We start from the raw sequence: 199,828 nt of genomic DNA, 5'->3' as shown, positions 1-199,828 counted from the left end.
AGCAAGAGCCGCCTTATAGGACCTCGGAACAAACCAGTCAACACCATAATTTTAACCTTGCGCATTTTTTTGTCGAGATCATGCAAAAACCCCAGAAAACCGGGGCGGCCTCCAAAAAATGCTTATATAACAAACATATCTGCCGGCAGCTCTCAATAGCTGCGCGGCAGGTCCAGTTCATGTTCGGCGATAAAGGAGAGGATCAGGTTGGTCGAGATCGGCGCGATCTGGTAAAGCCTTGTTTCGCGGAATTTCCGCTCGACATCATACTCTTCGGCAAAGCCGAAACCGCCGTGGGTCTGCAGGCACGCCTCTCCCGCCGCCCAGGAAGCTTCGGAGGCCCGCATCTTCGACATATTGGCCTCCGCGCCGCAGGCCTCGCCCGCATCATAGAGGCGGCAGGCTTCTTCCACCATCAATTTGGCGGCCCGCATCTGGGCATAAGCCCTTGCGATCGGGAACTGCACGCCCTGATTCTGTCCGATCGGCCGGCCGAAGACGGTGCGCTCGCGCGCATAGTTGGAGGCGGTCCTGATAAACCACTCGGCATCGCCGAGGCATTCGGAGGCGATCAGGATCCGCTCCGCATTCATGCCGGTCAGGATATAGCGAAAGCCCTTGCCCTCCTCGCCGATCAGGCTGGAGGCGGGAATGCGCATATTGTCGAAGAAGACTTCCGTTGTCGAATGATTGATCATGGTGCGGATCGGCCGGATCGTCATGCCCTTGCCGAGCACCTCGCGCATATCGACGATGAAGACGGAAATCCCGTCGGAGCGCTTCGCCACCTTGTCCTTCGCCGTGGTGCGGGCGAGCAGCAACATCAGGTCGGAATGTTCGGCGCGGCTTGTCCAGACTTTCTGGCCGTTCACGACATAGTCATCGCCGTCGCGCACCGCGATGGTCGAGATGCTGGTGGTATCGGTGCCGGCGGTGGGTTCGGTCACACCGAAGGCCTGCAGGCGCAGCTCCCCGCTTGCGATTCCCGGAAGATACTTGCGCCGCTGCTCCTCCGAGCCGTGACGCAGCAGCGTGCCCATCGTATACATCTGCGCGTGGCAGGCGGCGCCGTTGCAGCCGTTCGCGTGAATTTCCTCGAGTATTGCCGAGGCGACGATAAGCGGCAGGCCCGCCCCGCCATATTCCTCGGGGATCAGCGAGGAGAGCAGCCCCGCCTCGGTCAGCGCATTGACGAATTCGGTCGGATAGGCGCGCTCGCGGTCCTTATCGCGCCAGTAGCTGCCGGGAAATCCTTCACAAAGCTGCCGCACCGTCTCGCGGATTTGCGGAATGATATCGCTTGCCATGCCTCTCTCGCCTTAAAACCCGTGCAGGGTAACAAAATTCTCGAAATCCTCGCGCTCGGTGACGAGCCGGTTGATGATCGCATCCGGATCGCGATAGCCGAGCGCCATACCGCAGAACATAATCTCATCATCGCTGAGGGAAAGATGTTTCTTCAGCGTCTCAGGCCAGCGGGCCCAGGCCTCCTGCGGACAGGTATCCAGGCCATATTCCTGCGCCAGCAGCATGATATTCTGCATGAACATGCCGACATCGGCATATTGCCCGATCTCCATCTGGCGGTGGAGCACGAAGAAGAGCCCGACCGGCGCATCGAAGAAGCGGAAATTGCGCGCGAGCTGCCTGAGCTTGCCCGGCCGGTCCGAGCGCGGCACGCCGATCAGTTCATAGAGCGCTTCCCCCACCACGCGGCGACGGGTCCGGTAGGGCTCGACAAGATCGGGGGGATAAACGTTATATTCGGGCGTTTCCGCCTCGCCCTTCATGAGCTTTGCCTCGACCTCGCGGACAAGCGCCTGCAACGGCTCGCCCGTCAGGACGTGCACTTTCCACGGCTGCAGATTGCCGCCCGACGGCGCGCGTTTCGCAATTTCCAGTATCTCGCGGATTGTCTCGAGCGGGACGGGCCGGTCCAGGAACTGGCGCACCGTCATCCGTGATTTAATGGCATGTGAAACTTTCACAACTCTCTCCTCTGCTGCCTCGGGCGCGCGGCGGAAAGCCCGCCGCCCGCCGGATACTCAATCGAAGCCGTAGAAATGGGTGACGTTCTTGACGTCCTCCCGATCGCTCACGAGCGTGTTCTCGATCGCCGTCGTATCCTCGTAGCCAAGCGCAAGGCCGGAGACGAGAACCTGATCGTCGGGAATGCCGAGATGGCGGAAAATCGGCCCCTGGAAAGTGATCCAGGCCGCCTGCGGACAGGTGTGCAACCCCTCACCGCGCGCCGCCAGCATCAGCGTCTGCATATAAAGCCCGGCGTCAAACCAGCTGCCGCGCTTCAGATAGGCATCAACGGTGACGAAAATCCCGACCGGCGCATCGAAAAAGTTGAAATTGCGCCGTGATTGCCTGGCGGTTCGCTCCCGGTCGCCCTTCTCGATGCCGAGCAGGCCGTAAAGGCTCCAGCCAACCCCGCGGCGGCGATCGCGATGCGTATCGTTCCAGGTGGCGGGATAATAGTCATATTCTTCATATTTGCGCGCCGCATTCTCATCGACGAGCTTGAGAACGTCGCGGCAGATCGCGTCGCGGACTTCACCGGTACAGACATAGGTATGCCAGGGCTGGGTATTCGTGCCGCTCGGCGCCCGCTGGGAAATTTCCAAGATCCGTTCAATCTTCTCGCGGGGGACCTTCTGATCCGTGAACGCACGGATTGACCGGCGCGAACGGATGGCTTCTTCGATGTCCATAAATTGCCTTTCTTTTCTTATTCGTAAATTTTACCGGCTGACACAGGAAACGGCAGAATTCAAACCAAATTCTGCCGTTTTCCGTTTTTCAAGCTGCGGTGATCGCGTCAGGCAATCTTCGCATAACCGTTGTTGAGCACGACGATATCCCGCTCCTTCACCCGGCAGCGGAACGAGGTGACGTCCCCGTCATGCCACATCTCGGTGACCAGCGTCTCGCCCGGGTAGACTGGCGACGAGAAGCGGAGGTTGAACGCCTTCAGCTTCGCCGGGTCATAGTTGCAGGCCTGGCGGAGCACCGCATGGCCGGCAACGCCGAGCGAGGCAAGACCGTGCAGTATCGGCGCCTTGAAGCCCGCCGCCGTGGCAACGCGCGGATCCGCATGCAGCGGATTGAAATCGCCGGAGAGGCGATAGATCAGCGCCTGCTGCAGCAGCGTCGGCAGCTCAACCGAGCTGTCCGGCGCGCGATCCGGCAGTTCATGCGGCTTCGGCGCGCCGTCCGTCGGGCCGCCGAACCCGCCATCGCCGCGGGCGAAGGTGGTGGATGTCAGGGTCGCCAGCTTGTCGCCGGTTTTCTTGTCATGCACCGTGCGCGAGGAGTAGATCAGCGCGCCCTTGCCGGCGCCCTTGTCGATGATCTCGGTGATCTTCGTCGTCGCGACGACGGTTCCTTCTGCCGGCAGCGGCTTGTGGAGTTCAATCCCCTGCTCGCCGTGGAGGACCTTCACCCAGTCGACGCCGAATTCCGGGTTCTTCAGGAAGAAGCCGGGATAGGCAAGGACAACCGCCATGGTCGGCAGCGCCAGCAGATCCTCTTCATAGGTGAAGCGAAGCTGCTGCAGGTCGAGCGGGTCCATCGAGAGACCAACGCCGAGCGCATAAAGGATCGTGTCCTTCGCGGTATAGGTCTGCTCGACCTCGTCGAACTTCCAGTTGGTCAGCTTGTCATAATCAATCGCCATGACATCCGCTCCTTAGACCGGATCCCAGCAGAAAACGTCGCCGGAGCGCTCAAGCGGCACCAGCGAGGACTTGACGGCCGGGCCGAAGCGGCTTGCGACGGTTTCCGGGGTCCAGCCATCGGAGGTCTGGAGGTTGCGGATCGGACGCGGCTGGCTCATCAGGGCGATTTCGTTGTTGCGGACAACAAAGATATTGCCGGTGATGTCCTTTGCCTGATCGCTGAGCAGGTAGACGGCGAGCGGAGCGATCTTCTCCGGGGTCATCTGCTGGATCTTGGCAACGCGCGCACGCTCTTCATCGGTGCCCTGGGGAATGGTGCCGATCAGGCGCGACCATGCGAAGGGCGAAATGCAGTTGGAGCGGACATTGAAGCGGGACATGTCCAGCGCGATGGAGCGCGACAGGCCGGCGATGCCGAGCTTGGCGGCGGCATAGTTCGCCTGGCCGAAGTTGCCAATGAGGCCAGAGGTCGAGGTCATGTGAACCATCGAGCCGCTCTGCTGCTCGCGGAAATAGGGAGCCGCGGCGCGGGCGACGTTGAAGCTGCCCTTCAGGTGAACGGCGATAACGGCGTCGAATTCTTCCTCGGTCATCTTGTGGAAGATCACGTCACGCAGGATACCGGCGTTGTTGACGATGCAGTCGATGCCGCCAAATTCCTTGCGCGCTGCTTCGATCATGGCCTCGGCGTCGTCCTTCTTGGCGACGTTGCCGAAGTTGGCAATCGCCTCTCCGCCGGCGTCGGTGATGGTCTTGACAACTTCAAGCGCCGGAACCTGATCGGCGCCTTCGCCCTGCTCGGTGCCGCCAAGGTCGTTGACGACGACTTTTGCGCCATACTGCGCGCACATGATGGCGATCCCGCGGCCAACACCGCGGCCGGCGCCCGTCACGACGACAACTTTACCCGCAAGCATATCTTTGTCCGACATCTTTTATCCTTCTTCTTATGTGATTTGTGATGGTCTGTTGTTCTTGTTCTTCTTAATTGTTTTCAGGCCGGCCCCGAAAGGCCCGCACACGGTTCACGAGGAACCTCCGGGGCCAATTATAAGCATCGCCATCACGACGTCGACAAAAAAATTCGGCCCTGCATGTAAAGGCGATGGGGGCGCGGCGCTGGCGCTACTTCCGGGCGCTTTTCGCAAGCGCCTGCAACGCGGAAGAGGCGACGACCCGCTGCTCATTCGCATAAGCCTCGTGGTTCTTTTCGATATCCTTCTGGCTGTAATAGTAATTGACCAGGAGGCCGGCCGACTGCTGCATGCCATTTGGCGAGGTATCGCCAAGCCAGTTGAGCTGCTCAAGCCGTGCGCCGTTGCCAAGATGGAAGCGCGTCACCGGATCGAGCGGGCGGCGCCCCGACTTCTCGTTGATCAGATAATGGGCGCAGAGCTGCTCAAGCGGTTCGCGAATCTTTTCAGCAAGCTCGGGCTTTGTATGCCACTCCGGATCGGCCAGTACCTCGCGGACCTTTGCGATATCGCGAAAATGCAGCCCTGCGGTTGCCTCGTTCACGCTGTTCAGCCAGCGCATGAACCCTGGGATCGGCGAGAGCGTGGCGAAATGCTTGAGGTTCGGCAGCTCCGCCGAGAGTTCCGCCACCACCTGCTTGATCAGGAAATTACCGAAACTGATGCCCTTCAACCCGTCCTGGCAGTTGCTGATGGAGTAGAAGATGGCCGTGTCCGCCTTCGCCGGATCGCCGCGCTTGCCCTCGCGTGAGAGGAGCGGCGGAATGGCGGGTGCCAGCCCCTTGACGAGCGCCACCTCAACAAAGATCAGCGGCTCATCGGGCAGCGCCGGATGGAAGAAGGCGAAGCAGCGGCGGTCGCGATCGAGGCGGCGGCGCAGATCCTCCCAGCCGTCGATCTCATGCACCGCTTCATATTCGATCAGCTTTTCCAGCACCGCCGCGGGCGTGCGCCACGAGATCCGCTCCAGCGACAGGAAGCCACGGTTGAACCAGGAACTCAAAAGATGCTTGAGATCATGGTCGACGGCTTTCAGCTCCGGATGGGCTTTCAGATTTTCCAGCAGGAATTTCCGCATGGCGACGATGGCCGCAGTACCGCCCGGCGCAAAGTTGATGCGGCGCATCAGCTCCTGGCGCGGCGCTTCGATGACGGTCGAGAGCGTGCGGTAGTTGTCGAGCGTCGGCTCCTTGTGATAGGCGGCGACGGCAGTCTCGATCTTCGCCTGATCGGGCGACATCTCGGCTTCGAGAAAGGCAAGGAAATCAAGCTTCTCGGCGTCATTGAGCTCATTCCAGGCAACGACCACATCGCGGGCGAGCGCCATGCCCGACGCCTCCCCCTTCTGGGTCAGGAGATCGCGGCAGTAACTTTTTATATCCTCACTGGATTTCCTGCCGCCCCGCAGATCGAGGAGCTCGCGCCCGGCATCGGCAATGGAGTTGAAAAGCTGGGAGACAAAAGTCGGTGGCATCTGGTCCTCATATGTTGTGCGTCCTTTCCGGGGCGCCGGAAGGGCGTTCATTTTTCGATTTCATTTAGCTATGTAATCGTTTCGACTGCGGGTAAAAGTGTGTGCGTCCGGAATTCCTGAAAATTCGCCCCTCGCCTTCCGGCCGCAGGCGGGCAGCGGGGAAGCGGCTTGCGTTAATCACCAGACTATCATAAATCCGATGACAGAATTATGAAAAATCGGCGCGGAACGGAGACGACAAGAGCATGACCGATAGCAATCTTTACCGACTTTTTGAAACCCGCTTCGCCCGGCAGCCCGACGCTATTGCCTTCGAGGGGCCGGAGATCCGCCCCTATACCTTCCGCGACGTGATGGAAGGCTCGGCGCGCATCGCCCATCTGCTGGCGAGCGAAGGCGCAAAGCCCGGCGACCGCGTTGCCGTTCAGGTTGGCAAATCGGTGGAGGCGGTGCTGCTCTATCTCGCCTGCCTGCGCGCCGGGCTCGTCTATCTCCCGCTCAATACCGCCTATAAATCGGCGGAGCTCGACTATTTCATCAGCGATTCCGAGCCGGCGGTCGTCGTCTGCGACCCGGCCCATGAAAGCGAGGTCGGCGAAATCGTGGCCAAGGCGGGCGTCAAGACCCTCCTCACCCTCGATGAGAGCGGCAATGGCACGCTGATCGAACGCTCAGCCGGCCTTCCTGCGACCTTCGAGACCGTCGCGCGCGAAAAAGACGATCTTGCCGCCATCCTCTATACGTCGGGCACGACCGGGCGCTCGAAAGGCGCGATGCTGAGCCATGACAATCTCGCCTCCAACGCCATCACGCTGCACCGCCACTGGCAGTTCCATCCGGGCGACGTGCTGCTGCACGCGCTGCCGATCTTTCATGTGCATGGCCTCTTCGTCGCGCTGCACTGCGTTTTCCTTGCGGGCGGCAAGGTGATCTTCCTGAAAAAATTTGATAGCGCCGACGTGATCCGTCACTTTCCGGCCTCGACCGTCTTTATGGCGGTGCCGACATTTTACGTCCGGCTGCTCGCAGATCCCGCCTTCACCCGGGATGCCTGCCGCAACATGCGGCTTTTCACCTCCGGCTCGGCGCCGCTGCTGGAGGAGACCTTTAACGCTTTCACCGCCCGCACCGGCCATGTCATTCTCGAGCGCTACGGCATGACGGAAGCCGGCATGATCACCTCCAACCCCTATGACGGACTTCGCAAAGCCGGCACGGTCGGCTTCGCCCTCGATAACGAAGCGCGCATCGTCGATGACGCAGGCCGCGTGGTGGCGGACGGCGAGATCGGCATACTTGAGATCAGGGGGCCCAACGTCTTCAAGGGCTACTGGCGGATGCCGGAGAAAACGGCGGAAGAATTCCGCCCCGATGGCTTTTTTATCACCGGCGATATGACCTGCCGCGATGAGGATGGCTATTACCGCATCGTCGGCCGCGCCAAGGACCTCATCATCTCCGGCGGCTATAACGTCTACCCGAAAGAGATTGAGAGCTTTATCGACGAAATCCCGGGGGTCGGCGAAAGCGCCGTCGTCGGTGTTCCCCATCCCGACTTCGGCGAGGCCGTGGTCGCCTTCGTGGTGCCGGGGACGGACGGCGAGACGCTGACCGCGGCGGAGGTAATTGCGACCATCAAAGACAAGATCGCCAATTTCAAGGTGCCCAAAGCGGTCTATTTCGTGCCGGAACTGCCGCGCAACACCATGGGCAAGGTGCAGAAGAACCAGCTTCGCGATCAGGCGATCAGCGCGGCGAAAGCATAATGTAACTGACGGTGACGGGCGGCGCGGTTCAGGCGTCGCCTTCCTGCCGTTTCAGATAGGCATTGACCTTGGCGCGGTTGCCGCAGGTCGACATGGAGCACCAGCGGCGGCGGCCGTTGCGCGAGGTGTTGACGAAGAAGAGATCGCAATCCTCGCTCGCGCAGGCGCGGGTTTTCTCCACATGGTCGGATGTCAGAAACGCCGCGATATCATGCAGGATGGGGAACATCAGCTTTTCCGGCCCATCCTCGTCGATGACGGTGCGAAGCGCCATCCCCTCCTCCGTCGGCTCGATCCGGTGGAAGCTTTTGAAGTCCTGAAGGCGGCTGTTCACCTCTTCGAGAAATGCCGGGTTGAGCGGCCAGCCGGCCGCAACATCGACAAGAATGCTGCGGAATGAATTTCGCAGCCCCAGCAATGTTTCCACCACGCCCTGACAGCGCGTCGGGTTGTGGAAATGAAACATATGCAGGTCCGACGCTTCATCCTCATGCAGCAGATGGTGGGATTTCATGAAGGTCAGAAGATCGTCAAAGCTCGCGATCCCTTCGCGGTCGCGGCCGATCCGTTTATAGCTGTTGGCGAAATCAATCGCGAGCCGCCCTCCGAGAGTATAAAACCCCTCCGGGTTTACAACCCCTGATTTCACAAGCGCATCTATTCTCGCCACTGAACTGCCCCGTGTTGCTTTTATCGGCATTATTGTCGGATCACCGATATTATATATTATACTAGTTTGACCGGGGTCAACAGTTAGTTGGGGGTTTCCCAAATCCGCCTGAGTCCCTGCATGCGTCTGTCAACCGATTAATATCATTCAATAAAATGTGATTTTTGGCCCCTGTTTCGGGGCCGTTTACGAGACTTGCGCGGCGTCGATTTTTCGATTTTCCGCGCAAGACGCAGGCACCCTACGCCCGCATTCCGGCAAAAATGTGATGCGGGCGCCGAGAGGGTTCACGCCGCTGACACCAGAGGTTGCAAACACGCATTCTCCGCGAGTATGGCATCGAGCTCGGCATGGTCACGGATCGCCGCCCGCTTGTCGCGCAGCACCTTGAGAGATTTCGCGGCATATTTCGAGATCTGCTGGGTGAAATCCTGCCCGGCAAGACGGGCCGTAAACTCCTCTTCGCCGCGCGCAACGGCGGCTTCATTGGCGAGGCTCCACGGCAGGTAAAGCTCGCCGATTTCCGACTTCAGAAGCGGCGAAAGCGTCGGCGCGAGCGTCGCCCACGTCTCGAAATCGCCGCGCGCCTTCGGATCCTGCATCCTCTCCAGCCACGCAAGGGTGCGCGGGTTTCCGGCCCGGATCATCCGCTCGGTCGTCGGTTGCTGCAGGCAGCCGCCCACCTGCCCGAAGAGTCCGAAATCGGCAAGGCACGGCCGCCCGCCGAAGAGATAGTCGCGCGTCTCAAGATGCGCTTCCAGGATCCCGAGTAGATTGTCGAGCGATGCCTCGATCACCGGCTTCGTCTGCTCACTTGAGCCGACGAAGCGGAGCCGCGGCACCATGCGGGCACGAAGGCCGGCGGCAAGCTCCGCGACTTTCGCCTCATCTGCGCCGGGCGCCATATTTGCGGCAAGGCGGCCCGCGACCGCGATCTGATCCTCCTCGCCCCACCAGCGGTAATGGAACATGGGCTTGTTGACCCATTCATCGGCATAATCCTCGATCAGCGCGGAGAGAAAGGCGAGCGCCGCCGAGGGCGGCTCGAGCGCCGGATCGGGAAACCGCGTCTCCAGCGTCTCAATGATCGGCGTTGAATCCTGCAGCACCTCCTCGCCCGGCCCGACAACCAGCGGGATCAGCGGCAGTTTGGCGTATTTCTGGAACTCGGCCATGTTGCCAAGCGTACGCTGGCGCCATTCATGCGGAATGTTCTTATAGCGGGCATAGGACCTCACCTTGACGGAGAAAGGTGAATATTCAGATCCGATGATAAGGTAGGATTTATCCGGCATTGTTATTTTTCCTTATTGCTCCTTCCCGCGCGCGAAATGTTTCGCCGCGGCACTTTCGTCTGCTATAACAGCAGAGAAAACAAAAAAGGGAAAGACACGATATGGATGTACCCGGATTTTTCTCCGCCACTTACGCCGAAGCGCGGACCCGCTTCCTCGAATGCTGCATGAAGCGCGAGATAAAAGTCGTCAACCATTTGAATGAATTCGCAAAAGGGGCGGACGGGGAGGATCTCTACATGGATGTCGCACGCATCGGCCCTGTGGGCGCGAAGCGCCTTCTCGTCATTTCCTCAGGCACCCATGGCGGCGAAGGTTTCTGCGGCTCCGGCATCCAGGTCGGACTGCTCGAGACGGACGCGTTCGCCGCGCTCCCCGAGGATACCGCGGTCCTCCTGATCCACGCCATCAACCCGTATGGCTTTTCCCATATCCGCCGCGTCAATGAGGACAATATCGACCTCAACCGCAACTTCCGCGACTTCGAGACCGCGCTGCCCGATAATCCCGCCTACCGGGAAGTGCATGACTGGCTGGTGCCCGAGGACTGGGAAGGACCGGCCCGCGCCGCGGCGGACGCCGCCATCCAGAATTATATCGCCGAGAAGGGGCTGATGACGTTTCAGGCCGCGGTCACCGGCGGGCAGTATATCCATCCGGACGGGCTTTTTTTTGGCGGCTTCGCCCCCTCCTGGTCGAACAAGACGCTGCGCAGCATTATCGCCCGCGAGGCGACAGGCGCCGCACATATCGGCTTTATCGATCTGCATACCGGCCTTGGCCCCTATGGCCATGGCGAGATTATCCATGTCGGCGATCCGTCCACCCTGCCGCGTGCGATTGAGTGGTACGGCGATGACGTCACCTCGCCCGAGGCCCGGACCTCCGCCTCCGCCATTGTCCGCGGCACCATCGATGCGGCGATCAGCGAAAGCGCGCCGGACGCGAGCCACACCTGCATCGCCATCGAATATGGCACTATCCCGGTGATGGAGGTGTTGAACGCCCTTCGCGCCGACAACTGGCTCTACATCAAGGGCGATGTGGAAACCCCGCTTGGCAAAAGCATCAAGCAGCATATGCGCGATGCCTTCTATTGCGACGCGGGTGACTGGAAGGAAGCGGTCTGGACGCGCGGGGCCGATCTCATCGGGAAAGCCGTTGCGGGTCTGGCGGCGCTGAAATAGCGCGCCGCCTTTACTGCTGCCCGGCTTCGACCTCCAGCCCCCGGTTCGAGAGGGATTGAAGGCTCGGCATCAGGTCGAGCAGTTCGTGCGTGTAAGACGATTGCGGATTTTCAAACAGATCCTCCGTCGCCGCGACTTCCAGCAGCTTGCCCTGCTTCATCACCCCGACGCGATCGCACATCTGGCGGATGACCGGCAGATCATGGCTGATGAACAGCATGGTGAGCCCGAGCTGCTCCTGCAAATCCTTCAGAAGATTGAGAATTTGCGCCTGAATCGAAACGTCGAGCGCGGATGTCGGCTCATCGCAGATCAGAAAGCGCGGCCGTGTCGCGAGCGCCCGGGCGATGGAGATACGCTGGCGCTGCCCGCCCGAGAATTCATGCGGAAAGCGCACCGCCGCCCGCCCGCCAAGCCCGACATGATCGAGCAGGTCGGTGACGATCTGTTCAATCTCCCGATTGCTGCGGGCGAGTTTATGGAAGCGGATCGGCTCGGCGATGATGTCCATCACCTTCATCCGCCCGTTGAGCGATGAAAACGGATCCTGGAAAATCATCTGCATCTGGCGGCGATAGAAATCGCGCTCGCTTTCCGACGTGATCCGGGTGAGATCGGTGCCGGCGAAATTCACCTCTCCGGCGGCGGGTTTATAGAGGCTGCAGATCATCCGCGCGACCGTTGACTTGCCGCTCCCGCTCTCACCAACGAGGCCGAACACCTCGCCCTCATGGATATCGAAGGAAACGTCATCGACGGCGTTGAAGGTCTTGCGCCGGCTCTTCAGAAAGGATTGCCGGGTGACGAAGGTCATCACCAGGTTTTTAAGGCTGAGGAGCGGGCCGGAGATGCTTTCGAAGTCGCGGGTCTGGCCGAGCCAGTGGGTCGAGAGGTCAATGTTGCGCGGCCGGCTGCCTTCCGCCTCGATGTAATTCACCATCGGAAAGCGTTTCAGGCGGATATCGGGACGCGGGACTGCGCTGATCAGGCTGCGGGTGTAGGGGTGATCGGGATTGCCGAGGATTTTTTCCGTCGTCCCTTCTTCAACCACCTTGCCGCGATACATCACCGCGACGCGGTCCGTGATCTCGGCGATCACGCCCATATCATGGGTGATGATAATCATCCCGACCTGCGTCTCGCGGCAGAGCCGCCGCATGAGATCAAGGATCTGCGCCTGGATGGAAACGTCAAGCGCGGTCGTCGGCTCATCGGCGATGATGACTTCCGGCTCGGCGCAGAGGGCAAGCGCAATCACCACCCGCTGGCGCATGCCGCCGGAGAACTGATGCGGATAATTCTGGATGCGGACTTCCGGATCGGGAATGCCGACCTGGCGCAGGAGATCGATGGCCCGCGCCTTCGCCTTCTTCTCGCCGAGCTTCAGATGCTGTTCGATGGTCTCGACGAGCTGCTGCTCGATCGTCTGCAGCGGATCGAGGGAGGTCAGCGGATCCTGAAAGATCATGCCGATGCGCCGGCCGCGGATCTTGCGCTTGGCCTCCGGCCCGAGGGTATCGATCTGCTCGGACTTCAGATAGACATGCCCGCCCGTCATTTCTCCCGGCGGCTCCAGCAGCCCGATGACCGCATTGCCGATGGTCGATTTGCCGGCGCCCGATTCCCCGACCACGCCGAGCACCTCGCCGGGTCCGACGCGCAGCGTCACCTGATCGACGGCAACGACCGTGCCATGCCGGCTCGGGAATTCGATGCGGAGGTTATTGATATTGAGAAGATCCACCGTCGCCTCCCTATCGCAGCTTCGGGTTCAGCGCATCGCGCAGCCAGTCGCCGAGCAGGTTGACCGCGAGCACGAGAATGACCAGCGTCGCGCCCGGGAAAATCGTGATCCACCAGTCGCCGGAGAAGAGATATTCATTGCCGATGCGGATCATCGTCCCGAGCGAGGGCGTCGTCGGCGGCACGCCGACCCCAAGGAAGGAAAGCGTCGCCTCGGTGATGATGGCAAGCGCGAGGTGAATGGTCGCAATCACCATCACCGGCCCCATCACATTGGGCAGGATATGGCGGCGCAGGATGGTCATGGGGCGCACCCCGATGACGCGCGCGGCCTGAACATATTCCTTATTCTTTTCCACCAGCGTCGAGCCGCGCACGGTGCGGGCATACTGCACCCAGCCCGAGATGCCGATCGCGAAAATCAGCACATAGATGGAGATGTCGACATGCATTTCTTTCGGGATGATGCCGCGCGCCACGCCGTCGATCAGCAGCGCGATCAGGATGGCGGGAAAGGACAGCTGCACATCCGCGACGCGCATGATGAAGGCGTCGAGCCGGCCGCCGACATAACCGCTGACAAGGCCGAGGAAGATGCCGATCACCATTGCGAAGATGACCGAGAAGAAGCCGACAGCGAGTGAAATTCGCGCGCCGTAGAGGATGGTTGAGAGGATATCCCGCCCCTGATCGTCCGTGCCGAGCAGAAAGCGCGGATCGCCGCCGGTTTCCCAGGCCGGTGGCAGGCTCGCGTCCATGATAGTGAGCGAGGCGAGGTCATAGGGGTTGTGGGGCGCAATCAGCGGCGCAAAAATCGCGGCGAGGATCATGCCGACCGTCAGGATCGCGGCGATGATGGCGACGGGGCTGTGCGTGAAGCTGTACCAGAGATCGCCTTCGAAGAACCGCTGAAGCGGAGATTTTTCGCTATATTCCAGGCTCGACATCACATCCCTCACGCGGTGCTGTCAGCCCGCAGGCGCGGATCGACGATGTAATAGAGAATATCAACAATCATGTTGATGATGACGAAGAAAAACGCGATCAGGACGAGATAGGCCGCCATGATCGGAATATCGACATCACGAATCGCCTGGATGAACAGGAGGCCCATGCCCGGCCACTGAAAGACGCTTTCGGTGATAATGGCGAAGGCGATCAGCGCGCCGAGTTGCAGCCCGGTGATGGTGATCACGGGCACCAGCGTATTCTTCAGCGCATGGACGAAATGCACGGAGCGATCCGGCAGGCCGCGGGCGCGCGCGAATTTCACGAAATCGGTGCGCAGCACCTCCATCATCTCGGCGCGCACAAGTCGCATGATCAGCGTCATCTGGAAGAGCGCCAGCGTGATCGCCGGCAGGATCATGGACTTAAGGCCCGAGAAGGTGAGAAAGCCGGTTGTCCACCAGCCGAGCGCCACTACCTCGCCGCGCCCGAAGGTCGGCAGCCAGCGCAGCATGACGCCGAAAAAGAGGATCAGCAGGATGCCGATCAGAAATGTCGGCAGCGAGACGCCGATGAGCGACAGTCCCATGACCGATCGCGACAGCCACCCCTTCGGGTGAAGCGCGGTATAGACGCCCGCCGGAATGCCGATGGCGAGGGCGAGCACGGCCGAGACGAAAGAAAGTTCCAGCGTCGCCGACAGCCGCTCCATGATCAGGCTGCTGACCGGCTGGCGATATTTGTAGGAATAGCCGAAATCACCCTGCACGCCATTCACAACGAACCGGCCGAACTGGACGAGGAATGGATCATTCAGCCCGAGCCGCTCGGCAAGCGCCGCACGGTCCGCCTGACTGGTGTCCTGCCCGACCATGTTGTTGATGGGATCGCCGACGAAGCGGAACATGGAAAAGGCGATCAGGGCGACCGTCAGCATCACGATCACTGACTGCGCCAGACGCTTGAAAATAAATGAAATCATATTGGTCCACGATCAGACGCACAGGAACAGAGGGGCCGCCTTTTTGCAAAAGCGGCCCCGCCCCGTTCGTCAGTTATTTCCCGATCGTCACATAACGGTAGTCAAGGCCGTTGTCGGCACGCAGGTTCACCGTGATGTTGTCGCTCACGCCCCAGGCAATCGGCTGCTGGTGGATCGGCATATAGGCGACATCCTCCTTCACGATGGTCAGCGCTTCCTTGATCATCGCATTGCGCTTGTCGGCATCGGTCTCGCTGCCGATGGCGGCGGTCAGCTCGTCAACCTTCGGGTTGCAGTAATTGCCAAGGTTGAACATACCGCGGTTGTTGGCCTCATCGCGGCAAACGACCAGCGAGGAGAGGACGTTCTCGATGTCCATGGAGCCCGGCGTCCAGCCCAGCAGATAGAAGCTGGTGTCATAGCCACTGGTCGCGAGGATCTTGCCGAAATATTTCGACTTCGGCTGGGCGAGCAGCGTGACCTTGATCCCGGCCCGGGCCAGCATCGACGTGATCGCCTGGCAGATCTTCTCATCGTTGAAGTAGCGGTCATTCGGGCAGTCGAGGGTCACCTCGAAACCGTCCGGATAGCCGGCTTCGGCAAGAAGCGCCTTCGATTTTTCCGGGTCAAACTCATAGGGCTTGTTCAGATCGGCATCGAAACCGTTGACCTGCGGCGCGGCCAGAAGTCCCGTCGGCGTTGCCGCGCTTCGCATGATTTTCTCGTTGATAGCCTCAAGATTGACGGCATGAACGAAAGCGGCGCGGACCCGCTGATCCTTGAACGGGTTCTTGCCTTTGACGCTGGAATAAAGCAACTCGTCCCGGCTCTGATCGAAGCCGATGAAAATCGTCCGCGCTTCCGGGCCGGTCAGCGCCGAGACGCCGTCGGCTTTATCCAGCCGCTCCCAATCCTGCACGGGAACCGGATACACCATGTCAAGCTCGCCCGAGATCAGCGCCGCAACGCGGGTCGGGGCTTCCTTGATGGGTGTGAAGATGACGTCCGTGACGTTGCCCTGGATTTCCTGCCAGTATTTGTCATTGCGCTTCATTACCGTTTTGACGTCCGCCTGATGGCTGACAATCTGGAATGGGCCGGTGCCGTTAGCATTCAGGTTGGCGTAGTTGCCGGCATTATCCCCGGCCGCACTGGTGGCGTTCTGCGTGCCATGCTCTTCGGACCATTCCTTGTCCATGATGAAGAGATACGGCAGATCCTGCACGAGGATGGGGTTCGGCGCAGGCGTTTCAATGACGATGGTATGATCATCGACCTTTTTGATGTTCTTGATCATGCCGCCGCGCACCTTCTGGTCGGAGCCTTCCGAGAGGGTCCGCTGCCAGGAGAAGATCACGTCATCGGCGGTAAAATCCTGCCCGCCATGGAACTTCACGCCTTCGCGGAGCTTGAACTCCCACTCCGTCGGCGAGACGAGCTTCCAGGATTCAGCAAGGCCGGGCTGAATTTCGAGGTTCGGCCCGTAAAGAACCAGCCCTTCATAGACGTTGCCGAGCGTGCTCAGGAGGAATGATTCATTCAGCGAATGCGGATCGAGAGAGCTGAGGTCTCCCTGGAACGCATATTTGAAATTGGCGGCCTGAGCCGGTGCGGTGGCCATCAGGGCGGCAACGGCGGCGGCGGCAAATAATCCTGTCCTTAATTTCATGATAACTCCCTTGGTTTGTCTGAGATGCCTGTCATCTGACGCCCGCAAGCGGGCTCTCGCCGTCTTGTTATTATTGTTACGGCTTTTGTGATTGAGATTAGCGAATAGTTTCACCCCTGTCTATTGCATTCCCCTTCGCTCATATGCAAAGCCTGTCGATCAGTTTCGAGAGAAATACCTCGGCCGCGGCGACCTGCGATATCTCTATATATTCATTGGGTTGATGGGCGACCGAGATGGACCCCGGGCCGCACAGGACGGTCGAAAAGCCGGCTCCCTGAAACTGCCCCGCCTCCGCCGCGTAAGCGACCGCATGGGTTGTGTTGAGCCCGGTCAGCGAGCGGCAGAGCATCTCCGCCTCGCCGTTGTCTTCGGGCTGCAGCGCCGGCACATTGGCGATGATTTCCGTCGCGATCGACGCTTCCGGGGCGATTTCCCGCATTGCACCGAGCTCTGTCGCCGAATACTCCTCGAACCGCTTGACGAAGGACATCGGATCATCTCCGGGAACATGGCGGATATCCCACATGAAGCGGCATTCCCGTGCGAGGATATTTCCGGCCGTGCCGCCGTTCACGACGCCGCAGGTCAGGGTGCTGTAGGCCGGACGGAACGGGCTTTCGGCCGGCGCGCGCGCCTTGTTCTCGGCCATCATCTTCCCGATGAAGGCGATCAGCCGGGCCGCCACCATGATCGCGCTCACGCCATCCTCGACAAGGCTGGAGTGGGCTTCCCGGCCCGTCACCCGGGTCTCGATCGACATGATCCCCTTATGGGCGGAGACGATTTCCATCATCGTCGGCTCCCCGACAATAACGGCGCGCGGGCGCGGCACACGGGCCGCTATCTCACCGATCATCGACGGCGCGCCAAGGCAGCCGACCTCCTCATCATAGGAAAGCGCGAAATGGATCGGATAGTTGAGGCCCTTCTCGATCATCTCCGGGACCTTGGCGAGCGCGATCGCGGAAAAGCTTTTCATATCCGCCGTCCCGCGCCCGTAAAGCTTTCCGTCCTTCTCGGTGACGGTGAAAGGATCGGTCACCCACGGCTGGCCATCGACCGGCACCACGTCGGTATGGCCCGAGAGGACGACGCCGCCCTCGCGCTCCGGCCCGACGGTGGCGTAGAGATTTGCCTTTGATTTATCTGCGTTGTAGACGCGCGTTGCCGTCACGCCAAAGCCGGCGAGATAATCCGCAACGAAGCCAATGAGGGCGAGGTTGGAGCCGCGTGACACCGTATCGAAGCCGACAAGCTTCTCGATCATCTCACGGCTGGAGTATTGCTTTCCCAACAGGCAACCTCGTTATTGTTTGATATCCAATTATTGGGATAACATAACCCATGATATTTTAAAACAAAAGCCACAAACTATAGAATTGTATAAAATTCTCTCATGGACCGCGGTCGAGGAGCAGCAGGACGATACCGAAAACGATCAGCAGGATGCCGGCGAGCTCGATACGGCTCGTCTTTTCCTTGAAGAAGAAGTAGGAGGCAATGAAGCTGAACACCAGCTCGACCTGCCCGACGGCCTTGACCAGCGCGGCGTTCTGCAGCGCCATAGCGGTAAACCAGCCCGCCGATCCCAGCATGCTGGTCAGCCCGACCCAGCCCGCGACCCGCCAGCTTGCCAGCGCCCGCCGGATCTGGCCGGGCTCGCGGAGCGGCAGGTAAAGGCTCATCAGCGCGGTCTGGAACAGAATCACGACGACCAGCGTATAGGCGGCCTGGATCATCACCCCCTCCCCGCCGAGGGCGAGCGCCGCGCCGCGATAACAGACGGCGGAGATACCGAACATGGCGCCCGACAGCAGGCCGATCCCGGCCGCGCGGCTCATCCAGCCGGAGAGAAACTCCCTCAGGCTGAAGGCGTTCGATGACATCGAGATCAGCAGGATCCCGACAAAGCTGATGGCGATAGCGAACGCCGCGCCCGTGCCGACATGCTCACCGAGGAGAATGATGCCAAAGAGCGCCGCCTGCACCGTCTCGGTCTTGGCATATGTCGTTCCGACCGCAAAATTGCGATAGCTGAACAGGCTGACGAGCAAGCCCGTCGCGGCAATCTGCGCAATCCCGCCGGCGGCGACATAGAGCAGAAACTCCCCGTTCGGACGGGGCAGCGTGAGATCGGTGAAATGGAGAATGGCGGCAAGATAAAGAAGCGCGAAGGGCGTTCCGTAGAGAAAGCGCACATAGGTCGCCCCACCCGTCGACAGCCGCTCCTTCAGCGCCTTTTGCAGCGCCGTTCGCACATTCTGCATGAGCGCGGCGAAGAGAGTGATAAGGATCCAGGCTTCCATGCGGGCTAATCGGGCTAGTTCTGGTGGCTGACGGGGGGCGGGTGAAATGTCGCTTTACTCTCGCCGCTGCCCATCCGCCTGTCAATTGCCGAGTGGCGGGCCGCCCCGTTTACCTCAAAAGCCGCGCAAGGGTCGATGCCGCCTTTTCAAGCTCCGCATCGGTATGGGAATAGGAAATCTGGAAGCGAATTCGCGCCTCTCCCTCGGGCACCACGGGATAACCGAAACCGGTGACGAAAATGCCCTCCTCCAGCAAGGCCTCGGCGAGGCGGATGGCGGTCGAGGTCGCGCCGACGATAACCGGGACGACGGCGCTCTCCCCATCGAGCGGCTTCAATCCTTTTGACTGCAGCAGGCCACGGAAAGCGGCAGCCTTCTCCTGCACCGCGCGGACTCGCTCGGGCGCGGCGTTCAGCAGTTCAAGCGCCCGGCTCCCCGCCGCCGCGACCGAGGGTGGCAGCGCGTTTGAGAAAAGATGCGGCCGCGACTTCTGTATAAGCGTTTCGGTAACCGCCTTCGGGCCTGCGACGAACCCGCCCGTGCCCGCGCCAAGCGCCTTGCCGAGCGTGCCGGTAAAAATATCGATGCTCTCCATCACGCCGAAATGCTCCGCCGTGCCGCGCCCCGTCCGGCCCATGACGCCAAGCCCGTGCGAATCATCGAGAACGATCAGCGCGTCATATTTATGGGCGAGCGCGACAATCGTATCGAGCGGCGCGATATCCCCTTCCATGGAGAAAACGCCATCGGTGACGATCAGGCGGGCGGGCGCCTGCGCATGCTGCTTCAGCTTGGCCTCCAGCTCCTCCATATCAGCGTGACGATAGACATCGCGCACCACGCCCTTTGCGGTCGCGCGAATGCCGTCGATCAGGCTGGCGTGGTTGAGCGCATCGGAGAGGATCACATCGCCCGGGCGCGTGATCGCAGCGAAAAGCCCGGTATTCGCCGCCCAGCAGGAGGAGTAGCTGAGCGCCGCTTCAGTGCCGTGAAAACGGGCGAGATCCGTCTCCAGGGTCTCATGGACACTCTGCGTACCCGAGATAAAACGGACCGAGGCCGTGCTCGCGCCGAAATGCAAAAGCGCATCCCGCGCCGCGGCGACTATCTCCCGGTGACTGGCGAAGCCGAGATAGTCGTTGGATGACAGGAGCGTGACCTCCCCTCTCCCGGCCAGCCGGACGCGATCGCTGATCGCGCTTTCGATGACTTTGAGATGCTTGTATGTGCCGGCCTTTTCGGCCGCGTCCAGCTCTGCCGCAAGCCGGTCGATAAACGCATTCCTCATTGCAGCCGCCCCCCGCTGATATTGGCGAAATCGAGAACGATCTTGCCGCACGCCCCCTCATCCATCAAGGCAAAGCCGCGGGCAAATTCGGTCGCCGGCAGGATATGGGTGATGACCTTGTCCATCAGACCCGGGTTCTTCAGCATGAAGGCTTCGACCTGATACCAGGTCTCATACATCCGCCGCCCCGTGATGCCAAGCAGACGGACGCCGCGCATCACCACCTTGGCGCCGAGATCGAGGGTGACGGCCCCCGCCGGGATGCCGAGCAGCGCGAAAGTCGCCCCGGGCGCGGCGATATCGAGCGCGGCATTCAACGCGGCGGCATTGCCGCTCACCTCCAGCACCACTTCGGGGCCATGCCCGCGGGTGAGGGCGAGAATTTCCGCCACGGACCCCGGCTCGCGCGGATTGACGACGAGATCGAGATCGAGCGAGCGGGCGATGGCGGCGCGGGCCGGGTTCGGCTCCTGCAGCGCGATTGTCCGCGCGCCATGCGCCTTGGCGATGGCGGCGGCGAAAAGGCCGATCGGGCCGCCGCCGACAATCAGCACATCCTTCGCCGTCACCCCGGCGCTCGTCACCATATGCATTGCATTGCCGACCGGATCAAAAATTGCCGCATGGGCATCGGGGATGGCAGCGGGCACGCGCCAGAGATTGCTCGCCGGCACCTCCACCTGCTCGGCGAAGGCGCCCGGGCGATCCACCCCGATGATGCGGGTATTCTCGCAGATATGCGCATTGCCGGTGCGGCAGAAGCGGCAGGCGCCGCAGGCGATATGACATTCCGCCGAGACCCGCTCACCGATGGAGAAACCGCTCACTCCCTCGCCGATCGCCGTGATCCGGCCGACGAATTCATGACCGATCGTCATCGGCGTTTTGACGCGGGCCGACGACCAGGCATCCCAGCTATAGATATGATAGTCGGTGCCACAAATCCCGGCGGCGAGGACATCAATGCGGACCATGCCCTGCCCCGGCTCCGCCAGCGGGGCTTTCGAGACGGGCCAGAGGCCGCGCGTCGCTTCAGTTTTGGCAATGGTAAACATGGCGCACCTGTTTTGTCTGGAAATTGGAAAAAAATCCGTTATACTGTACTTTGTAAAATATATCGGAATTATTTCCAGTCAACAGGAAAATATGTCGGACGAAAGAAATACCCCGCCCGCCGTGGGCGCCACCATAAATCGGCTGCGCAAAGAGAAGCATCTGACGCTCGATCAGCTTGCCGCGGTCTGCGGCGTTTCCAAGTCCATGCTCTCACAGATCGAGCGTAACGAGACCAACCCGACGCTCGCGACCGTGTGGCGGCTTTCCGAAGCGCTCGGCGTCACCATCGACGATATCGTGCGCGGCGATGATCCGACGCACAGCCTGACGGTGGTGGGGGCGGCCGCGACGCCTGTCCTCAACGACCCGGCCAGGCAATATGTCCTCCGCGTCCTCGGCCCGGCGAGCCTTGTCAATGAGATGGAATGGTACGAGCTGATCCTGAAGCCCGGCGGGCGGATGGCGTCCAGCTCCCACACGCCCCGCACAACCGAGCATCTGACCGTCTTCAGCGGCGAAATGACGGTTGAGGCGGGCGCGGAGAGCGAGCGTGTCCTGCCGGGCGAAACGGCCCGCTACGCCGCCGACCAGCCGCATGCCATCAGCAATAGCGGACTTGAGGAAGCGCGGGCCCTCCTCGTTGTTCTCGCAAACGGCGGGATGTGACGGCCCGGAATCAGACCGCTTCCACCTCGATCCGGCAGTCGTTGAAGCAGGCGCCCTCGGACAGATCCGCCTTGAACGTGGGTGCGAGGGCGGAGACGGTCTGGTTATTGACGCTCGTCTTGAACCAGCAGCCTTTGGGCGAGAAGACGACCCCCTCGCGCACATTCTCCGTGATTTTGAGCGGCATGAACACCTCGCCGAGATCATTATAGAGCCGCACCTCCGCGCCATCCTCAAGACGGCGCGCCGCAGCGTCGCGCGGATGCATCTCGAGAACCGGCCGGTCGTCATTGGCTTTCACCCCGCCGAAGGTCGACGAGATACGCTTGTTTGACGAGGGGGTGACGAGCATCAGCGGATAGGTGCTCGAAACGGGGTGATAGGTCGGGATTTCGGCCCCGAACTGATCGCGCAGATAGGCCGATTTCAGCTCGATTTTGCCGCTCGGTGTTTTTGGGGCGGCGTTCTCGAACAGAATAGTCTCCATTTCGCCCCGCTCCATCGATAGCGCCAGCCCAAGCGGAATTTCGCTTGGCCGGCAGCCTTTAAGGCGCGGATCGCTGCCGTCGATCGCATCGTCCATCAGCTCTTTATCGGTGGCCGTGAAGGCCGGCTCGTTAAAGCCGAACCGCGCCGCGAGGCGGCGGAATATTTCGGTATTGGGGAGCGCTTCGCCGACCGGCTCGATAACCGGCGCGGCGCGCTGCAGATACGGCTGCCCATAGGCGCAGAAAATATCATCATGCTCGAAATGCGTCGCCGCGGGCAGAATGATATCGCAATATTTCATGCTGTCGGTCATGGCGATATCGCAGCCGACGGTGAATATATCCTCGCGGGCAAGGCCGCGCCGGGTCGTGTTCTGGTCGGGCGTCACCACCACCGGGTTATGGTTATAGATAAAGACGCCTTTCAGCGGGATATCGAGATCCTGCTCCGCCAGATGCCGGCCGATATCGATGATATTGAGCGTGCGGGTGCCGGGCGGTACGAGATCGGGCCGTTGCAGCCGGTCCGGCGTCTTCGGAAAGAGATTGCCCGAGCCGCCGACGATGCCGCCGCCGCGCACACCGAACTTCCCGGCGAGCGCCGGCAGGGCGAAAATCGCGCGGATGCCGTTGCCGCCGTTCCGGTTACGCTCGATCCCGTTGCCAACAGAAATGGCGGCGGGACTGCTCTCCTTATAGAGCTTCGCGAAGGCGCGGATTTCCGGGACGGAAACGCCGCAAAGCGCAGACGCCTCCTCGATCGTGAATTTGCGCGCTTCCGCCATAAATTCATCGGCGCCCAAGACATGTTCCGCAATGAAGGCATGGTTGATGCCGCCGATCCGCTCAAGCTCAGCGGCGATGGCAAAGGCGAGGATGATGTCCATGCCGGGGCGGACAGCGAGATAGGTATCGGCCTGCTCGGCGATTCTGATGCGTTTGGGGTCGATAACGACAAGCTTCGCGCCCCGCGCCCGCGCCCGCTTGATGATCGGCGCGAGATGCAGGTTGGAATAGGTGACATTGTTGCCCCAGACGACAATCAGCTTCGCCGCCTCCAGCTGCAAGGGCTGCATCGCGCCGGCGCCGCCGAAAGTGCCTTTATAGGCCTCCGACTTCACGCCGCCGCACAGCGGCCGCCGTGCAAGGAGAGATGCGCCGAGGCGATGGAAGAAGCGCAAGTCCATCGAGCCGCCGGCCAGCATCCCGTGCGGCCCTGCGTAGTTATAGGGGATGATCGCCTGCGGCCCATATTCGGCAATGATGGCGGTGAAGCGCTCATAGATGGTCTCAATCGCCTCCTCCCACGAAATGCGGATGAAGTCATCGCCGCCTTTCGGCCCGACCCGCTTCAAGGGATAGCGCAGCCGGTTTTCCCCATGCACAAATTCCGGGTAATAACGCGCGACCTTGTTGCAGACCGCACCGCCCGTGATCGGATTGGCGGTGGAGCCCCGCACTTTCTGCACCTCGCCCGCCGCAACCGTCACCGTGAACGAACAGGTATCGGGGCAGTCAAGCGGGCAGACACTCGGCAATTGAACGGACATGGGGCATCCTCCGGCAGTACATATAACATCCGGGCCTCAGGATGGCGGCAAAGCGGCCTCGATAAAAGAGCCAGTATCCGGAAAATGACGGAGCCACTTTAGAGCCCGCAGCCCGTCAGTCGCGTTTAACGACATGCACAGTCCGCTGCGGATAGGGAATGGTAATGCCTTCCGCATCGAAGGCCTGCTTGATGGCCTTGGTAAGGGCAAATTTGAGGGCCCAGAAATTCCCGTTGTCGCACCAGACGCGCACCGTCAAATTTACCGAATTATCGGCGAGATCCGCCACCTCGATAACCGGCGCCGGATCCTTGTGGGAACGGTCATCCGCAACAACAAGCTGCTGAATGATGCCGCGCGCCTTGTCGATGTCATCCATATAGGAAATGCCGATCAGAAGATCCATTCGCCGGCTGGGATGGAAGCTGTAGTTGCGGATCGAATTGCCCCACACGGAGGCATTTGGGATGATCACCTGGACATTGTCCGGAGTCGCCAGCTCCGTCGTGAAGAGGCTGACATCCTTCACGGTGCCCCCGTGACCCGCGACCTCGACATACTGGCCGACCTTGAGCGGCCGGAAGATCAGCAGCATGACGCCGCCCGCGACGTTACTGAGCGTCCCCTGAAGGGCAAGGCCAACCGCAATGCCGGCGGCGCCGAGAACGGCAATCAGGCTCGCCGTCTGGACGCCGAACTGGGCAAGGACCAGCAGGACCGTAAAAATTAGAATGGCGAATTTGGCAATGCGGCTTAAAAAGCCGCTGACTGTCGGATCAATCCCGTGCCGGTCCATAAGTCTGCGCAGCAGCAGGGGAACCTTCTTGGAAAGATAATAGCCGACAACCAGAATGATCAGCGCGCCAAGAACGCTGAGACCATACTGCGTTGTGATCAAGATAATCTGATCGGATGCCTCTCGCAGATCCATTATATACCCTTTCTGCCCGCCTTCTCTTCCGAGAGCCGGGATGTTGCTCAACTGACCCTCGGTATCTTAAGAAACCCGATTGCCGTTGAAAAGACGAAACCGGAGTTTTTATACGCCTGGAATGGCAGGAAGATCGCGGATATTCCTTGACATCCCCGCCAAAGCTGCGCATATGGGCGGCGCATCATGCTGCGGCATGTGCAGCGCCCCGCGATGATGCAATGATGCGCGGGCGAAACAAGGTATATGAACAGTATTTCCACGGCAGATATGCCGCTGACGGTCCGATCCCGCAAACAAGGTCGACACAGGGTCAAGGAGACACGGTTCCCGCCTTTCATATGACCCCTGATCCCGCCCGCTACCCGCGCGGCGGAAAATTGTTGTTGAGGATATTTATCAGATGACCGAATTCACCGAGCTCAATCTTGTTGGGCCGCTCCTGCGTGCAATTGAGAAGCAGGGCTTTACCGAACCGACTGCCATTCAGAAACGCGCGATCCCCGGCTTACTGGACGGGCGCGACCTGATGGGCATCGCCGAGACCGGCGGCGGCAAGACGGCGGCGTTTGTGCTGCCACTGCTGCAGCGCCTGCAGCATGAACGGCGCAAACCGAAGCCGAACAGGCCGACCGCCGTCATCCTTGCCCCGACGCGGGAGCTTGCGCACCAGATCGGGCTTTGCATCCGCGTCTTTACGCGCGGCGTCAAGCTGTTCCACACGGTTGTTTACGGCGGCGCGCCTTACGGCCCGCAGATCCAGCAGCTCACGCGCGGCGTCGACATTCTGGTTGCAACGCCGGGACGGCTGCTCGATCACATGAAGCGCGGCACCGTGCAGCTCGACAATGTCGAGACCTTCATCCTTGATGAAGCGGACCGGATGCTCGATATGGGCTTTATCGAAGATGTGACCTTTATTTCCGAGAAGCTGCCGGAAGATCATCAGACGGTGCTCTTTTCCGCGACCATGAGCCCGGCGATCCGGAAACTCTCGGAAAAACTTCTCCGCGAGCCCGAATATGTCGAGGTGAAGCAGAAAACCGCCGTTGCCGAAGGCGTCGATCACTCCGTGCTGATGGTCGCAGGCCAGCACAAAAAGGACCTGCTGATGCACCTTCTTGCCGAGGGCGAGAAGGAACGCGTCATTGTCTTTGTGCGCACCAAGGCAACCGCCGACAGCCTGAAGGATGAGATCGAAGCGGAAGTTGAAACGGTGAAAGCCGCCGCCATTCACGGTGATATGCCGCAGCGGGTGCGCGAGCGCACGCTCCGCTCTTTCCGCAACGGCCGCTTCTCCGTTCTTGTCGCGACCGACGTCGCGGCGCGCGGGATCGACGTCTCGGGCGTCACCCATGTCATCAACTATGACCTGCCGATGGAAGCCGAGAATTACATTCACCGCGTTGGCCGGACGGGCCGCGCCGGCGCAACCGGCATTGCGATGTCCATCTGCGAGCCAAGGGAGCGCAATCTCTTGCGCAATATTGAACAGATCCTCAAACAGAAGGTCCGAATCGATGAAAATCATCCCTTCCCCGCCCCGCAGCCCAAACCGGGCGCGAAAAAGCATCGTCCCGGAGGACGGCGACATCCGGCGGCCGACGGCCGCAAGCGCGTATCAGAAGGCGATGCTAAAGTATCTCGCGTCGGCGCGAAGAAGTCCTTCGGCAAGAATAACGGCAAACCGGGACTTAAGCCTCGTAAACCCGCGGGGGCGGCAGTATATGCGAAGAATAAATCTGCGCCTGCTCGCGCCCAGAAATTCAAACGAGCCGGTTGATAACGGCTGGCTGCAATAGCCAGAACTGCTATGCAAAGGGCCGGTTTCATCCGGCCCTTTTTTTCAGGCGCGCGGTGCGCCGTAATAAAGGCCGACCGTATGACGCGCCTCGGCAAAGAACAGCCAGCGCTCGGTGACAAGGCCGATGCCACCGCTCACCACCGCGGCGATGAGCAGACCGACGCTCCAGCCCCCGCCGAGGAAAAGCGCGGCAGCTATCAGGACGAATGGCAGGATAAAGGCGCTGACAAGTGAAATCCGGCGCAGCCGGCGGCTGTGCTTTCGGGCAATCTTGAACCCCATCTCCTGCATCAGGTAATTTGCCTCCGTATGCGGCGCCTCAAAAAGTCGCACGGCGCCAAACTCGCCAAGCCCCGTCGCACTTTCGGGCGTCGAGGCGCTTTTCGTGCCGTCAATAAACCGCCAGTAGGCAATCTTGAAAGCGAGCCCCGCAGCGAGCAGAACAAGGGTGAGGATAAGGACGCTGCTCTCCGTCGCCCCGAAAACGGCGAGGAGTGCGTTGAGGAGCAGGAGCCCGCTCACCAGCGCCAGCAGCAGGTAGCCTGCCGGAACATAGCCGTTGCACCAGGCGTGAATGGGCCGAAGGCTCGCGTAGATCATGGCCGTGCAGTATATGGTTATGGCGATTGCCGCCATTCCGATGAGGCCGATTGCCACCGCGCCCGGCACGGCAATCGGGGGCGCGAACAGCTGATGGAGCGCAAATAGGCCCGTTGGCAGAAAGGTGAAGATCGCCATCACCCCTTCACGGCTCAGCCAGGAGGATCGCCACTGCGTCAGCGCCCGCCACGCCCGCTCTGGATGGCCGAGATGAAAGGTGGACGAAAGCAGCCCGCCGATCACGAGGAGAAAGCCAAGAAGATAGCCCGAGAACGACAGCCAGAAAATGCCCGGCAGAAGATGCAGCAGCTCGGCGCCGATCAGCAGGAACAGCAGGCCGTAGCCCGCACCTGATGCGGTGGTGAAAAAAAATGACGGATTTGGCCGGATGCATAACGCCTCTACATTTACGCGGATAAAATACGATCGACCCAGCGGGCGAGCAGGCCGGCGGTGCTGTCGGCCACGGGAGTGAGCGCCTCCGGCGCGGCCACATCGCCCGTTTTCTTTGGCCGCGGCGGCAGATACTTATTAACCGGTTTACAGCCCTGCTCCGGCATCAGGTCATAACCGCCCCGGCTCGCGACAAGCCGGCTGACGTCGCTCTCGGGATCACCAAGATCGCCGAACGAGCGCGCCCCGACCGGACAGGTCGAGACGCAGGCCGGCACCCGCGCTTCCTCCGGCAGGTTCGGGTTGTAGATGCGATCGACGCAGAGGGTGCATTTCTTCATCACCCCCGCATCCTCGTCATATTCCCGCGCGCCGTAGGGGCAGGCCCAGGAGCAGAGCTTGCAGCCAATGCAGCTGTCGGCATTGACAAGAACGATGCCGTCTTCCTCCCGCTTGTAGGAAGCCCCCGTCGGGCAGACGGTGACGCAGGGCGCTTCCTCGCAATGCAGGCAGCTTTTCGGGAAGTTGACGGTCCGCCCGCCGCCCGACATGTCGGTGACTTCAAAGCTGTGAATACGGTTAAACCAGACGCCGGAAGGTTCTGATCCGTAAGGATTTGTATCCGTGAGCGGCGCACTATGTCCGCCCGTGTTCCATTCCTTGCAATTGACGGCGCAGGCGTGGCAGCCGACACAGATATCAAGATCAATCACAAGGCCGAGCTGCTTCTGAGGCGGCGTTTTGGGGAGCGACGTCATACCTCTTCCTCCTCCTGCCCGGTGATCCGGTTGCCATGCCCGGGGCGAATACCGCTTGCGCTTCCAGCCTGCTCGGTGCGGTTGCCGATCCAGTCTTTATGCGCTGCGGGCGGCTCGCCGCTTGGCTCTCCTTTCACCTCCGCGCCGTAGCGAAGGATATCGGGCGCCGCCGCCAGATGATCCCGCGCCTGCGGGCTGAACATCGGCGCGGCCTCGCCCGCCTCCCCGTCGCGGCATTTCTGGATCCGCACTTTCAGGTCATACCATGCCGCCTGCCCCGTCACCGGGTCGGCGTTGGCGTAGCGATAGCCGTCTTCGCGGGGCGGCAGCAGCTCGGAGATAATATGGTTGAGCAGAAAGCCTTTCGTTGCCTCGGGCGCATCGTGATCGAGGTTCCACGCACCCTTGCGCTTACCGATGGCATTCCATGTCCAGACGGTATCGCGGTTGACGCCCCGCATCAGCTTCGCCTGCCCCTTGACCCGACTGTGCGGCGAGATGATCCAGATCCAGTCGCCATCCTCAATCCCCGCTTCCGCTGCCGTATCGGCATGTATAAACAACGGGTTCCGCGCGGTAATCTGACGCAGCCAGGCGTTCTGGCTGCCCCAGCTGTGATACATATGCATGGGCCGCTGCGTCAGCGCATGGAGCGGATAGTCCGCCTCCCCCTCCGCAGTCTCCTCGCCGTCCAGCAGCGCCGGATACCAGAAGGGGAGCGGGTCGAAAAACGCCCGTACCCGCGCGCGGAGATGCTCGGGCGGCTGGATGCTCCCGTGCCCCTCGGCGGCCAGGCGGAATTTCTGCAAGGTTTCAGAATAAATATCCATCACGACCGGGCTCGGCATCGCGAGCCAGCCCATGCGGACCGCTTCCTCAAGATAAGATTTATTGGCAAATTTATAGTAGGACTGCGCAGGGGTAAAATGCTTCTCCCAGAAGCAACCGTTCGCAACATAGGCCTCCAGCTGGTGGGGATTGGGCTCGCCCCGCCCCTGGCCCGTGCCGTCCGCGCCGCGCCAGCCGCCGAGCGGGCCGATCCCGCTGTTCCGTTCATGGCGCGTGATGTAATCGGCGTAACTCTCATAAACGGCGGCGCCCGTCTCCGTCACCATCTCCGGAAGTTTCAGCCGTGCCCCCAGATCGAGCAGCACATCCTGAAACGGGCGAACATCGCGGTCGGGCGTCAGGATCGGCTGGCGAATGGCATCGGCCGCGCTATCGGCAGAGGAGATCGGCCGATCCAGCAGCGAAATACAGTCCCAGCGCTCCAGATAGGTCGTGTCGGGGAGCACGAGATCGGCATAGGCGACCGTCTCGGAGGCGAAGGCGTCGGAATAGATGAATTTCGGGATGCGATAGCTGCCGTCTTCGTTCTTGTCCATGAGGTAGCGCGCCGCATCGGGCACATTCATGCTGCTGTTCCAGCCCATATTGGCCATATACATAAAGAGGACGTCGATCTCGGCCGGATCCTGCGCCCAGGCGTTATGGATGACGCTATGCATCATGCCATGCACGGCGAGCGGATATTCCCAACTGAACGCCTTGTCGAGACGGAGCGGATTGCCGGCCTCATCGACCAGCAGATCCTCCGGGCCCTTCACAAAGCCAAGCGGCATCCCGCCAAGCGGCGTGTTCGGGGCCGTGACCTTGCCCGAGGGCGTCGGTCCCGGCGGGCAGGGTTTCGGGAAAGGCGCCTTGTGCCGGAAGCCGCCCGGCACGTCGATGCTACCGATCAGCATCTGCAAAAGATGCAGCGCGCGGCAGGTGTGAAAGCCGTTGGAATGGGCAGAGATACCCCGCATCGCATGCATGGAGACGGGCCGGCCGATCATTTTCTCCTGCCGCCGCCCGGCCCAGTCGATCCAGGGGATATCGAGGGTGATCTCCTCCTCGAACGCGACGGTCGCAATCTCGGCGGCGATGCGGCGGATGGTGGCGGCCTCGATCCCGACCCGCTCGGCGACGCGCTCCGGCGAATATTCCTCGTCCAGATAGCGCTCCGCCATCAGCTGGAAGGCCGGAACGGCCTGCTCGCCGGAGGGAAGCTCGTAATTTCCAACAAGGACGGGTTCGGCGTTTCGATTGCTGATCGGCCGGATCTTGCCGCCCTTCGTCGCGATCAGCGGAACGCCTGTAGAGTCGCGCGCAAACAAGCCGTCATTCGCCGCGCCCGCGTTGCGGATTACCAGCCACGCCGCGTTGGTATAGCGGGCGAGGTAGTTCCAGTCGATTTTCTCGGCGCGGAGCAGCTCGTGAATAAGCGCCATGATAAAGAGACCGTCGGTGCCGGGCGTGATCCCGAGCCATTCGTCGGCGATGGACGAATATCCGCTCCTTACCGGGTTGACGGAGACGAATTTGGCATCGCCCCGCGTCTTCAATTTGCCAAGGCCGATTTTGATCGGGTTGGAATCATGGTCTTCGGCGACGCCGAACATCAGGAAATATTTTGTATGCTCCCAATCCGGCTCGCCAAACTCCCAGAAGGAACCGCCGATCGTATAAATACCGGCCGCCGCCATGTTGACCGAACAGAAACCGCCGTGGGCGGCGTAGTTGCGCGTGCCATACTGCATCGCCCACCAGCCGGTGAAGCTCTGCGACTGGTCGCGGCCGGTGAAAAAGGCAAGCCGGGAGGGATCCTTGGCGCGCGCCGCCGCCAGCCATTCGCCGGCAAGGCGAAGCGCCTCGTCCCATTCGATCTCGACGAATTTTCCCTCGCCCCGCTCGCCCTCGCGCAGCAGCGGCTTTCTCAGCCGGGCCGGGGAATGATGCTGCATGATCCCGGCTGATCCCTTGGCGCAAAGGACGCCCTTGTTCACCGGATGATCGGGATTTCCTTCGATGTAGCGGAGTTTGCCGTCCTTCAGATGCACACGGATGCCGCAGCGGCAGGCACACATATAGCAGGTCGTGTATTTAACCTCGTCCGAGACCACGGGCGAAGTGTCCGCGCGGCTGTCGCGCAGAACGATACCTTCTGGCATTTATATAGCTCCCCAGCTACTTTAGCCGGCCCGAGGGCCGCAAGCACTCGTCTGCATCGTTACCGATTTCACCGGGGCTGTCGATAGAGAACTCCAAAATTATAATGCGCGCAAGGGTGGATTGCGCCCTTTCAGCCGCGGAAGGCGGCGAGCTTGTCGCGCAGGATAGCGCGGCCCTGCTGCACCCTTTTGCGCACGTTGTCGTTGGAGATGCCGAGTTGCCGGGCGATATCATCATACTCCTCCCCCTGCACCAGGCGGAGAATGACGGGGGCGCGAAGTCGCTGCGGCAGGTCATCGATCGCGGCCCGCAGACGCGCACCGAGTTCGCGGTTAAGCAGGCGCCCTTCCGGCGTCAGCTGGCGGGTCTCCAGCATCGCCATCTCGATGTCGCTGACTTCCTTCACCTTGTCATAGAGATTTCCAAGCCGCCGGTTGGCGCGGTGGCGGTCGATACAGATGTTATGCAGCAGCCGCGCGAACCACGCCCGCTCGTTGCTGATCTGGGCGGCATGGGCGGCATATTTCTCATAGGCGCGGAGCGTCGCATCGGCAAAGGCATCCTCGGCATCGGCGGCGCTGATATTCATCCAGATCATGCTGAGCCGAAAAAGATACTCGCGGTGCGAGTTCCATGCGGCCCAGAACTCCTCCGGATCCACCGCCGCCGGCGCCCGTTCCGCCCGGCTCTCCCGCAGCGCTTCCCCTGATGACTCAGTGACCGGGCGGATCTCCGCGCTGAGCGGCGCGAGCGACAGGCGAGCCGGAAAAAAAGCAGGCGGTGCGGCATCTGCCGCCTTGATCATGGACGTGGATTTGGACGAAATATTCTGCCGCAGCGGATTCATGAAGACCCCCCTTGAAGAGTTAAATTTTTTGGAAAAACAAAACGCGACAGGGGCGGCATCAGGCACTCACCACCCGGTTGACGCTTCTTCATTTGGGCAAAAAAATGAACTTTTAAAGTGTCTTTTTTATTTTTTATTTACTTAATACGAGTGTATGCAGGCATAGAAAATACCAAGTAAAATAAATACTAAGCGAAAAACATAAATAATTAATTAATTTATGGTTGATATTATAATATACGATATCTATTTTAATAATTATTCTATGTAAAACAAATATTATTAAGATGGATATCAATAATGCCAGACGATCAAATCAAGAATTCTATTATTTCAACTAATGAAATACTTCTCGGGACTGCAAATGCAAAATCGATGGCGGCAATGTATTTGAACCTTGCCCACGCCACCGGCCTCGCCTCGCAGAATGCGGTCAGCAACCAGCAGCATCTCAATATCCTCGGCGCCGCCGCCGTTGCAACCGGGGCCAGCGGCCTCTTGCGGACAGGTTTCGCCTCGCAGGTCGAAAACCTCTCCCCGGGAGAGCGGCTCGATCTCCTGCAGAAGCTGATGGTGCTGACCGGCGGCGCACCTGCAACAAGCAACGACACCGCCGAGACAGGCACACCGGCAGCCGGCGGAGTCGATGCCGCCGCGGCAACAGGAGGAGATGCGCCCCCTGCCGCAGAATAACCAGACCACAACTTTAAGTACTCATTCCAACCTATTTCATATTGGATTACTGACATGCCCAGCTCATCAAATTCGACGGACGCGCCGTCCGGTAAAATCGAGGACTCCGCGAAATTCGCCATGGGTCTCCTCTACCAGTTCGCCGCCCACTCCTCCGGCCTCGCGCTTGAGAACGCAACCGCCAATTCCAACCTCATGAACAGCGTCACCAATTCCGGCGCCGCGGCGCTGACGGCGCTGAAAAATGCCGAAGCCATCTCCATCAGCGCGCAGAAAGCAACGATCGGGGAATCCTACAACGCCCAGACCGCCGCCATCACCCAGGCGCTGAATGCGCAGACGCAGGCCGCGGTCACCAGCCTGAACGCGGTAACAAGCGCCGGCGGCACCGCGCTCGCCGCACAGACGAGCCAGGATATCGCCGGGATCACCGCCGATGCGGTCGCGGCAACCGCCGTCGCCATGGAAAAAATCGTCAAGCAGATGGGCGGCGCCTGACCCACCGGCCGGGCGGCAAGTCAGCTTGCCGCCTGTCCGCCTCGCGCGGCCCCATTGCCCCGGCGGGGGCCCTTTTGCGCCGCCCTTGTCAAGACAGATCTCGACAGATCCCCCACCCCCTGCCGCGCTAAGTTCGGGCGTCAATCCTCCGGCGGCGGGCGCTCCGGAGCTGCGGATTTCACGGCTTTTCCCGCGAGACAGATCGCATCGGCATTGCGAATTTTCGCGTCGCGTCACAAAGAAATTCTCATTTCGCCGTCACAGCGCGACAGCGCCTTCCGTCATCTCGCCGTGAACGGGTTTCGCCGCGTTCATCCACTGACAGGAAAGAATGAGGTAGGAAATGGCAAATGATACGCCGGTCAACAGCCAGATCACGGATTCGATCACCCAGACCAATTTGGCTGTCGTCGGCGGTGCGCCGGCCCAGTCGATGGGAACCGTCTATCAGATGATGGCGCAGGCAGTCGGCGTCTCGATGCAGAACGCCGTCGCCAATCAGCAGAACATGAACACCATCGACAACGCCATCGTCAGCCAGGGGATCGCGATGCTGTACAGCCTCGACAGCATGGCCGACGCAAAGGCAATGCAGGAGGTCATGTCCGGCAACCTGAATGCGGAAATAGTCCTGGCGCTTAGGGCTATTGTCACAGAGTTGAAGAAAGCGCAATCCGATCAACAGTCCAAGTCCCAATCAACCAGCTAACAGACAGTCTGTTATGACATCAAAGGAGAAAGCCCATGCCAGGGGATACACCAGTCAACGCCCAGATCACCGATGCCGTTACGCAGTCCAACGTCGGAGTTCTGGCCGATGCGCCCGCGGTGGCCATGGCGAATGCCTATCAGGTGTTCGCCCAGGTCGTCGGCGCAAGTATGCAGAATGCGGTTTCCAATCAGCAGGGCGCCAACACCATCGACCTTGCGGTTACGACGCAGGGAACGAATGTTCTCTACGCCATGGCAACCGCCGCCGATGCGAAGGCGACCTCCGAGATTCTCGGCGGCAATCCCGTCGCGGAAGCCCTCACCTCTCTTCAGGCTGCGTCCCGCGCATTCTGATATCCCTTTAACCCCCTCCTTTAAAAGCTGATTACATAAGGAAATAAGCTATGGCGGATAACACCTGGATGAACAGTCAAATCACAGACGCCGTGACCCAGACCAACGTGAAGGTCCTGGGCGATGCCCCGGCCGAATCCATGGGCATGCTCTATCAGATGATGGCGCAGTCCACCGGTATGTCGATGCAGAATATGGTCGCGAACCAGCAGCACAAGAACACCATCGATTCGGCCGTCGTCACCGGCGCCGTCAGCCTGCTCTACACGCTCGATGTGGCGGCGGAAGGCAAGGCGACGCAGGAGATCCTGAGCGGCAACCCGGTTGCGGAGACCATGTCCTCGCTGAAGGCAGTGCTCGCAAGCTTCCGCGAGCCGGCCTCGCCGAACACCCCGCGCTTCAATACCTGAACACAAAAGCCGGGGAAGCGGCGTCTTCCCGAACGGGACCGAAAGGCGCGCGCCGGCGGCACTTTGCCGATCCGGCGCGCGAATTCCACCCCCCGCCCGTAACCCTCAGATCAGGATCATACCATGTCAGGACAGAATAATTCGCAGACGGTCAAATCGGTCAACAGCCAGATCACCGACGCCATCACCCAGACCAACATGATGACGCTCGGCCTTGCCCCTGCGCAGTCGATCGGCACGCTCTACCAGACGACGGCCCAGGCCGCCGGCACTGCGATGCAGAACGCCGTCGCCAACCAGCAGAATATGTACAGCCTCGCGCTCGCTTCAACGACGCAGAACCTTCAGTCGCTGCTCGCGCTCTCCTCGGCAACGGCGGGGCGGAGCACCTCGAGCCTGCTGAACGCGCGCCCCGTTTCGATGGCGCCGCTCGCCTATGTCCGCCCGCATGCCGCCGCGCCGGTCCATGCGCCCGCCGCGCCGCCCGCCGCCAGCCCCGCCCCGGGGCCCGCGAAACCGTAAGGCCACGGCATGACAGGCGATCTATAGGTTCACAGCAGGAGAGCGGCCATGACAACCGACTCATACGTCAACAGCCAGATAACAGGCTCCATTGCGCAAACGAACATGAGCGTGCTCGGCGATGCGCCGGCGGAGGCCATGGCCATTCTGTATCAGCAGATGGCCCACACCATCGGTCTTGCGCTACAGAATGTGATCGCCCAGCAGCAGCACAGCTATTCCATTCACAACGCGATCACCATCGCAGCCTCGCGTCAGCTTCTCAGCACCGACCCCGCCGCCGCCGCAAAGGCCTCGCAAGAGCTTCTCGCGGGCAGCGCCATTCCCGAAAATCTCGCCGCGCTTCAGGCCGTGGTCAGCGAGCTTGGGCGGAAACAGTGACGCCGGGAGCAAAACAATAATGGCCGGGCGTCACGCCGGCAGGAAGGATCGAGAAAGGTCAGTCGGATGGAACGCAGGATCCATACAGAACAGGAAATCGGCCTGATCCTTCGGGAGCTGGCGGACGGGCGACGGATCGACGATATCGCGCGCCAGCACGGCATCTCCCGTGCGACGATCTATCGCTGGAAAAAGCGCGCCGAACGGAGCGGTGAGCAGGAAATCAGCCGGCTGCGCCAGGTGGATGAGGAAAACCGCCGCCTGAAACATCTCCTTGCCGAAGCGGCGCTCGAAATCCAGGCGCTGAAAGAGCAGTTGAAAGCGCGCAGCTAGGAAGGAAGCTGGCGCAGGAGCAGGACGCGCGGCAATAGGTCATTGATCCCGCCGGCAATGGCTGTATAAAGAAGGCATGTCGCCTTCCCCTGTTGATATCCTAAAAGAAACATTCGGCTATCCCGCCTTTCGCGGCCAGCAGGCCGAGATCATCGATCATGTGATGGCAAAGCGCGATGCGCTTGTTCTGATGCCGACGGGCGGCGGCAAATCTCTCTGCTACCAGGTTCCGGCCCTTGCCCTTCCGGGCACGGCGATTGTCATCTCGCCGCTCATCGCGCTCATGCAAAATCAGGTGGAAGCCCTGCAGCAGCTTGGCGTCGCGGCCGCCGCGCTCAATTCCGCGCACAGCCTTGAAGAACAGGGCATTGTCCGCCAGAAGCTGCTCGGCGGTGAGCTGAAACTGCTTTACATCGCGCCCGAGCGGCTGTTCTCGAACGGCTTTATCGATCTCTTGAGGCGCTGCGACATTTCGCTTTTCGCGATCGACGAGGCGCATTGCGTTTCGCAGTGGGGGCATGATTTCCGCCCCGAATATCTCCGCCTTGCCGTGCTTGCCGAAAGCTTTCCGAATGTACCCCGCCTCGCCCTCACCGCAACGGCGGACGCGCCGACGGAGAAGGATATCGTTGAGCGTCTCGGCCTCAAATTCGGCGAAGTGTTTCGCGCCGGGTTTGATCGGCCCAACATCTGCTATCGGCTGGTCCCGAAAGCGAACGGAACGGCACAGCTTCTCGATTTCATCAAAAGCGAACATCCCGAAGATGCCGGCATCGTCTATTGCATGTCACGGCGCAAAACCGAGCAGGTCGCCGAAAAAATTGCCGCGAGCGGGCGCATCGCGCTGCCCTATCACGCGGGGCTTGATCCAGCGGTCCGGCAGGAGACGCAGGCGCGGTTTCTGAAAGAGGATGCCGTCATCATCGTCGCCACCATTGCTTTTGGAATGGGCATCGACAAGCCGGACGTGCGTTTCGTCGCGCATCTGGAACTCCCCAAGAATATGGAAAGCTATTATCAGGAGACGGGGCGTGCGGGGCGCGACGGCCTCCCCGCCACGGCGTGGCTTTCCTACGGCATTCAGGATGTCGCGAAGCTGAAATCGCTGATGCGCAACCCGGACAAGACGCTGGCGCAGCAGCAGCTCGATCGCGGCAAGCTTGAAAGCCTGCTGCAATATTGCGAGAGCGCGCTCTGCCGCCGCCATTTGATCTTGAAGTATTTTGGCGAGAACCCGCCCGAAACCTGCGGCAATTGCGATAACTGCCTCTCCCCGCCTGCGCTCTTTGACGGGACGGAAGCCGCGCAGATGGCGCTTTCCACCATTTATCGGAGCGGCGAGAAATTCGGCGCGCTACATATCATCGACATCCTGCTTGGCGGGGAGACCGACCGGATCCGCAAATTCGGGCATGACCGGCTCAGCACCTACGGGCTTGGCAAGGGCTACAGCCGCGCCGAATGGCAGTCGATCCTCCGCCAGCTTCTCGCCCTCGGGTTTATCAATGTCGATGCGGAAGGCTATGGCAGCTTCTCGCTCGATGAAAGCTGCCGCCCTCTCCTCAAAGGCGAGTGCCGTCTCGAACTTCGCCGCCCGCCTGAGACAAAACGGCAAAGACGCGATGCCGCCGCCCCCGCCCGCGCCTTCGCGAACAAGGAGGAGGAGGCGCTTTTTACGGCGCTCAAATCCGTTCGCCTAGCCCTCGCGAAAGCGCAGAATGTCCCGCCTTATGTGATTTTCCATGACCGGACGCTGATCGAGATGGCGCAAACGCGTCCGCAGACGCTGACCGCCTTTGGCGAATTACCGGGCGTCGGCCAGAGCAAGCAGCAGAAATACGGCCCCGCCTTTTTAAAAGCGATCGAAGAACTCGCGCCCTGACGCATAGAGCATGCGCATTATTGCATGTTTATCCGATGCGCGGGCAATGATATAGATTCTCTCAGGAATATCCAAAGGCTCGATCCCGAGACGGCTGAGGAGGCGGAACAAACGATGATCTCATTTGCTGAAATTGAAGCGCAAGCGGCCGAGAGCGCCGGCGGTATTGACGCGCTCCGCGCCCGTATGCCGGCCCTTAAAAGCGCGGACGAACTTCGCAGCACGCCCGCCGATCGCTATTTCTCAGAGATGAGCTTTCGCATCTTCGCGGCCGGCCTCAACACCGCTATGGTGAAAGGCAAATGGCCTGCGTTTGAGACCGCCTTTCTGGGGTTCGTTCCGCAAAAGGTCGCCTTCATGAATGAGGATGATGTCGCCGGCCTGATGGCGAATGACGCGATCATCCGTCACCTTGGCAAGATCCGCGCGACGGTGCACAATGCCGCGGCGCTGATCGAGGTTGAAAAGCAGGAGGGCAGCTTTGGCAATTATATCGCAAGCTGGCCCGACAGCGACCTCATCGGTCTTTACGCGGATATCACCGCGAGATTCAAACAGCTTGGCGGCAACAGCGGTCCCTATTTTCTCCGAATGATGGGGCGCGATGGCTTTATCCTGACGCCCGACGTGGTCCGCGCCCTCACCAAAATCGGCGTCGGCGAGGGCAAGTTTACCTCCAAAAAGGACCGGGCAGCCGTGCAGGCGGCCTTCGATCGCTGGCACCAGGAAAGCGGCCGCCCCTACGCCCATATCAGCCGAACCCTCTCCATCTGGCCAGGGTGACGACTCCCTTAACAGCAAGAACGGGCATCAAGGCCCGCGATGCAGATAGCAGGATGAAAGAGAATAACAAGATCATGTCCAAACCTCTCGATGGCGTTCTCGTCATTTCCCTCGAACAGGCCGTCGCCGCCCCCTATCTTTCCAGCCGTCTTGCCGATGCGGGCGCGCGCGTCATCAAGATTGAACGCCCGGACGGTGACTTCGCGCGCGCCTATGACAGCGTTGTCAACGGCCAGAGCAGCTATTTCGTCTGGCTGAACCGGGGCAAGGAATCGATCCAGCTCGATATCAAGCAGGCGGACGATCTCGCCCTTCTCAAAAACATGATCGCGAAGGCGGATGTTTTCATCCAGAACCTTGCCCCCGGCGCGGTCGGGCGCTACGGGCTGGATAGCGAGACGTTGCGCGCCGCCAATCCGCGGCTCATTACCGTCGATATTTCGGGCTACGGCGAGGATGGGCCTTACGCCAAAATGAAAGCCTACGACATGCTGGTGCAGAGCGAGACGGGCCTTGCCAGCATCACCGGCACGCCGGAAGGTCCGGGCCGGGTCGGCGTTTCCGTCTGCGATATCGCGGCCGGAATGCATGGCCTTGTCGGCGTTCTGCAGGCGCTTTATGAGCGCGAGCGGACGGGCCTCGGGCGCGCCGTGAAGTCAACGCTCTTCGCCGGCATGGCCGACTGGATGGCGGTGCCGCTTTTGCACTACGAACATACCGGAAAGGCGCCCGGGCGCGGCGGGCTGTCGCATCCGACGCTCGCGCCCTATGAGGCCTATGAGACACTGGATGGCCCCGTCGTCATCTCCATCCAGAACCAGCGGGAGTGGCGTAATCTCTGCGAGCATGGGCTGCTCGACGCCGCGCTTGCCGATGATCCGCGCTTTGCGACAAACGATCGGCGGGTCGAGAACCGGGCCGAGCTTAACGAGACTATCAACGCGATTTTCAGCGTCCTGCCGCGCGAGGAAGTCGTTGCGCGGCTGATGAAGGGCCGCATCGCCTTCGGCGCGCTCAACTCGGTTGCCGATCTCGCGGTGCACCCGCAGCTCGAACGGGTCACCGTCGAGAGCCCGGCCGGCCCGGTGACGACGCCCGCCTCGCCCGTGATGTTTGCGGGCGAGACGCCTGCTTATGGCCCGATCCCGGCGCTTGGCGAGCATAACGAGGCCCTCAGGAAGGAATTTTCCATCTGAAATGGCGAGCGAACGCATCGACCGTCTGCAACAGAAATACGGCGCAGCCTATAAGTGGCTCGCCGTTTTTGCTGTAATTTTCGGTCTCCTCGCGGCCATTTTCTCCTCCACCATGATCAACGTCGCGCTGACGGATATCATGGAGGATTACAATGTGACGCAAGCCTCCGCGCAGTGGATGTCGACGGGCTTTCTCTCTGCCAATGCCGTCTGCATGCTGGCATCCGCATGGCTTTTACAAAATATCGGCGCGCGGCGGACGCTGATGTTCGCCTCCATTCTCTTCGTTACCGGCTGCATGATCGGGCAGTTCGCGCCAGCCTACAATCTGCTGATTTTCGCGCGCGTCCTGCAGGGCGCCGGGGCCGGCATCATCCAGCCGCTCTCGATGGCGCTCGTTTTCATGCTGTTTCCGGAGAACCGGCGCGGTTCCGCGCTCGGGGTCTTCAGCATGGTCATCGTTCTCGGCCCCGCCGTCGGTCCGACGCTTGGCGGCATCATCACTGATCATCTGGACTGGCATTTCACCTTTACCGCGGCGCTGCCGCTCTCGCTTTGCGCGGCGCTCATGGGCTGGGCCTTCCTGCCCGGGCGGGACGACGCGCCGGGCACCGGTCCCTTCAATGTCAGAAGTTTCCTGATCATTGCCCTGACCGCCGGAAGCCTGCTGATCGGCCTTTCCAACAGCCAGTTTCACGCATCGACGGACTGGCGTGTCCTTGTTTTTCTTCTCATTGCGCTCACCGCCTTTGTGCTCTTCCTGCTGCGGGAGCGGCGCAGCAAGTCGCCGCTTCTGCATCTTGCGATGTTTCAAAATCCGAAATTTGCCTCGACCGTGATCATCGGCGCGATCACCAGCGCCGGGATGTTCTCCAGCATCTATATGGTGCCGCTCTTTGCCCGCACCGTGCAGCTCAGTGATGCGACGCATGCCGGGCTGTTGCTGCTGCCGGGCGGGCTTGCCCTTGCCGTTGTCTCACCGCTCGCCGGGCGCCTCGTCGACCTTTTGCCCGCGCACCGGCTGCTGCTCGGCGGCACCATCGTGTTTGTGATCGCGGGCTATGGCCTCACCCATGCCGATCAGGCCAGCCCCTTCTGGATGATCGCGGGATGGATTTTGCTGAGCCGCGTCGCGCTTGGCTTCATTCTTCCCTCCAACAGCACGCTTTCGCTCTCGAGCGTGGAGACGTCGCGCGTGCCGCAGGCCTCGGGCGCGCTCAATTTCTGCCGGATGCTGGGCGGCACCATCGGCGTCAATGTCATTGCGCTCCTCATCACCGCCTATTCGGATCATTATCGCGATGAGATGCTGCGGACGAATAAAGGCGCCGCCATCACGCCCGCGCAGGATATCCTCATCATGACGCAGACCTTTCACAACTGCTTTATGATCTCCTGCCTCTTCTTCGCGCTCGCGATTATCCCCGTGCTCTATCTCACCGTCACCGCGCGGCAGCAGAAAACGAAAAACCCCGCAGGATAACCTGCGGGGCCTTTCGTGATTTGAAGGTCTCCCGGATCAGAGATCCTTGAAGCTCTTGCCCTCTTTGGCGAGCTTTTCAAGCAGCGGCGTCGGCGTCCATTCCTCGCCGCCGAGCGTCTCCTTGAAGCGGAGCAGGTCGTTGTAGATCTTCTCGACGCCGATATAGTCGGCATAGCGCGTCGGGCCGCCGCGATAGACCGGCCAGCCATAGCCATAGACCCAGATCACATCGATGTCGCTCGCCCGCGTCGCGATGCCTTCTTCAAGGATCTTCGCGGCCTCGTTGATCATCGGATAGATGCAGCGCTTGAGGATTTCCTCATCCGTAATGGGACGGCGGGTGACGCCCTGCTCCTTCGCGACCTTCTCGATAATCTCCTCGACCACCGGATCGGGGATCGGCGTCCGGCTGCGCGCCTCGTAGCGGTAATAGCCGGCATTCGTCTTCTGGCCGAAGCGGCCAAGCTCGCAGATGGCGTCGGCGACCGGGCTTTTCACGCCCTTGCCCTGGCGGATGCGCCAGCTCACGTCATTGCCCGCAAGGTCGCCCATGGCGAACGGGCCCATCGGGAAGCCGAAGTCATAGAGCACCCGATCGACATCCTCGATCTTCGCGCCTTCCAAAATCAGTTTCTGCGCCTGCTCGGTCCGCTTTGCCAGCATCCGGTTGCCGACGAAGCCGTCACAGACCCGCACCATGACCGGGATCTTGCCGATCTTCTTGGCCAGCGCCATGCAGGTCGCCATGACGGTCGCGCTCGTCTTTTTCGTGCGCACTTCCTCAAGCAGCTTCATAACATTGGCGGGGCTGAAGAAATGAAGGCCGATGACATAGTCGGGCCGCGAGGTGACCGAGCCGATCTCGTCGATATCGAGGGTCGAGGTGTTGGTCGCGAGGATCGCGCCCTGCTTGCAGATCCTGTCGAGTTTGGTGAAAACCTCTTTCTTCACATCCATATTCTCGAAGATCGCCTCGATGACGATATCGGCATCGCGAACACCCTCAAGATTGGTCGTGCCTGTAAGGAGCGACATATAGCCGTCCATCTTTTCCTGCGTGAGGCGGCCCTTGGCGACAGTCGCGGTGTAGTTTTTGCGGATAATATCAATACCGCGGTCAAGCGCCTCCTGCGACGTCTCGACGATGGTCACGGGAATGCCGGCCTGCAGGAAATTCATAGCGATGCCGCCGCCCATGGTGCCGGCGCCGATGACGCCCGCGGATTTGATGTCGATAAGCGGGGTATCCGCCGGGACATCGGGGATTTTCGCGGCCTGCCGCTCGGCGAAGAAGATATACTGCTGCGCCTTCGCCTGCTCGCCTGCGAGGAGTTCAAGGAACAGCTCCCGCTCGCGCGCGAGGGCTTGCGGGAACGGCAGGTTGACCGCCGCCTCGATCGCCTTGATGCAGTTCTCCGGCGCCTCGAACCCGCGGAAGCGGCGGGCGTTGGCTTTGCGGAAATCAGCGAAGAGGGACGGGTTCTTGCGTGCCTCCTCAAGCTTTTCATTCTGGTCGCTGATTTTGACGAGCGGGCGGCCCTCCGCGACGATTTTCTTCGCAAAGGCAATGGCGCCCGCGACAAGATCGCCGTCGATCAGCTCGTCAATCAGGCCGAGCTTGTGCGCTTTAGGGGCCGGTACATGTTCGCCCGAAGTGATGAGATCCAGCGCGATCGGCACGCCGACAACGCGCGGCAGGCGCTGCGTGCCGCCCGCGCCCGGAAGCAGCCCGAGCTTCACTTCCGGCAGGCCCACCTTCGCGCTCGCCACCGCGACGCGGTAATGACAGCCAAGCGCCGTTTCCAGACCGCCGCCAAGCGCGGTGCCGTGGATGGCGGCAACCACGGGCTTAGTCGAAGCCTCCATGGTGTCGATCACTTCCTTCAGCGACGGCTCACGCGGCGGCTTGCCGAATTCGGTGATGTCCGCGCCGGCGATGAAGGTGCGGCCCGCGCAGGTGAGGACAAGGGCGCTCACGCTGTCATCGGCAATACCCGCCTGAATGCCGCCGAGAATTCCGGCGCGTACACCCTGGCTGAGGGCATTGACGGGCGGGCTGTTTACGGTGACGACGCCGACCGTGCCTTTCGCTTCATACGACACCAGATCGTTAATTGCTGTCATTTCTAACTATCCTTTTAAACATTTGACGTTACTTGTTTTTATTAAAGTCGTACCTTAGACCGTTCAGCGCGTCGGATCGTCGGAGACCTGGACCAGCAGTTTACCGAAATTCCTGCCCTGCAGAAGCCCGATAAACGCCTCCGGTGCATTTTCGATGCCTTTGACAATGTCCTCGCGATATTTCAGCTTGCCCTCGCGAATCCAGCCGCCCGCGTCTTTGAGAAAAGCGGGCTGGTGCTTGAAATGGTAGCTGATGATAAAGCCCTGTATCAAAAGCCGGTGCGTCAGGATAGCGCGCAGCAGCGCCGGCAGCTTGTTCACCCCTTGCGGCAGCTCCGTCATATTATATTGCGAGATCAGTCCGCAGAGCGGCATGCGCGCATCATCGTTGAAAAGCGGGATGACCGCCTCCAGCACCTTGCCGCCGACATTCTCGAAATAAACGTCGATGCCGTTCGGGCAGGCGGCGGCGAGCTTCTCGCGGAAATCCGGATCCTTGTAGTTGACGCAGGCATCGAAGCCGAGTTCGCCGGTCACGAAATCGCACTTCTCTTTAGAGCCCGCGATCCCGACGGCGCGGCAGCCCTTGATGCGGGCAATCTGGCCGACAACGCTGCCGACGGCGCCGGAGGCGGCCGCGACCACGACCGTTTCGCCGGGTTGCGGCTTGCCAATCTCGAGCAGCCCGTAATAGGCGGTAAGGCCCGGCATGCCGAGGACGCCAAGGCCGGTAGAGATCGGCGCGTTCGCCGGATCGAGCTTCATCACCCCTGTCCCGTCCGAGAGGCAGTAGCTTTGCCAGCCGGAATAGCAGACCACATAGTCACCCGGCTTGAACTGCTCATTATTGGAGACTTCGACGACGCCAACGCCGCCGCCGACCATAGGCTGGCCAAGCTCGGCGCTCGCGGCATAGCTTTTCTCCGCGCCCATGCGCCCGCGCATATAGGGATCGAGCGACATATAGATCACGCGCACGCGGAACTGGCCAGGTCCGGGCTCGGGCAGCGGTGTCTCCACCAGCTTGAAATTATCCTCTGTCGGCTCTCCGACCGGGCGGGATTTCAGCAGAATCTGCCTGTTTGTGACGGTCATGACGGTCTCCCTTTCTGATACATTTCCTGTTACAGCGTCAGTATGCCCTCAAGCGGCCTCGCGTCATACAGCGCATCCACGAGATCCGCACGGTTGTCAAGGACAGCGCCCTGATTGATATACTGCTTGTCCGTAATTTCGTTGCGGTCAACCGACAGCGGTTCGGCAAGGACAAGCGCCCGGCCGACGCGTCGGCTGAGCGTCCCATTGTCGCGATTATAGCTCGCAAGCTTTTCCTGAACAGTCTCCATCAGCGCAGGCTCGATAATTCGCTTGCCATCGGCCGAAATTCCCCCCTCGCCTGCCATGACGCGCTTCTGCACGGCATCGGTCGGCACGATCAGGATGCCGATCTCATCGCGGTCATGGCCCGCGATCACGATATCACGGGCGACGGGGTCGAGCGCCCCGATGAGCACAACGCGGAGCGCGCCGGTATTCACCCAGGTACCATTCAGCAGTTTGAAATCCTCGGCGACACGGCCATCGAAAATCATGCCCGCGGCGGGGTTTTCCGGATCGATCCAGCGCACCGCATCACCGATGCAGTAATATCCCTCCGCATCGAAATACTGCGCCGTGAGGTCCGGCCGCTTGTAATATTCCTTGAGCACATTCGGTCCCTTGACGCGAATCTCGAGTTTCTCCCCGACTGGCAGGACTTTCACCTCGATCCCCGGCGTCGGCAGGCCGATCAACCCGACGCGATCGGTATTCCAGTGAACGGCGGTGCCGGTGGCGGATGTCTCCGTCGATCCCCAGCCGGTGCCAAACGCCGTCCGCATGCCGGTATAGCGGATGGAGAGATGCTGAAAGCGCTGGAACACCTCCTGCGGCAGCGCCGCGCCGCCATACTGGCAGAGGCGGACGCTGGCAAAAAATTTGCGCGCCAGCTCCTCATCCTGCTCCATCCGCTCGGCAAGGACGGCGAAGGCGGCAGGAACGCTGCTGAAGCGGGTCGGCTGCACGCGTTTCAGATTTTCAATGGTGCGGTCAAAAAGACCCGGCACCGGCTTGCCATCATCCATATAGATCGTGCCGCACTGCCGCGCGATCGTGAAGAAGTTGACGGTGCCGCCAAAGGTGTGATGCCACGGCAGCCAGCAGAGGATCCGCGCCGGATCATTTACCGCGTCGACCGGTTCGTTGATCAGCGCCAGGGTCTTTTGCGCCGCACAGAGCATGCTATGAGTGTTTGGCACCGCTTTCGGCATGCCGGTCGAGCCGGAGGTGAAGAGCACCATGGCGAGCGTGTCGCCGTCCACCGCATCGAAGGCGGCATCGACACGCGCGCGGTCCGTCTCGCCAAGCAGGTCATGATAGCGGATGCCGCCATGCGCCTCCCCGGTGATCGTGACCACCTCGATCCCGCCCAGATCAAGCGCCGCGAGGGCGGCCGAAAAGGCGTCGCCATCCTCGGCGAAGATGAGACCGGGCGTTGTCAGTTCAATGGCATAACGGAGCTTCGAGAAGTCGCTGCCGAGCAGCGAAAAGGAGGGCGAGACCGCCGTTACGGGAATACCGACCTGAACCGCGGCAAGTTTCAGCGTGGCATGGGCGAAGCTGTTTCCCGAGAGGATCATGACGCCTTTATCGGGGCCGTAGCCTCTTTCCAGCAGGTAGCTGCTGATCCGATCCGCCTCGGCAAGCAGCGTGCTATAGGGAAGTGTCGCCCAGTTATCGCTCGGCGCGCAGCGGACAAGATAGGGGCGATCCGGAAAATCGCGCGCGGCACGGCGGAAATAGATGGCGATATTTTTCTCCCAACTGCCAAGCGGCGTCCGGCTTTTAAGCCGCCAACTCCCGTCATTGTAGTTTTTAACTTCGATGTCCGGAAGCGGCCGGTTTAGCGGACGAAAGGGTATTTCAGATGTCATGAGCGAAACAAACCCCGTTTTTTTTGTTCTATTATGTGTGGCGGACTGTTATTGTGTCAGATAGTGACAAATTGTTGTAACAATTGCCAGTAGTAGAGAAGAAAAAAATAAAAATAATAAGGTGGAATTTCGCATGACCCAGTCCCCGGTTCCTGCGGTTGCAACAGACAGAGCCAGCAAAAGGAAAGAAGAAAAACGCCAGCGGCTATTGTCGGCAGCCCGAAAACTTTTCGTGACGAAGGGATATCACGAGACGAGACCGCAGGATATTGCGCGAGAAGCAGATGTCGCCCATGGCACCTTTTACAGCCATTTTACGGACAAGCGGGAGATTTTCCTCGCCTTCGCGGATTCCGCGCTTGAGGATATGCTCGGCTATGTCTATCCGCGCATTCCGCCGGTGGATACGTTTGAAGATTATATCCGCTTCAGCCTGACCGCTATCCAGGAATTCTCGGAGCAGAACCCCGGCCTGCTGCGCTCGGCGCTGGTCGATACGCGCCTCCTGGATCCGAAAGATACAAGCTCGAAGGAGATCCGCAACCGCTTCGCCGCCGGCTTTATCAACCGCCTGCGCGATGCCCGCCTGAAGGGCGAGCTATACGAGGATGTCGATCCGGAGCTGATCGGTCACGCCATGATCGGCCTGATCCAGTTCTCGGCGCCCGCCGCCTATCGCATGGGCAAGAGCCGGCAGGAATATGTCGATCATATGATCCGCTTCCTGACCCGCGCGCTCGTCAAGGAGCCGAAAAACCTCACCTGACCGGAAAGCGGCCCCCCGGGTTCGGGGAAGGCTCAGCCCCACGGCCCCCGCTTCGGACCGCGGGGCGGTAGCGGCTCCTCCTCGCCCGAAGTTTCGGTATAGGGGGTCGAGCCGTGGCCCGCGCGCCGCGGGCTCGCCGGTCGGCTACTGCCGCCAGAGCGGGCCGCCGTGGGGGAAAACGCCGCGCCCCGTCCCGGCATCATCCGCGCCGCCATCTCCATCAGCTTCGCGACCCGGTTGCCGGTCGCGGGATGGGTTGAGAAGAGATTGTCCGCACCCCGTCCGTTCAGCGGGTTGACGATAAAGAGGCTGGCCGAGGCCGGATTGCGCTCCGCCTCGACATTCTCGATGCCGCGCGCGCTCCGCTCAAGCTTCTGGAGCGCGCTTGCGAGCCATTCAGGATTGCCGCAGATCTCCGCGCCTGTGTGATCGGCGGAATATTCGCGCGTCCTGCTGATCGCCATCTGCACCAGCATGGCGGCAAGCGGCGCGAGGATCATTAGCGCGAGCGTGCCGATCATCCCCATCCGGTTGTCGCGATTGCCGCCGAAAAAGAGCGCGAAATTGGCGAGCATGCTGATGGCGCCGGCGAGCGTCGCGGTCACCGTCATGGTGAGGGTGTCCCGGTTTTTGATATGGGCAAGCTCATGGGCGATAACGCCCGCGAGTTCCTCTTTATTGAGGATGTTCAGGATGCCGCGCGTCACCGCGACCGCCGCATTCTCCGGGTTTCGCCCGGTCGCGAAGGCATTCGGCTGCGGATTGTCCATGAGATAGACTTTCGGCATCGGCAAGTTCGCGCGCTCGGCAAGCGTCGCGACAAGGCCGACGATCTCGGGCGCATCCTGCATCGTGATCTGCCGCGCCCCATACATGCGCAGCACCATCTTGTCCGAATTCCAATAGGCAAAGCCGTTCATGGCAACGGCGATGACAAGCGCAATCACCATGCCGCTGGTGCCACCAATCAGAAATCCGACACCCAGAAACAGCGCCGTAATCGCGGCGATCAGCATGCCAGTCTTCATGTAATTCATACGCGAAACCTCACAGTCAGAGACAAAGGATATGTATGGAAATTACGCCGGATATCAAGCAGATGGCGGAGATATTGCATTCTCAATATTGCCCTATCGTTGCCATTTTTCCGCCCAATTCAACCACCACTTTAGAATGAGCGGTCCTCACCGCTACCGCCCTGCCGCCAGAGACAGGGCCGCCGTTCCCCCGGTCCTCCCCCCGGGTGGAACGCAAGTCGCGTAGCGGGGCGCTCGCGTCACGCCGTAAACAAAAAGCCGACGAGGGTCTGCCCGTCGGCTTTTTGCTTGACCAGATATTTGGAGCCTTACGCTGCGGCGCTCGGTATCTTTTCGAGGAGTGCGCGGATCGCGGCGACCGCCGCCTCACCCTTGTCACCGTCCGGCCCACCGGCCTGCGCCATATCGGGACGCCCGCCGCCGCCCTTGCCGCCAAGCGCTTCAGAGCCCGCCCGCACCAGATCGACGGCGCTGATGTCGTTCGTGAGATCGTTGGTTACGCTGACCACGATCGAGGCTTTCCCCTCATTGCTGCTGATCAGCACGATCACGCCGCTTTTAAGCTGCTTCTTGATCTCGTCGGCCATGGGCTTCAGGTCTTTCGGCGGCACATCCGAAAGCAGTCGCGCGACAAGCGAAATATCGCCGACTTTCTCCGGCGCCTCCGATACTGCGCCGCCGCCGCCGCTCACCAGCTTTTTCCGTGTCTCGGCCAGTTCGCGCTCAAGCCGCTTGCGCTCTTCGATCAGGCCACTGATGCGCTGCCCCAGGTCCTGCGGCGCGGCCTTGAGGACAGCGGCTGCGTCCGCAAGCAGTTTTTCGCGCTCGTTGACATAGTCAAGCGCCGCCTCGCCGGCGACCGCCTCGATCCGGCGCACGCCGGCGGCAAGGCCGCTTTCGCTGATGATTTTAACGAAGCCGATATCGCCGGTGCGGCTCACATGCGTGCCGCCGCAAAGCTCGACCGAGAAATTGCCGTTCTTCATCGCGTCAGGCCCGCCCATGGTGACGACGCGCACCTCATCGCCATATTTCTCGCCAAAAAGCGCCATTGCGCCGGCCTTGATGGCCTCTTCCGGGGTCGTCAGATGCACGGCGACATCGGAATTCATGCGAATGCGGTCATTGACCAGCTTTTCGACCGTCGCGATCTCCGCATCCGTCATCGGTTTCTGATGGGAGAAGTCGAAGCGGAGCCGGTCTTCGGCAACGAGCGAGCCTTTCTGTGTCACATGCGTGCCGAGCGTCTGGCGGAGCGCCTCATGGAGAAGATGCGTCGCCGAATGATGGGCGCGAAGCCGGGTGCGGCGGCCGCTCTCGACATGGGTTTCAACGATATCGCCGACGGTGAGCTCGCCCGCCTCGATCCGCCCGATATGGATGAACAGATCCTGCTTCTTCTGCGTGTCGGTAACCGTCATGCGGAACCCGCCCGGGGACTGCAGCGTGCCCTGATCGCCTTCCTGACCGCCGCTCTCACCGTAAAAAGAGGTCTGGTTGAGGATTACCATCACCTGATCGCCGGCGGCGGCGCGATCCACCTCCTTGCCATCTTTGACAAGCGCAACCGTCTTGCCTTCCGCAACCTCGGTCTGGTAGCCGAGAAATTCGGTCGCGCCGAGTTTTTCGCGAAGATCGAACCAGAGCGTATCGGTCGCAGCTTCGCCCGAGCCTGCCCAGGCGGCGCGCGCAGCTTCGCGCTGCTTCTGCATGGCGGCGTCAAAGCCCGCTTCATCCAGATCCCGCTTCTGACCGCGGAGGATATCTTTCGTCAGATCGAGCGGGAAGCCGAAGGTGTCGTAAAGCCGGAAGGCGATATCGCCCGGCAGCGGCTCGTCCGCGCCAAGTTTCTCCGTCGCCTCGCCAAGCAGCTTAAGGCCGCGGTCCAGCGTCTCCTTGAAGCGGGTCTCCTCGAGCTTCAGCGTTTCGGTGATCAGCGTCTCGGCGCGGGCAAGCTCCGGGAACGCCTCGCCCATCTCGCGGACCAGCGCCGGCACCAGCTTATAGACCATTGGATCCTTGGCGCCCAGAATATGCGCGTGGCGCATGGCACGGCGCATGATGCGGCGAAGCACGTAGCCGCGCCCCTCGTTCGATGGCAGCACGCCATCGGCAACAAGGAAGGAAGAGGAGCGCAAGTGATCGGCGATAACGCGATGCGAGACCTTGAATTCACCGTCCGGATCGACGCCCGAGACGGCCGCCGAGGCCTCGATAATATGCCGCATCAGGTCGATGTCGTAGTTGTCATGCTTGCCCTGCAGCACGGCGGTGATGCGCTCGAGCCCCATGCCGGTGTCGATCGAGGGGCGCGGCAGCGGCTCGCGCCGGCCATCGGCGAACTGCTCGAACTGCATGAAGACGAGATTCCAGATCTCGATGAAGCGATCGCCGTCTTCATCGGGGCTGCCGGGAGGACCGCCGGCAATCCCCTCGCCGTGATCGTAGAAGATCTCGGAGCACGGGCCGCACGGGCCGGTATCGCCCATCGACCAGAAATTGTCGGAGGTCGCGATGCGGATGATTTTCTCATCCCGCAGCCCGGCGATTTTCTTCCAAAGATCAAACGCCTCATCATCGTCATGATAAACGGTGACCAGCAGCTTTTCTTTGGGAAGCCCGAATTCCTTGGTCAGCAGCTTCCACGCAAGCTCGATCGCCTGCTCCTTGAAATAGTCGCCGAAGGAGAAGTTGCCGAGCATCTCGAAGAAAGTGTGATGGCGCGCGGTATAACCGACGTTTTCAAGATCGTTATGCTTGCCACCGGCGCGGACACATTTCTGCGTTGTCACGGCGCGGCTGTAGGGGCGCTTCTCCTGACCGGTGAAAACGTTTTTGAACTGCACCATACCGGCGTTGGTGAAGAGCAGCGTCGGATCGTTCCGCGGGACGAGCGGCGATGAGTCGACCTTTTCGTGACCGTTTGCCGCGAAATAGTCGAGAAAGGCGCTGCGAATTTCTTTTGTCGTGTTCATTTTTCCACCATTGCCGGCCCATGCCGTACCCGGACCCGTGTTGAAGGTCATTTTGCGGCCAGTATTACCGCGCGCCAGCCTCGCTGTCCAGTTGGTTAGCGCTGGCAAAAGCGTGCCGAGCCTGCTATTGAACAGATAATCTTTGATCTGGAATGAACAACAATAAAAACTGGAATTGCCACGTGATATTAATCGACAAAGACCCTGCAAGCGCCATCGAGGATATCCGGACCGGCTTTGAGGCCGCGGGTTACATTTGCGACCGGCATATTGCCACCTCCATCTATCTCTCGATGAAGCTCGACAAGCCGATCCTCGTCGAAGGCCCTCCGGGCGTCGGCAAGACGGAGCTTGCAAAGGCCTCGTCGGAGATTTTCAGCTCCCCGCTCATCCGACTGCAATGCTATGAGGGGCTTGACGAATCCAAGGCGCTCTATGAGTGGAAGTACGGCAAGCAGCTGCTTTACACCCAGATTCTGAAGGAAAAGCTCGGCGATCTGCTGGAAGGCGCGGTCGGGCTGGAAGAATCGATGGAAAAGCTGCACCAGTTCGGCGACAGCTTCTATTCGGAAAAATTTCTTGAGGCGCGGCCGCTTCTGCAGGCGCTGAAGGCGGAGGAGCGAACCGTTCTGCTGATCGACGAGATCGACAAGGCGGACCATGAATTCGAAGCGTATCTGCTTGAAATTTTGTCGGATTATCAGATTTCTGTCCCCGAAATCGGAACGATCCGCGCCAGGAACAAGCCGCTCGTATTTTTGACGAGTAACAATTCGCGCGAGATGAGTGATGCGTTGAAGCGGCGCTGCCTGCATCTTTACATTCCGTTCCCCGATACGGCGCTCGAGCGGCGAATCATTCAAAAGCGTGTGCCCGAGATTGGCGACGCCTTGCGCGCGCAGCTCGTCTCCTTCGTGCAGCAGCTCCGGGTTCAGGATCTGAAAAAGCTGCCAGCGGTGAGCGAGACGATCGACTGGGCGCGGACACTCCTTCTGCTTCACGCCGAAGAGCTTGATGTTGATCTTGTGCGCAACACGCTCAATATCCTGCTGAAGTTTGAGGACGATATCGATAATATGAACAGCGAAGTGCCGAAGCTTATCGCCGAGGCGCGTAAAGAAAGAGTCTGATGGACAAGGCGCTTGCCGAATTTGTCGAGATGCTGCGCTATTCCGATGTTCCCGTCACCATCAAGGAGACGGTGGATGCGGCGAATACCGTGCGGCTGCTCGGCTATCAGGATCGCGAGCTTCTGAAGATCGCGCTCTCGCAGGTCATGGCCAAAAGCATCGACGAGCATGAGGCGTTCGATCGCTGCTTCGATGAGTTTTTCAGCTTCGGCATCAATCCAGATTTCGCCCCCGAGGACGAGGCCGCGGAGGGTGACGAGACGGACGCGAACGGCGACAGCCTGCAACTCGACGGCCTCGATATGCTCGGGCAGGGCATGACCCCCTCGCCCGGCCGCGGGCAGGGCGGCGGCGGGCTTTCAGGTGCACCAACGGGGAGCGGCTCCGGCTCTCCTCTTGTCGATCTCCTCGAGCGCAATGACCGGACCGAGATCGCCATGGCCATGCAGGCCGCCGCAAATGCGATCGAGCTTCAGAATATCGTGCTGATGACCCAGCGCGGCCTCTATTCCCGCCGGATGATGGAGGAGATGGGGCTGAATGACGCGCACCGCGAGCTGTTCCGCCGCGAGCGGGAGGGCGACGAGGCGGGCGCAACGCGCCTTTCCGGGCGTCTCGACATCCTCTTTGAAGCCGTCCGCGACATGGTGGATCGCCAGCTTGCCTTCACCGCAACGGGCAAATCAAAGCGTTTCCGTCAGGATATCCTCAAAAATGTCCGCCTCTCCAACGTCGAACAGCGGGATTTCAAGCATATGCGCGAACTGGTCCGGCGCATGGCGAAACGGTTGACCGATCTCAACTCGCGCGTTCGCAAGGTGAAAAACCGCGGCCAGCTCGATATTCGCAAAACCATGCGGCGGAACGTCGCCTATGATGGCGTGATGTTCGAAACCCACTGGAAACAGAAGCAGAAGGACCGCCCCAAGGTTATGGCCGTCTGCGACGTGTCGGGGTCGGTTGCGCAGGTTGCCCGTTTCCTGCTCCTTTTCCTCTACAGTCTCAATGAAGTGCTTCCGAAAGTGCGCTCCTTCGCCTTTTCCGGCACGCTTGGCGAGGTGACCGACTATTTCAACCGGATGGGACCGGAGGAAGCCATTCCGCTCGCCATCGAGAAATTCGGCGGCCGCTCGACCGACTATGGCCGGGCGATGGAGGATTTCAGGGAGCTCTGCTTCGATGAGATCGACAATCGCACGACGGTGATCTTCCTCGGTGACGGTCGCTCGAATGGCGCCGATCCGCGCGTCGATATCCTGAAGGAAATCAAGACCCGCGCGAAAAGGGTGATCTGGCTCAATCCGGAGCGGAAATCGGCCTGGGGATCGGGCGATTCGGAGATGCTCCGCATTGCGCCCTACTGCACGACGGCGGAGACCTGCAACACGCTCGGCAAGCTCGAGCTGATCATTCGCGATCTGCTGAAAAGCTCGTGACGATGCGCGGCGATACAAACGGGCCCCGGTTAGTTGCTCGCTGTATCGCCTGCACCGCCGATCCCGCAAAATCCTGATGACTGCGACTCTGGAGCGCCCGCGTCTTCCCTTCGCGCTTCGGGATCTCACGTGGGCGATCACCTCGCCGATGCTGCTCCGAAGCGACTGCCTGCCGTGGCTTGCCGATAGCGGGGAGACGGCAGGACTTCTCAAGCGATTGGAGGCGGATCCCGCACCGCTTCTTGCGGCGATCGGAAATCCCGCCGCCCTCAATCTCGGCCGGTATTTCGAAGCGCTGATCCGCTACTGGCTGTCGGAGCTGGAGTCCGTTGAGATGGTTGCGAGCAATTTTCCTATCCGCCGGGAGCGCCAGACAATCGGCGAGATTGACTTGCTCTTCCGTCACGGAGACGCCATTTTTCACTGGGAACTGGCGGCAAAATTCTACCTCAATATCGGCGCGGGCGGGCGAGAAGAGGAGTTTGTCGGCCCCGGCCTTCGCGACCGGCTGGATATCAAGCTTGGCCGGCTCTTTGGCCATCAGCTTCGCCTCGGCGATCGCGCGGAAACGCGCGCGGCGCTCCCCTCACTCGATACCGCGCCCCGCGCCTTTCCCTTTGTCAAAGGATGCCTGTTCGACCCATTTGGCAGCCACCCTATCCCCCGCCCGGAGAGGATCGCAGGCGATGCCCTTCGCGGCCTCTGGTGTCCGCGCGGTGCCCTTCTTGAGAATGAACGGTTGCCCGCCTTCAGCCATTTTCGCCTGCTCGAAAAGCATCGCTGGATCACGCCCGCTTTCTATCCCGATGAGGTGACGGAAGGCGGCATCCCGGCCCTTCGCGCCGCAATTGCCCCCCACTTTGAAAAGCGCCGCATGCCGGTGATGGTGGCGCTGATGCGCGATGAGGGCGCGCCGATGCTTGACGTGCAGGCGCGGCTTTTCGTCACTCCGGATGACTGGCTCTCACATGCCCGGAAAGCGCACCTTGATGAGAAATCCGGCGAGCGAGACTAGCGCATCTTGCAGCGCCGCCTCATCTTCGGCGCGAAAATAATGCATGGGCGGGCCCGCGCAAAGTTGCAGGGCGGAGGAGACGCTCTCCGGCGCAAGATAGTCGACAATATAGAGCACAACGTTATTCCCGCGAAGCCGGGCGCAAACATCAATAAGGCGCGCAATCTCCGCCGTATCCACGACGTCGCTGCCGGCAATTAGCAGGACCGCCTTGGATCGTGTCGCATCGTCATAATCTGCCGGGGAAGATGATCCCGCCTTCCAGAACCCGCGCCAGTCGGGCGAGAGCAGCCGCTCCGCCCAGAGCATCGCGCGGCCGGGGGCGGCATCGCCAGTGCCGGTAAGCGACGCGAGTGCGCTCGCCACCGGGCCCGCGGAGCCAAGTGGCAGAAGCGGCTCCGCCCGGCACTCCGGCGTTGTGATATTCTCAAAATGCGGCAGGCCTGTTTCGGGATTAATGTCAGACGTGAGCGTGAGAACAAGCGGGAAAGGGGCAAGATCGGGGGACGTCGCCGCCTCCCCCGCCGCGCCCGGGCGGATACCGACGCACCAACGGTCTGCCGCGAGATCGCCGCTCCACCCGGTCGTGCCGGGGATTTCGGGCGGCAGGTTCTCGGGCCAAAGTCCGGCGGCCACCCAATCGCTCCGCGGCGCAACATTGACAAGCGCGTTGCCGAACGGAACGAGCGCATATTGCACGCCCCCGCCCGCCGTGAACGCCGCATCAAGCGCGCCGATGAGACCCGCGGCGGCCTCGGTGATCTTCTCCAACCGGCCGTTTGCGGCAAGCGCGGCGCTCGCCTCAATTACAAGGGCAAGCTCCAGTGCCGGCTGCTCGGCCCGCGCGCTCACCGACGCGCCGATCGTTACCTCCGGGAACTGCAACGCACCGAGCAGCAGTGTCGGAATAGCGGCTTGTCCCGTCACCGTCACCGTGCCTTCTCCGCGATTGGTCGCGAGGGTGACGACGGGCGCGGCGTCACTCTCGAAACCGAGCCGGTCGGTACTTGCGAAATTGACGCGCGTCATCTCCCGCGCAAACGTCGCAAGCGCCGCATCGTCTGCAAAGGGAAGGCTTTTTGCCGCCGCAACTGCCGCCATCTCGATGGCAAAGGAAAGCCGTGTCTTGGCGAGAAAGAAGCGCGAGAGATCGAAGGCCAGCGCGATCGCCCCAAGGGTGAGGAAAATGCCGAGAGCAAAAATCAGGAAAGCCGCGCCAGCGTCATCGCGAGCGAAGCGGCGGATCAGCCATCGAGATTTCTCCCGCCCCCTCATTCCAGCGACCGAACCGCCGCATGCCGTGCGATGGAAAATTTCTGCGCACTCACCTCTGATCTTCCCACGATGCGGAGCGGCGAGAGAGAACTCCCCGCATGCGGCGCCAGGCAAAGATCGAGCTGCAGCAGATAACGGGGGGCCGCGCCTAATGCCCCATCCGGAAGGCGAGGCGGCAGATCGCAGCCGAGGCTCGCCTCCCCGCGCTCCCGCTCCCAGAGGAGGGTTGTCTCCGCCGCCTGCTGATGAAATGCGCGGACGTGAAAGGCGAGCGCGGACGCGCCCCCTCGTCCGCCCACAAGCCGCTCCGCAACCAGTGCCGCAGCGTCGAAGTCCGTGTCCTGCAACTCGCGGCTGTCGGCAAGCATCTCTACGAGCAGCACCGCTGTTCGCTCCGCCGTTCGGGTTAGCTGCACCCACTGGATCAACGCGACGCCGCCAAATAGGAGAAGCAGCAGAAACGGCGCGCAGAGCGCCACCTCCACCGCAAGGTTGCCGCGCTCATCTTTATATAATGCATTATTCTTCAATCTCTTACGCGTCATTTCTGATAACCAGATAGACCGATTCCAGCGCCGCGCCGGAGGGATAGAGATAGTTGACGAAGGGCGTGAGAAAGGGCACCTCATACTCAAGGCGATAGGCGGTAAGGCCTGCCGCCCCGTCATCGCTGCCATCGCTCGGGACGCCCGCGGCAAGGGATGCGAGATCCGGAAAATGCTCAACCGAGAGGGTCAGCGCGTCAGCTTGCAGCATCCCGCCGGTAACCGAGGCGGCAAGCCCGCTAAGATGTGCCTTCAAAGCTGCGGGCGGAAGGTGGGCGCGCACCGGCATCGGCAGTTCCCTTCGCACATGATCGGCAAGGCTCTGGGCGAGCTGATCGAGCAGGCTTCGCGTCAGCAGCAGCCGGCTCACGTCAATAATCGCAAAGAGCAAGGCAAAGACGAGCGGCAGCAGGATCGCCATCTCCACCGCGAGCGAGGCCCGCTCATCAAGGAGAGAGCGCCGCCATGTTGCTCCCCGTCGCACATTCATGATCCCGCCGTCCCCTCAACCGGCAGGGCCAGCAGGTACCTCCGCAACAGCTCGGGCGTCCCCATCCGGCGGAGCGCCGCGTAAAGGCGAAGATTGTCCGCAACGCTCTGCGCATCAAGATCGATGTGCGCGATCCGGGCGGCGGCCTCTTCATCGCCCTGTAGACCATAGGCGAGCGCAAGGTTCTGCCGCATCTGAACCGTTGCGCCGTCAGCGAAGGCGAGCGAGCGGAGCGCTTCCGCCGCCGCTGCATATTCGCCGCGGAGCAGACGCGAGACCGCGAAATTATTCTTGAGCGCGGCATCGTCCGGTTTGAGCGTGAGCGCCTCCTCATAAAGCGCGCGGGCGCGATCAGAATTGCCCGCAAGATCCTCAGCGAGCGCAAGCAGACCCATTGTCGTGGCATCCTGCGGAGTCAGCGCGAGCGCGCGTTCAAAATATTCCGCGGCAATGGCGGGGCGGAAAAGCTGGAGATTGGCGCGGCCAAGACCGAGAGCGGCCGCGGGATCCGCCTCCTCCAGCCCGGCAAGCCGTTCGAAAACAAGGATCGCTTCATCGCCGTGGCGGGCTTCAAGATAAACATTCCCGAGGCGTTTGAGGATCGCGGCATCGCTGCCGCGCTTTGCGAGCAGTGTCTGGTAAATCTCTATGGCGGCCGGGTAATTGCCTGTCCGCGCCGCGATATCGGCAATCCTCAGCGTCTGCTCCTGTTCCCTCGCCGCGCCGGTCAGATCATCGAGCGCGCCGCCGCCCGACAGTGCGCAGCCCGAGAGCAAAAACAGCAGCGAGACAATGACCAGGTGCGGGCGGTGCATGATCAACCTCCTATCGTGCGCATCATCAGAACAAACCCGGGCCCGGCGGCAAGCGCGACCACCGGCGGCAGTATCAGGAGAATAAGCGGAACGCTAAGCAGCGCCGGCATGCGCGCGGCGGCATTTTCAAGCTCCAGCAGGGTTATCTTGCGCATCTCCACCGCCACGGCTTTAAGCGCGCCCGAGACAGACGTGCCGTAGCGCTCCGACTGGCGCAGGCTAAGGACGAGATATTTCAGGCTGCGCGATGCGGTACGCTTTTCCAGGTTATCAAGGGCCCTGGATTTATCGGGCAGGATGCGGAGCTCATTGAGCGTAATGCGCATCTCCGCCGCTGCGTCCGGCGCAAAGGGCGCAAGACCATCGACCGCCCGCGCCATGGCGGCTTCGAGCGTCAGCCCCGCCTCGATACAAAGGATCATCAGATCGATCATGTCCGGCACCGCCGCCTCGATCCGCCGTTGCCGGCGCCGGATACGGGCGCGAAGAAGCGCGCCTGGAGCAAGCCCCGCCGCGGCGGCGGCGGCGAGGATCACGAGCGCCCCCTTGAGGCTGACGGCGGCGCCCGGCATCTGCTGCTCGAGCAACAGGGCGGCGGTGATGCCTGTCGTACCGCAAAGCACGAGGCGCAGTATTTTAAAGGGCCGCAGCACTCGCTTCGGATCGAGCCCGGCCCGCGCCAGCTCTCGATGGAGCTGCGGTCTTTGAAAAAGCGCAGAGATGCTACCGCGGCGGCCTGCGCCCTCCCGCATCTCCGGAGGGTCGTTTTCAAGCTTCTCAAGATCGATGCGGAGCACCGCCAGCGCAGCGCCGGACGCGTCGCGTGCGCCTTCCGTTGACAGCAGAGCGAGCCGCCGATCGAGCCGCTCCCGCCGCCGTGCGCATAAAGCCTTGATCGCAAAAATCAAAGCCCCTGCGAGGAGTATCGCAATCGCGCCGAGATACGGAAGATCGCGATGGGAGAGCAGCCTTGCGAGCTCGGCGGGGTCGCTCATTTCAGCCTCCCGAGCAGGCGGCTCATCGCATAAAAGCCCGCAACGAGACTGATCCCGGAATAGACAAGCAGCTGGTTGCCGACGGGATCATTTAGCAGAAAGTCAAACTGCGTTCGGCTCGTCAGCGCGAGAATGAGCAGGATCACGGCTGTCACGCCCGCAACAATATAGGCCGAGGTCCGCGCCTCCGCCGTCAATGCCCGCGCTTTCAGATGCCGTGCCCGCCGCTCGCGAAGGACGCTCGAGAGATTCTCCAGCACTTCCGCATATTGTCCGCCCGTCCGCCGTTGCAGGATCAGCGTTGTCGCCATGAACTGCATCTCCCGCGCGCCGGATTTTTCAACCGCCGCCGAAAAGGCCGTCTCAAGGTCGATGCCGATCGCCAGCTTCTCGGCGAGACTGCGAAACTCCCGCCCGAGCGGGCCCTGCATCTCGCTCGCGATGACGCGGAAATTTTCCTGCAATGACATGCCGACACGGGCGCCGCGGATAATAATATCAATCGCTTCGGGAAGCTGGTCGGCGAACTGCCGCTGCCAGCGCCGGCGCCTGAGATAAAGGAAGAGCATTGCCCCGCTCCCGAGCAGCGCAATCGCGACCATCGCAAGGCCGAGAAACGGCGGCGCACCGGCAAGCAAGGCAGCAACCCCGACGGCGAGCATCAATGCCGCGATCAGCAGCCGCAAGCGCCCGTCGCTCGCGATCCGCTCGTGAAAGCGGGTGCGTTTTTTGTCCCCCTGATAGAGATCGGGCAGGTTGACCGGCGCTTCGGGCAGCGCGACGACCGGCTCCTTGCCCTCCCGCAGCAGCGCTTTCACCCGCGCGCTCAGGCGGCGTTCGCGTTCCCCGAGGCGCTGCTGCAGCATGAAAAGGAGCGTCAGGCCGCTGAGGACGCAAAGAAGAAATGCGATCATCAAAGAATATTCTGCCGCTCGGGCCATCCACATCTCCGGGGTCATGAATGCAATACCTCCTGCAGGTCTTTCAGCAGCCCGGCGCGGCGGATTTTCTCCTCCGAATGCGGCCGCGCGCCGCTATAGCGAAACGCCGCCTCGGCAGGTCCGCGCCCGTCGTCATCGCCGGCATAGTCAAAAAGCGCCTGGCTGCCGATCACGCCCGCCTCCACGGCAACGATTTCATTGATGCTGCGGATATAGCGCATGCCGTTCGCGCCCCGCTCGACATGGATCACGAGATCGAGCGCGCTCGCAATCTGCTGACGGGCGCCGCCGCTCTGGTAATTTGCGAGGGTTGAGAGCATCAGGTTCTCGAGCCGGAGCAACGCATCGCGGGCGCTGTTCGCGTGAATGGTCGACATCGATCCGTCATGACCGGTATTCATCGCCTGCAACATGTCATGCACCTCGGCGCCGCGCACCTCACCGACAATGATGCGATCTGGCCGCATGCGAAGGGAATTGCGCAGCAGATCCCGCTGCGTCACCTCGCCGACGCCTTCGCTATTGCGCTGACGGGTTTCGAGGCTGACGACATGCGGCCGTTGCAGGGCAATTTCGGCGGCATCCTCGATGGTGACAATGCGCTCCGTTTCCCGGATAAGGCCCGAGAGGGCGTTGAGAAGCGTCGTTTTGCCCGAGCCCGTCCCGCCGGAGATGAGGATATTGAGTCGGCTTTGCGCCGCGATTTTGAGAAACCCGCACATTTGCGCGGACAGCGAGCCGCGCTGCGCGAGATCATCGAGGCTGAGCGGTTGCTTGGCGAATTTGCGGATCGAGATCACGGTCCCGTATACCGACAGCGGCGCGGTGATCACATTGACACGGCTGCCGTCTTTGAGGCGGGCATCCACCATCGGGTTGGCCTCGTCGATGCGCCGCCCGACGGAGGCCGCGATGCGCCGCGCTACCTCAAGCACATGCTCCTCGCTGCGAAAACGGTAGCGGGTGAGTTCAAGACGCCCGCCCCGCTCGACATAGACCGTATCAAAACCGTTCACCAGAATGTCGCTCACCAAGGGATCGGCGAGCAGCGCCTCGATGGGGCCAGTGCCGACAATATCATCAAAAAGCTCGCGCGCGATCGCCGCCTGCTCTGAGCCGTTGACCTGCAGCTTCTCCTCATCGACGATTTTAGTAACCGCCTCGGTAATGCGAAGACGCAGCTGCTCGGGTGGCAGCGCGGAGGCGGCGGAGGGGTCGATGCGGCTGAAAAAGCGGCTCCGGACGCGCTCAATCAGCTCCGGCGGCAGCAGGGTCAGCTCTCTCGGCACATTCTCAAGGCCAGCCTTGAACGGGCCCGTCTCCTCCTGAAGGGTGCCGTATTCATCACGTTCCGAGCGTCGTCCGAACATTACCGCCTCTTATAGTCGCAGCGGCCAGCGGGTGCGGCGCGGCCGCGCCGGGCCTTGCCCGAGGAGGATCCCGGCGAAGCGAAGATAGGCGCGCTGGACGGCCGATTTCCGCTGCATCGCGGCTTCCCCGTTCAGGCTGGCGACGGCGAGACGCCTGCGCTCGAAGGGAATGACCAGATCCACGGGACGGCCCACCACCTCGGCGATCTTCTCCGTCGGGACATCGCCGCTTCGAATATCGCGGCCGCGGTTGACGATGATAAAAAGCTCCTGTCGCGCCTCCCCTTCGCCGAGCCTTGTCACCAGCCGCGCGGCATCGCGAACGGCGGCGAGCGTCGGCTCCAGTATCAGGACCCGGATATCGGCCCGCTCCAGCAGCAGAGAAGAGGCCGCCGGACGGGCGCGGTCGAGATCCTGGAAAATAAAGTGATAGCGCGGGCGCAGATGGCTCATCAGCGCCTCGACAGCCTGGGCGTCATATTCGCCGCCGCCCGGCCGGTCATTGCCGCCCGCAAGCAGCCGCAGCTTATCGCCGACGGAAAGGGTGGCCCGCTCGATCACCATCTCGTCAATGCGCTCGGGGCTTGAAAGGAGCTCCGCGAGGCCGCCGCCCGCCGCCTCCCCGAGATCGAGCGCGAGCGAGCCGGCGCCAAGGTTGAGATCCGTCATCATCACATGGCGGCTGTAGTGATGGGCGAGCAGCCAGCCGAGACTGGCGACCGCTGTGGTCGCACCGACGCCGCCCCGCACGCCAAAAACCGCAACCGTCTTGCCGGTGCGCGCGTCCATCTGGCGGCCGGCCTTCTGCCCGCTCGCCCGGGCGATGGCGCGAAAGAGAAGATCCGCCGGGACCGGTTTCACCAGATAATCGGTGACGCCGATCTCCATCAGATCGCGGTACAGTCCGACGGTATCGCGGGTCCCGAGCGCGACGACATTGACCTCAGGCGGGCAGATATCGGCGAGTGTCTTCAACTCAGACAGCGGCAAGGCTGCATCCGAGATATCGACGATGAGCACAGGTGGCATATTGCGGCTTGCGTAGTCGCGGCGCGCGTCCGGGATCCGGCCTTTCTGGATATATGTCGTCTCATAGCCCCATCTGCCGAAAAGCTCGTGAAGCTGCTGTTCCGTCTCCCGGTCCCCGACGTAGGCGGCGATCCGGACGGCTTCTTTCTCCGCCTTCGGGAAGGTAACAATTTCGGGGGAGGATTTCCGCATCATGAGGCTTCTCTCCCTATCGTCCGGCATCAGGCATCGGGCGCGGCGCGGCTGTGAAATAGCGGGAAACCGCCGCCGCGTCGCGCGCACTTGAAGCCGGCCCGAGACGACGCCCCTCATACCATTCCGCAGGGTAAGCAAGGCTCAGTAGGCGGTTCTGTTCGACCACACAGCCAAAACCCGGCGACGTGCGGGCGATATGATCGAGCTTGCGGTAGGCGAGATCGGCGCCGCAGTCCGCAAGGCTATAGCGATAATAGGTCACCTCAAGCTCAAGCCGTTCCGCCGCGGCCGGAACGGACGGCAGCCATTCGATCAGGGCGAGTTCGGCAAGCGCCGCTTTCTCAAGCGCGGCCTGAATTTTTGGGGGGCGAGGACCCGCGCCGCCAAAAGATTGCAAGGTAACGAGCGCCGGCGGGTCACGGCGCAGCTGCAAAAGCACAGTCTCAAGCGGGATGCCGGATGCGGTTTGAAGCGCGCCCTCCGCACCGCCCGGCTCGAAAGTGAGGCGCGTGCTCATCGCCGTGACAGCGTTGACGCCGGCGGCAGGTGGCAGCGTTCCGGGGAGCGGCGACGCCGTGCAGGCCGCCAGCAAGACGGCGGCAATTAAAGCCGCGGCGATCCCTGATCCTCTCATGCCTTTCCCCCTCCTACTAATAGATAAAGCCGACCGGACCCGTCAGTTTCAGCGGCGGCTCCGCCCTCTCGTCCGGGATTTCCGCAGCAGCGGCCGGCCGCGCAAGCCGGCCCGTGGTCATTTTCTCCAGCGTGTCTGTCGGCTGGTAGCGATCAACGGCGGTTCTGAACTCATCGCGGCTCCGCGGCCGGACGATATTTGCCGTCGCGATAATGACAAGCTCCGTCTCCATGTTGCGATAGCGCGTCGAGCGAAAGAGCGGCCCGAGGATGGCGAGATCGGCAAGCCAGGGCACTTCGCTCACGAGATTGCGGGTCTGGTTCTGTAAGAGGCCGGCGACGGCGAAACTCTGTCCGCTCGCAAGCTCGATCGTCGCCTCGGTCCGGCGGACGGCGATGCCGGGAATGCGGAAGTTGTTGATGACCACCGCGCCGAGATCGGAAATCTCGCTCACCTCGGGGCGGATATGAATGCTGATGCGATCGTTCGAGAGAACAGTCGGCGTGATGTCGAGGATGACGCCGAATTTCTTGAACTCGATCGTCACCTGCTCGTCGGTTGCCGAGACGGGGATGGGAAACTCGCCGCCTGCGAAGAAGCTCGCCGTCTCGCCGGAGCGCGACGTGAGATTGGGCTCGGCAAGGACAGTGAGCAGATTTTCCTCGGCCAGCGCATCAATGATCAGCGACGCCGATCCGTTGCTGCCCTGATAACCGAGGAGCGCGCTTCCTCCAAGGCCGGTTGACGCCGACGATGGCAGGAGCCCGCCGCCCGACAGCAGCGCCGGCCAGCGGTTGGTGATCAGCCCGATCGCGAGCGAGCCCGGATTGAGCAGCATATTCCAGTTGATGCCGAGATTTTTTGATGCCTCCCGGTTCATCTCGACGATGCGGACGCGGATATTCACCTGCGCGGGCGCGGCGAGCTCCAGGCGATTGACGATTTCCTCATCCTTACCCAGAAACCCGCGCGTGACGGCAAGGATATGCTCGGCCTGAAGGGGCGACTGCGCCGTTCCGCCAAGGATGATCCGGCCGGGCGTCGCGCTGACATGAAGACGGCTCTCCGGGAACTGCCTTCCAAGCAGGCTCTCAATGAGCGCGACATCGCGAAGCACGGTGACAACGCGCTCAAACAGCGGGGCGCCCCGCGCCCCCACCACCATGACATGGGTGCGGCCCGGGCGCTTGCCGTAGATAAAGAGGCCGCCCGTCGCCGTGAGGCGGATATCCGCAATATCGGGATCGGTGAGCAGCACTTCGGACGCGGCGGCCGACAGCGGGAAGAGCCGCCCCTCATTGATGGCGAGTGAGATCTCCGGGACCGCCCCCCTCTCCTCGGGATGCGCAAGCGAAGATGACAGCAGCAGAAGCGCCGCCAAGATGAGAGTGATTGCGCCGATATGCCCGAAATGCCGTCTCATCTCAGGACCCGCCCGCTTCTGTTTCACGGACCGGAGGGGCGCGGTGAACGGTGGGAAATTTCTCCACGCTCGTTTCACCGCCCCGCATGATGATCACTTCGCGCGGCGCCGGTGGGCGGACCGGCCGCGGCGCTTTGGCAAGCTCGGGAAAGAGGTCGGTTACCGAGAGGGTGGCCTCCGCCGCTTCCGCGTCGCGCCGCGCGCCGCTCGCATAACCATAGGGCGCGATTACCAGCCGACCGATGCTTTCCCCCAGCAGAACGCGGGCGACACTCTCTTCAGGCAAGGCAAGCGTTATCTTCGCCGGCGGCTTTCCCGCAAGGCTTTCGGGGAGGGCCGTGATGCGGACATTCTCGGCGAGCCGCCGGACGAGCGTCTCCCCCGCCTTCGCGGATGTCGCGGGCGCGGCAAATTTGAGGATTAGATCGACATGATCGCCGACGCGAAGCGCCGCGTAGTCGCTACGATTGCCGATCTCGAGCGCCTGCGCCCGCTCGCCGGCGCGGAGCAGGGCCTTTTCATACCCGCTGTCCCCGGGGCGAAGGATATCAGCCTCCTCCAGAAACTCGCCGCCGCCCCGCGCCGTCAAAAGGACCGCCCCGTCAAGGTCGGCAAGCTCGACACTCCCCCGCAGCAGCAGCGGCCCGCGGGCGATCTCACTTTCGCGCGGAGACCATTCGAGAAGATTGGGCCTTAAGATATCGCCCGGCAGCTGAGCGCGCCTGAGACGCAATGCATATTGCGCCGGCGCTGCCACGTCAGCCTCGGCCACCCTGGATTGGGCCTCCGTCGGCCGAAAGAAAAGCATATTGCCGAGATAAGCGGCGGAGCCGAGAAACAGCGCCGCGATCAGGATGAAAATAAAGCTCCGCATCCGCGCTTACCCTCCCGCCAGATAGCGGCCATAGAGCGCGACGCCGCCGCCCGCCGCGATGGCAACACCATATGGCACCGTGCTGGCCAGAGCGGGCGCGGGCGCCCGCACGAACCGGTGAAGCGGCGCGGCAAGCAGAGCTGTCAGGCATTGCGCCTGCGGGCTGATCACGAGCAGCGCAAGCGCGCCGCCAGCAAGCGCCGTCACAAAGAGAAAATCCGCTGCCGCGCCCGGCCCCGCCCAGAGCATTGTCACGCTCGCGAGCTTGACATCCCCGCCGCCGATCTTGCCAAACACAAAGCCAATGAAAAGAAGCAGGAAAAGCATGGCTGCCGCAAAAAGATGGGGAAGCACGTCAACATCGCGCGCGGGACTCGCGGCATACAGCACGAAGAGCAGCAGGATTGCGAGCGACACCCAATTGCGGATGATGCGCGCCGTGAGATCGGTCATGGCCGCAATGAACAGCAGCAGTAGCGTCAGCACGGGATAGATATCGCTCATGGAAATGGCTTTCGGGGAAAATGCAACTTCCCGGCGGCGCCGCCGGCCGGGAGCTGCCGCAAAACTCAGTTACCGCTGCCGCCGCCGCTGCCGCTGCCCGACCCGGTCAGGTCGATCGCGTTAAAGGCGGTTTCGAGCTTCGTATAAAAGGCCGCCCCGGCCACGCCGACAACCGCGGCGGCCGCCGCCGCCATAAGGGCATATTCAACGGCTGTCACGCCGCTCTCATCGCGCAGGATGTCTTTTAGCATTCTCATTATCTCTCACCTCTCTGTTCTATCTTGTTGGAAAATTTCTATTTATACACACGTGGAGCGCTACTTTAAATTGTTGTTGTCCGGCGATGGCTGCGATATCCCCCTTCATCCTGGGCGAAGGGCGCACCCGAATATCGCCTGTCAATTTTTTTGATTTCCGACAGCCCGGCTCGCGCTTAATTAAGAAACAAGTCGACCTGTATGTATTGTGACGGATTAATCTACGATCCGATGCCGTGCGCAACTGTTCAATATACAATCGTTTTTCCCAACATCAGGAGAATTTTATATAAATAAAAATGATTCGCCGTCACCCAAAACTTTTCGTAATTATAGTTAATTACACAAATATTTATGGTTAATTTAGAATTAAAATTATTTATAGTAGCCATACTTCGGAGCAATACAAACTTTGGTAGATTATTTCCCTCCCCGCGCACTCTCGCTTTAATAGATTTGAAGAATCGATTCTTGGCCTCCCGCCCCCACTTTCGCGCGATGACGGACTGAATGTATCGGAGAAATGGATTTGCAACAGTTCCGCGCAAAATGACAATTGCGAAGAAATAAAATTGTTGAAACGCGCCTTCTATGTCCGTATATCCGGGAAAACCGGGGGGCGGGGTTCATACCATGAGCGAAAGCGAACGCGCACGACGTATCCTGATATACAGTCACGATTCATTTGGCCTCGGTCATTTGAGACGCTGTATGGTAATGGCCAATTCGCTGGTTGAGCAGAACCAGAATCTCTCCGTCCTTATTCTCTCCGGCTCCCCCATTATCGGCAGTTTCGACTTCAAGGTCCGCGTCGATTTCGTTCGCATCCCGGGGATCATCAAGCTTCGCAATGGCGAATATACCTCGCTCAGCCTGCATATCGACACGGAGCAGACGCTGGCGATGCGCGCCTCGATCATCCAGCATACCGCCGAGACGTTCGATCCGGATATCTTCATTGTCGACAAGGAGCCCTACGGCCTCAAGGGCGAGGTAACCGAAACGCTGGAGATGCTGAAAGAACGTGGCACGCATCTTGTCCTCGGCCTTCGCGACGTCCTTGACGACCCGTCCCTGCTCGGCCCGGAGTGGCAGCGCAAGAATGTCCTGCCGGCGCTCAACGATCTCTATGACGATATCTGGGTGTTTGGCGTCAAGCAGATCTATAATCCGCTGACGGGGCTCGATATCCCCGCGAGCGTCAAGCGCAAGATCACCTACACCGGCTACCTGCCGCGAAGCGCGCCGGCCGTTGCCGATCCCGCGATTTTGAGCGAGATGAAGGAGCCTTACGTGCTCGTCACCGTTGGCGGCGGCGGCGACGGCGATGTGCTGACGGACTGGGTGCTGCGCGCCTATGAATCAACCCGCCAGCCGCCCCTTAGCGCCCTTTTCGTTCTCGGCCCCTTTATGCCTCCGGAAACCCGGGCGAGTTTCCGCGAGCGGATCCAGAAACTGCCGCGCGTCCGCGCCGTCACCTTTGACAGCCACATGGAAAGCCTGATGCAGGACGCCTCGGCGGTGGTTGCGATGGGCGGCTATAATACCTTCTGTGAAGTCCTCTCCATGAACAAGCGGGCGCTGATCATTCCGCGCACGGTGCCGCGGCTCGAGCAGTATATCCGCGCGACCCGCGCCGCCGAGGCCGGGCTGATCGGCGTTCTCGTCGATGACGGCATTCGCCACAGCGACACGATGCTGACGGCGCTCCGCCAGCTTTCGCAGCAGAAAAAGCCATCTGAAGTGGTTATTCCGGGGCTGCTTGACGGGCTGATCAATTTGAACCGTCTCGTCCGGCTGCGCTTCAAGGCGGCGGACAAGCGCCGCGCGCTGCTCGAGGCCGAGGCGGCCTTCGCCTCCGACTAAGCGGCGAGGGCCGCCTTTCTATCGCAAAACCAGATACTTAATCCGCTCATCGGCAAGCTCGGCGTGATCGAACGGAGCAAGATCGTTCCGTGCAATGATATCGCGAAGAAGATGCACATATGTTTCCTTGCGTTCGGAATAGTTGATGAGCGTATCCACAAGATCATAACCCGTCGGCACCTTTTCCGCAGCCCGGAGATGGGCGCGTTTGGCGCGAAACTCAGCATAGGCCTGATTTGAGTTGAGATTGAGCAGATAGGCGCCAACCGAGTCGAGCGGCGCCTTGAAGGCGGCAATGCGATAATCCCCTTTCTCCGCCGCGCGCTGCTCGCCCGGTTTGATGCCGGATTTGTAGCTCCATTGCCCGAAGAAGGCATTCCCCTCGCTTGTGAAGCGTGACGTGCCCCAGCCGCTCTCCTCGATCATCTGCGCGAGCATCAGCGAGGGCGGCACGAGATCCATTTTATGCGTCAACTCGCGCCAGAACTCTTCGGTATCGAGGCTCGCCGAAACGCCGTAGCGCGTGCCCTCACCGGCGAGCCAGTTTTTATCCTCGGGCGACATCCGTCGCCCCTCCTTCGTTTCATTTTCCAGTTCGAGCAGCTTCCGCCGGTCCTGCAGCAGCGCGTGATTGGCGACCAGCGCAAGCGGCACGGTCAGAAGCAGGAAGGTGCGCTTCTTCTCGTCCACCGGCAGGTTCGGCGCGACCCGCAGGCGCCATTCATCGGGAATATCGAGAATGACGTAAGGCGGCACCGGCTGCTGCTGCGTCCGCCATTTCTGAAGCGAATAGCCACTCTTTTCGATAAAGGCGCTGAGCTCGTTAAAATCGCGAATTGTGACGGTATCCGCCATTCCTGCGCGAAGCGGCAACAGAATCAGACAGAAAGCAAGCAGGATGCGCGCCGCGCGCGCGGCAGATGATGACAATATGGACATGGCTTCCCCCGAGGCCAATGAAGCGCAAAGTATTGCATAAAATTTCCAGAACGGGAGCAGGAAATTGCGCGCCGCCCCCTTGCCTATCGCCATTTCTCCCCTAGCTGAAAGGGATATGGCCTTCGGGGGAAAAAATGATGCCTTTCATGCGCTTCCTTTCGCTCAGTCTTCTTGCCGCACTCCTGCTCGCGCCCGCATCTGTTCAAGGCCTTGGCTTTGCCCGCTGCGGGCCGGAAATCGACAAGATAATCACCTCCCTTGATGTGCCCGAAAGCCGCATTCGTGATGTGACGGTCATGAATATCTACAGTGCAAACGGCGTCGGCGGCGGGTATGTCGATCGTGTCGAGGGCTGGGTCTCCTTCAATGACTGCCGCGGCAATCTCGTTATCGCGGTCAACAATGTCTGCAATCTCAAGAATGTCTATACGACATATGAATGCCACGTTCCAAATGTGAAGCATTTTTAGGATAGAGGCAGTTGGCCTGCCATCGGCGGCGGCAACGGAAGTATGGCGAAATAATTTTGCGCCTATATACTCGCGGCAGATAACGATACGGCCGGAGAGGATATCATGTCAGTCGCTTCAGACAAAAAGAACGGCTATGAAGCCGTCGCAACGCTTTACCATGCCTATTTTACCGGCGTCCTGCTGACGCTCGCGAGCCGCAAGGACCGCTTCGCCGCCGGCGATTTCACCTTCAACATCTTCCGCCGCCAGCATCACGAGAAGTTTCTTTCAAGCTTTGAGAAGCTGGGGCTCTCCGGCCTGCCCGACGCGGTCGCCTGCGCACAGTATCATTATCTCTCGAACGGCGTCGGCGGCGTTCCGGTCGAATATATGTATGAGAACGATAGGAAAGCCTGGGTGCATTTCTGCCATCCACGCTGGATCTATGACGGCGCGGCCATCTGCGGCATCCCGATGGAAGTAAACCACGGCTATCTCAAGGGCTGGTACGCACACAACGGCGTCAGCCTCAAGAATCCGCGCCTCGGCTTCGTCTGCGTCTCGCAGGACATGGACGGGCAATATGGCATGGCCGGCTATTTCAGGGAGTTCGACCATGATCTCGCGCCGGAGGAGCGGTTGCAATTCCGGCCGGGCGAGATTGCCCCGCCCTTTGACCCCGCCGCGGCGCCAACGCTTGACATCTCCACCTGGCCCGAGGAGCGGCTGCAAAAGGCCAATCGCAACTATTCAATGGACTATGCGAAAAATGCGCTGATCGAGCTTGCCGCACAGTTTGGACCGATGGACGCGACCGTCTATGGCGGCATCACGGCGCAGCTTATCGGCAAGCAGTTTTACCGCAAGACCGCCGACCTCCTTGGCATTACCGGCGACAGCCCGGAGGATTTTGCCCGGTACCTTACCCGGATGGCGATCGGCCATGATGATGAGGCGGAATGGGAGGCAAAGGGTAATGCCGTCCATGTCCGGCAAAAGGGCTGGCGCCTGATGCGCGGTGCGGAGGCGCAACCCGCCTCGGTCTTTGACAGCTGGAACCAGCTCTGGCAGGGCGCGCTCGCGGTGCATAACCGCGCCCTCGTGCTCGAAGTGCAGCAGCGGCAGGATTATGGCGACGACTGCTTTGAGTGGCGCATCCGAAAACGGTCGTAAGCTACTGAAATACCAGAAATCTATGATCTATCATAAAGTCCGGCGAGACCTTCGCGGCTTGCCGACGCGACGCCCCGCTCGGTAATCAGCGCGGTAATCAGCCGGGCGGGCGTCACATCAAAGGCGGGATTGGCGGCGCTCGAAAACTCCGGCACTATACGAACTGTTGCCGTCTCCCCTCTGCCCATCGCCCCGCTGATATATTCGACTTCATGCCCACCGCGGTTTTCAATGGGTATCTCGCGCAGCCCGTCCTCGATCTGCCAGTCGATGGTCGGGCCCGGCAGCGCGACATAGAAAGGCACGCCATTGTCCTTCGCCGCGAGGGCTTTGAGATAGGTGCCGATCTTGTTGCAGACATCGCCCGTCGCCGTCGTCCGGTCAGTACCCGTGATGCAAAGATCGACCTCGCCCTGCTGCATCAGATGGCCACCCGCGTTATCGACGATCAACGTATGCGGCACGCCATGCTTGCCAAGCTCCCAGCAGGTGAGATGTGCCCCCTGATTGCGCGGCCGCGTCTCATCGACCCAGACATGCACCGGGATGCCAGCCTCAAAAGCCTTGTAAATGGGCGCGAGGGCCGTTCCCCAATCGACAGTGGCGAGCCAGCCCGCGTTGCAATGGGTGAGGATATTGAGACGCTCCGCCCCACCTCTCTCCTGCTTCTCCCGCCAGTGCTTCTCCAGGATCGCAAGACCATGATCGCCGATGGCGCTGTTGATCGCCACATCCTCGTCGCAGATTTCGGCGGCGAGCGCGTAAGCCGCGGCAAGGCGCTGTCCTTCACCAAGCGGCAGCAGCGCGTCCAGCATCCGTTGCACTGCCCATTGCAGGTTGACAGCGGTCGGCCGCGTCGCGACCAATTTTTCGGCAAACTGGCGGAGCGCTGCATCGCTCGTCTCCCGGCGAAGGCCGAGCGCGAGGCCATAGGCCGCTGTCGCCCCGATCAGCGGCGCGCCCCGCACCAGCATATGCCGGATCGCATCAGCCGCCTCGTCAACCGTTCGCAGGCTTTTCACCACGAAATCATGCGGCAGCCGCGTCTGATCGATGATATCGACCGACCAGCCATCGGCCGCGAGCGCAATGCTCCGATATGCCACGCCATCAATCCGCATGCATCCCTCCCCGCCCGCCTCGGGCAAATTGTCGTGATTGAAAAGACCTTGCCACCGATGTTCTAAAGCGGCAGACTCGCCCGAGCAAGAAAAACCCTGAAAAGTGAGGATCAGATGGAAGTCAAAGCCGCTGTCGCCCATAAAGCTGGAGCCCCTCTCACCATCGAGACCGTAACGCTGGATGGCCCGCGCGCTGGCGAAGTTCTGGTGGAAATCAAGGCGAGTGGCCTCTGCCACACCGATGCCTTCACCCTTTCGGGCGATGATCCGGAAGGCATTTTCCCTGCCATTCTCGGCCATGAGGGCGCAGGCGTCGTCGTCGATGTCGGCCCCGGCGTGACGTCCCTCAAAAAAGGCGATCACGTCATTCCGCTCTATACGCCGGAATGCCGCGAATGTGACTACTGCACCAGCGGCAAGACCAATCTCTGCCAGGCCATCCGGGTAACGCAGGGGCAAGGGCTGATGCCGGACGGCACCAGCCGCTTCAGGATCAATGGCGAGAAAGTCTTTCATTACATGGGCTGCTCGACCTTTGCGAACTACACCGTCGTGCCGGAGATTGCGCTTGCGAAAATCCGCGAGGACGCGCCCTTTGACAAGGTCTGCTATATCGGCTGCGGCGTCACCACCGGGATCGGCGCGGTGATCAATACCGCGAAGGTGCAACCCGGTGACAATGTGGTGGTGTTCGGCCTTGGCGGCATCGGCCTCAATGTCATTCAGGGCGCGCGGATAGCGGGGGCGGACATGATCGTCGGCGTCGATCTCAATCCGTCGCGAAAAGAACTCGGCGAGAAATTCGGCATGACTCATTTCGTCAATCCGAATGAGGTGGAGGGCGATCTCGTCCCCTATCTTGTTGATCTCACCAAGGGCGGCGCGGATTTTTCCTTCGAATGCATCGGTAATGTCAATGTCATGCGCCAGGCGCTCGAATGCTGCCACAAGGGCTGGGGCACGAGCGTCATCATCGGCGTCGCGGGCGCCGGCCAGGAGATTTCAACCCGCCCCTTCCAGCTGGTCACCGGGCGCGTCTGGAAAGGCACGGCGTTCGGCGGCGCGAAAGGCCGGACGGACGTTCCGAAAATCGTCGACTGGTATATGGACGGCAAGATCAACATCGATGATCTCATCACCCATGTCATGCCGATCGAGAAAATCAACGAAGGCTTCGACCTGATGCATGCCGGGAAATCGATCCGGAGCGTCGTGACGTTCTGATCCTCTGCCGGCCGCACACCCCGGCACCGACACGCACCCTTCACGATCCGCGCGGGGCGGAGGATGCGTTGCGCTTCCCGCCCGCCGGCCTCTTGCCGCTGCCGGGGCGCCGAGTTGCCGGGCCTCTGATTATTCGCTAGTCTGGTCGCTATATTGAGAACAGATATTTTGGACGTGTCAGCATTATGAAAATTATTTCCGAACAGGCCTGCTTTGGCGGCATTCAGGGCTTTTACGAGCATCAGTCATCGGAGACCGGGACGCCCATGCGGTTCGCGGTCTTTCAGCCGCCTGCTGCGAAATCCGCGAAAGCGCCCGTTCTCTATTTTCTCGCCGGCCTTACCTGCACGGAGGACACGGCCACCATCAAAGCGGGCGCGCAGCGCGCCGCAAGCGCGCATGGGCTGATCCTCGTCATGCCCGATACCAGCCCGCGCGGCCTTGACCTGCCGGGCGAGCATGAGGATTGGGATTTCGGCAGCGGCGCGGGTTTCTACCTCGATGCGACAGCAGACCCGTGGGCGAAAAACTATCGCATGGAAAGCTATGTGAGGGGCGAACTTCGGAAACTGGTGGAAGCGAACTTCAATGCCGATCACGCGCGAACCGGCATTACCGGGCATTCCATGGGCGGGCACGGCGCGCTCACCCTCGCGCTTAAAAATCCGGAGATTTACAAATCCGTCTCCGCCTTCGCACCGATCTCATCACCGATGAACTGCCAGTGGGGCGAAAAGGCCTTCAGCGGCTATCTTGGGTCCGACAAAGCGACCTGGCGGCGCTATGACGCGGCGGAGCTTGTCAAAGACGGTGGCCGGGCGCGCGATATCCTGATCGATCAAGGAACAGCGGATCAGTTTTTAGATTCGCAGCTGAAGCCGGAGCTGTTCGAGGCCGCCTGCCGCGCGGCCGGACAGCCCCTCACCCTCCGCCTGCGGGACGGCTATGATCACAGCTATTACTTTATCCAGACCTTTATCGAGGATCATATCGCCTTTCACGCGGCGACCCTGAAAGGGCTCTAGACCTCCGCAAGGTGACGGCGCACTTCGGTGCGGAAGATTTCCGGCTTTTCGAGTGCGAGCTGATGGGCGGCGTTATCGACGACAACCAGGCGCGACCCCCGGATCCGGTCCCTGATCTGCTCGGCCGCACTCGGCGTCGTGCTTGCATCCTCGCTGCCGACGAGGATCAGGGTTTTCGCGTCGATCGCCGAAATCCGGTCTTTCAGATCAAGCCCCGCGATGGCGTGACAGCAGCCGACATAGCCATCCACCGACGTCTCAACGATCATCCGGCGAACGCGGGCGTCCAGTTCCGGCCGCTTGTCCAGCGAGCCCGCAACGAACCAGCGCGACATGCTGGTCTCAACCGTTGCCTGCAGCCCCTCCTCTTTCGCGAGGCGGATGCGCTCCGGCCAGAGCGCCTCGGAGCCTTCGGGGAGCGCGCACATCGAGCTTGAGATGATAAGGCTCAAGACGCGGTTAGGATAGCGAAGCGCAAATTCCTGCCCGATCATGCCGCCGATGGAGAGGCCGAGAATATGGCTCTTCGCGATGCCGTAATGATCGAGAATGGCGGCGAGATCGTCGGCGAGCAGCGCCATTGTGTAGGGCGGCGCGCTCGCCGCGCTTTTTCCGTGGCCGCGGAGGCTGTAGCGGAGGACCTGATAATCTTTCGAGAGGTCGGCGGCAAGCTCGTCCCACGCGCCGAGATCGCAGCAAAGCGAATGGCCAAGCGTGATGACGGGCGCGCCCTCCGGCCCTTCAAGCCGCGTATCAAAGCTGTTGCCGTTTGCGGTGATCATCATGTCCCCCTCCCCCGTTTCAGGTTATCGAGACGGCATTATGACTGAAGGATCACCTTGTTGACAAGCTTGGCGCCGCGGCTCGCCATAAAGTAAAAGCCGAGATAATGCGTCAGTTCCTGCGGATGCGCCGCCGTTGCGCCCTGGCCGATTTCCACCGCGACATCGCGCGGCAGGTCATAGGTCGCGCAGCCGCTTTCATAGATATGGATATCCTTCAGCGTCGGCATCATGTCGTGATTGCGCGCACTCAACGTGGTGAGGACGAAATCCATCACGCAGATATCGGTGCAGATGCCGACGACCAGCAGATCGGTGATGCTGTTCGCGTTCACCCAGTCAACGAACGCGTTGCTTCCATCCTTCTGGATCGCGCCAACGAAACCGTTGATGCAATCCTTTTTGACGAGCGTGGTATTGCGGTCCGTCTCCAGCCATTTCAGATCATCGACGAGTTCCTCCTCGCCGGTGCCGATCTCGCAATGCGGCGGATAGGGCGGCTCGGCCTTGCCCGACGTATGGGTGTCGAGAAACGCAAGGATCGGCCAGTTTTGCCCCGTGAAATGCCGCGCAATGCGATCGGTTTCACTGACCATCGTGGCAACCTGCGCATCGGGCGCCGGCGGCGCGAGCGCCCCTGCCCCGACGGTCACAAAACCGTTAACCTCATCGACAATCACAAAGCCGGTTTTCCGCCCTGCCGCCGCCGGATCGAATTCGGCGAAGGCAAGCGGCATTGCCAGACTGACTTCCCGGGTGAGGTCACTGATTTTCATACTGTCTCCTTATGTCCCGCACTGCGGCGCGGGCTCGATAATACCAAGCTTCTTGGCGACATTGAGGGCGCCATCTTCGGTTTTGGCGATATACATATTCATCGCGACATGATGATCGGCCGCGGTGATTGTCGCCGGGCCGGTCGGGATATCGAAGGTCATTCCTTCCATGGCGTCGATCATCGCTTCGCGGTCCACCTTGCCGACTTTCTCAAGGGCCGCTTTCAGCGCCATAACGGAATTATAGTGCGTCATGACATAGAAGGAAACCACCGCGTCCTGCCCGTTGGCCTTGTGCAGCCGGGCGACGAAGTCCTGCACGCTCGGCTCATCGGAGCTCGCAACGAACGGCACCCCGACATACATCCCCTCGCCCTTGCCGGGACCGAAAGCGCCGAGATAGGTCTCCGCAAAGCCGAGGAAGGCGATTTTCACCGTTTTCGTGAGGCCGAATTCCTCCGCCTGCTTGATAAAGGTGATGCCATCGGCGCCCGGTAGCGCGAACAACAGGATTTTGGCGCCGGAATCCGCGATTTTACGGATGACGGGCGCGAAATCCTTGACGCCGAAGGGGGTATATTCCTCGCCGAGCGTCGTGCCGCCGACCTCGCCGATGATCGCCTTGGCAGTCGCAAACATGTTGCGCGGCCAGATATAATCGGCACCGAACATATAATAGCTGTCGCCGACACCGATCTCCTTCAGATACGGGATCAGGGGCGCCGTGTCCTGGTTCGGCACGGTGTTGAAGGAGAAGAGGTAGCGGTTGCAGATACCGCCTTCATAGTTGGTGGCGTAGAAAAGCGGCGTCTTGCCCCGCTCCATCGTCGCCGCCATGGCATCGCGCGCCGAAGAGGTGATGGGGCCCGATATCGCCATCACTTCGTCCCGCTCGATCAGCTTGCGCGCCCGCTCGACGGAGGTTTTCGGATCCGTCTTGTTGTCTTCATAGAGAATTTCAACGGGATGACCGAGGAGGCCGCCCGCCGCGTTGATTTCCGCCGCCGCAAGATCGAGCCCCATCTTAGCCTGATTGCCGAACAGCTCCAGCCCGCCGGAGAAAGGCTGTACCGCGCCGATCCGGATGGTTTTGCCCGATGCGATGGCTGGCATGCTGAACGTAGACGCTGCTGCGGTCGCACCAATGGCACCCATAAACTGTCTTCTGGAAATGTTGATCATTGAGTCTTCCCCGGTTGATATCTCTTTTCGTAGCTGACGCGGCCGAACCTTAAGACCCCGACATTTGGAATGTGCATGGATATGCCATTTACTCTAGAAGAATCAATTCATTACCGTTATGCTCCGGCAAAATGGCCGAATTTTGATGAATCCAGCCGACCCTTTACGCAATATTCGACTGTATACATATTAAATTATTGTTCGTGTACAATCATCATTTGTTTGATCACATATGACTCTATTGAATCATCGAAAGGCCGCATGTCGTTTCTAGAGCTCAGATCGCTGGTGAAAAATTTCGGCGGCCTTCGTGCGGTGGACAATTTCTCTCTGTCCCTCGAAGAGGGCAGCGTGAACGCGCTGGTCGGGCCGAACGGATGCGGCAAATCCACCCTTTTCAACCTGATCACAGGTGCGCTTCGCCCCGATAGCGGCCATGTCTTTTTTAAAGGTGAGGACATCACGGGCCTCGCCCCGCATCTGATTGCGCGGCGCGGCATCGGCCGCAAGTTCCAGGTGCCGGCAATTTTCGATGAACTCACGGCGCGGGAAAATCTTGTCGTGGCGGCGCGCGGCGCGGTGCGGCAGACAGAGATTGCGGATATTGAGGCGCTTATCCGCCTGAGTGACGTCGCGGCGCGCGAGGCGGGCGAGCTTGCGCATGGCCAGAAGCAGTGGCTGGAGATCGGCATGCTGCTCGCGCAAGCGCCGTCGCTCATTCTGCTGGATGAGCCGACCGCCGGCATGACGGAGGCAGAGACACGGGCGACCGCCGAGCTGATCCTCACCATCAATCAGCAGCAGAAAGTCACCATTCTTGTCATCGAGCATGATATGGCCTTCATCCAGTATCTCGGCTGCCCCCTGCATGTCATGTCGAAGGGGCGGATCCTGAAATCCGGCAGCTTCGCCGACATCCGCCGCGATCCCGAAGTGCGGGCGCTCTATTTCGGCACGCATGAGGCTCTCAACCATGCTTGAGATAAAGGAGATCACGGCGGGCTACGGCGAAGCGCTGGTGCTGCGCGGCGTCTCCTGCCATGTGGCGCCGGGCGAGGTCATCGCGCTGATGGGGCGGAACGGCATGGGCAAGACAACGCTTCTCAAAACCGTCATGGGACTGCTGCCGGCACAGTCAGGTGACATTCACTTTGCCGGGCGGAGTATCGCGCGCCAGCCAACCCATCTCATCGCCCGCGCCGGGCTAGGCTATGTGCCGCAGGGGCGCGAGATTTTTGCAAATTTCACGGTCGAGGAAAATCTCCGCCTTAGCCTGCTTGGCCATAAAGATAGCGCCTCCCTCCTCCCCCTTCATCAGATTTACGACTGGTTTCCTATTCTTGAGGAGCGCAAAGATCAGCGCGCCGGCACCTTCTCGGGCGGCCAGCAGCAGATCCTCGCCATCGCGCGCGCGCTGATCGCGGGTCCGAAAATGCTGCTGCTTGATGAGCCGACGGAGGGTATCCAGCCGAGCATCGTGCATGAGATCGGTCTCAAGCTTGCCCGCATCGCCCATGAGACCGACCTCGCCATCCTGATTGTCGAGCAGAATATCGAGATGGTCCGAACGCTCGCCCGCCGCATCCTCTTTATGGAAAACGGCGCGATCGTCGATGGGTGCGAGACGGCCGCGCTCGATCAGGACGACAGCCTGCTCCATCGTTATCTTTCCGTGTAAGGACGACAGCTTATGGATTTTCTCCCCGTCCTCCTCGATATCACCTCCTATGTCCTGATCCTCGTGCTGGTCGCGCTCGGGCTGATGGTCATTTTCGGGATGATGGGCGTCATCAACATGGCGCATGGCGAGCTTTTCATGATCGGCGCCTATGTGACGGTCGCGGCCACCTCCTATGGCCTCCCCTTCCTCGTCGGCATCCTGCTCGCTCCGCTCGTTGTCGGGCTGCTCGGGCTACTGATCGAGGCGCTGCTGGTGCGCCATATCTACCTTCGCCCGCTCGATACGATCCTTGCGACATGGGGGCTTTCCATCGCGTTGAAGCAGCTTATCGTGCTGACTTTCGGACCGGAGTCCCACTCGGTTGCGTTACCGCTTGAGGGAGCGCTTACCCTTGGGGCCTTCAGCTATCCGCTCTATCGTCTGCTGCTGATGGGGATAGCGGTGCTGCTCATCAGTGGCACCTTCTGGCTCTTTCTCAGGACCGGTTTCGGGCTGATGGCGCGGGCCGTGATCGCGCGCCCCTCTACATCGGCAGTCCTCGGTATCGATACGCGACGGATGTACCGCTGGAGCTTTGTGATCGGCGCAGGCCTTGCAGGTCTCGCCGGCGCGCTCGTTGCCCCGCTTATCAGCGTCGATCCGCAGATGGGCCTTGGCTATCTGGTGCCGGGCTTTCTTTCCATTCTGGTCGGCGGTGCAGGACCCCTTGCCGGCGTCCTCGCGGGTGCGGCGGTGGTTGGCGGCGTCAATAACCTTCTCACCGTCTGGGTTTCGCCGGTCGCCGCAATGATCACCGTCTATGTCCTCGCCATTCTCATCATCCGCCTGAAGCCCGAAGGGCTGCTGGGAGAGCGCCGTGCGAAATAGCCTCACCGCCCTCATCGTCTTCGCCCTGCTCGCCCTCGCGCCCGCCTTCATCAGCACTTACTGGACCGGGCAGCTTACCGCCTATCTCGTCTATGGCCTTCTCGCCATCTCGCTCTCGCTCGTCTGGGGCTATGGCGGCATCCTCTGTTTCGGGCAGGCGATGTTTTTCGGCATCGGCGGCTATCTGATGGCGGTCATCACCAAGGGCATGATCCTGCCGGGACTCACCAGCAGCTATCTCGGCCTTGCCGCCGCCATGGCCGGGGCCGGCCTTTTCGCCCTCGCGCTCGGCTCATTCCTGTTCGCCGGGCGCGGGATCAGCGGCGCCTATCTCGCCATTATCACCCTTGCGATTGCGCTTGTGTTAGAACGGCTGATGACCAACTGGTATGCGCTTGGCGGCTACAACGGCCTTCTTAACGTGCCGCCGCTCGATCTCGGCCTTTTTGGGGCGCGCTTGGAGCTGGTGGACCGCATGCCGACCTTTTATGTCATTCTCGGCATTGTCGCCGCCGTCTATTTCGCCGTCGTCGCCCTGCTCAATACCCGCTACGGGCTGCTGATGACGGCGGTGCGGAGCCACCCGGACCGCCTCGCCTTTCTCGGTTACAGCAATCTCAAGCTCCGGCTCTCCGTCTTTGCGCTCGGCGCCATGATTGCAGGTCTTGCGGGCGCGCTCTTTGTCACGCTCGATGGTTTTGTCTCGCCGACGCTGATCGGCTTTACGCTCTCGACAGAGGTTCTGATCTGGGTTGCCATCGGCGGCAAGGAGATGCTGCTCGCCGCCTTTCTCGGCGCGCTGCTCACCCGCTGGACGGAAAGCTGGCTGGTCGAGATTTTCGGCGATTACTGGACGCTGCTGCTCGGCCTTGTCTTTATGATCAGCGTGGTACTATTGCCAAAGGGCCTGCTCGCGACGCCGCTCTACAAACTCGGCGGCCGCAAGCGGCTTTAACGGCGGGGGATTGAGATGAGCGACATCAAACTCGAGCCGGGCTGGCTGGCGCAGTTAAAGGCTGAATTCGAGCAGCCCTATATGCAGGAACTCGGCGCGTTTCTCCGCCGCGAGAAGGCGGCCGGAAAGATCATCTACCCGGCCGGCAGCAACATCTTCGCCGCCTTTGATGCGACGCCGTTCGAGGCGGTCAAACTCGTCATCATCGGGCAGGATCCCTATCACGGGCCGGGACAGGCGCACGGTCTCAGCTTCTCGGTACCGCCCGGCGTTGCAATCCCGCCCTCGCTTCGCAACATCTATCAGGAACTGAACCGCGATCTCGGCCTGTCTATCCCGGCGCACGGACATTTGCTTCCATGGGCGCGGCAGGGCGTTCTGCTGCTGAATGCCGTCCTCACCGTCGAGCAGGCGCGCGCCGGCGCCCATCAGGGCCGCGGCTGGGAGCGTTTCACCGACGCCGCAATCGCCGCACTGGAGAAAAAGCGGGAAAATATTGTCTTTCTTCTCTGGGGCTCGTATGCGCAGAAGAAGGGCGCCTTTATCGACAGGCGCCGGCATCTGGTGCTGCAAAGTCCGCATCCCTCGCCGCTTTCGGCTCATCGCGGCTTTATCGGCAACGGGCATTTTTCAAAGGCCAACGAGTATCTTGTCAACTGCGGCAAAACACCGATTGACTGGCGGGTGGGAGAGATTTCATGAGACAGAGTAGAGACGTGCTTGCGTCGCTGCCAAAAGTGATCGGCCACCGCGGCGCGGCGGGCCATGCGCCGGAGAATACGCTTGCCTCGCTCCGCGAAGCCGCGGCGCTCGGCGCAGCTTACGTCGAGATCGACGCAACGCTGACCCGCGACGGCGAAGTAGTCATCCTGCATGATCCCGAACTTGGCCGCACCACCAATGGACAAGGGCCGGTGCTGCTGCACAGCCTCGCGGAGCTTAAATCGCTGGATGCGGGGAGCTGGTTTTCGGAAAAATTTGAAGGCGAGCGCGTGCCGACACTCCGCGAGGTTGCGGCGCTTCTCAAGGACCTCGGCCTCGGCCTTAATCTCGAGATCAAGCCGACCATCGGCTGGCAGATCCCGACGGCGGAGAAAATCGCCGCGGAGTTGGTGGACTACTGGCCCGACGACGTGCCGCTGCTGATTTCATCCTTCGTGCCGGAAACATTGCAGGAAGTGCGAAAGTCCCTGCCCGATGTGCCGCTCGGCTATCTCACCGCCGCGATCCCGCCCGACTGGCAGGCGCGGATGGCGCAATATGACGCGGCGACGCTCAACTGCGCCTGGCCGTTTGTTACCAAAGAACTGGCGGCGGAGGTGCATGCGGCGGGCTATCGGCTGCTCGCCTACACCGTCAATGATCCCGCCGTAGCGACTCGGCTTTTCGCGGACGGCGTTGATGCCCTCTTCAGCGATTATCCCGACCGTCTCCTGGATCTCTTTAAAGACTGACGCCGTGATCGCCCTTCGCATTGCCACCGCCGCGGATTGCCCGGCCCTCACCGAGATTGCGCTTGCCGCCAAGGCGTTCTGGCAATATTCGGACGCGGAAATGCAGCGCTTTGCGCCCGCGCTTACTGTCACCGAAAGTCTGATTAACGACTGGGAGAGCGGCGTTCTTGAGGAGGCGGACGACATCGCCGGCTTTTATTTGCTGGATTGCCGGGCGGCGGAGGCGGAGCTGATGCTGCTCTATGTGGCGCCGCTCGCCATGGGCAAAGGATACGGCAGAGCGCTATTCAGAGCCGCCGCCGCAAGTGCCCGGCGGCAGAGATATGCGCATCTCGATATCGCCATCGATCCTCATGCAGAAGGTTTCTATCAGCGGATGGGCGCGCGGCAGGTGGGCTGGTGCCGCGCTCTCTGGAATTCGGCGGAAGAACTGCCGCGCTATCGCCTCAAACTCTGATCAGCCGGCGAGCCGAGCGAGCGCCGCCGCGTGGAGTTCCTTCGTTGCGGCGGCGATCAGAGTGCCGTCGGAATTGATATCGGGGCGCCGGCCGGACCAGTCGGTAATCACCCCGCCCGCCTCTTCAACCACCGGGATCAGCGCCATGTAATCATAGCTCTGCAGCCCGGCATCGACCGCGAGATCGGCAAAGCCTGCGGCGACAAGCGCGTAGATATAGCAATCTCCGCTATAGCGGCGGATGCGTGTCGCCTTGACGAGATCATCAAACTTCACCTGCTGCGCCGGCGTGAAATATTCAAGCGACGTCGTCATCAATGTCGCCTCGTCAAGCCGCGTGCGGTTGCTGGTCCGGCAGGGGGCGCCGTTGAAATAACACCCCTCCCCCTTGACGCCGATCCAGAATTCATTGAGTTCGGGCATGGAGATCGCGCCGATCTCCGCACTTCCCTCCCTGACATAGGCGAGCAGCGTCCCGTAAAGGGGAAAGCCGGAGACGAAACTCTTTGTGCCGTCGATGGGATCGATGACCCAGATATCCGCCCGCTCCTCGCCGTCAAACCCGTGCTCTTCGCCGAGAATGCCATGCGCCGGATAGCGCGCCGTTATCGCCGCGCGGATTTTCGCTTCGCATTCCCGGTCGGCGATGGTGACGGGGGAGCTGTCCGCCTTGGCGATCACTTCCAATGGCTGGCGGAAATGCGCCCGCGTGATGGTTGCGGCGAGCGCCGCAAGATCGCAGGTGAAGTTCGCCAGCTCGGCAAGTTCGCCCGCCACCGGGGCTGTCATAAATGCGGGTTTCGACATCACTCAACTGCCTGTTTTCAAGATAAGCCTTCATAGCAGCAGACGCGCGGGCGCGCCATCATTATCAGGCCGGCTCTGCTTGCTCTTGACGGCGCGGCGATTTGTGAAAATATACTCCCATCCCGGCCTGAGGCCGTCTTTGTGGAGCATCTCAAGCCATGACATTCCAGCCGCATCCGCCGAAAACCGATCTCGAGATCGCCCGCGTCGCCCGGATGAAACCGATCCGCGACGTGGCACGCGACAGCCTGCAAATTCCGGAGGAAGATCTTGAGCCCTTCGGTCACTACAAGGCGAAGCTGTCGCTGCCCTATATCCGGACGCTGGAAAACCGGCCCGACGGCAAGCTGATTTTGGTCACCGCCATCTCCCCCACGCCCGCCGGCGAAGGCAAGACAACCGCCGTCGTCGGGCTTGCCGACGGGATGAAGCGGATTGGCAGGAAGGCGCTCATCTGCCTGCGCGAGCCCTCCATTGGCCCCTGCTTCGGCCAGAAGGGCGGCGCGGCGGGCGGCGGGCATGCGCAAGTTGTGCCCATGGCCGATATCAATCTCCATTTCACCGGCGATTTTCACGCCATCACGGCGGCCAACAACCTGCTCGCGGCGATGCTGGACAATCACATCTACTGGGGCAATGCGCTCGAAATTGACAGTCGCCGCGTCACCTGGCGGCGCGTGATGGATATGAATGACCGCGCACTCCGGGAGATTGTGAACGGCCTTGGCGGGGTAACGAACGGTTTTCCGCGGCACGATCATTTCGATATCACAGTCGCCTCGGAAGTCATGGCGATCTTCTGCCTCGCCCGCGATCTCAATGACCTGAAGCGCCGCCTCGGCAATATCATCGTTGCCTATACGCGGGATAAAAAGCCGATCTTTGCCCGCGACCTCAAAACCCATGGCGCGATGACGGTGCTGCTGAAGGAGGCCTTCCAGCCCAATCTTGTGCAGACGCTTGAAAATAACCCGGCGTTCATTCACGGCGGCCCGTTCGCCAATATCGCTCATGGCTGCAATTCTGTGCTGGCGACGAAAACAGCGCTGAAACTCGCCGACTATGTGATTACGGAAGCGGGCTTCGGGGCCGATCTCGGGGCCGAGAAATTCTTCAACATCAAATGCCGGAAGGCCGGGCTGAAACCCGATCTCGCCATCCTCGTCGCGACGGTGCGGGCGCTCAAGATGCATGGCGGCGTCGAGAAGGCCGAGCTTGGCCACGAGAATGTCGAGGCGGTGCTAAGGGGCGGCGCCAATCTCGACCGCCATGTCGACAATCTGAAGAAATTCGGCCTTCCCGTTCTCGTCGCCATCAACCGCTTTACGAGCGATACGGAGGCCGAGCTTGATGCCGTCCGTGACCTCTGTGCAAGCCTTGGCGTCGAGGCGGTCGAAGCAGACCACTGGGCCGAGGGCGGGCGCGGCGCGGAACGTCTTGCGGAGGCTGCAATCGCTCTCCTCGAAGCGCACCCCGCGAGTTTTCGCCTGCTTTACGCCGATGAGCTCCCTATAGTCGAGAAAATCCGTACCGTTGCGCGGGAAATCTACGGTGCGGCGGATATCGCGATCAGCGACAAGCTGCGCGCGGAGATTGAGGAGATGGAGGCGGCGGGATACGGGCGTTACCCGGTCTGTATCGCCAAGACGCAATATAGCTTTAGCACCGACCCTGCCCGTCGCGGCGCACCGAGCGGGCACACCCTAACGGTACGCGAGCTCCGGCTTGCCAATGGCGCGGAGTTCATTGTCGTTATCTGCGGCGATATCATGACCATGCCGGGCCTGCCGCGCCATCCGGCCGCGAATGAGATCGATATTGACGAGAGCGGCGAGATTGTCGGACTGTTCTGAGAAACACGGACGGGCAAACGAAAACAGGCGAGAAGTTCCCTCCCCGCCTGCTGCGCTTACCTCCGATTACGTCAGATCTTGATGCCAAGACCCGCTGCCGCCTTGGTCAGCATGTTCGTCGTCTGATCATTGCCGCTCGTATATTCGCTCTGCGTCGCGGGATCGGATATTTCATCCCACATCGCAGCGATTATCTCAGGCGTCCGGTCCGCTTCCGGCAGCCATTTCCCGCCGGTCTCATAGACGATGCTGCGGGCATAGGTGCCAGCGCCCGCCGTGATAATTGTCCGGTTGGGGCTGTTTTCAGAGACGATATATAGAAGCGCCGGGGTGACCGCTTCAGGCGTCAGCAGCTCCAGCAGATTCTCCGGCATAAGCCCTTCCGTCATGCGCGTCGCGGCGCAGGGTGAGAGGGCGTTGACCCGGATACCGTATTTCGCGCCTTCAAGGACGAGCGTGTTCATCAGCCCGATCAGGCCCATTTTCGCTGCGCCGTAGTTGGCCTGGCCGAAGTTGCCATAAAGCCCGCTTGAGGAGGTCGTCATGGCGATGCGGCCGTAATTCTGCTCGCGCATCTGCGCCCAGACGGCCTTCGAGCAATTCACCGAGCCCATCAGATGGACATCGAGCACGAAGGAAAAATCCTTCATCTCGACATTGGCGAAGGATTTGTCGCGCAGCACGCCCGCGTTGTTCACAAGGATATCGACGCGGCCCCATTTGGCGACCGCCTCATCGACCATCGCCGTCACCTGCTCCATATCGGTGACATTGGCGCCGTTGGCGATGGCTTCACCACCCGCAGCCTCGATTTCGGCGACGACGGCCTTTGCCGCATCGGAGGAGCCGCCCTTGCCATCGACGGAGCCGCCGAGGTCGTTGACTACGACTTTCGCCCCCCGCGCGGCAAGCCCGAGCGCATGGCACCGTCCGAGCCCGTTGCCGGCGCCCGTGACGATGGCCACTCTTCCATCAAATCGAATACTCATTTCATCTCCTTGAATTATCAGTTGCGGCTCAGGCGTCGGTATAGCTCATGCCGAGCCATTCGGCGATCAGCGCAGGCTTCGCCTCGCCCTTGATCTCAATCGTTACTTCGGTCTTGGTCAGGAACTGGCCGGGGCGCTTTTCCTCAACGCTCAGGATCTTGACCTTGCCGCGAATTTCGCTGTCGACCTTGACCGGCTGCAAAAAGCGCACTTTGTCGAGGCCGTAGTTGATGCCCATCTTCACGCCTTCGATCTTGGGCTGGATGTCCGCGATCAGCGGGACGAGCAGCGAGAGGGTCAGAAAGCCGTGGGCGATGGTCGAGCCGAACGGCGTTTCCTTGGCGGCGCGCTCGGGATCGACGTGAATGAACTGGTAATCGTCCGTCGCCTCGGCGAATTTGTTGATCCGCTGCTGATCGATCTTGATCCATTCGCTCGGCCCAAACTCGCGGCCGGCGGCGTTCAGATATTCTTCCCTCGGCAATCTCAAAGCATCACTCATTATTATATCCTCCTTTTATGTTCTGCGGATTTCTAGCGTGTTTTGACCGCCCGCGATAGCCCCTATTGCACGCCCTGCGATGTCACTAGGGCCCCGGCGGCAGGCCGTAACCTTTGGCAAACTGCGCCCGCACCTCCTCCATTTCGGCATCGCTCAGCAATATCGGCGGCGCGCCGGTCTGCAGGATGCGCGCGTAGGTATCGCAGAGCGTCTCGATCTCGACCGCGAGCGCGAGCGCCCGGCGAAGGCTCACCTCCCCGACCAGCAGGCCGTGATTGGCAAGCAGGCAGGCCTTGCGATCCCGCATGGCGTCAAGGGCGTTATCGGAGAGCGCCTGCGTGCCATAGGTCGCATACTCGGCGCAGCGGATCGTATTGCCGCCCGCCATCGCGATCATATAATGAAAGGGTGGCAGCTCAAGGCGCTGGCAGGCAAGCGTCATCACCGCGACGCCGTGGGTGTGGAGAATGGCGTTGAAATCGGGCCGCGCCGCCAGCAGATCATGATGAAAGCGCCATTCGCTGGAGGGCTTCTGATGCCCCGAAACTGTCCCGTCGAAGCGCATCTCGACGATATCGGAGGGGGTCAGATCCTCATAGGCGAGGCCGGACGGCGTAATCAGATACCCGCCGTCGATACGAACACTCGCGTTGCCCGAACTGCCGTGATTGATGCCAAGCGCGTTCATCCGCCGCACCGTCCGGATCAGTTCCTCGCGCTCTTCCAGATGCGGTATCACTCCCCCGGCCGATCTCATGACGCGAGATCGAGCCCGGCGAGCGTCTCGGCGATATCGACCGAAAATTCTTCGAGCAGCCGCGAGAGGCCATTAGCGTAGGAGTTGAGATCGCCGGGAACGCCCGGCGTCTCATAGGTTTTCACGAAGCGCGCAATAACCTCGTTCGCATAGAGCGCGCGCACATGCCAGCGCAGCGCCAGCTTCGCCCGCCCGTCCGCAAGCTGGGTCACGTCTATCACGCTGATGGCGACTTGAACCGCGTCCTGGTCGGGCCGGAAATCGGCGGGATAGGGATAGACCCGCGCCGCGCCGAGCAGCGCGCCGACATTGCTCGCAAGCACGCGGCGCATCGCCTCCGAGAGCGGCTCGGCCCAGTGATCGAGATCATGCACCTCGATCGCCGAGCCTTCATCGAAAGTGACAATCTGCGAGCGATCGGCATAGCCCGGGACCTGCACTGGCCCGATGGCGACGGAGACGCTTTCGCCAATGCGGACATCGGGCGCGCTTGCGAGGCTGGCCGCAGGCTTCAGGATGTAAAATTGCGTCGGCGCCGATCCCGGCAGCCCCGTGCAGCCGCCGAGCAGGAACAGTGCAAGGAGGAGCGTTAGCAGCTTTGAACACCGAAGGCGGCTTAAGAATATCGCCATGACCTATCTCTTTCCACTGATCAGCGCATTGGGGTTGCGTTCAAGAAAATCCGCAAGACTGCGCACCGCGCGGCTCGCCGCCGACAATTCCTGCATCATCGTCATGAGATCATATTTGAACGGCGAGCCATCGGCAATCAGGCCGTCAACGGAGGTGAACATTGATTCCGCCGCCTGCAAGGTTGTCTCGATGCGTTTGACGGCGGCCTCCGTATTTGCAAGTGTCCCGTCGAGGCCGGGAAGCGTGTGCTTCTCAAAATTTTCCGCGATGTGCCGGATCGAGACGGCGAGCTCGCGAAACTCCCGGATCGTCGTCTGCAGCTCGCCCGAGCCGACCAGCTTGTCCAGACCCTGCATGGTGCTGCCGAGATTCTTGCCGATCTCTTCTATCGGCAGCGCCTCAAACTTGGCGACCAGCCGGCTGACAGAGGATGCGATGGCATCGAGATCGCCCGGCACCGTCGGAATTTCCGGCCAGTTACCGTCCTGGGAGACGAACACCGCCTCTGTCTCCGGCATCAGGTCGAGGTCGATGATCAGCTGTCCGGTCAGGAAATTGGCATTCTTCAGTTTTGCCCTGAGACCCCTCTGGATGAAATTATCGATCATATTGCGCCGCGCTTCCTGCGCTTCTACGGCGGAGCGGTTATTGTTCCCCGTGTCGATGATCCGCAGGCGCTGCGGCTCGATCTCGATCAGCACAGGGATATAATATTTCATCCTGCTTTCGTCGATCTCAAGACCGATCTCGCGCACGCTGCCAACCTTGATGCCCTTGAATTCCACATTGGCGCCGACGGAAAGACCGCTCACGGAGCCATCGAAATAGAGGATGTAGATAATTTTCTCGGTATAGCGCGCATCATCGCGGGCCGCGCGGTTGTCATAGAGCCGGAAGCGATGCCCGGACGGCGCAATGGCCGTGTCGCTCGCGAGCGAGGAGGTGGAAAACTCGATGCCGCCGACGACCAGGCTCTGCAGCGACGTTGCGCCGATCTCAAATCCCGCCGTCGAGACCGAGAGGTTGACGCCGCCGGCATTCCAGAACTGCGTTCCCTCGCGCACCAGCTCATCATACGGGCTTTCAACGAAGGCATAGACATCGACGAGCTGCTTGTTGTCCGCAAGACGGTAGCCGAGCACGCTGCCGACATTGATCCCCTTGTAGAGAACCGGTGTCCCGCGATTGATATTGCTGAGCTTTCCGGTGGAAAGAATATATTCCGTGCCCTTTTGCGTCGATGTGACCACGGGGGGAATTTTGAGCCCGGTAAAGGTGCTCTGCGGCTCACCGCCATCGCCCGGGTCAACCTCGACATAGGCCCCCGACAGTAATGTCTCGAGGCCGGTAATGCCCTGAAAGCCGATGGACGGCGAGACGATCCAGAAACGGGCGGTTTCGGTCATATATTTCTCGGCCGCCCGCTTGACCATGATCTTGAGGGCGACTTCATTGCTGTCATCCAGAAATTCAATATCTTTCAGGACGCCGATTTCGACATTCTTGTATTTGAGCTGGGTCTTTCCCGGCACCATCCCTTGCGCATCCTCAAAAACAAGAGTGATCTCGGCGCCGCGCTCGGAGAGGGCCTGAAAAATCAGGTAGATGGCAACCGCGAGGGCGATTGCCGGGACGATCCAGATGCTCATCAGGCTGACATATCCGCGCCGCACCCGCGCTTCCGGCACGCCCTGCTGCTTATCGTCCGTCATCACTCACCCCTTCCACATCCCAGATCAGTCGCGGATCAAAGGTCATCGCCGCAAACATGGTAATAATCACCACCGCGGCAAAAGCGATTGCCCCCGGCCCGGCGGTTACCGTCGCCAGCGCCTGCAACTTCACCAGCGCGATCAGGATTGAGATCATGAAGATATCGATCATCGACCAGCGACCGATAAATTCCGTGAACCGGTAAAGCAATGTGCGCGCCCGCGGCCGGGCCCGCCATTTCAATTGCACAGAAAGCACCAGAAAAAGTAAAGCGAGAATTTTGAAAACAGGCACGAAGACGCTGGCGACAAAGACGATTGCCGCAACCACCCACTGCCCGCTTGCCGCAAGATCGATCACCCCGCCGATGATCGTGCTGGTGGTCTCCCTGCCGAAGGAAATCACACTCAGGATCGGATAGACGTTGGCCGGCACATAGAGAATGATTGCGGCGATCAGCAGCCCCCAGGTGCGACTCATGCTGTCGGGCTTGCGGCTGTGCAGAACGGCGCCGCAGCGTGGGCAGAGATGGCCATGCTGCGCCTGATAGCGGTTGGATACCAGCAGGCCGCAAGTGGTGCAGGCGACCGCGTCAATGGAGCGCGCCGTCGGGCTCATGCCGCGAGTTCCTCAAGCCGGGCCCAGAGCGCGCGCACGTCGAGCGTCAGATAGGCCATCACGGTCGCGATCACCATCAGCACAATGGCGAAAAGCGAGAAGCCGACGCCGACATCCGCAAAATCCTGCAGTTTCACGAAGGCGACGAGAATGCCGAGGATGAAGATCTCCGACATCGCCCAGGGTTTCAGCATCGCAAACAGCCGGATCTGGAATTTGGGAAACAGCGGCGCGCGGCCAAGCCGGAGCGGCAGCAGCAGCGTTACGAGAACCAGCAGGACAGCCAGCGGCGTGGCGACGCTGAAAATGAAAACGATAAGGCCGAGCTCCCAGTAGCAGGCCTGCCAGAATGCGATGGCGCCGTCGATCAGCCGGTTGGATTCCGTCTGCCCGTCCATTTCGAAGGTCAGCAGCGGAAACATGTTGCCGAGAACGAAAAAGCTCACGCCCGTCAGTGAAAAGGCGAGCGCGCGCTCCAGACTGTTGTGATGGCGGACGAACAGCAGCGCGCCGCAGCGGGTGCAGTGGCCCTGCTCCCCTTCGCGGATCTCCGGCGCCGAATGCAGCAGATCGCATTCGGGACAGGCGAGATAGTCCTCGCGATAATTGAAATTACACTCAATCGCCATACAACACTTTCAACAGACCGCCTGACCTAGAGGATAAACGGAGCCTTGCCCGCATTCAATTGATTTGAACGCGAAAATATGGCGAGCGTTGGGCTTCCCCCGCCGCCGGATTTTCGCGGGGCGCGAACGCCGCCCTGTCGCCCTATTGCGGCACTTTATCCGAATTTTTATGATAAAACGACTATACCACATATTTTATATGTTAAAATGGGCTGTTTCTTCTTGTAGCAGGGCGGATATTATGCAATCCCTTGCTCCACGACGGCGCGTGCCTCGAAGCATTACAATGGAATCCGAGAAATGAGTCTGACGCGATTAACCCATCTCCAGCAGCTTGAGGCGGAAAGCATCCATATCTTCCGCGAAGTGGTGGCGGAGTTCGAAAAACCGGTGATGCTGTATTCCATCGGCAAGGATTCTGCCGTGCTGCTGCATCTGGCGCGCAAGGCCTTTTACCCTTCGCCCGTGCCCTTCCCACTTCTCCATGTGGACACCACCTGGAAGTTCCGCGACATGATCACCTTCCGCGATACGGTGACGAAGGAATATGGGCTCGACCTGCTTGTCCATATCAATCCCGACGGCGTGGCGCGCGGCATTGGCCCCTTTACCCACGGCTCGGCGCTGCATACCGACGTGATGAAGACGGAGGCGCTGAAGCAGGCGCTCGATCACTATAAATTCGACGCGGCCTTCGGCGGCGCCAGGCGCGATGAGGAGGCAAGCCGCGCGAAAGAGCGGGTCTTCTCGTTCCGCAACGAAAATCACCGCTGGGATCCGAAGAATCAGCGCCCCGAGCTCTGGAATCTCTATAACGGCCGCGTCCGCAAGGGCGAGAGCATCCGCGTCTTCCCCCTCTCCAACTGGACCGAGCTAGATATCTGGCAGTATATCTACATGGAGAATATCCCCATCGTGCCGCTCTATTATGCAGCCGAGCGCCCGGTCGTGCAGCGTGACGGAATGCTGATCATGGTCGATGACGAGCGGATGCCGCTCCTGCCAGGTGAAGAGCCGATGATGAAGTCCATCCGCTTTCGCACCCTTGGCTGCTACCCGCTGACGGGCGCGATTGAATCGCGCGCCGCCACCTTGCCCGAAATCATCCAGGAAATGCTGGTCGCCCGCACCTCCGAGCGGCAGGGCCGCCTGATCGACAAGGACCAGGCCGGATCGATGGAGAAGAAGAAGCAGGAGGGGTATTTCTGATGAACGAGTTGTCCGCACAGGCCGCAAACGAGATCGACGCCTATCTCAAGGCGCAGGAGCAGAAGAACCTGCTGCGCTTCATCACCTGCGGCAGCGTCGATGATGGCAAGAGCACCTTCATCGGCCGGCTCCTCTGGGATTCGAAACTGCTTTTCGAGGACCAGCTTGCGACGCTGACCGCCGAGAGCAAGCGCATCGGCACGCAGAATGGCGATATTGACTACGCCCTCCTCCTCGACGGGCTGCAGGCGGAGCGCGAGCAGGGTATCACCATCGACGTCGCCTATCGCTTCTTCGCCACCGACAAGCGGAAATTCATCGTCGCCGATACGCCGGGGCATGAACAGTATACCCGCAACATGGTGACCGGCGCCTCCACCGCCGATCTCGCCGTTATCCTGATCGATGCGCGAAAAGGCGTACTCATCCAGACCATGCGGCACAGCTATCTCGTCTCGCTGCTCGGGATCCGCAAAGTAATTGTCGCGGTCAACAAGATGGACCTTGTCGGCTATGACAGGGACGTCTTTGACACCATCCGGAGCGAGTATCTCGCCTTTGCCGAAAAGCTCGACTTCGAGGCGGTGACCGTGATCCCTATTTCGGCGCTGAAGGGCGACAATATGATCTCAGCAAGCCCCGCCATGCCCTGGTATGACGGCCCGGCGGTGCTTGAATATCTGGAGACGGTGGAGATCGGCCGCGACCGCCTCGCCGGTCCGTTCCGCTTCCCCGTGCAGTGGGTCAACCGGCCCAATCTCGATTTCCGCGGCTTCTCCGGCACCATCGCAAGCGGCGTGATCCGCCCGGGCGATCCGATCGTCGAGCCCGAATCCGGGCAGATGAGCCGGGTAAAGCGCATCGTCACTATGGACGGCGACCTCAATGAGGCCATCGCTGGCCAGGCCGTGACCCTCACTCTCACCGATGAGATCGACATCAGCCGCGGCGATATTCTCTGCGCGCTGCAGGATCGTCCCGCCTCGGCCGATCAGTTCGAAGCAAAAATCGTCTGGATGGACGCCGATCCGATGCTGCCGGGGCGCACCTATCTTTTCAAACTCGGGACCGGCACGACGCTCGGCCGCATCAGCAGCCTGAAGCACAAGGTCAACGTCAACACCATGGAGCAGACCGCCTCGAAAACGTTGCAGCTCAATGAAATCGGCGTCTGCAACGTGGCGATGGACAAGGCGATGACCTTCGATCCCTATATGAAGATTCGCGAGACCGGCGCCTTTATCCTGATCGACCGCTTTACAAATGCGACCGTCGGCGCCGGGATGATCGATTTCGCGCTCCGCCGCGCCGATAACATCCACTGGCAGTCTGTGGATATTCATAAAGCGGCCCGCGCCGAGCTGAAGCGGCAGAAGGCGTCCGTCCTCTGGTTCACGGGGCTCTCGGGCTCCGGCAAGTCGACGATTGCCAACCTCGTCGAGAAGAAGCTGCATTCGCTCGGCAAGCATACCTATCTGCTCGACGGGGATAACGTCCGCCACGGCCTCAACAAGGATCTTGGCTTCACCGATGCGGACCGGGTCGAGAATATCCGCCGCGTCGGTGAAACGGCGCGGCTAATGGTCGATGCCGGGCTGATCACCCTCGTCTCCTTCATCTCGCCCTTCAAGAGCGAGCGGCAGATGGCGCGCGCGCTCGTGGAGGAGGATGAGTTTCTCGAGATTTTTGTCGACACCCCGCTCGAAATCTGCGAGGCGCGCGACATCAAGGGGCTCTATAAAAAGGCGCGGGCCGGCGAGATCAAGAATTTCACCGGCATCTCGTCCGACTATGAGCGGCCGGAAAATGCCGAGATTGTCATCGACGGCGCCCGCACGAGCAGCGAGGATGCCGCCGACCAGATCATTTCCGTGCTGGAGCAGCGGGGCTTCATCTAGGCCCCTGCCCGCGGCGCGGCGCTATTTCAGCAGCGAGAGGAGATAATTGCCATAGCCGCTTTTGCGAAGCGGTTCGGCGAGCGCGACAAGCTCATCGGCGGTGATGAATTTCTTCTGAAACGCAATCTCTTCCGGGCAGGCTATTTTAAGCCCTTGTCGTTTCTCGATCGTCTGCACGAATTGCGAGGCTTCCAAAAGATTGTCATGCGTGCCGGTATCGAGCCAGGCGCTGCCACGGCCGAGCAGTTCCATGCTGAGCTGGCCCCGCTCAAGATAAAGCCTGTTAAGATCGGTAATCTCAAGCTCGCCGCGCGCGCTCGGTTTCAAGCTTTTCGCAAAGTCCACAACCTGATTGTCATAGAAATAGAGCCCCGTAATGGCGAAGTTGGATTTCGGATGCTTCGGCTTTTCCTCCACGCCGATCACCTTGCCCGTCGCATCGAACTCGGCAACGCCGTAAGCCGTCGGATCCGAGACGTGATAGCCGAAAATAGTCGCGCCGACCTCGCGTTCGCGGGCGCTCTTCAGAAGTTCGCTGAAGCGGCTCGCGTAGAAAATATTATCGCCGAGAATCAGCGCCGAGTGATCGCTGCCGATATGCGTCTCGCCAATGATGAAGGCCTGTGCGAGCCCGTCGGGCGACGGCTGCACCGCATATGTCAGATTGAGGCCCCAGCGCGCGCCGTCCCCCAGCACGCGGCGGAACACCGCCTGCTCTTCCGGCGTCGTGATGATGAGAATATCGCGGATATCGGCAAGCATCAGCGTCGTCAGGGGGTAGTAGATCATCGGCTTGTCATAGACCGGCATCAACTGTTTGCTGACGCCGATGGTCAGTGGGTGCAGCCGACTGCCCGTTCCGCCCGCGAGAATGATACCCTTATGCGCCATGTACCTGCCTCTGTCATAATTGAAATGAATGTTTCCACTATACCATAGCCTTACCGGGACAGCGTTTAAATTCTCTTAAAGCCCGGACGGCAAAGCGCTCGGGCTCGACAGTGAAAAGACGCGAAGGCTTTACCTTTGACCGTCCCGGGTGCTAAGGAAATAGGGGGACTATCGACGCCGCCGGGCGGCGGGCGAATGCCGGGAAACAAGGGAAAAAACATGACAGCGGATAAATGGGAATTCTGGATCGATCGCGGCGGCACCTTCACCGATGTTGTCGCAAGAAGGCCGGACGGCACGCTCGTCACCCACAAGCTGCTGAGCGAAAATCCCGAGCAATATGACGACGCGGCATTGCAGGGCATTCGTGATCTCATGGGGATCGGGAAAGGCGCGCCCATCCCGGCCGAAAAAATCGAGGCGGTCAAGATGGGTACGACCGTCGCCACCAACGCGCTGCTGGAGCGAAAGGGCGAGCCCCTCCTCCTCGTCACGACGAAAGGTTTCCGCGACGCTCTCCGCATCGGCTACCAGACCCGGCCGAAACTTTTCGCGCTCAAGATCGAACTGCCGGAGATGCTCTACAAAAGCGTCATCGAGATAGACGAGCGCATGGGACCGCGCGGCGAGATCCTCACCGAACTCGATGAAGCGGATGCCCGGGCAAAACTTCAGGCGGCGTATGATGCCGGCCTTCGCGCCTGCGCCGTCGTCTTCATGCATGGCTATCGCTTTCCGGATCATGAAAAGCGCGTCGCGGATATCGCCCGCGAGATCGGCTTCACGCAAATCTCGACGAGCCATGAGACAAGCCCGCTGATGAAACTCGTGAGCCGCGGCGATACCACCGTGGTCGATGCCTATCTCTCCCCCATTCTCCGCCGCTATGTGGATCGCATCGCCGCGGAGCTCGGAGAGACGCGTCTCATGTTCATGCAGTCGAACGGCGGACTTACGGACGCGCATTTCTTTCAAGGAAAAGACGCCATCCTCTCCGGCCCCGCGGGCGGCGTGGTCGGGATGGTGGAGACGAGCGCGCTTGCGGGGTTTGGCAAGGTGATCGGCTTCGACATGGGCGGCACCTCAACCGATGTTTCGCATTTCGCGGGCGACTATGAGCGCACGTTCGAGACCGAAGTTGCCGGCGTGCGCATGCGCGCCCCCATGATGCTGATCCACACCGTCGCGGCGGGTGGCGGCTCGATCCTGCATTTCGACGGCGCGCGCTACCGTGTCGGGCCGGACAGCGCCGGGGCCGATCCCGGCCCTGCCTGCTATCGCAAGGGCGGGCCGCTCACGGTCACCGACTGCAACGTCATGCTCGGCAAGCTCTCACCCGATCATTTTCCGCCCGTCTTCGGCCCGAATGCCGACCAGCCGCTCGATGCCGAGATCGTGCGCGAGAAGTTCCGCGCCCTTGCCGACGAGATCAAGGCTGCGACCGGCGATGACCGAAGCCCTGAGGAAGTGGCGCGCGGCTTTCTTTTCATCGCCGTCGAGAATATGGCCAATGCCATCAAGAAAATCTCGACCCAGCGGGGCTATGATGTGTCGGAATATGTGCTGACCTCCTTCGGCGGCGCGGGCGGCCAGCATGCCTGCATGGTCGCTGACAGCCTCGGCATGTCGAAAATCCTGCTGCACCCCTTTGCGGGCGTTCTCTCCGCCTTCGGCATGGGCCTTGCCGACCTTCGCGTAATGAAGGAACAGGCGATGGAAATTCCCTATGATGACAAGGCGATAGAGAAGATATCAAAACTTCTGGATGAACTGGAAGAGGCCGGCAAAGCGGAGATGCGCGCGCAAGGAATGCCGGACAGCCGCATTTCCACCATCCGCCGCCTGCATCTCAAATATCAGGGCTCGGATACCGCGATGATCGTCGAGAACGGGCCGCGCGATGCGGTCGTCACCGCGTTCGAGGCCGCGCACCGGCAGCGCTTCGGCTTTGTCACGCCCGAAAAGACGCTGATCCTGGAGGCTGCGGCGGTGGAAGTCATCGGCGCCGCCGACCGGCGGGCCGAGCGGTTGCACCCCGAGAGCGATCCGGACCTGACGCCCCTCGCCACCCGCCCTGTTTATATGGACGGGGAATGGCGTGACTGCCCCTTTTATGATCGCGAGCGGATGCCGCGGGGCGCGAAAATCGACGGCCCCGCCGTCATCGTCGAGGCGACGGGAACGACGGTGGTCGAGCCCGGCTGGCAGGCGGAAAAAACGGCGCGCGATGATCTCGAGATCACGCGGGTTCTGCCGCGCCCGAAGAGCCTCGCCATTGGCACCGACGTCGATCCGGTGATGCTGGAGATTTTCAACAATCTCTTCATGAATGTCGCCGAGCAGATGGGAACGGTTCTGGAAAAGACCGCCTATTCCGTCAATATCAAGGAGCGTCTCGATTTCTCCTGCGCGGTCTTTGACCTCAATGGCGACCTCATTGCCAATGCGCCGCATATGCCGGTGCATCTTGGCTCCATGTCGGAGAGTATCAAGGCGGTGATCGCGAAGCATGGCGCCACCATGAAGGCGGGCGACGTATTCGTCCTCAACGCGCCCTATAACGGCGGGACGCATCTGCCGGACGTCACCGTCATCACGCCGGTATTCGACCTTGCGGGCAAGGATGTGCTCTTCTACGTGGCGAGCCGCGGCCATCACGCCGATATCGGCGGTATCACCCCGGGCTCCATGCCACCACACAGCCGCACCGTCGCGGAGGAAGGCGTCATCCTCGACAATATCCTGCTCGTCGACGGCGGCCGCCTGCGCGAGAAGGAGATTATTGAGATCCTGAAGTCCGGTCCCTATCCGTCCCGCAACACCGATCAGAATATGGCGGACCTCAAGGCCCAGATCGCGGCTTGCGAGAAAGGCATTCAGGAGCTCCGCCGCATGGTCGATCACTTCGGCCTCGATGTCGTCCACGCCTATATGGGCCATGTGCAGGACAATGCGGAAGAACAGGTCCGCCGCGTCCTCGACGTGCTAAAAAGCGGTTCCTTCACCTATCTGATGGACGATGGCTTCAAGATTTCGGTCAATATCACCATCGACAAGGCGGCGCGCAGCGCCCGCATTGACTTCACGGGATCAAGCGGCCTGCACCCGACCAACTACAACGCGCCCCGCGCCGTCACCACGGCGGCGGTGCTCTATGTCTTCCGCTGCCTCGTCGCGGGCGATATTCCGCTGAATGCCGGCTGCCTGAAGCCGCTCGAGATTATTGTTCCGGAAAAATCCATGCTGTCGCCGGAATATCCGGCGGCGGTGGTCGCGGGCAATGTGGAGACCTCGCAATGCATCACCGACTGCCTCTTTGGCGCGCTTGAGGTGATGGCGGCGGCGCAAGGGACGATGAACAACTTCACCTTCGGCAATGCCCGCTATCAGTATTACGAGACGATCTGCGGCGGCTCCGGCGCGGGGCCCGATTTCGACGGCACCGATGCGGTCCACACCCATATGACCAACGCCCGCCTCACCGACCCGGAAGTGCTGGAATGGCGCTTCCCGGTGATACTGGAAAACTTCGAAATCCGGCATGGATCGGGCGGCAGGGGCCGGCACCCGGGCGGCGCGGGCACGCTCCGGCGCATCCGCTTTCTTGAAGCGATGACCGCCTCGCTCCTCTCCAGCCACCGCAAGGTTCCGCCCTTCGGTCTCAAGGGCGGCGGCGACGGCGAGGTTGGACGGCAGTGGGTCGAGCGGAGCGATGGAAAGATCATCCCGCTCGACGGGCGCGACAGCACCGAGATGGGCCCGGGCGATGTCTTTGTCATCCAGACGCCGACGGGCGGAGGTTACGGAAAGCAATAACCCCTGCCCGTCAAGCGGTTGGAGGAATCAGCTCACCCGGCGCGCGCGGTCGTAGGAGAGATTGGACGCGAGCAGTCGCTCCGCCGCCTCGACCGTGATGGCCTTTCGCGCTGCATAATCCGCGACCTGATCCATTCCCACATTGCCGACGCCGAAATAGCGCGCCTCCGCATGCGAGAAATAGAAGCCCGAGACGGAAGATGCCGGCATCATGGCGAAGCCTTCGGTCAGCGTGATCCCGGCGTTCTTTTGCACATCGAGCAGCCTGAAGAGATTCTCCTTCTCCGAATGCTCCGGGCAGGCCGGATAGCCGGGCGCCGGACGGATGCCGCGATATTCCTCGCGGATCAGCTCCTCATTCGAGAGCGTCTCCTCGGGCGCATAGCCCCAGAGATCGCGGCGCACCTTCTCATGCATATATTCGGCCGTCGCCTCCGCCAGGCGATCGGCGAGCGCCTTCAGCAGGATATCGCTGTAGTCATCATGTGTTAGTTTGAATTCCTGAAGTTTCTTCTCAATTTCAAGACCCGCCGTGACCGCAAATCCGCCAAGATAATCCTTAACGCCAAGCTCTGCCGGCGCAATGAAATCGGCGAGGCAGAAATTGGCCCGCCCGTTAGTCCGCTTCATCTGCTGGCGGAGGAAGTGAAAGCGCGTCAGCTCCGCCGTCCGGTTATCGTCGGTGTAAAGGATCACGTCATCACCGTCGCGCGCCGCCGGGAAGAAGCCGACAACCGCCCGCACGCCGAGCCACTTCTCGGCGATCAGCCGATCCAGCATGCCCCTTGCGTCGTTATAAAGCTCGGTTGCGGTTTCGCCGACTACCGGATCACTCAGGATCTTCGGGAAATGCCCGGCCAGCTCCCACGTCCGGAAGAAGGGTGACCAGTCGACATAATCAACAAGGGCGGCAAGATCGACGGGTATTTCGCGCACGCCCGTATAGCTCGGCACCGGCGGCACATAGCCCTGCCAGTCGATGGGCGCCCCGTTGGCGCGCGCCTCCGCAAGCGTGCAGAGCGTGTCTTTGCGGGATTTCTTCAAATAATTCTCCCGCACCACCTCATACTCCTCCTTGATGGAGGCGATGAACTCGCCGTTATTCTCCCGGCTCGTCAGCTTTGTCGCGATGCCGACCGCGCGCGAGGCGTCCGTCACATAGATGGTCGTTCCCTCATACTGCGGCGCGATCTTGAGTGCGGTATGGACCTTCGATGTCGTCGCCCCGCCGATCAGGAGCGGCAGATCAATATTCCGGCGCTGCATTTCGGCGGCGACCGTCGCCATCTCCTCGAGAGACGGCGTGATAAGGCCGGAAAGACCGATGATATCGACCTTTTCGGCAATCGCCGTTTCAAGAATTTTCGTATAAGGAACCATCACGCCAAGGTCGATGACCTCGAAGTTGTTGCATTGCAGGACGACGCCGACGATGTTCTTGCCGATGTCATGGACATCGCCCTTGACCGTCGCCAGCAGGATCTTGCCCTTCGTATCGCTGCCACCGCTGCCATCCTTCTCCGCCTCGATATAGGGGAGCAGATAGGCAACCGCCTGCTTCATCACGCGGGCGCTTTTCACCACCTGGGGCAAAAACATCTTGCCTGAGCCAAAGAGATCGCCGACGACATTCATGCCGTCCATCAGCGGCCCCTCGATCACCTGGATGGGCCGCGCGACCAGCTGGCGGGCTTCCTCGGTATCTTCGATGATATAGTCGGAAATGCCCTTCACCAGCGCATGGGTCAGCCGCTCCCCAACCGTACCCTGCCGCCAGGAGAGATCAACCGTGCTCTCCTTCGCCTGCCCGACCGCTTCGGCGGCGACTTCCAGCAGCCGCTCCGTCGCATCATCGCGGCGATTGAAGACAACATCCTCGATCCGCTCGCGGATATTGTCCGGGATGTCGGAATAAACGGTGAGCTGGCCCGCATTCACGATGCCCATATCCATGCCCGCCTGAACGGCGTGATAGAGAAAGACCGAATGCATTGCCTCGCGCATCGCGTTGTTGCCGCGGAGCGAAAAGGACATGTTGCTGACGCCGCCGCTGACATGCGTATAGGGCAGCGTCGCCTTGATCTCGCGCGTCGCGGCGATGTAGTCGAGCGAGAAGTTGCGATGCTCATCAATCCCCGTCGCGATGGGGAAGATATTGGGATCAAAAATGATATCTTCCGCAGGAAAACCAACGACTTCCGTCAGGATCTTATAGCTTCGTGTGCATATCTCGACCATCCGTTCCCTGGTGTCGGCCTGGCCTTTCTCGTCGAACGCCATGACCACGACGGCCGCGCCGTAGCGGCGGATTTCACGGGCATGGGCGATGAACTCCTCCTCGCCTTCCTTCAGCGAGATGGAATTGACGATGCCCTTGCCCTGCACCGCTTTAAGACCGGCCTCCAGGACCTCCCATTTCGAGCTGTCGATCATCAGCGGCACGCGGCTGATATCGGGCTCGGACGCGATCAGGTTGAGAAAGGTCTGCATGGCCGATTTGGCGTCCAGCATCGCATCGTCCATATTGACGTCGATGATCTGCGCACCGTTCAGCACCTGCTCGCGCGCGACATCGAGGGCGGCATCATACTGCCCGTCCATGATCAGCCGCTTGAACTTGGCCGAGCCCGCGACGTTGGTCCGCTCGCCGATATTGACGAAGCCCGCGACGTCGTCGAGGTAAAGCGGCTCAAGGCCGCTGAGGCGGCAGACCGGCTCAAGGTCGGGGAGCGGGCGCGGGGCCACGTCGCTCACCGCGGCGGCGATGGCGGCGATATGATCGGGGCCGGTGCCGCAGCAGCCGCCGACAATATTGACAAGGCCGCTCCTCGCAAATTCGCCAAGCTGCTCGGCCATATATTCGGGCGTCTCGTCATAGCCGCCAAGCTCGTTCGGCAGCCCGGCGTTGGGATGGACGCTGATACGGCTGTTCGCGATATTCGAGATGGATTGAATATGCGGGCGCAAGTCCTTGGCGCCCAAGGCACAATTGAAGCCAATACTGATCGGCCGCACATGCGCCATGGAGGCCCAGAAGGCTTCCGCCGTCTGCCCCGAGAGGGTGCGGCCGGACGCGTCCGTAATGGTCCCCGAGACCATCACCGGATAGCGCGTCCCCATTTCCTCGAAATAGCGGAGCACGGCATAAATCGCGGCCTTGCAGTTCAGGCTGTCAAACACCGTCTCGATCAGGATAATGTCTGCGCCGCCATCGATCAGCCCGCCAATGGCCTCATCATACGCCTCGACAAGCGCATCAAACGTGACATTGCGATAGCCCGGATCATTGACATCGGGCGAGATCGAGGCGGTACGGTTGGTCGGGCCAAGCACGCCCGCGACAAACCGCGGCTTCTCGGGTGTCTTCGCGCTCCAGCGATCAGCGACCTTTCGCGCGAGCGCCGCGCCCTGCCGGTTCAGTTCATACACCTCCCCCTCAAGGCCGTAGTCGGCCTGTGCAATGGAGGTCGAGTTGAAGGTATTCGTCTCCAGGATATCAGCGCCCGCGGCCAGATACTGGTCGTGGATCGTCTCGATGATATCGGGCCGCGTCAGGGTGAGTAGGTCGTTGTTGCCTTTCAGATCCTTCGGCCACTCCCGGAACTTCTCGCCGCGATACGCCGCCTCATCCAGCTTGTAAGACTGGATCATCGTGCCCATGGCGCCGTCCAGAACCATGATCCGCCGTTCAAGAATGGCCTCAATCTCGGCAAAAGCCGCTGACTTTTCCATAGCACTACCTGTTGTTTAAAATTTATATATATTAATTGCTTACAGCGCTTTTCTGCGGCCGAAGGCCAAGCGTGTGGCAAACCGAATAGACAAGATCCGACCGGTTCAGCGTATAGAAATGAAACTGCCCCACCCCGGCCCGCTGCAACCGCAGGCACTGTTCGGTCGCGACCATCGCGGCAACGAGGTTGCGCGTCGCCGGATCCTCATCGAGATCTTCGAACAGATGCGCGAGCCAGGCCGGCACCTGCGTTCCGCAGCGGCGGCTGAACTCCCGCGCCTTGGCGAAATTGGTGACCGGCAGGATACCGGGCACGATCGGGATCGTGATATTATGCGCGAGCGCGCGGTCGACGAAGCGCAGGTAAGTTTCGGGATCGAAAAAGAACTGCGTGATTGCCCGCGTCGCGCCGGCATCCATCTTGCGCTTCAGATAATCAATATCGGCAAGGCTGGAGCGCGCTTCGGGATGGATTTCCGGATAGCAGCCGACGGAAATTTCAAAATCATGACGCTTCCTCAGAAATTCGATCAGTTCCACAGATCCGGCAAACCCGTTCGGCGTCGAGGTGAAACATTCCTGCCCCGCCGGCGGATCACCGCGCAGCGCCACCAGATGACGGATGCCGCCTTCCCAGTAGCGATCGGCAATTTCGCCGATCTCGCCGCGATCAGCGCCGACGCAGGTGAGATGCGCGGCGGGTTCGAGCGTGGTTTCGTTGCGAATGCGGCAGACAAGCTCATGCGTGCGCTCGCGCTTCGAACCGCCGGCGCCATAGGTGACGGAGACGAAACGGGGTCCAAGCGGCGCGAGGCGCGACAGGGCTTCCCAGTGCATTTGCGCCATCTTGTCTGTGGTCGGCGGAAAGAACTCGAACGAGACCTCAACCTTGCTGCGCCGGGCGCCCGCGAGCAGGCCTGCGCCGACGGCGGTATTTTCGGAAATTCCGGACATAATCATCGGGCGGCTACTCCTTTTATCTGCTGATGCGTCGCAGGGACGGCGGTCCAAATATGGACGGTAAGCGGGTCTCCTTTCAGGATGCGAAAGTCTTTCGGCTGCAGGCCCGCGGCCTCGCAATAGCCCCAGATGGCCGCCTCTAAAAATCCAAGGTGAAGATGGGCATGTTCGGTGCGCAGATGGTCAAGATCATGCGGCGCGAAGTCGACGATGGCGAGCAGGCCGTTCGGCCGCAGCAGCCGCGCCGCCTCCGAGATCGCCCCCGCCGGATCCTCAGCGTAATGCAGCACCTGATGAATGACGATGGCATCCTGCGACTCGCTCGGGAAGGGCAGGTTATACATATCGGCGAGCCGCACCTGGCAATTGCGAAGCCCCGCATCTTCGATGGCGGTGCGCGCAAAAGACAGCATTTCGCGGCTCGTATCGACCCCGATGGCATGGGTGACCATCGGGCCGAACAGCTCCAGCATCCGTCCCGTGCCGGTCCCGATGTCGAGAAAATCGGTGACCTCCGCATCGCGCGCGAGCTCAAGAAGCGTCTGTTCGACCGCCTCCTCCGGGACATGCAGGGAGCGGATCTGGCGCCAGTCGGCGGCGTTCTGGCGAAAATATTCCTCCGCCGCGACCGTGCGCGCCTTCTTCACAACCTCCAGCCGCTCCAGATCGCGCGCGACCGTCGCATCGCGCTCCGGCACCAGATCAACCAGCGTGCGGGCGAGCATCGCCGTCGCGCTTTTCGCCGACAGGCGATAATAGACCCAGCTTCCCTCCTGATAGCGGTCGAGCAGCCCCGCTTCGCAGAGCAGTTTCAGATGCCGGGAAACCCGCGGCTGGCTTTGCCCGAGAATCTGCGTCAGCTCGCTGACCGTCAGTTCCGAATGCGCGCACAGAACCAGCAGCCGAAGCCGTGTTTCTTCCCCCGCAGCGCGCAAGCCTTGCAACAAATTTTCCACGAAAAGCCTCACAAAATGCAAATGACTCAACGATATAAACATATCCTTATATCTTTGTACAGAATAAATGTACATCGAAAAGCGACTTTTTCGCCACACCACGGGAGGATTCTCTCGGGGGCGAAAAACGCCGACTCGCTATCGCTCAAGGCCTATGTTAGGTAGAATCCGAACGGCTCTCCGCTCAGGTAATTGATTTTGCTTCAAAACCTCTGAAGCGGACGGAATTGTGGAGATAAATGCTTTGGTAACTCTTATTGGGATAGAGTACGGTTCGTTTCGGGCCATGCGTTACTGAAGTGGAAAAAGAAAAAATGGGCTTGTGTCATAAATCAACTTCATTGAAAGCCGTTTTGCTGGCGAGCGCCCTCCTCGTGACGGTGAGCGGCTGCGCGACGCCGAATCAGGACGAAGGCAAGGCCGCTGCGGTCATGTATGACGAGGTCTATGACCCGCTCGAGCCGATGAACCGCTATTTCTTCGATGTGAACTATGCGCTTGATGCGCTTTTGCTGCGTCCGGTCGCCGAGATTTATCGCGGCGTCCTGCCTGATGGTGCGCGCGACAGCGTCCGCAATTTCATCACCAACCTGTCGCAGCCCATCTATTTCATCAATAACGTGCTGCAGGGCGAATTGGATCGCGCCGGCGACAATATGGGCGCTTTCTTCACCAATACCTTCCTCGGTGTCGGCGGCCTCTTTGACGTGGCCCGGATCAACACCCCGCAGGAAGATATGGGCCAGACGCTCGCCATCTGGGGCGTCGATGAGGGACCCTATCTCGTGCTGCCCATTCTCGGCCCGCGGACGACCCGCGCCGCCGGCGGCAATGTCGTCGATTATTTCCTGAACCCGGTCAATTACGTCGCGCATGAGAATGACTGGGATTATGTGCCGCTCACCATCGCCGCTGTGGATGCCATCGACACGCGCTCGCGCGCGATCGAAGCGCTCGACGAGATCGAGCGGACGTCGATCGACTTCTATGCGACCGTCCGCAGCCTCTATCGGCAGAACCGCAACAACCTGATCCTCAACGGCGCCAGCAATTCGACACAATTGCCGGATATGTCTTTTGAAGATGATGACAAGCCAGAGCCGAAAAACTGATTTTTCTGCTGTCGCTCGTTGTTGCAGCTACTCTGCTATCCCAACCCATCGGGAATGTTGATATGAATTTGAACAGACGTATGTTTCACGGGCTGATTGCCGCGGCGGCGCTATTGGGCGCGGTTGCGCTCGCCCCCCTCTCCGCCTCCGCCGCGGACAAGGAACAGGCCGCGCTTGCACTTGTCAAAAGCATCGGCGATGAAGCGGTCGACATCTTATCGAACGACGCGCTGACCGACGCCCAGAAGCAGGATCACTTCGAGAAGTTTCTCGACAGTAGTTTCGACATGGAACGGATCGGCCGTTTCGTCCTCGGCCAGCACTGGCGGACCGCGACGGAAGAACAGCGCCGGGAATTTCTCATCGTTTTCCGTGACTATATGGTCTCGAGCTATGCCGACAAGATCGGCAACTATTCGGGCGAGAATCTGGAGTTTCGCGAAGCGGTTTCCCTGAATGACAAGGAAACGCTGGTCCACTCGCTGATCGTCCGGCCGAACGGCCCACCCGTCAAGCTCGACTGGCGCGTCCGCCAGGGGGATACTGACGCGAAGATTGTCGACATCATCGTCGAGGGAATCAGTATGGCGCAGACGCAGCGCTCCGACTTTTCCTCGGCCATCAGCCAGCCGGGCGTCGGTGTCGAGGGGCTGATCAACAAGCTGAAAGCGCAGATCAACAGCGCCTCCGCCGCGAACTGAGCCCTCCCGGCTTCATTACTGAAATGGCCCGCGCCTAAACGCGCTCGAAGCAATAGCCGACGGCGCGCACGGTGCGGATCAGGTCGGGCTCATCGCCTGCATTGAGGGCCTTGCGCAGGCGGCGGATATGCACATCGACCGTGCGATCCTCAAGATAGACATTCTGCCCCCAAACGCCATCGAGGAGCTGATCGCGGGTCAGCACCCGCCCGGCCCTTTCCATGAAGAAGCGCAGCAGCTTGAATTCGGTCGGGCCGAGATGCAGATCCCGCTCCCCGCGCCGCACGCGATAGGCGACGAGGTCCAGCTCGACATCCCCGACCGTCAGCTTTTCCGCGCCGATATCGGGATTGCGGCGACGCAGGAGCGCCCGGATGCGGGCCATAAGCTCGGCCGGCGAGAAGGGCTTCGTCACATAGTCATCGGCGCCGATATCAAGGCCGCGCACTCGATCATGTTCTTCGCCGCGCGCCGTAATCATGATGATCGGCAGGGCCGAATTTTTGCCATCACGCCGGATCCGGCGGCAAAGCTCAATCCCCGAGACGCCGGGCAGCATCCAGTCGAGGAGAAGCAGGTCCGGCTGTTCCTCCTCCACCGCAAGCAGCCCCTCCTCCCCGTCATGGGCGGAGACGACGTCAAAGCCTTCGCTTTCGAGGTTATAGCGCAGCAGCTCGACCATCGCCGGTTCGTCTTCGACAATCAGTATTTTCATATCCTGCATCCCGTCTTGATCAGACGTCTTTCGGCTCGATCATGGTGACACTTGTCTTATCGCCTTTTGGGCGCGGCTCCTTCGGCATTTCCCCGGTCACCTGATAGATGATGATCTCGGCGATATTCGTCATATGATCGCCGATCCGTTCGATATTCTTGGCCATGAAGATAAGATGCGTGCAGCTTGTGATACTGCGCGGATCCTCCATCATAAAGGTCAACAGCTCACGGAACATGCTGTTATAGAGCTGATCGACCTCCTGATCGCGCACCCAGACGTCGAGGGCGAGTTCGGCATCGCCGTTGCTGTAGGCGGTCAGCGTATCGTGGATCATGCGCCGGACCAGTTCGCTCATCCGGGGGATGGCCGAAATCGGCGCGAGGGTCGGCGCGTGGTTGAGTGCGATGACCCGCTTTGCGATATTCGCCGCGTAATCCGCAACACGCTCCAGCAGCGAGGCGATCTTGAGTCCGGAGATAACGATGCGCAGATCCCCGGCGACCGGGCTTCTGAGCGCCAGCAACCGGATCGTCATATCATCGACGTGATGCTCCAGATCATCCACGGCGCGGTCCCCCTCGATGGTGCGAAGCGCAAGCTCGCTATTGCGCTCGGTGAGCGCGTGCACCGCCGCTTCGAGCTGGGTTTCCGCAAGGCCGCCCATCTCGATGATGGCGTTCTGCACCTCCGCCAGCTCCTGATCGAAGGCCGTTACGATATGTCCGCTTGTCATTCTCGCGTCTCCTGTCCGTGAAACCGTCAGCCGAACCGGCCGGTGATATAGCCTTGCGTCCGCTGGTCCGTGGGGCTGGTAAAGATCTGCTCCGTCGTTCCCGTCTCGACAATCTCGCCAAGATGGAAGAAAGCGGTGCGCTGCGAGACGCGAGCGGCCTGCTGCATGGAATGGGTGACGATGATGATGGTGTAATACTGCTTCAGATCATCGATCAGCTCCTCGACCTTGGCGGTGGCGATGGGGTCGAGCGCCGAGCAGGGCTCATCCATCAGGATGATATCGGGCCGCACCGCGAGCGCCCGGGCGATGCAGAGGCGCTGCTGCTGCCCGCCGGAGAGACCCGTCCCGCTCGAATGCAGCCGGTCCTGCACTTCCTTCAGCAGCCCCGCCTTTTCAAGACAGGTGAGGACGATTTCATCCAGCTCGCTCTTGCTCGCGGCAAGGCCGTGGATGCGCGGCCCGTAGGCAACATTGTCATAGATCGATTTCGGAAACGGGTTCGGCTTCTGGAACACCATGCCGACCCGGGCGCGGAGCAGCACCTCATCAACGTCCGGTCCGTAAATATCGACGCCGTCAAGCAGGATGCGTCCCGTGACGCGGCAGCCCTCGACCGTGTCATTCATCCGGTTAAGGCAGCGAAGATAGGTTGATTTGCCGCAGCCCGATGGCCCGATCAGGGCTGTCACCTGATGCTTCGGGATATCGAGCGACACGCCGCGAAGCGCGTGATTATCGCCGTAAAAGACATTCACATCGCGCGTCTCAATTACGGCCTGCCGCTCCGGCGCGCCCGCGCGCATCGTCGTTTCGGTTTCAAATTGCATCTGCATCGTCATTTCCTTTTTACCAGCGACGCTCAAACTTTTTGCGAAGGAAGACTGCGAGCGCATTCATCACAATGAGGAAGGCGAGCAGCACCATGATCGCGCCGGAGGTTTTTTCAACAAAAGCACGTTCCGGGCTGTCCGCCCAGAGGAAAATCTGTACCGGCATCACGGTCGCGGGGTCGGTGATCCCGCCCGGAATATCGGCAATAAAGGCGACCATCCCGATCATCAGGAGCGGCGCCGTCTCGCCGAGCGCCTGGGCAAGGCCGATGATCGTGCCGGTCAGGATACCCGGCATCGAGAGCGGCAGGACATAGTGAAAGGCCGCCTGCTGCTTCGAGGCGCCAAGGCCGAGCGCGCCCTGGCGGATGCTGTCGGGCACCGCGCGAATGGCGGCGCGGGCGGCGATAATGATCGTCGGCAGCGTCATCAGGGCAAGCGTCAGCCCGCCAACGATTGGCGCCGAACGCGGCAGATGCGCAACGTTCAGAAAGATCGCGAGCCCGAGCAGGCCGAAGACGATGGAGGGGACCGCCGCAAGATTATTGATATTCACCTCGATCAGATCGTTGAATTTGTTGCGGGGCGCAAACTCCTCAAGATAGATCGCCGTCATGACGCCGATTGGAAAGGCGATCGCGATGGTGATCAGGAGGGTGTAGAAGGATCCGACCATCGCCCCGGCAAGGCCCGCCTTCTCCGGCTCGCGGCTGTCGCCGCGGGTGAAGAAGCCGCTGTTGAACCGCGTCGCGATCTGCCCGTTCGCTTCCAGATCATCGATCCACAAAAGTTCCTTGTCCTTGACGCGGCGGTTGTCCTCGGCCAGATTCCGGTCAATATAGCCCTTGGTGAGCATATCCACGTCATCGCTTGCGAGCAGCGCGACCGGGAGCGTTTGGCCGATCACTTCGGGGCGCTCCAGCACCATATTTCGCAGCGTATCGTTGGCATCGTTGCTAAGCAGCGCAAAGAGCGCGCGAAGATCCCGCCGCCCCTCCACATCGGGGAAGCGCGCGCGCAGGCTGTCCTGGATTATTTTGGCGTAATTGGCGCCGCGCAGAACCTCGGGCGAACGTGTCCCCGCGGGATCGATCACGGCCTCGCTGAAAGTCACATCAAGGGTGACATAGGTCTGGATAAAGGCCGTGTAGCCCTTGCTGAAAATACTGAAGAGCAAAATGCCGAGAAGCGCGAGCGCCGTCAGGATCGCCGCGAGACCGATCCTTCGAAAGCGCCGCTCGGCGCGTTTGCGGCGCGCGAGGCTCTTCTTGTAGCGCGCTGAATTCCAGGTCGTTTCCAGCGATGAGTTGCGGATATCAGTCATATTTTTCCCGATATTTGCGAACGACGATCAGGGCGATCACGTTCAGGCAGAGGGTGATGACAAAGAGCACCAGCGCAAGCGCGAACGCCGCCAGCGTCTTGGCGCTGTCAAATTCCTGATCGCCAACCAGCAGGCCGACAATCTGCACGGTGACGGTGGTGACGGCTTCGAGCGGATTGGCAGTTAAATTGGCCGCAAAGCCTGCCGCCATCACAACGATCATCGTCTCACCAATGGCGCGGCTGACGGCCAGCAGGACGGCGCCGACAATGCCGGGCAGCGCCGCCGGAAGAATGACTTTCCGCATCGTCTCCGAACGGGTCGCGCCGAGCGCATAGGAGCCGTCGCGAAGCGACTGCGGCACCGCCATGATGATATCGTCGCTGAGCGAGGAGACGAAGGGAATGATCATCATCCCCATCACCACGCCGGCGGCAAGCGCGCTTTCGGAGACAATGCTGATGCCGAGCGAGGCGCCGAGATCGCGGAAAAAGACGCCGACCGTGAGGGCCGCAAAAAAGCCGTAGACGACCGTCGGGATGCCGGCGAGGATCTCCAGCAGCGGCTTCACCACGGCGCGAAAGCGGTCGGACGCATATTCCGTCATATAGATGGCGCTGAGGAGCCCGAGCGGGACGGCGACGCACATCGCGATAAAGGTGATCAGCAGCGTTCCGGTAAAGAGCGGCACCGAGCCGAACGCCCCGCTCGATCCCACCTGATCGGCGCGAAGCGCGGTCTGCGGGCTCCAGTTGAGACCGAAGAAAAACTCGCTCATCGGCACTTTCCGGAAGAACTGGATCGTCTCGAAGAGGAGCGAAAAGACAATGCCGACAGTCGTCAGAATGGAGATGATCGATGCCAGCATCAGGATCGCGAGCACAACCGCCTCGATGCTCTTGCGCACCTTGAGATTGGGCCCGACCCGACGCAGCGCCAGGCAAAGCCCGCCCGCGGCCAGCATCATCGCAAGGACGGGGAAGAAAACGGTATCAATCTGCCGGTCAGTACCCGCCTCGATCGAGAGCGGAAGGACGTGATACGCCGCCCAGACGCCACCCAGGAGCAGCGGCGGCAGGGAGGCCCAGATAAAGACGAAAAGACCGACCTGATGCGGCCTCTGGCGGACCGGGCCTGCCGAGCTTCGAGCGAGGCCAAGCGCCTTCTTCGAGCCGAACCAGTATCCGGCGGCAGAAAGCATCAGCAGCACGATCAGAAGCGGATAGAAGCTCATATCAGTTACTTTTCCAAAGCCGCGCCGCGGCGTGAAATCTCTGCCGGCGAGGCGGGGCTCGTCACCCCGCCTCCCCGAACGGTCAGTTCAGGACAAGCGGGGTAAGCGCAAGCGTCTCGGCCCGCACTTTTTCGCGCTCCGCGTCGGAGAGCGGGATAAGGCCCTTGTCCGTCAGGTAGCCAAACTCGCCAAACGCTTGCTCGCTGGTGAATTCACTGAGAAACTCCGTGATCCCCGGAACTTTGCCGACATGGGCGTTCTTCACGTAGAAATAGAGCGAGCGGGAGATGCCGTAGCTTCCCTCGGCGATATTCTCAAATGTCGGCTCGACACCGCCAACCGTGCTGCCCTGCAGCTTGTCGGCGTTCTGGTCAAGGAAGCTGAACCCGAAGATACCGAGCGCATCGGGGTTGGCCTCAAGTTTCTGGACGATCAGGTTGTCATTCTCGCCCGCTTCAATATAGGCGCCGTCCTCGCGCACCGAATGCGCCGCGCTCTTATAGGCGTTGCCGTCCGATTTCTTGAGGTCCCGCAACAGCTCGAATTCATCGGCGCCCGCTTCCATCGCAAGCTCGACAAAGGCATCGCGCGTGCCGCTCGTCGGCGGCGGACCCAGCACTTCGATCTTCACGGCGGGGAGTGAGGGATCAATATCGCTCCAGCGCGTGTAGGGATTGTCGACCAGCTTGCCCTCCACCGGCACCTGCTTGGCGAGCGCCATGAAAATCTGCTTCGTGGTCAGATGAAAGAGCGGCGATGCCTTGGAATTGGCGATGACGATGCCGTCATAGCCGATCTTGACTTCGGTAACCGCCTCAACGCCGTTCGCGGCGCAAGTATCGATCTCGGACTGCTTGATGCGCCGGGAGGAGTTGGTGATATCGGGCGTATCAAGTCCCGCGCCCGCACAGAAAAGCTTCAGCCCGCCGCCCGAGCCCGTGCTCTCGACGACCGGGGTTTTAAAGCTGCCGCTGGCGCCGAACGCTTCGGCGACGACCGTTGAGAAAGGGAAAACCGTTGATGAGCCGACGATCCGGATCTGGTCGCGGGCCAGCGCCTCACCCGAGAAAGCGGCGGCGGCAACTGTTGCCGCGATTGCAAGACCAATAGTTCTGTTTAGCACGTGTCATTCTCCGTTCATTACTGGCGACAGCATCTCTGTCGGTAGCTGAACTCTGCGCTCGACTGGCGTCAGAAATACTACAGTTCCATGACACATTTGTTACAATGAACGGTGTTCCTAAATAATATTATTTATCAATAGGTTATGATCCGTACACCGGAAGCCGCACGGTAAAGACGGAGCCTTCGCCAGGGCGCGATGTGATCTCAAGATGGCCGCGATGGCGACTCACGATATGCTTGACGATGGCAAGGCCGAGCCCCGTTCCGCCGAGCTTGCGGCTCCGATCGTCATTGACGCGGTAGAAGCGCTCGGTCAGGCGGGCGATATGCTCCTCCCCGATCCCCTCGCCCTCGTCGATCACGGAGACGCGCGCTTCCGTCCGCCCGCGCGTCAGATGGATCACCACCTCGCTTTTCTCGCGGCCGTATTTCAGCGCATTGTCGACGAGATTGGTGAACACCTGGGTGAGTTGATCAAAATCGCCGATGATGGCGACATCGCCCTCCGGCATCTCGAGACGGATGCGTTTATCAAGCTCCGCCGCTTTTGCGCGCAAAAGATCGGCAACCGCGCCCAGCAGCCGCGCCATCTCCACCTTCTCCGTCGGGCGCGTATGCTCGCTGATCTCGATCTGCGAGAGCGAGAGAAGATCGTTGACTAGCTGCGACATACGCGCCGTCTGCGTCTGCATCATCGTGAAGAAGCGCTCATGCGCCGCAACGTCATGACGCGCAGGCCCCATCAGCGTCTCGAGCGCCCCCGTCAGTATGGCAAGCGGAGTGCGGAGTTCATGGCTCGCATTGGCGATGAAATCAACGCGCATCTGCTGCATCCGCCGTGCCTCGGTAAGATCGTGCAAGGTCAGGATCAGTTCGGCGCCGACGCGCTCCTCCTTATCCTTCAGGCTGACGATATAGCCGGCGACATGGCGCGGGACGACATCGGGGACGGTAAATTCGATCCGCTCGCTTTCCCGCGCCCCGCCATCAGCGGCCAGATCGACCGCTTTCAAAAGCGCCGGATGACGGATGAAGCGGCTGAGATCTCCGCTCATCTCGGGCGCGTGAAAGAAGCGCTTGGCGGCCGCGTTGGAGCGGTTGATCTGCCGCCCCCGCCCAAGGACGAGGACAGGATCGGGCAGGAGATCGAAAAGCAGCCCCGTTTCCGTCTGGCGCATTTCCGCTTCGCGCAGCATATGTCGCAGAACGCGGCGATACTGCTCCATCGCCAGCAGCAGATTGTCGACCGGGAGCAGTCCACCGCCCGCGCCGTCCGTCGCCTGGACAGCGAGCGGCGACATCGTTGCCGCCTGCTCCATCCTTTCGGCAACCCGTCGAAGCTCCCGCCGGATCCGCAAATATATGAGAAGCGAGGGGAGAGCAACCGCGCCCAGCAGCGCCGTATATTCAAGGCCGGTTATGCCGTCCCGAAACGCGGGCAACAGCAACAGCAGCGCAAGCGGTCCCGTCGTCAGCAGGAGGAACAGCAGAAAGCGCCAGAAATTGCCGGGATCAGGGGACATTTCACCTCACTCAATGACGAAAAGGCCGCGGGACGATGTGGGCGGCCTCCCCTTTTGCCGCCGCTTTCTTACGCCCCTGTGACAACGGACAGCGTCTCGCCGATTTCGCGATTGAGCACCAGCGTCGCGTGATGATCGAGCGGCGTCGGTTCGCGGTTGAGGATGACCAGATCCGCCCCCCTCTGGCGCGCGATGAGCGGCAGTTCCGCCGCCGGATAGACGACGAGCGAGGAGCCGATGGAAATGAAAAGATCACAGTCGAACGCCGCCTCCGTCGCCCGGCGCATCTCAGCTTCCGGCATCGCCTGACCAAAGGAAATCGTCGCCGTCTTGATCAGCCCGCCGCAGTGTGCGCATTCGGGCAATGTCCCGTCGGGGATAAAAATCTCGCGCACCGCCGCCAGTTCCATCCGCGCGTGGCAATCGAGGCATTTTGCATAGGTCGTGTTGCCGTGAATTTCGATGACATCGTCCTCAGGAATACCGGACGCCTGATGCAGGCCGTCTATATTCTGCGTGATCACCGCCTTGAGCTTGCCGCGCCGGTAGAGATCGGAAATCGCCCGGTGACCCGCATTCGGCTTCGCCGTCGCCATCACGCTGTCCATGGCGAATTTGCGCCGCCAGCTTTCGCGCCGCGCCTCGGGCGAGCTGATAAACTCCGAAAAATCGATGGGGCGGTTCTTCTCCCAGAGACCGCCCGGGCTTCGAAAATCGGGGATCCCCGATTCCGTGCTGATCCCGGCGCCTGTGAAAACAACAATTTTCCGGCTCGCAGCCACCATATCCGCAAAGCTCTGCAACGTCTCGTCGCTCATCCTTATCCCTCTGTGCCTTGGAAACTGTCCGCGTCTCTCTCTGTTTCTATCGATTATAGGGCATAAACAGCGAAAAAAGTCGTGAATAAAAAAAACCCGGCGCGCCCCGTCACAGCTGCCCTGATCATTCGTTATCTGTACATGTTCATTAGCGCATCATAAGACAAATGGAGGGGAACATGAAAAAGGATAGCATGAACGATCTCGTCGCCCGGGAATTTTCCGATGCACTCGCAAGGTGTCACCAGCATGGCATCGACGCCGGCACGGTCCGCACCGGGCTGCTTACCATTGCGATTGCGAATTTCGTAAACGGTATCGGACTGCAGAACACCGTCGCGCTCTTCGCCGCCCTGCCCGAGCATATCCGCGCCGGCATGTTCGATCGCTTCATCAACCCGGCGCTTGGCGACGGCGGCGGTCACCCGGTAGCGGTGCCTGCGCCCGCATCGCGCCCCGTCCCGGTTGCGCCGGCCCCCTCGCGGCGGCGGCTGATCTAGAGAGGCACGGCGCAATGCGCAGTTTTTCGCCAATTTTAGGACAATTTTCCTTATGCATTAACCGTTTTTAAGGAAGATATCCCTACGATGTGGCCATTGGTTCACTGATCAGAAGAGAGGCCCGAGCCGTGCCACATCATAATCTGCTTGCTGCCCGCTTACGGATAGCCCTTCTCGCCACCACTGGACTGGTTGTCGCGGGCTGTAACACCACCTCGACGACAACCGCGTCGGCCTACCCGACCTCGGCCGAGTCAGCGCCGGTCGCAAGCCGCGCGGCCGACGCACCCGACACCAAGGGACTTAATTACAAATCCCTGATGCGGGTGGCCGATCGCGCGCGGGATCGCAATGACGCGCCGACAGCCCTGCGTCTCTATGCAGGCGCCGCGGAACAGGAGCCGCGCGCAGCCGCGCCGCTTCTCGCGATGGGCGATATCCTTCGCGAAACGGGCAAGCTCGATCAGGCCGCCGCTGCCTATAACGAGGCGCTCATGCGCGATCGCAGCAGTATCAATGCGTTGCAGGGTCTCGGCTATATCTATCTCCAGCTTGAGAAGCCCTATCAGGCATCGCAACATTTCACCCGCGCGCTCGAGATCAACGCAGAGGATGCGAAATCGCTTGGCGGCCTCGCCGTCGCGCTCGACAAGGCCGGCGATCATACGAAGGCGCAGGACTACTATCGCAAAGCCATTCAGGCCGATCCCGAGAACCTCAACTACAAAAGCAATCTCGCCCTCTCTCTCGCCCTTAGCGGCAATACGGATCAGGGCATCGCCATTTTGAAAACGGTGACCGAAATGCCGGAGGCAACCGCCAAGCATCGCCAGACGCTGGCGCTGATCTACGGGCTGGCCGGCAAATCGGGCGAAGCGCTGAAATACTCCCGCATGGATCTCTCCGAGGAGGAGACGCGCAACAACGCGCTCTATTTCGCAGCGCTCAACGGCAAGACGGATGAGGATGTCCGCACCCTCGATCAGCAGATGCGGGCAATGAAGGCATCGTATCAGCAACCGGTCGTCGCTGAAAAGCTCGATGCGCCGCGGCTGCCGGAAAATCCGGACCGGCTCGTTGCCCGGATGGATACCGATCATCTCAGCACCGATGCATCGCGCACCAAGCCTACGGACGCGCCGAAGAAGCTGATCCCGGCGCCGCTCGCGCCTGTCATGGTCGCCAAGGCCGACAGCGCGCAGGCCACCCCCGTGCAGGATATCGCTCCGGTCGTGACGGCCGAGAAATCTGCGCCGAAATCCGCCGACGAAATGATCGTCGCCCATGCGGAAGTCGTAAAGCAGCAGGCCAAGGCGACGGCGACGGCTAACGCTACGGCATCCTCCACGCCGAGTGCCCCCTCTCCCGCGGTTGCAGGCGCCGCCGAGAAGCCGGCCCCCTCGCGCGAATGGACAATCGCAAGCAAGCCCGCCGCACCGGCCGCCCCCAAAGCAGCCGTCGCCGCGGAGACCAGCGCTGCCACGCCAACCGTCATGAAGGCCGCCTTCACGAAGGAGGTCACCGCCTATCTGCCGGATGGCGGCAACTACTTCCTGCAGATCGGCTCCTATAAGGACAAGCCGCTGGCCGAAAAGGGCTGGCAGATTGTCCAGTCGCAGAACACCGACCTGCTCGGCGACATTGAACCGGTTTATAGCTACGCCGACCTTGGCGAGGACAATGGCGGTGTTCATTACCGCCTGCAGATCGGCGGCTTCAGCGACAAGGCGCGGATGCTGGATCTTTGCGCGGCGCTTCAGGCCCGCAGCTTCGACTGCTTTATGCCCGCACCGAAGAAGGCCGGACCCGCGCCTCAGCAGGCGCCCGCCCTCGCTCCCGGCCAGCGCATGGTCGATAGCGACGCACCTAGCCCCAAGACACCCGCGAACGGTATGGTCGCCGACACCGAGGATGTCCCCGGCGTCTTCTGAGGGGCTGACCCACGAATAAAGAAAGGGCCGGATATCATCCGGCCCTTTTTCTTTTGTCTGCGGCACGCCGATGCAGCGCTGTTTGTGGAACTAGCCTGGACGAGCCGAAGCGCTATCGATGCTCCAGCAAGGGCGCCTAGAAAGCGTCGATGGCTTTCAGGACGGCCGGGCCGATCAGGACGATAAAGAGGGCCGGCAGGATGAAGATAATCATCGGCACAGTCATGATCGCAGGCAGGCGGGCGGCCTTTTCTTCCGCCTTCATGAGCCGCTCATCGCGCATTTCCGAGGCCAGCACGCGCAGGGCAACAGCCAGAGGCGTTCCGTATTTCTCGGTCTGGATCAGCGTGTTGACGAGCGTCGTCATGGCCTGGAAATCAACGCGCGCGGCAAGGTTGGCGAGCGCCATCTTGCGATCGGGCAGAAAGCCAAGCTCGATGGAGGCAAGGCCGAGTTCATCGGAGAGCTCAGGTGCGGAGTTGGATATTTCACGGCATACGCGGTCGAGGCCGCTGTCGAGGTTGAGCCCGGCCTCGGTGCAGATCACCAGCAGGTCGAGCGCATCTGGCAGCGACTTGCGGATCGCCTGATAGCGCTTGGTGACGCGGTTCTTGACGAGGGTATCGGGCAACAGATAGCCGATCAGCCCGGCAAAGCCTGAAACCAGCAGCTTCACCGCGACGCCCCACTCCACGGCATGCGTGCCGAACAGATAGACCGCCGTCAGGACGGCAAACAGAACCGGCAGCGAAATTTTTGCAAACAGATAGGCCACCAGCGCATCTTTCGAGCGCCAGCCGCCCTTTGCGAGCTTGGCCGCGATCACCTGCGCCCGCTCCCCGCGCATGAGCTGCAGCTTCTTGACGACGCGGTGCATGATCGTTTCGCGCATCACCAGCTTGCTGCGCTGCTTGGTCTGGCCGAGCATCTCGGTCTTCAGCTTGTTGCGCCGCTTCTCAAGGCTTTTGATGCGGGCCGGCAGCGTGTCTTTCACAAGCAGCGCGTTCCACATCATCATCACAACCGCGAAGGAGGCAACGCCCGCAATCAGCGCCAGCATATTCTCATCGCGCAGCCAGTCGGGAAAAAGGGTGACGATATCGACCATAGCGACCTCCTAGATCTCGAAGCGGACCATTTTCGCCATCACGCCGACGCCGAACGAGATCATCGTCAGCCCGGCGCCGATCATATACATGCCGCGCGGATCGTTGATGAGGGTCAGGACGTAGGAATCATTGGCGAGCCAAAGCAGGAAGAACATGATGAAGGGCAAGGAGCCGATAATCCAGGCGCTGGCCCGCGCTTCCGATGACATGGCTTTGATTTTCAGCTTGATCTGCCGCCGTTTGCGCAGGGTGTTGGCAAGCCCGCCGAGCGTTTCGGCAAGGTTACCGCCGGTCTCGCGCTGGATCGAAATGGCGATGATCAGGAATTTGAAATCGGGAATATCGATGCGCCGCGCGACATCCCAAAGCCCCTGCTCGAGGCTCTGGCCGATGCGCATGGCGTTGGCGACGCCGCGGAACTCCTTGCCGACAGGATCGGGCGCATCATTGCCGACGGTGACGATGGCCTCACTGATGGGAAGGCCGGCGCGAAGTCCGCGGCAGAGCAGCTCGATCGCTTCGGGGAATGTTTTCATGAATTTATTGATCCGCCGCTTGCCGAGGAAGCCGATGGTGACATGCGGCAGGAAAAGGCCGGCCGCGAGCCCGGTCGGGATGGCAAGAAACATCGGCAGGCCATAAAGATAATGGCCCGCGCCGATGATCAGCAGAATCAGGATGCCGGTAAAGGTGGCATAGCGTGAAATGGTGATCTTGTAGCCGGTCTTTTCGAGACGGATTTTCAGCTGTTCCGGCTTCGGGATCAGCGCCCGGATGATATTGTCGAGGATCTTGAAGCCGCTGGTATCCTGCTTGCGGCGGGCCGAGTGACGGGCTTTTGTCGGATTTGACGGCTTCTGCCCCTCGCTGATCTCGGCGAGCCGCCGTTTCATATCGCGGCCGTGGCCATCGTCCCCGGCGAGAGCAAAGACGAGCGCGAGCGAAACCAGCAGCGTCGCGCCGCCAACGACGAACATAAGTGTCATCTGATCCATCACATCGCTCCTACAAGCATCTTGTCGAGACCGAAATAGGCGGCGCGCGGCGTGAAATGCGGCCGCAGCCCGGATGATTTAAACTCGCCGATCAGCCGCCCGCCCTTGTCCTCGCCCTGGAACTCGTACCAGAAGAGATCCTGCATGGTGATCACATCCTCTTCCATGCCGACAACCTCGGAAATATAGGTGACGCGGCGCACCCCGTCGCGCATACGGCTGACCTGGACGATCAGGTCGATGGCCGACGCAATCTGCGTGCGCACCGCCTTGGCCGGGAGATTGACACCCGACATGCCAACCATATTCTCAAGCCGGGTCAGCGCCTCGCGCGGGCGGTTGGCGTGAATGGTCGAGAGCGAGCCGTCATGGCCGGTATTCATCGCCTGCAGCATGTCAATAGCTTCACTGCCGCGAATTTCGCCAAGAATGATGCGATCGGGGCGCATACGCAGCGCGTTTTTCAGAAGATCGCGCATGGTGATCTCGCCGCCGCCCTCAAGATTGGCGCTGCGGGTCTCAAGCCGCACCACATGCGGCTGCTGCAGCTGCAGCTCCGCCGCGTCTTCGATGGTGACAATCCGCTCGCCCGGGTCGATCAGCTGGGAAATGGCGTTCAGCATAGTAGTTTTACCCGAGCCCGTACCGCCCGAGATCAGGATATTGAGCCGGCAGCGGCCAGCAACGCGGAGAACGGTCGCCGCCGCCGGCGACATATTCTGCTGGCGCTCCATCACATCAAGGGTGATTTTCTGCTTGGCGAATTTACGGATCGAGATCGACGGCCCGTCGATGGCGAGCGGCGGGATGATGATATTGACGCGGCTGCCATCGGCAAGACGGGCATCGACGAGCGGATTCGATTCGTCGATACGCCGCCCGACATGGCTGACGATGCGCCCGGCGATCTGCATCACATGGGCATTGTCGCGGAACTGGCAGTCGGAGAGGACGAGCTTGCCCTTCTGCTCGACATAGACCTGCTTCGGTCCATTGACCATGATATCGGTAATGCTCTCATCGGCGAGCAGCGGCTCGAGCGGGCCGAGGCCGAGCATGTCATGCATCAGGCTTTCGGTCAGTTCCCGCTGTTCGCGCTGATTGAGCTGGATGCGCTCCTCGATCAGGATATCGGTAACGATATCGGAAATATCGCGCGCCAGATCGAGCCGGTCCATGGTGACGGCGGCGCTGATATCTATCCGCTCCATCAGCAGCGGCTGCACCGTCTGCTTGATCGCCTCGAGATGCTTGTTCATCGGCTTGCCGGTCGTCTCCGGCGCCATCGACATATTGAAGAGCGAGGCCGAGGTGACGCCCTCAGCGGGTGCGCGCGGCTCCTCATCCGGCTGTTTTGCGAGCGGAACGACAGGGATGATCTCGTCATCGTCGTCGCGCTCCGTCTGCGTCTGGGCGGCAACTGAATCGATCGGGCGATCGAATGTCGCTTCAACCTCGACCGGTGCGTCGGGATCGGCGCCGAACACCGTCACGCCCTCTTCGACGATCCGCGTACTATGGATTGCCTGTTCCGCCCCGTCGCGGTCTTCCTGGGGGAAAGACGGCTGGGCATCGGGCCGGGAGACCGCTGTGTCGATCCGGTTGCGTTTCTCACTCAAGCGGTGCCATAGCGCGTCCGTCAGGTCATTGACCAGCGTGCGCTGTTCAAGCACGTTGAGATCGATCCGTTCGCGTTTCATCACATCGCGCAAATAGGCCCGGACCATCTGCGCCGCGGCCGAGCGGTGCGCATTGACATCCATCTGCGGCAACAGGTTTTCCAGCACCTCGGGCGCCAGTTTCACCGCAAGGTCGGCGGGCAAAGCGCCGCCGGCGCGGGCTGCGGCAAGCGCGGACTTATCCTTACCGTCGGTTGATGATGAACGCCATAAGCTCACGGTTCAACCCCACTTACTTCTTTTTTCTGCCACCGGGAATGATCGTGAACAGGCCTTTTTTCTTCGGCTTTTGATAGCCCGATACATCGGCCGCCAGATCCTGAAGCGCCTTGAAGATCGGCGCTTTGGTCGTGACTTCGGCAACCGCCTTGCCGGCGTTGGCGCAGACGGTCAGGGTCTTGCAATCCTCCGGAATCACATAGTCCACCGGCTCATTCAGACCGCGCTCGAAATCCGCCTTGGAAACCTGCGCCGACCGCTCCTGCCCGACGCGGCTGACGACTTTCAGGATGCGCCCCTTGGTCTGCAGCGAGGTCATCGCCTGGGTGATGCGGTTGATATCGCGAATGCCGGCGAGTGACTGATCGGAGACCAGAATGACCGTATCGGCCGCCGCGAGCAACGCGCCCTGCGTCGGCAGCATATGGCGCGGCAGATCGACGACGAGCTGGTTGTAGTCCTGGCTGATCTCGCCGATCAGCGCATCGATCGAATCCTCGCTCACCTCGACCAGCTCGTCGATCGGCTCTTCGGTGCCGAGAACCGCGAGACGGTCCCCATCCTTGACGATGGCGCTGTCGAGGAACAGCTTGTCGAGACGATGCGGATTTTCGAGCGCCTCGCGAAAGCCCCCGCCGGTTTCAATATCGAGCGAAAGCGTGGTCGTTCCGAAATGCAGGTCCATGTCGAGGAGCGCTGTCGGCTGCTTCTGCACATTGGCCATGATCCAGGCGAGGTTGGTGGCGATCGTCGTCGCGCCGACACCGCCGCGCACGCCGACGACAACGCTGAGCCGGCCGCTCTGCTGGGCCTTGATCGCCTGCGAATGGCGATCGACATTCTCGATCGCATCCTTCATCAGATCAAACGTCAGCGGCTTCACCAGATAGTCCTTCGCGCCGAGCGCGACCATCTTGCGAAATTCGCCGACGTCATTGGCGGCGCCGACGACGATCAGCGTATTTTCCGCCCCCATCTTGCGGACAAGGCGGGTGATGTCGCCTTCGGGATCCATGCTTTTGGTGATATCGACCAGAACGATCTTTGGCGAGCTGCCGGGCTCGATGCGGCCAAGCGCGGCGGTAATGCCGCCGTCCTGCGTCGCGTCCTCGGAAAAATCAAGCGCGGCACAGACTTCGCGGCTGACCGAAAGCGACTTGTCGTCATCGACAAAGGCCATGAAGTCCTCACACACCGCATTGCCGAAAAGCGTGCTTAAAGAAGATGCTTTCGCCATGATCTCTCGCTCCTTTAATTGGCGGTGGCAGCCGCAGCGCCGCCGCTGCTGCTACCGCGATATTTTTCAACGGCCCGCGCCGCCCGCTCGCCAAGCGTCATATCCGCATCAGACGGATCCACGAGGTCACGCGGGTTCGCCACCATGCCGGCCAGCGCCTCGGCATTGGCGCAGCCCATATAGGGAAGCGGCAGATTCTCGTAGCCCAGCCCCTCCGGCTTGTGCCAGCCCTTCTGGCAGACCGGATCGACCGTCGCGACATATTTCACGAAGGTGACACGGAGCGCGTTGGGCATGCTCTCGGTGCTGACGCGCGGCGAGACTTTAAAGCCGCGGTCCTGGAGGAAAGAGGCGACCGCGGCAAAGCGCTGCTCGTTCAGCCCGCCCCCGCCGTCGCGCGGAAACTCCACATCGACAGGCTCACCGAAATTGATGCCCTGCGCGTCGACAAAGCCGAGCAGGCGCCCTTTCTCCATATCGCTGAGACCCGATTGCGCAGCCGGGAAGCCGACGATAATTGTCGGGTTGAGCGTGCTGACCGTGATTTTCTTTTCGATCGTTGCGTTTGCCGGCGTCGCGGTGATGTCATAGGCGCCCATCAGCCCCGCGGGCGAGGTGCAGGCGGCCGTCAGCATCAGCAGTCCGACGAGCCCGGCAAGGGAGGCGCTCTTCTTCAAAAGATTCACTTGCATCAGATCTACTCCAGAATAAAGCCGGCCGGACCGACAAGTTGCACATCACTCTCCGCCGTCTTGATCACGCTCCGCTGATCAGCGGCGGTCGCGGCGTCGCCATATGTCGGGCGGAAATTGCGCGCGCCGAGATAGAGATCCCTGTCATTGGGCGGGATGTAGCCGTCCGTCGGCTCGGCAATGCGCGAGTTGCTCGGCTTGACGAGATAGGGCGTCACGATAATCAGCAGCTCCGTCTCGTTGCGCTGGAAGGACGAGGAGCGGAACAGGGCGCCAAGGATCGGGATATCGCCAAGGAACGGCGTTTTGGAGATATTGTTGTCCCCGTCATTGCTGAGCAGGCCGCCGATTGCGAAGCTCTGTCCGCTCGCGAGCTCGACCGTTGTCTGCGCCCGCCGCGTCAGCAGTGACTGGATGAAGGCGCCGCCCACATTGATGGCGGAGGTGGAGGAAAGCTGGCTCACCTCGGGCGCAACCCGCAGATTGATGAGATTCTCCCCGACGATGGTCGGCGTAAAGCTGAGCGAGACGCCGAACGGCTTATATTCGACCGTGATCGCGCCATCTTCCTGAGGGACGGGGATCGGGAACTCACCACCGGCGAGGAAGTTTGCAGATTCGCCGGAAAGCGCCGTCAGGTTCGGCTCCGCCAGAATGGTCAACAGCCCCTCTTCATCAAGCGCGTCAATGACGTTCAGAATATCAACATTGCTATCGGAATAACCGGAGACAAAGTTGGAGCCGGCGCCAAGGCGGTTAATGGTGCCGCTCGCGGCGTTCCCCACGATATCGGTTGGCGTCGCAAAGCCGAGGAAGGCATCGCCAATGCGACCAAAAACTTCCCAGTTGACGCCGAACTGCTTCGTCACAGAGCGCGAGACTTCCGCAATGCGCACCCGCAGGTTGACCTGCATGGCGCCGGCCACCTCGATGCGGTTAAAGACCGTGCCGCCGCCCAGATAAAGCGCCGCCATGCGCCGGGCGTCTTCCGCCTGCGCCGCCGATTTTACCTTGCCGGTCAGCATGATACCGGTCGGGGTGGAACGCGCCTGAAGTCCGCCGCCGGGGCTGATCTCCTGCAGCGCCGCATTCAGCGACGTGACATCATGGGTGATGGTCACGGGTGAGTTCAGCAGCACCTTGCCTTCCGAATCGAGGGCGAAAAGATTGGTGCTTCCGGTACCCTTGCCGAACACATAAATAATGGTCGGCGACTGCACCTGGACGTCGGCGAGTTCCGGATTGCCGACAAAGACGGAGGTTGCCGGACGGTCAAGCTGGACCAGCTTGCCCGAATTGAGCACGAGCTCGAGGATGTCCCCCTTGGAATTGATGACCTGCGCGGCATCGGTTCGGCTCGGAGTGGCAAGGGTGAGAAATACTCCCACGCCAAGCGCGGCCGTGAGCTGAATTAGTCTTGGCAACATGGGCCCTACTCCTTAGTCGAACAGTTTCTGACTGGCTTCGCCAGCGCGCACGACATTGATGACAGTGGTCGGGATACCGGTGCGCGGGGTGCCGGTAATCAGACGGCTCGCCTCGCTGTCCCAGGTATGGCCGCGGCCGCGCTCCTTGACGAAGGCGATCTCGCCGTTCTTGCTTTTCGCCTCATCCTCGACGCGCGCAAGGGCGCGGAGCGACAGGGTCAGGCGGCCAAGCTCGGTCGCAACCGCGACAATCTCGGCGCCCTTCGGCGTCACTTCCAGCGTCGCGACGCGGCTGACCGAGGCCACCTGGTTCTGATCATTCGTCGACTGATCCATGGCGACGACGCGCACATCGGTGAGAATGGTCTCGCTGGCCTTGCGGGCGTTGCCGCCATCGCTTTCAACCTCGGTTTCCTTCACCAGCGAGTGGGTGAGGATCACGTCAACCCGGTCACCCGGAAAGACGAAGCCGGCAATGCCTGTCGTCATATCAACGGGGATGGAGACGGCGCGCATGCCGGGATTTAGGACGGCCGCGAGAAAGCCCGCCTGCCCCGGCTTCACCATCCGCGCGTCGGTAATCGGCTCACCGGCGACAATGCCGTGGCGCACAACCGTGCCGATAAACTCCTGAAGCTCGCGTTTATTTTCAACGACATAGATATCCTCGAGGCCATCGTCATCAGGCCAGACCTTCCAGGCGAGATGCTGTTCCTGCACCAGCGTGCCGGCCGGCAGATCCGCCGCCGCCACAAGGATTTTGACATTCTCTATGGCCGGTGCACGCTCTACCGCAGCCGTCTCGACGACCTGCTGCACCTGCTGGCTACCCGCCCAGTTACGCACGAACCAGACTGTGGATCCGGCAATGATCAAGGCAAAAATAATGAGAATAAGTTTTCGCGCCATGGTGCTATCCCGTCAAATTGGAATTGTCTTCGAGACTAGACCGGAAGACATTAATTTCCGGTTAAATTTGCCGTGCTTTGCCGATATTTTTTCGGCAAAAAACCGCAAAAAACCGCGCAGAATCAACTGATTCGCACGCGGGTAAATTGACTAAAATTTGCAATATCCGATTGTGGAGAAGAAGGTCGCCAGCGGACCGGCGAAAGACGCTTTTTGCCGGAGCCGATCGGTGCCGCAACGGATCAGCTGCAGCTGCCGTTTCCGTCATCGGTAAGTTCATAATCCTTGCCGATCGCGGTGCAGAAATCTTCCGTGATACCGGAGAAGGCTTCGAGGATTGTCTCACCGGTCGCGCCGAACGCGACCACGGCGGCGATCGAGACGAGCGCGGCGATCAGACCGTACTCGATGGCAGTGGCGCCCAAGTCATTGCCTAGAAATTCTTTAAGCAGATCAGCCATGACTACCTCCGCACCGGTTGAATGTTTCCAAACGAAAGATCAAGAGACTGGAGAGATGAAGGGCGCCGCCCGGGCGCCCTTCTCTATCAATATTAGCTGCAGGAACCAGGGGTGCCCGCATCGACATCGGATTCCGTATAGGTGCCGCCCGTGCCTTTACAAAGTGCGGCGGCGATATCGTCGAAAGCCCCGACGATGGTGCCACCGAGCGCCGTAAAAGCGACAACGCCTACGAGAGCGACAAGAGCTGCAATAAGGCCGTATTCGATGGCCGTCGCGCCGGTCTCGTCTTTAACGAAAGAACGAATAACTTTAATCATCTCAAGTCTCCTATTCAGAATTCTATCTGACATTCAACTAAACCTGGTTTGAACCTCGGAGCACGGCGCCCCTTCGGCCATACGACTTTTTAGCCCGCGCAAATCGCAACCTGAAAAGCCCTTTTAAAAGCGCTTTCCAAGTTCAGCTTGTTTCGCGCCTTGTCGGGTATTTAAACCCAGATTCATTAATCAATAGTTAAAGGGATTAATTTTTTCCGTAATCGAGATGATTAAAACTGTGTAAAATTTTATTAAACGATTTATTTACTATGGTTACCGAATTATGAATTGAAAATTTACTTAAATTCAACGGATATTTACTTATAGAATTACTATATATTCTGAATTTATTTGAATTTATCAAAAGAATTACTTAATTTCGTTAAATTTTACTGAAATGGATTTTTGTTTTTAAGGATTAATTAAAAATTTTATCGCATGCTTCCTTTATATGACTCTGTGCCGCCTATCAGGATGTCAGCATGATGAGAAAACATTATTTGGATGCGCTTGCACGGACGTTCCGCGAATTTGCCAAAAGCAACCGCGGGGCGTCGGCCGTTATTATCGCTTTTCTTGCAATCCCCATTTTCGGCGCCATTGGCCTTTCCATTGATATGGGCCGGGCCTATGTCCTGAAATCAAAACTCTCGACCGCAATCGATGCCGCGGGTCTTGCCGTCGGGCGCAACATCTTTGCGCCGACCGACGCCGAGATTTATGCCGATGCGCAGAAATATTTCGACGCCAACTTCCCCTCGGGCTTCATGGGCACCGAACCGATCCTGATGAATGCCGAAACGGTTCAGTGGGACGAGACGCGGGAAAATATCACCATCAACGTCGCCGCCGATATGAACACCACCTTCATGAACATCATGGGGCGGCCGGTTCTGACCGTCGGTTCGACGACCGAAATCAAGCGCAGCAACCGCGGTATGGAACTCGCGCTGGTGCTTGATATCACCGGCTCGATGAATGAGAAGGCGACAGGAAGCCAGAAAACCCGGCTTCAGGTTCTGAAAGAATCCGCCAAGAAACTGACCGCCATCCTCTATGGCAATGAGGACGTCCAGGACAAACTCTGGATGAGCATTATTCCCTATAATACGCAGGTCAATATCGGCGTGCAGAATATCGGCTTCCTGAAAACGGCCGATCGCAACAATATGCTCAGCAACGCCGCCAGCATCTTCACCAAGGACAGCTACCGCGACACCGCGCTTGGTCGCGACGTGAACGGCGATGGCACCAACGACACCGTTTATGGCTGGATGGGCTGCGTCGAGATGCGCGATCATCTGGATGGCGGCACCAAGGATATGTCGGACGATATCCCGAACAATGATTTCGTCCCCTATTTCTACACGCCGACCGATGACTATCCGGGCTATGCGAACAAATGGAAGTATAATACCGTCACCAGGGACGTGATGCACAACACCAACGCGCGCGGCCCAAATAAATACTGTCCTCCCCCCATTCTGCCGCTGACGGCGGAGAAATCGACCATTAATGACGCTATCGACGATCTCGTGGCCGGCGGCAGTACGGCGATCAACGTCGGGCTGGTCTGGGGCTGGCGCACCATTTCGCCGAAATGGAACGGCCTCTGGTACGGTTCCTCCACCGTCAACCTGCCGACCAACACAAAGGTCGATCCGGAAGTTCCCTATACCGCCCTCCCCCTCAATTACGGGGAACGGCATATGGACAAGGTGATTATCCTGATGACGGACGGCGAAAACGCCATTGGCGACGTCGACATGTATACGGGCTACGCCCGCAAGGATCTCGTCGGAATCAAGGAAGGGTTCCCGGGCTATAACCCGAAGTATCACACCAGCGGCTCGGGCAATCTGCGAACGAAAGCCAACTCCGATTTCTACTCCGACATCGCCGATGCGAAAGTCGCCTCGATGTGTACGACGATCAAGGCGGCCGGCGTGATCATCTATACGATCCTGTTTGAGGAAGGGAACGAGACTTTGTTCCGCAACTGCGCAACCTCACACAAGCATTATTTCAAGGCCTCCTCGGCGAGCGATCTTGAGGGGCACTTCAACACCATCGGCCAGGAGCTCAGCAACCTTCGAATTTCGAAGTAACGAGCGGGCGGCAGTCCCGCGCACAAACAAAAAAGGCGGTGAGATCACCGCCTTTTTTTATTGTCCATGCGGAGAGTGCCGCATCAGCCCGACGGGAAGGTGATCGTATCGGTGAAGCGCGGGCGGAAGAAGGCCTGCGAGCGGATCTTCATATCGCCGAAGAAGCCGAGATCGCCAAGCAGGAAGGGGCGGAAATTATAATAGACCTCGGCGACGATCAGTGTTTCGCCGTCCTTCAGCGTCTCCCCCGATCCGGCATCCGGAAAGACGGAGGGCAGCGTCGCATCGCCGCCAACCGTATCGCCGATCTTGCTGCTCACCCCATCAAGCGCGCCGGCGACGCGCTGGCTCAGGATCTCCGGGCTTTCGCCGCTTCGCCCCTGGACAGAGGTCAGGATAATCAGGTTTTCACCGCTGATATCGAAAGGCTGCGCCATATAGATGGCGGAGTCGATGATGTTGGTGATTTCCGTCTCGCTGATCGCCTCCGAGCCGGAGCGGGCGATCAGGTCCGAGAGCGTCGCCGCGATGCGGTCGAGCTTCTGCGTCATGAGTGCGTAGCGCGCCACCTCGAAGCTGCCCGCCGCAAGCAGGGCGAGCACCGGCAGAAACAGCGCGAACTCGGCCATGGCGATGCCCTGCCGGTCGCGGGCGAAGCGGTTCAGGAAAGATGGCCTGCAATATCTTGCGGATTTCATCAGTTGTTTCATATCACCCTCATGGAATGCCCGCGCCTCAGAACGGTTCGTTGCGGATGACGATGGAGGCCCGCATCGGGATCAGCCCGTCAAGGATGGGGATGAGCTGGCCACTCAGGAAGTTCCAGCTGTAGGTCACCGTGTAAAGCACGATATCCCCTTGCGCCCCCATGCCGGCGACGCCGAAATCCTCATCATAGACGCCATTTCCATTGACCTCGATCCACGGCTCCCCGTCCGGATAGATGGTGCCGTCCGAGTGGGTATAGGGGCCGGGCGTCCATTCGCCGTTGCCGTCAAGATCGGTATATTCCTCGCCCTGCCCGACTTGCGCGAAATTCTCATAGACGAGAATGCTGACATCGTCAGTCGTCAGGTCGAGCAGCCCGAGCGATGCTTCGTTCAACATGTCGACGAGTGCCTGGGTGTTGCTGCTGCCCTTCTGGATCTGGCCGGTCAGGCCGAGACGGGAGGCATCCTTGAGGCTGCCCTCAACGACCGTGTTGATGAACATCGCCACGCTGAGCTCGATAACGCCGATCAGGAACAGAATCAGGACCGGCGCAATCAGCGCAAGCTCAACCGCCGTCGCGCCCATGCTGTCCTGTAAAAATGCCCGTGTGATCCTGCGCCTTATAAGCCTGCGTATCGTCATGGCAAACGATCCTTTTGCAAATCTTCGCAAAAGAGCATAGCCCGCGCGGCTTAATGGGGCGTTAATAAGTCGCTAAAAATTGCGGAAATCTGCGCTCTAAAGCCACTGGAGACAGAATGGCCGGCCATGAAAAAAGGGGCTTTGCAGCCCCTTCCTCATTTCTCTTTCGCGGGCGGCCCGTCTAGCGCCCGCCGAAGCGGTCTTCCCATCCCTTGACCTCGTCGTCCGAGATTTTGCGAAACAGCACCTCGGGGATTTCAAAGCCGTGCCCGGCCTTCAGGATTTGCAGTTCCTTCTCCATCTCCCGCTCGATCCAGTCGGTCGGGGAGAGTTTAAGGCCGAGCGCCGCCGCCATGCGGGTCGCCGTCTCGGGGATCACCGGCGCGCTCAGCACGGCGAAAATCCGCATCAGGTTGATCGCAACGCGGAGCGACTGCGCGGCGGCGTCCGGATCGGTTTTGAAAACGGTCCAGGGCGCAGCTTCCGTCAGATATTCATTACCGAGCGCCCAGATCGCGCGAAGCTCCTGCATGGCCTTGCGGATCTGCATCTCGCCCATATGCGTGTTATAGGCCTCAAGCCGCTCCGCCAGCGCCTTGGCAAGCGCCTTCTCCGCGTCGCCCGGCTCGCCGCCCGCCGGCAGTTCATTACCGAATTTGGAGCTGCAGAATTTCAGCGTCCGGTTGACGAAATTGCCGAGAATATCGGCGAGGTCCTTGTTGACCGTGCCCGCAAATCCCTCCCAGGTGAAGCTCGAATCCGAGGATTCCGGGGCATTCGCAAGCAGGTAATAGCGCCAGTAGTCGGCCGGCAGGAGCTCGATCGCGTCGGACATGAAAATGCCGCGCTTCTGGCTCGTCGAGAATTTGCCGCCGTAATAATTCAGCCAGTTGAAGCCCTTGATGAAGTCAACCATCTTCCAGGGCTCGCGACTGCCAAGAATGGTGCCGGGGAAAGTGACGGTGTGGAAGGGCACATTGTCCTTCGCCATCACCTGCACATAGCGCACATCCTCCGCCTCATACCACCAGCTCCGCCAGTCACGGTTGGCGGGGTCGACATCGGCCCATTCCTTCGTTGCGGCGATATATTCGATCGGCGCATCGAACCAGACGTAATAGACCTTGTCCTCCATGCCCGGACGGTCCACCGGCACGCCCCATTTGAGATCGCGCGTGATGCCGCGGTCATGCAGCCCCTCATCCAGCCATTTAAGGGCGATGGAGGAGACGAGCGGCGGCCAGTTGTCCTTGTGGCGATCGACCCATTCGCGGATCTCGCCGGCGAGTTTCGATTGCAGCAGGAAGAGATGCTTGCTTTCGCGCACCTCGAGATTGGTGCTGCCGGAAATGGCCGAGCGCGGATCGACGAGATCGGTCGGATCGAGCAGCCGCGTGCAGCTTTCGCACTGATCGCCGCGGGCCTTGTCATAGCCGCAGTGCGGGCAGGTTCCCTCGACATAGCGATCGGGCAGGAAGCGGCCGTCATCGATCGAATAGACCTGCCGCGTCAACCGCTCCTCGATAAAGCCGTTCTCCAGCAGCCGGGCACCGAAATGCTGGGTCAGCTCATGGTTCTGCGGCGAGGACGAGCGGCCGAAATAATCGAACGACAGATTGAAGGCGCGCGCAAGCCGCGCCTGCACCTCATGCTGCTCGGCGCAGAAGGTCGCGACATCCTGCCCCTTCTCGCGCGCGGCCAGTTCCGCAGGCGTGCCATGCTCATCCGTCGCACAGATAAACAGTACGTCCTTGCCCCGGGCGCGGAGATAACGGGCATAGAGATCCGCGGGCAACATCGAGCCGACGAGATTGCCAAGATGCTTCACGCCATTGATATAGGGCAAGGCCGAGGTAATCAGATGTCTTGTCATTTTCGTCGCGACTTTCCGGTTCTTGTCATTCTTCTACTCAGGGGCTTTTACAGGAAGAAGCCGAACGGGGCAAAGCAAACCTTGCGGGCGACCTGAAAAAGCCGATTTCTACATGTAATGATAACGCTTTACCTTCATTTTTGTGAGACTCATTAGGGTTAACTAATCATTCACTGTATTTTACTACTCTTCTCTCCACACGGTAATTTTTCATGTTCCCAACCGATCGGATGAAACGATGTTGTTCAGCGAAGAAACCACGGGCGCGATCCTCCGGGCCCTCGATAAATCCCTTGCGCTTATCGAATTTGACCTTGACGGCATGATTGTGGATGCCAATGCGAACTTCCTCAGCGCGATGGGCTACGGCCTTGCGGAAATAAAGGGCGCGCATCATAGCCTGTTCGTTGATCCGGCCTACGCGGCGGGCCCGGAATATCGCCAATTCTGGCTGCGGCTGCGGCAGGGTGAATATATCGCCGATGAATTTCGCCGGATCGGCAAAGGAGGCCGCGAAGTCTGGATCCAGGCGAGCTACCATCCCATTCTCGATGCCGATGGCACGCCGTTCAAGGTGGTGAAATACGCCACCGACATAACCGACCAGATGAGGGCCCGTATCGAGGCGGGCAATCTTTCCGGCGAGACGCAGGAAAAGGTACAGAGCGTTGCCGGCGCGACGCAGGAGATGCAGGCCTCCATCCACGAGATCAGCCAGAATATGAACAAGTCGCAGCAGGCGGTGGGCGATATCGTCGCCAAGACCGAGCAGGCGAAACTGCTGACGACGCGGCTTCAGGAAACCGCCAAATCCATGGAACGCGTTGTCGTCATCATCCGCGAGATTGCAAGCAAGGTGAACCTCCTCGCCCTCAACGCGACCATCGAGGCGGCGCGCGCCGGCGAAGCGGGCAAGGGTTTCGCGGTCGTCGCGGGCGAGGTCAAGAACCTTGCAACGCAGACCTCCAAGGCAACCGATGATATCTATCAGGAGATCCGCGCCATGCAGGCCGTATCAAACGACGTTGTGACCAGCACCGACGTCATCGCAAGCTCGACGGAGGCAGTGAATGAATATGTCGCCGCCGTCGCCTCCGCCATCGAGGAGCAGTCGGTCGTCACCAACGAGATTTCGCAGAATATGGAATATTTCTCGCAAGGCATCAGCGAGCTGAACAGCTGCGTCGCCCGTCTCTCGAAAGCCGGCTAACGCGGGCTTCCGCGCGCGCTTCCCTCTGGCGCAATAATTTTCTGGCCACTCGTAGCCGCATCCGATAGGTTGCGGCGGATTGCAACAGCTCTCCGCCGCGCCTATATTTTGATTATGCCAAAACTTGATCGCACCATATCTGTCGCCCCGATGATGGACTGGACGGACCGGCATGACCGCTATTTCCTTCGCCTCATCACCCGGCGCGCGCTGCTTTATACCGAGATGGTGACGACCGGAGCGATCCTGTTTGGTGATACCGACCGCTTTCTCCGCTTCGATCCAGCCGAGCAGCCGCTCGCCCTGCAACTCGGCGGCAGCGAGCCGGAGGCGCTCGCAAAATGCAGCAGGATCGCCGAGACCTACGGCTACCGCGAGGTCAATCTCAACGTCGGCTGCCCGTCTGATCGGGTGCAGAACGGCCGCTTCGGCGCCTGCCTGATGGCGGAGCCCGAAACCGTTGCGGCCTGCGTTCTCGCCATGCAGGAGGCAACCAGCCTTCCGGTCACGGTGAAAACCCGCATCGGCATCGATGACCTCGACAGTTATGCCTATTTCTCCGACTTCGTCGGGCGTATTGCCGAGACCGGCATTCAGACCTTTATCATCCACGCGCGAAAGGCGTGGCTGACCGGTCTCAGCCCGAAGGAAAACCGCACCGTTCCGCCGCTCGACTATGACCGCGTCTATCGCCTGAAGGCGGATTTTCCGCAGCTTGAGATCATCCTGAACGGCGGCGTCACCAGCCATGACGAGATTGCCCGGCACCTCACAAAGGTCGATGGCGTGATGGTCGGGCGTGAAGCCTATCAGAATCCCTATTTCCTCGCCGAGATCGATCAGCGCTATTACGGGGAGGATGATGAGACGCCGGAGCGGCGCGAGATCATCGACCAGATGCTGCCCTACGTCGCGCGGGAGATGGCGGCCGGCGTCCCGCTCAATTCCATCACCAGGCATATGCTCGGCCTCTTTCAGGGGCGCCCGGGCGCGCGCGCCTGGCGTCGGCACCTCTCGGAGAACGCCCATAAAAAGGGCGCAAGTCTCGATATCCTTCGCGAAGCTGCCGACAAAAGCCGCTGATCGCGTCAAAATCCCCGCAACTCCCCCTTTTAAGAAAAATTAAAGACCGTCGCGTAAATTGTTCACAAAGGGAAGATTATGACCGTCTCACCATACAAGCCGAAACGACAGGCGCGGCCGCGGCGGCCGCAGCACGCGCGGAAAAGGGCAGCGAAGGTGTGGGGGCGCAAAAAAGGGATGTCTTTCGGGCGGCAACTCGCCCTCGCCGCTTGCATCGGGATCGCTGGCGGCCTCCTCTTTGCCTTTTTTCCTGAAGCCCTGCCCGGCCGTAATGCCCCGGGTGCTCTAGCAGTATCCGCCGTTGAGAGCGACGCGCTGCAGCCGGCGGAACGTGCGGGCGCGCTCGTCGGCGCCGCGCGCATCAACGACGGCGACACGCTCCGTCTCGGCGGGGAGACGATCCGCCTTGTCGGCATCGATGCGCCGGAGCGGGACCAGACCTGCGAGCGGCGGAGCGGCGCGACATACCGCTGCGGCGAAGCGGCGCGAAACTATCTCGCCGCCCTCACCCGCGGCACAACCATCAAATGCGAGGGAACGGAGCGTGACCGGTACGGCCGCCTGCTTGCCACCTGCTATGCGGACGATGTGAACCTCAATGCCGAAATGGTGCGCGCCGGCCATGCGCTCGCCTACCGGCACTATTCAACACGCTATCTGCCGGAAGAAGAAAGCGCGAAAGCGGCCGCCACCGGAATGTGGCAGGGCCGCTTCACCGAGCCGTGGGACTGGCGGCAGGGGAGCCGGATTGAGGCTACTGCCGCCACGGACTGCAATATCAAGGGGAATATTTCCGGGAGCGGCCGCATCTACCACCTGCCGGGCAGCAAGTGGTATGAGAAAACTCAGATCAATCCGGGCAAGGGCGAGCGCTGGTTCTGCAGCGAGGAGGAAGCCATCGCCGCAGGCTGGCGCGCCGCCCGAAGCCCGTCATCTTTTGATTGAGCGCACAGGCCGCACCCGATCAGGCCTTGCGCAGCCGCGCATCGACGCTGTAGGCCCCTGCCCCGTTGGCAACGAGGAAGAAGAGGCCGCCCGCAATGGCGATATTCTTCGTAAACAGGATCATCTGAATCTGATCATCCGGCTGAAGATGGAAGAGCAGCGCGGCAACAATGCTGAAACCTGCCAGCAGCAGGGCGACGATCCGCGTTTGCCAGCCGACAAGAATGGCGAGCCCGCCCAGGAACTCGACAATGATCACCAGCGGCAGGAGTATGCCCGGCACGCCGACCGACTCCATGTAACCGGCCGTCCCCGCATATCCGGTAATTTTACCGAAACCGGCGGGCACGAACAGATAGGCCATAAAGATACGGCCGACGAGATCGAAGAGAGGGTTTAATTTTTCCATCGTTTCACTCCAACAGGCAAAAGAAAATCTGAAGCTCAAACTTAGTGTCGCACAAATAGAATATAAATTGAAATATTTCGGCATTTATTGTCTAATAACTAGACATGTTGAAAACAACCCTGACCCAGTGGCGCGTCTTTAACGCCGTGATTGACAATGGCGGCTACCTGCAGGCGGCGGGCCACCTCCACCGCAACCATTCCTCGCTCCACCATGCCGTCCAGAAACTTCAGGAAAGCCTCGGTGTCGAGCTGGTCAGGGTCGAGGGCAAGCAGATTTTCCTCACCCCCGTCGGCGAGGTGATGCGGCGCCGGTCGCGGCAACTGCTGCAAGATGCCGAAGATCTCGAAAGGCTCGCCGCAACCGTGCGCGCAGGGTGGGAGACGGAAGTCGCGCTCGCGGTGGAAGGCATCTATCCCCCGGCGGCGCTGATGGAGGTGCTGAAAAAATTTCACGAGCGTGGCAAGGGCACCCGCCTTAAAGTCGAGAATGTCATTCTGAACGGCGCGGTGGAGGCAATTCACCGTGCGAGCGCCGATGTCGTGATCACGCCGATTATCCCGACGGGATATTTCGGAACGCCGCTGATGAATATCACCCTGCTCCCCTTCGCGGGCCGGGACCATCCCCTTGCGAGATCGGAAAGACTTATTGAAAGCAGGGACTTGCAGCGCAATCTTCAGGTTGTGATCAGCGACCGGGCAAAGACGCCCTGGCCTGCCACCATCGGCTGGCTGAAGTCGGAGGAACGCTGGAGCGTCAGTGATTTCTATCAGGCCCGCGATGTCCTGATGACGGGCGTCGGGTTCGGCTGGCTGCCGCCGCATATGTTTGAAGCGGAGATAAAAAGCGGCGATCTCGCGCCGCTCAAAACCCGCGACCGGCTGGAGCTTCTGGTGCCGCTCAGCCTCGTCGTGCCGGCGCCGGAACGGCTCGGGCCGGCAGGCCGGCTGCTCGCCGACCTCTTCCGCGCGAGCGCCGGTGCAACATCCAGTTGAAGCGCGTCAGCGCGACTGGCGGTGATATTCGAGGTTCGGCATCATGTCGATGGCCGAGGCCATTCGGTTGCTCATATTGAAGAAGCCGGTGGTCGCGCCGATATCCCAGATATCGCGGTCCGTCCAGCCGGCATCGCGAAGCGCCTGCCGGTCCGCCTCCTCGATCTCCATCGGCGTTTTGGTGAGTTTATAGGCGAAATCGAGCATCGCCTTCTGCTTCGGTGACAGCTCCGCCGCGCGGTAGTTCATTACCATCAGCTCACCGAGGACCGGATCGCCCGACAGCTCGCGCACCGCCGCGCCATGCGCTGTCAGGCAGTAGTAGCAGTGATTGACCGAGGAGACGACCACCGCAATCATCTCACGCTCGAGCTTCGTGAGGCCGGAGTCGCCCAGCATCAGATCGCCATACATATCCGTAAAGGCGCGCAGCTTCGCCGCGTCGAAACTGTAGGACGCCAGCACATTCGGCACCATTCCGAGCTTCTCGTCACAAAGCGCGAAGTATTTCTGCGTTGCCGGATCCAGCTCCTCGCGGGCCGGGATCGGAATATCGAGGGCATGAACATATTTGGGCTGTGACATGAAGAACTCCCTTCGCTGGTTTGAACGGATGACGCGCCTCAGCCGTTCTGGCCGCGATGGCGCAGCAGGTGATCGGCAAGCACGCATGCCATCATCGCCTCTCCGACCGGCACGGCGCGGATGCCGACGCACGGGTCGTGGCGGCCTTTAGTCTGGATTTCCGTCTCGTTCCCGTCAATATCAATCGTATCGCGGGGCTTCAGGATGGAAGATGTCGGCTTTACGGCGAAGCGGACGATGATGTCCTGTCCCGATGAGATACCGCCAAGGATGCCGCCCGCATGATTGCTGAGAAAACGCGGGAAACCCTCGTTCCCGGCGCGCATTTCATCTGCGTTGGTCTCGCCCGTCAGCGCCGCGGCGGAGAAGCCGTCGCCGATCTCGACCCCTTTTACCGCGTTGATGGTCATCATCGCCATGGCGAGGTCGGAATCGAGCTTGCCGTAGATGGGCGCGCCGAGCCCGGCCGGTACGCCGCTCGCCACCACCTCAATCACCGCGCCGACCGAGGAGCCGGCCTTGCGAATGGCGTCGAGATAATCGCTCCACTCATCGACGATGCCGGGATCGGGCGACCAGAACGGGTTGTTGTTGATCTCATCAAAGCTGGCCCGGGCGCGGTCGATCTTTTTATCGCCGATCTGGATCAGATAGCCGGTGATCTTCACCTCGTCGCCAAGGACTTTGCGGGCAATGCCGCCCGCCGCGACGCGCGCCGCCGTCTCGCGCGCGCTCGAGCGTCCGCCGCCGCGGTAATCGCGGATGCCGTATTTTGTCTGGTAGGTGTAATCGGCGTGGCCGGGGCGGAATTTCGACTTGATGTCCCCGTAATCCTTCGAGCGCTGATCGACATTCTCGATCATCAGGCTGATCGGCGTGCCGGTGGTCTTGCCCTCGAAAACGCCGGAAAGGATTTTCACCGCATCGGGCTCGCGCCGCTGCGTCGTGAAGCGGTTCTGGCCGGGCTTGCGCCGGTCCATCCAGAATTGCAGCTCTGCCTCGCTCACCTCAAGGAGCGGCGGGCAGCCGTCGATGACGCAGCCGAGCGCCGGGCCGTGGCTTTCCCCCCAGGTCGTGACCCGGAAGAGGTGACCGAAGCTATTGTGAGACATTGCTTTCCGCCTGACTGCTGGATTACTTGACGATGTCGGGCGCGTCTTCCGCCTTCATGCCGACAATATGATAGCCGGCATCGACATGATGCGTCTCGCCGCTTACCCCGGCGCCAAGGTCGCTGAGGAGATAGAGCGCCGATCCGCCGACATCCTCGATGGTCACGTTGCGACGGAGGGGCGAATTATATTCGTTCCACTTCAGGATATAGCGGAAATCGCCGATACCGGATGCGGCGAGCGTCTTGATCGGACCGGCGGAGATGGCGTTGACGCGGATATTGTCAGCGCCAAGCTCCATCGCGAGATAGCGCATCGAGGCCTCAAGCCCCGCTTTGGCGACGCCCATCACATTATAATGCGGGATAACCCGCTCCGCCCCGTAATAGGTAAGCGTGACAATGCTGCCGCCGTCCCTCATCAGCGCCGCCGCCCGCTTGGCGAGCGCGATAAAGGAGAAGCAGGAGATATCCATCGTCATCAGGAAGTTATCGCGCGTCGTTTCGGAAAACTTGCCGCGCAGTTGGTTCTTGTCGGAATAGCCGATGGCATGAACGAAGTAATCGATCTTACCCCATTTTTCCTGCAAGGTCGCGAAAACCGCGTCCATTGAGGCATCGTCGGTCACGTCGCAATCCAGAATAATGTCCGAGCCGAGGCTTTCCGCCAGCGGGATCACCCGCTTGCCAAGCGCTTCCCCCTGATAGGTAAAGGCACTTTCCGCCCCCTGTTCATGCAGGGTCTTGGCGATGCCCCAGGCCAGCGAAAGATTGTTGGCCACACCCATGATTAGGCCCCTCTTGCCAGCCATAAGTCTGTTGTCCTGCGTCATGCGCATCCCCCTGATTACCATCTACAAAACTCGCGTGCCCCATCTTTTAGCCCGCTTGCCCGGGGCAGTCAAAAGACTTATTCGGCGCGCCGCGGCCCGTCAGTCGGCGTTGAGGCGGGAGCGCGCATCATAGGGATGGCTTTCCGCCCACTTCTCCACCCAGTCCTTCAGCTCCTTGTCGGGCTGATCGGGAAGGACAACTTTCAGCTTGACGAGCTGATCGCCGCGCGCCCCGCTCCGGCTCGCGATTCCCTTGCCCTTGAGACGCAGCGTCGTGCCGGTGTTGGATCCGGCCGGCACCTTCAGATTCACCGTCCCGTCTACCGTCGGCACCTTCACGGTCGCGCCAAGCACCGCTTCGGGCAGGCTGATCGGCAACTCGATCAAAACATTCTGTCCCTCGCGGCGGAAAATGCTGTGCGGGCGCACCGTGACATTGATGAGGATATCGCCATTCGGCCCGCCGGCGATACCGGGATCGCCCTGCCCGCGGAGGCGGATCTGCTGCCCGTCCATCACCCCGGCCGGGATCGCGACATCGAGCGTCCGGCCGCCTTCGCTCATCGTCAGGCGACGTTTCTCGCCAAGCGCGGCCTGGAGAAAATCAAGTTCAATCGCGAAAATCCGGTCGCGGCCTTTTTCGGGCACCCGGCCGCGAAAGCCGCCGCCGCGGAAATTGCCGAAAATCTCCGAGAAGATATCCTCGGCCCCGCCGAAGCCGCCCGCATCGGCCGACGCGCGGCCGCGAAAGCCGGCCATGCGCTCCTGCCCGCTCTCATCGATCTCGCCGCGGTCATAGCGCGCGCGCTGCTTCTCATCGCCGAGGATCGAATAGGCGGCGGAGATTTCCTTGAACTTTTCCTCCACCTTCGTATCGCCGGGATTGGCATCCGGATGATGCTTTTTGGCAAGTTTGCGGTAGGCGGATTTGATCTCCGCGGCGCTCGCCCCTTTCGGCACACCAAGAATACTGTAAAGAGTCTTCATTATCTTTTCACAACTGGCGCAGACGGCCCCGTCAACGGTAAATCGGTCAGCCCATTATAATATAAGTATTTGTCTTAGGATTTAACTAATCGCTGCGATCAATCTGTCTTTTTTCATGATAGGTCAGCGTCGGCTCCAGCTCGGCAAGGGCGGACGCCGCCTCCGCGGAACCGTTGCCGCGCGCCTGATCCCACCAGTAATAGGCCCGCACGCGATCCTTTGGCACCGCCTGGCCGGCGTTGAACAGCGCGCCGAGGTGGTACTGGGCGTCGGCATTCCCCTCCTCCGCGAGCTGCGCCCAGATGCCGAGCGAGGTTTGATAGTCTTTCAGCTTGTAGGCGAGCGACGCCATTTCCAGCCGCTCTTTGGTGCTGAGCCCGTCGCCATAGGCCGCGGCGCCGGGCGCGACCTGCGGCATCGGCGGCGGCACCTGCCGGGTCGTCACCTTGCCCTGGGGGACGGCGGCAACGGCCGGCTTCACTGCGGCAGCGGACGGCGCCGCGGGCGCGGGCGTCTCGCTCGACGGAGTGAGAGATGCGGTTGAGACCGCAGTTTCTGTTTCCGTCCTTGTCTCTGTTTCGGTTTGGGTTTCTGTTTCGCTTTCGAAGGCGGCAGGTGCATCAGGGGCGGCAGCAGCGGCCGTCGCCCCAATGGAAGCATCTCCCGCCGGCTTGTCGCCGCCGCCCATCAGTGCGCGGAGGGCGTCATAAAAGCCTTTCTTCTGGATCGGCTTGCCCGCATTCTCCGGCGCCTTTTCCGGTGCAGGCGCTTTCACGCTCACGGCGGGCGCGGGCTTTGGCGGGAACTCGGGCTCGGGCGCAGGCGATGCCTCCGCGCCCTTTTTCTCTTTTTCCTTCGGGGTGAGGACGATCTCGCCCGACATGTTGAGCGCTTCTTCGGCCGTGATGTTCAGCTTCTGGCTGAGCGCGGCGGCGCGCCGCGCCGATTCCGGGTGCCCCGCCTCGGCGGCGATGGCGAACCAGCCGAGCGCCATCCGCTCATCCTTTCGCACGCCAAGCCCGTTTTCGAGCAGCAGGGCGAGGTTATATTGCGAGATCACATGCCCCTGCTGGGCGGCCTGCGCGAACCAGTTGGCGGCCTGCGCATAATCCTGCTCGACACCTTCGCCGGCGAGATACATGCCCGCGACATTCGCCTGCGCCCGGTCAAGGCCAAGCGTCGCCGCCCGCTTGTACCAGGTCATCGCCTTCTGATAGTCCTGCTCGACACCGAGGCCGCGGCGGTAGAGATGGCCGATATTGCGCATGGCGGCCGGATCGTTCTTGCGGGCAAGGACGATCCATTCGTCATAGGCTTTCTTGTAGTCTTTCGCTTCATAGGCCGCGACGCCGGCCGAAAAGCTCGCCTCTGCCACCGGCGCCGCAACAAGCGGCAACAGAAGCGCGAAGGCCAGCGCCGTCACGGATACTCCGTATCGTTTCATAAACTCCGTCCGGCCTCCGCTCGTTGTCTAAATGCCCGCGCCATCGTGTCGCGTCAGGACATGATCTGCCACGAACCGTCCGGCTGGCGGCAGGCTGTGCCATATCCCTTTTCAAGTTTGCCGTCGATTTCTACCGTCTGCTGGAATTCACGGCAATAGCGGCCATCGGTATGATTGCCATCGCGAACCGGCGTGATCGACCCGGAGTTACCCGTGCTCGGGTTGTTCCAGTTGATCGTCTGGCCCATCGGCGCGGTGGTCGCCGCCCGCTCGGCGCGCTGAATTTCGGCGCGGTCCGCCTCATCCAGCGTCTTGCCGACGCTGCTGCCGATCATCGCACCAGCGAGCGTGCCGACGCCGACAGCGATCAGCTGCCCGGTGCCCTTGCCGAATGCCGAACCCAGGAGCGCACCGCCAAGGCCGCCGATAATCGCGCCGCCGGTGGTCTTCGGATTGTCCGCGGTGCCGCAGCCGGAGACGGCCAGCCCGAGCGCCACAACCGAAACCATCAGCCATCTTGATTTCTGCATTTTCATTTTCCTGTCCTCGCAATTATGTCCTGATCTAGTTCTGAATTCCTCGACATCAGGTCGGCAGCACCGCCCCGATACCATGAGAACGGGCATCATTCCACCGGATTTCTGCCTCATTTTAAATCAAACGGCACCGGTCGACAATTCCGTCGCGAAAGTTTAAGTTGGCAGTCAATTGCGGCAAAGCAATGGCATGACGGATGGCTGGAATGACTGTGAAAAGCTTTGAGGATCTGCTTGGCGAGTTCCGTAACTGGATGGCGGAGGCGGAAAAAAGCGAGCCGGAGGATCCGAACGCGATGGCGCTCGCGACCACCGACACGAACGGTCAGCCTTCGGTCCGCATGGTGCTGCTGAAGGCCGCCGATGAGCGCGGTTTCGTCTTCTACACCAACTACGGCAGCCAGAAAGGCCGCGAGCTGCTGGCCAATCCGAAAGCCGCGATCTGTTTCCACTGGAAGTCGTTGCGCCGCCAGGTGCGCGTGCAGGGCCGGGTTGAGCAGGTGAGCGCGGCGGAGGCGGACGCCTATTTCGCAAGCCGCGCCCGCGACAGCCGTATCGGCGCCTGGGCGAGCCGGCAGTCGCAACCGATGGAGGGTCGCTTCACGCTGGAGGCGGAGGTGGCCAAATATGCCGCCCGGTATGCCATCGGCGCCATCCCGCGGCCCGACTACTGGTCCGGCTTTCGCATCCTGCCCGAGCGGATCGAGTTCTGGCGCGACCGCCCGTTCCGCCTGCATGAACGCCGCGCCTATGAGAAGGCGGCGGACGGGTGGCATGAAAGCATCCTGTTCCCGTAAGGAAATGATATCCCGTCTCTATCCGATCCACCGCATGAGCAATATATCCACGCAATGACGGACACATCCGGCATCCCCGGCGACGCCCCGGACAACCCGCTTGAGGAGAACGGCCGCCTGATGCGCCGGGCGAGCTATGCGTCCGTCGGCGTGGCGCTGTTGCTGATCCTTCTCAAGCTCGGGGCCTATCTCGCCACCAATTCGGTCGCGATGCTGTCAACACTTGTCGACAGCGCGCTCGATCTTGTCGCCTCGCTGGTCAATCTCTTCGCCATCCGGCACGCGCTTACCCCCGCCGACCGGGAGCATCGCTTCGGCCATGGCAAGGCGGAGGCGCTCGCCGGGCTGTTCCAGTCGGCGATCATCGTCGGCTCCTCCGCCTTCCTTCTGTTTCAGGCCGGCGAGCGGCTGCTGCACCCCGAACCGATCATGGCGGAGACGATCGGGCTGGTCGTGATGGTTCTCTCCATCGTCTTCACCCTCGCCCTCGTCGCCTATCAGCGCCATGTCATCCGCCGCACCACCTCGGTCGCCATTTCCGCCGACTCGCTGCATTATGTCGGCGACCTGCTGATTAACGGCGGAGTGATCGCCGCCCTGATCCTCGGGACGCAGCTCGGCTGGATCTATGCCGACGGGTTCATTGCCATCGGCATCGCGCTCGTCCTCGCCTACAGCGCCTGGCAGATCATCCGCGCCGCGCTTTCCGAGCTGATGGATGAGGAACTCGGCGAGGAGGAGCGCGAGCAGATCAAGGACATTGCCCTTGCCGAGCCCGGCGTTATCGGCATCCATGACCTTCGCACCCGCCGCTCCGGCCAGCAGATTTTCATGCAAATGCATCTCGACATCAACGCCGACATCACGCTGCTCGCCGCGCATAACATTTCCGACGCGGTCGAGATACGGCTGATGCACGCCTTTCCCGAAGCCGAGGTGATCATCCATAAGGATCCGGTGCGCCCGCCCGCCCCGCCGCATTCGGACCAATTGCCGTAGAACCGACATAATTCTTTATGTGACAGCAGCTTAGTGTTACATTTAAAGGCAAAACAGCCGCGCGAGGTAGATATGCACTTCAAGAACATTCTGGTTCCCCTGTCCGGGGCGGCCAACAGCTGCGATACGATGGCGCTCGAAAGCGCATTTAATCTGGCGAGCCGCTTTGGCGCCCATGTCAATGTTCTGCACATCAAGATCGACCCCCGCACGGCGGCGGCGTTCGTCGGCGAAGGCATGACCTCAACGATGATCGAAAGCGTCATCGACATGGCCGAAAAGGAAGGGCTGGAGCGCCGTCAGCGCGCCCATGCATGCTTCGATGCGATGACCGCGTCGATGAATATCACCGTCGTCAACAAGGTCTCCGAGCGGCGCGATCCCGCCGCCCCCTCCGCCCGTTTCGTCGAGATGCAGGGCAACAGCGAGGATGTCATCCACTCCTATGGGCGGCTGTTTGACCTGATCATCATCTGCAAGCAGACGGGCGATGAGCAGATCAGCAATGCGCTGCTGATCAACACCGCGCTCCGCGAGACGGGCCGGCCCGTCCTGCTTTTCGACAGCGCCCAGCCGAAGACCCTCGGCAAACGCGTCGCCTTCGCCTGGAACGGATCGGTCGAGGCGAGCCGCGCCCTCACCTATTCCCTGCCCTTCCTGCAGACGGCGGAAAAGATCACGCTGATCTCCGCCATCGACGACCTCGATGAGGCGATCTATCCCGAGGCGGTGCAGCGCTATCTCACCATGCACGGCGTGAAATCGGATCGCTGCGAGATTGACAGCGGCAACGGCAAATCGACGGCCGAATCGATCATGAACGCCGCCGCCAAGAGCGAGGCGGACCTGCTGGTTATGGGCGCCTATACACGGAGCCGGCTCCGCCGCCTGTTCTTCGGCGCGGTGACGGAAGAGATTTTAAATAACAGTCCGATTCCGATATTTATGGCCCATTAAAGCCGGCGACGGACGGCCCGCTTTGGCGCAGGAGAATAATTCACACGAATTTTAGCTCCCGCGCGCTGTTGCGACCTTTTGTCCCCTTGCCATCGGCGGGCCGGAGGCGTAATTCGGGATATAATTTGAGTGACAATCAGCAAGCCAAGAGGCGGCGATGGATTACGACAGAATTTTCGATCAGGCGATCGCTGCGCTCCGGCAGGAAAAGCGCTATCGCGTCTTCACGGAACTCGGCCGCCATGCCGGGGACTTCCCGAAGGCAACGCGCTATCTTCCGAGTGGCGAAACGCAGGATATTACCATCTGGTGCTCCAACGACTATCTTGGCATGGGGCAGCATCCGGACGTTCTGAAAGCCATCAAGGACGCGGCTGATACCTATGGCGCGGGCGCGGGCGGCACGCGCAACATCTCCGGCAATACGCGCATGATCTGCGAGCTCGAGCGCGAGCTGGCCGATCTGCACGGCAAGGAAGCGGGGCTCGTCTTCACCTCCGGCTTTGTCTCCAACGATGCAACGCTCTCCACCCTCGGCAAGCTGCTGCCGGACTGCGTGATGGTGTCGGACGAACTCAACCACGCCTCGATGATCGATGGCATCCGCCACTCGGGCTGCGAGAAGCGCATTTTCCGCCACAATGATGTGCGCGACCTTGAGGACAAGCTGAAAAGCATTGCGCCGGAGCGCCCCAAGCTCATCGCGTTCGAATCTGTCTATTCCATGGACGGCGACATCTCCCCGATCCGCGAAATCTGCGATCTCGCCGAGAAATACAACGCCATGACCTATCTCGATGAAGTGCATGCGGTCGGCCTTTACGGCCCGCGCGGCGGCGGCGTTGCCGAACGCGAGGGGCTGATGCACCGGATCGATATCATTGAAGGCACGCTCGGCAAGGCGTTCGGCGTCGTCGGCGGCTTTATCACGGCGAAAGCGACCATTATCGACGCGATCCGCTCCTATGCGCCCGGCTTCATCTTCACAACGACGCTCTCGCCCGTGATGTCGGCGGGCGCGCTAGCGAGCGTGCGCCATCTCAAGAACAGCCAGGTCGAGCGCGACCGGCATCAGGAGCGCGCGGCGACGCTGAAGAAAATGCTGACCGATGCGCATCTGCCCGTTCTCCCCTCCGTCACCCATATCGTCCCGCTGATGGTCTATGACGCGGAGCTTTGCAAGCAGGCGAGCGACATGCTGCTGGATGAGTACGGCATCTATATCCAGCCAATCAACTACCCGACCGTGCCGCGGGGGCTCGAGCGCCTGCGCATCACACCGACGCCATTCCATGACGATGCGATGATGCAGGAACTCGTCGGCGCGCTTAAAGACATCTGGAGCCGGCTGGAAATCCGTCAGGCAGCCTGACGGGCGGCCTCCCCGCTCGCGGGCGCTCAGGGCAGCGGTAATCAGACAAAGAAATCGGGCAGCAGGTCGTCCTCCTGGACGCCCTCGTGCCGGTACTTTGCAAAATCCGTGACGCCCGCCTCGCGCAAGATCTCATCATCAATGCAGAAATTGCCGGAGAAGCTTTTCGCCGGCCGGGTCAGGATAACATGCGCCGCATCAGCCATGATCTCGACTTTCCGGCAGCGCTCGCGGATTTCCGGGCCGCCGCCGATCATGTCCATCGCGGCCGTCGCAATGGCGGTGCGCGGCCAGAGCGCGTTGAAGGCAATGCCAGCCTTCCTGAATTCCTCCGCCATGCCGAGCACGCAAAGGCTCATGCCGTATTTCGCCATGCTGTAGGCGACATGCGGCGCGAACCAGTGCGCCTCGAAATTGAGCGGCGGCGAGATATTGAGGACATGCGGGTTTTCCGCCCTTTTAAGATGCGGAACAGCTTTCTGGGAGCAGAGATAGGTGCCCCGCACATTGACCTGATGCATCAGGTCATAGCGCTTCATCGGGGTTTCGAGCGTTCCGGTAAGGCTGATGGCGGAGGCGTTGTTGATAAGGATATCGAGGCCGCCGAAGACGCGGACCGCCTCCTCCATTGCCGCCTCCACTTGCTCTTCCTCGCGCACATCGACGACGAGGGGGAGCGCGCGGCCCCCCGCCGCCTCGATCTCGGCGGCGGCTGTATGGATGGTGCCGGCGAGCTTCTTGTGCGGCTTGTCGGTTTTTGCCGCGATCACCACATTGGCGCCGTCGGCGGCGGCGCGTTTGCCGATGGCAAGGCCGATCCCGCGGCTCGCCCCTGTAATAAACAGTGTCTTTCCCGCAAGATCCGCCATCGCCTCGCTCCTTCTACATATGTCAGTTGCCCTTGAAGACCGGCCGGCGCTTTTCCTTGAAGGCGGTGACGCCCTCGGCCCAGTCATTCGTCGCGGCGCAAACCGCAAAATTCTGCGCTTCGAGCGACAGATGCTCTTCCAGCGAATGCTGCAGCGACCAGTTCAGCAGCTGCTTGGTGCGGCCGATGGCGACCGTCGGGCCGTTTGCCAGCCGCTTCGCGAGCTTCGCTGTCTCCGCTTCGAGATCATCCGTCGGGACGACAAAATTGATGAGGCCGAGATCCTGCGCGGTTTTGGCATCGAACCGATCGCCCAGCATGGCGATCTCCATCGCCTTCTTCATGCCGACGACGCGCGGCAGCATGAAGGTGCCGCCGCCATCGGGCGAGGCACCGATACCAACATAGGCGAGCGTGACAAAGGCATCCTCGGACGCGATCACCATATCGCAGGCAAGCAGGAGCGAGAGACCGAACCCAGCCGCACCGCCCCGCACGCTCGCCACGATCGGCTTCGCCATCCGCAGCATGGTGAGGATCGTCGGCGTCAGCGTATGGATGCGCTTCTCAAACGAACGGCTCCGCTCATCAGGGCTGAGGCTCGCCATCTCGCTGAAGGATTTTACGTCGCCGCCAGCCTGGAAATGCTCGCCCGCGCCGCGAATCACGATGCAGCGAACGCTGTCGTCGCGCTCGAAATCCACCAGCCGCTCGTAAAGCGCCGCCCGCATCTCAAGCGAAAGCGCGTTGCGCGCCTCCGGCCGGTTGAGGGTGATAAACGCCACCCCGTCTTTCACTTCGCTCAGAAGTTCACTCGTCATTTGATCATTCCCGTTATTTTTTTGAATTTTCTTATTACACCACTCAGGCGACGGCCCGGCGGCGCTCGTTCGTTGCGCGGAACTTCCACACCCCATCGTCGCCCATCAGCCGCTCAAGCAACCCTTCGCCAATCAGATAATGACAGTGCGCAAGCCCTTCGGCAATGCCCATGCCCTTGTCATTTTCATTCAGCTCGCGATCAAAAAGGACGGGCAGAAGATCATGCGCCGACTGCGGCGATGCGCAGGCCATCAGCAGGCGGTTCAGGCGATCCTCATGGTGCGATTTGTAGTAGTCGAGCTGGTTGTGAAGACCCTGGAACACATCGTTATGCGCCGGCAGCACCAGCGTATCCTCGGGGAGTTTTTCAAAGATTTCAATGGAATCGATGAATTTCTTTAGAGGGTTGGCGAATGGCTCGCTCGGATAGATGCCGATATGCGGCGTGATCCGCGGCAGCACCTGATCGCCCGAGATGAGAATCTTGTCCTCCGCCGCATAGAGGCAGGCATGCTCCGGCGAATGGCCGCGGCCGACGATCACCTGCCAGTCGCGCTTGCCGATGCGCAGACGATCACCATCCTCAAGCCGGGTGAAGCCGAGCGGCACGGGTGAGACGGCATTTTTGAAATGGCTGAAGCCGCGGTCACGGACGCGCTTCAACATCGCGTCATCGAAGCCGACGGAGCTGTAATGATCGATCACCGCCTGCGGCGTCTCGTCCGCCGCCTCCAGATACAGCATCCTCCCGAAGCTCCACTCCCCGAATGTCATGGAGAGCGGGATGTTCCATTTATGCGTGATCCAGCCCGCCTGTCCGAGATGATCGGGATGGAAATGTGTGCAGATCACCCGCGTGACCGGCTTGCCCTTCAGATGCGTGTCGAAGATATGCCGCCACAGATCACGAATTTCCTTCGTGTTGAGGCCGGTATCGACGAGCGTCCAGCCGTTGGTGTCTTCGATGAGGTAGAGATTGATGTAATCGAGGCCCGGAATGGGGATGGGCATTCGCACCCAGAAAAGGCCATCACGGATTTCAAGGACTTCACCGTCACCCGGTCGGGTTTCCAGCGGGTAGCTTATTTGATTATAGTTCATTGCACATGTCCTGATGGCGGCTCAGCGAAAGCGCCCGCCGCTCTTGTTGTTGATATTGTATTTAACGCTTACGTTAACGTCAAACGTTGTCGTCCTTATTCTTCATCAGGCGGAAAGCTGCTCTTCATCGATGGCAAAGAGGGTTTCGGGGCCATCCGTGACGGGACCGAGCAGCGCCGTTGCCGTCGGCAGGATATGCGCCATGAAGAAGCGCGCCGTCACGATTTTCGCCGTCAGAAACGCGGCGTCATCGCCCCCCTCACGCAGCAATGTGCGGGCGCGGAGCGCGGAGCGGCCGAGCAGATGCGCCCCGACCGTGGTGGCGAACATCCGGAGGTAGGGCGTCGCCCCCGCCGGCGCGGCATTGGGATCATTGGGCGCATTGGCATACATCCAGTCGGTCGCCTCCTGCAGCGCGCTGTAGGCCAGATCGAGCTGAACCGACATCACCGCCATCTCACCCCCTGCATCCGCCAGCGACTTCACGGTTGTGGCGATCTCGGCCAGCAGATCGCGGACCGGCTCGCCGCCCTGCAACGAGAGCTTGCGGCCGACGAGATCGAGCGCCTGGATGCCGTTCGTTCCCTCATAAATCGGCAGGATACGGGCATCGCGGTAATATTGCCCGACGCCCGTCTCCTCGATAAAGCCCATACCACCATGCACCTGCACGGCGAGTGACGCCATCTCGACGCCGAGATCGGTACACCAGGCCTTTGAAAGCGGCGTCAGGAGCTCGGCAAGCCCCATGGCTTTCTGCCGCGCTGCCGCGTCCGCCTCGTGATGCGCCCGGTCGAGCGCGGCGCCGTTCAGGTAAATGAGGCAGCGCATCGCCTCGACATTGGCGCGCATGGTCATCAGCATCCGCCGCACATCGGCATGCTGGACGATGGTCGCGGATTCGCCCTTCGACATGCCGGGCGCCTGCCCCTGCCTGCGTTCGCGCGCGTAAGCGACCGCGTGCTGCAGCGCGCGCTCGGAAATCGCGAGGCCCTGAAGGCCGACATTGAGGCGGGCGTTGTTCATCATGGTGAACATGCAGGCCATGCCCTTGTTCTCTTCGCCGAGCAGATAACCGACGCAGTTGCCGTTATCGCCATACGACATCACCGCCGTCGGGCTCGCGTGGATGCCGATCTTCTCTTCGAGCGAGACGCAGAGAAGATCATTGCGCGGCCCCAGCGTGCCATCATCATTGACGAGATATTTCGGCACGATAAAGAGCGAGATGCCGCGCGTTCCCGCCGGTGCGCCGGGCGTCCTCGCAAGCACGAGATGGATGATATTCTCCGCCATCTCATGTTCGCCGTAGGTGATGAAAATCTTCTGTCCCGAAATGCGCCAGGTGCCATCTTCAGCCGGCTCCGCTTTTGTGCGCAGCGCGCCGACGTCCGATCCCGCCTGCGGCTCGGTCAAATTCATCGTCGCCGACCATTCGCCGCTGATGAGTTTGCGGAGGTATTTTTCCTGCTGCGCCCCGGTCCCGTGCTTGAGGAGGCTCTCGATCGCCCCCTGCGTCAGCAGCGGACAGAGCGAAAAGGCGAGGTTGGCGGCATTCCACATTTCCACAGTCGCCAGCGTCAGCGCCTGCGGCAGGCCGCCGCCGTCGAATTTTTCCGGCGCCGATACGCCGTTCCAGCCGCCCTCGACGAACTGCTGATAGGCTTCCACCCAGCCCGTCGGCGTCGTCACCACGCCGTCCGCGACATGCGATCCTTCCAGATCGCCCGTCCGGTTGAGCGGCGCGAGGACGTTCCCGGCGAATTTCGCCGCCTCCTCCAATATCGCGTCGACAACGTCGCTTTCGACATGCTCAAAGCCCGCGAGCTTCGCGAGGCCGTCAATATCCGCGATGGTATCGAGTACAAAGCGCATATCTTTGACCGGCGCGCGATATTCAGCCATGGAGGAACCCCTTTCTATCTGCTAACTTCTTGCTTTTTACTGCCAGGAACAGCTAAGTGTTATGGCATATCCGCCCGCGGGAAAAAAGGCTTTCGCGTGGATTTTTGCGGCGGCGGTCTCTATCAGCGCAGTTTCCATGAAGAGTGATCCGGGAACAATGAAAATATTCACGAGCGACAAAGACGGTCTTGCGGCGGCGGCGGCGGAAATCCGCGCCGGGCATCTTGTCGCCTTCGCAACCGAGACCGTCTACGGCCTTGGCGGCGACGCAACGAATGATCACGCCGTTGCGGCAATCTACGCGGCGAAAGGCCGGCCGAGCTTCAATCCGCTGATCATCCACGTCGCCTCGCTGGAGGAGGCGGAGCGCTATGTCACCTTCAATCCGCTGGCGCGCCGGCTCGCCGGGAAATTCTGGCCGGGCGCGCTCACCCTCGTGCTGCCAAGAACTGAGGACTGCCCCATCTCGCGGCTCGCGAGCGCCGGGCTTGAGACGCTCGCCATTCGTATGCCGGGGCACCGTCTTGCGCTCGAATTTCTCCGCGCCTGCGGCCGGCCGCTCGCCGCGCCGAGCGCCAACCCCTCGGGCGCCATCAGCCCGACCGAGGCGCGCCACGTCATCAACGGACTTGAGGGGCGCATCGCGGGCGTGCTGGATGGCGGCGCCTGCCCGGTCGGGGTCGAGAGCACGGTCATCGGTTTTCAGGATGGCAAACCCGTCCTGCTCCGCCCGGGCGGCGTCTCGCGTGAGCTGATAGAAGCCGCGGTCGGCCCGCTCCTCTCCCATACCGCGGAGGGCGCAACACCAAGCCCCGGGATGCTGAGCAGCCACTATGCGCCGAACGCGGCGCTTCGCCTGAATGCTACCAGCAAGCAGCCGGGCGAGGGATTTATTGCCTTCGGGCGCGAGCATGACCAGATTGCCGATATCAATCTCAGCCGGACCGGCGATTTGACGGAAGCGGCGGCGCGGCTATTCTCGGCGCTCCATTTTATGGACGAGATGAAATTCACGCGCATCGCCGTCGCGCCGATCCCCGAGGTCGGGCTCGGTCTTGCCATCAATGATCGCCTGCGCCGCGCCGCCGCGCCGCGTCCGGAGGCGGAGGCGGTGAACCAATGAACCTGATCGACCGGTTCCGCGATATTGTCGGTGCGAAAAACGTCCTCACGGACGAGAATGACATGCAGGGCTTCGTTACCGAATGGCGCGACAAATATATCGGCCGCGCCCGCGCCGTCCTGCTGCCGCGCTCGACCGAAGAAGTCGCCGCGCTCGTCCGCCTCTGCGCCGAGACGAAGACGCCAATCGTGCCGCAAGGGGGCAATACCGGCCTTGTCGGCGGCTCCATCCCCTTCAGCGGCGGCGATGAGGTCATCATTTCCACCCGGCGGATGAACCGCGTGCGCGAGATCGACCGGCTGAACGGCACGCTCACCGTGGATGCGGGCTGCGTCCTTGCCGACCTGCAGGCGGTCGCCGAGGAGAACGGCTTTATCTTTCCGCTCCGCATCGGCTCGGAAGGGAGCTGCCAGATCGGCGGCAATATCTCGACCAATGCTGGCGGCGTGCAGGTCCTGCATTATGGCAACACGCGCGAGCAGGTCCTCGGCCTCGAGGTGGTGCTGCCGGACGGGCGCATCTGGGACGGCCTCACCGGCCTTCGAAAAGATAATACGGGCTACGATCTCAAGCAGCTTTTCATCGGCGCGGAGGGCACCCTCGGCATTGTCACCGGCGCAGTAGTAAAAATGTATCCGCGCCCGAAATACCAGCAGGTGGCAATGGCGGCTGTCCCCTCCGTCGAGGCGGCGGTCGAATTCCTTGGCCTTGCCCGCAAGCTGAGCGGCGATCAGGTCACCGCGATCGAGCTGATCCCCCGCATCTGCATCGACATGGTGGTGAAAAACGTGCCCGCGATCAGTGATCCGATGCCGGCGCGCTATCCCTGGCATGTCTTGATCGAACTCTCCTCAAGCGCGACGCCCGATCTTGCCGGGCTGATGGAGGCGATCCTTGCCGCCGGTTTTGAGCAGGAGATCGTTCTTGACGCCGTGATCCCGGCAAGCGGCGCGCAGCAGGCGATGCTGTGGCACTTGCGCGAAGAAATCTCGGCCGCGCAGAAGCCGGAAGGCGGCAGCATCAAGCATGATATTTCCGTCCCGGTCTCGCGCTTCGCCGATTTTATCCGCGAGGCGGATAAGGCAGTTGAGAAAATCGTGCCCGGTTTCCGCTCCGTCGCCTTTGGCCATATCGGCGATGGCAATGTGCATTATAACCCGCTCCAGCCCGCCGATATGGACAAGGACGCCTATCTCAGCCGCTGGCCGGAAGTGAGCCGCGTCGTGCATGATATCGCCGTCCGTATGCGCGGTTCGATCAGCGCCGAGCATGGCATTGGCCGCCTCAAAATCGACGACCTGCCGCGCTACAAATCCCCCCTTGAGCTTGACCTGATGCGGCGGCTCAAGCAGGCGCTCGATCCCGACGGCATCATGAACCCGGGCAAGCTTCTGAAATAGCCCAAAGCGATCAGATCCCGCGCGGCCGTCGCGTGAAGGGCAGGATCTCCGATCCCGCGACCGGCTCGGAGAAGAGAAAGCCTTGCGCATACTGGCAGTTCTCGCGGAGCAGGATTTCCGCCTGCTCCGGCGCTTCCACCCCTTCCGCCATCACCGCAAGGCCGAGATTATGGCCGAGCGAGATGATCGTGCGGGCAATGACCGCATCATCCGTATTGCCGCCGCCGAGTCCGTCGATAAAGGTCTTGTCGATCTTCAGCGTCGAGACGGGGAGCCGACGCAGGTAGCTGAGGCTGGAATAGCCGGTGCCGAAATCATCAATGGAGAAGCTGACGCCGAGGCTGCGAAGCGCGCGGAAATTCTTGAGCGCCTGCTCCGGATTTTCCATGATCACGCTCTCGGTAACTTCGAGCTCCAGCAGCCGCGCCGGGCAGCCCGTCGCCATCAGGGTCTTGCGGATCAGTTCAACGAAATCGTCATCCTGAAAGATCGAGAGCGACATATTGACGGCGACGCGAAACCCGTCGGCGCCGGCGTCCAGCCACTCGCGCCGCTGGCGCAGCGCCTCTTGCAGCACCCATTCGCTGATCGGCGCGATCAGCCCGGAGCTTTCGGCGACCGGAATAAATTCGTTGGGCGCAACGAAATGCCCCGCCTCGCGCTGCCAGCGCACCAGCGCCTCGACCCCGACAACCTGGCCGCTCGAAAGGCTGACCTGCGGTTGGAACTTCAGCGACAGGTCGTTGCGGCGGATCCCGGTGCGGAGCGCATTATTCATCTCCACGCGGGCATTTATCTCGCACTCTATCTCGTTATTATAGAAGCAGAAATAGCTGCCATTCCGGATCTTGAGATTGGCCAGCGCAATATTGGTGTTGCGCCAGAGCGCGGCGGCGTTGTCGGCATCGGCGGGATAGAGGGCAAGGCCGATCCGCGGATTGATATGCGGAATATTCTCGCGCCGCGCCCGCCCCTGCTCGAACAGGCGGTAAATGATTTTCGGGATCTGCTTGAGATCGCGGCTACGCGTATAGGCGAGGCAGAGGCTGAACCCGTTGCCCGATGTCCGCGCGAGCGCGATCGCTTTGGGAAAAAGCCGCGTCAGCTGCTCGGAGACAAATTGCAACAGCGCATCGCCCGCATCATGACCGAGCGCGATGTTGAGCTCCGGCAGATGTTCAAGCGTGAACTGCACGACGACGAGCTTGCGCCCCTCGGGCCGCGCCGTCGCCTCGATATAGCTTTGCACGTCGCTGCGGAATTTCGCCCGGCTGTCGAGGCCGGTCAGGCTGTCGTTGAAGGCGATCCGCTTGATTTCCTCGAACATATCCGCATTTTCAAGGCCAAGCGTGATATTGGCGCAGATCAGCTCGATCTGGCGCGTCTCGATGAAGGAGAGCGGCACGCGGTTCTGCAACAGGACCACGCCCTTCAGGCGGTCATCGCGGCGGATGGAGAGGATGCTGGCGGCTTCGCTGAACACATTCTGGCGCGATGTGCTCGCCGCAATGATCGCCTCGAACAGCGGTCGGTCCACCACGTCGCAAAGACGCTGCTTGGCGGCCGGCGCGTAAATCCCCTTCCCCGCCGTGATCGTCAGCTCGCCGGAATGCTCGTTCGGAATGGCGAACAGGCAATCCTCGACATTGTTGCAGATCACCTGCAGCTGCGTGAGGATGGTCAGGCAGAAATCCTCGACCGAGCGCACATCATAAAGCTGGCGGGTGATATCGAGGATGCTCTGGAGCGACTGCTTGCTGCTTTCCTCGGACACCAGCCGCTCATAGGATTGCAGCGCGATGGTGAGGCTGGTGCAAAGCGTCGCAAGGCTTAACGCCGCGCCGTCGCGATAGTCGCTGACATCATAATCAAGGAACGGATTGCCGGCCGGCGCCGTCGCCGCCCTCTCGCCGAAGAGAACGATCCGGGTTGCACGGTTTTTCATCTCCTGGCGGAGCCGCTGGATCAGCGCAAGGCCATCCCCCGCCTTCTCGCCCGATACATCGAGAACGAGTACGGCAGTGTCGGGATTTTCCTCCAGCATCCGCCGGGCCTGCGGCGCGCTGTCGGCAATCATGAACACCACCGGCACATGCCCGACAACGAAGCTGTCGAGCGCGCCGTAGGGATCGCCATTCTTCGGAATGTTGATGGAAAGAAGAAGAACCTTGCGCCGCGCCCGCGCGGCTGAGAGGGGACGTTCGCCGGCCAATGCGGCGGAGGAGCTTCGTTTCAGGCCCTGTGTTGTCATGATACGCAACGCTCATTTACTCAACTTGCGTCATCATGAGTCATATTACGATGGATGGCAAACAAATTCGATAAAGAGTCGAAATATCTCCACTAAGTCACTTGTACACGAACAATTTCCAAAGTTATCCACAGGATGCCGGCCGCCCCAATATGGTGCAGCATTTGGCGCGGCTTTCCGCCCGCCGAGCCGTCAAAGCGGCCCTTATATTCGCGCCTCTCCTGTGCCTTCGGCCGGAGCGCCGGCGGCTTTCATTCCGCGGCGACCGATGCGCCTGCCCGCTGCTGATCCTCTTCAAGCCAGCGGATGGCGACATTATTCAGATCCAGCAGGACCGTATGCAGCTCCCGCCCGCGCTCCGTCAGCGAATAGGAAACCGTCGGCGGCACCGTCGGCTGATAGTCGCGATGGACAAGGCCGCTCGCCTCCAGCTTGCGCAGGCGATCGGTCAGCACTTTTGCGGAAATTCCCGGAATGCGCGCCGAAAGCTCGCCGAAACGAAGCGCGGGCGCGTTGGAGAGAAGCCACAGGATATAGGGCGTCCACGGTCCCATGATCTGACCGAGGATCATCTCCATTGCGCACTGGGCATGCGGATGTTGTTTGGGCATGGAAAAACTTCCTCAAAATTTTTTCAATACTTACCAAAAGGTAACTACTTGCAAAAAGAAAGTAAAGGATCTAACTGCAAGTCACACGAAATTTTTCACCGATAAATTCCAGTCAGGAGTTCAACAATGACGAAAGTTGCCATTCTTTATTTCAGCGGCTACGGCCACACGCAGAAGCAGGCCGAAGCGGTCGCCGCCGGTGCCGCCGGCGTCAACAGCGTCACCGTCAGCAGCGTCCGCATCCCCGAAAGCGGCGATATCACCGACGCCGACTGGGAGACGCTGCTCGCCGCCGATGCCATCATCTATGGCAGCCCGACCTACATGGGCGGCCCGGCCTGGCAGTTCAAGAAATTCGCCGAGCAGACGTCGAAACATTATGTCTCCGGCGTTTTCCGCGACAAGATCGCCGGCGGCTTCACCAATTCCGCGACGGTGAATGGCGACAAGCAGGAGACCATCAACGCCTTCTTCACCTTCTCGCAGCAGCTCGGCCAGATCTGGGTCGGTACCGGGCTTCTCGCCTCGAACCTCAAGGAACATGGGCCGGCAGACGTCAACTGGAGCGGCGGCTATGCTGGTGCGCTCGCGATCTCGCCGGCCGATGCCTCGCCCGAGGAAGCGCCGCCCGCCGGCGATCTCGAAACCGCCCGGCTTCTGGGTGAGCGCATCGCCACCTATGCGGCGCGGACGCGGACGGCCGTCGCAGCCTGACCCTAAAGGATACGAGCGCGCCCAACGCGTTCTCCTCGCAAGTAAAGGCCGCCGGATTTCCGGCGGCTTTTTTTAACTCCCGCCACCTCCATTATCAACTAATTGTTGTATATTTTCGGAACATACGCCATTGTCGGAGGATATCTTATTCACGGAAAAAGGCCTGCCGATGTCTGAACCCCGCTCCCCCCGTCTTGCCGTCCTGATTGATGCCGATAATGCCTCGCCGCGCATCGCGGGCGGGCTGTTTCACGAAATCGCCAAGATCGGTGAAGCGAGCGTCAAGCGGATTTACGGGGATTTTTCGCACCCCCGCTCGAAAGGCTGGGCCGATATCCTGTCACGGCACGCCATTATGCCACATCAGCAGTTCGCCTATACGACCGGCAAGAACGCCTCCGATATCGCCCTCGTGATCGACGCCATGGACCTGCTCCTCAGCGGCCGCTTCGACGGCTTCTGCCTCGTCTCCTCCGACAGCGATTTCACCCGTCTCGCCGCCCGCATTCGCGAGCAGGGTATTGATGTGTTCGGCTTTGGCGAGCAAAAAACGCCGGAGAGCTTCCGTCAGGCCTGCCGTCGCTTTATCTATACCGAAAATCTGCCCGATGTCGCGGATGGCAGCGCGCCCGCCACGACGACGCCCCAGAAACCGCTCGCGCCGCTCAGCCAGGCGACCGCGCAGCTTAAAAAGGCGATTGCCGAGCTCGACAGCGACGATGGCTGGTATCCGCTCGGCGGCGTCGGCACGCAGCTCCGCAACCTCAATTCCGACTTTGATTCCCGGAATTACGGCATCCCGAAGCTCCGCGACCTAGTGGACAAGACCGGCGTATTTGATATCGAAACGCCGAAAGGTGGCGGTGCGGTGCGCATCCGGCTGAAACCCTCCGGCCGGAAGCAATCCAGCCCATAAAAGACAAAACGGCCACCGGACAGTCGTCCGGCAGCCGTATGCGCCCCCTCATTCATTACGGGATGGTGGCATCCCGCCTCCGCAAAGCGGAGGATGTTCAAGGATCAGATCGTCTGATCGTCGGTCTTTGCGCCGTTCGCCGCGCGGGCAACCGCGCCGGTGCCTTCGCGCGCGCCGGCTTCGCTGGCGTAGCCCTGGCTCGACAGGATGACCTGACCATTGGCGGCTTTCAGGTTAAAGTACCACTTGCCGTTCTTGCCTTCCTTCAGCTCAAAACGACCCTCGTTCGGAGCGTTTGTCTTGACTGATTCAATGCCGTTCTCTGCACTTGCCTTCTGCTTGTACCCCTCAGACGTGCCGACGACCTCCCCGTTGCCAGCCTTTAGACGGAAGCGAAACTCATTTGCGTTGTCTTTATACAGTTCAAACTTGCCTGCCATGGTCTGTCTACTCCGTTATTAAAACGACTTGGTTATGCCGCAATATTGCCTCACAAATTGCAAGGGCTGCAAGAATTACCTGTGATTTCGTCAATTACCTCGAAGAAGCGGGGCATTTTGGCAACGCAATCACGGCGCGAAATCGCCTATTGCACGAATTGACTTTATTGCTACGCTCTTGCAAACGGAATAATTGCTGGCGAAAGAGACCGCATGGAAAAAACAATCGACCACGGGGAAGAAAACGGCGCTTCGCGTCACTTTGATGTGCTGATTATCGGCGGCGGCATTTCAGGCATCGATGCCGCCTATCACCTGCAAAAGCTCTGCCCGGAAAAAACTTTCGCAATGCTGGAGGCGCAGGCGGCCATTGGCGGCACCTGGGCGACACACACCTACCCCGGCATCCGCTCGGACAGCGACCTTTTCACCTTCGGCTTTAAATGGAAGCCCTGGAAGGATGCGCCGATCGCGACGGCTGACAAGATCCTCCGCTATCTCAACGAAGCGCTCGATGAGCATAATCTTCGCCGCCATCTCCATCTCTCGCGCGAGGTGGTGAGCGCCCGCTGGTCGAGCGAGGAAGCGCGCTGGACGCTGGAGGTTGCGGATAAAAGCACCGGCGCGCGCGAGGAATACAGCTGCAACTTCCTCTGGATGTGTCAGGGCTATTATCGCCACAGCGAAGGCTATCTGCCGGACTATCCGGGGCGGAACGACTTTCAGGGCCGTCTCATCCATCCGCAAAACTGGCCGGATGATCTCGATCTTGCCGGCAAGGAGGTGGTCGTCATCGGCTCCGGCGCGACCGCCGCGACGCTGATCCCGGCCATCGCGGGGAAATGCCGGCATGTCACCATGCTGCAGCGCTCCCCGACCTACTTTTTCGCCAAGCCCAACCGCGATGACCTGATCGAGACGCTGCGGGCGCTGGAGATCCCCGATGAATGGATCCATGAGATTGCAAGGCGGAAGATCCTCCGCGACCAGAAAGAGATCACCCGCCGCTCCTTCGAGGAGCCGGAGGCGCTCCGCGCCGAGCTGATCGGTATCGCAAAGCGCTATCTTGGCGACAGCGTGCCTGTCGATCCGCATTTCACGCCCGAGTATCGCCCATGGCAGCAGCGCATCGCCTTCCTTCCCGACGGCGATCTCTTCCGCGCCATCGGGCGGGGCGAAGCCAGCGTCGTCACCGACCGGATCGAGCGGCTGACGGCGCACGGCATTCTTCTTAAATCCGGGCGGGAACTTAAGGCCGACATCATCATCTCGGCGACCGGCTTCAATATCAACGTGCTCGGCGATATCGATTTTGCCATCGACGGCAAACCGCTCGCCTTTCATGACTGCTGGTCGCACCGGGCGATCCTTTTCTCCGGCATTCCCAACATGGCCTGGGTGTTTGGCTATCTTCGCACCAGCTGGACGATGCGTTCCGACCTCGTCGCCGAATTCGTCTGCCGCCTGCTCCATCACATGGACGCGAAAGGCGCCCGCATCGTCGTCCCGGAACTGCGCGAGGAGGATCGCGACATGCCCGCCCTGCCCTTCGTGAAGCCCGAGAATTTTAACGCAGGCTATCTCGCGCGGGCGCTGCATCTTCTCCCCAGGCAGGGCGACCGCGACCCGTGGGTCCACACGCAGGATTATTATAAGGATATCGAAACCCTGCGATCCGCCGATCTTGAGGACGGGACACTGATTTATCGCTGAAGCGGGCATACGCCGCATTGCGCATCTTTTGCGCGGCGTATAAAATTCTCCTTCAACATATGAAAGAGGAGGATGGGAGATGGCGGAAAGTTACACAGGAACCTGTTTTTGCGGCGCGATTGAGCTTCGCGTCGAGGGCGCGCCTGTCGCCATGGGCTATTGCCATTGCAGCTCGTGCCGCAAATGGTCCGCCGCGCCGGTGAGCACCTATACCCTCTGGCCCGAGGATGCCGTCGCCCTCACCCGGGGCGCCGATCGCCTCGCAACCTACTCAAAAACCCCGAGCAGCCTTCGCCAGTTCTGCAAATCCTGCGGCGGCCATGTGATGACGACGCTTCAGGGTGCGGGGCTGATCGATGTCTATGCCTCGACCATCCCGGATCTCGAATTTATCCCGAGCGCCCATGTGAATTACGCCGAAGCGGTGCTGAAGGTCCGCGACGGCCTTCCCAAACTCAAAGACTTCCCCGCGGAAGCCGGCGGCTCCGGCGAGCTGATGGCGGAATAAGCGGCACAAAGCACCGCCCGCCTCACCGCTTCAACCGCGCCGTCAGGATACTGACGCCCGCAAACAGGAAGACAAGCGCAAAGGCCCCTCGAACCACCGACGGAGGCGCCTAGCCGCACTCGACCAGATAAGCGATCCCGTCAGATCTTCGGCTTCGCCGCGCCCGACTGCTTCACCAGATCCTCGCGCGCCTTGCGGTTCAGCTCATCAACCCAGGCGCGGAGCGAGACCTCGTTTCTCGCCGCCGCCGCGACATCGACCATCTCGGCCGCGGCGCGCACGACCGGGTCATTGTTCAGCTGATATTTCAGGACGACCGCGCAATCCTCGGGGCTTTTCGCCTCCGGATTCTTCATCGTGCCGTCGGGGTTCTGGATGATTTTCAGCATGCTGCTGTTGAGCGAGGTGTCCAACGAGATCTTCTGGTTCACGACCGGCATGCAGTTCACCTTGCCCTCGCCAAGGAACCAGTAGAGGAACATGAAGTCCGCATTGTTGATGAAATTGATGGCCGGCTCGCCATATTTCTCGATCAGCGCATCGAGATAGATGCCGCGCGCAACGGGCTCATTCTTCATATGATGCACCCGGAAGATCGCGCCCACCTCTGGCTTTTCCGGTGGCGTGGCGATCGTGGCGACAATATCATGCGCCGGCATCTGGCCGATGACCTGGCGCACGAACGGCTCGGTCCGGTATTTCTTCACCCCGTCGCTGTAGGTCATCTGCAGCACTTCGGTTCTGATCTTCATGTCCTTGTTATAGTCGAGAATAGCCTCGCGGACGTCCTCGACCGACATGCCGAGCGCGATCCCGGCGACATCGAATTCGTCGGCAGCGGCCGTCAGGGGAGAAAGAAGAACGAAAGATGCCAAAAGGGCAAAGGGGAAAGGGGCGCGTTTGCTCATGGGGGGCCTCTTGAATGTTTGCGTCTGTTTACCCAAGCAACTGGAATTGCCAGCATATTTTGCGCATATCTTGTTTTCCGCCGCAAGCATAAATCAGCAACTTCTTATAGATGAGGTCCGCTCCCATGCCCGCAATGCTTCTGCTATTTCGAGGCGCGGGAGCCGCCGTCGCAGCCTGCGCGAGCTATGCGGCATTTGCAGTCCTCCCCCTTGATTTTGCAGGGTTATTTAGATTGACGCCGGCGCGGACTGCCTCTAGCCTGTTGCAGGATAAAAATAATTGGAGGAGACCGCCTGCCACCGCGCCGCGCAGGCGATGTTTTCTTCAAAGATAAAGCAGATGTTTCCGGCCACCCTTTTCAGCTGACAGGACGACCTAAATGCTCTCCGCGACAACGCCGCCGCGCCTCGTCACCCTCGTGCTGTTTACGGCGCTCTCGACCCTGTCGCTGAACATGTTTCTCCCCTCGCTCGCCAATATGGCGGTGGATTTCGAGACCGACTATGCGCTGATCACGGTCGCCGTTGCCGGCTATCTCGGCGTGACGGCGGCGCTGATGCTGATCGTCGGGCCGCTCTCCGATCGCTACGGGCGGCGACCGGTGATGCTGGCGAGCCTCGCAATCTTCACCCTCGCCTCGCTTGCCTGCACCCTCACGGAGAATATCTGGGTCTTCCTCGCCTTCCGTGCGCTGCAGGGGACAGTGATTGCCGGCTGGGGTCTGTCGCTCACGGTGACGCGCGATATCTTCCCGCCCGAAGAAGCGGCCAAGCATATCAGCTTCATCTCCATGGCGATGTCGATCGCGCCGATGCTGGGCCCGATGATCGGCGGCGGGCTCGATGAGCTGTTCGGCTGGCGGGCGAGCTTCGTCGCCTTCACGCTGATGGGAAGCGCCGCGTTCCTCCTCTGCTGGATCGATATGGGTGAGACGAACAGCCAGAAAACCGCAAGCTTCGCCGCGCAGTTCAAGAGCTATCCCGATCTTCTCACCAACAGCCGCTATTGGGATTATGCGATCTGCGTCGCCTTTTCGGCGGGCTGTTTCTATATCTTCCTCGCCGGTGTGCCACTGATTGCCGTCGCCATGCTCGGCCTCTCGCCCGCCGCGCTCGGGCTTTATATGGGGCTGATCACCATCGGCTTTACGCTCGGCACCTTTACTTCGAGCCGGCTCAGCCACCGTCTCCCCCTCAACAGCCTGATCCTGCTCGGGCGGATCATCGCCATTGCCGGGTTGCTGGGCGGCCTCGCCCTGATGCTGGCGGGCATCGTCAATGTCTATACGCTCTTTGCGCCGGTGATGATGGTCGGCTTCGGCAACGGCCTTTCGGTGCCGAGCTGCAACGCCGGAGCCCTTTCCGTCCGGCCCGATCTCGCGGGCTCGGCGCTCGGGCTTGTGGGCGCGCTCAATGTCGGCTTCGGGGCGCTGATGACCTCCTTCACCGGGCCGCTCGTCGACAACAACCACGGCGCGCTGATCCTGATCCTGATGATGACCGCGGCGACGCTGGTTTCACTCGTCTCCGCGCTTCACCTCAGATGGCTTGACCGGCGGAACTGACGGAAGCGCCGTCGCCGCTACCCAGCTAGACCGATACTTTTTCCGCTGTAAGAACCGTAAGTCCATCCCGCGCGCCGATGCGGAGGGCAAAGGGGGTTGGCGTGGCGCTGAGGCAGGCGTCGACGTCGGCCGCGGACAGTTTTTCGCCATCGATGCGAAGGCACATGCTGCGGATGGCGGCGGCGACGGGTGCGGCGTCGGGTTCAAGGCCGAGCAGCAGGCTCCGGATATAGAGCGCTGTGATCTCGTCTTCATCGGTCCGCTGCCGGTCGCCGTCGCCCATCGCGACGAGGGTAACGGGGCGCGGCGCATCGCGGCAGATGGCGGCGGCGGTCGCCCGGGCGGTGATAAAGGAGGCGGCGTAGATCCTTTCCGCCGCTGCCGCGGCAAGGATGCCGCGCGTGCCATTCGTGGTGGTCTGGATCAGCGTCTCACCATCAAAGCGATGGTCCGCTATCTCCGCCGGTGAATTGCCGAAATCAAACCCCTCGGGGCGGGCGCCGCGCCGCTCGCCAAGGCAGTAGCGCCCGGCGCCCTGCCGCCGAAGCTCAATCGCCGCGTCCAGACTGTCGGCCATGATGATCTCGCGCGCGCCGTTGGCAAGCGCGACCGCCGCCGTGGTGAAGGCGCGAAAAACATCAATGATAACGACGGTGCCGCCCGCGGCCTTCGCCGCGTCGGAGAAGGAGCCGATGGAAATCTCCCGCAGTCGGAGTGGCGGCACGGAGGCGCCGGACACTAGCGCAAGCTCAGCCGGATCCCTCAAGCAAAGGCCTCGTCCCAGGTGCCTTTCGTCGCGGCCTTGGAATATTCGGTCGCCCGGTTCTCGAAGAAGTTGGTATGCTCCACCGCGTTCAGGATGGCGTCGAGCCAGGGCAGCGGGTTCTTCTCGATATGATAAATCTCGTCGAGCCCGAGCTGGATCAGCCGCCGGTCGGCGATATAGCGGATATAGGCCTTGATCTCCTCGGCCGTCAGCCCCTCAATATGCCCCGCGCCGAAAGCGAGGTCGATAAAGGCGTCCTCATGCTCGACAATCTCGCGGCAGGTCGTGTAGATCTCCTCGCAGAATTCCTTCGTCCAGATTTCGGGGTTCTCCGAGACAAAGGTGCGGAAAAGCTTGATGATCGAGTTGCAATGCAGGCTCTCATCGCGCACCGACCAGGTGATGATCTGCCCCATCCCCTTCATTTTGCCCATGCGCGGGAAGTTGAGAAGGATGGCGAAGCTCGCGAAAAGCTGCAGCCCTTCGGTAAAGGCGCCGAACACCGCGAGGGTCTTGGCGACCTCCGCTTTGTTCTCGACGTTGAACTGCTGCATATAGTCGTATTTGTCCTTCATCTCCTTATAGTGGAGGAAGGCCGAATACTCTGTCTCCGGCATGCCGATAGTGTCCAGAAGATGCGAATAGGCGGCGATATGCACCGTCTCCATATTCGAGAAGGCGGCCAGCATCATCTGAACCTCGGTCGGCTTGAAGACGCGGGTGTAATGGCGCATGTAGCAGTTGTTGACCTCGATATCCGACTGGGTGAAGAAGCGGAAAATCTGCGTCAGCAGATGCCGCTCGGCCTCCGTCAGATTGTTGTGCCAGTCCTTCACGTCGTCGGCAAGCGGCACTTCCTCCGGCAACCAGTGGATCTGCTGCTGCTTCAGCCAGGCATCATAGCACCAGGGATAGGAGAAAGGCTTATAGACCGGTTTCGCATCAAGAAGAGACATTTTTCGCAATCAGTTCATGTAAAATATTAAGAGCGGCAACGCCCCGCCCTACTGGCAGGCGAGGCATTCCTCGTAATCGACAGACTCCGCCACCCCGTCCGCCGCGGGCAGCTTCGGCGCAAGGCTTGCAGCAAGGGCGCGCAGCTCCGCCGGCAGCTCCTCCTTCGTCGCCACCACCTCGGCGCGCTGCATGGATTTGGAGCGGCAGTAGTAAAGGCTTTTCACGCCCTGCTTCCACGCCATCATATGGATCTGGTGCAGGTCGCGCTTGTGCACGTCGGCGGGGAGGAAGATGTTGACCGACTGCGACTGGTCAATCAGCGGCGTGCGGTCGGCGGCAAGCTCGACGATCCAGCGCTGATCAAGCTCGAAGGCGGTCTTGAACACATCCTTCTCATGATCGTCGAGGAAGTCGAGATGCTGTACCGAACCTTCATTGACGGTGATCGAGCTCCACACTTCTTCCGTATCCTGCCCCTTCTCGGCGAGCAGGCGCTTCAGATGCGGGTTGCGCACGTTGAAGCTGCCCGACAGCGTCTTGTGAGTATAGCTGTTGGCGGCGGCCGGCTCGATCCCCGGGCTTGCGCCGCCGCAGATGATCGAGATGGAGGCCGTCGGCGCGATCGCCGTCTTGTTCGAGAAGCGCTCATTGAAGCCGTAGTCGGCGGCATCCGGGCAGGGTCCGCGCAGCTCCGCCAGCGATTTCGACGCCGCATCGACGCCGGTCTTGATATGCGTAAAAATCCGCTTGTTCCAGACCTTCGCCATCACCGATTCCAGCGGCACGCGCTTCGCCTGCAGGAAGGAATGAAGGCCCATCACGCCAAGCCCGACGCTGCGCTCGCGCGCCGCCGCATAGCGGGCGCGCTCCATCTCGTCCGGCGCGCGGTCGATGAAATCCTGCAGCACATTGTCGAGGAACAGCATGACATCCTCGATAAAACCCTCCTGACCTTCCCACTCGTCGAATTTTTCGAGATTGAGCGAAGAAAGGCAGCAGACGGCCGTGCGCTCGCGGCCCAGATGATCGGTGCCCGTCGGCAGCGTGATCTCGGCGCAGAGATTGGAGGTTTTCACCTGCAGCCCGGCAAGCTTGTGATGCTCCGGCATCAGGGCGTTCACCCGGTCGCTAAAGATGATGTAGGGCTCGCCCGTCTCGACGCGCGCCGTCAGGATACGGATCCACAGGCTGCGGGCATTGATGGTGCGGATCACCGCGCGATCATTGGGGCTGGTGAGCGCCCATTCGCCATCCTCCTCCACCGCACGCATGAAGGCATCGGAGATAAGCACGCCGTGATGCAAATTCGGCGTCTTGCGGTTGGGATCGCCGCCGGTCGGGCGGCGGATCTCGATAAACTCCTCGATCTCGGGGTGCCAGATCGGCAGGTACACCGCCGCCGAGCCGCGCCGCAGACTGCCCTGGCTGATGGCGAGCGTCAGGCTGTCCATCACGCGGATGAAGGGCACCACGCCCGAGGTCTTGCCGACCGCGCCGACGCCCTCGCCGATCGAGCGGAGATTGCCCCAGTAGCTGCCGATGCCGCCGCCCTTGGCGGCGAGCCAGACGTTTTCCGTCCACAGATCGACGATGCCCTTCAGGCTGTCGTTCGATTCGTTGAGAAAGCAGGAAATCGGCAATCCGCGCGTCGATCCGCCGTTGGAGAGCACGGGCGTCGCCGGCATGAACCACAGCTTGCTGATATATTCATAGATGCGCTGGGCGTGGGAATCGCCCTCGCCATAGGCGCTCGCGACGCGGCCGAAAAGATCCTGAAAACTCTCCCCCGGCAGCAGGTAGCGATCTTTCAGGACCGCCTTGCCGAACTCGGTCAGATATTTGTCCCGGCTATGATCGATATGAACCCGCGCGCCGCCTTTGACCTGAACGATATCCGTCAACATATCGACCGAATCCAGCATGACTTTTTCCCCCTCTTCAATCCTACAAACACTCAATACCGGGCGGGGCCGGAAATTGCAACATACTCTCGCCTGATGGGAAGTCCTCTGCATTCTATACTCGCATTGCGGGCATATCAGGCGGGCCGGGCGAAAAGCAGGGTATGGGTGAAATTCGCCGGAAGAACCATATTTGCCGCGCAACGCGCATCAGGCCACTATATATTGTGGGATATCACGGCGGGCGTCAACAGCTTGTGGATAAAACTTCGTAAAAATATCGCTTGACCCGCGCGATGAGCCGGAAATCTGCGCCCTTGCGGAAGGGAGCCGGAAGGGGCGCCTGCGAATCTCTTATCGTCCCCTTTTCGCCCCGCCGCCCCGAAATATATAACGAAGCGACCCGCCCGGCCAGCCGCTTCTGCCGGTGCCTAAAATTTGCCGAAAATTGCGGCCTTACCTGCGGCCCTTTTCCAGCCCGAAACGACGCGGGCGGACGCGCCTCACGCGCCCGAAACCGGACCGCCGGCGCGGAAATAAAAACGGCGCCGGAGAAACCTCCGACGCCGCTGTCATCCTAAAGGCTGGAATATCCGATTTTCCTGCTATTTCCTGTCATTGATCGATTTTCCTGATCTCACGACAGCAGAGATATCTTTTCCTTGATCCTGAGTTTCTGTCGCTTAAGCTCGCTAATACGAACATGGTCTGCGGAGGGGCTGGCAAGTTCCATCTCGATTTTTTTCTCGATCCGATGGTGCTTCTCGGTCAGCTGTGCAACATGTTCTGCTATGCTCATCATGTATCTCCTCTGGCTGGAAACGACAGGGCGTCGATCGCTCGACACCGACAAAGCTTATAGTACAGAGTTATGAACGAACTGACCATGAATCAATATAGAAGGCAGGTTTATTTTGACTGAAATGCGGAGCTCCCCGCCCCCGCGGCGGCTTGTCATCGGCATCAGCGGCGCGTCCGGCGCACAGATCGGCGTGCGCCTGCTCGAAGCCTGCCGCGCGCTCGATATTGAAACCCATCTGGTCATCAGCAAGGCGGGCGAGATTACCCTGACGCAGGAGACCCGCCACAGCGTTGCGGAAGTGAAAGCGCTCGCCTCGCATATCTACAAGGCCGGCGATATCGGCGCGGCCATCGCATCGGGATCTTTCGCCACGATGGGGATGATCGTCGCCCCCTGCTCCGTTCGCTCGATGTCGGAGATTGCAACGGGCGTCACCTCCAGCCTTCTCACCCGCGCCGCCGATGTCTGCCTGAAAGAGCGCCGCCGCCTCATCCTCGCGGTGCGCGAGACGCCGTTTCACACCGGGCACCTTCGCACCATGACGCAGCTCTCCGAGATGGGCGCGATCATCGCGCCACCCATCCCCGCCTTTTACACCAGGCCGCAGACGGTCGCCGAGATGGTCGATCAGTTCACCGGGCATCTGCTCGCATTAATGGGGTTTGACAACAGCCTCGCCCGCGAATGGACGGGCCTCCGGGACGGCTGACGGGCCCGCTCATCGGGAATAAGAGCCGCCCGCCGCCGCATCGGGGAAGGCAGCATGGCAGATGATTTGCAGATCCGCCTCATCCTCGGGCGTGATTGCGATCCCGGCGGCGCGGAAATAGCTCTCAAGATGGGCCAGCGCCGTTGCCGCCGCCGTCTCGGGATCGGTCGTGGCGGGCGAAGGCTGCGCCACGCTCCGCTCCAGCATCAGAAGCTGCATATGCTCGGCGAACAGCTCGCTGTCGGCGACGCCGCGACGAAGCTCGCCGGCCAGGCGGAGATCGGTCGCAAGGTCCGGCGATTTGAGATAGCGCCTGGCCGTGCGGAGCGGGCGCACCACCTCCGTCTGCCAGCGCAGGCTGGCGCTGAACGCCGCCTCCATCTCCTCCGCCGTCAGCCGCCGGCCCCGCGCCGCCGCCCAGATGCAGAAGAGCAGCATGTTGACATCGCCGCCCGCCCGGTCCTGCAGGGCGAGCGCGGCGCGCATCACCTCGTCCTGGCTGTAGAGGATGACCGCATAGTCCCAAAGATCGCTCGGCGGAAAAACGGCGGATGACAATGTCGGCACGGGGCTGCTCCTTTTCTCGCCCGCGGGCGCAAAGGCGGGCGTCCCACGATAGCGGCGGGCGGGAAAAGACACAACGGCGCAAATTCGCCGGCGCGGGGCCGGGCCGCCCCGCCGCTTGCCCGAAATGGCAATTCCCGCGACGAGTATCTAGGATTTGCCCGCAAATCATGCTATCATCGCGCCCGTCCCGACCGTCGCCGAACGCGAACGGCAGGGGCGTCTCAAAACCTCATTGACTGTTGTTGGAGTGCTCGCGGGAATGGCGGAAATAGACGAGCAGGAAATGCTCCGTGTAAAGCTGGAAGAACTCAGAACCGAACATCGCGATCTCGATAAGGCGATTACGGCGCTGGTTGAAAGCGGAAACTACAATTCGCTGCAACTGCAACGGCTCAAAAAGCGCAAGCTGGTCCTGAAGGACCAGATTCTCACCGTCCACAACATGCTTTTGCCGGATATTATCGCCTGAGCACGCGCCGCGCGGCCGCGGGCCCCTTCGCGTCAGCATCAGGGGCGCGGATCGCGGTTTTTGCGCCGGTACATATCGCTGTCGGCAAGGCTCAATGTCTCCTCCGGCCTTTGGCCCGCGTGGATCGAGACGATGCCCGAGGAGAAGCTGACCTCGAGCGCCCGCCCCTTCCAGACAATCGGCGTCTCGGTGAACTGCCGCGCCAGCCGGTCGAGCAGGTGATGCGCATCCTCGGGCCGCGTGCGCGTCAGGATCAAGCCGAACTCATCCCCGCCGAGGCGGCCGATGATGTCCGTCTCGCGCGCCGAGGCGCGCAGCCGCCGGACAATTTCGGTGAGCACATGGTCGCCCGCCTCATGCCCGAGCCCGTCATTGACCGCCTTGAACTGATCGAGATCGAGATAGACAAGGCTCGCCTCCGTGCCGTAGCGGCGCGCCGAGGCCTGCACCCGCGTCAGCTCGCGCACGAAGGCGCGGCGGTTATAGACCGGCAGCAGCGGATCCATATCGGCGAGCAGCGCCGCCGCCTCGAGCCGCCGTTCAAGATCGCTGACGGTGTGGCGCAGATCCTCCGCCTCCGCCATCAGCCGGCTGATCGCCGATTGGACACGGGGCGTGAACTCCGCCTCCGGAATGCCGAAAATGCTTGCCGTATCCCCGGCCGTGGCGACGGGGCGAAGCCGGCCGGCCGCGCCTGCCTCCCGTGCGGATGCGCTGCTTCCCGCTCGCGTCGGCGGCAGACTGCCGCCCCGAGGTCCGATCTTCATTTGTTATCCTGTTAGTTGACCTGTTTCCCTGGGCGCGGAGTGTAGCGGAAAAGTGTCCTCATTTCAAAAACTTCCACGCCCGAAAATTGACAATCGCCACGAATGTTTCACCGCCGCCGCCTTATTCTTGCGTCTTTGCAAAGCTCGCCTATAATCCCCCCTTCTCAACCCGGAACGACAGGACAAGGGAATTCGGCTATGGGGGAACGGGAGACGCGGGTCGGCATTATCATGGGCAGCCAGTCGGACTGGGAGACCATGCGCCACGCCGCCGAAACGCTGGCGGCGCTCGGGGTTGGCTTCGAGGTGAAAATCGTCTCCGCCCATCGCACGCCGAAGCGGCTTTATGACTATGCCGAGACGGCCGCCGATCGCGGCCTGCACGTCCTTATCGCGGGCGCCGGGGGCGCGGCGCATCTTCCCGGCATGGCGGCCGCGCTGACGCCGCTTCCCGTCCTTGGCGTGCCGGTTGAAAGCAAGGCCCTCAGTGGCATGGACAGCCTTCTCTCCATCGTCCAGATGCCGGGCGGCGTGCCGGTCGGAACGCTCGCCATCGGCAAGGCGGGGGCGATCAATGCGGCGCTGCTGGCAGCCGGGATCCTTGCCCTCAACGACGGCGAGATCGCCGCCGCCCTCAACGACTGGCGCGCCGCGCAGACCGACGCCGTCGCCCTTGAGCCCAAGTAACAGGAACCTGTCATGACAGTGATTGCACCCGGCGCAACCGTGGGCATTCTCGGCGATGGCCAGCTTGGCCGCATGATGGCGCTCGCCGCCGCCGAAATGGGATATTTCGTGCATGTGTTCGGGCCGGAGGCGGACAGCCCCGCGGCGCAGGTCAGCCACCGCTCGACCGTCGCCCCCTACAGCGACCTTGCGGCGCTCGAAGCCTTCGCGAAGTCCGTCGATGTGGTGACGCTGGAGTTTGAAAATATCCCGACCGAGACGCTCGATTATCTCGCCGCCTTCGTGCCCGTCCGCCCGCACGCCAGGCTCCTCGAAGTGACACAGGACCGGCTGCTGGAGAAAAGCTTCATCAACAGTCTCGGCATCGGCACGACGACTTTCGCCAATGTCGACAGCATCGATGCGCTGGTCGGCGCGGTTGCGCGCCTCAGCGCCCCCGCCGTCCTCAAGACCCGCCGCTTCGGCTATGACGGCAAGGGGCAGGTAAAAATCACCGGCGAGAGCGATCTCGACGCCGTCTGGGCCGAGATGAAGAACGCGCCCTCCATTCTGGAAGGCTTCGTCAATTTCCGCATGGAAATCTCGGTTATCGTGGCGCGGAGCGCGAACGGCGAGACCGCCGCCTATGTGCCCGTTGAAAACCGTCACAAGAACCATATCCTCGACATCACGCTGGCGCCCGCCGATATCTCCGCGCCGCTTGCCGAGCGGGCGATGGAGATTGCGGAAAAAATCGCCGTGAAGCTCGATCTCGTCGGGCTGCTCGCGGTCGAGATGTTCGTCACCGAAGACAACCAGGTCCTTGTCAACGAACTTGCACCCCGTCCACACAACTCCGGCCACTGGACGATTGAAGCCTGCGCGACCAGCCAGTTCCGCCAGATCATCCGCGCCGTCTGCGGCCTGCCGCTTGGGGATCCTGCGCGCCACTCCAACGCGGTGATGCGGAACCTGATCGGCGATGATGTCGAAGACTGGGAGGCAATCCTCAAAGATCCCGCAAGCAGCCTGCATCTTTACGGCAAGCGCGAAGCCCGCGCGGGGCGCAAGATGGGGCATGTGACAAAACTCTTCCCGCTCGGCACCAAGCCAACGGCCTGAGACGTCAGAAGGCAGCCGGGTTATTTCGGCAGGCCTGCAGCGATCAGGTCGCGGCGCAACTTGTAGCGGATGTGGCGATCGCGCCAGGTTTCCTTGGCGATAAAATTGGCAGCCGTCAGCTCCCGGTTTATCGCCAGCTCCTTCTGCATCACCCTCTCGGCCTCCGCCTGCCGACCGAGCGCAATCAGCGCCGCGCAGTGATACAGCCGGCTGCGTGATGTTTGCGCGGGCAACTCGTTCAGCGCCTGAACGGCCTGTTCATAGCGACCGGCGCTGAAATACGCGATCCCGCGTTCCTCGATGCACCAGACGGGCAGCAGGCCATCGAGATCCTCGGCCTTTTCGAGAAGGCGAAGCGCGACCTCCGGCTGGCCGTTGAAGGTATAGAAGGCCGCCGACCGGGCGAGGATATAGGCGTCTGACGGGCTGAGCGCCATTGCCCGCTCATGATGATATTTCGCCGCCTCGAAATTCCCCTCCAGCATCATGACGGCACCCATGATCCTTTGCGCTTCGGGGTTGTTGGCATCCAGCTCCAGCGCCTTTTCAATATACACCCGTTCCTTTTCAAGATTGAATTCCGGAAGCCATGAGGAGGCGCAGATCCGCCAGGCGTAGGCCGGGCCATACATCGGGTCTTCCGAAATCGCCTTGTCAAACCAGCCGACGGCGTTGCGGATATTTTCGTAGGTCACTCCGCCAATGCGGTGCAGATCCAGACCGCGCAGCATGAAATCATATCCCGTCATATTCTCCGGCGGCTTGCGCCGGGCAATCTCGATGGCGTCGGTTTCCACCCGGCCGAGGATGGTCGCGGCGATCCGCTTCGTCATGGTATCCAGCAGGTCGAACAGATCGGCGAACTCGCGGGTAATCCGGTCCGCCCAGACGGCAATCCCGGTCTGGCCGTTGGTGAGTTCAAGCGACAGCCTGACCTTGTCGCCGAGCCGCCGCACCTGCCCCTCCAGCACATAAGTCACGCCAAGATCCCGCGCCACACGGGACGGATCGGCCTGCCTGTCCTGAATGGCGAAACTGGCGCTGCGCGAGGCGACATGCAGCTTCTTGAACCGCGCCAGCTCAAGGATGATTTCTTCAGTCAGACCTTCCGCAAGATAGCGCTGATCGTCATCTCCGCCGGCTGAACTGAAGGGCAGCACCGCAACGGAATTGGGATGGATGATTTTCGGGGCCGCCGCGCTCTGGCTCGGCGCGGACATGAAAACATGGGCGCCAATATGCCCCTTCAGACGGTAAATCCGGATCGGTTCGGAAATATTCTTGAACCGCCGTTCGCCAAGATCATCAAAGCTATAGGGGGAATTGCGCTTGATCTGATCGAACAGGGCCTGCGACAGATAAATTGTGTCCGGCTCCGCCTGCTGCTGGATACGAGCGGCGAGATTGATGCCATCGCCCAGCAGGTCGCCGCCGGACACCATCACATCGGCAAGATGCAACCCGAACCGCAGCTTCATGCCGTTGGCAATTTCCGGCGCCAATCCGGCAAGCCCCTCGCGGATGCCGACCGCCGACCTGACCGCATTGATCGGGCTTGGAAACTCCGCAAGCGCGGCATCGCCCGCGCGGTTGAAAACGCGCCCGCCCAGGGACTCGACAGTGTCCGTGATCAGTTTCTGGCAGACTTCCAGCTGCGCTGCCGTCTCTTCTTCCGCCTGTTCCATCATGCGGCTGTAGCCGACAATGTCGGCAACCATGATTGTTGCGAGACGGCGTTGCAGCGTCATTTCCGACGATCCCTGCTGTCAGAATGTCCCCGACAGCTGAATTAATATTGTCACAGGGCGATGGCAATAGCGAGTGTTTACTTTTCCGCCCGGCACCAGAACTGGTACATGCCGCGGAAAAGCTGCGGGTTTTCGGCTTCTATCGCGGCCCAGTTTTTGAGGTTCCGCCCTGCCGGATCGCCCGGGTGACGCGCGCGATAGGCCGCCATCACCTTGGGATCGACAAACTCAAAGCCAAGAAATTCAAGCCCGAGGTCGCGGATCGCCGCCTGCAGACGCGCCATGTCAAAGCGCTGCTCGGACGCATGAAACACAAGATCGCGGCAGCCGCTCAGGGAATAAAAATCAAGCTCCCGCGTCACGCCTCTGGCCGGATGGTCGTCGGGGAGCTTGAGCAGTTCCTCGCGGAGGCGCCGCATCTCATCAAGCGTGAGAGTGCCGGGATCGCGTCCGATCCACGCCCGCGCCGCCACCACATCCTGACGCGCCAGCTCGCTGTAGAGCGCGACCTTCATCACCCCGTTCGGCGCGAGATGGCGGAGGAGGCCCCGCCACGCCGCTTCCGGGTCGGCCATGTGATGCAGCACGCCGCACACCTCGATGAGATCGAACCGGCCGAGGGTCTCCGGCAGGCGGACGAGATCGGCCCGCGCGAAGCTGACATTCTGAATGCCAAGCTCCTCCGCCTGCCGCGCGCCATAGGCGAGCGCGGCGCGCGAGAGATCGATCGCCGTCACCTGCGCCCCCTCGATCCGCCGCCCCGTGCGGAGCGCATGCCGGCCGGTGCCGGCGCCGGCGACGAGCACGGCGGGGCGTGCCGGCAGCGGCGCAAAAGGGGTGCCGGGAAAAAACTCCGAGAGCAATGCACCGAGCGGCCGCCTGCCGCCACTTCGAAGGCCGCGCCAGCGCGGGTACGGGCTCGCCTCATACTGCGCCGCGACGGCGCGCGATGTCGCATCGTCGGAGCGCGAGAGCGACGGCAGCGCCGCGGCAATCTCCGCCTCGCGAACCCGCTCCGGCCCCATACGGCTGAGCAGCAGCGCGCTCCAGGGCAGCAGCGCGAGACGCTCCGCCTCACGCTCCAGAATGCGCACCGCATCTTCGGGCGCAAGCGGCGCATGGAGCGCGGCGGTAAGCGCGCTATCGAGATCGGTGACGGGCGGCGGCGGGATGCGGCTCGCCGGCAGGATATATTCGCTCCGGTCAAGCTGCAGCGCGATCAGCGCCCGCACCTCCTCCGGCGCCTCGGCCTCGCCCGCGAGCAGGATATCGCGCGCGTCCGCTATCATCTCGCCGATCTCGGGCGATGGCAGCACCAGCATGGCGAAGGCCGCCGCGATCACCGGCTCGTTGAACGCGCCCCAGAGGATCGAGAGGGAATCGCCGCCGCTCGCGCTCTTGCGGATCCCGGCCTGGCGGAAAATGCGGGCGAGCAGCGCGTGGATGAAGCGATCGCTCTCCACCTCCTCCGAATTGAGGCAGCGCAGCATCGCCTCGTCGCCCGCCGGCCCGAGCAGCGCCGTGCCGCATTGTTCGAGGATATCGGCAACCTCCTGCAGCGCGGCCGGCGCATAATCCTCGAGCGCCGCGAATTTCAGCGCCGCGCGGACCGCGCCCTGATGCTTCTCCCGCTCCAGCAGGAAGCGCGCAAAGCCGCGCCAGCCGAGCCGGTAGTCGGGATCGGCCGCGAGCGCGGCGCGGAAGGATTTCTCCGCCGCCTGCGCCTTGCCCGCCGCCTTCAGCAGCAGCGCGAGATTGTAATGCGCCGGCGCAATCGCGCCATTCTCCTTCAGGATCTGGCGATAGATTGCCGCCGCGCCGTCGCTGTCGCCCCGCCGCTGCAATGCCGTCGCCCGCGCCATCCGCGCCGCCAGTGTCTCCTTTGTCATGCCGCTCCGTTCCTCGTTTAAGCCACCATAACTTATGGGAAAATCGCGGCCTCGACCAGCCATGGGGCAGCGATTTTTCGCCGCGCCTAAAAAATGGGCGAATATTTCGCATTGCAGCATTGTTTGCTGAAATTTTGTGCGTAGCACAATGCAAATCCCGCCCCCTATTGCTTAACAAATTGAAATTCAAGCATTTTTTTATCTGGCACGGGCCTTGCTATTTTATCGCTACAAACTCCTTAAGAAACAGGAACTGATCCATGAAAATATCGAAGCTTGTCACCGTCTCTGTTCTCGCCCTCGGCTCATATGCGGGCGTCGCAGCGGCCGAGCCGCTCGTTGCAGAAAGCGCTGTTCCCGGTGAATTTTCGGCCAACATCGGCTTTGTCACGGACTATACCTTCCGCGGCATTTCCCAGACCAACAATGAGCCCGCCGTGCAGGGCGGCATCGACTACAGCTATGATTTCGGCCCGGCCGCCGTTCACGCCGGCATCTGGGGCTCGAATGTGAAATTTTTTGACGCCTCGGCCGAGATCGACTTCTCGCTCGGTGTCGGCGGCTCCATCGACAAATTCAGCTGGGATGTGACCGGCATCTACTACACCTACCCCGGCGCCTCCAGCAGCCTCGACTATAATTTCTTCGAGATTGCCCCCTCCGTCGGCTATGATTTCGATATTCTGGCGGTGACCGCCGGGGTCAATTATTCGCCCGACTATTTCGGCAGCAGCGGCGATGCGCTCTATAGTTACGCGAGCCTCGATATCCCGCTCGGCCCCTATTTCACGCTTGGCGGCCACGTCGGCTACCAGACCATCGATGACAACGCCGCCTGGGGCACCGATGACTATACCGACTGGAGCATCGGACTCTCCACGGAAGTCGCCGGCTTTGGCCTCAGCGCCACCTGGACGGACACCGACCTGCCAAGCAGCCAGTGCGGCGATCTCTGCGGCGTCTTCGCCCTCGGCATCTCACGGAGTTTCTAAGTATTTCGCCCGCGAAAGATCTCGCGGGCATCCCCTCCTTCGCGCCGGACCATGACCTGGTCTCCCCCATCATGGTCCACTTCACTTGCCGCCCGGTCTCAACGCCGGGCGGTCTTTTTATATGCGGGATTGCCGGGTGGCCTGCCCCTCACCGCTCCGTTAAATTCCGCCAGAATCTTCGCGGGCTTGGGATATGGGAGAGGTCGGGGCGCTCGCTGAGTTTCTTGCGGCATTTGTATTTGGCGTTCTCGAACTGCATCACATTCTCGATGCGGCGATCGAGGAAGCCCCAGGTCTGCTGATGCCCCTCCGATTTGTCGGAGAGCCAGTAGAGCAGCGTCGCGGCGTAGACGGCGGCGAGCGTCATGCGCTTCGTATACCAGTTGATATCGGTCGATCGATCGCCTGTCGCCCACCACATGCGGCTCACCGTCGCCGCCGTCAGCCGGGTGCCGAGCGCTATATTCTGCGGCAGGCTGAGGATGTTTACCGCGCGGCGCACGGCTTCCTTGTGGGGCTCGTAAAGCTCAAGGCGGATGCGGATCGCGAGCGTGATGCGATCGCGGATCTTCATGGAGAGCACGTCGCGTTTTTCGAGCTCCGCCTCCATCTCATCATCGGCATTCTCGATAAAAAGGCGGATCATATCGCGCGCGCCATCCGGAAAGGCGAGATCGAAAAGGGCGACATCCTCGCCAAGGTCAGCCGCCGCCGCCCGCATCGCCGCCCGGCTCCAGCCGTCAAACAGCACATGCGGCAGCGTCGCCTCCAGCAGCCGGAGATTTTCAGCCCGCTCCGTTCTTTCAGCCATCTGACACCTCGCTTCCTTGTGGCGATCCGATCGGGAGCGCGCGCCCGCTTTCCCGGCCGGCGCCCCTCCCCCAAGATATAAGGGAGCGACAGCCCGATGACCAGTCTCATTCTACAACAGGGCGCGTGAAAAATAAAGAACAAAGAGTGAACATTTTCCTTGCGGACGGCAAAATTCTCCGCTATATTACGAAAATAAAATGGACGGCGGTATCGTCATAAACTTTGTCAGGAGGGACATTCACAAACATCCATATACGGCATGATGGCTCGCCCGATGGTTGGCCGCTGCGGCCCGGATGCCGGGATCGGCAGTAGCGACCGTTGAGTGAGGCTTCAAACAGCCCGCGCCCTGGCGGCGGGGTTGGACGCTTAGTCTCTGCGCTCGCCTTCTGCGTTCGCCGCCGTCGCCTCGCGCGCCGCTGCGGCTTCGCGAAGGCTTTCCATAAAGCGCGGCACCTCGCTCTCGAACATCAGGTAGCGCATGTCGGTCATCCGCTCCGGATACAGGATGCCGAGGAGATGGTCGCATTCATGCTGCACGACGCGGGCGTGAAAGCCGCGCGCCTCGATGGAGATCGGCCGCCCGTCAAGGCCGAGCCCCTCGTAGCGGATATGGGTGAAGCGGGGCACGAGACCGCGCAGGCCCGGGACGGAGAGGCAGCCCTCCCAGCCGAGCGCCGTCTCATCGGAAAGCGGCGTGATTTTCGGGTTGATGAGCACCGTTGAGGGCACGCCCGAGGCGGTCTCCCCCTCCTCCATGCGGACGCGATCTTCCGGCACCTCGAAAATGACGAGGGATTTCGAGACGCCGATCTGCGGCGCGGCAAGACCGACGCCGCCCGCCGCCTCAAGGCTCGCGCGCATCTCCTCGACCAGCTCAAAAATATCATCCCCGAACGGCGGCTCAAGCGTCGCTGCCGGGCGGCGGAGCAGCGGATGCCCCATTTTGAGTATCTCTTTCGCGGCCATGTCGCTCTTTCCTTTGCTCTACTTTTATGTTATTTACGCTTTTCTTTAGGGAATTCACCTTAAAAATGCAGTTTGCCCCTTGTGGAAGGGGCAGAAAGCATGTTACATCGCGCCCAACCGTAATTCACATTACTCTAGAACAGATAGGAGCTGTCTCCCTGTGCAAGTCTCTGTACGTGACAACAATGTTGACCAGGCGCTTCGTGCGCTGAAGAAAAAGATGCAGCGCGAAGGCATTTTTCGTGAACTGAAACTTCGCGGCGCTTATGAGAAGCCGTCCGAAAAGCGCGCCCGCCAGAAGGCGGAAGCAATTCGCCGCGCCCGCAAGCTGGCCCGCAAGCGGATGCAGCGCGAAGGCTAAGCCCGTCTCCGCGGCGGATTAACCTCCCCGCCGGATCCCCAGAGAATTCAGAAAGCCGCACCGGTCCGCCGGATTGCGGCTTTTGGCATTTGAAAACGCGGCCTTTGCAGATGACCCGGCGCGATCCTTTGCCGAAAACCGCCGCCTGGAAGCTGGCCGCTCCGCGCAAAATCCTTGACGTCGCTCATCTTCATCGCGAGACGCGCATTGACGGATTTTGTATCCTTCGCCGCTCTCGCGTATTTAACCGCCTCCTGCATCAGGCTGTCGGCATTCTGGGCCCACCATTTTTTGACCGTCTCCCAGTCTTCCTTCACCTGCGGATTATCGAACGCCGCCGCATCCGCCTTCAACTGCTCAAGAAACAGATGCCCGCTTTCATGCAGGAAGGTGGAGCGGTCCGCGTTACTGCCGAGGCGGATTCGGGTTTGGCCCGGATCAAAGCGGATGGAGCCGCGCGCCTGTTGCCGCAAAGGCGCGCCGGCAAGAGAAATATTGATTTCGCTGCTGTCAAGCGCTATATTTTGTTCGTAAGAGGGTTTTGCCTTACCCTCCGAAGGCTCCGCCCCCCGGGCTTCTAACCCGGGTAAACGTGGGGCCTTTCGTTTCTCCAGCAGCGCTTCAGGATCGCGATTAAGGTTATAGAACAGGTTTCCGCGCGAATCCTCGGCAACCGACACGCCGGCCTGCACCGTCTGGCCGCTCAACTCTACGGATGCCTGGAAGTGATGGAAAGCGACAATATCGTCCCTGCGCTCCTTGTCTGTAGGGAACCGGCCGAGATACGCGCCGGACTTTATGATCTCCGGAATGGCCGGGATCAGCCGCGCCCTGTCCAAATCTGCGGGCAAACCGCGCCGGAGCTTCGCCCAGCCCTTGCCGCTAATCCGTACCGGCCCGAGCCCATCCCGCTCGATGGTCTTCCCTTGCAGATTTTTCCTGAACCAGTCGCGCGCCCGCGCCACAACAGTGTCTGCTGTCAGGTCGGCCCCCATCTCCGTACCCGATATTGAGGCGACGGGTTCTGCTTTTTCCTGATACAGGATGCGCGGATCATCCGGATCGAACGTCCCCTGATTGTGGATGGATTTGATCTGTTCAGGAGCAAAGACAACATATTCATCGACGCCAAGTCCATCAGAAATAATTATGCCGTCAAACCCTTTTGCCTTTAGCGCAGCAGTAATTCGGCTTGACGCCTTGCCGCTTCGATACACCACCAGCGGCTCACCGTTCTCATCGACGACCTTGCTGTCGCATGCGTCAGGCTTGGCCCTGATCCTCGTCACTTGTCTCCGCCGCAACGATGCGAAGCGTGTATAGAGACTCCCCGATCTTAACCGGCGCATAAAATCTGTGATAAGTCGCGGCATCCGGTTTTTTTGATTTCTTGCGGTTCGAGACTGTCTCCACAGGAACCGCGTGTTCAAGAACGCTTTGCAGATGTGCCCCGCTGCGCCGCCGGGCAGGCGGATCGAAGCGAATGGAGCCCCACGTCAAATCCTTGATATTTTCAAGCAATTTGCATAGAGACTTCAGGGGCTGTCTCCCGTGCCAATAAACTGGGGCCTTTTCGGGCTGGACCGGTGGGGGCGGGAGATGGCCCTCACCCGAACACATGCAGGTTGATATTTCGCCGTTGCCTGATCGACTTTGCGCCGAGGCTGTGCCTCCGTTTTCTCTAGCGCCCGCTTTGTGAGCGGGGTCGCTCCGGGTCAATGGGGAGACGGCCTTCTCATCATCGGCCCATACGTCATTGGGGGCGACATCGTCATAACGGGAAACGCGCCCGCCACAACGGCGGCGAGATTGATTTCCCCGTCTCCTTCTACTATATTATCTGTGCCGGTCCCCACTCCACTGGAAGAAGTATCGTTGGTTTCGGGGTCGTCGGGCAGCATCTTTCTGGGGACGGTGCCTTCTTCCACACTTGAAGCGGACGGTTGCTCGATACCGGCAATATCCCGATACAGGTTATAAAACAGGTTCCGCTCTTTATTTCCTTCATCATAACGCCAACATTATACGCTTCGCCACCAAGATTTATAGAGGCGGCATCGCCTAAAGGGCGGCATCCGGCGGGGCGGTGCTTGATCCCTCGGGAATATCAACTACAATAGAAGCATCCCCGCCATCGCCTCGGGCGTTGGGATCAGGGGCCAACAGGATACTGTCGGCATTGATCGTGGCGGGGCGCTTCCTCAAGGCGGCACCGGCCAGATCCTTCCGGCCCTTTCCCCCGTCTTCAACCCGCAACGTCGCGCCGCGCGGACGGACGGGATCGCCGAAATATCGTCAAGGTTGATTTTTCCAGCATTATCGACCATATTAGCGCCGATGTTCCCCCGTCGAGGGATGGCGTATTTCGGCGGGCGGATTTCCGGGCAATTTACCTTCGTGAAGAGTGCCGCCATTCCCGCTTGAAGCGGATGGTTGCCCGGCATCACGCGAACATGGACGTTAAATCGGCATCCTGATGCCACTCAACATGGCGGAAACGCGATTGGGGCCTTCTGAAGCGGTAGCATATCGATCGTAGAAGAAGGCCTTTTTGCCTCAACGCGCCCCCCATTCGCCCTGCTTTCGGCGGTGGACATCGATAAAAATAACGTTCGGGATCCGCGGATCGGTCTCCCACCCCTTCCCCATCTTTCCAAGCGGCAGAATACGGGGCGGCCCCTGAAACTCGGGATCGCCCCGCGGGAAGTTGCGCGCGCACCAGTCATCGATCGGCTCCATCAGTTCCTCCGCCGAGACAGGGCCGAGACTGCGGTTAAATATCTCCTCAGTCATCGGCGGGAGAAAGGGGCTTTTCGGCGGCTTTTCATCATCCATTTTGATCTCCATCCGAGGCATCACCAGAATGGATATCATACCAGTTCCAGATGAAAATCGGGGCTGAAATCAGCGTCGGAGAATGTTTTAAAAACGATGTAATTACAATGCATTATAAGATAAAACCCCCGCGATATTTGCGCCGTCCCCCCGCCGGGAAGGAGAGGACCGAAATCCCGCTTCGCGCGCGAATCGCTCCCTCTTTGCGGCCCGCGCGGCTTATCCGCCGCCCGCCTCCGCCATCATCTGGCGGCGGATGGCGTCCTCGGTTTCCTCATCGGCGGGGAAGAAGCTTTCGATCATAATCTCCTCCGCCGTCACATCCTGCGGCGTGCCGAAACTCGCGACCGTCGTGATCCAGGACAGCGCCCGCCCGTTCACCTCAAAAGTGAGCGGCAGCACGGGCAGCGCATCGAGCGAGGGGTTCGATTGCGCGAAACTCGATGGCACGCCGGGATAGGCCAGCACCTCATCGAGCAGTCGTTTCAGCGGGTCCTCCGCCCCCGCGCCAGTCAGTTGCCGATGTGCGCGCTCCACCATATGCGCCGCCGCCCGCTCCCAGTCATGAAGCACGGGACGCAGCGCATTCGGGTGCAGCATCAGTCGCAGGATATTGGGCGGGCCACTTCGCTCCTTCTCGGCCGCGCCGTCCGTATTGTTACCGCCCGCGCCCGCGCCCTGCCCGTTGCCGCCAAGACCCAGCATTGTCAGCAGCCGGAGCCCCGCCCCGTTGATCATCAGCACGTCAAAGACGCGGTTCATGACGATCGCGGGGTACGGCTCCTGCTGGCGCAGCATGAAGTCGAGCGCGGCGCGCAGCTTGTCAAACTGCGCATCATTGAGAGGGCGCGCCGCATAGGCGGCCGTATAGCCCGCGCTATTCAGCAGCCGGTTGCGCTCACGCAAGGGAAGGTCCATCGCTTCCGCAAGACGTAACAGCATCTCCCGACTGGCCCTTGCGCGGCCGGTTTCAACAAAGCTGAGGTGGCGGGCCGAGCTCCCCGCTTCAAGCGCGAGATCGAGCTGGCTCATGCCCCTCACCTGCCGCCAGTGCCGCAGGATCTGACCAAGCCCTTGCACCGGGGTTTGCATGGCTGACGCTGTCATCCTTTTCTCCTCCTCTTCCCTTCGCCGAAAATAATAGCGCGAAAGGCGAGCGAAGAACATTACCTCTGACGTAATTGCGAGGATGACCTCCCGCCGTCATTCTTCCCCTCAAGGCGCCACCCATGGCGCGGACACCTGAAAAGGAGATGACGAATGGAACGGTCAAACATACTTCGAAACGCCCTGCTGTTCGACGCAGGGGCTTCGCTTCTCACCGGAGGGGCAGCGCTCGCCTTCGCGGGCCCGCTGGCACATTGGACAGGGATCGCCTCATGGATCCTCTATGCACTCGGGGCAGGCTTGGTGCTGTTCGCTGCCGATGTCGCCTACACGGCAACGCGGAAAATGATCAATCCGCTGTTCGTGAAGCTCATCATTGCCGCCAACGTTGCCTGGGTCATCGGGAGCGGTCTCTCCCTCTTCCTGTTCCAGAGCCGCCTGACGTTTGAGGGAATGCTGGTGATCGAGCTTCTTGCCGTCGCCGTTGCACTCCTCACTGCCGTCGAGGCCGTCGGCCTCAGGCGCCTGGGGGAACACCCTCCCCGGACCGCCTGAGATCCTCCCGCCGACGCGGAAAACCGTCCTCCCAACCGGAGGGCGGTTTTTTCACGTCAATTCATCGCTGATTTCTATAAATCACAGGATGTATTGAGAAGGATATTATAATAGTATAATATGCAGGGAAAGTCAAGGGAAATGGGGGAATACGTTCATAATTCCAGATTTTCCCAGCTAATATCCTTTTGATTACGTAATAATCCAAAAAAAGCTATTTCAGCATATCGTAAAAATCCAATTGATCGGAATTCTTTCTTGGTATGGCTTCAGGAAAAGCACGATAAAAACCTCTGTCAAACTGTTCTTTATTCGTTGAAGCTTCGCCTATCCCTACAACTTGCCATAGATGTTGACGAAACGCCGGCAAACCAACATGATCAGTAAGCCATTGAGTAAATTTGTATTTTCGACCACCATTATCGTAAACTACGGGGTTTTTCTCATCTAGCTTCTCAAGTATTGCCCCGTTTGAGTTAGCTAATGGGTAGTAAATGTACTTTCTGATGAAATGCCCAAAAAATTGAGGGTGTTTAGTTGTGTCCGGCCTTTGTCTTTTTAATCCGTACATTTTGTAAATCATGTCAAAAAATTTATCTGGAAACTCTTTTTCCCACTGCTGAAATTCTTTACGAATAAAGCCATCGAAAAGCTTGCGATATTCATCTTTCGCTCTGTCAACATAGCCAGCTGCTTCGTCAACAAGAGCAACGATTCCAACCTTCGCTGCTGATCTAATGATTATCTCTGCTTGGATAGCCAAGAAGTATTGAGATGTATGGAGTTTCTCCTTATTTTTAGCTTCTATTAAAGCGTCACAAACCTCAATCAAGGTCTCAGCCTCATAGCCGTCCGCTGAATCTCCAGTTAATGGTCTGAAATATATAGGATTTTCTATTTTTTCTACCAGAGATGGCGACAAAACAGATCGCACCCCTTTTCTAGACATTGTACGTAAGAATGCATTCCCGCCATCACTTTGTAAACGTAACGCGTTTGCCATAGCTTTTTTGCTAATGACGCGGCGCTTGTCATCAAGGACATAAACTTCAAGACCAACATCACCGATATTTAGGGTACCTTGGCTATCAGCTTCCGGGATTCTGTTGGGGTCTCTTAATTTTGACCACCTCGCCGCAGCCGCAGCTTTTGCAATCTCAGATCGCTCTGAAGGGGTTAGATTTTTTGCTCTAGCTTCGCCACCAAGGGTTTGTGCAGTTTTTGCTTTACTCATGAAAGGTCGCCTCATGCTTGCTACATCGAGAAATACTGCATGCTTGCTAAGCAAATAGCAAGCATATTTTCTCATTTTTCATCTTTTATGCTTGCAGGAGACGAGATTCGACAGATGGAAATGTACTCCCCCCTCGCCCCATTGTGTTTAGGCTTTTTTAGGGTTCCGCGGGTAAGATCGGGGAATGTTGAAACGGGTTGCTGTATATCTTGCGCAGAAGCTGCATGGCTGGCAGTTGCGCCATCGCACGGCGCTGGTGCCGGCGATGATTGGCGCGGCGATGATTGCGCTCTCGCTCGGGTTCTGGATGAGCATGCCGACGCCGGAGTCGATCGGCATCAAAACCGAGACGCAGAGCGACCTTGCCAATTTCGCGGCGCGCCTCGAGGGCCATATCGCCGCCCGTCTCGCCATCGGCGAGCAGATCCGCCACTCGCTCGCCGCCGGGCAGATCACTGATCGCGCCGGTTTCCTCAGCCAGACCGCCTATCTGCACCGGCTGTTCGATGATTTCCAGGCGATCAACTGGATCGACACCATGGGCTTCATCCGCTGGGTCTCGCCCTATGAGGGGAACGAGCGGGCGCAAAATCTCGATATCCGCAATCATCCCATCGTCGGCGAGACATTCCGCCGCGCGGAAGCACTCGGCGAGATGCAGATCACCCCGCCCTTTATGCTGACGCAGGGCGGCTATGGCTTCGTTGCCTATGTGCCGGTCATCCGCTTCGATCGCATCACGGGCTTCGTCAATATCGTCTTTCGCAGCGAGCCGCTGATCCACTCGGCGATGCCGGACTGGCTGCTGGAGAAATATGACCTCACCATCATGGATGGCGAGCGGCTGGTGTTTGCCACGCGCGAGGATCTCGGCGCGCCGCGGCCCGTCTTCCGCCAGCCGATCGACATCGGCAACCAGACCTGGATGATCAGCCTGCTGCCGCTGCCGGCGACCATTCGGGCGCATGATTCGCCGGTCGATGAGCTTGCGCTCGTCGCGATGATCGGGCTCAGCCTGCTGATCGCGTGGCTGATCCATCTCGCGATGACGCGCCAGCAGCGCGTCCGCGTCACCGACAAGATGCTGCGCACCTTTATCGAGAATTCGCCCGCCGCCATCGTCATCAAGGACGCGGAGGGGCGCTATATCCACACCAACTCGACCTGGCACGACTGGTTCAACCCCGAGCGGCGCGACATCAAGGGCAGGACGGCGGCGGATTTCTTCCCGCGCGACTATGCGAACGCGGTGCGAAGGCAGGAGCAGCAGATCATCCGCAGCCAGCAGATGGTCGAGCGCGAATATTTGAGCCCGCGCGCCGACGGGCAGACCATCCCGACCCTTGTGCAGATGTTCCCGATCATGGACGATCATGGCAATGTCGTGATCGTCGGCGGCACGCTCACCGACATCAGCGCCGGCAAGCGCACCGAGGAAGCGCTCCGTCTCGCGCTCGTCAAGGCGGAGGAGGCAAGCCAGGCGAAATCGAAATTCCTCGCCACCATGAGCCATGAGCTGCGCACGCCGCTGAACGCCATCATCGGCTTTTCCGATATCATCCGCGGCGAGTATTTCGGCCCCATCGGCAACGGAAAATACATCGAATACGCCCATGACATCAATCACAGCGGGCGGCACCTGCTGGCGCTGATCGACGAGGTGCTGGACATCTCGGCGATCGAGCTTGGCAAGCGCGAACTGACGCCCGAGCCCGTGCAGCTCGACCTGCTGCTCTCGGCCTGCGTCAAGGCCATCCGCCAGCGCGCCGAGAGCCAGGGGATCATGGTGACGCTGGTGACGGGGACGCATCTGCCGGAAATCATGGCCGACCGCACGGCGATGCAGCAGGTCTTTCTCAACCTGCTCACCAACGCCGTGAAATTCTCGCACAATGGCGACAAGATCACCGTCACGGCGCGCTGCGGGCGGCGCGATATCATCGTCACCGTGGAGGATACCGGCGAAGGCATCCGCAGCGAGCAGCTGCCGCTGATCACCGAGCCCTTCGTCAAGGGCCATCGCACGTCCGACATCACCCATGAGGGCGTCGGCCTCGGCCTCTCGATCGTCAAATCCTTCGTCACCGCGCATCACGGCACGCTCAATATCGCGAGCGAGGTCGGGCTCGGCACCACCGTCACGGTGACGCTGCCAAAGGACAGCTCCCGCCGCGTCGCGTGAAGCCCGCGCGCAATGCCCGCGTTTTACGAATTGGCGTGAAAGCCGCATCCTTCTTTAACGATAAATAAACAAACTTTCTTCTATTGTCGGAGGGATCGGGGAACCCGCAGCGCGAGAATGACGCCTCTTCCGATCCAAAAATGACGACCGATAAAAGTAAAATGGAGCAACCCCATGATCCGTAAAGCATTTCTCCCCCTCGCCGCGATCATTTTCACGGCCGTGCTGGCGTCCGGCGCCGCGGCCAGCGACTATGTGAGCGCGATCCGGACGCTGGTGGAGGAAGATATGCGCGGCTGGATCCAGAGCGATGAAATCGTGACCGCCATCAAGGAGCAGAACAAGACCTCCGCCACCCTCAGCCAGAGCGAGATCGACGCCAGGGACCTGCAATGGCGCGCCGAGACCGAAGGCGGCGCGCAGCCGCTGATCAACGCCGTGCTCGGCAACCCGCTCTCGGCCTATCTGAAGGAGATCCGCGCCAAGGCGGACGGGCTTTATACCGAAATCTTCGTCATGGACATGCGCGGCCTCAACGTCGGGCAGAGCGATATCACCTCCGACTACTGGCAGGGCGATGAGGAGAAATGGCAGGGAGCCTTCGGCGGCGGCGCCTCGGCGGTGCTGATCGACGAGGTCGAGTTCGACGACTCTTCGCAGGCCTATCAGTCGCAGGTCACCCTCGCCGTGCTTGACCCCTCAACCCGCCAGCCCATCGGCGCAATCACCGTCGGCGTCAATGTCGACATGCTGGACTAGAACGGGGCGTCCGTCCCGCCCTTAAATCTCGACAAGGAACTATCACAATGAGCATTACCATCGATGCCGTCGCGACCGGAGAGACAACCCCCGGCGCCGGGCATACCCCGCAAAAAGCGAGCAAATGGACCGTCAGCCGCAAAATCCAGCTCGTGGTTTTTGCAACGACCCTGATCGGGCTCTCGCTGCTGATGCTGCTCGGCCTGCAGAACCAGCGCCAGGATATGGAACATCTCGCCGTCTCCAACAATCTCACCATCTCCGACCTGATGGCCGCGCAGATGACCGGCGCGCTGAAATGGAACAAGCCGGAGAAAGTCGCCGAAGTCTATGAGGAGATGAGAGAGCGGGACGACAGCGCCCTCGCCGATATCATCACCTATACGAGCGACGGCGCGATGGTGACGGAATATCATTCGAGCCGCCTGCCGACGGTCGATCTCAATGGCCTGCTCGCCGCCCACAAGGCGACGCTCGATAAGGGCGAGGTTTATTCCGAGCTTACCGATACGCACCAGATCGTTGTCACGCCCGTCCTCACCACCAAGCAGGAGCTGGTCGGCTACGCGGCGATCGCCTGGAGCCTCGACCAGCTGAACGCGCAGCTCGCCTCCAACCTGATGCAGCAGCTGATGCTGAGCGGCGCCGCGCTTGTCGGCATCATCCTTCTGACCGGGCTGCTGCTCAACCGCTTTATCGGCAGGCCGCTCAGCCAGCTGACCGCCGCCATGAGCGCGCTCGCCAACGGCCAGAACGACATCACCATCGCCGGGCTTGAGCGGCGCGACGATGTCGGCGACATGTCGCGCGCCGTGCAGATCTTCAAAGCCAACGCCGAAAACCTGCAGCGCCTCGAAATCCAGCGCAAGCAGGATGCGGAAGAAAAAGCCGCCGCCGCCGCCGCGCGTCGCCGCGAGGAAGAGCAGCGCCTTGAAGCGGAGCGCAGGCGCGAGCAGGAAGCTGCCGCCAAGGCCGCGGCCGAGCGCGTCGCCTTTGCGGGCGCCATTGCGGAGAAGCTCGAAGCCTCCGTCAACACCGTCGCCCGCGACATTTCCGGCGCCGCCGAGGTGATGGAGGAGAAAGCCAAAAGCATGGTGACGAGCGCGGCCGACACCGATACCCATTCAAGCGCCATCGCCGCCGCATCCGAGCGCGCGGCCGAGAATGTGAGCGGCGTTGCGACGGCGGCGGAAGAGCTTTCCGCCTCGCTGCAGGAGATCGCCCGCCAGGTCGACGCCTCCGCGAAGCTCTCCAAAGATACGATGGATGTCGCCGAATCGACCGATCAGGTGGTCGGCAAGCTCGCGATCTCGGCCGAGGAAGTCGGCAATATCATCGAGCTGATCAATGATATCGCCAGCCAGACCAACCTGCTCGCGCTCAACGCGACGATCGAGGCGGCGCGCGCCGGAGAGGCCGGCAAGGGATTTGCCGTCGTCGCCTCCGAAGTCAAGGGCCTCGCCGCCCAGACGACCCGCGCAACCGAGCAGATCGCCAGCCAGATCGACGGCATGCAGCAGGCGACCGGCGAAGCGGTCGATGCGGTCAAACGGATCGAGGAGATGATCGTGCGCATCAACGAGACGATCCAGGCGATGGCCGCCGCGCTTGAGGAGCAGAATTCGGCAACGCTCGAAATCACCCGCAACGTCCAGCAGGCGTCCCTCAGCACCGGCGAGGTGTCGCGCTCGGTCACCGATGTCGCGACCATGGCCGCCGCGTCCGGCGCGTCGGCAACGCAGCTTCTCGGCTCCGTCAGCAACCTTGCCGAATACTCCAACAAGCTCCGCGTCGAAGTCGCCGCCGTGCTCGAGGATATCCGCTCGATGGCAAGCTGAGCCCTTACGCTACCGCAGATCCCGGCCCGGAAGCATCGCCTTCCGGGCTTTTTTTATGCGCGCGATTGATAAGTGCGCAATTCCCCCGCTATGATCAGGCGAACGCGGGTGGGAAAAGGGAGAGAGAGATTGAGTGCACATCATATCACCAGCCGGGAGGCGCTCTATCGCCTCTATCCGGCGCCGAGCACGCGGGCGATGCAAAAGCAGCTCGCAGCGCTCGACCGGCATTGCCGGCATTTCATTTCCCTCTCGCCCTTCCTTGTGCTGGCGACGCGGAGCGAAAGCGGCCTTGCCGACGCCTCGCCGCGCGGCGATGTGCCGGGCTTTGTCGTGGTTGAGGATGAGAAGACGCTGCTGATCCCCGACCGGCCCGGCAACAACCGCCTCGACAGCCTGCAAAACATCATTGACACCCCGGCGGTCGGGCTGCTGTTCCTCGTGCCCGGCATCAATGAGACGCTGCGCGTCAACGGCACCGCGGAAATCCGCACCGACCCGGACCTCCTCGCCCGCCTCGCCCATCAGGGCAAGCTGCCGCGCGCCGTGCTGAAGGTCAGCGTGGCGGAAGTCTATCTGCACTGCGCAAAGGCGCTGATCCGCTCCAAACTCTGGGATGAAGAAGCGAAGATCGAGCGGAGCGCCTATCCCAGCCTCGGCCAGATCCTCGCCGACCAGATCGAGGGCCTCGGTGATGCGGCGGCGACCGATGCATCGCTCGAGAAGGTCTACCGCGAGACGCTTTACTGACGAATAAAAAAAAGCCGCTGGCTCTCACCAGCGGCTTTTTGGTTGGTGCAAAGCGCGTCAGAGCGCTTTCACGATATCTTCCACCATCTTCTTCGCATCGGCGAGGAGCATCATGGTGTTGTCTTTATAGAAGAGATCGTTGTCGATACCGGCGTAGCCCGAGGACATCGAGCGCTTGACGAAGAGGACCGTCCGCGCCTTGTCGACATCGAGGATCGGCATGCCGAAGATCGGGCTTGACGGGTCATCGCGCGCGGCGGGGTTGGTCACGTCATTCGCGCCGACCACGAAGGCGACATCGGCGCTCGAGAAATCGGAGTTGATCTCTTCCAGCTCGAACACCTCGTCATAGGGCACGTTCGCCTCGGCGAGAAGCACGTTCATATGGCCCGGCATGCGGCCCGCGACGGGATGGATGGCGTAGGCGACCTCGACCCCCTCTTCCTTCAGGGCATCGACCATTTCACGGAGCGCATGCTGCGCCTGCGCAACCGCAAGGCCGTAGCCCGGCACGATGATGACCTTGCCCGCATTCTTCATGATGAAGGCCGCATCATCGGCGGAGCCCGGCTTATAGGGCCGGTCGCCCTTGTCGGGACCGCCGGACGATGCCTCGCCGCCGAAGCCGCCGAGGATGACGCTGAAGAAGGAGCGGTTCATCGCCTTGCACATGATGTAGGAGAGGATCGCACCCGAGGAGCCGACCAGCGCGCCGACGATGATGAGGGCGATATTCTCGAGCGTGAAGCCGATACCCGCCGCCGCCCAGCCGGAATAGCTGTTCAGCATCGAAACCACCACCGGCATATCGGCGCCGCCGATCGGGATGATGATGAGGAAGCCGATGATAAAGGCGAGCGCCGTCATGACCCAGAAAATGCGCGGATCGAGATCGATGCAGAACCAGATGATCAGCCCGACAATGACGAGGCCGATGACAAGGTTGAGCAGATGCTGCCCCGGAAAGCTCACCGGATTGCCGGAGACCAGCCCCTGCAGCTTGGTGAAGGCGATGACCGAGCCCGAGAAGGTGATGGCGCCGACGACGATGCCGATCGACATCTCGATGCGCGACAGCACCGTAAGCTCACCGCTCGGGCTTAAGATTCCGTAGGCGTCGGGGCTGTAGAAGGCGGCCGCCGCCACCAGCACCGCGGCAAGGCCGACGAGGCTGTGGAAGCCGGCGATGAGCTGCGGCATGGCGGTCATGGCGATGCGCTGCGCGATCACCGCGCCGATGGCGCCGCCGATAACAATGCCGCCGATGATCCACTCATAGGAAACGACGCTGGGGTCGAGGATGGTGACGATAACGGCAATGGCCATACCGACCATGCCCATGATATTGCCGCGCCGCGAGCTGTCGGGAGACGAGAGGCCACGCAGCGCAAGGATGAAGAGAATGGCGGAGACCAGATAGGCGAGCGCCGTAAAATTAGCTGACACGGTGCGCTCCCCTTACTTCTGTTTTTTCTTGTACATGGACAGCATGCGCTGGGTCACCAGGAAGCCGCCGAAGATATTGACCGAGGCAAGCATGATGGCGACGAAGCCGAAGATCTTGGCGAGCGACATATCCGCCGGCCCCGCCGCAATGAGCGCGCCGACGATGATGACCGAGGAAATGGCGTTGGTGACCGCCATCAGCGGCGTATGCAGCGCGGGCGTCACGCTCCACACCACGTAATAGCCAACGAAAATGGCGAGCACGAAAATCGCCAGCCGGAATACGGTCGGATCTACCATATCCATAATCAGTTCCCTCCCTCGGTCAGTTGCGGGTGGATAATACTGCCATCGCGCGTCAGCGCGGTGCCCGTGACAAGCTCGTCTTCCCAGTTGAGCTGAAGCGCGCCGGTCTCTTTATTGACCATCGGCGTCAGGAAGTTGAGATGGTTCTTCGCGAACAAAGCCGAAGCATCGCTCGCGAGCCGGCTCGGCACATTGTGATGGCCGACGATCTTGACGCCGTTCGCCGTCGTGACGATCTCGCCGAGTTTCGACTGGGTGACGTTGCCCCCCGCCTCGACCGCGAGATCGACGATCACCGAGCCCGGCTTCATGACGGCCAGCATCTCGTCGGTAATGAGGATCGGCGCGGTGCGGCCCGGGATCAGCGCCGTCGTGATGACGATGTCCTGCTTCTTGATATGCTCGAAAACGAGCGCGGCCTGCCGCTGCTTGTAGTCCTCGCTCATCTCTTTGGCATAGCCGCCGGCGGTCTCGCCGGTCTCATCGCTTTTGACCATGACGAATTTCGCGCCAAGGCTCTCCACCTGCTCCTTAGTGGCGGCGCGCACGTCCGTCGCGGTGACGATCGCGCCAAGACGGCGGGCGGTCGCGATGGCCTGGAGGCCCGCAACGCCAACGCCCATGACGAAGCATTTGGCGGGGGCAATGGTGCCGGCCGCGGTCATCATCATCGGCAGCGCGCGGCCATATTCGGCAGCGGCGTCCAGCACGGCCTTGTAGCCGGCAAGGTTCGACTGCGAGGAGAGAATATCCATCGACTGCGCGCGGCTGATGCGCGGCAGGAGTTCGAGCGCAATGGCGGTGATCCCGGCCCTGGCGTAATCGGCGGCCTGCTCGCGGTTCTGCAGCGCGGCGAGATGGCCGATCAGGACGGCGCCCTTTTTCATCAGCGCCACTTCATCGAGGCCTTCGGCGGCCGTCAGCGGGCGCTGGATTTTCAAGATGATATCGGCGGACTGGAGTGCGCTCGCGGCATCCGCCGCGATCACTGCGCCCGCCGCTTCATAATCGGCATCAGAGAAGGAGCTGGCATCCCCAGCGCCTGTTTCCACAACAACCTCGGCACCCAGCGCGATAAATTTCTTTACCGTATCCGGCGTCGCGGCGACGCGTCGTTCATGCTCCCGACGCTCCCGGGGGATAGCGATTTTCATAAGCGATCCTTACAACTGCTAAATTAGGATGGACAGGCGACGCCCCGCAACGCCGTGCAACAGAAGACCCGTCCGGGTTGTCTCATCAGACGAGGAAAAACGCCATCAGGGCCAGCAATACCGCAAGACCGATCGTGCTCACCATGAGGAGCGTGGTGAACATCTTGTACGTCGATTTCTGTTCCTGAATATCCATGTGACCTTCGCTCATTTCGACACCTTTCTTATCAAAATCATCCGCTTTCGCGATACTTTGCGATGCAATATACCTAAATCTGAATGAACGGCAATAGATTGTCGCGCCCGCGGGACGAAAAGCCGCGGGCGGGAACAGCGCCGCCGCGGCGCGCTAGAACTGCTCGAGTTCGTCGATGAAGCCGTGAATGACGCCAAGCCCCTTCGACCAGAAGGCCGGGTCCGAGGCATCGAGGTTGAAGGGCGCGAGCAGCTCCTTGTGACGGAGCGTGCCGCCCGCCTTCAGCATGGCGAAATATTTCTCCTGAAAGCCGCTCTCCGCCTCCTGATAGATGGCGTAAAGGGCATTCACCAGACAGTCGCCGAAGGCATAGGCGTAGACATAGAACGGCGAATGGATGAAGTGCGGGATATAGCACCAGAAATACTGATACTCATCATGCAGCCGGATGGCGGGGCCAAGGCTCTCGCTCTGGATATCCATCCAGATTTTGCCGATCTGGTCGGGGGACAGCTCCTCCTGCCGGCGGAGATCATGCACCCGCCGCTCGAACTCATAGAAAGCGATCTGGCGCACGACCGTGTTCAGCATATCCTCGACCTTGCCGGCGAGCATGATGCGGCGCTTTTCCGGGTCGCTCTCCCGATCCAGCATGGCGCGGAAGGTAAGCTGTTCGCCAAACACGCTCGCGGTCTCGGCCAAGGTCAGCGGCGTGTTGGAGAGCAGCCCGCCTTGCGGCGCCGCAAGAAGCTGATGCACGCCATGGCCGAGTTCATGGGCGAGCGTCATCACATCACGGATATTGCCCTGATAATTCAGGAGCAGATAGGGGTGCACATCGGTCACCGTCGGATGCGCGAAGGCGCCCGGTGACTTGCCGGGGCGGACGGCGGCATCGATCCACGGCTTTTCAAAAAACTGCCGGCCCAGCTCGGAAAGCTCGGGCGAGAAGCGGCCATAGGCATCGAGCACGATGTCACGTGCCTCCTCCCACGGGATCAGGCGGTCATCGGCATCGGGAAGCGGCGCGTTGCGATCCCAGTAGTCGAGCTTCTCCTGCCCCATCCATTTGGCTTTGAGCGCATAGTAACGGTGCGAGAGCGAGGGATACGCGTCCTGCACCGCCTTGGCGAGGGCATCGACCACTTCGGGCTCGACCTGATTGGAGAGATGGCGCATGGCGGCGGGCTCGCTGGCGCCGCGCCATTCGTCCTCGATCGCCTTGTCTTTCGCAAGCGTGTTCGTGATCAGCGAGAAGAGCCGGACATTTTCACCAAATACCTGGCCGAGGCTTTTCGCCGCTTTCTTGCGGATCTCGCCATTCGGATTGGAGAGCAGATGCAGCACCTGCTGCGAGGCCATCTTCTCGCCGTCAACATCGAATTCCAGCCCGGCGATGGTCTCATCGAACAGCCGCACCCACGCGCTCCGCCCGGCGATGTCCTTCTCATGCAGCAGCTTCTCGACCTCATCGGAAAGCTGATAGGGCTTCAGCGCCCGCACGTTCTTCAGCCACGGCTCATATTTCCTGAGGCTGGTGCCGGCATACATCTCCTGCAGCCGATCCTCCTCGATGCGGTTCAGCTCAAGCGTGAAGAAGAGAAGATCGGTGCCGACCGCGCTGATCTTCTCCTGCATGCTCTGGAAGAATTTGCCAATCTCGGGGTCCGCCATATTGCCCGCATAGACGAGATAGGCATAGGACATGATGCGCCCCTCGATCTCGCCGATCTCCTCATATTTCGAAATGGCGAGATAGAGCCCCTGCCCGTCCAGCTCCACAAGCCGGCCCTTGTACTGCGCCGCGAAGGCCTTCGCATCCTCCGCCACGCGCGCGAGATCCTCCTGCAGTTCCGGCGAGGTGCGCGAGGGGTAGAGATCGCTGAGGTCCCATTCGGGGAGATCGGCAAGGGCGGCTTTAGTCATGAAATCAACTCCGACAGAAGGATGCTATTTTTCTTTCTTCTTCATTTAGGCATCATTCCCTAACTGACAAGGAAATTGGCGTTGGCGACCGCGATGGGCTTCGCCCGATCGCCCTGCCATGCCTCGATCCGCATATTGGCGACGCGCCGCCCGGGCTTGGTGACGATCGCCTCGGCATAGGTCTCGATCGGCTTGCCGGAGCGCAAGTATTCGATGGTGATATTGATGATTTTCGGCAGCCGCGTCACCTCCTGCGTCGCCATCAGATGGACAAGCGCGGTGCTTTCCAGAAACGCGCCGACAACGCCGCCATGCAGCGCCGGCAGCATCGGGTTGCCGATGAATTTCCCGTCCTCCGGCAGGATGCAGGTAAGGCCGTCCTCCCGCTCCTCCATCCGCAGCCCGAGGAAGTTGAAATAGGGAATGAATTCAAAGACATGCTGCCAGTCATGCGTCTGCTTGGCAGCCAAGATCTTGCTGAGGAAGGTTTCCGGTGTTGTCTCGCTCATTGCGTCACCCCCAGTCTCTCGCCAAGCGACGGGGTGTCCGTCGATTTCAGCATGAAAGTTGCAACCGCATTGGCGATCGGGTCATGCCGGTCGCTGTGATAGGCAATGGCGCGCACGAAGGCGATCTGCCGCGTCGTCTTGTAGCAGACCGCGCGGGTGTAGACATCCTCGCCCGGCGTCGCCGGCTTCAGGTAATCGATGCGCAGGTCCAGCGTCGCGATGGGGAGATATTTTTCGAGCCGCGCGTAAATGCTCATGCCCATGGTCGAATCGATCAGTGTCGTGATGATGCCGCCATGCAGCACGCCGTTGACCGGATTGCCGGCAAAGCGCTTCTGATAGGGCAGATAGAAGGTCACCCCGTCGGGGCTCATTTCCGCAACCTTGATACCGATCTCCGCCGAATGGGGAATCCCCTTGTCGATGATCGTCTGTATCTGGTTGATATCAAATATGTCCGTCATAAACTCCTAACCTTTGATGTAGGAACGATACCAGTTCACGAACTTCGGCAGGCCGTCCGCAAGGCGCGTCGACGGCTCGAACCCGATGTCGCGGCGGATCGCCTTGATGTCGGCAAATGTCGCGCGGATATCGCCCGGCTGCATCGGCAGGAGGCGCCGCTCCGCCGTGACGCCGAGCGTCTTTTCGATAATCGCCACCAGATCGAGAAGTTTCTCGGCCCGGTTGTTGCCGATGTTATAGACCCGATGCGCCGCCGCTTCACCCTTTTTCTCGGGCGGCGAGGCGAGCACCGCAAGAACGCCTTTCACGACGTCATCGATATAGGTGAAATCGCGCTGCATGTCACCGTGATTATAAATCTCCAGCGCCTCGCGGCGGAGAATTTTCTCGGTGAAGCGCCAGTAGGCCATGTCCGGCCGCCCCCACGGCCCGTACACGGTGAAAAACCGAAGGCCCGTCATCGGGATATCGTAAAGATGCGAATAGGAATAGGCCATCAGCTCGTTGGCCTTCTTGGTCGCCGCATAGAGCGAAACCGGGCTGTCGGTCATCGAGGCGACGGAATAAGGAAGCTGGCTGTTGGCGCCGTATACGGAGGACGAGCTCGCATAGACGAGATGCTTCAAATTCGCCATCTGCCGCGCCGCCTCGAGGATGCAGAGAAAGCCCGTGATATTCGCGTGCGTGTAGTCGAACGGCCGGTTGAGGCTGTGCCGCACCCCGGCCTGCGCCGCCAGATGGACGATCAGGCTGATCTGCGGATGCCCGCCGAGCGCGGCAAAGAGCGCCGGTCGGTCCGCGATATCGCAGTTGTAGAAAGTGAAATTCTTGTACAAAAGAAGCCGCGCCAGCCGCGCCTCCTTCAAGGTCACATCATAATAGGGATTGAGGTTATCCACCCCCACCACGCGGCGGCCGTCCGCCAGCAGCGCTTCGGCGACATGCATCCCGATGAAACCCGCCGCCCCTGTCACCAGAATGGTCATCACATGCCTCTTTTAAATGAACCTGTTAGCGCGTTTCCCTTAAATCCCCCCACATCCTTTAAATGTCAAAGGGAAATCGGGCAATTGTGTGACCTAACTTTTTATATGTCAGTATTATTGACCTATTTTGCATTTCATGATATTTTTCTTATATTATCACCAGAGCGTCTTTTCCAATGGGGGAGCGGAGATAATGATGCTGAGCAATATAACACTCGAGGACAAATATACACTGGCGGAAGGGCGCGTTTATCTGACCGGCATCCAGGCGCTGGTCCGTCTGCCGCTGATGCAGAAAGCGCGCGATGTGGAGGCCGGGCTGAATACCGCGGGCTTTATCTCGGGCTATCGCGGCTCGCCGCTTGCGGGCTATGATCAGGCGCTCTGGAAGGCATCTAAAATCCTCAAAGCGCATGACATCCATTTCGAGCCGGGGATCAATGAGGATCTTGCCGCAACGGCGGTTTGGGGCAGCCAGCAGCTCAATCTGTTCCACGGCGCGCGCTATGACGGCGTGTTCGGCCTGTGGTACGGCAAGGGCCCCGGCGTCGACCGGACGGGCGATGTGTTCCGCCATGCCAACAGCGCCGGCACCTCGCGCTACGGCGGCGTGCTGGCGCTTGCCGGCGATGATCACGGTATCGTCTCCTCCACCGTCGCGCATCAGAGCGAGCATGCCTTCGCCGGCTGGATGATGCCCGTGCTGCATCCGGCCAATGTGCAGGAAATTCTCGACTATGGCCTGCTCGGCTTTGAGATGTCGCGCTTCTCCGGCCTCTGGATCGGCTTCAAATGCATCTCCGAAACGGTCGAGAGTAGCGCCTCCGTCTATGTCTCGCCCGATCGCGGCCGCTTTGTCCGGCCCAATATCGACCTGCCCGAAGGCGGCCTCAATATCCAGCCGCATGATAACCGCTTCGATCAGGAAGTGCGCCTCAACCAGCATAAAATATACGCCGCCCGCGCCTTTGCGCGCGCCAACAACATCGATCATATCACCATGGACAGCCCGCGCCGCCGGCTTGGCATCGTCACCGTCGGCAAGGCCTATTACGATGTGCGCCAGGCGCTTCGCGATCTCGGCATCACCGACGATCTCGCCGCCGATATCGGCCTGACGGTCTACAAGGTCGGCATGCCCTGGCCGCTGGAACCGGACGGCATTCGCCAGTTCGCCGAGGGGCTTGAGGAAGTGCTGGTGATCGAGGAGAAGCGCGCCATCGTCGAAAACCAGATGAAGGAGCAGCTTTACAACTGGGATACCCGCGTCCGCCCGCGCATCCTCGGCAAGTTCGATGATGAACGCAATCCGCTGCAACCCTCGACCGGCGAGATGACGCCGGCGCTGGTCGCCCGGCTGATCGCGGCGCGCATCCGGCGCTTTTACACATCCGAATCCATCGAGCATCGCCTCGCCTTTCTCGATCGCAAGGAGAAGCAGCTCGGCGCGCGGCCGGCAAAGCTCGTTCGCACCCCCTTCTACTGCTCCGGCTGCCCGCATAACACCTCGACCAAAGTGCCCGAAGGGAGCCGCGCGGTGGCCGGCATCGGCTGTCACTTCATGGTCACCTGGATGAACCGCAACACCGATACCTATACCCAGATGGGCGGCGAAGGCGTACCGTGGGTCGGGCAGATGCATTTCACCGATGAGCAGCATATCTTCGCCAATCTCGGCGACGGGACCTATCATCATTCCGGCATTCTCGCGATCCGTCAGGCGGTCGCGGCGAAGGCCAATATCACTTATAAAATCCTCTATAACGATGCCGTGGCGATGACCGGCGGCCAGTCGCTCGGCGATCAGCTGAGCCCCTGGCAGATCGCCCGCCAGCTCGAAGGCGAGGGCGTCGCCGAGATCCGCGTGGTGACCGACGAGCCGGACAAATACCCGGCAGGCACCCCGTGGCCCGGCGGCACGACGATCCATCACCGCGACGATCTCGACAAGATCCAGCGCGAGCTGCGGAAAAAGAAAGGCGTCACGATCCTGATCTATGACCAGACCTGCGCCGCCGAAAAGCGCCGCCGGCGCAAGCGCGGCACGTTTCCGGATCCCGCCAAACGCGTTATCATCAACGATCTCGTCTGCGAGGGCTGCGGCGATTGTTCGGTGAAATCGAACTGCCTGTCCGTCGAGCCGCTCGAGACCGAGTTCGGCCGCAAGCGGACCATCAACCAGTCGACCTGCAACAAGGATTATTCCTGCGTCAACGGCTTCTGCCCGAGCTTTGTCACCATCGAGGGCGGGGATCTTCGCAAGGCCGCGCCGCATGCCTCGGAAAATCCGGCAGACGGGCTGCCCTCGCCCGTCTCGAAAACGCTGAAAGGCCCGTACCGCATCCTGATTACCGGGATCGGCGGCACCGGCGTCATCACCATCGGCGCCATTGTCGGCATGGCCGCGCATCTGGAGGGCAAGGGCATTTCGGTGCTCGACCAGACGGGGCTTGCCCAGAAGGGCGGCGCGGTGACGAGCCATGTGCATATCGCGCCAAAGCCGGAAGATATCAACGCCGTCCGCATCCCGGCCGGGCGCGCCGATCTGCTGATCGGCTGCGATATGGTCGTCTCCGGCTCGTATGACAGCCTCGCCAAGTTCGATGTCGGCGTCGCCCATGCGGTGATCAACGCGCATCCCTCACCGACCATGGATTTCACGCTCGATCCCGATGCGCCCTTCCCGGTGCGCGAGACGCTCGATCATATCCGCGAGGCGGTCGGCGCCGATGCCTGTGACCTGATCGAGGCGAGCGAGATCGCAACGACCCTGATGGGCGATTCCATCGCAACCAACCTCTTCATGCTCGGGTTCGCCTATCAGAGAGGATTTATCCCGTTGAGCGAAGAGGCGCTGCTGCGCGCGGTCGAGCTGAACGGCGTTGCGGTTCCCTTCAACAAGAAGTCCTTCGCCTGGGGCCGCGTGATGGCGCATGATCCCGAGCGGGTGATGGCGGAGGTGGCGGCGCTGAAAGGCCCCGATCTGATCCTCGCGCCGAGCGATGATCTCGACGAGATGATCACCCGGCGGAGCGCATTCCTGAAGGGATATCAGAACGCCCGGCTCGCCCGCCGCTTCGAAACGCTTGTCGCCCGTGTCCGCGCCCGCGAGAGCGAGGTGAAACGGGGCGCAACGTCGCTGACTGAAGCGGTGGTTCGGAGCTATTTCAAGCTGCTTGCCTACAAGGATGAATATGAGGTGGCGCGGCTCTATACCGGCACCCGCTTCCTTGAGCGCGTCGAGCATATGATGGAGGGCGACTATCGCCTCAAATTCCATCTTGCGCCGCCGCTTTTCGCTAAGAAGGATCCGGAGACGGGCGAGCTCAGGAAGAAGGAATACGGGCCGCATATGTTGACGGCATTCCGCCTTCTTGCCAAGTTCAAGAGCCTCAGGGGGACGCCGTTCGACATCTTCGGCTATCAGGCGGAGCGCAAAACCGAGCGCGCGCTGATCAGCGAATATGAAGAGATCGTCGAGACCCTGCTCGGCGGACTGAGCCGCGATAATCACGCCGCGGCGGTCGCCGTCGCCGAACTGCCGCTCGCGATCCGCGGCTATGGCCATATCAAGGACCGCGCAATCCGCGTCTATCGCGGTGAGCTCGAGAGTCTTATGACAACATTCAAAAGCCCGGAACCGCAGAAGCAGGCCGCGGAATGACAGAAATCGAGGGGGGAAAGACATGCTGGAGATCCGACCGAACTGCGAGACCTGCGATCGCGACCTGCCGAACGACGCGGCGGCCTATATCTGCACATTTGAGTGCACCTTCTGCCGGCCGTGCGCAGAGCGGGTGCATAAGCGCACCTGCCCCAACTGCGGCGGCAACCTGACGGAGCGGCCGGTACGTCCCGCGGCGCTGCTCGAAAAATACCCGCCGAGCACGACGCGCGTCCTTGCCAAAAAGGCTTAAGGCGGGAAGCGCAGCCAGAGATCGCGCGGCTCCCCGATGGAGAGGGAGGAGAGCGACGCGCCCCGCTCGGCCCGCC

General features: G+C 60.8%; 185 protein-coding genes (1 of these 185 only partly in view). 69 read left to right on the top strand and 116 right to left on the bottom strand.

The window, feature by feature from the left end:
• Nucleotides 1-152 precede the first annotated feature (152 nt).
• The 6 genes from V7Z56_RS03325 to V7Z56_RS03300 form a co-directional block, all read right to left on the bottom strand.
• Entirely contained in the window at nucleotides 153-1,307 is a 1,155-nt protein-coding gene (locus tag V7Z56_RS03325) for an acyl-CoA dehydrogenase family protein (protein ID WP_334127925.1), read from the bottom strand.
• A gap of 12 nt (nucleotides 1,308-1,319) precedes the next feature.
• Nucleotides 1,320-1,988: a nitroreductase gene (locus V7Z56_RS03320; protein WP_334127924.1), complete on the bottom strand. Its 669-nt coding sequence runs from the start codon at nucleotides 1,986-1,988 to the stop codon at nucleotides 1,320-1,322.
• A 57-nt stretch (nucleotides 1,989-2,045) separates the two neighbouring features.
• Nucleotides 2,046-2,720 (bottom strand): nitroreductase, encoded by a 675-nt coding sequence (locus tag V7Z56_RS03315; RefSeq protein WP_334127923.1) that lies wholly within the window; start codon nucleotides 2,718-2,720, stop codon nucleotides 2,046-2,048.
• 107 nt (nucleotides 2,721-2,827) lie between these two features.
• On the bottom strand, nucleotides 2,828-3,685 hold the full coding sequence (locus tag V7Z56_RS03310; protein WP_334127922.1) for a MaoC/PaaZ C-terminal domain-containing protein: 858 nt from the start codon (nucleotides 3,683-3,685) through the stop codon (nucleotides 2,828-2,830).
• Between the two features lie 12 nt (nucleotides 3,686-3,697).
• A complete protein-coding gene (locus tag V7Z56_RS03305; RefSeq protein ID WP_334127921.1) occupies nucleotides 3,698-4,618 on the bottom strand; it encodes an SDR family oxidoreductase in 921 nt (306 codons plus the stop codon).
• Nucleotides 4,619-4,811: 193 nt separating this feature from the next.
• The gene (locus V7Z56_RS03300) at nucleotides 4,812-6,134 is read right to left on the bottom strand and encodes a malonyl-CoA decarboxylase (RefSeq protein ID WP_334127920.1); all 1,323 of its coding nucleotides are present in this window, start codon (nucleotides 6,132-6,134) and stop codon (nucleotides 4,812-4,814) included.
• A 245-nt stretch (nucleotides 6,135-6,379) separates the two neighbouring features.
• On the opposite strand from V7Z56_RS03300, the gene V7Z56_RS03295 reads away from it, so the two are divergent.
• On the top strand, nucleotides 6,380-7,900 hold the full coding sequence (locus V7Z56_RS03295) for a malonate--CoA ligase (RefSeq protein WP_334127919.1): 1,521 nt from the start codon (nucleotides 6,380-6,382) through the stop codon (nucleotides 7,898-7,900).
• A 28-nt stretch (nucleotides 7,901-7,928) separates the two neighbouring features.
• Here the strand turns inward: V7Z56_RS03295 and V7Z56_RS03290 are convergent, their stop codons facing one another.
• Nucleotides 7,929-8,570, bottom strand: coding sequence for a CGNR zinc finger domain-containing protein (locus tag V7Z56_RS03290; protein ID WP_334127918.1), 642 nt, complete (start codon nucleotides 8,568-8,570; stop codon nucleotides 7,929-7,931).
• 287 nt (nucleotides 8,571-8,857) lie between these two features.
• Complete coding sequence (locus V7Z56_RS03285; protein ID WP_334127917.1) at nucleotides 8,858-9,865, bottom strand: glutathione S-transferase family protein; 1,008 nt, start codon at nucleotides 9,863-9,865, stop codon at nucleotides 8,858-8,860.
• Nucleotides 9,866-9,966: 101 nt separating this feature from the next.
• On the opposite strand from V7Z56_RS03285, the gene V7Z56_RS03280 reads away from it, so the two are divergent.
• Nucleotides 9,967-11,052 (top strand): M14 family metallopeptidase, encoded by a 1,086-nt coding sequence (locus V7Z56_RS03280; RefSeq protein WP_334127916.1) that lies wholly within the window; start codon nucleotides 9,967-9,969, stop codon nucleotides 11,050-11,052.
• 10 nt (nucleotides 11,053-11,062) lie between these two features.
• Here V7Z56_RS03280 and V7Z56_RS03275 read toward each other — a convergent pair whose 3' ends face one another.
• From V7Z56_RS03275 to tdh, 8 genes are all read right to left on the bottom strand, one after another.
• On the bottom strand, nucleotides 11,063-12,796 hold the full coding sequence (locus V7Z56_RS03275; protein ID WP_334127915.1) for an ABC transporter ATP-binding protein: 1,734 nt from the start codon (nucleotides 12,794-12,796) through the stop codon (nucleotides 11,063-11,065).
• A 10-nt stretch (nucleotides 12,797-12,806) separates the two neighbouring features.
• On the bottom strand, nucleotides 12,807-13,742 hold the full coding sequence (locus V7Z56_RS03270) for an ABC transporter permease (RefSeq protein ID WP_334127914.1): 936 nt from the start codon (nucleotides 13,740-13,742) through the stop codon (nucleotides 12,807-12,809).
• A gap of 8 nt (nucleotides 13,743-13,750) precedes the next feature.
• The gene (locus tag V7Z56_RS03265; RefSeq protein ID WP_334127913.1) at nucleotides 13,751-14,725 is read right to left on the bottom strand and encodes an ABC transporter permease; all 975 of its coding nucleotides are present in this window, start codon (nucleotides 14,723-14,725) and stop codon (nucleotides 13,751-13,753) included.
• A gap of 73 nt (nucleotides 14,726-14,798) precedes the next feature.
• Nucleotides 14,799-16,394: an ABC transporter substrate-binding protein gene (locus V7Z56_RS03260; protein WP_334127912.1), complete on the bottom strand. Its 1,596-nt coding sequence runs from the start codon at nucleotides 16,392-16,394 to the stop codon at nucleotides 14,799-14,801.
• Nucleotides 16,395-16,533: 139 nt separating this feature from the next.
• Nucleotides 16,534-17,691 carry an acetylornithine deacetylase gene (argE, locus tag V7Z56_RS03255; RefSeq protein WP_334127911.1) on the bottom strand — a complete coding sequence of 386 codons (1,158 nt, stop codon included), beginning with the start codon at nucleotides 17,689-17,691 and terminating at the stop codon, nucleotides 16,534-16,536.
• Between the two features lie 100 nt (nucleotides 17,692-17,791).
• Entirely contained in the window at nucleotides 17,792-18,703 is a 912-nt protein-coding gene (locus V7Z56_RS03250) for a DMT family transporter (RefSeq protein ID WP_334127910.1), read from the bottom strand.
• 109 nt (nucleotides 18,704-18,812) lie between these two features.
• Nucleotides 18,813-19,991 carry an aminotransferase class I/II-fold pyridoxal phosphate-dependent enzyme gene (locus V7Z56_RS03245; RefSeq protein WP_334127909.1) on the bottom strand — a complete coding sequence of 393 codons (1,179 nt, stop codon included), beginning with the start codon at nucleotides 19,989-19,991 and terminating at the stop codon, nucleotides 18,813-18,815.
• The gene (tdh, locus tag V7Z56_RS03240) at nucleotides 19,988-21,046 is read right to left on the bottom strand and encodes an L-threonine 3-dehydrogenase (RefSeq protein WP_334127908.1); all 1,059 of its coding nucleotides are present in this window, start codon (nucleotides 21,044-21,046) and stop codon (nucleotides 19,988-19,990) included. The genes V7Z56_RS03245 and tdh overlap by 4 nt, the downstream gene beginning before the upstream one ends.
• Nucleotides 21,047-21,137: 91 nt before the next feature.
• Here tdh and V7Z56_RS03235 point away from each other — a divergent pair, with 91 nt between their 5' ends.
• Nucleotides 21,138-21,713 (top strand): helix-turn-helix domain-containing protein, encoded by a 576-nt coding sequence (locus tag V7Z56_RS03235; RefSeq protein WP_334127907.1) that lies wholly within the window; start codon nucleotides 21,138-21,140, stop codon nucleotides 21,711-21,713.
• Between the two features lie 10 nt (nucleotides 21,714-21,723).
• On the opposite strand, the gene V7Z56_RS03230 is transcribed toward V7Z56_RS03235, so the two are convergent.
• Both V7Z56_RS03230 and V7Z56_RS03225 read right to left on the bottom strand, forming a co-directional pair.
• Entirely contained in the window at nucleotides 21,724-23,751 is a 2,028-nt protein-coding gene (locus tag V7Z56_RS03230; protein WP_334127906.1) for a molybdopterin-dependent oxidoreductase, read from the bottom strand.
• Between the two features lie 115 nt (nucleotides 23,752-23,866).
• Complete coding sequence (locus tag V7Z56_RS03225; protein WP_334127905.1) at nucleotides 23,867-24,682, bottom strand: mechanosensitive ion channel family protein; 816 nt, start codon at nucleotides 24,680-24,682, stop codon at nucleotides 23,867-23,869.
• A gap of 403 nt (nucleotides 24,683-25,085) precedes the next feature.
• Here V7Z56_RS03225 and V7Z56_RS03220 point away from each other — a divergent pair, with 403 nt between their 5' ends.
• Nucleotides 25,086-26,465: a DEAD/DEAH box helicase gene (locus V7Z56_RS03220; RefSeq protein WP_334127904.1), complete on the top strand. Its 1,380-nt coding sequence runs from the start codon at nucleotides 25,086-25,088 to the stop codon at nucleotides 26,463-26,465.
• Between the two features lie 63 nt (nucleotides 26,466-26,528).
• Here the strand turns inward: V7Z56_RS03220 and V7Z56_RS03215 are convergent, their stop codons facing one another.
• From V7Z56_RS03215 to V7Z56_RS03200, 4 genes are all read right to left on the bottom strand, one after another.
• Complete coding sequence (locus V7Z56_RS03215; RefSeq protein ID WP_334127903.1) at nucleotides 26,529-27,329, bottom strand: dimethyl sulfoxide reductase anchor subunit family protein; 801 nt, start codon at nucleotides 27,327-27,329, stop codon at nucleotides 26,529-26,531.
• Nucleotides 27,330-27,493: 164 nt separating this feature from the next.
• Entirely contained in the window at nucleotides 27,494-28,237 is a 744-nt protein-coding gene (locus V7Z56_RS03210) for a 4Fe-4S dicluster domain-containing protein (protein ID WP_334127902.1), read from the bottom strand.
• Complete coding sequence (locus V7Z56_RS03205) at nucleotides 28,234-31,230, bottom strand: molybdopterin oxidoreductase family protein (RefSeq protein ID WP_334127901.1); 2,997 nt, start codon at nucleotides 31,228-31,230, stop codon at nucleotides 28,234-28,236. Before V7Z56_RS03205 ends, V7Z56_RS03210 begins: the two co-directional genes overlap by 4 nt.
• Before the next feature lie 131 nt (nucleotides 31,231-31,361).
• On the bottom strand, nucleotides 31,362-32,078 hold the full coding sequence (locus tag V7Z56_RS03200) for an RNA polymerase sigma factor (protein WP_334127900.1): 717 nt from the start codon (nucleotides 32,076-32,078) through the stop codon (nucleotides 31,362-31,364).
• A 300-nt stretch (nucleotides 32,079-32,378) separates the two neighbouring features.
• Between V7Z56_RS03200 and V7Z56_RS03195 the strand changes: the two genes are divergently transcribed.
• The 12 genes from V7Z56_RS03195 (at nucleotide 32,379) to V7Z56_RS03140 (ending at nucleotide 41,324) form a co-directional block, all read left to right on the top strand.
• Nucleotides 32,379-32,771, top strand: a complete 393-nt coding sequence (locus V7Z56_RS03195) for a RebB family R body protein (protein ID WP_334127899.1) — start codon at nucleotides 32,379-32,381, stop codon at nucleotides 32,769-32,771.
• Nucleotides 32,772-32,825: 54 nt separating this feature from the next.
• Entirely contained in the window at nucleotides 32,826-33,269 is a 444-nt protein-coding gene (locus V7Z56_RS03190; RefSeq protein WP_334127898.1) for a hypothetical protein, read from the top strand.
• 343 nt (nucleotides 33,270-33,612) lie between these two features.
• The gene (locus tag V7Z56_RS03185) at nucleotides 33,613-33,978 is read left to right on the top strand and encodes a RebB family R body protein (RefSeq protein ID WP_334127897.1); all 366 of its coding nucleotides are present in this window, start codon (nucleotides 33,613-33,615) and stop codon (nucleotides 33,976-33,978) included.
• Between the two features lie 35 nt (nucleotides 33,979-34,013).
• Nucleotides 34,014-34,334 carry a RebB family R body protein gene (locus V7Z56_RS03180; protein ID WP_334127896.1) on the top strand — a complete coding sequence of 107 codons (321 nt, stop codon included), beginning with the start codon at nucleotides 34,014-34,016 and terminating at the stop codon, nucleotides 34,332-34,334.
• Nucleotides 34,335-34,402: 68 nt separating this feature from the next.
• Nucleotides 34,403-34,744 (top strand): RebB family R body protein, encoded by a 342-nt coding sequence (locus V7Z56_RS03175; protein ID WP_334127895.1) that lies wholly within the window; start codon nucleotides 34,403-34,405, stop codon nucleotides 34,742-34,744.
• A gap of 123 nt (nucleotides 34,745-34,867) precedes the next feature.
• Complete coding sequence (locus V7Z56_RS03170) at nucleotides 34,868-35,266, top strand: RebB family R body protein (protein ID WP_334127894.1); 399 nt, start codon at nucleotides 34,868-34,870, stop codon at nucleotides 35,264-35,266.
• Nucleotides 35,267-35,314: 48 nt separating this feature from the next.
• Nucleotides 35,315-35,647: a RebB family R body protein gene (locus tag V7Z56_RS03165; RefSeq protein WP_334127893.1), complete on the top strand. Its 333-nt coding sequence runs from the start codon at nucleotides 35,315-35,317 to the stop codon at nucleotides 35,645-35,647.
• Between the two features lie 66 nt (nucleotides 35,648-35,713).
• Nucleotides 35,714-35,980 carry a transposase gene (locus tag V7Z56_RS03160; protein WP_334127892.1) on the top strand — a complete coding sequence of 89 codons (267 nt, stop codon included), beginning with the start codon at nucleotides 35,714-35,716 and terminating at the stop codon, nucleotides 35,978-35,980.
• 76 nt (nucleotides 35,981-36,056) lie between these two features.
• Complete coding sequence (recQ, locus tag V7Z56_RS03155) at nucleotides 36,057-37,862, top strand: DNA helicase RecQ (protein WP_334127891.1); 1,806 nt, start codon at nucleotides 36,057-36,059, stop codon at nucleotides 37,860-37,862.
• Between the two features lie 114 nt (nucleotides 37,863-37,976).
• Nucleotides 37,977-38,645, top strand: a complete 669-nt coding sequence (locus tag V7Z56_RS03150; RefSeq protein WP_334127890.1) for a DNA-3-methyladenine glycosylase I — start codon at nucleotides 37,977-37,979, stop codon at nucleotides 38,643-38,645.
• 53 nt (nucleotides 38,646-38,698) lie between these two features.
• Complete coding sequence (locus V7Z56_RS03145) at nucleotides 38,699-39,841, top strand: CaiB/BaiF CoA transferase family protein (RefSeq protein WP_334127889.1); 1,143 nt, start codon at nucleotides 38,699-38,701, stop codon at nucleotides 39,839-39,841.
• A 1-nt stretch (nucleotide 39,842) separates the two neighbouring features.
• Nucleotides 39,843-41,324, top strand: coding sequence for a DHA2 family efflux MFS transporter permease subunit (locus tag V7Z56_RS03140; RefSeq protein WP_334127888.1), 1,482 nt, complete (start codon nucleotides 39,843-39,845; stop codon nucleotides 41,322-41,324).
• A 36-nt stretch (nucleotides 41,325-41,360) separates the two neighbouring features.
• Here the strand turns inward: V7Z56_RS03140 and V7Z56_RS03135 are convergent, their stop codons facing one another.
• From V7Z56_RS03135 to V7Z56_RS03125, 3 genes are all read right to left on the bottom strand, one after another.
• Nucleotides 41,361-43,448 (bottom strand): 3-hydroxyacyl-CoA dehydrogenase NAD-binding domain-containing protein, encoded by a 2,088-nt coding sequence (locus V7Z56_RS03135; RefSeq protein ID WP_334127887.1) that lies wholly within the window; start codon nucleotides 43,446-43,448, stop codon nucleotides 41,361-41,363.
• Between the two features lie 63 nt (nucleotides 43,449-43,511).
• Nucleotides 43,512-44,543: an NADP-dependent oxidoreductase gene (locus V7Z56_RS03130; RefSeq protein ID WP_334127886.1), complete on the bottom strand. Its 1,032-nt coding sequence runs from the start codon at nucleotides 44,541-44,543 to the stop codon at nucleotides 43,512-43,514.
• Nucleotides 44,544-44,572: 29 nt separating this feature from the next.
• Nucleotides 44,573-46,420, bottom strand: coding sequence for an AMP-binding protein (locus V7Z56_RS03125; RefSeq protein WP_334127885.1), 1,848 nt, complete (start codon nucleotides 46,418-46,420; stop codon nucleotides 44,573-44,575).
• Between the two features lie 133 nt (nucleotides 46,421-46,553).
• Here V7Z56_RS03125 and V7Z56_RS03120 point away from each other — a divergent pair, with 133 nt between their 5' ends.
• Entirely contained in the window at nucleotides 46,554-47,186 is a 633-nt protein-coding gene (locus V7Z56_RS03120) for a TetR/AcrR family transcriptional regulator (RefSeq protein WP_334127884.1), read from the top strand.
• 32 nt (nucleotides 47,187-47,218) lie between these two features.
• Here V7Z56_RS03120 and htpX read toward each other — a convergent pair whose 3' ends face one another.
• Nucleotides 47,219-48,223 (bottom strand): zinc metalloprotease HtpX, encoded by a 1,005-nt coding sequence (gene htpX / locus V7Z56_RS03115; protein WP_334127883.1) that lies wholly within the window; start codon nucleotides 48,221-48,223, stop codon nucleotides 47,219-47,221.
• A 308-nt stretch (nucleotides 48,224-48,531) separates the two neighbouring features.
• On the bottom strand, nucleotides 48,532-51,198 hold the full coding sequence (alaS, locus tag V7Z56_RS03110) for an alanine--tRNA ligase (protein WP_334127882.1): 2,667 nt from the start codon (nucleotides 51,196-51,198) through the stop codon (nucleotides 48,532-48,534).
• 182 nt (nucleotides 51,199-51,380) lie between these two features.
• Here alaS and V7Z56_RS03105 point away from each other — a divergent pair, with 182 nt between their 5' ends.
• The 3 genes from V7Z56_RS03105 (at nucleotide 51,381) to V7Z56_RS03095 (ending at nucleotide 54,779) form a co-directional block, all read left to right on the top strand.
• Nucleotides 51,381-52,328, top strand: coding sequence for an AAA family ATPase (locus V7Z56_RS03105; protein ID WP_334127881.1), 948 nt, complete (start codon nucleotides 51,381-51,383; stop codon nucleotides 52,326-52,328).
• Nucleotides 52,328-53,764 carry a VWA domain-containing protein gene (locus tag V7Z56_RS03100; RefSeq protein WP_334127880.1) on the top strand — a complete coding sequence of 479 codons (1,437 nt, stop codon included), beginning with the start codon at nucleotides 52,328-52,330 and terminating at the stop codon, nucleotides 53,762-53,764. The genes V7Z56_RS03105 and V7Z56_RS03100 overlap by 1 nt, the downstream gene beginning before the upstream one ends.
• A 76-nt stretch (nucleotides 53,765-53,840) precedes the next feature.
• Nucleotides 53,841-54,779, top strand: coding sequence for a DUF1853 family protein (locus tag V7Z56_RS03095; RefSeq protein WP_334127879.1), 939 nt, complete (start codon nucleotides 53,841-53,843; stop codon nucleotides 54,777-54,779).
• Here the strand turns inward: V7Z56_RS03095 and V7Z56_RS03090 are convergent.
• The 13 genes from V7Z56_RS03090 to V7Z56_RS03030 form a co-directional block, all read right to left on the bottom strand.
• On the bottom strand, nucleotides 54,729-56,054 hold the full coding sequence (locus V7Z56_RS03090; protein WP_334127878.1) for a TadE/TadG family type IV pilus assembly protein: 1,326 nt from the start codon (nucleotides 56,052-56,054) through the stop codon (nucleotides 54,729-54,731). The two genes, V7Z56_RS03095 and V7Z56_RS03090, sit on opposite strands and share 51 nt — an antisense overlap.
• Nucleotides 56,051-56,599 (bottom strand): TadE/TadG family type IV pilus assembly protein, encoded by a 549-nt coding sequence (locus V7Z56_RS03085; protein WP_334127877.1) that lies wholly within the window; start codon nucleotides 56,597-56,599, stop codon nucleotides 56,051-56,053. The genes V7Z56_RS03090 and V7Z56_RS03085 overlap by 4 nt, the downstream gene beginning before the upstream one ends.
• Nucleotides 56,589-57,089 carry a TadE/TadG family type IV pilus assembly protein gene (locus V7Z56_RS03080; protein ID WP_334127876.1) on the bottom strand — a complete coding sequence of 167 codons (501 nt, stop codon included), beginning with the start codon at nucleotides 57,087-57,089 and terminating at the stop codon, nucleotides 56,589-56,591. The genes V7Z56_RS03085 and V7Z56_RS03080 overlap by 11 nt, the downstream gene beginning before the upstream one ends.
• Entirely contained in the window at nucleotides 57,086-57,904 is an 819-nt protein-coding gene (locus tag V7Z56_RS03075; protein ID WP_334127875.1) for a tetratricopeptide repeat protein, read from the bottom strand. Before V7Z56_RS03075 ends, V7Z56_RS03080 begins: the two co-directional genes overlap by 4 nt.
• A 2-nt stretch (nucleotides 57,905-57,906) precedes the next feature.
• The gene (locus V7Z56_RS03070) at nucleotides 57,907-58,899 is read right to left on the bottom strand and encodes a type II secretion system F family protein (RefSeq protein WP_334127874.1); all 993 of its coding nucleotides are present in this window, start codon (nucleotides 58,897-58,899) and stop codon (nucleotides 57,907-57,909) included.
• A complete protein-coding gene (locus V7Z56_RS03065) occupies nucleotides 58,896-59,813 on the bottom strand; it encodes a type II secretion system F family protein (RefSeq protein ID WP_334127873.1) in 918 nt (305 codons plus the stop codon). Before V7Z56_RS03065 ends, V7Z56_RS03070 begins: the two co-directional genes overlap by 4 nt.
• 41 nt (nucleotides 59,814-59,854) lie before the next feature.
• Nucleotides 59,855-61,210, bottom strand: coding sequence for a CpaF family protein (locus tag V7Z56_RS03060; protein ID WP_334127872.1), 1,356 nt, complete (start codon nucleotides 61,208-61,210; stop codon nucleotides 59,855-59,857).
• A gap of 9 nt (nucleotides 61,211-61,219) precedes the next feature.
• A complete protein-coding gene (locus V7Z56_RS03055) occupies nucleotides 61,220-62,434 on the bottom strand; it encodes a cellulose synthase operon protein YhjQ/BcsQ (protein ID WP_334127871.1) in 1,215 nt (404 codons plus the stop codon).
• A 13-nt stretch (nucleotides 62,435-62,447) separates the two neighbouring features.
• A complete protein-coding gene (locus V7Z56_RS03050; protein WP_334127870.1) occupies nucleotides 62,448-63,068 on the bottom strand; it encodes a hypothetical protein in 621 nt (206 codons plus the stop codon).
• A 16-nt stretch (nucleotides 63,069-63,084) separates the two neighbouring features.
• Nucleotides 63,085-64,491 carry a type II and III secretion system protein family protein gene (locus tag V7Z56_RS03045; protein WP_334127869.1) on the bottom strand — a complete coding sequence of 469 codons (1,407 nt, stop codon included), beginning with the start codon at nucleotides 64,489-64,491 and terminating at the stop codon, nucleotides 63,085-63,087.
• Between the two features lies 1 nt (nucleotide 64,492).
• The gene (locus V7Z56_RS03040) at nucleotides 64,493-65,365 is read right to left on the bottom strand and encodes a hypothetical protein (RefSeq protein WP_334127868.1); all 873 of its coding nucleotides are present in this window, start codon (nucleotides 65,363-65,365) and stop codon (nucleotides 64,493-64,495) included.
• A 6-nt stretch (nucleotides 65,366-65,371) separates the two neighbouring features.
• A complete protein-coding gene (locus V7Z56_RS03035; RefSeq protein ID WP_334127867.1) occupies nucleotides 65,372-65,869 on the bottom strand; it encodes an A24 family peptidase in 498 nt (165 codons plus the stop codon).
• Between the two features lie 65 nt (nucleotides 65,870-65,934).
• Nucleotides 65,935-66,126: a Flp family type IVb pilin gene (locus tag V7Z56_RS03030; RefSeq protein WP_334127866.1), complete on the bottom strand. Its 192-nt coding sequence runs from the start codon at nucleotides 66,124-66,126 to the stop codon at nucleotides 65,935-65,937.
• Between the two features lie 711 nt (nucleotides 66,127-66,837).
• On the opposite strand from V7Z56_RS03030, the gene V7Z56_RS03025 reads away from it, so the two are divergent.
• On the top strand, nucleotides 66,838-67,992 hold the full coding sequence (locus V7Z56_RS03025; protein ID WP_334127865.1) for a glycosyltransferase family protein: 1,155 nt from the start codon (nucleotides 66,838-66,840) through the stop codon (nucleotides 67,990-67,992).
• A gap of 18 nt (nucleotides 67,993-68,010) precedes the next feature.
• Here V7Z56_RS03025 and V7Z56_RS03020 read toward each other — a convergent pair whose 3' ends face one another.
• On the bottom strand, nucleotides 68,011-68,931 hold the full coding sequence (locus V7Z56_RS03020; protein WP_334127864.1) for a glucosaminidase domain-containing protein: 921 nt from the start codon (nucleotides 68,929-68,931) through the stop codon (nucleotides 68,011-68,013).
• A 134-nt stretch (nucleotides 68,932-69,065) separates the two neighbouring features.
• On the opposite strand from V7Z56_RS03020, the gene V7Z56_RS03015 reads away from it, so the two are divergent.
• Together V7Z56_RS03015 and V7Z56_RS03010 are read left to right on the top strand one after the other, a co-directional pair.
• On the top strand, nucleotides 69,066-69,401 hold the full coding sequence (locus V7Z56_RS03015) for a hypothetical protein (RefSeq protein ID WP_334127863.1): 336 nt from the start codon (nucleotides 69,066-69,068) through the stop codon (nucleotides 69,399-69,401).
• Between the two features lie 105 nt (nucleotides 69,402-69,506).
• Entirely contained in the window at nucleotides 69,507-70,556 is a 1,050-nt protein-coding gene (locus V7Z56_RS03010) for a hypothetical protein (RefSeq protein WP_334127862.1), read from the top strand.
• 20 nt (nucleotides 70,557-70,576) lie between these two features.
• On the opposite strand, the gene mtnA is transcribed toward V7Z56_RS03010, so the two are convergent.
• Nucleotides 70,577-71,677: an S-methyl-5-thioribose-1-phosphate isomerase gene (mtnA, locus tag V7Z56_RS03005; protein WP_334127861.1), complete on the bottom strand. Its 1,101-nt coding sequence runs from the start codon at nucleotides 71,675-71,677 to the stop codon at nucleotides 70,577-70,579.
• Between the two features lie 114 nt (nucleotides 71,678-71,791).
• On the opposite strand from mtnA, the gene V7Z56_RS03000 reads away from it, so the two are divergent.
• Together V7Z56_RS03000 and fghA are read left to right on the top strand one after the other, a co-directional pair.
• A complete protein-coding gene (locus V7Z56_RS03000) occupies nucleotides 71,792-72,901 on the top strand; it encodes an S-(hydroxymethyl)glutathione dehydrogenase/class III alcohol dehydrogenase (protein ID WP_334127860.1) in 1,110 nt (369 codons plus the stop codon).
• A 182-nt stretch (nucleotides 72,902-73,083) separates the two neighbouring features.
• A complete protein-coding gene (fghA, locus tag V7Z56_RS02995; RefSeq protein WP_443023740.1) occupies nucleotides 73,084-73,926 on the top strand; it encodes an S-formylglutathione hydrolase in 843 nt (280 codons plus the stop codon).
• Here fghA and V7Z56_RS02990 read toward each other — a convergent pair.
• From V7Z56_RS02990 to V7Z56_RS02980, 3 genes are read right to left on the bottom strand one after another with little or no spacing between them, the layout of a single operon-like run.
• On the bottom strand, nucleotides 73,923-74,711 hold the full coding sequence (locus V7Z56_RS02990; protein ID WP_334127858.1) for an alpha/beta fold hydrolase: 789 nt from the start codon (nucleotides 74,709-74,711) through the stop codon (nucleotides 73,923-73,925). The genes fghA and V7Z56_RS02990 overlap by 4 nt on opposite strands.
• A gap of 35 nt (nucleotides 74,712-74,746) precedes the next feature.
• Nucleotides 74,747-75,484: an isochorismatase family protein gene (locus V7Z56_RS02985; protein WP_334127857.1), complete on the bottom strand. Its 738-nt coding sequence runs from the start codon at nucleotides 75,482-75,484 to the stop codon at nucleotides 74,747-74,749.
• A gap of 9 nt (nucleotides 75,485-75,493) precedes the next feature.
• Complete coding sequence (locus V7Z56_RS02980; protein WP_334127856.1) at nucleotides 75,494-76,639, bottom strand: substrate-binding protein; 1,146 nt, start codon at nucleotides 76,637-76,639, stop codon at nucleotides 75,494-75,496.
• Between the two features lie 288 nt (nucleotides 76,640-76,927).
• Here V7Z56_RS02980 and V7Z56_RS02975 point away from each other — a divergent pair, with 288 nt between their 5' ends.
• From V7Z56_RS02975 to V7Z56_RS02945, 7 genes are read left to right on the top strand one after another with little or no spacing between them, the layout of a single operon-like run.
• Nucleotides 76,928-77,647: an ABC transporter ATP-binding protein gene (locus V7Z56_RS02975; RefSeq protein WP_334127855.1), complete on the top strand. Its 720-nt coding sequence runs from the start codon at nucleotides 76,928-76,930 to the stop codon at nucleotides 77,645-77,647.
• Nucleotides 77,640-78,344, top strand: coding sequence for an ABC transporter ATP-binding protein (locus V7Z56_RS02970; RefSeq protein ID WP_334127854.1), 705 nt, complete (start codon nucleotides 77,640-77,642; stop codon nucleotides 78,342-78,344). Before V7Z56_RS02975 ends, V7Z56_RS02970 begins: the two co-directional genes overlap by 8 nt.
• Nucleotides 78,345-78,356: 12 nt before the next feature.
• Nucleotides 78,357-79,214: a branched-chain amino acid ABC transporter permease gene (locus V7Z56_RS02965; RefSeq protein ID WP_334127853.1), complete on the top strand. Its 858-nt coding sequence runs from the start codon at nucleotides 78,357-78,359 to the stop codon at nucleotides 79,212-79,214.
• On the top strand, nucleotides 79,204-80,169 hold the full coding sequence (locus V7Z56_RS02960) for a branched-chain amino acid ABC transporter permease (protein WP_334127852.1): 966 nt from the start codon (nucleotides 79,204-79,206) through the stop codon (nucleotides 80,167-80,169). Before V7Z56_RS02965 ends, V7Z56_RS02960 begins: the two co-directional genes overlap by 11 nt.
• A 15-nt stretch (nucleotides 80,170-80,184) precedes the next feature.
• Nucleotides 80,185-80,871, top strand: a complete 687-nt coding sequence (gene ung, locus V7Z56_RS02955) for a uracil-DNA glycosylase (RefSeq protein WP_334127851.1) — start codon at nucleotides 80,185-80,187, stop codon at nucleotides 80,869-80,871.
• Nucleotides 80,868-81,623: a glycerophosphoryl diester phosphodiesterase gene (locus tag V7Z56_RS02950; protein ID WP_334127850.1), complete on the top strand. Its 756-nt coding sequence runs from the start codon at nucleotides 80,868-80,870 to the stop codon at nucleotides 81,621-81,623. Before ung ends, V7Z56_RS02950 begins: the two co-directional genes overlap by 4 nt.
• Nucleotides 81,571-82,080, top strand: coding sequence for a GNAT family N-acetyltransferase (locus V7Z56_RS02945; RefSeq protein WP_334127849.1), 510 nt, complete (start codon nucleotides 81,571-81,573; stop codon nucleotides 82,078-82,080). The genes V7Z56_RS02950 and V7Z56_RS02945 overlap by 53 nt, the downstream gene beginning before the upstream one ends.
• On the opposite strand, the gene V7Z56_RS02940 is transcribed toward V7Z56_RS02945, so the two are convergent.
• Nucleotides 82,081-82,887, bottom strand: coding sequence for an inositol monophosphatase family protein (locus tag V7Z56_RS02940; RefSeq protein ID WP_334127848.1), 807 nt, complete (start codon nucleotides 82,885-82,887; stop codon nucleotides 82,081-82,083).
• Between the two features lie 158 nt (nucleotides 82,888-83,045).
• Between V7Z56_RS02940 and V7Z56_RS02935 the strand changes: the two genes are divergently transcribed.
• The gene (locus V7Z56_RS02935) at nucleotides 83,046-84,740 is read left to right on the top strand and encodes a formate--tetrahydrofolate ligase (RefSeq protein ID WP_334127847.1); all 1,695 of its coding nucleotides are present in this window, start codon (nucleotides 83,046-83,048) and stop codon (nucleotides 84,738-84,740) included.
• 71 nt (nucleotides 84,741-84,811) lie between these two features.
• Here the strand turns inward: V7Z56_RS02935 and V7Z56_RS02930 are convergent, their stop codons facing one another.
• From V7Z56_RS02930 to V7Z56_RS02900, 7 genes are all read right to left on the bottom strand, one after another.
• The gene (locus tag V7Z56_RS02930; RefSeq protein ID WP_334127846.1) at nucleotides 84,812-85,729 is read right to left on the bottom strand and encodes an SDR family NAD(P)-dependent oxidoreductase; all 918 of its coding nucleotides are present in this window, start codon (nucleotides 85,727-85,729) and stop codon (nucleotides 84,812-84,814) included.
• A gap of 28 nt (nucleotides 85,730-85,757) precedes the next feature.
• On the bottom strand, nucleotides 85,758-86,231 hold the full coding sequence (locus tag V7Z56_RS02925; RefSeq protein WP_334127845.1) for a MaoC family dehydratase: 474 nt from the start codon (nucleotides 86,229-86,231) through the stop codon (nucleotides 85,758-85,760).
• An 85-nt stretch (nucleotides 86,232-86,316) separates the two neighbouring features.
• Nucleotides 86,317-86,988, bottom strand: coding sequence for a class II aldolase/adducin family protein (locus tag V7Z56_RS02920; protein ID WP_443023727.1), 672 nt, complete (start codon nucleotides 86,986-86,988; stop codon nucleotides 86,317-86,319).
• Complete coding sequence (locus V7Z56_RS02915; RefSeq protein ID WP_334127843.1) at nucleotides 86,985-87,620, bottom strand: PqiC family protein; 636 nt, start codon at nucleotides 87,618-87,620, stop codon at nucleotides 86,985-86,987. Before V7Z56_RS02915 ends, V7Z56_RS02920 begins: the two co-directional genes overlap by 4 nt.
• Before the next feature lie 3 nt (nucleotides 87,621-87,623).
• On the bottom strand, nucleotides 87,624-89,333 hold the full coding sequence (locus V7Z56_RS02910; RefSeq protein WP_334127842.1) for a PqiB family protein: 1,710 nt from the start codon (nucleotides 89,331-89,333) through the stop codon (nucleotides 87,624-87,626).
• The gene (locus V7Z56_RS02905; RefSeq protein WP_334127841.1) at nucleotides 89,320-89,952 is read right to left on the bottom strand and encodes a paraquat-inducible protein A; all 633 of its coding nucleotides are present in this window, start codon (nucleotides 89,950-89,952) and stop codon (nucleotides 89,320-89,322) included. Before V7Z56_RS02905 ends, V7Z56_RS02910 begins: the two co-directional genes overlap by 14 nt.
• Nucleotides 89,949-90,581, bottom strand: a complete 633-nt coding sequence (locus tag V7Z56_RS02900) for a paraquat-inducible protein A (RefSeq protein ID WP_334127840.1) — start codon at nucleotides 90,579-90,581, stop codon at nucleotides 89,949-89,951. Before V7Z56_RS02900 ends, V7Z56_RS02905 begins: the two co-directional genes overlap by 4 nt.
• 291 nt (nucleotides 90,582-90,872) lie before the next feature.
• On the opposite strand from V7Z56_RS02900, the gene cysD reads away from it, so the two are divergent.
• Entirely contained in the window at nucleotides 90,873-91,790 is a 918-nt protein-coding gene (gene cysD, locus V7Z56_RS02895) for a sulfate adenylyltransferase subunit CysD (RefSeq protein ID WP_334127934.1), read from the top strand.
• Complete coding sequence (gene cysN, locus V7Z56_RS02890; protein WP_334127839.1) at nucleotides 91,790-93,688, top strand: sulfate adenylyltransferase subunit CysN; 1,899 nt, start codon at nucleotides 91,790-91,792, stop codon at nucleotides 93,686-93,688. The genes cysD and cysN overlap by 1 nt, the downstream gene beginning before the upstream one ends.
• Nucleotides 93,689-93,709: 21 nt before the next feature.
• Here the strand turns inward: cysN and rfbA are convergent, their stop codons facing one another.
• Complete coding sequence (rfbA, locus tag V7Z56_RS02885; protein ID WP_334127838.1) at nucleotides 93,710-94,579, bottom strand: glucose-1-phosphate thymidylyltransferase RfbA; 870 nt, start codon at nucleotides 94,577-94,579, stop codon at nucleotides 93,710-93,712.
• Between the two features lie 219 nt (nucleotides 94,580-94,798).
• Between rfbA and V7Z56_RS02880 the strand changes: the two genes are divergently transcribed.
• Nucleotides 94,799-98,395 (top strand): hydantoinase B/oxoprolinase family protein, encoded by a 3,597-nt coding sequence (locus V7Z56_RS02880; RefSeq protein ID WP_334127837.1) that lies wholly within the window; start codon nucleotides 94,799-94,801, stop codon nucleotides 98,393-98,395.
• Between the two features lie 27 nt (nucleotides 98,396-98,422).
• On the opposite strand, the gene metH is transcribed toward V7Z56_RS02880, so the two are convergent.
• From metH to V7Z56_RS02865, 3 genes are read right to left on the bottom strand one after another with little or no spacing between them, the layout of a single operon-like run.
• On the bottom strand, nucleotides 98,423-102,127 hold the full coding sequence (gene metH / locus V7Z56_RS02875; protein ID WP_334127836.1) for a methionine synthase: 3,705 nt from the start codon (nucleotides 102,125-102,127) through the stop codon (nucleotides 98,423-98,425).
• A 31-nt stretch (nucleotides 102,128-102,158) separates the two neighbouring features.
• Nucleotides 102,159-103,088 (bottom strand): methylenetetrahydrofolate reductase [NAD(P)H], encoded by a 930-nt coding sequence (gene metF, locus V7Z56_RS02870; protein ID WP_334127835.1) that lies wholly within the window; start codon nucleotides 103,086-103,088, stop codon nucleotides 102,159-102,161.
• Nucleotides 103,085-104,044 carry an ArsR/SmtB family transcription factor gene (locus tag V7Z56_RS02865; RefSeq protein WP_334127834.1) on the bottom strand — a complete coding sequence of 320 codons (960 nt, stop codon included), beginning with the start codon at nucleotides 104,042-104,044 and terminating at the stop codon, nucleotides 103,085-103,087. Before V7Z56_RS02865 ends, metF begins: the two co-directional genes overlap by 4 nt.
• Before the next feature lie 314 nt (nucleotides 104,045-104,358).
• On the opposite strand from V7Z56_RS02865, the gene V7Z56_RS02860 reads away from it, so the two are divergent.
• Nucleotides 104,359-105,156, top strand: a complete 798-nt coding sequence (locus V7Z56_RS02860; protein ID WP_334127833.1) for an MlaA family lipoprotein — start codon at nucleotides 104,359-104,361, stop codon at nucleotides 105,154-105,156.
• Nucleotides 105,157-105,218: 62 nt separating this feature from the next.
• Nucleotides 105,219-105,857 (top strand): MlaC/ttg2D family ABC transporter substrate-binding protein, encoded by a 639-nt coding sequence (locus V7Z56_RS02855; RefSeq protein WP_334127832.1) that lies wholly within the window; start codon nucleotides 105,219-105,221, stop codon nucleotides 105,855-105,857.
• Nucleotides 105,858-105,891: 34 nt separating this feature from the next.
• Here V7Z56_RS02855 and phoB read toward each other — a convergent pair whose 3' ends face one another.
• The 8 genes from phoB to V7Z56_RS02815 form a co-directional block, all read right to left on the bottom strand.
• Entirely contained in the window at nucleotides 105,892-106,572 is a 681-nt protein-coding gene (phoB, locus tag V7Z56_RS02850; protein ID WP_334127831.1) for a phosphate regulon transcriptional regulator PhoB, read from the bottom strand.
• Between the two features lie 19 nt (nucleotides 106,573-106,591).
• Complete coding sequence (gene phoU, locus V7Z56_RS02845; RefSeq protein ID WP_334127830.1) at nucleotides 106,592-107,308, bottom strand: phosphate signaling complex protein PhoU; 717 nt, start codon at nucleotides 107,306-107,308, stop codon at nucleotides 106,592-106,594.
• A gap of 26 nt (nucleotides 107,309-107,334) precedes the next feature.
• Nucleotides 107,335-108,114, bottom strand: coding sequence for a phosphate ABC transporter ATP-binding protein PstB (gene pstB / locus V7Z56_RS02840; RefSeq protein ID WP_334127933.1), 780 nt, complete (start codon nucleotides 108,112-108,114; stop codon nucleotides 107,335-107,337).
• 43 nt (nucleotides 108,115-108,157) lie between these two features.
• Nucleotides 108,158-109,465, bottom strand: coding sequence for a phosphate ABC transporter permease PstA (gene pstA / locus V7Z56_RS02835; RefSeq protein WP_334127829.1), 1,308 nt, complete (start codon nucleotides 109,463-109,465; stop codon nucleotides 108,158-108,160).
• Nucleotides 109,458-110,699, bottom strand: a complete 1,242-nt coding sequence (gene pstC / locus V7Z56_RS02830; protein WP_334127828.1) for a phosphate ABC transporter permease subunit PstC — start codon at nucleotides 110,697-110,699, stop codon at nucleotides 109,458-109,460. The genes pstA and pstC overlap by 8 nt, the downstream gene beginning before the upstream one ends.
• 82 nt (nucleotides 110,700-110,781) lie before the next feature.
• The gene (locus tag V7Z56_RS02825) at nucleotides 110,782-111,822 is read right to left on the bottom strand and encodes a PstS family phosphate ABC transporter substrate-binding protein (RefSeq protein WP_334127827.1); all 1,041 of its coding nucleotides are present in this window, start codon (nucleotides 111,820-111,822) and stop codon (nucleotides 110,782-110,784) included.
• A 142-nt stretch (nucleotides 111,823-111,964) separates the two neighbouring features.
• Nucleotides 111,965-113,347 (bottom strand): ATP-binding protein, encoded by a 1,383-nt coding sequence (locus V7Z56_RS02820; RefSeq protein ID WP_334127826.1) that lies wholly within the window; start codon nucleotides 113,345-113,347, stop codon nucleotides 111,965-111,967.
• Nucleotides 113,348-113,415: 68 nt separating this feature from the next.
• Nucleotides 113,416-114,165 carry an SIR2 family NAD-dependent protein deacylase gene (locus tag V7Z56_RS02815; protein WP_334127825.1) on the bottom strand — a complete coding sequence of 250 codons (750 nt, stop codon included), beginning with the start codon at nucleotides 114,163-114,165 and terminating at the stop codon, nucleotides 113,416-113,418.
• 179 nt (nucleotides 114,166-114,344) lie between these two features.
• Here V7Z56_RS02815 and V7Z56_RS02810 point away from each other — a divergent pair, with 179 nt between their 5' ends.
• Nucleotides 114,345-114,665 (top strand): hypothetical protein, encoded by a 321-nt coding sequence (locus tag V7Z56_RS02810; RefSeq protein ID WP_334127824.1) that lies wholly within the window; start codon nucleotides 114,345-114,347, stop codon nucleotides 114,663-114,665.
• A 128-nt stretch (nucleotides 114,666-114,793) separates the two neighbouring features.
• The gene (locus tag V7Z56_RS02805; protein WP_334127823.1) at nucleotides 114,794-116,596 is read left to right on the top strand and encodes an SPOR domain-containing protein; all 1,803 of its coding nucleotides are present in this window, start codon (nucleotides 114,794-114,796) and stop codon (nucleotides 116,594-116,596) included.
• Nucleotides 116,597-116,732: 136 nt separating this feature from the next.
• Here the strand turns inward: V7Z56_RS02805 and V7Z56_RS02800 are convergent, their stop codons facing one another.
• The 9 genes from V7Z56_RS02800 to V7Z56_RS02760 form a co-directional block, all read right to left on the bottom strand.
• Entirely contained in the window at nucleotides 116,733-117,704 is a 972-nt protein-coding gene (locus tag V7Z56_RS02800; protein ID WP_334127822.1) for a type II secretion system F family protein, read from the bottom strand.
• Between the two features lie 9 nt (nucleotides 117,705-117,713).
• Nucleotides 117,714-118,700: a type II secretion system F family protein gene (locus tag V7Z56_RS02795; protein WP_334127821.1), complete on the bottom strand. Its 987-nt coding sequence runs from the start codon at nucleotides 118,698-118,700 to the stop codon at nucleotides 117,714-117,716.
• Nucleotides 118,700-120,193 (bottom strand): CpaF family protein, encoded by a 1,494-nt coding sequence (locus tag V7Z56_RS02790; protein WP_443023739.1) that lies wholly within the window; start codon nucleotides 120,191-120,193, stop codon nucleotides 118,700-118,702. The genes V7Z56_RS02795 and V7Z56_RS02790 overlap by 1 nt, the downstream gene beginning before the upstream one ends.
• Nucleotides 120,194-120,611: 418 nt before the next feature.
• A complete protein-coding gene (locus V7Z56_RS02785) occupies nucleotides 120,612-121,835 on the bottom strand; it encodes an AAA family ATPase (RefSeq protein WP_334127819.1) in 1,224 nt (407 codons plus the stop codon).
• 14 nt (nucleotides 121,836-121,849) lie between these two features.
• A complete protein-coding gene (locus tag V7Z56_RS02780; RefSeq protein ID WP_334127818.1) occupies nucleotides 121,850-122,527 on the bottom strand; it encodes a CpaD family pilus assembly lipoprotein in 678 nt (225 codons plus the stop codon).
• Nucleotides 122,528-122,532: 5 nt separating this feature from the next.
• Nucleotides 122,533-123,954 (bottom strand): type II and III secretion system protein family protein, encoded by a 1,422-nt coding sequence (locus V7Z56_RS02775; protein WP_334127817.1) that lies wholly within the window; start codon nucleotides 123,952-123,954, stop codon nucleotides 122,533-122,535.
• A gap of 12 nt (nucleotides 123,955-123,966) precedes the next feature.
• On the bottom strand, nucleotides 123,967-124,863 hold the full coding sequence (cpaB, locus tag V7Z56_RS02770) for a Flp pilus assembly protein CpaB (RefSeq protein ID WP_334127816.1): 897 nt from the start codon (nucleotides 124,861-124,863) through the stop codon (nucleotides 123,967-123,969).
• 242 nt (nucleotides 124,864-125,105) lie between these two features.
• On the bottom strand, nucleotides 125,106-125,324 hold the full coding sequence (locus tag V7Z56_RS02765; protein WP_334127815.1) for a Flp family type IVb pilin: 219 nt from the start codon (nucleotides 125,322-125,324) through the stop codon (nucleotides 125,106-125,108).
• Between the two features lie 92 nt (nucleotides 125,325-125,416).
• Entirely contained in the window at nucleotides 125,417-125,644 is a 228-nt protein-coding gene (locus tag V7Z56_RS02760) for a Flp family type IVb pilin (RefSeq protein WP_334127814.1), read from the bottom strand.
• A gap of 482 nt (nucleotides 125,645-126,126) precedes the next feature.
• On the opposite strand from V7Z56_RS02760, the gene V7Z56_RS02755 reads away from it, so the two are divergent.
• Nucleotides 126,127-127,752 (top strand): TadE/TadG family type IV pilus assembly protein, encoded by a 1,626-nt coding sequence (locus V7Z56_RS02755; RefSeq protein ID WP_334127813.1) that lies wholly within the window; start codon nucleotides 126,127-126,129, stop codon nucleotides 127,750-127,752.
• A gap of 83 nt (nucleotides 127,753-127,835) precedes the next feature.
• Here the strand turns inward: V7Z56_RS02755 and V7Z56_RS02750 are convergent, their stop codons facing one another.
• From V7Z56_RS02750 to metG, 3 genes are all read right to left on the bottom strand, one after another.
• Complete coding sequence (locus V7Z56_RS02750; RefSeq protein ID WP_334127812.1) at nucleotides 127,836-128,450, bottom strand: TadE/TadG family type IV pilus assembly protein; 615 nt, start codon at nucleotides 128,448-128,450, stop codon at nucleotides 127,836-127,838.
• A gap of 37 nt (nucleotides 128,451-128,487) precedes the next feature.
• Nucleotides 128,488-129,105, bottom strand: a complete 618-nt coding sequence (locus V7Z56_RS02745) for a TadE/TadG family type IV pilus assembly protein (protein ID WP_334127811.1) — start codon at nucleotides 129,103-129,105, stop codon at nucleotides 128,488-128,490.
• Between the two features lie 181 nt (nucleotides 129,106-129,286).
• The gene (gene metG, locus V7Z56_RS02740; protein WP_334127810.1) at nucleotides 129,287-130,978 is read right to left on the bottom strand and encodes a methionine--tRNA ligase; all 1,692 of its coding nucleotides are present in this window, start codon (nucleotides 130,976-130,978) and stop codon (nucleotides 129,287-129,289) included.
• A gap of 238 nt (nucleotides 130,979-131,216) precedes the next feature.
• Here metG and V7Z56_RS02735 point away from each other — a divergent pair, with 238 nt between their 5' ends.
• The 3 genes from V7Z56_RS02735 to V7Z56_RS02725 all read left to right on the top strand — a co-directional run bounded on the left by V7Z56_RS02735 (nucleotide 131,217) and on the right by V7Z56_RS02725 (nucleotide 134,216).
• On the top strand, nucleotides 131,217-132,188 hold the full coding sequence (locus tag V7Z56_RS02735) for a methyl-accepting chemotaxis protein (protein WP_334127809.1): 972 nt from the start codon (nucleotides 131,217-131,219) through the stop codon (nucleotides 132,186-132,188).
• Nucleotides 132,189-132,302: 114 nt separating this feature from the next.
• Nucleotides 132,303-133,271 carry a tRNA dihydrouridine(20/20a) synthase DusA gene (gene dusA, locus V7Z56_RS02730; protein ID WP_334127808.1) on the top strand — a complete coding sequence of 323 codons (969 nt, stop codon included), beginning with the start codon at nucleotides 132,303-132,305 and terminating at the stop codon, nucleotides 133,269-133,271.
• Nucleotides 133,272-133,349: 78 nt separating this feature from the next.
• Entirely contained in the window at nucleotides 133,350-134,216 is an 867-nt protein-coding gene (locus V7Z56_RS02725) for a thermonuclease family protein (protein ID WP_334127807.1), read from the top strand.
• Nucleotides 134,217-134,235: 19 nt separating this feature from the next.
• On the opposite strand, the gene V7Z56_RS02720 is transcribed toward V7Z56_RS02725, so the two are convergent.
• Nucleotides 134,236-134,625, bottom strand: a complete 390-nt coding sequence (locus V7Z56_RS02720; protein WP_334127806.1) for a DoxX family protein — start codon at nucleotides 134,623-134,625, stop codon at nucleotides 134,236-134,238.
• 104 nt (nucleotides 134,626-134,729) lie between these two features.
• On the opposite strand from V7Z56_RS02720, the gene V7Z56_RS02715 reads away from it, so the two are divergent.
• Nucleotides 134,730-135,623 carry a LysR family transcriptional regulator gene (locus tag V7Z56_RS02715; RefSeq protein ID WP_334127805.1) on the top strand — a complete coding sequence of 298 codons (894 nt, stop codon included), beginning with the start codon at nucleotides 134,730-134,732 and terminating at the stop codon, nucleotides 135,621-135,623.
• Between the two features lie 6 nt (nucleotides 135,624-135,629).
• Here V7Z56_RS02715 and V7Z56_RS02710 read toward each other — a convergent pair whose 3' ends face one another.
• From V7Z56_RS02710 to V7Z56_RS02685, 6 genes are all read right to left on the bottom strand, one after another.
• Complete coding sequence (locus V7Z56_RS02710) at nucleotides 135,630-136,208, bottom strand: peroxidase-related enzyme (RefSeq protein ID WP_334127804.1); 579 nt, start codon at nucleotides 136,206-136,208, stop codon at nucleotides 135,630-135,632.
• Between the two features lie 38 nt (nucleotides 136,209-136,246).
• Entirely contained in the window at nucleotides 136,247-137,320 is a 1,074-nt protein-coding gene (gene aroC, locus V7Z56_RS02705; RefSeq protein WP_334127803.1) for a chorismate synthase, read from the bottom strand.
• A gap of 22 nt (nucleotides 137,321-137,342) precedes the next feature.
• Entirely contained in the window at nucleotides 137,343-138,152 is an 810-nt protein-coding gene (fabI, locus tag V7Z56_RS02700) for an enoyl-ACP reductase FabI (protein ID WP_334127802.1), read from the bottom strand.
• 99 nt (nucleotides 138,153-138,251) lie between these two features.
• Complete coding sequence (locus V7Z56_RS02695) at nucleotides 138,252-139,142, bottom strand: DnaJ C-terminal domain-containing protein (RefSeq protein WP_443023738.1); 891 nt, start codon at nucleotides 139,140-139,142, stop codon at nucleotides 138,252-138,254.
• Nucleotides 139,143-139,224: 82 nt separating this feature from the next.
• The gene (locus tag V7Z56_RS02690; RefSeq protein ID WP_334127800.1) at nucleotides 139,225-140,583 is read right to left on the bottom strand and encodes a tetratricopeptide repeat protein; all 1,359 of its coding nucleotides are present in this window, start codon (nucleotides 140,581-140,583) and stop codon (nucleotides 139,225-139,227) included.
• A 53-nt stretch (nucleotides 140,584-140,636) separates the two neighbouring features.
• A complete protein-coding gene (locus V7Z56_RS02685; RefSeq protein ID WP_334127799.1) occupies nucleotides 140,637-141,113 on the bottom strand; it encodes an RT0821/Lpp0805 family surface protein in 477 nt (158 codons plus the stop codon).
• Nucleotides 141,114-141,325: 212 nt separating this feature from the next.
• On the opposite strand from V7Z56_RS02685, the gene pdxH reads away from it, so the two are divergent.
• From pdxH to hemA, 4 genes are all read left to right on the top strand, one after another.
• Entirely contained in the window at nucleotides 141,326-141,916 is a 591-nt protein-coding gene (pdxH, locus tag V7Z56_RS02680) for a pyridoxamine 5'-phosphate oxidase (RefSeq protein WP_334127798.1), read from the top strand.
• Nucleotides 141,917-141,970: 54 nt separating this feature from the next.
• Nucleotides 141,971-142,915 carry a cation diffusion facilitator family transporter gene (locus tag V7Z56_RS02675; protein ID WP_334127797.1) on the top strand — a complete coding sequence of 315 codons (945 nt, stop codon included), beginning with the start codon at nucleotides 141,971-141,973 and terminating at the stop codon, nucleotides 142,913-142,915.
• A 72-nt stretch (nucleotides 142,916-142,987) separates the two neighbouring features.
• Nucleotides 142,988-143,872 (top strand): universal stress protein, encoded by an 885-nt coding sequence (locus V7Z56_RS02670; RefSeq protein ID WP_334127796.1) that lies wholly within the window; start codon nucleotides 142,988-142,990, stop codon nucleotides 143,870-143,872.
• Between the two features lie 157 nt (nucleotides 143,873-144,029).
• Nucleotides 144,030-145,244, top strand: a complete 1,215-nt coding sequence (gene hemA / locus V7Z56_RS02665; RefSeq protein WP_334127795.1) for a 5-aminolevulinate synthase — start codon at nucleotides 144,030-144,032, stop codon at nucleotides 145,242-145,244.
• Between the two features lie 41 nt (nucleotides 145,245-145,285).
• Here hemA and V7Z56_RS02660 read toward each other — a convergent pair whose 3' ends face one another.
• From V7Z56_RS02660 to V7Z56_RS02645, 4 genes are all read right to left on the bottom strand, one after another.
• Nucleotides 145,286-146,113 carry an SDR family oxidoreductase gene (locus V7Z56_RS02660; protein ID WP_334127794.1) on the bottom strand — a complete coding sequence of 276 codons (828 nt, stop codon included), beginning with the start codon at nucleotides 146,111-146,113 and terminating at the stop codon, nucleotides 145,286-145,288.
• A gap of 22 nt (nucleotides 146,114-146,135) precedes the next feature.
• Nucleotides 146,136-146,933: an enoyl-CoA hydratase/isomerase family protein gene (locus V7Z56_RS02655; RefSeq protein WP_334127793.1), complete on the bottom strand. Its 798-nt coding sequence runs from the start codon at nucleotides 146,931-146,933 to the stop codon at nucleotides 146,136-146,138.
• Between the two features lie 43 nt (nucleotides 146,934-146,976).
• Nucleotides 146,977-148,035 (bottom strand): MBL fold metallo-hydrolase, encoded by a 1,059-nt coding sequence (locus V7Z56_RS02650; protein ID WP_334127792.1) that lies wholly within the window; start codon nucleotides 148,033-148,035, stop codon nucleotides 146,977-146,979.
• Nucleotides 148,036-148,140: 105 nt separating this feature from the next.
• Nucleotides 148,141-149,940, bottom strand: a complete 1,800-nt coding sequence (locus tag V7Z56_RS02645; RefSeq protein ID WP_334127791.1) for an acyl-CoA dehydrogenase — start codon at nucleotides 149,938-149,940, stop codon at nucleotides 148,141-148,143.
• A gap of 157 nt (nucleotides 149,941-150,097) precedes the next feature.
• Here V7Z56_RS02645 and V7Z56_RS02640 point away from each other — a divergent pair, with 157 nt between their 5' ends.
• Nucleotides 150,098-151,063, top strand: a complete 966-nt coding sequence (locus V7Z56_RS02640; protein ID WP_334127790.1) for an L-threonylcarbamoyladenylate synthase — start codon at nucleotides 150,098-150,100, stop codon at nucleotides 151,061-151,063.
• A complete protein-coding gene (locus V7Z56_RS02635; protein WP_334127789.1) occupies nucleotides 151,060-152,463 on the top strand; it encodes an FAD-binding oxidoreductase in 1,404 nt (467 codons plus the stop codon). Before V7Z56_RS02640 ends, V7Z56_RS02635 begins: the two co-directional genes overlap by 4 nt.
• Nucleotides 152,464-152,473: 10 nt before the next feature.
• Here V7Z56_RS02635 and V7Z56_RS02630 read toward each other — a convergent pair whose 3' ends face one another.
• Complete coding sequence (locus V7Z56_RS02630) at nucleotides 152,474-154,714, bottom strand: putative bifunctional diguanylate cyclase/phosphodiesterase (protein WP_334127788.1); 2,241 nt, start codon at nucleotides 154,712-154,714, stop codon at nucleotides 152,474-152,476.
• A 251-nt stretch (nucleotides 154,715-154,965) separates the two neighbouring features.
• On the bottom strand, nucleotides 154,966-155,325 hold the full coding sequence (locus tag V7Z56_RS02625; protein ID WP_334127787.1) for a winged helix-turn-helix transcriptional regulator: 360 nt from the start codon (nucleotides 155,323-155,325) through the stop codon (nucleotides 154,966-154,968).
• A gap of 126 nt (nucleotides 155,326-155,451) precedes the next feature.
• Here V7Z56_RS02625 and V7Z56_RS02620 point away from each other — a divergent pair, with 126 nt between their 5' ends.
• The gene (locus V7Z56_RS02620) at nucleotides 155,452-156,039 is read left to right on the top strand and encodes a flavodoxin family protein (protein ID WP_334127786.1); all 588 of its coding nucleotides are present in this window, start codon (nucleotides 155,452-155,454) and stop codon (nucleotides 156,037-156,039) included.
• A gap of 169 nt (nucleotides 156,040-156,208) precedes the next feature.
• Nucleotides 156,209-156,955: an NYN domain-containing protein gene (locus tag V7Z56_RS02615; RefSeq protein WP_334127785.1), complete on the top strand. Its 747-nt coding sequence runs from the start codon at nucleotides 156,209-156,211 to the stop codon at nucleotides 156,953-156,955.
• Nucleotides 156,956-157,059: 104 nt separating this feature from the next.
• Here V7Z56_RS02615 and V7Z56_RS02610 read toward each other — a convergent pair whose 3' ends face one another.
• Entirely contained in the window at nucleotides 157,060-157,395 is a 336-nt protein-coding gene (locus V7Z56_RS02610; RefSeq protein WP_334127784.1) for a YegP family protein, read from the bottom strand.
• Nucleotides 157,396-157,608: 213 nt separating this feature from the next.
• Between V7Z56_RS02610 and V7Z56_RS02605 the strand changes: the two genes are divergently transcribed.
• Nucleotides 157,609-159,108, top strand: a complete 1,500-nt coding sequence (locus tag V7Z56_RS02605) for a flavin-containing monooxygenase (protein WP_334127783.1) — start codon at nucleotides 157,609-157,611, stop codon at nucleotides 159,106-159,108.
• A gap of 79 nt (nucleotides 159,109-159,187) precedes the next feature.
• A complete protein-coding gene (locus tag V7Z56_RS02600; protein WP_334127782.1) occupies nucleotides 159,188-159,616 on the top strand; it encodes a GFA family protein in 429 nt (142 codons plus the stop codon).
• Nucleotides 159,617-159,756: 140 nt separating this feature from the next.
• Here the strand turns inward: V7Z56_RS02600 and V7Z56_RS02595 are convergent, their stop codons facing one another.
• The gene (locus V7Z56_RS02595; RefSeq protein ID WP_334127781.1) at nucleotides 159,757-160,524 is read right to left on the bottom strand and encodes a hypothetical protein; all 768 of its coding nucleotides are present in this window, start codon (nucleotides 160,522-160,524) and stop codon (nucleotides 159,757-159,759) included.
• Between the two features lie 380 nt (nucleotides 160,525-160,904).
• Between V7Z56_RS02595 and V7Z56_RS02590 the strand changes: the two genes are divergently transcribed.
• Nucleotides 160,905-162,089 (top strand): multidrug effflux MFS transporter, encoded by a 1,185-nt coding sequence (locus tag V7Z56_RS02590; protein WP_334127780.1) that lies wholly within the window; start codon nucleotides 160,905-160,907, stop codon nucleotides 162,087-162,089.
• A 25-nt stretch (nucleotides 162,090-162,114) separates the two neighbouring features.
• Here V7Z56_RS02590 and V7Z56_RS02585 read toward each other — a convergent pair whose 3' ends face one another.
• From V7Z56_RS02585 to V7Z56_RS02570, 4 genes are all read right to left on the bottom strand, one after another.
• The gene (locus tag V7Z56_RS02585; RefSeq protein ID WP_334127779.1) at nucleotides 162,115-162,813 is read right to left on the bottom strand and encodes a 2-phosphosulfolactate phosphatase; all 699 of its coding nucleotides are present in this window, start codon (nucleotides 162,811-162,813) and stop codon (nucleotides 162,115-162,117) included.
• Between the two features lie 38 nt (nucleotides 162,814-162,851).
• Nucleotides 162,852-163,811 (bottom strand): ribonucleotide-diphosphate reductase subunit beta, encoded by a 960-nt coding sequence (locus V7Z56_RS02580; protein ID WP_334127778.1) that lies wholly within the window; start codon nucleotides 163,809-163,811, stop codon nucleotides 162,852-162,854.
• A gap of 48 nt (nucleotides 163,812-163,859) precedes the next feature.
• The gene (locus tag V7Z56_RS02575; protein ID WP_334127777.1) at nucleotides 163,860-165,734 is read right to left on the bottom strand and encodes a ribonucleoside-diphosphate reductase subunit alpha; all 1,875 of its coding nucleotides are present in this window, start codon (nucleotides 165,732-165,734) and stop codon (nucleotides 163,860-163,862) included.
• 616 nt (nucleotides 165,735-166,350) lie between these two features.
• Entirely contained in the window at nucleotides 166,351-166,512 is a 162-nt protein-coding gene (locus tag V7Z56_RS02570) for a YdcH family protein (protein WP_334127776.1), read from the bottom strand.
• A gap of 124 nt (nucleotides 166,513-166,636) precedes the next feature.
• Between V7Z56_RS02570 and V7Z56_RS02565 the strand changes: the two genes are divergently transcribed.
• A complete protein-coding gene (locus tag V7Z56_RS02565) occupies nucleotides 166,637-167,224 on the top strand; it encodes a UbiX family flavin prenyltransferase (RefSeq protein WP_334127932.1) in 588 nt (195 codons plus the stop codon).
• A gap of 9 nt (nucleotides 167,225-167,233) precedes the next feature.
• Here the strand turns inward: V7Z56_RS02565 and V7Z56_RS02560 are convergent, their stop codons facing one another.
• On the bottom strand, nucleotides 167,234-167,791 hold the full coding sequence (locus V7Z56_RS02560; protein ID WP_334127775.1) for a TIGR02444 family protein: 558 nt from the start codon (nucleotides 167,789-167,791) through the stop codon (nucleotides 167,234-167,236).
• A gap of 259 nt (nucleotides 167,792-168,050) precedes the next feature.
• Here V7Z56_RS02560 and V7Z56_RS02555 point away from each other — a divergent pair, with 259 nt between their 5' ends.
• A complete protein-coding gene (locus V7Z56_RS02555; RefSeq protein WP_334127774.1) occupies nucleotides 168,051-168,260 on the top strand; it encodes a YdcH family protein in 210 nt (69 codons plus the stop codon).
• 38 nt (nucleotides 168,261-168,298) lie between these two features.
• On the opposite strand, the gene V7Z56_RS02550 is transcribed toward V7Z56_RS02555, so the two are convergent.
• Complete coding sequence (locus tag V7Z56_RS02550; protein ID WP_334127773.1) at nucleotides 168,299-169,027, bottom strand: GGDEF domain-containing protein; 729 nt, start codon at nucleotides 169,025-169,027, stop codon at nucleotides 168,299-168,301.
• A gap of 198 nt (nucleotides 169,028-169,225) precedes the next feature.
• Here V7Z56_RS02550 and purE point away from each other — a divergent pair, with 198 nt between their 5' ends.
• Nucleotides 169,226-169,714 carry a 5-(carboxyamino)imidazole ribonucleotide mutase gene (purE, locus tag V7Z56_RS02545; protein ID WP_334127772.1) on the top strand — a complete coding sequence of 163 codons (489 nt, stop codon included), beginning with the start codon at nucleotides 169,226-169,228 and terminating at the stop codon, nucleotides 169,712-169,714.
• Nucleotides 169,715-169,726: 12 nt separating this feature from the next.
• A complete protein-coding gene (locus V7Z56_RS02540) occupies nucleotides 169,727-170,815 on the top strand; it encodes a 5-(carboxyamino)imidazole ribonucleotide synthase (RefSeq protein WP_334127771.1) in 1,089 nt (362 codons plus the stop codon).
• Between the two features lie 20 nt (nucleotides 170,816-170,835).
• On the opposite strand, the gene V7Z56_RS02535 is transcribed toward V7Z56_RS02540, so the two are convergent.
• Nucleotides 170,836-172,563, bottom strand: a complete 1,728-nt coding sequence (locus V7Z56_RS02535) for an adenylate/guanylate cyclase domain-containing protein (RefSeq protein ID WP_334127770.1) — start codon at nucleotides 172,561-172,563, stop codon at nucleotides 170,836-170,838.
• 77 nt (nucleotides 172,564-172,640) lie between these two features.
• Entirely contained in the window at nucleotides 172,641-174,452 is a 1,812-nt protein-coding gene (locus V7Z56_RS02530) for a methyltransferase domain-containing protein (protein ID WP_334127769.1), read from the bottom strand.
• A 260-nt stretch (nucleotides 174,453-174,712) separates the two neighbouring features.
• Here V7Z56_RS02530 and V7Z56_RS02525 point away from each other — a divergent pair, with 260 nt between their 5' ends.
• Nucleotides 174,713-175,444, top strand: coding sequence for a TorF family putative porin (locus V7Z56_RS02525; RefSeq protein ID WP_334127768.1), 732 nt, complete (start codon nucleotides 174,713-174,715; stop codon nucleotides 175,442-175,444).
• A 148-nt stretch (nucleotides 175,445-175,592) separates the two neighbouring features.
• Here the strand turns inward: V7Z56_RS02525 and V7Z56_RS02520 are convergent, their stop codons facing one another.
• A complete protein-coding gene (locus V7Z56_RS02520) occupies nucleotides 175,593-176,255 on the bottom strand; it encodes a COQ9 family protein (protein ID WP_334127767.1) in 663 nt (220 codons plus the stop codon).
• Nucleotides 176,256-176,626: 371 nt separating this feature from the next.
• Entirely contained in the window at nucleotides 176,627-177,226 is a 600-nt protein-coding gene (def, locus tag V7Z56_RS02515; RefSeq protein ID WP_334127766.1) for a peptide deformylase, read from the bottom strand.
• Nucleotides 177,227-177,386: 160 nt separating this feature from the next.
• Between def and rpsU the strand changes: the two genes are divergently transcribed.
• The gene (gene rpsU / locus V7Z56_RS02510; protein ID WP_161316574.1) at nucleotides 177,387-177,587 is read left to right on the top strand and encodes a 30S ribosomal protein S21; all 201 of its coding nucleotides are present in this window, start codon (nucleotides 177,387-177,389) and stop codon (nucleotides 177,585-177,587) included.
• A gap of 47 nt (nucleotides 177,588-177,634) precedes the next feature.
• Here rpsU and V7Z56_RS02505 read toward each other — a convergent pair whose 3' ends face one another.
• From V7Z56_RS02505 to V7Z56_RS02495, 4 genes are all read right to left on the bottom strand, one after another.
• Nucleotides 177,635-178,582, bottom strand: a complete 948-nt coding sequence (locus V7Z56_RS02505) for a hypothetical protein (RefSeq protein WP_443023737.1) — start codon at nucleotides 178,580-178,582, stop codon at nucleotides 177,635-177,637.
• 268 nt (nucleotides 178,583-178,850) lie between these two features.
• Entirely contained in the window at nucleotides 178,851-179,207 is a 357-nt protein-coding gene (locus tag V7Z56_RS15655) for a hypothetical protein (protein ID WP_443023736.1), read from the bottom strand.
• A gap of 936 nt (nucleotides 179,208-180,143) precedes the next feature.
• Entirely contained in the window at nucleotides 180,144-180,422 is a 279-nt protein-coding gene (locus V7Z56_RS02500) for a hypothetical protein (protein WP_334127764.1), read from the bottom strand.
• A 219-nt stretch (nucleotides 180,423-180,641) separates the two neighbouring features.
• The gene (locus V7Z56_RS02495) at nucleotides 180,642-181,529 is read right to left on the bottom strand and encodes a helix-turn-helix domain-containing protein (RefSeq protein WP_334127763.1); all 888 of its coding nucleotides are present in this window, start codon (nucleotides 181,527-181,529) and stop codon (nucleotides 180,642-180,644) included.
• 153 nt (nucleotides 181,530-181,682) lie between these two features.
• Here V7Z56_RS02495 and V7Z56_RS02490 point away from each other — a divergent pair, with 153 nt between their 5' ends.
• Nucleotides 181,683-182,084: a hypothetical protein gene (locus tag V7Z56_RS02490; protein WP_334127762.1), complete on the top strand. Its 402-nt coding sequence runs from the start codon at nucleotides 181,683-181,685 to the stop codon at nucleotides 182,082-182,084.
• Nucleotides 182,085-182,298: 214 nt separating this feature from the next.
• Here the strand turns inward: V7Z56_RS02490 and V7Z56_RS02485 are convergent, their stop codons facing one another.
• Entirely contained in the window at nucleotides 182,299-183,318 is a 1,020-nt protein-coding gene (locus tag V7Z56_RS02485) for a P63C domain-containing protein (protein ID WP_334127761.1), read from the bottom strand.
• Nucleotides 183,319-183,502: 184 nt separating this feature from the next.
• Between V7Z56_RS02485 and V7Z56_RS02480 the strand changes: the two genes are divergently transcribed.
• From V7Z56_RS02480 to V7Z56_RS02465, 4 genes are all read left to right on the top strand, one after another.
• Nucleotides 183,503-185,500 carry an ATP-binding protein gene (locus V7Z56_RS02480; RefSeq protein WP_334127760.1) on the top strand — a complete coding sequence of 666 codons (1,998 nt, stop codon included), beginning with the start codon at nucleotides 183,503-183,505 and terminating at the stop codon, nucleotides 185,498-185,500.
• A gap of 174 nt (nucleotides 185,501-185,674) precedes the next feature.
• Nucleotides 185,675-186,259, top strand: a complete 585-nt coding sequence (locus tag V7Z56_RS02475) for a hypothetical protein (protein ID WP_334127759.1) — start codon at nucleotides 185,675-185,677, stop codon at nucleotides 186,257-186,259.
• Between the two features lie 47 nt (nucleotides 186,260-186,306).
• Nucleotides 186,307-188,097, top strand: coding sequence for a methyl-accepting chemotaxis protein (locus V7Z56_RS02470; RefSeq protein WP_334127758.1), 1,791 nt, complete (start codon nucleotides 186,307-186,309; stop codon nucleotides 188,095-188,097).
• A 129-nt stretch (nucleotides 188,098-188,226) separates the two neighbouring features.
• Nucleotides 188,227-188,847 (top strand): pyridoxamine 5'-phosphate oxidase family protein, encoded by a 621-nt coding sequence (locus V7Z56_RS02465; protein ID WP_334127757.1) that lies wholly within the window; start codon nucleotides 188,227-188,229, stop codon nucleotides 188,845-188,847.
• 57 nt (nucleotides 188,848-188,904) lie between these two features.
• Here V7Z56_RS02465 and V7Z56_RS02460 read toward each other — a convergent pair whose 3' ends face one another.
• The 8 genes from V7Z56_RS02460 to V7Z56_RS02425 form a co-directional block, all read right to left on the bottom strand.
• Entirely contained in the window at nucleotides 188,905-190,293 is a 1,389-nt protein-coding gene (locus V7Z56_RS02460) for an NAD(P)(+) transhydrogenase (Re/Si-specific) subunit beta (protein ID WP_334127756.1), read from the bottom strand.
• A gap of 12 nt (nucleotides 190,294-190,305) precedes the next feature.
• Nucleotides 190,306-190,686 (bottom strand): NAD(P) transhydrogenase subunit alpha, encoded by a 381-nt coding sequence (locus tag V7Z56_RS02455; RefSeq protein ID WP_443023735.1) that lies wholly within the window; start codon nucleotides 190,684-190,686, stop codon nucleotides 190,306-190,308.
• Nucleotides 190,602-191,753 (bottom strand): Re/Si-specific NAD(P)(+) transhydrogenase subunit alpha, encoded by a 1,152-nt coding sequence (locus V7Z56_RS02450; protein WP_334127755.1) that lies wholly within the window; start codon nucleotides 191,751-191,753, stop codon nucleotides 190,602-190,604. Before V7Z56_RS02450 ends, V7Z56_RS02455 begins: the two co-directional genes overlap by 85 nt.
• Nucleotides 191,754-191,838: 85 nt before the next feature.
• Nucleotides 191,839-191,964 (bottom strand): aa3-type cytochrome c oxidase subunit IV, encoded by a 126-nt coding sequence (locus V7Z56_RS02445; protein WP_334127754.1) that lies wholly within the window; start codon nucleotides 191,962-191,964, stop codon nucleotides 191,839-191,841.
• Nucleotides 191,965-192,102: 138 nt separating this feature from the next.
• On the bottom strand, nucleotides 192,103-193,875 hold the full coding sequence (locus tag V7Z56_RS02440) for a M3 family oligoendopeptidase (protein ID WP_334127753.1): 1,773 nt from the start codon (nucleotides 193,873-193,875) through the stop codon (nucleotides 192,103-192,105).
• 59 nt (nucleotides 193,876-193,934) lie between these two features.
• Nucleotides 193,935-194,384, bottom strand: coding sequence for a PaaI family thioesterase (locus V7Z56_RS02435; protein WP_334127752.1), 450 nt, complete (start codon nucleotides 194,382-194,384; stop codon nucleotides 193,935-193,937).
• A complete protein-coding gene (locus V7Z56_RS02430) occupies nucleotides 194,381-194,848 on the bottom strand; it encodes a PaaI family thioesterase (protein ID WP_334127751.1) in 468 nt (155 codons plus the stop codon). Before V7Z56_RS02430 ends, V7Z56_RS02435 begins: the two co-directional genes overlap by 4 nt.
• A 6-nt stretch (nucleotides 194,849-194,854) precedes the next feature.
• Entirely contained in the window at nucleotides 194,855-195,835 is a 981-nt protein-coding gene (locus tag V7Z56_RS02425) for an NAD-dependent epimerase/dehydratase family protein (RefSeq protein ID WP_334127750.1), read from the bottom strand.
• 193 nt (nucleotides 195,836-196,028) lie between these two features.
• Here V7Z56_RS02425 and V7Z56_RS02420 point away from each other — a divergent pair, with 193 nt between their 5' ends.
• Together V7Z56_RS02420 and V7Z56_RS02415 are read left to right on the top strand one after the other, a co-directional pair.
• Nucleotides 196,029-199,499, top strand: coding sequence for an indolepyruvate ferredoxin oxidoreductase family protein (locus V7Z56_RS02420; protein ID WP_334127749.1), 3,471 nt, complete (start codon nucleotides 196,029-196,031; stop codon nucleotides 199,497-199,499).
• A 22-nt stretch (nucleotides 199,500-199,521) separates the two neighbouring features.
• Entirely contained in the window at nucleotides 199,522-199,752 is a 231-nt protein-coding gene (locus V7Z56_RS02415; RefSeq protein WP_334127748.1) for a DUF1272 domain-containing protein, read from the top strand.
• Here V7Z56_RS02415 and V7Z56_RS02410 read toward each other — a convergent pair.
• On the bottom strand, nucleotides 199,749-199,828 hold the 3' portion of the coding sequence (locus V7Z56_RS02410) for a hypothetical protein (protein WP_334127747.1). The gene runs 343 nt beyond the window's last position; 80 of the gene's 423 nt are visible here — the last part of the coding sequence; the start codon falls outside the window, past its right edge; it ends in the stop codon at nucleotides 199,749-199,751. The two genes, V7Z56_RS02415 and V7Z56_RS02410, sit on opposite strands and share 4 nt — an antisense overlap.

The organism is Sneathiella sp., from assembly GCF_036844445.1.
Lineage (GTDB): Bacteria > Pseudomonadota > Alphaproteobacteria > Sneathiellales > Sneathiellaceae > Sneathiella.
Note: the sequence above shows the minus strand (reverse complement) of the source record. Positions and strands in the feature narration are given on the sequence as shown.

Excerpts from the sequence above, each read along its gene's own strand:
- V7Z56_RS03325 (WP_334127925.1), bottom strand. The coding sequence starts at position 1,307 with ATGGCAAGCGATATCATTCCGCAAATCCGCGAGACGGTGCGGCAGCTT.
- V7Z56_RS03315 (WP_334127923.1), bottom strand. The coding sequence starts at position 2,720 with ATGGACATCGAAGAAGCCATCCGTTCGCGCCGGTCAATCCGTGCGTTC.
- V7Z56_RS03310 (WP_334127922.1), bottom strand. The coding sequence starts at position 3,685 with ATGGCGATTGATTATGACAAGCTGACCAACTGGAAGTTCGACGAGGTC.
- V7Z56_RS03305 (WP_334127921.1), bottom strand. The coding sequence starts at position 4,618 with ATGTCGGACAAAGATATGCTTGCGGGTAAAGTTGTCGTCGTGACGGGC.
- V7Z56_RS03300 (WP_334127920.1), bottom strand. The coding sequence starts at position 6,134 with ATGCCACCGACTTTTGTCTCCCAGCTTTTCAACTCCATTGCCGATGCC.
- V7Z56_RS03295 (WP_334127919.1), top strand. The coding sequence starts at position 6,380 with ATGACCGATAGCAATCTTTACCGACTTTTTGAAACCCGCTTCGCCCGG.
- V7Z56_RS03285 (WP_334127917.1), bottom strand. The coding sequence starts at position 9,865 with ATGCCGGATAAATCCTACCTTATCATCGGATCTGAATATTCACCTTTC.
- V7Z56_RS03280 (WP_334127916.1), top strand. The coding sequence starts at position 9,967 with ATGGATGTACCCGGATTTTTCTCCGCCACTTACGCCGAAGCGCGGACC.
- V7Z56_RS03270 (WP_334127914.1), bottom strand. The coding sequence starts at position 13,742 with ATGTCGAGCCTGGAATATAGCGAAAAATCTCCGCTTCAGCGGTTCTTC.
- V7Z56_RS03265 (WP_334127913.1), bottom strand. The coding sequence starts at position 14,725 with ATGATTTCATTTATTTTCAAGCGTCTGGCGCAGTCAGTGATCGTGATG.
- V7Z56_RS03260 (WP_334127912.1), bottom strand. The coding sequence starts at position 16,394 with ATGAAATTAAGGACAGGATTATTTGCCGCCGCCGCCGTTGCCGCCCTG.
- V7Z56_RS03250 (WP_334127910.1), bottom strand. The coding sequence starts at position 18,703 with ATGGAAGCCTGGATCCTTATCACTCTCTTCGCCGCGCTCATGCAGAAT.
- V7Z56_RS03245 (WP_334127909.1), bottom strand. The coding sequence starts at position 19,991 with ATGAGGAATGCGTTTATCGACCGGCTTGCGGCAGAGCTGGACGCGGCC.
- tdh (WP_334127908.1), bottom strand. The coding sequence starts at position 21,046 with ATGTTTACCATTGCCAAAACTGAAGCGACGCGCGGCCTCTGGCCCGTC.
- V7Z56_RS03235 (WP_334127907.1), top strand. The coding sequence starts at position 21,138 with ATGTCGGACGAAAGAAATACCCCGCCCGCCGTGGGCGCCACCATAAAT.
- V7Z56_RS03230 (WP_334127906.1), bottom strand. The coding sequence starts at position 23,751 with ATGTCCGTTCAATTGCCGAGTGTCTGCCCGCTTGACTGCCCCGATACC.
- V7Z56_RS03225 (WP_334127905.1), bottom strand. The coding sequence starts at position 24,682 with ATGGATCTGCGAGAGGCATCCGATCAGATTATCTTGATCACAACGCAG.
- V7Z56_RS03220 (WP_334127904.1), top strand. The coding sequence starts at position 25,086 with ATGACCGAATTCACCGAGCTCAATCTTGTTGGGCCGCTCCTGCGTGCA.
- V7Z56_RS03210 (WP_334127902.1), bottom strand. The coding sequence starts at position 28,237 with ATGACGTCGCTCCCCAAAACGCCGCCTCAGAAGCAGCTCGGCCTTGTG.
- V7Z56_RS03205 (WP_334127901.1), bottom strand. The coding sequence starts at position 31,230 with ATGCCAGAAGGTATCGTTCTGCGCGACAGCCGCGCGGACACTTCGCCC.
- V7Z56_RS03200 (WP_334127900.1), bottom strand. The coding sequence starts at position 32,078 with ATGAATCCGCTGCGGCAGAATATTTCGTCCAAATCCACGTCCATGATC.
- V7Z56_RS03195 (WP_334127899.1), top strand. The coding sequence starts at position 32,379 with ATGCCAGACGATCAAATCAAGAATTCTATTATTTCAACTAATGAAATA.
- V7Z56_RS03190 (WP_334127898.1), top strand. The coding sequence starts at position 32,826 with ATGCCCAGCTCATCAAATTCGACGGACGCGCCGTCCGGTAAAATCGAG.
- V7Z56_RS03185 (WP_334127897.1), top strand. The coding sequence starts at position 33,613 with ATGGCAAATGATACGCCGGTCAACAGCCAGATCACGGATTCGATCACC.
- V7Z56_RS03180 (WP_334127896.1), top strand. The coding sequence starts at position 34,014 with ATGCCAGGGGATACACCAGTCAACGCCCAGATCACCGATGCCGTTACG.
- V7Z56_RS03175 (WP_334127895.1), top strand. The coding sequence starts at position 34,403 with ATGAACAGTCAAATCACAGACGCCGTGACCCAGACCAACGTGAAGGTC.
- V7Z56_RS03170 (WP_334127894.1), top strand. The coding sequence starts at position 34,868 with ATGTCAGGACAGAATAATTCGCAGACGGTCAAATCGGTCAACAGCCAG.
- V7Z56_RS03165 (WP_334127893.1), top strand. The coding sequence starts at position 35,315 with ATGACAACCGACTCATACGTCAACAGCCAGATAACAGGCTCCATTGCG.
- V7Z56_RS03160 (WP_334127892.1), top strand. The coding sequence starts at position 35,714 with ATGGAACGCAGGATCCATACAGAACAGGAAATCGGCCTGATCCTTCGG.
- recQ (WP_334127891.1), top strand. The coding sequence starts at position 36,057 with ATGTCGCCTTCCCCTGTTGATATCCTAAAAGAAACATTCGGCTATCCC.
- V7Z56_RS03150 (WP_334127890.1), top strand. The coding sequence starts at position 37,977 with ATGATCTCATTTGCTGAAATTGAAGCGCAAGCGGCCGAGAGCGCCGGC.
- V7Z56_RS03145 (WP_334127889.1), top strand. The coding sequence starts at position 38,699 with ATGAAAGAGAATAACAAGATCATGTCCAAACCTCTCGATGGCGTTCTC.
- V7Z56_RS03140 (WP_334127888.1), top strand. The coding sequence starts at position 39,843 with ATGGCGAGCGAACGCATCGACCGTCTGCAACAGAAATACGGCGCAGCC.
- V7Z56_RS03135 (WP_334127887.1), bottom strand. The coding sequence starts at position 43,448 with ATGACAGCAATTAACGATCTGGTGTCGTATGAAGCGAAAGGCACGGTC.
- V7Z56_RS03130 (WP_334127886.1), bottom strand. The coding sequence starts at position 44,543 with ATGACCGTCACAAACAGGCAGATTCTGCTGAAATCCCGCCCGGTCGGA.
- V7Z56_RS03125 (WP_334127885.1), bottom strand. The coding sequence starts at position 46,420 with ATGACATCTGAAATACCCTTTCGTCCGCTAAACCGGCCGCTTCCGGAC.
- V7Z56_RS03120 (WP_334127884.1), top strand. The coding sequence starts at position 46,554 with ATGACCCAGTCCCCGGTTCCTGCGGTTGCAACAGACAGAGCCAGCAAA.
- htpX (WP_334127883.1), bottom strand. The coding sequence starts at position 48,223 with ATGAATTACATGAAGACTGGCATGCTGATCGCCGCGATTACGGCGCTG.
- alaS (WP_334127882.1), bottom strand. The coding sequence starts at position 51,198 with ATGAACACGACAAAAGAAATTCGCAGCGCCTTTCTCGACTATTTCGCG.
- V7Z56_RS03100 (WP_334127880.1), top strand. The coding sequence starts at position 52,328 with ATGGACAAGGCGCTTGCCGAATTTGTCGAGATGCTGCGCTATTCCGAT.
- V7Z56_RS03095 (WP_334127879.1), top strand. The coding sequence starts at position 53,841 with ATGACTGCGACTCTGGAGCGCCCGCGTCTTCCCTTCGCGCTTCGGGAT.
- V7Z56_RS03090 (WP_334127878.1), bottom strand. The coding sequence starts at position 56,054 with ATGAGGGGGCGGGAGAAATCTCGATGGCTGATCCGCCGCTTCGCTCGC.
- V7Z56_RS03085 (WP_334127877.1), bottom strand. The coding sequence starts at position 56,599 with ATGACGCGTAAGAGATTGAAGAATAATGCATTATATAAAGATGAGCGC.
- V7Z56_RS03080 (WP_334127876.1), bottom strand. The coding sequence starts at position 57,089 with ATGAATGTGCGACGGGGAGCAACATGGCGGCGCTCTCTCCTTGATGAG.
- V7Z56_RS03075 (WP_334127875.1), bottom strand. The coding sequence starts at position 57,904 with ATGCACCGCCCGCACCTGGTCATTGTCTCGCTGCTGTTTTTGCTCTCG.
- V7Z56_RS03070 (WP_334127874.1), bottom strand. The coding sequence starts at position 58,899 with ATGAGCGACCCCGCCGAGCTCGCAAGGCTGCTCTCCCATCGCGATCTT.
- V7Z56_RS03065 (WP_334127873.1), bottom strand. The coding sequence starts at position 59,813 with ATGATCGCATTTCTTCTTTGCGTCCTCAGCGGCCTGACGCTCCTTTTC.
- V7Z56_RS03060 (WP_334127872.1), bottom strand. The coding sequence starts at position 61,210 with ATGTTCGGACGACGCTCGGAACGTGATGAATACGGCACCCTTCAGGAG.
- V7Z56_RS03055 (WP_334127871.1), bottom strand. The coding sequence starts at position 62,434 with ATGATGCGGAAATCCTCCCCCGAAATTGTTACCTTCCCGAAGGCGGAG.
- V7Z56_RS03050 (WP_334127870.1), bottom strand. The coding sequence starts at position 63,068 with ATGAGAGGATCAGGGATCGCCGCGGCTTTAATTGCCGCCGTCTTGCTG.
- V7Z56_RS03045 (WP_334127869.1), bottom strand. The coding sequence starts at position 64,491 with ATGAGACGGCATTTCGGGCATATCGGCGCAATCACTCTCATCTTGGCG.
- V7Z56_RS03040 (WP_334127868.1), bottom strand. The coding sequence starts at position 65,365 with ATGCGGAGCTTTATTTTCATCCTGATCGCGGCGCTGTTTCTCGGCTCC.
- V7Z56_RS03035 (WP_334127867.1), bottom strand. The coding sequence starts at position 65,869 with ATGAGCGATATCTATCCCGTGCTGACGCTACTGCTGCTGTTCATTGCG.
- V7Z56_RS03030 (WP_334127866.1), bottom strand. The coding sequence starts at position 66,126 with ATGAGAATGCTAAAAGACATCCTGCGCGATGAGAGCGGCGTGACAGCC.
- V7Z56_RS03025 (WP_334127865.1), top strand. The coding sequence starts at position 66,838 with ATGGTAATGGCCAATTCGCTGGTTGAGCAGAACCAGAATCTCTCCGTC.
- V7Z56_RS03020 (WP_334127864.1), bottom strand. The coding sequence starts at position 68,931 with ATGTCCATATTGTCATCATCTGCCGCGCGCGCGGCGCGCATCCTGCTT.
- V7Z56_RS03015 (WP_334127863.1), top strand. The coding sequence starts at position 69,066 with ATGATGCCTTTCATGCGCTTCCTTTCGCTCAGTCTTCTTGCCGCACTC.
- V7Z56_RS03010 (WP_334127862.1), top strand. The coding sequence starts at position 69,507 with ATGTCAGTCGCTTCAGACAAAAAGAACGGCTATGAAGCCGTCGCAACG.
- mtnA (WP_334127861.1), bottom strand. The coding sequence starts at position 71,677 with ATGCGGATTGATGGCGTGGCATATCGGAGCATTGCGCTCGCGGCCGAT.
- V7Z56_RS03000 (WP_334127860.1), top strand. The coding sequence starts at position 71,792 with ATGGAAGTCAAAGCCGCTGTCGCCCATAAAGCTGGAGCCCCTCTCACC.
- V7Z56_RS02990 (WP_334127858.1), bottom strand. The coding sequence starts at position 74,711 with ATGATGATCACCGCAAACGGCAACAGCTTTGATACGCGGCTTGAAGGG.
- V7Z56_RS02985 (WP_334127857.1), bottom strand. The coding sequence starts at position 75,484 with ATGAAAATCAGTGACCTCACCCGGGAAGTCAGTCTGGCAATGCCGCTT.
- V7Z56_RS02980 (WP_334127856.1), bottom strand. The coding sequence starts at position 76,639 with ATGGGTGCCATTGGTGCGACCGCAGCAGCGTCTACGTTCAGCATGCCA.
- V7Z56_RS02975 (WP_334127855.1), top strand. The coding sequence starts at position 76,928 with ATGTCGTTTCTAGAGCTCAGATCGCTGGTGAAAAATTTCGGCGGCCTT.
- V7Z56_RS02970 (WP_334127854.1), top strand. The coding sequence starts at position 77,640 with ATGCTTGAGATAAAGGAGATCACGGCGGGCTACGGCGAAGCGCTGGTG.
- V7Z56_RS02965 (WP_334127853.1), top strand. The coding sequence starts at position 78,357 with ATGGATTTTCTCCCCGTCCTCCTCGATATCACCTCCTATGTCCTGATC.
- ung (WP_334127851.1), top strand. The coding sequence starts at position 80,185 with ATGAGCGACATCAAACTCGAGCCGGGCTGGCTGGCGCAGTTAAAGGCT.
- V7Z56_RS02950 (WP_334127850.1), top strand. The coding sequence starts at position 80,868 with ATGAGACAGAGTAGAGACGTGCTTGCGTCGCTGCCAAAAGTGATCGGC.
- V7Z56_RS02945 (WP_334127849.1), top strand. The coding sequence starts at position 81,571 with ATGCCCTCTTCAGCGATTATCCCGACCGTCTCCTGGATCTCTTTAAAG.
- V7Z56_RS02940 (WP_334127848.1), bottom strand. The coding sequence starts at position 82,887 with ATGTCGAAACCCGCATTTATGACAGCCCCGGTGGCGGGCGAACTTGCC.
- V7Z56_RS02935 (WP_334127847.1), top strand. The coding sequence starts at position 83,046 with ATGACATTCCAGCCGCATCCGCCGAAAACCGATCTCGAGATCGCCCGC.
- V7Z56_RS02930 (WP_334127846.1), bottom strand. The coding sequence starts at position 85,729 with ATGAGTATTCGATTTGATGGAAGAGTGGCCATCGTCACGGGCGCCGGC.
- V7Z56_RS02925 (WP_334127845.1), bottom strand. The coding sequence starts at position 86,231 with ATGAGTGATGCTTTGAGATTGCCGAGGGAAGAATATCTGAACGCCGCC.
- V7Z56_RS02920 (WP_443023727.1), bottom strand. The coding sequence starts at position 86,988 with ATGAGATCGGCCGGGGGAGTGATACCGCATCTGGAAGAGCGCGAGGAA.
- V7Z56_RS02915 (WP_334127843.1), bottom strand. The coding sequence starts at position 87,620 with ATGGCGATATTCTTAAGCCGCCTTCGGTGTTCAAAGCTGCTAACGCTC.
- V7Z56_RS02910 (WP_334127842.1), bottom strand. The coding sequence starts at position 89,333 with ATGACGGACGATAAGCAGCAGGGCGTGCCGGAAGCGCGGGTGCGGCGC.
- V7Z56_RS02905 (WP_334127841.1), bottom strand. The coding sequence starts at position 89,952 with ATGAGCCCGACGGCGCGCTCCATTGACGCGGTCGCCTGCACCACTTGC.
- V7Z56_RS02900 (WP_334127840.1), bottom strand. The coding sequence starts at position 90,581 with ATGGCGATTGAGTGTAATTTCAATTATCGCGAGGACTATCTCGCCTGT.
- cysN (WP_334127839.1), top strand. The coding sequence starts at position 91,790 with ATGAACGAGTTGTCCGCACAGGCCGCAAACGAGATCGACGCCTATCTC.
- rfbA (WP_334127838.1), bottom strand. The coding sequence starts at position 94,579 with ATGGCGCATAAGGGTATCATTCTCGCGGGCGGAACGGGCAGTCGGCTG.
- V7Z56_RS02880 (WP_334127837.1), top strand. The coding sequence starts at position 94,799 with ATGACAGCGGATAAATGGGAATTCTGGATCGATCGCGGCGGCACCTTC.
- metH (WP_334127836.1), bottom strand. The coding sequence starts at position 102,127 with ATGGAAAAGTCAGCGGCTTTTGCCGAGATTGAGGCCATTCTTGAACGG.
- metF (WP_334127835.1), bottom strand. The coding sequence starts at position 103,088 with ATGATTATGTCCGGAATTTCCGAAAATACCGCCGTCGGCGCAGGCCTG.
- V7Z56_RS02860 (WP_334127833.1), top strand. The coding sequence starts at position 104,359 with ATGGGCTTGTGTCATAAATCAACTTCATTGAAAGCCGTTTTGCTGGCG.
- V7Z56_RS02855 (WP_334127832.1), top strand. The coding sequence starts at position 105,219 with ATGAATTTGAACAGACGTATGTTTCACGGGCTGATTGCCGCGGCGGCG.
- phoB (WP_334127831.1), bottom strand. The coding sequence starts at position 106,572 with ATGAAAATACTGATTGTCGAAGACGAACCGGCGATGGTCGAGCTGCTG.
- phoU (WP_334127830.1), bottom strand. The coding sequence starts at position 107,308 with ATGACAAGCGGACATATCGTAACGGCCTTCGATCAGGAGCTGGCGGAG.
- pstB (WP_334127933.1), bottom strand. The coding sequence starts at position 108,114 with ATGCGCGCGGGCGCGCCGGAGCGGCAGGCCGTAATTGAGACGCGCGAT.
- pstA (WP_334127829.1), bottom strand. The coding sequence starts at position 109,465 with ATGACTGATATCCGCAACTCATCGCTGGAAACGACCTGGAATTCAGCG.
- pstC (WP_334127828.1), bottom strand. The coding sequence starts at position 110,699 with ATGAGCTTCTATCCGCTTCTGATCGTGCTGCTGATGCTTTCTGCCGCC.
- V7Z56_RS02820 (WP_334127826.1), bottom strand. The coding sequence starts at position 113,347 with ATGTCCCCTGATCCCGGCAATTTCTGGCGCTTTCTGCTGTTCCTCCTG.
- V7Z56_RS02815 (WP_334127825.1), bottom strand. The coding sequence starts at position 114,165 with ATGAGCGACGAGACGTTGCAGAGCTTTGCGGATATGGTGGCTGCGAGC.
- V7Z56_RS02810 (WP_334127824.1), top strand. The coding sequence starts at position 114,345 with ATGAAAAAGGATAGCATGAACGATCTCGTCGCCCGGGAATTTTCCGAT.
- V7Z56_RS02800 (WP_334127822.1), bottom strand. The coding sequence starts at position 117,704 with ATGGTCGATATCGTCACCCTTTTTCCCGACTGGCTGCGCGATGAGAAT.
- V7Z56_RS02795 (WP_334127821.1), bottom strand. The coding sequence starts at position 118,700 with ATGGATCAGATGACACTTATGTTCGTCGTTGGCGGCGCGACGCTGCTG.
- V7Z56_RS02785 (WP_334127819.1), bottom strand. The coding sequence starts at position 121,835 with ATGGCGAAAGCATCTTCTTTAAGCACGCTTTTCGGCAATGCGGTGTGT.
- V7Z56_RS02780 (WP_334127818.1), bottom strand. The coding sequence starts at position 122,527 with ATGCAAGTGAATCTTTTGAAGAAGAGCGCCTCCCTTGCCGGGCTCGTC.
- V7Z56_RS02775 (WP_334127817.1), bottom strand. The coding sequence starts at position 123,954 with ATGTTGCCAAGACTAATTCAGCTCACGGCCGCGCTTGGCGTGGGAGTA.
- cpaB (WP_334127816.1), bottom strand. The coding sequence starts at position 124,863 with ATGGCGCGAAAACTTATTCTCATTATTTTTGCCTTGATCATTGCCGGA.
- V7Z56_RS02765 (WP_334127815.1), bottom strand. The coding sequence starts at position 125,324 with ATGGCTGATCTGCTTAAAGAATTTCTAGGCAATGACTTGGGCGCCACT.
- V7Z56_RS02760 (WP_334127814.1), bottom strand. The coding sequence starts at position 125,644 with ATGATTAAAGTTATTCGTTCTTTCGTTAAAGACGAGACCGGCGCGACG.
- V7Z56_RS02755 (WP_334127813.1), top strand. The coding sequence starts at position 126,127 with ATGATGAGAAAACATTATTTGGATGCGCTTGCACGGACGTTCCGCGAA.
- V7Z56_RS02750 (WP_334127812.1), bottom strand. The coding sequence starts at position 128,450 with ATGAAATCCGCAAGATATTGCAGGCCATCTTTCCTGAACCGCTTCGCC.
- V7Z56_RS02745 (WP_334127811.1), bottom strand. The coding sequence starts at position 129,105 with ATGACGATACGCAGGCTTATAAGGCGCAGGATCACACGGGCATTTTTA.
- metG (WP_334127810.1), bottom strand. The coding sequence starts at position 130,978 with ATGACAAGACATCTGATTACCTCGGCCTTGCCCTATATCAATGGCGTG.
- V7Z56_RS02735 (WP_334127809.1), top strand. The coding sequence starts at position 131,217 with ATGTTGTTCAGCGAAGAAACCACGGGCGCGATCCTCCGGGCCCTCGAT.
- dusA (WP_334127808.1), top strand. The coding sequence starts at position 132,303 with ATGCCAAAACTTGATCGCACCATATCTGTCGCCCCGATGATGGACTGG.
- V7Z56_RS02725 (WP_334127807.1), top strand. The coding sequence starts at position 133,350 with ATGACCGTCTCACCATACAAGCCGAAACGACAGGCGCGGCCGCGGCGG.
- V7Z56_RS02720 (WP_334127806.1), bottom strand. The coding sequence starts at position 134,625 with ATGGAAAAATTAAACCCTCTCTTCGATCTCGTCGGCCGTATCTTTATG.
- V7Z56_RS02715 (WP_334127805.1), top strand. The coding sequence starts at position 134,730 with ATGTTGAAAACAACCCTGACCCAGTGGCGCGTCTTTAACGCCGTGATT.
- V7Z56_RS02710 (WP_334127804.1), bottom strand. The coding sequence starts at position 136,208 with ATGTCACAGCCCAAATATGTTCATGCCCTCGATATTCCGATCCCGGCC.
- aroC (WP_334127803.1), bottom strand. The coding sequence starts at position 137,320 with ATGTCTCACAATAGCTTCGGTCACCTCTTCCGGGTCACGACCTGGGGG.
- fabI (WP_334127802.1), bottom strand. The coding sequence starts at position 138,152 with ATGACGCAGGACAACAGACTTATGGCTGGCAAGAGGGGCCTAATCATG.
- V7Z56_RS02690 (WP_334127800.1), bottom strand. The coding sequence starts at position 140,583 with ATGAAACGATACGGAGTATCCGTGACGGCGCTGGCCTTCGCGCTTCTG.
- V7Z56_RS02685 (WP_334127799.1), bottom strand. The coding sequence starts at position 141,113 with ATGCAGAAATCAAGATGGCTGATGGTTTCGGTTGTGGCGCTCGGGCTG.
- pdxH (WP_334127798.1), top strand. The coding sequence starts at position 141,326 with ATGACTGTGAAAAGCTTTGAGGATCTGCTTGGCGAGTTCCGTAACTGG.
- V7Z56_RS02675 (WP_334127797.1), top strand. The coding sequence starts at position 141,971 with ATGACGGACACATCCGGCATCCCCGGCGACGCCCCGGACAACCCGCTT.
- V7Z56_RS02670 (WP_334127796.1), top strand. The coding sequence starts at position 142,988 with ATGCACTTCAAGAACATTCTGGTTCCCCTGTCCGGGGCGGCCAACAGC.
- hemA (WP_334127795.1), top strand. The coding sequence starts at position 144,030 with ATGGATTACGACAGAATTTTCGATCAGGCGATCGCTGCGCTCCGGCAG.
- V7Z56_RS02660 (WP_334127794.1), bottom strand. The coding sequence starts at position 146,113 with ATGGCGGATCTTGCGGGAAAGACACTGTTTATTACAGGGGCGAGCCGC.
- V7Z56_RS02655 (WP_334127793.1), bottom strand. The coding sequence starts at position 146,933 with ATGACGAGTGAACTTCTGAGCGAAGTGAAAGACGGGGTGGCGTTTATC.
- V7Z56_RS02650 (WP_334127792.1), bottom strand. The coding sequence starts at position 148,035 with ATGAACTATAATCAAATAAGCTACCCGCTGGAAACCCGACCGGGTGAC.
- V7Z56_RS02645 (WP_334127791.1), bottom strand. The coding sequence starts at position 149,940 with ATGGCTGAATATCGCGCGCCGGTCAAAGATATGCGCTTTGTACTCGAT.
- V7Z56_RS02640 (WP_334127790.1), top strand. The coding sequence starts at position 150,098 with ATGAAAATATTCACGAGCGACAAAGACGGTCTTGCGGCGGCGGCGGCG.
- V7Z56_RS02635 (WP_334127789.1), top strand. The coding sequence starts at position 151,060 with ATGAACCTGATCGACCGGTTCCGCGATATTGTCGGTGCGAAAAACGTC.
- V7Z56_RS02630 (WP_334127788.1), bottom strand. The coding sequence starts at position 154,714 with ATGACAACACAGGGCCTGAAACGAAGCTCCTCCGCCGCATTGGCCGGC.
- V7Z56_RS02625 (WP_334127787.1), bottom strand. The coding sequence starts at position 155,325 with ATGCCCAAACAACATCCGCATGCCCAGTGCGCAATGGAGATGATCCTC.
- V7Z56_RS02620 (WP_334127786.1), top strand. The coding sequence starts at position 155,452 with ATGACGAAAGTTGCCATTCTTTATTTCAGCGGCTACGGCCACACGCAG.
- V7Z56_RS02615 (WP_334127785.1), top strand. The coding sequence starts at position 156,209 with ATGTCTGAACCCCGCTCCCCCCGTCTTGCCGTCCTGATTGATGCCGAT.
- V7Z56_RS02610 (WP_334127784.1), bottom strand. The coding sequence starts at position 157,395 with ATGGCAGGCAAGTTTGAACTGTATAAAGACAACGCAAATGAGTTTCGC.
- V7Z56_RS02605 (WP_334127783.1), top strand. The coding sequence starts at position 157,609 with ATGGAAAAAACAATCGACCACGGGGAAGAAAACGGCGCTTCGCGTCAC.
- V7Z56_RS02600 (WP_334127782.1), top strand. The coding sequence starts at position 159,188 with ATGGCGGAAAGTTACACAGGAACCTGTTTTTGCGGCGCGATTGAGCTT.
- V7Z56_RS02595 (WP_334127781.1), bottom strand. The coding sequence starts at position 160,524 with ATGAGCAAACGCGCCCCTTTCCCCTTTGCCCTTTTGGCATCTTTCGTT.
- V7Z56_RS02590 (WP_334127780.1), top strand. The coding sequence starts at position 160,905 with ATGCTCTCCGCGACAACGCCGCCGCGCCTCGTCACCCTCGTGCTGTTT.
- V7Z56_RS02580 (WP_334127778.1), bottom strand. The coding sequence starts at position 163,811 with ATGTCTCTTCTTGATGCGAAACCGGTCTATAAGCCTTTCTCCTATCCC.
- V7Z56_RS02575 (WP_334127777.1), bottom strand. The coding sequence starts at position 165,734 with ATGCTGGATTCGGTCGATATGTTGACGGATATCGTTCAGGTCAAAGGC.
- V7Z56_RS02570 (WP_334127776.1), bottom strand. The coding sequence starts at position 166,512 with ATGAGCATAGCAGAACATGTTGCACAGCTGACCGAGAAGCACCATCGG.
- V7Z56_RS02565 (WP_334127932.1), top strand. The coding sequence starts at position 166,637 with ATGCGGAGCTCCCCGCCCCCGCGGCGGCTTGTCATCGGCATCAGCGGC.
- V7Z56_RS02555 (WP_334127774.1), top strand. The coding sequence starts at position 168,051 with ATGGCGGAAATAGACGAGCAGGAAATGCTCCGTGTAAAGCTGGAAGAA.
- V7Z56_RS02550 (WP_334127773.1), bottom strand. The coding sequence starts at position 169,027 with ATGAAGATCGGACCTCGGGGCGGCAGTCTGCCGCCGACGCGAGCGGGA.
- purE (WP_334127772.1), top strand. The coding sequence starts at position 169,226 with ATGGGGGAACGGGAGACGCGGGTCGGCATTATCATGGGCAGCCAGTCG.
- V7Z56_RS02540 (WP_334127771.1), top strand. The coding sequence starts at position 169,727 with ATGACAGTGATTGCACCCGGCGCAACCGTGGGCATTCTCGGCGATGGC.
- V7Z56_RS02535 (WP_334127770.1), bottom strand. The coding sequence starts at position 172,563 with ATGACGCTGCAACGCCGTCTCGCAACAATCATGGTTGCCGACATTGTC.
- V7Z56_RS02530 (WP_334127769.1), bottom strand. The coding sequence starts at position 174,452 with ATGACAAAGGAGACACTGGCGGCGCGGATGGCGCGGGCGACGGCATTG.
- V7Z56_RS02525 (WP_334127768.1), top strand. The coding sequence starts at position 174,713 with ATGAAAATATCGAAGCTTGTCACCGTCTCTGTTCTCGCCCTCGGCTCA.
- V7Z56_RS02520 (WP_334127767.1), bottom strand. The coding sequence starts at position 176,255 with ATGGCTGAAAGAACGGAGCGGGCTGAAAATCTCCGGCTGCTGGAGGCG.
- def (WP_334127766.1), bottom strand. The coding sequence starts at position 177,226 with ATGGCCGCGAAAGAGATACTCAAAATGGGGCATCCGCTGCTCCGCCGC.
- V7Z56_RS02505 (WP_443023737.1), bottom strand. The coding sequence starts at position 178,582 with ATGGGGGCCGACCTGACAGCAGACACTGTTGTGGCGCGGGCGCGCGAC.
- V7Z56_RS15655 (WP_443023736.1), bottom strand. The coding sequence starts at position 179,207 with ATGTGTTCGGGTGAGGGCCATCTCCCGCCCCCACCGGTCCAGCCCGAA.
- V7Z56_RS02500 (WP_334127764.1), bottom strand. The coding sequence starts at position 180,422 with ATGGATGATGAAAAGCCGCCGAAAAGCCCCTTTCTCCCGCCGATGACT.
- V7Z56_RS02495 (WP_334127763.1), bottom strand. The coding sequence starts at position 181,529 with ATGACAGCGTCAGCCATGCAAACCCCGGTGCAAGGGCTTGGTCAGATC.
- V7Z56_RS02490 (WP_334127762.1), top strand. The coding sequence starts at position 181,683 with ATGGAACGGTCAAACATACTTCGAAACGCCCTGCTGTTCGACGCAGGG.
- V7Z56_RS02485 (WP_334127761.1), bottom strand. The coding sequence starts at position 183,318 with ATGAGTAAAGCAAAAACTGCACAAACCCTTGGTGGCGAAGCTAGAGCA.
- V7Z56_RS02480 (WP_334127760.1), top strand. The coding sequence starts at position 183,503 with ATGTTGAAACGGGTTGCTGTATATCTTGCGCAGAAGCTGCATGGCTGG.
- V7Z56_RS02475 (WP_334127759.1), top strand. The coding sequence starts at position 185,675 with ATGATCCGTAAAGCATTTCTCCCCCTCGCCGCGATCATTTTCACGGCC.
- V7Z56_RS02470 (WP_334127758.1), top strand. The coding sequence starts at position 186,307 with ATGAGCATTACCATCGATGCCGTCGCGACCGGAGAGACAACCCCCGGC.
- V7Z56_RS02450 (WP_334127755.1), bottom strand. The coding sequence starts at position 191,753 with ATGAAAATCGCTATCCCCCGGGAGCGTCGGGAGCATGAACGACGCGTC.
- V7Z56_RS02445 (WP_334127754.1), bottom strand. The coding sequence starts at position 191,964 with ATGAGCGAAGGTCACATGGATATTCAGGAACAGAAATCGACGTACAAG.
- V7Z56_RS02440 (WP_334127753.1), bottom strand. The coding sequence starts at position 193,875 with ATGACTAAAGCCGCCCTTGCCGATCTCCCCGAATGGGACCTCAGCGAT.
- V7Z56_RS02435 (WP_334127752.1), bottom strand. The coding sequence starts at position 194,384 with ATGAGCGAGACAACACCGGAAACCTTCCTCAGCAAGATCTTGGCTGCC.
- V7Z56_RS02430 (WP_334127751.1), bottom strand. The coding sequence starts at position 194,848 with ATGACGGACATATTTGATATCAACCAGATACAGACGATCATCGACAAG.
- V7Z56_RS02425 (WP_334127750.1), bottom strand. The coding sequence starts at position 195,835 with ATGACCATTCTGGTGACAGGGGCGGCGGGTTTCATCGGGATGCATGTC.
- V7Z56_RS02420 (WP_334127749.1), top strand. The coding sequence starts at position 196,029 with ATGATGCTGAGCAATATAACACTCGAGGACAAATATACACTGGCGGAA.
- V7Z56_RS02415 (WP_334127748.1), top strand. The coding sequence starts at position 199,522 with ATGCTGGAGATCCGACCGAACTGCGAGACCTGCGATCGCGACCTGCCG.